This is a genomic window from Trinickia acidisoli (assembly GCF_017315725.1).
Classification (GTDB): domain Bacteria; phylum Pseudomonadota; class Gammaproteobacteria; order Burkholderiales; family Burkholderiaceae; genus Trinickia; species Trinickia acidisoli.
Map to the genome: position 1 here is coordinate 519,044 of NZ_JAFLRG010000002.1, position 230,686 is coordinate 749,729.

Below are 230,686 nucleotides of genomic sequence, written 5' to 3' on the forward strand. Positions count from 1 at the left end.
CGAAACGCACGACAAGATTGCGCTCGTCGATGCCCTGTCGAAGTCCGGCGTCGCAAAGATCGAGGTGACGGCGTTCGTGTCGCCGCAAGCGATTCCCGCATTGCGCGATGCCGAGATCGTGCTGCGCGAGATCGAGCGCGAGCCAGGCGTCGTCTACACCGCGCTGGTGCCTAACGTGCGTGGCGCGGAACGGGCGATCGATGCGCGCGCCGATGAGTTGAATCTCGTGATGTCGGCGAGCGAGAGCCATAACCTGTCGAATCTGCGGATGACACGCGACCAATCGTTCGGCTCGCTCAAAACGGTTGCCGGCATTGCGCGCGATGCGGGGCTGCCGGTCAACATCTCGCTGTCGTGCGCGTTCGGTTGCCCGATGGAAGGCGACGTGGCCGAAGACGCGGTGCTCGAGTGGGCTCGGCGTTTCATCGAGGAAGCCGGCGCGCGCGGGGTCACGCTATGCGATACCACGGGGATGGCGTATCCGCCGCAAGTCGCGAGGCTCACGGCGGCGTTCATCGAGCGCTGGCCGCACACCGAGCTGACGTTGCATTTCCACAATACGCGCGGCATGGGCCTCGCCAATGTGCTCGCCGCGATCGATGCCGGCGCGAATCGTTTCGACGCATCGCTCGGCGGGATCGGCGGCTGCCCCTACGCCCCGGGAGCTAGCGGCAACGTGTGCAGCGAGGAGATCGTGCATGCGCTCGAATGGATGGGATACGACACCGGCGTCGATCTCTACACGCTCATCGAGGCGGCGAAGCGCTTGCCTGCGTTGATCGGCCACGACACGCCGAGCCAGATCGTGAAAGCGGGCAGGCGGCTCGACTTGCATCCGTTGCCGGCCGACTTCGACGCGATCCGCGAACGTGCCTTGCAACGCGATGTCGCATCGCGCCCACCCAATTGATTGAGTGAGCGGGACGCGATCGATGGGTCGCTTACCTTACTTCGACGGCGCGGGATCGCTCCATAGGCGCCCGCCGGTTGCCCAGTTCTCGCGCTTCACGTCGACGAGGATGATCTCGACGGAATTGGGCTCGACATTGAGCGATTCGCAGGTGGTTTTCGTGATCGCCTCGACGAACTGACGTTTCTGCTCGACGGTGCGGCCTTCGAAGAGTTCGATATGGAAGGTCGGCATCAGGTATCTCCGTGTTTGAAATCAATGGCAAGGTAATGCAACGCAGGCACGTCGCACTAGGCTTTCAGTCGCGGTACGAACGGTCGAGACGATCGAGTTTGCGCAGCAGCGCGGGCCATTCGATCTCGCCTTCGATCGCGCCGCCGTCGCGCAGTTGCTCGGCCGCGCGCGCGGCAACGTCTAGGGCGGGCAGCACGAGCGGCGCCTGGCCGGCCTGCGCCTGGATCTGAATTTCGCAAGCTTTGATCAGCGTTGCCATCAACACGTAAGCCTCGGCCACCGTCCGTCCGATTGTCAGCGTGCCGTGATTTCGCAACAGCATGGCGGGCTTGTCCGCTAATGTGTTCACGAGGCGCGCGCCTTCCTGCGGCGAAAACGCCAGCCCCTCATAATCGTGATACGAAATCTGGCCGTGGAAGCGCAATGCATGTTGCGATGCAGGCAGCAGTCCCTGCGGTTGCGCCGACACGGCAATACCCGGCGTGTTGTGCAGATGCATGACGCAGAATGCGTCGGCGCGGGCCGCATGAACGGCCGCATGCAAGGCGAATCCCGTTGCGTTGATCGGATGATCGCTGGCGCCGACGATATTGCCCTCGATGTCGATCTTGACGAGGTTCGATGCGCTCACTTCGTCGAATGCGAGACCGAACGGATTGATCAGGAAGTGGCCGGGCTCGTTCGGCACGCTCGCCGAAATATGGGTGTAGATGAGATCGTCCCAGCCGTTCATCGCGACGAGGCGGTATGCGGCGGCCAGGTCCGTGCGCACGCGGCGCTCGGCGTCGGATTGCGGGGCCGATTGGGCTACGCGGCCGGCGGGTGTATGGGCGAATGACATGTCGTTTCCCTTCAATGCGCGAACGGCCGTTGACGGTCGAATGCACGCATGCATGCATGAACGCACCATGCGGCCACGACGAACGGTGCGCTCATCGCGGGCCATCCCATGTGCGCAACGGCCTGATACAGCAAGGCCGACAGCATAGCAGCAGCCAACGTCGCGACGGGGCCTCGATCGCACAGCGCGAGCGCGGCCAGCGCGCCGTTGAAGCCGGCCATCCCCGTATGAAGTGCGCCGAGCGGGGCGCCGCACGTCCATGCGACAGCGCTCGATACGGCGGCGCCCGCGAGGGTATGTAGCGCTGCACGACGCGATGCCAGCGCGATCCCGACGACGATCAACAACCCCGGCCAGGCGCCCGACGCAAAGACGGTTTGCGCAGCGGAAGCTAGGACGTTGCCGATCGGGCTCGGTGGGCGAACTAGATGGCCCACGCCGAATGCGGCATCGAGCGGAAAGCGGATGCGTAAGGCTTGCGTGTAGAGCGGCCCGAGGCTGGCTGAGGCATTGCTGGCTGACGCGTGGTCTGCCGGCATGCGCGCGCCGGCGCGCAGAAGCAGCCAACACCAAGTCACGACGAGGCAAGGGCTCGAATAGACGGCGAGCCCGCGAGTGCTAAGCAGGCGCGACCAGGGCGCGGCTAGACACGTGGCGGCGATGGCCGATAGCAGGGCGACGGCGAGTGCGATCCGGGTGTCATTGACGAACGTGACGGCGGCAAGCGCGCAAAGGACACCGTTGAAGCCGTGCAGGCCATCGCGCATCGCGATCGGATCGTAATGGCCGATGACGGCGCATACGTGAGCGGCTAAGGCGCCGATGATCGCGGCGCAGGCAAGCCGCAGGTCGCATAGCGCGAGTGCCGCCAGCACGCACGCGCCGGTGAGCGCGTTACATTGCAGGACCGTTTGGCCCATGCAGCGAAGCAGGGTTCGCAGCACGGCGGGTCCGTTGTCGTGGGCAGCTTGCATAGCGGGAGGCGGGCCGTCCACCTACGCTGCGTAACGAGCGGGCACGGCGGTTCTGAATTGAACCGCGAGGATAGGCTAGGCGCGGCGCTCCCGCCATGTGTGGGTTTTGATAGTCGCTATTTGCGCCAGGGTGGTCCCTGCCGCGGTGAATCCGGCGCGGAAAATCCGTTATTCGGCGATTGAAGCGTTTGCCGAATGGCGCTGACGCTGACGGTCGCGCAATACGACCGCGCGTTGGAGGCGCGGGCTGGCACCGCGGATGAAAAGAACCGCACAGATGGCGACCGTGGCCCAGATGGAAAGAATTACCGCCAGCGTGTTCATGCCAGTCTCCCGAATGTCGAAGAACTCGACGCGGCTAACCGGTTTGCCGGCTGGTCAGCGTCGATGATTGGCAGTATGCAGTGGCGAAGTCGATTCCGATTGGGTGAAAAGAGACGGAATTCGAGGCCAATCCAGGTAATGGGAGCCGCGCCCCCGATGCGGTGGACGTGGCCGTCGGACAGGCGGGCGCGTGAGCGAGACCCGAGCCGAACTCAATAGCTGACGGGCGGCATGATACCGAACTGCAGCAGTGCGTTATCGAATTGCTGCGCGGCGGTCGACATCGGCTCCTTTTGCCAGAGGCCATCCTCGGCCTTCAGCGCCGTCGCGATCGTGTCGGCTTGATGCGGCGTCAACGCGTTGAGCCAATCGACCATCTGCTGTTGCGTCGCATGCCCGTACTCGAAGTACTGCGTGATGAACGGGCCGGCGCTCGGCGGCGAGCCGCCGAACGAAGTCGCGTGCTTGGCCAACTGCGCGGCGACGTCGGGGCGCACCCCCATCGAAATGAGGGCCTGCTTGTCGTCGCCATCGTGCGTGTGCGAGCTTTCGTAGGCGTCGGCGGACGTGACAAGCAGCGCCGCCACCGCCACGGTCGGCCCGCCGATGAGGTCCCATGCGTCGCCGCTCAAGCCGAGCACGGTGGTGCCTTCGGGTAGTTCGGCCGCGTCGATGCCCGAGCCCGTCAACAGCGTGCCGTAGCCCGCCGCATTCAACAATTGACCGACGCCTTGGATCGTCTTGCCGTTGCTGAAGTCGTCGACGGCTTCGCTGATCCCGAGAATCGCCGAAGCGAGGTCCGACGTGTCTTGCATCGCGAGCTTCATCGAAACCTTGAGGGTCGAGCGCGCGCCCGCGGAGATGTCGAGGCCGTCGATGCTGTCGGCCAGGCTCGCATAGCTTTTCGCGAGCGGTGTTTCACCCGAGCCGGGACGAAGCGAGGACAGCTTGCCCGAGGGGATGGCGGCTGAAAGCGCATAGGACACGCCGCCGAGTTCTTGACGGATGCCTGAAGCGCCGTTTTGCAAGGCCGAGAAAAGTCCGCCCGATGACGCTTCGCCGAGCGTGTAGGCGGCGTTGCGGAAATACAAGTCGGCGCCGAACGTCTTGTTCGCGTCCTTCCAAACGGTCAACGCCATCTTGACGCGCGCAGGCGTGAACACGCTGTCGGTGCCGTCGGCGGCGAGCGAACCGATCAGTTGCTTGCCGATCTGATCGTAGACTTTGCGCATGGAGCGTTGCAGCCACAACGTATTGGTCGGATCTTGTTTGGCATCGGCGCTGATGATGCCGAGATTGTCGGCGCAATGGAGCGCCGCGACGACGCTCGGCGAATTCGATACCGACCACCTGTATTGGCCGCTTTGCATTGACGTCGGCACTGCCGTATCGAAGCCTTGCACCCCTTTGAGCTCGCTGCTGTATGCCGTGACGGCTGCTTGCACGCTATCCGCGGTTTCCTGCAAGGTTGGAATGCCGGCCGAATCGGCTTCGAACTGCTCAGCCTTCTTCGGGTTCGCGTTGAACAGTTGGGTGACGAGCGCGGCCTGCTGGCTCGGCGTGCCCACGCCGCCCCAATTCGCGAGCGGCTCGGCGGCGAACGAGCCATCCTGCGCGAGCTTGTTCTTCAGGGATGCGACCGTCGAGACGAAGCCGTCGAGCCCTTGCCGTGCGCCGTCGATCGCGGCGCTCGCATAGAAGTCGTTGCGATAGAGCCGGGCTTGCGCGCCGACCGCCAAGGCGAGCGCGACGTTGCCTTGCTGGCCCGCATCGGCGAATACCTGCTGTGTGAGTTGAACGTTTTGGAAGACGTCCATGCCGGTCGGCGGCGGTACGCCGTCCGCCTGCGCCACGATGTAGGTGGCGATGCGGTCGACCGCCGCCTTGCCCGTGCCGTTCGTTCCTTGATCGCTTTCGATCGCGCTCTGGCAAGCGCTAGACAACGACATCAGGACGGAGGTCGGTCGATTCGAGCCTTGGCCTTGCCACGAGGCCGTGTCGCGCAGCGATTGCTGGATGACGCTTTGCACGCGGGAGTCGGACATGATCGAACCGACCTGGCCGATCGTCGCCGTTTGCGGGTTCGTGACGCTCGCGAGCGTTTGCATCGCGGCCGCCGCGCCGTGCTGCTTGTAGGCGTTGACGACTGCTTGCGCGGGGCGATCGACGAGCAGCGTGTGCTGCGCGTCATTGATGCCGTTTTGTACCGCCGCAGCAAAATGCGGATCGCCTCCCGCGTATGTCAGATAAACGCTGCCGCGTGCCGTAATGTCGCCCAGCGCTTGCGCGCCTTGATCGTTTCCCGCCACCGCGACGATTTGGCTGCTGACGAGTTGGCGCACGCCGTTCCAGTTGCCCGCTGCGGCGTCGGCGTCGATCTTGCCGAGCTGGTCGGCCGTACGGCCCTGGGATTTCAGGGTCTTGTCCAGCATGCACGAAGCGTCGTCGATCGCGCCTTGATAGGTCTGGTCCCCCGGAGCGCGGCTGCGCAGCGTCGACGCGAGCTGCTTGATGTTGGGCACCGCCTGCTGCGTGGCCGCGTAAAGGAGTTCTTGATAAGCGCTCGCCGTCAGCTTGCTCAAAGCGGCTGCCTGATCCTTCTTGGGTCCCTGCTCGGCGGCTTTCAATTGCGTGCGCTGTTGCTCGAGATCAGCGAGACGGGTCGAGTCGAGCACGACGACGGTCTTACCGACAGGCAGGTCGTAGACGTCGGTCGGCGGGTTCGCGGCGCGTTCTCCGAAGGGCTGCCGATCGAGCGACGGCGTCGCGGCGAGATTGGCATCGAGCAGCGGCGTGTCGTCGGTCAGGCCCGGTTGATCGAAGACATGCTGATCGCGCAGCACGTCGTAGGCATTGCCGCCCGCACTGAGATTGAAACGGCTGATGCCGAGTTCGCCGGCGCCCGGCTTGAACAGGCCGACCGCGGCGCTGGAGAGTTGGTCGTCCGTCACCGGCGGCGTCGGCGTGGCGAGCGGCGGCAGCGATCCGGGCACTTCGTAGAGCGGCTCGCCCGACTGCCAGAATGCCCCGTTCGCAGTGCCGGATGCGTTGCCCACCGTGAGATCGCCGTTCGTTTGCAGCGTCAACGCGGCACCGGCATGACCGTTCGTCTGCGTGCTCCAGACGTCGTTCTTGCCGGCGACGCAGAGCGTGTCGGGGGCGACCTTGTCGAGCACGAGGTTGCCGTCTTGCTGCATGTACGCGACGGTTGCGCCCGACTTCGCCGTGTTGCTCGACCAAACCGCAACTTTCGTCGCGAGATCGTATTCGACGAGATTGCCGTCGTGCTGCATCGTCAATTCGAAGCGACCGTCGGCCGATCGAATCGATTGGCCTGCCGTCAGTTTTTCACCGGGCTTCAATTGAAAGCCCGGGTGCGGAACAGAAGCCGGAGCGGAAGTGGGAGTGGGCTGCGTTGGCTTTGGCGGCTGCGTCGATGGGGTGTTCGTCGTATTGCCTACCGGGCCGCCCGCGCCGTCGATTCTGAAGCTCATGGTCGCTCAATCGAAAAGATCATGAGCGCCTAGCGTCCCATTCGCAAATGACGCGAACGTGTCAGCGTTAAATAATTGTTTAGGACAACTTACGAAGTATCGTAGATCTTTATCGATTCATTATTGAATCTACGAAGCCTCGTATGGTTTATCGCGCACGACGCCGCTTGCGAATGCGGGCGTCAAGCGTCGTTTCGATTTCGCATGACCGTTTGTCCTTCACGTTGCATACGCTCGAATGCTTCGGCGATATGCTCGATGTACGGATTCTTGTGCGCGAGCGGCCCATCTCGCTTCTCGCGATGCACGAGCATGGTCGCATTGGCTTCGAACACGAGTACTTGCCCGTCAGGCGTGAGCGTGAAGTCGATGCCACCGTAATCGAGGTCGAGCCGATAGCCGATCTCGATGATGGCGTCCATCGCGCGCGCGCCGAGTGCCGCGCGAGGATCGGCGAGGAAGCGTCGTTCTTCGTCGAGTTTCCACGGCGTATCGAGCATGCCTGCCGAAAAATAATGAACCATCCAGTTAGGCGAAATCGCGAGGTGATAGGGGTAAGGCTCGCGATCGACATAGATGATGCGGTATTTGCGGAAGTGGCCATCGAGGCTGCGGAAATCGTGATAGGCCGTCAGGTAGCATGGCACGCCGAGTTCGCCGAGCGCGGGCCACAGCGTTTCCATCGATGTGTGCAGCGCGAGATTGTCGCCGCCGTGCGAGGCGATCGGGCGCAGCAGCAGTGCGCCATCGAGTTTCGCTTCGGCAAGTTGCGCTGTCAGGTCATCCGGACTCGCCGGCATCGTCTCGAGACGAATACAGCGCGGCACCAGCGTATGGTCGATGCGCGCCAATCGCGCGGGCATGCGGTGTCGATGCGTGCGCGCGACGGCCTCGGGCGAATTGAGCACGGGACGGCCGCAACGATGGGTGAACTGTGCGATGCGCTCGGCGAGCGGCTGTGCGATGTCGGGGTCGCCGATTGCATTGAGCACGAGATCGTACGGCGGCAGTTGCTCGTCCTCCGCTTGGCTCGCGTAGTCGATCGCGTATTTGATGCGGGTGGTCGTGGCGTACGTGAGCAGTGCGTCGAGCGGAACGTTGCCCGTGCTCTTGCCCGTGCTCAAAATCAGCAGACGGCGCTGTTCGGTGCCGATTGCGGGTTCGACAAACACGCGTTGCAGCGTGTATGCGCGCTCGCGGTGCCGCTCAGCAAGCTCCGGATCGCCGTGGTCAGCGAGCAGCACGGCGAGATTCTGATGCGCGATGGCGAGTTGCGGGAACTCGGTCAGCGTATGCCGGTACCAGCGTATGGCTTCCTGTGGCCGGCCCTTCAGTGAATAGACCGTCGCGAGGTTATACAGCGCCAGCGCCCGCTCGCGCGGCGTCGCGGTGCCGAACGCCGCGAATGCCGCAAGCGCGATTTGATGCGCGGCGAAGCCCGCCTCGTCGCCGGCCGTTCGCATCGCCTCGAGCATCTTTCCGTGCAGCCCGATGTCGAGCGGCGCCGCATCGAGCGCTTGCGATAGATGTTCGATCGAGTCATGCGGTACGTCGAGCGCGGGGCGTGCCTGAGATTCAGCGGATTGCGACATATCGTGACGGAAGCGTTTTTGGAGTGCGGCGGGCGTCAAACACGTTGCAAGGCGAATTCGGTCAAGGCCTCACAGAGCGTTTCGACGGCGTCCGGCGTGACGGCGTTGTAGAGCGACGCGCGCAATCCGCGCAGCGAGCGATGCCCCTCGAGTCCCGTCATACCGCGCGCCTCGGCGGCGTCGAGGAAGGCACGATCGAGCCGCGCATCGCCGAACGTAAACGCGACGTTCATCATCGAACGCCACGGTCGTTTCGCGTGAACCGTTACGGCGTCGCGCATCTCGTCGAGGACGCCATAGAGCCGCGCGGCTTTGGCCTCGTTGATATGCTGCATGTCGGCCAGGCCGCCAATGTCGTCGCGCAGCCAGCGCGTAATCAACGTCAGCACGTAAATGGCGAATACCGGCGGGGTGTTGTAATTCGAGCCATGCGCGATCTGCGTGCGGAAGTCGAGAATGTGCGGCATACCGTCGGGAATGCGCGCGAGCAGATCGCGATCGATCAACGCGACCGTCACGCCGGCCGGACCGAGATTCTTCTGGGCGTGCGCGTAAATCATCCCGAAGCGCTCCGCCGCGAGCGGCTTCGAGAGGAAATCCGAGGACATATCCGCGATCAGCGGCACGGGAGCGCCGTGCGCCGGAACAGGGAATTGCAGCCCCTCGATCGTTTCGTTCGAGACGTAATGCAGATAAGCCGCGCGCGGATCGACGTCGAGTTGCTCGAATGCGGGCAGCTCGTGAAAGCCGGTGCGCTGCCCGTCCCAGGCGATACGGTGCGCCCCTACGCGGCCCGCTTCGGCGGAAGCGCGAGCGCTCCAATAACCGGAAATGACATATTCGGGCGGCGCAAAAGCGGCCGTCGCGAAGTTCATCGGCACCGTTGCGAACAGCAGGCTGCTGCCGCCTTGCAAAAAGGTTACGGCGTAACGGTCGGACAGGCCGAGCAGATCGCGAAGGTTGCGCTCGGCTTCATCGAGAATCGCGAGGAACCAGTCGGACCGATGGCTCATGCCGAGTACCGAAATGCCCGTCTCCGGCAGGGCCACGATCGCATCGCGTGTCTGCGTCAGCACGGTAGCGGGCAAGGCGCCGGGGCCCGCGGAGAAGTTCAGGGTGTTCGAGTGCATCGGAGTCGGTCGACGTTTGCCATGCCTGGGCGGGCGTTCGCTCGGACTGTAGCGAAGTGCCCAAAGCGTAGCAGAGCGGCGCGGTGGTCAACTTGACGATGTGAGGGGGAAAAGGGCATCAATTTCCACGAATGGCCCGAGGAAACGTCAACGACACCGCAAATCCGCCCGTTACGGGGAAAGCGAAACCGATCCCGCCGCCATGCGCCTTCATCACTTCCTGCACGATCGCAAGGCCGAGCCCCGAGCCCGTGCGGCGCGCCGCACCGTCCTGCTCCAAGCGCTCGAACGGACGCAGCGCAGCTTCCCAGTGCTCGCGGGGAATGCCGCGGCCGTTGTCGGTCACGGTCAGCGTGACGACGGTGTTCGATGCGGCGACCGCCACGACGATGTCGTCGGCCTTGCCGTGCAGCAGCGCGTTGTGCAGCACGTTCGACAGCGCTTCTTGCAAGCTGATCGGATCGCCGTCGATGTAGGCATGCGGCGCATCGCTGTCGAACGCAACCTTGATGTCGCGCTCGCCCGCGAGCGGGATCGTGCGTCCAAGCACTTCCTTGGCGAGGCCGACCAGTTCCACCCGTTGCAGCGGCACGGCTTCGGTGCGATGAATCACCATCGCATGGTTGAGCAATTGCCCCGCGAGTCGGCCGACGTCGGCGCAGGTCGCGCGCAACGCATCGAGACGCGTTGCATAGCGTGCGGGGTCGCGCTCGTGGCTGAGCAACTCGATCTGCGCATCGAGCCGCGCGAGCGGGGTGCGCATCTGGTGCGCGGCGTCGGCGATGAAGCGCTGCATGGCCGTCATCCGTTCCGCGAGACGCCCGATCAATCCGTTGATGGCGCCGACGATCGCGTTGATCTCGCTCGGTGTATCGGCGGCAACGGGCCGCAGATCGGCAGGATCGCGCGCGGCGATGATCGTTTCGATGCGCGCCAGCGGGCGCAGGCCGCGCCGGATCGCGAGACCGCTCGCGCCGATCGCGAGTACGCTCATCAACAGGATCAGCGTCCATACCTTGAAGCTCATGTCGTTCGTCAACTGTTGCCGGGCGTGCGTCGTTTGCGCGACGGTCACGACGGCCCATCCGGGCGTGCGCTCCTCGGGCAAGTAACGTGCGAGCGTTGCCGTGCGAATGCGTTGCCCTTGGTAAGTGCCGTTTGCGAATTGCGGGCCGCTGCGCGCGGCGACGGTACTCGCCGGACTCGGAAGATCGGCGTAACCCGCCACCACGACGCCGCGCGAATCGACAACCTTGTAGTAGACGAGGTCGTAGCGCGAGAGCGTCGACAGCGCGGCCACAGGCGGATTGATCGCGAGCACGCCGCCCTGCACGTAAAGGTCCTCCGCCGCTTGAATCGTTGCGCCGGCCAGAAGCTGATCGTAGGCGCGCTCCGACGCCACGCCCGCGTAATATCGCGCGACCACGGCAAGGGTGGCGGCCCCCGACGCCACGATCAGCGCGATGAACAGCAGCGTGCGCCCGAACAGCGTCTTCGGGAACCAGTCAAAGCGTGGCAATCTGATACCCCATGCCGCGCGCCGTGCGAATTTCGACCGAACTGCCCTGCAGCTTCTTGCGCACACGCGTGACGTATTGTTCGACGGCGTTGATGGTCGGTTCGTTGCCCAAGCTGAAGAGTTGATTGAGCAGATCTTCCTTCGAAAAAATGCGCTGCGGGCGGCTCGCTAGGATTTCGAGCAACGCAAATTCCTGGCGCGACAGCGAGAGCGGCTTGCCGTCGAGTTCGGCGAGCCGGCTGCTGCGGTCGATCGCGAGGCCGCCGATTCGAACGAGATGATTGGCATGGCCGCTATTGCGGCGCAGCAGCGTTTGCACGCGCGCTTCGAGTTCGCGATAGTCGAACGGCTTGACGAGGTAGTCGTCGGCGCCGAGGCCGAGGCCGCTTACGCGGTCGTCGATCGCCGAGCGTGCCGTCAACAGCAGCACCGGCGTGGCACAGCCCGCCGCGCGCAGATTGCGCAGGATCGCGAAGCCGTCCATGCCGGGCAGCATGACGTCGAGCACGACCAAATCGAAACGCTCGACGCGCAGCAGGCTATTGGCCGTCGCGCCGTCCGTTTCAAGATCCACCGCATGCCCGAGCCGCGTCAGGCGGCTGCGTATTGCCGCGCCGATTTCCGCGTCGTCCTCTACCACCAAAATGCGCATGATGCCGTTCCTGCCGATCTGTTGCTCGATATGAATGCGGGTTTTCCCGAGGCGCCGCTCTCAGCATTTTCTCAGACTCGCTCGATAACCTTGCAAGGCATGAAGATGCGGTGGCTGCGCGAATATTAGAGGAGACGACACGATGCGGCAGAAAGCGGGCGAAAGGCGCGATGGCGTCATGCCGTCATGGCGGCGCCGCGCGTTCATGGCGGCTGGCCTCGGCGCGGCGCTCGCACCGGCCTTCGTGCTGTCCAAGCCGCGCACCGTGCGGATCTCGAAGGGCTATGGCTTGTTGTATTTGCCGCTGCTCGTGATGGAGAAAGAGCGCTTGTTCGAGAAGCATGCCGCTCGGTTGGGGGCGCGCGACGCGAGCGTCGAATGGGTGCTGCTCGACGGCGGCAACTCGGTCGACGACGCGATGATGGCCGGCACGCTCGACTTCGCCGCCGCCGGCGCGCCGGGGTTCATCGAATTGTGGGCGCGCTCGCGTGGGATTCCCAACGTCGAAGTGATCGGCATCGGGGGCCTGTCGACGACGTCGCTCTCGCTCAATGCGAACCAGCCGCGGATCGCATCCCTCGGCGATTTCACGCCGTCGGATCGGATCGCGGTGCCGGGCATTCGCACGTCGCTGTCCGCCGTGGTCTTGCAGATGCTTGCGAGCAAACTGCTCGGGCCGCAGCACTTTGCGCGACTGGACTCGATCACCGTCAGTCTGCCGCACCCGCAGGCGATGCAAGCGTTGATTCGTCGCGAGAACGGTATCACCGCGCATTTCGGATCGCCGCCGTTTTCGACGCTCGAATTAAGCCAACCGGGCATTCATCGCGTCGTCGATTCGATCGACGTGCTCGGGCCGTTGACGCTCGACGTCGTGTTCGCACCGAAACGGCTCGTCGATGCCGAGCCGGCGCTGGTACGTGCTTTTCTCGGCGCGCTCGACGAGGCGAACCGCTTGATCGCGCAGGACCGGCAAGCCGCGGCGGCGATTTACGTCGACGCGTCGAATTTTGCGGTGTCGCGCGACGCGGTGACGCAGATGCTTGCTTCGCCGCAGACGCGCTTCTCGGTATGGCCCGGTCAATTGATGGACTTCGTCGACTTTCTGTACAGAGTCGGCACGATCAAAGCGAAGCCGCGCACGTGGGACGAGATGTTCGTGCCGATGCTCGGTGACTTCCACGCGTCGTGATGTGCACGGCACCCCTTCAACGCCACACAATCCTTAGGAGTACTGAGTGAACGCAGCCCCTGCCCCAGACCATCAATCCGCACAGGAGCGCCGTGTCATGTCGAAGATGGCGCGCCGTTTGCTGCCGATCCTCGTCGTGATGTTCCTGATCTCCTTCATCGACCGGCAGAACGTCGGCTTCGCGAAGCTGCAGATGGTGCACAGCCTTCATATGACCGAGGGTCAGTTCGGCCTCGCGTCTTCGCTGTTCTTCATCGGCTATCTGCTGTTCGAAGTGCCGAGCACGCTCGCGCTGCATCGCTTCGGCGCACGCTTGTGGCTCGCGCGCATCATGCTCACCTGGGGCGTCATTACGGTGCTGATGGGCTTCACGACTTCGATGCAAACGTTTTGCGGCTTGCGCTTTGCGCTCGGCGTCGCGGAGGCCGGCTTCTATCCCGGCGTGATCTACTACCTGACGCTGTGGTTTCCGCAAAGCTATCGCGCTCGCGTGCTGGGCATCTTTACGCTTGGCAGCGCGCTTGCGAACATGCTCGGGTCGCTCGTGGGCGGATGGCTGCTCAGCTTGAACGGCGCGTGGGGGCTTGCGGGCTGGCAGTGGGTATTCATTGCGACCGGCGTGCCCGCCGTATTGGTGGCCGTGACGGTATTCAAGCTGCTGCCCGCGTCATACCGCGAAGCGCGCTTTCTGAGCGAGCAGGAAAAGCAGGTGGTTGCGGCCGCACTCGAGCGCGAAAAGCCCGAGCATGCGGAGCACGCTCAGCCGTGGAAGGCGCTGCTCGATCCTCGCGTGATGTTGTTTGCCGCGACGTATATGCTGATGTCGACGTCGCTCTACGGCGTGACCTATTGGCTGCCGACGCTCGTCAAGTCCTTCGGCGTGTCGAGCAGAATGAACGGCGTATTGAGCATGCTGCCGTGGGCGCTGTCGGTGTTGCTCCTCATGTATCTGCCCGCGAAACTACGTCGTGCGAACAGCATTTTGCGAGCGATCGCGATCGTAGCTGCAATCGGGGCGCTCGGCTTCCTGTTGAGCCTCGTGCTGCCGTCGACGCCGTTGCGCTTCGTCGCGCTCGTGATCGGCGGCGCGTGCATTCCGCTGCTGTATCCGTGCTTCTGGTCGATGCCGCCGCGCTACTTCACCGGCGCGCGAGCGGCGGCGAGCGTGGCGGCCATCAATTCGATCGGCAACCTGGGCGGTTTCTTCGGACAGAACCTGATGCCGTTCGCGGGCAAGGTGACCGGCACGGCATTCGGGCCGATGATCGTCCCGATCGTATGCCTTGCGGTGCTGGGATTGGGCGCAAGCGTCGCCTGGGTTCGTTCGGATCGTATGGCCGCGGCTGTGCCGGCTTGACGATCCTCGTCGGATAGATATTTTTTTCGACCTAATGTCGTAGGAAAAATATATTGGACGTCTTACTGATATTCTCGCAGTATTCGCACATCTACAACTGCAATACCTGAGGATGCAGATGCCCAACTATCGATCACGCACTTCCACTCATGGCCGCAACATGGCCGGCGCCCGTGCCTTGTGGCGCGCAACCGGCATGAAGGACGACGATTTCGGCAAGCCGATCATCGCCGTGGTGAACTCGTTCACTCAGTTCGTACCGGGCCATGTGCATCTACGTGATTTGGGCGCGCTGGTTGCGAAGGAGATCGAAGCGGCCGGCGGCGTGGCCAAGGAATTCAACACGATCGCCGTGGACGACGGCATCGCCATGGGTCACGGCGGCATGCTGTATTCGCTGCCGTCGCGCGAATTGATCGCGGATTCGGTCGAATACATGGTCAACGCGCATTGTGCCGATGCGATGGTCTGCATCTCCAATTGCGACAAGATCACCCCGGGCATGCTGATGGCCGCCATGCGCCTGAACATTCCCGTCGTGTTCGTCTCCGGCGGCCCGATGGAAGCGGGCAAGGTCAAGTCGCCGACGGACGGCCAAGTGATCGCCAAGATCGACCTCATCGACGCGATGATCAAAGCCGCCGATCCCAAGGTCAGCGATGCCGAAGTGGCCGAGATCGAGCGCAGTGCCTGCCCGACGTGCGGTTCGTGTTCGGGCATGTTCACCGCGAATTCGATGAATTGCTTGACCGAAGCAATCGGCCTCGCGCTTCCGGGCAACGGCACGATCGTCGCCACCCATGCATGGCGCAAGGGCTTGTTCGAGCAGGCCGGCCGGCTGATCGTCGATCTATGCCGCCGCTACTATCAGGAGGAAGACACGTCGGTGCTGCCGCGCAACATCGCCACCAAGCGCGCATTCGAAAACGCGGTTGCGCTCGACGTTGCTATGGGCGGCTCGACCAACACCGTGCTGCACTTGCTCGCTGCCGCGCAGGAAGCCGGCGCCGACTTCACGATGTCCGACATCGATCGTATTTCTCGCAAGGTGCCGTGCTTGTGCAAAGTTGCGCCCGCAACCGATAAATTCCATATCGAAGACGTCCATCGCGCCGGCGGCATCCTCGGTATTCTCGGCGAGTTGGCTCGCGCCGACTTGATCGACTTGTCGTGTGGCAACGTGCATAGCGGCACGCTCGGCAATGCCCTGGCCAAGTGGGACGTCATGGGCGGTGATGAACAAGCGCAGAAATTCTTCCGCGCGGCGCCGGGCGGTATTCCCACCACGGTCGCATTTAGCCAGGAAGTCACGTTCACGTCGCTCGACACCGATCGCAAGGCCGGTTGTATTCGCAGCAAAGAGCACGCTTATTCGAAGGATGGCGGTCTCGCGGTGCTGTACGGCAATCTGGCCGAGAAGGGCTGTATCGTGAAGACGGCCGGTGTCGACGAATCGCAGTGGGTCTTCTCGGGGCGCGCACGCGTGTTCGAGAGCCAGGACGACGCCGTCGAAGCAATCTTGGGCGATAAGGTCGTGCCGGGCGATGTGGTCGTGATTCGTTACGAAGGGCCCAAGGGCGGCCCCGGCATGCAGGAAATGCTTTACCCCACGTCGTATCTGAAATCGAAAGGGTTGGGCAAGACGTGCGCGTTGTTTACCGACGGCCGGTTCTCGGGCGGATCATCGGGGCTCGTGATCGGGCATGCATCGCCCGAGGCGGCGGAAGGCGGCACGATCGGCCTCGTGGAAGACGGCGATGTCATCGAGATCGACATTCCTCAGCGCAAGATGCACTTGGTGGTGACGGACGAGGAGTTGGCTCGCCGTCGCACGGCGATGGATGCGCGCGGCGATAAGGCGTGGCAGCCGGCGAATCGCGAACGCGTCGTGTCGCAAGCGTTGCAGGCGTATGCCGCGCTGGCCACTTCGGCCGACCGCGGCGCCGTGCGTGATATCTCGCAGCTCAAACGCAAGTGATTGCCGCGCATTGAGTTTGTTCTTGTCCTTGCCTTAGCTTGAAAACAAGAAACCGCCGGTACGTGTCGGCGGTTTTGCTAGCAAGGCGAAGAGGTTGGCCCGCATCTGCTGCATCGCGAACGCGGGCGGTATCGACGTCGAGCGCGTCGAGGAAGTGCTCGTGCGCGGCGTCGAAGCAGGCGTTGTTTTCGTTCCAGGCAGTGCGTTCTTCACAGATGAACCGCAGCGCAATACGTTGCGTCTTTCCTATTCGACGGTTACGCCCGAGACGGCCGATGAAGCGGCGCGGCGGTTGGCCGTCGCGCTGAACGCCCGCTAACCCAAATTCCCCTGGCACAAATACTTGATCGACAGATAATCGTCGAGGCCATACTTCGACCCCTCTCTGCCGTACCCCGATTCCTTGACTCCGCCGAACGGCGCGGCTTCGCTGGAAATCGCCCCTTCATTGATCCCCACGAGCCCAGCCTCGAGCGCACGTGAAACGCGCTCGATCCGCTTCATATCGTTGCTGTAGAAGTACGAAGCCAGCCCATACGGCGTGGCGTTCGCCGCTTCGATCGCCTCGCGTTCGTCTTCGAAACGAAACAGCGGCACGACGGGGCCGAACGTTTCTTCATCGCATAGCAGCATGCTCGCGTTCGCATCGGCGAGGACCGTAGGTGCATAGAAGTTGGGACCGAGTTCGGCAAGGCGCCGGCCGCCCGTCACGACACGGGCGCCGTGCGTCAGCGCATCGTCGACATGTCGAGCGATCTTATCGACGGCGCGTGCATTGATCATCGGCCCGATCTGCGTCGAGGTATCGCTGGCGGGGCCGACCTTCATCGATTCCACACGCTGCGCCAACAACGCGCAAAAGCGTTCATACACCCCAGCTTGCACATAAACGCGATTCGGACAAACGCACGTCTGGCCGCCGTTGCGAAACTTCGAAACGATCAAGCCCCCCACCGCGGCATCCAGATCGGCATCGTCGAATACGATGAACGGTGCATTGCCGCCCAATTCGAGCGAAAGTTTCTTGAGCGTGCCGGCCGATTCGCGCGCCAAGTGTTTGCCTACGGCCGTCGATCCCGTGAACGTGATCTTGCGCACGCGCGCGTCTTGCAGCCAATCGGCGACGGCATCCACGCCACGCGCGCGCGATGCGGTAATGAGGTTCAGCACGCCTGCCGGTACGCCCGCTTCCTGCGCGAGCAGCACGAGCGCCGACGCGGTCAGTGGCGTATCCTCGGCAGGTTTACCGATGACGGTACAGCCCGCTGCCAATGCAGGCGCGATCTTGCGCGCGATCATCGCGAGCGGAAAATTCCACGGCGTAATGGCAGCGACGATGCCGATCGGTTCTTTGATCGCACTCATTCGTTTGCCGCGTTGCTGCTGAGGAATCAGATCGCCATAGATACGCGTCGCTTCCTCCGCGAACCATGCGACGTACGAGGCACCATAGGCGACCTCGCCACGCCCCTCGGCCAGCGGCTTACCTTGCTCGTGCGAGATCAACGCACCGAGCGCATCTTGATTCGCGACGATGAGCGCATGCCAGCGTCGCAAAATTTCGGCGCGTTCTTTCGGCAGTGTTTCGCGCCAGGCGGGCAGGGCGGCTGCCGCGGCATCGGTTGCCGCGCGCGCGTCGGCAACGGAGCTATCCGCCACCTCGGCAATGAGCGTGCCGTCCGCGGGATCGGTAACGGCGAATCGCGCGCCGTCGGCGGCCGGCACCCATCGTCCGCCGATGAAGTTCTCCGTGCGGATCAACGCTTCGGGCGTAAACGTACGCGTCATGTTCGATGCTCCTCTTGTTCGTGTCAGTACGTCGGTACTCGCGCTGCCGGCAACCCAGGCCGACGGCGCTGGCTAAGCGTTGGCTAAGCGTTGGCGGAGCCGGTCACACGGGCCGCGATGGCCGCGCCCACTTCGTCGGTCTTGGCGGTGCCGCCGAGATCGCCCGTGCGCGGGCCTTCCTTCAGCGTCGCTTCGATCGCGGCGAGAATCGCGTCGTGCGCTTCGCGCTCCTTGCCTTGGTGGTGCCCAAGGAAGTCGAGCATCATCGCGGCCGACCAAATCATGGCGATCGGATTGGCGATGCGCTTGCCGGCGATGTCGGGCGCGGAGCCGTGCACGGGTTCGAACAGCGACGGAAACGCGCGATCGGGGTTGAGGTTGGACGACGGTGCGAGGCCGATCGTGCCGGTGCAAGCGGGGCCGAGATCGGACAGGATGTCGCCGAACAGGTTCGTCGCAACCACGACGTCGAAGCGATCGGGATTGAGCACGAAGCGCGCGCAGAGAATGTCGATGTGCTGCTTGTCCCACGTTACCTCGGGATAGTCGGCCGCGACTTCGGCCGCACGTTCGTCCCACCAGGGCATGCTGATCGCGATGCCGTTGCTCTTCGTGGCCACGGTCAACTTTTTCTTGGCGCGCCGCTGCGCGAGATCGAACGCGAACTTCAATACGCGTTCGCTGCCTTTCCGCGTGAAGATCGATTCCTGCACGACGAACTCGCGATCGGTGCCGGCGAACATCACGCCGCCCACCGACGAGTATTCGCCTTCGGTGTTCTCGCGCACGATCCAAAAATCGATGTCGCCGGCCTCGCGCCCCGCGAGCGGCGAGGGCACGCCCTCGAACAATCGCGCGGGTCGCAAATTGATGTATTGATCGAATTCGCGCCGAAACTTGAGTAGCGAACCCCACAGCGAAATATGGTCGGGCACCTTCGCGGGCCATCCCACCGCGCCGAACAAGATGGCATCGCAGCGTGTGAGTTGCGCTTTCCAGTCGTCGGGCATCATCTGGCCGTGCTGCTCGTAGTAATCGCAACTCGCCCAGTCGATATGCTCGTATTCGAGCGAAATGCCGAAGCGCTTGCTTGCCGCATCGAGCACGCGCAAACCTTCGGGCATGACCTCGGTGCCGATGCCGTCGCCGGGAATCACGGCGATTCGATATGTGCCAGCCATGACGGAATTGTCTCCATGAAGCGAAGTGAGCGGCGCGGGCAATCGACCGCCGGTGCCGCGGTGTTCTCGAAACGCGGCGCGCAACGCCGCGACAATTTGCGCGAATGCTTCAATGCTTTACGACTGAGGGAAGAGCACTTCGAGCGGGTAATGTGTCTTCACGAAAGGCGATTTGATGATGACGTAACTGAAATACTTCTCGATGCCGATGTCGCGTTCGAGCAAGCCTTCGATCACGCTTTGATAGTGGCTGACGCTGCGCGTGACGAACTTGAGTAGATAGTCGTAGCCGCCGCTCGCAAGATGGCATTCGATGATTTCGTCGACATCCTTGATGGCCGCCACGAAGCGAATGAAATCTTCGCGGCGATGATCGGCGAGCGTGACTTCGGTGAATACGATTTGCACGTCGCCGAGCTTTTCGAGCTGGATTTGCGCGCCGTAGCCGACGATGTAGCCGGCCTTCTCGAGGCGCTTGACGCGAATCAGGCACGGGCTCGGCGACAAGCCGACGGCATCGGCGAGTTCGACGTTCGTGATGCGTCCACGCTTCTGAAGTTGCGAAAGGATCCGTAAGTCGATCCGGTCAAGCTTGCAATCGCCACTCATCGTACTGTCGCCCGAGTATGACCCAACGGAGAGCGAATACTTTAGCACGCGACGGCACGCGCTTTACGATCGAGCGCGGCGCGTACGTCGGGCTCCGCGAGCACTTCGTCGAGCGTGCGGCGCAACCGCGCGAACAGCAGATCGAATTCGTCGGCCGTATACGAGAGCGCGGGCGCGAAGCCGAGGATGTTGTCGCCGAAGGCCCTGAAAATCAGCCGATTGCGATAAGCGGCGGCCGCAATGCGATCCGGCAGCTTCAGCGCGGCGTCGAAGCCCGCTTTGCTTTCTTTATCGGAGACGAGTTCGAGCGCGCCAAGCAGCCCGCGATGGCGCGAATCGCCCACGAGCGGATGATCGAGCAACGCGTCGAGTCCTTGCGCGAAACGCGGCGCCAGCGCTTGCGCGTTCGCGAGCAGGCCGCCTTCGCGATAAAGCCGCAAGACTTCGAGCCCGATCGCGGCGCTAACTGGGTGTGCCGAATAGGTGCACCCGTGGCCGATCGCGGCATCGGGGCTGGCGTCGGCGATGCCGCGATAGACCTCGTCGGACATCAGCACGGCGCCCATCGGCGCATAGCCGGCCGTCAACCCTTTGGCAACCGTCATCAAATCGGGTTCGACGCGCTCCGCTTCGCAAGCGAATAGCGGGCCCGTGCGCCCGAACCCCGTGATTACCTCGTCGGCGACGAATAAGATGCCGAGCTTTCGGCATGCGTCGCGCATCGCTTTGAGCCATCCGACTGGCGGCACGATGACACCGCCCGATCCTTGAATCGGTTCGCAGAAAAACGCCGCGACGTTGTCCGCGCCGAGTTCGGCTACTTTCGCTTCGAGCGCGGCAACCGATGCGGCGATGAGTGCGGCGTCGTCGGCATAGTTGCCACGGTAGGCATAAGGCGACGCGATGTAGTGCTGCTGCGGCAGCGGCAGATCGAAGTGACGATGAAAGGTCGGCAGCGCGGTCAAACCCGCGCCGACCGACGACGAGCCGTGATAGCCGCGCTCGAGCGCGATGAACTGCTTTTTTCTCGGACGGCCCGTCGCATTGAAGTAATGCGTAATGAAGCGCACCGCCGAATCGACGGCATCGGAGCCGCCGAGTGTGAAATAGACGTGCTGGAGCGAGGCCGGCGAGACTTCGACGAGCCGCGCGGCGAGTTCGATCGCGGGCGCGGAGCCGAAGTGGAAATAGCCGGTTGCATACGGGAGTTTCTTCATCTGCTCCGTGGCGGCGTCGATGATGCTTTGTTGGCCGTATCCGACATTGACGCACCACAGTCCCGCGAACGCGTCGAGCAATTCGTTGCCCTCGGCGTCGCGCACGAACGAGCCGTGCGCCGATTCGAGGATCGTGACGCCGCGCGCTTCATGCGCGTGGTAATTGACGACAGGATGAATGAGGTGCTTGCGGTCGGCTTCGATGAGGGAGGAAATCGACATGGTGGCGGGCCCGTGCAGGTTTGAACGATGACGATTCATAGTACCGGTGAGGGGCCTCGCTTCGCTCTCCGAAAAAAACGCTCGAAAAGCGTACGGCGCGCGTTTTGATGCTGATGGTCAGCATTTTCTGCTGACGGTGCGGTGTGGTTGGGGAAGCGGTCGGCGGGGGCATCGCTGCGGCGTTCGCCGTGGCGTCAATAGCCGCGGTGCCGGTCGATTTCCCCGATCATCGGTAGTCCTAAACGATGCCGGCGCAGGTTCTCCAAAACGGATTCGACCGCCGTCTCGGGGTGGGTGGCGCTCGCGATGTGCGGCGTGATGCGCACGCGCGGATGCCACCACAACGGATGATCGGCCGGCAGCGGCTCGGGCGTCGTCACGTCGAGTAGTGCGCAGCGCAAGTGCTCGTCGTCGAGCAATCGCAACAAGTCGTCTTGGACGAGATGCGCGCCGCGTCCCGTCTGGACCAACGATGCGCCGCGCGGCAGCTTGCCGAGCAGGCGGGCATCGAGCATATGGCGCGTGGCCGGTGTGAGCGGCAGCAGACAAACGAGCACGTCGGTGCGCGCAAGAAACGCATCGAGCGCTTGCTCGCCGGCGTAACACGCCACGCCCTCGATGCGATGCTCCGATCGGCTCCAGCCCGCGCAGTCGTAGCCGAACAAGCGCAGCCGCTCGAGCACGGCCGTGCCTAGCATGCCGAGCCCGAGCACGCCGACTCGGCACGAAGCGGCTGGACGCACGGGTAACTCGGTCCAACATGCCTGCCGCTGTTGACCGGCGTAGTCGAGGAAATCGCGATGTATCGTCAATACGGCATGCGTGACGTACTCCACCATCCGCTCGACGATGCCGGGCTCGATCATCCTGACCACGGGCACGTGTGCGGGAAAACCCGATAGGTCGAGTTGATCGACACCCGCACCCACGGAGAACAGCACCTCTAGGTTGGGCAACGTTCGCGCGGGATCTTCGGGAGGCTGCCAGGCTGCGAGATAGCGGACTTGCGCGGGGTCGCCAATGTCGGGCCAGATCTTGAAGGGCATATCGGGCAAGCGTTCGGCGAATAGCTTGGCCCATACCGCGCCGCGAGCCGGGTCGGCTTTATAGAGAAAGCTCATACGAAGGTCAGCCGATCGCTTGATTGATGATGCCGTATTGCGCGAACTCTTCGTCGGGCGCGGGCATCTGCTGCGCATTGCGCGTCATTTTGACGACGCTGTCCACGCGGATGAGGCCGAGCGTTTCGAGCCATTCGGCAAGGCCGCTTTCGCCGGGCGTATCGATACGGATGAACATGCCGGGGTTCGACGCGAGCCAGTGCCCGATCAATGCCTTTGCGCGCACCGGATCGTCATGCGGCGCGACCACGGGGCCGATCGCGCGGCCGCGTCCGAAACGGCGAAACAACGCGAAGCCGATCAGTTCGCCGTCGCGGTCGAGCCCGATGCCTTCGGCGCAATCGAGCAGCGGCGGCAGCACCGATGTGCGATCGAGTCCGCTCGCGCGGGAGGCCAGTTCGACGAGGCGCGGTGCATCGTTGACGCCGAGCGGACGCAGCCGCTCGCGCGAGGGCAGCGGGAGCAGCGGTGGCTGCAGCGCCGCGCCTTGATGCTGATGGAGCGTACCGACGGGCATGAAGCCGAGCTTCTCGTAGAGCGGGCGTCCGGCCTGCGTCGCATGCAGGACGGTTGCTCTCGTGCCGAGTTCTTCGAGCGCCATCTCCGTCAGGCGCCGGCCGATACCGAATCCCTGATGCGCAGGAGAGACGATGACCATGCCGAGCGACGACGTTTGCGTGCCGTATTTCCAGCAAAGGACGGTACCGATGATGCGCGCATCGCGTTCGGCGACGAAGCCCGCGCCGATATTCGCGATGAATTGCCAATCTTCCGCGCGATGCGGCCATTTCAGTTCGACCGTCAGCGCGTGCGCGGCATCGACGTCCGCCGGAGTGAATCGCCTGTAATGGATGGAGTCGGACACGCGTACCCCCTCATGGTCTTGATTGATACGAACTGTGTCATGCAGCGTGCGCACTGACTAGGACGATCTTCTCATCGGAAGCGCTCGTGCACCGAGAACGAACCTGCATCGGCGATGCAATGCAATCTCGCTCGTTCCCGAGATAACGACGCGCGCGCTGTGCTGTCAGGCGAATTTTGTCGGCGAAATATGCTGTGATGCCGGCCGTACGATGTTCGTCATGGAGCAAACGTGTCGCGGATGTTTCGCGGCACCAACGCTTGACCGATCGATTCGTGGCGGCGGCTGTGGCCTTTTTGGCCGGGCGTGTTGCGAATCGCCGAGACGATGGAGGGTGTTGTCCCATGAACAGCTTCGATCCCAGCGCGATTGCCGTGCGCAGCGCGCATTTCATCGGCGGCGAATATGTCGAGACGCAAGGGCCGACGCTCGAGGTCGCACGGCCGTCGGACGGCGAAGTCTATGCCTCGCTGCCGATCGGCGATGAGCGCCTCGTCGCGCACGCTGTCGAAAACGCCTGGTACGCATGGCGCAAAAGCGGCTGGGCGACGATGGCGCCGCGCGAACGAGCGCGCATCCTGCGCCGATTTGCCGACCTCGTCGCGGCCGACGCCGCAACGCTCGCGCCGCTCGAAGCGCTCGGCTCGACGCGCCCGGTACGTGATGTATTCGCCTGGGACGTTCCTTATACAGCGGAAGGCATCCGCTTCTACGCTGAATTCGCCGACAAGATCGGCGGCCAAGTGGCCGCGACCGATCACGCGCATCTCGGCATGATGATCGCTGAACCCTATGGCGTCATCGGCGCTATTGCACCGTGGAATTTTCCGCTTGTCATGGCTTCGTGGAAAGCCGCGCCGGCGCTGGCCGCCGGTAATGCAGTCGTGCTGAAGCCATCTGAAATGACACCGTTCTCGGCGCTGCGATTGGCTGAACTTGCGATCGAAGCGGGCGTGCCGGCGGGCGTCTTCAACGTGATTCAAGGCGATGGCCGCACGACCGGCGATGCGCTCGTGCGGCATCCGCTCGTCGGTAAGGTCACGTTCACGGGCTCCACCCGCACAGGCGCAGCCATCATGGCTGCTTGCGCACACTCAGGCACGAAACCCGTCACGCTCGAACTTGGGGGCAAGAGCCCGCAGATCGTGTTTGCCGATGCTCCGCGGATCGACGACGTGGCGCAACGCATTGCAACGGCGGTGACGATCAATGCGGGGCAAGTCTGCGTAGCCGGCACGCGTCTGATCGTCGAGCGTGCCATTGCGGAGCCGCTTGCCGAGCGCATCGAAAAAATCCTCAGAGGATTGAGCGCAGGTGCGACATGGAGCCCGCGCGCGACGTTGCCTCCGATCATTTCGAACCCGCAAGCGCAACGTATCGATGCGATCGTTCGCTCGACGCTGGAGGCGGGTGCGCAGGCGCGATGCGGCGCCGCGCGTGCTGAAACGGATGCCGCGGGTGCCGGGGGGGCCTATTACGCGCCGACGATCCTCGAAAACGTGACCTCTGAATCCGCCGCGGTGAGCGAGGAGATCTTCGGCCCCGTGTTGACGCTGCAAGCGTTCGATTCGGAAGAGGAGGCGCTCGCGCTGGCCGGCCATGCGGACTATGGCCTCGCGGCCGGCGTGCATACCGCGGACCTCGGCCGCGCCCTGCGTTTCGTGAGGACGCTGGAGACCGGCACGGTATGGGTCAACCGCTATGGACGAACCTCCGACTTCATCATCCCGACGGGCGGCTACAAGCGCTCGGGTATCGGCAAAGACCTCGGCAAAGAGGCGTACGAGGCCAATTTGCGGTTCAAGAGCGTGCTGATCGACGTGAACGGTTGATGCGCTTGGGCCGCCGCAGACTGTGCTGTCGGCCCAGTGCAAAACGCGCGATTTATGTCATCGGCGCGGCGCAAATCAGAGACATTTTTGTTTTTGCATTGATTAAATCTTTTTACGACGCGAGCTTTCGCGATGATGGCGCGACGGCTTGCGATGAGCTGAAGAACCTACTTGAGGATGCACTGACATGATCGAGTTCGAGCCGAAATACATTACTTTCGACTGCTACGGCACGCTGATCCGATTCCGCATGGCCGATATGACACGTGAGCTCTACGGCAAGGAACTCGATACCGAGAAGCTCGAAAGTCTCGTCAGATTTTTTGCCGGCTACCGTCGCGACGAAGTGCTGGGTGCGTGGAAACCCTACCGCGACGTCGTGGTCAACGCATTCCGCCGCGCCTGCAAGCGAGTCGGTGTTCCGTTCGACGAAAAGCGTGCCGAAAGCATTTATCTGGCCGTGCCGACGTGGGGCCCGCACCCGGACGTCCCCGAGGGCCTGTCGCGCTTGGCAAAAAAATACAAGCTCGTGATTCTGTCGAACGCTTCCGACGATCAGATCCAAAGCAACGTCGACAAACTCGGCGCGCCGTTTCATGCCGTCTTCACGGCGCAGCAGGCGCAATCGTACAAGCCGCGCATGCAAGGCTTCGAATACATGTTCGACCAGCTCGACTGCAATCCCGAAGATGTCCTGCACGTGTCGTCGAGCCTGCGCTACGACCTCATGACGGCGCATGATCTAGGCATCAAGCACAAGGCGTTCATCAAGCGTGGGCACGAGCCGTCGACGCCGTATTACGAGTACTACGAAGCCGACGACATCCCGCATTTGGCGTCGATGCTCGGCCTCTGAGGCCCAGGCCTGCCGGCTGAACGTATCCGATCTCGATCGAGGAAAGCCACGATGAAGCTCGAGTCCTACTGGCTCGATACCGCACCCGCCGCGCCGCTTGGCGATGACTCGGCCGTGCAGGGACGTGTGGACGTCGCCGTTGTCGGCGGCGGCTTCACGGGGCTGTCGGCTGCGCTCGCACTGGCGCGGCGCGGGGCCAGCGTGGCGCTGCTCGATGCGGGACGAATCGGCGGCGGCGCCTCGGGAAGGAACGGTGGGCAGGTCAATACGGGCGTCGCTCAGGACTTCGGAGCGCTCGTCGCGCAACTAGGGCTCGAGCGCGCTCGCCGCTGTTACCTCGCTTATGCCGCCGCGGTCGATACAGTCGAGCGGCTCATTCGAGAAGAATCGATCGATTGCGATTACCTCGCGTCGGGCAAGCTTAAGCTGGCTTCGAAGCCGCACCATTACGCGCATTTGGCGAAGACGGCCGAGTTGATTCACCGCGAAGTCGATCAGAACATCGAGCTGATCGATGGGGTGCGCATCGGCGACGAAGTGCAGTCGGATCGATTCTACGGCGGTTTGCTGCAACGGCACGGCGGGCAGATGCATATGGGCAAGTTCGCGGCGGGACTGGCTCAGGCGGCTCGCCGCCATGGCGCCACGCTATACGAACACGCACCGGTCTCGTCGATCGTGAAGCAAAGCGCCGGCGATTACCGCGTCGTGTCCTCGCGCGGCGAATTGACGGCGACGAACGTGCTGATCGCCACGGGCCCGTCGAAACACGGCCCGTTCGCCTGGTACCGGAGACGAATCGCACCGATCGGGTCGTTCATCATTGTGACGGAGCCGCTGGGGGCGGATGTCGTTGCGCGGATTTTTCCGAAGCGGCGTGCGTATACGACCACTCGGCTCATGCACAACTACTTTCGCCTGACGGCCGACGCGCGCCTCGTATTCGGCGGGCGCGCGCGCTTCACGGCATCGGAGCAGCCTTCCGACGAGAAAAGCGGACGCATCCTGCAGCGCAACCTCGTCGAGCTATTTCCGCAACTCGCGCAGGCGCGTATCGACTATTGTTGGGGCGGCTTGGTCGACATGACGGCCGACCGATTGCCGCGCGCCGGGCAGCACGACGGCCTTTATTTCTCGATGGGCTACAGCGGCCACGGCACGCAGATGTCGACCCACATGGGGCAGGTGATGGCGGACGTCATCGACGGCCGCGAGGACGCCAACCCTTGGCGCGAATTTCCGTGGCCCGCGATTCCGGGCCATACGGGCAAGCCCTGGTTCTTGCCGATCGTCGGAACCTACTATCGCATCAAGGACATCTTTTATTGATGCCGGCGAGCAAGTGCACCGCCGTTGCGATGCGGAAAGACGCAGCAGCAGTGCCGGATGTTGATTCAACCGTCGAGCTGGTTTTCAGCCGATGATTTTTTGCCACCCTTGGCTTACTTCGCGGAGAAGTGCAATGAAAAAGGACACCACACAGCACGGTGCGCTCGGGCACGAGACCACACTCGAGCAGTTGACCGCGAAGGGCGCTTCGCGACGCGATGCATTGCGAGCGCTCGTTGCCGCGGGCCTCGTGAGCGTGACGGGCGGTGGGCTGCTCGTCGCGAGCACGGCCGCGCATGCGCAGGCCAAGCCGAAGCAGGGCGGCAAGATTCGCGTGGCGACGCAATCGTCGTCGACGGCCGATACGCTCGATCCCGCGAAAGGCGCGCTCGGAACGGATTATGTTCGCTGCAACATGATCTACAACGGCTTGACCGAGCTCGATTCGCATCTCGGCGCAACGATGGCCTTGGCGATGTCGTTCGATACGACAGACGCGAAAGTATGGGTCGTCAAGCTGCGCTCGGGCGTGCAGTTTCATGACGGCAAGGCGCTTACGCCGACCGACGTCGTTTATTCGTTGCTGCGGCATAAAGATCCGGCCACCGCGTCGAAGGCGAAGACCTTGGCCGATCAGATCAGCGACGTGAAGGCGACGGGCCCGAACGAAGTGACGATCACGCTCGTGGGACCGAATGCGGACTTGCCCGTGATTCTGGCCGATGCGCATTTCCTCATCGTCAAAGACGGCACCAAGGATTTCACGACGACGGCGGTCGGCACGGGCCCATTCAAGCTCAAGGAATTCCAGCCGGGCGTGCATACGGTGGTCGTCAAGAACGAACGCTATTGGAAGCCGGGCCTGCCGCACCTCGACGAGATCGAACTCATCGGCATCGGCGACGAATCGGCGCGCGTCAATGCGTTGCTGTCGGGTGACGTGCAGTTGATCAACCAAGTGAGCCCGCAATCGGCGCCGCGCATCAAGAGTACGCCCGGCTATACCGTCCTCGAAACGAAGACGGGGCAGTACACGGACCTCATCATGCGCGACGAGGGCGGCATTACCGGCAACGAGAATTTCCGTCTCGGGCTCATGCATTTGCAGAATCGCGAGCAAATGCGCCAGGCGGTATTCCAAGGCTACGGCGCGATCGGCAATGATCAGCCGATCGATCCGACCAACAAGTATTACTTCGCGGGATTGCCGCAACGCAAGTTCGATCCCGACAAGGCGAAGTTCTATTTCAAGAAGGCGGGCCTCGGCAGCACGTCGCTGCAGGTCTTCGCCTCGCCGGCGGCCGACGGCTCGGTCGACATGGCGATGCTGCTGCAACAGGCCGCACCGCTGGCCGGCTTGAATCTGCAGGTGATGCGCGTACCGGCGGACGGCTACTGGTCGAATCATTGGATGAAGCACCCGCTCGGCTACGGTTCGATCAATGCGCGGCCGACCGCCGACATGCTGTTCACGCAGTTCTTCAAATCCGATGCACCGTGGAACGAAGCGAACTGGAAAGACCCGCAGTTCGACCAGATGCTCGTTGCCGCGCGCGGCGAGCCCGACGATGCGAAGCGCAAGAAGATCTACGGCGACATGCAAGTGCTCGTGCACGAAAAAGGCGGTATCGGCATTCCCATGTTCCTGAGTTCGCTGGACGGGCATACGTCGAAGCTTCAGGGCCTCGGGTCGATTCCGCTCGCGGGTCTCATGGGCTTTGCGTTCGCGGAACACGTTTGGCTCGAAGCGTGATCGAGGCAGGATCGCAGATGTAATCCGTGTGGCCTAGAGGAGGCAGGTGTCGATGAAACGTCAAGCATATAGGCTCATCGCGAGCCGCCTCGGTCTAGCGTTGCTGACCTTGCTGATCGTGTCCGCGCTCGTGTTCGCCATGACGGGCCTGCTGCCGGGCGATGCCGCGCAGCAGGCGCTCGGACAAGCGGCAACACCGGCGGCCGTGGCGGCATTGCGGCATCAGTTCGGTCTCGATCAACCGGCGTTGCAGCGGTATTTGGAGTGGCTCGCGCATATCGTTCGCGGCAATTTCGGCATGTCGATGTCGAACAGCTTGCCCGTGAGCGAACTGATCAAGACACGCCTGCCCAATTCACTGATGCTCGCGGGATTGACGACGATCGTCGCCGTGCCGGTCGCGCTCGCCATCGGCATCTTGTCGGCGATGTATCGCGGCTCGTGGCTCGATCGCGTGCTCAACGTCCTGACGCTGTCCACGGTTGCGGTGCCCGAGTTTCTCGTCGCGACGATCGCCGTGTTGATCTTCGCCGTGAAGCTGCATTGGCTGCCGGCGCTGTCGTATTTGTCGTCGGTCTCTTCGTTCGGCGATCTCGTGCGCATTTACGCCATGCCCGTCATGACGCTCTGCTGCGTGCTGGTGGCGCAGATGGCGCGCATGACGCGTGCGGCCGTGCTCGATCAATTGAGTTCGGGCTACGTCGAAATGGCGTGCCTGAAGGGTGCATCGCCCGTGCGCGTCGTGCTCAAGCACGTGCTGCCCAATGCGATCGGCCCGATCGCCAACGCGGTGGCGTTGAGCTTGTCCTACCTGTTCGGCGGCGTGGTTATCGTCGAATCGATCTTCAACTATCCGGGACTCGCGAGCCTCATGGTGGACGCGGTGACCAACCGCGACATGCCGCTCGTGCAGGGCTGCGTCATGGTGTTTTGCGCAGCTTATCTCGCGCTCGTATTGATGGCCGACTTATGTCAGATCGTTTCCAATCCGAGGCTTCGTCAACGATGAACCATTCCGCTCAACCCTCCATTGCGCATCCGGGTACGCAGATCTACGACGATGCCTCGCACGATGTGCCGGCCCGTCCGCGTCGCGTTCGCCGGCTTCGTCTATCGGGGCTCGGCAAGATCGGTTTCGCCGTGGTGTGCTTCTGGCTCGCGATGGCCGTGTTCGGGCCGTTGCTCGCGCCGTACAGGGAAGGCGCATTGTCGTCGACGCTGAGCTTGGCGAGCTACAGCATGGCGCATCCGCTCGGTACCGACTACCTAGGCCGCGACATGCTGAGCCGCATCCTGTTCGGCACACGTTACACGGTTGGCTTGGCGTTGGCGGCTGCCGTGCTTGCGAGCGGCACCGGTACGTGCTTCGGGCTGCTGGCCGCCATTGCGCCGCGGTGGGTCGACGAAGTCTTGAGCCGTTTCTTCGACGCGTTGATTTCGATTCCGAGCAAAGTGCTCGCCTTGGTGGCCATCGCGGCGTTCGGGTCGTCGATTCCGGTGCTGACGCTGGTGGCGGCCGTGGCGTACATCCCCGGTTCGTTCCGCATCTCCCGTTCGCTCGCGGTCAATTTGATGACGCTCGAATACGTGCAGGTCGCACGTGCACGCGGCGAGCGCATGTTGTATATCGCCCGCGTCGAATTGCTGCCCAACATGATTCATCCGGTGCTCGCCGATTTCGGGCTGCGTTTCGTCTTTATCGTGCTGTTGCTGAGTGGCCTCAGCTTCCTCGGTCTCGGGGTGCAGCCGCCCAATGCCGATTGGGGCTCGCTCGTTCGCGAAAACCTAGGCGGCTTGGCGCAAGCGGCACCTGCCGTGTTGATGCCGTCGATCGCGATCGCCACGCTGACGGTCGGCATGAATCTGATGATCGACAGCTTGCGCCGTCATGGCGGGTTTGCGCAAGGAGACCGGTAATGAGCGAGGTCATGATCGAAGTGAAGGGCTTGCGCATCGTCGCGGGGGGCACGGGCGCCGACGCCGATGCCGTCGAGATCGTGAAGGGCGTCGACTTCACCGTGAGGAAAGGCGAGGTGCTGGCCTTGATCGGCGAGTCGGGCTCGGGCAAGACGACGATCGCATTGTCGTTGCTCGGCTATACGCGGCAAGGTTGCGCGTTTGCCGGCGGCAGCGTGCGCGTGGCCGGTACCGACGTGCTCACGCTCGATGAAGCGGGCCGGCGTGGGCTGCGCTCGCGGACCGTGGCTTATGTCGCGCAAAGTGCGGCGGCGGGGTTCAATCCGGCGCGCACGTTGATGGACCAAGTCATCGAGCCCGCGCTGCTGCACCGCTTGATGAAGCGCGAGGCCGCCCGCGCGAAGGCGATCGATTTGTTTCGTGCATTGGCGTTGCCTTCGCCTGAGCGCATCGGCGAGCGCTATCCGCATCAGGTGTCGGGCGGACAACTACAGCGCTTGATGGCCGCGATGGCGTTGATCACCGATCCGGCCGTCGTCGTTTTCGACGAACCGACGACCGCGCTCGACGTCACGACGCAAATCGAGGTGCTGGCCGCATTCAAGCGCGTGATCAAAGAAGTCGGAACGACGGCAGTGTACGTGTCGCACGATCTGGCGGTCGTGGCGCAGATGGCGGATCGGATCGTCGTGCTCAACGGCGGGGAAGTGCAGGAGTGCGGCGACGTCGACCAAGTGCTCGATGCGCCCGCGCATGCCTATACGCGCGCATTGTTGGCCGCGTCCGCGCGACGCGACGCGCAGGTCGGCGATACGTGGGCCGATGCCGCTGCCGCTGCGCCGCTGCTGCAGATACGCGGCCTATCGGCCGGCTATGGTCGCATCGACCGAGACGGTAACCCGGCGGTGCGCGTGCTCGACGACGTCAATCTATCGATCGCGCGCGGCAGTGCGCTCGGCGTCATCGGCGAATCCGGCTCCGGCAAAACGACGCTCGCGCGCGTCGTGGCCGGGCTCGTCGAGCGCGCGAGCGGCGATGTGCTGTTCGAAGGACAGCCATTGTCTGCGCAATTGGCCGGACGCACTCCCGATCAATACCGCAGGATTCAACTCGTTTTTCAGAACGCGGATACGGCGCTCAACCCGAGCCATACCGTGGAAGAGATACTGGGTCGCCCGCTCGCGTTCTACAAGGGCACGCGCGGCGCCGCGGCGAAGCGCCGTATCGCGGAGTTGCTCGATCTCGTCAAGTTGCCTGCGTCGACCGCCACGCGCCGTCCGGGCGGTTTATCCGGCGGTCAAAAGCAGCGTGTCAATTTTGCGCGAGCATTGGCCGCGGAGCCGTCGCTGATTCTTTGCGACGAAGTGACGTCGGCGCTCGATACCGTCGTCGGCGCGGCGATTCTAGAGTTGCTGCGCGAGTTGCGGCGCGAACTGCGCGTGTCGTACATGTTCATCAGCCACGACATCTCCACCGTCCGCGCCGTTTGCGACGACGTCATCGTGTTGTACGCGGGCAGGCGAGTGGAGGCGGGGCAGCCGCGGCTGCTCGATCAACCGCCGCACCACCCCTATACGGGCTTGCTCGTCGATTCCGTGCCGGCACTCAAGCGCGGTTGGCTCGATGCCCGCCGCAATGTCGGGACCTGCGCGTTGCCTCCGCTTTCCGATGGCGCGAGCGGTTCGAACGGCGACGAACTGTGCAGCTTCCGCACGCGCTGCCCGGCCCGGGTGGAAGGTAAATGCAATGCGATACGGCCGCCGCTGCGCACGCTGCCGTCGGGCGTGCAAATTCTTTGTCATCGATCGGCCGACGAGTTGAAGCAGTTTCAACCGTTGCGAGGCGCCGCATGAATGGCCGATTCGTGCGCGTGGCCGAGCGCGGGCGCAAGACGTTCAAGATCATGATCGACGGCGTCGCATGCGATGCGGCACAAGGCGATACGGTGCTGGTCGCGCTGTTGAGTTCGGTGCGTGCCGTGCGCGATTCCGAGTTCGGCGATGGCCGACGTGCGGGGTTTTGTCTGATGGGGGCATGCCAGGATTGTTGGGTTTGGGCGGAGGACGGCACGCGGCTGCGCGCCTGCACGACACCGGCCGCGCCCGGCATGTCGCTCGTGACGCGGCTGAGCGAAGCGAAGGAGTGCGTATGGCCGCGCGCGTGATCGTGATCGGTGCGGGGCCGGCCGGGGTTCGGGCGGCGCAGGCATTCGTCGAGGCGGGGCACCGTCCCATCGTGATCGATGAGGGTCGGCGCGACGGTGGCCAAATCTATCGACGGCAACCCGAGGAATTCACCCGTTCGTACGGCACGCTATACGGTACCGAAGCCAAGCGGGCCGCGGCGCTGCATCAGACCTTCGATGTGTTGAAGCCGCGGATCGACTACCTTCCCGATACACTCGTGTGGAACATCTCGTCGGGCGAACTGCATTTAGTGACCGCAGAGCGATACCGTTCGCTTGCATTCGATGCGCTCGTCGTCTGCAGCGGCGCGACCGATCGCCTGATGCCCGTCAAAGGATGGCATTACGCGGGCACCTACAGTCTCGGCGGTGCGCAGATCGCCTTGAAGTCGCAGGGATGTGCGATCGGGAGCCGCCCCGTGCTGCTCGGCACGGGGCCGTTGCTCTATCTGCTTGCGGCGCAATACGTGAAGGCAGGGGTGAGTCTTGCCGCGGTACTCGATACGTCGACGCAGCAGCAGCGCTTGCGCGCACTGCCGGCGATGGCCGCTATCCCGGCCGCGCTATTGAAGGGCGTCAAGCTCTTGTACACGTTGCGCGAAGCGCGGATTGCCGTTCATCGCGGCGTGCGTCCGCTCGAAATAATTGGCACGCCTACCGATGGCGTGCACGGCATTGCCGTCGAATTGGCAAACGGCATGCGGCTCGAGTTGGCGTGCGACGCCGTTGCGCTCGGCTACCATCTTCGCCCCGAAACGCAGTTGGCCGATTTGGCGGGATGCGCGTTCGAATTCGACGCAGCGGGCCGGCAGTGGCTGCCGCGCGTGGATGGAGATGGACGCAGCAGCGTCAAAGGCGTTTATCTCGCCGGCGACGGCGCACGCGTTCGCGGTGCCGATGCCGCCGAACGCGCGGGGCGCTTGGCCGCGCTTGCCGCGCTGCACGATTTGAACGTGAACGTTCAAGGCATCGCCGAATTGCGCCGGTCGCTGGCTCGATATACGCGTTTCGCCGATGGCCTGAGGCGCGCGTTCGCTTGGCCCGCGCAACAGGCAGCGCAATTGCCCGACGACGCGATCGTATGTCGCTGCGAATCGATCACGGCCGGCGCGTTGCGCGAGGTCGTACGTGCCACGGGCGCGTGCGAGGCAAATCGCGCGAAGGCGTTTTCGCGTGTGGGGATGGGTCGATGCCAAGGGCGCTATTGCGGCCATGCGGGTGCCGAAGTCATAGCGGCCGCTGCCGGCGTGCCGCTCGAGAACGTGGGGCGGCTGCGTTCGCAAGCCCCGGTGAAACCATTGCCGATGGCGATTATTGAGGACTCCGAAGTATGAAGCCGATGGAATCGGACGTCATCGTTATCGGCGGCGGCATCGTCGGCACCACGACGGCCTTTTTCTTGCGTCGACGCGGTCATTCCGTGCGCCTGCTCGAGCGCGGCCTGACGGGACAACAAGCCAGCGGCGTCAACTTCGGCGGTATCCGTCGGCAGGGCCGCGCACTCGAACAATTGCCGATCGCCAACCGCGCGCTCGCCACATGGCGGCACGCGGCCGAATGGCTCGGCGAAGACGTCGAGTTCCTTGCGAGCGGCCATACGCGTGTCTGCTATCACGAGCAGGACGTCGACCATTTCGTCCGCTACGCGAGCGATGCGCGCGCATGCGGGCTCGATCTCGAGGTGCTGCAAGGCCGGGCCATGTTCGAACGATTTCCGTTTCTCGGCCGTGAGGTGCTAGCCGCATCGGTGTCGCCGCTGGACGGCCATGCAAATCCACGGCTCGCGGCGCCTGCGTTCGGACGCGCTGCCGCGCGGCTCGGCGCCGACGTTCGAGAAAGCGTCGAAGTCGTTCGCGTCGAACACGACGGAGCCGGCTTTCGTGTCGAAGACAAAGCGGGCCTCGTCTATCGCAGCGCTCAGCTCGTGATTTGCACGGGCGCTTGGGCCAACCGCTTGAGTGCGCAATTCGGCGAGTCGGTACCGCTCGAAACGCGCGGCCCGCAAATGGCCGTGACCGAGCCGGTGCCATACGTATTTCATTCGTCGATGGGCGTGTTTACATCGGTCAAGCAAGAAAGCGTCTATTTCCGTCAGATCCCGCGCGGCAATCTGATTCTCGGCGGTGGCCCCCCTGGGCCATCGAGCATCGAGACCTGCCGGGCAGGCGTGCTGCCGATCAACACCGTGCGGCAAATGACGCAGTTTCGCCGGCTCGTGCCGAGCCTTGCGCCGCTGCACGTGATTCGCACCTGGAGCGGCGTGGAGGGCTACCTGCCCGACGCCGAGCCGGTGATCGGATCAAGCGGCAAAGTCGCCGGCCTGTTCTACGGTTTCGGATTCAACGGGGCGGGTTTTCAGATCGGGCCGGGGGTGGGTGAGACGCTGGCCGAATTGGTATCGACGGGCGCGACGTCCATTGCGCTCGAGAAATTTTCGATCGGCCGCTTCGGCGAGCGGGCCGCGGCGACAAAGGAACGAGCAGGTGTCCTATGAGGCGAACCGAAGGGCTTGATCAAGCACGGGCGTTTATCGAGGCGCATTTCGACGAACCGCTGACGCTGCAACAAATGGCCGCGCCGGCCGCACTGAGCATCTCACGATTCGCCACCGCGTTTCGCGAGCGTTTCGGTTCATCGCCCTATCGCTATCTATGCGGCTTGCGAATCAAGCGTGCGCAATCGCTGCTGCTGGCCGGCGTGCCGAGCATCGCAGTGGCGACGGAAGTCGGATTTTTCGATCAGAGCCACTTCGGCCGGCATTTCAAGCGCTTTTGCGGCATGACGCCGACCGGCTTCGTAGCAAGCGCGCTGGCCAAGCATGGAATGGCCACGAACTTAGGACAACGAAACATCGGCGACGACATGCCGAGCATTCGTTCGTCGAGCGTCGAGCGCGTTCAGCGAAAGCATGGTTCAATCCGGTAGCTTATCCGTGTCAGGAGTCACGACGTGAGTCTCGAAGCCTATCCGATCGAAATCGAATTTCCGACTATCGACCGCCATGCGAGCGGCAACACCGGGATCGACTACGTGCATACGTTCGATTCGGGCGTGCCCGGCCCGCATGTGATGATCAACGCGCTGACGCATGGAAACGAGGTCTGCGGTGCGATCGTCGTCGACGCCCTGTTGCAGTTTGCGTTGAGGCCGCGTCGCGGCCGGCTGACGCTTTCGTTCGCGAACGTGCAGGCGTATGCGCGCTTCGACCCGCAGCATCCCGACAAGTCGCGCTACGTCGATCAGGATTTCAATCGCGTCTGGACGGCCGCGGCGCTCGACGATCTATCGCGCCGCTCGGCGGAACTCGACCGGGCGCGCGCGATGCGTCCCGTCGTCGATACAGTCGATTTTCTGCTCGATCTTCATTCGATGCATGAACGAAGCGCGCCGCTGATCGTATCGGGCCCGCTCGACAAGGGCATCGAACTCGCCGTGAAGCTAGGCGCGCCGGCCACGGTGATCAGCGATGAAGGCCATCCCGAAGGCCGCCGGATGCGCGATTACGCGAGCTTTAGCGACGCAAGCAGCGCAAAGAATGCGCTCTTGGTCGAATGCGGACAGCACTGGGAGCGGCGAGCGGTGAACGTTGCGAAGGATTGCACGGCGCGGTTTTTGTTGTTGTCGGGTGTGATCGACGAAGCAGACTTGCCGCCGGGATGGATCGAGCCGTTGCCGCAGCGGATGACGGTCGTGCGGGTGACGCAGCCCGTGGTGGCGAAGAGCATGGATTTCCGCTTTGCCGGCGATTACAGGGGCCTCGAGACGTTCGAGAAGGCGGGCACGGTGATCGGCTGGTCAGATGGCGAGCCGGTCGTGACGCCTTACGACGACTGCATGCTCGTGATGCCCTCGCTGCGGCAGTTGCGGCCCGGAGTGACAGTCGTTCGCCTTGGGCGGATCGTCAACTATCCGACCGCTTGAGCCGCATCGAAACGGAAAACCGATCCGCGGGATGGACGCTGACCGACACCTCGAACGCGGTACCCGCCGCATCGAGGTATCGGCGCACGATTTCGAGCGCGGCACTTTCAGGCTTCGCTTGCAGCCGCTCCGCCATGTCGCGCGAAAGATTCGTCGCCTGAACGTTCTGCTGTATCTCCGAAATGCAGCGCCCATAGCGCACTTCGATCAGCGCGCTGATCAACGTCCCTGGCGCTCGACGCGCCTCCTCCGCCACTTCGCTATAAGCCGGGTCGATATAGACGTCCGTCCAACCGACGGGCACCCGCGCGCCCTCGCGATCCACACGTAGGCTCGACACACGCAGCCAGCGTGTGCCTTCCTCGCAGTGCAACAGCTTCGCCAGCTTGCCTGTCGCTTCGATCTCGTCGATCGACTGCACCACACGCAGATGCTCGGAGCCGAACTGCACGATATCGTCGACCGAAGCCAAGGACGGCCGAAAGTCGTTCGTCGGCTGAGCCGACTCGACACGCGTGCCGGCGTTCTTTTTCCGCGACACGAATCCCAACTGCTGAAGCTCATGCAGCGCGGCGCGGATCGTATGCCGGCTCGTGTTGTACCGATCGCGCAATTCAAGTTCGGTCGGTAGATACGAGCCGACGGGAAAACGGCCGGACGCGATGCCCTCCGTCAGGTCGCGTGCGATATCGGCGAAGTGCGGTCTATTCATTTGTCTGCAAAAACGCTCGTGGTCGTGGCGGGCGATCTAGGGGTTAATCATAGCTTGTTCAATATGTTCGAACATATTAACGTAAATATGTCCGGACATATAGCGCTGATCTTGACACGTAGATGTCCCCATTTCGCCCCACATTTCCGCCCGTTCGAGAGGTTGCATGACGAATCGCACTATCCCCACTTCCAGCACCGTCGTCGATTCCATCCTGTTTCGTGATGCCTTCGGCACGGGCAAGATGCGCGCGCTGTTTTCCGACTATGCGCTCGTGCAGCGATATATCGACGTCGAAGTCGCGCTCGCGAAAGCGCAGGCGCGCGTCGGCGTCATTCCACGCGAAGCGGCCGACGTGATCGAACGCGAAGCGCGCATCGAGCGCATCGATTTCGACCACATGCGCGAGGAAACCGACATCGTCGGCTATCCGATCCTGCCGCTCGTGCATCAACTCGTCGACATGTGCGGCGAAGCCGGCCGCTACGTGCATTGGGGCGCGACGACGCAGGACATCATGGATACGGCCGTCTCGCTGCAAGTTCGCGACGCGCTCGATTCGATCGGCGGCGACATTCGCGAATTGCGCGCGATTCTCGCCGCGCTGGCGAAGAAACACCGCGATACGCCGATGGCGGGCCGCACCCATTTGCAACAAGCGCTGCCTATCACGTTCGGGTACAAAGCGGCGATTTGGTTGGCGATGTTCGATCGGCATCAACAGCGGCTCGGCGAACTGCGCTCGCGTGTGGCCGTCGTGGGATTCGCGGGTGCGGCCGGAACGCTGGCATCGTTGGGCGACAAAGGCTTCGACGTGCAGCGGGCACTGGCCGACGAGCTGCGCCTCGGTGTGCCGGCCACCACGTGGCACGTCGCGCGCGACGGCTTCGCCGAAGCGGTGAACTTCCTGGCGCTGGCGACGGGATCGCTGGGCAAGATCGCGCTCGACATCATGATCATGGCGTCGACCGAATTCGCCGAGGTGTATGAGCCTTTCGTGAAAGGCCGAGGCGCAAGCAGCACGATGCCGCAGAAGCGCAACCCGATTTCGAGCGAGCTCATGCTGGCAGCGGCGAAAGCGGTGCGTCAGCATGCGGGCTTGATGGTCGACGCGATGATCCAGGATTTCGAACGCGCGACGGGCCCGTGGCACGCCGAATGGATTGCGATTCCGGAGAGCTTCGTCTTGACCTCGGGCGCGCTCAATCAAGCGAAGTTCATGTTGAACGGATTGATCGTCGACGCTGAACGAATGAAGCACAACCTCGGCATCAGCAAGGGGCTCATCGTCGCCGAGGCCGCGATGATGCAGCTCGCTCCGCATACCGGCCGCCAGCAGGCGCACGACATCGTGTACGACGCATGCCGCACTGTCAACGAAGCGGGCGGCACGCTCGCCGACGCATTGGCGGCGCTTCCCGCCGTGACGCGACACTTCGATCGCGACGCGATCGAGCGCATGACTGACCCGACGAATTACCTGGGCCTTGCGCCGCAAATGGTCGACCGGGCGCTCGCATTGTCCAGCGAGATAGCACCGAATGCCGTGGAGGAACATCAATCATGAACGGTCAACCGACGTCGAGCAACGTGCCGGCCGCACCGTCTCCGATGAAGCGGCCTTGGTATCGAAGGCTCGGCATGCAGGTGTTGGTGTCGCTCGTGCTGGGGATTGCAGCCGGGCTGATTGCGCCGAAATTCGGTGCGCAACTCAAGATTCTCGGCGACATCTTTCTTGCATTGATCGAGGCCGGCGTCGCGCCGCTCGTCTTTCTGACGATCGTGCTCGGCATTGCCTCGGCGGGCGATGTCAGGAGCGCGGGTCGGGTCGGGTGGCGTTCGATCGCCTACTTCGAGATCGTATCGACGATCGCGCTTGCTCTGGGTCTACTGGCCGGCAATCTGCTGCCGAACGGGGAGGGCATGACGGCGGCATCGAGCGGAGCGATGCCTGCCGCGGCCGCCAAAGCGTCGCCGCAAACCTTGCACGATTTCGTCATGCACCTCATCCCGAACAACTTTATCGGTGCGTTTGCAAAGGGCGAATTGCTGCAGGTCGTCGTGCTCGCATGCATGGTCGGGATCGGCATTCTGGCGATACCCGAGCCTCGCCGCGTGCGCATCAACGAGGGGCTCGACCAGATCTCCGAAGTACTGTTTTCCTTCATCAACCTCGTCATGAAGCTTGCGCCGCTCGGCACGTTCGGCGCGATTGCGTTTGCGGTCGGAAGCAACGGCACGGCGGTATTGATCGCGCTGGCGCAACTCGTCTTGAGCTTTTATGCCGTCATCGTTCTGTTCATCGTCGTCGTGATGGGCGCCATCGCCAGGATGGCGGGCTTCAGCATGTGGCGCTTCCTGCGCTATATCAAGGACGAAGTGCTGATCGTGCTCGGCACCGCGTCGTCCGAGAGTGCGTTGCCGCGGCTGCTCATCAAGCTCGAGCGCTTAGGTTGTGCGAAGCAGACGGTGGGACTCACGCTGCCGACGGGGTATGCGTTCAATCTCGACGGCACGTCGATCTTCATGTCGATGGGGGTGATGTTCATCGCGCATGCGTACAACGTGCCTATCACCGTGCATCAACAGATTGCGATCTTGCTGCTGATGCTGTTGACGTCGAAGGGGGCCGCGACGGTTTCCGGCGGGTCGTTCGTCGTGTTCGCGGCCACCGTGACGTCGACAGGTGTGCTTCCCATCGAAGGGTTGCCGATCATCTTCGGCGTCTATCGCTTCATGTCGATGGCGATTGCCACGTGCAATACGATCGGCAACGCGCTGGCAACCGTGGTCGTCGCGAAGTGGTCGGGTACGCTCGATACGACGATGGTGCGACGCCACCTCTACAGCGAACGGTATCCGGAAACGGCGGCTGACGATGCGCAACTCGACGACGGCGTCTTGCTTCCCGAACATCGGTGACGCTGTTACGATCTTGCGTCGTAGCGGCTGACGTCGACAGCCGTCCCTATGGAGCCGTTCGCCGTGAACCTCAAAGCACCGGAAGCACATCGCATCGATCTCGCTCAATTGATCGAGCATCTGCGTGATAGGCAGGGCGATATACGCAAACGCAAGCTCGTGGCGATCGCGGGTGCGCCCGGTGCGGGAAAGAGTACGTTCGTCGAGTCGCTTTGCGACAGCCTCAATCGCGATCGGCCGGGCATCGCTCGCATCCTCGCGATGGACGGCTATCACTACGACGATCGCGTGTTGGAAGCGCGCGGCCATCGAGCGCGAAAGGGCGCGCCGCATACGTTCGACGTCGGTGGTCTCGAATCGATGCTCGAGCGGCTCCAGGCCGATGACGGCAAAGAGATCGCCGTCCCCATCTTCGACCGGTCGCTTGAAATCGCTCGCGCGGGGGCGGATATCATTCCCGCATCGACACGGCTCGTGTTGGTCGAAGGCAACTATCTCTTGCTCGATGACCCCGCATGGGCGCCTCTGCGGCGCTACTTCGACGTCACCGTCATGCTCGATGTGCCGCGAGACGTGTTGATCGAGCGGCTCGCTGCCAGATGGCGCGGATATGGCATGGATGAAGCGGCGGTGCGCGCGAAACTCGAAGGGAACGATTTGATCAATGCCGATCTCGTGCTCTCTCATAGCGTGGTGCCGCAGTTCGTCGTCGCGAACGTTTGAAGCGTGCAATTCGTGGGCAGGCGGGTGAGCTAGTCCGTCACCACGGCACGACTCTCCCGAGATAGTCCACGTAATGCAATCCCGCGCGGCCCGCGTGCGCTTCGATCGTATTGACCAGATTCGGAATACTTTCTTCGATGCTCAATCGCGCTTCAGGGCCGCCCATGTCCGTTCGTACCCAGCCGGGCGCCATCAGAAGGAACGTTCGTGAGTCATCGGCATGGCGGGCGGCAAAGCTGCGCATGAACATGTTGAGCGCGGCTTTGCTGCCTCGGTACACCTCGTAGTTACCGTTGACGTTGTTCGCGACACTGCCTTGCCCGGAAGACATCACGCCGATCGTCCCATTGGGGCGAACAAGATCCTGAAATGTCTCCACCACTCTCATCGGACTCAACGCATTCGTGACCATGACACGGATGAATTCCTCGGTCGAGACATCGGCGATCGTTTCGCGGTCATCATTCTTCACGCCTGCATTCACGAACAGCACGTCGAGCTGGCGATGTTCAAGACGGCGATGTAGCGCGGCGACCTGTTCGGGATTCGTCATGTCGGCCGTTTCGACTTCCAGTGCGCCTTCGGCGCTGTTAGCACGCTGGCGCAGCCTTGCCGTCGAGTTCTCTCTGCCGGTGGCAATCACTCGCCAGCCGCGCTTGAGATATTCCTCGACCATGGCAAATCCCAGGCCGCGCGATGCGCCGATAAGAAGGACGGCTTTCTGAGCAGATGAATCTTGCATGGATCGTTCCCAGTAAGTGAGACCGCTTACGCGTGGCGTTGAATTTTCTAGTACGCGGTCATGAGTCGGTGCGTGGAATATAGCGACCGGCGAGGCATGCCGGAATACGCAACGCTTGCACTTAACACCTGCACGAGACGCCGTGTCTCGATGGCGCATGCTACGATCGCGCATGCTTGACGCCGATTTGAACCTGCTCATTGCACTCGATGCGTTGCTTGCCGACGGTAGTGTCGTGGGTGCCGCGCGGCGGATCGGATTGAGCGCCTCGGCGATGAGCCGAACGCTGACGCGACTGCGCGAGGCGACCGGAGATCCGCTATTGGTTCGCGCGGGGCGCCAGATGGTTTTGACGCCCTATGCCGAAGCCATTCGCGAACGCACCCGGAACGTGGTGGATGAGGCGCGCGCGGTGCTTCAGCCCGTCAGAACGGAACTCGATCTCTCGACGCTGCGGCGAACGTTTACGATCCGCGCCAACGACGGCTTCGTGGAAGCCTTCGGCTCGCGGCTGATCGCAGCGGCAACGGCGGCGGCGCCGCATGTGTGTCTTCGCTTTACACCCAAACTCGATAAAACTTCGACGCATTTGCGCGACGGTTCAGCCGACCTCGAAATTGGCGTATTGGGCGAGATGGGCCCCGAGGTGCGCTTGCAGGCCTTGTTCAAGGATCGCTTCGTGGGTGTGGTCAGGGCGGGGCATCCACTCGAAGTCGAAGGCCGAGTGACGGCGCAGCGGTATGTCGCTTTCGGCCACGTCGTCGCTTCGCGACGCGGCAATTCGCGCGGCCCGGTTGACGAAGCATTGGCTGCCTTGGGTCTCGAACGAACGATCGTGGCGGTTGTTCCGAGCTTTCCCGCGGCGCTGGCCGTGGCTCGAACTTCGGATCTGATCGCGCTCGTGCCTGCTTCTTTTCTGGGTATTGCGGCAGGGCATCACGAAGGTGTCGGACGCGATGGGGCTTATGCGTTCGAGCTTCCTGTCGCCACGGAAAAGATCACCGTGTCGCAGATGTGGCACCCGCGTTTGGAAGTCGAACCCGCTCATCGTTGGCTCAGACAACTCGTGCTTTCGGTATGTCGCCGGCAGTGGCCGCTTTGAGCGAAAAATTGCGGTAGTGAAACTGTAATTGTCGAGACTCACTGAACTCACACCGTAACCGACGCCGACGCACTCACTCGCCGGGCCCGTTGCCGCAGATAGACGTTGTTGAGCAGTAGCGCCGATCCGGTCAACGTTGCCCCAACGATTTGAACTGGAGCAGGAATGATTCCGGTTAACGCGGAGACAACGAAGGCGGTAATCGGAACGACATCCATGAACAGCACGCCGTTCATCGGCCCCAAAATGCGATTGCCGGAGATCCAGCAAAGGATCGCCGCGAACCCCGCGATCGGACCCATATAGATCAGATGCGGCGCGATGACTCTCAACGTCGAAACGGTCGGTGCCGAAACGGCATGTACCGCGATGAGCATTAGATTTACGCCGACGATCGTGGTCAGCCCGAGCCACGTTGTCATGGTCGTGTACTTCAACGGCGACCAGCGCGTGAAGCGCGCGGAACCAAAGGTGTAGACGACCCAGCACAATGCGCCGAGCACGATAAGCGCACTTGCCGCATAGTGCTGCGGCTCATGCAATGCCGTCAGCAAGTCCCCACGCGTGATGACGAGCGACACCCCAATGAAGGAAATCGCGACGAATGCGAGCGAAGGCAAGGGAGGCGCAGTCCTGCGCACGAGTGCGTTGACGAGCAGTCCCATCATCGGCTGCGTCGCCATCATGATCGATGCATCGAGTGCACCTTGCGGGCCGGCCAACTGCTGCCCGAGAAATACGAACGAGCCGAAGCCGCAGAAGCCGATCGATCCGAGCAGCCATGCGATCGGCAGCGACTCGCCGTCCGCTCGCAGCGCACGGGGTCCTTCCCGATGCCTCAGCAGTATGAGAAAGCCGGTACCTGCGATGAGGTAACGCAGCGAGGTAAAGGTAAACGGATCGACGTGCGTCAAAGCGTCGGTCATGATCGGAAACATTGCGCCCATCAAGATGGTGGCGATCAGGCAGGACGCGACGCCCTTCCAATAACGAGCAGACGACTGGGATGCGGTGCTGTCTTTATTCATGACTGTTTGTTCCCAAAATAGGGAAAAAATATGAGCAGATGCCGGCGCCAGTGATGCTGACTCAACCGGCAACCTGCGATCAAATCACATCGCGGCTTCAATTCAATGCACGCATCGCTATTTCCACGATCGATGTCAGTGCCGCTTCATTCATGTCGACCTTGCCTAGCACCCGTATCCCTTGAACCATGCAGAGCAGGAAACGGCCAGCTTCCTCCGCATCCAAACTGCGATCGAAATGACCGGCCTGCTGGCCGCGCGCTATCGCCAAGCTGAACTGCGTAGCGATGCGCCGCAGCGTTGATTCAATGTGCGGACGCAACACCTCATCGTTCGGCAGGAGCTCCAACGCTGCATTCGTAATGAAACAACCATACCTGTCAGTGAGATTCGCACTCACCTTCGTATAGTGCAGGAGCGCTTCGCAAAGGGCATCTCGTGGAGGCAAATCGGCTGCGAGTCGTTCCTTTAGCCGAGCGATCGCTCCTTCCGCGTAATGGTCGAACGCAGCAACGAGCAGGCCATGTTTGTCCCCGAATATTCGGTACAGGCTTCCTCGAAACACCCCCGTCGCCTCGCATAGCGCATCGACGGGCGTAGCGTGATAGCCCTGTTCCCAGAAGACGCGTGCCGCTGCCGAGATCGCTTGATCGACGTCGAATTCCCTTGGCCGTCCGCGGTCGGAGACCCTAGTCGCCCTGTCGCGGTTTTATACAGCGAGGCTATCGAGTGGATGCAAATAAGATGTGACCGCCGCCGGAACGCGGCTGATCGGTATCTGTCGTGGAGTGCGTGCCGGCCGCTTCCTGCTCGAAATAACTGGAAATCACACTTCGCCCGAGCACGTCATCGATCTCGCAAAACCCTAGCGTCCGCAGTTTTTCGTGCAACTGTGCCGGCTCGAAATAGCTGAGAAAGGGTTCACCGATCGCGGCCACACGCGCAGCTCTTGCCTCGTGCAATTTCAGCAGTTCCGGGGGAAGCGAGGCTCGTGGGATGCCGTAGTCGAAGACCAACTCGGCACCGCCGGAGAGATCGGCAATCGTGCGCAGCGTCAGATCGATCGCGTTTCCCGTTAAATACGGCACGACGCCAAGCCACATAAAAAACGTGCGTCGGCTCGGATCGAAGCCGGCTGCGGTCAATCCGTCCAGCAGCGAGTCGTTCTCGAAATCGATCGGCGCGTAGATCAGTGAATTCGGCACCTGTATTCCGGCCTCCGCAAGCCGCTTCCGCTTCCACGCCTGGGTGGCGGGATGATCGACTTCGAACACGCGAATACGGCCGGCGAAACGGTTGCGGTAGGCAAACGTGTCCAAGCCGGCGCCGAGTACGACAACCTGTTCTACGCCACGCTGTTCAACGCCGTCATTGATGGCGTTTTCCGCATACCGCGACCGAGCCGCGATGAACAATCTGATGCCGCGCCTCGACACCTGCGATTCGACGTCATGCTCGATGTCGTCGGCTGTCATACCCAAGATCGCGAGCGCGAGCGGATCGCTGAAAATTTTGCCGTGCTCGACAACTTGATGAATCGCGCGATGAGTGGCTGCGGCAAAAGCGGTATGGCTGGGCTCTCGTTCTTTCATTGCACGTTCTCCGGCTATGTGATTGAACCGCTTTGGGCGGCGACAGCGAGGGCGACGAGCCGCCGATACCGACTATTTCACGCACACCGCACCGAGCATCGGCGTTGCCTCGACTTCCACGCGTTGACCATTGACCTGAATGTCTTTCATCCGCGGCTCGACGAGTTGGAAAGTCCCCTTCGCCAGCGCATCGCGCACCGCGGCACAGTCCGGTGCAATCGAGAGTTTGCCCACGAGCTGCCACGCTCCATTGCCGGCTTGGTCGAATACGAAGCCGAGATTTCCGTGGTTCGGAAAGAGGAGTACGTTCGGTTTGTGAGTGCCGGACAGGTCGGCGATATATGCGTCGCACACTACCGAGCCGAAGTTCAAGCAGCCCGGAAGCATCCATCGTTGCGTGCTTTGCTTCCAATCTTGCGTGAGAAACGATGCCGGAATCGCTTGTCCGGGCGTGTGCGGCACGATGTTGTGCGTGAGCGTTGCGGTATCGGGCGCGGCGATGTTCGGTGCGCTAGGACCAGGCCAATGCGTGGCCTGCGTGCTCAGTTCGCGAATGGCTGCGGCGTTTGACGCGTGAGTCTCATTCTCGAGGTGCGCTAGTGCTTGCAACCCATATCTCGCGGAGCCGAAGCGCAAGAAGTCGAAGTCGAATTTATCAGGCGCCACTTTGCCAGCAAGCAGACGGTCCACCTGGCTACTTACCGATAGACGAGCGGGGTCGGCCAGCGGCGTGAATACGGCCACGAGGACGCCGAGCGATACCCAAGACGTGACCACGTTCACGGGCGCGATCCTCGCAAGGGCATCGGTGCGGGAGAGTGCCGCCCACGCATAGCCGATGGCGTAGAAGTAAGCGATGAACGCGCCTGCGCAGGCCAAGACGCGATGCGGCGTGAGTCCATATTGGCCGATGCGCAGCGCGAGCGCGTAGGTGGCCAGCACTACGAGCACGGGCAGCAGCAGGCAGGAAATTCTCATGCAGATTCGTAGTAGCCGCGGGGCATGATCGGATTGCGGGCCGCTCTTGAAGGCGGCGTTCACGAAGATCACGGTCAGCGCCGCGACGCTCAGCAAGATCCATGTAGCCGAGCGCGTGGCCCATAGCAAGTCGAGCCCGGTGAAGGGCAGGGCGGCGAGGAATCCGCCCACGATCACGACGAGAACCAAAAGCAGCCATGACAGCAGCGACAGGACGAGCGTGCGCGATCCGCGGATGATGTCCGGTCGCACGTCGGTAATGTGCAGGGCGGATGCAAACGCCATCGCGCTCACGGGAACGTTGAACCACAATTCACGCAAAAGCTGCTCGAGGAAATGCAGCTTCAGCAGCATGAAGAGCGCGGCGCCTAGCCACAGCACGAGAAAGAGCGCGCCGACGAATAAGAAGGACAGACAGACCTGGAGCCCGAGTTTCCAACTGATTTCGAAGTACGATTCGTAGGGTGCGAACCACGACGTCGTGGCTTCGCCCGCGAGAATGAGGCAATAAGCGATGAATACGATCGCGCCGCTGTGGAAGGTCACCGCGAATGACGGAAGTGGGAGCGCATTGCGACTGACGGCGGGCATGCCGGCCATCGCATCGCCCGCCGATCGCCAGGCGTCGTGATAGCCGAGCATGGCCACGACCGCGGCGAGCATGGCGATCCATAACGCGAGTCGCGCCGCGCGCATTCGGGGCAGGCCGACTATAAGCGGTGGAGCGACGAATAGCGTCACGAGAAGCACGGGAAAGAACAGAAAGGAGTGAGTTGCAATGCCGCTGTGATGGCGCGCGGCGTTCAAGAGCAGATAGAGCGCCAATCCCTGAAAAATGCCAATGATCAGCCGCAGTGCGAAAAGTTGCCGGCCTTGAGCGGCGTGCCGTGGTTCCTGCGGGTTGTTTTGCATCTGTGATCGTGCCTTCCCGGATTGGGTTTATTTCCGACTCAACGGTCGATTGTCGATAATTTACACGCGTTGGCAAATGCCTGAGGCGAGGTCAAGTTTGCGCTTCCCTGCGCCGCTGCTGTCTGTCGCTGCCCGATGCGTCGATCACTAGCGCTATCGCCGTCCTTCATCTAAAGTTTCAAGGAAAGCAGCCGTAATATGCTTGTTGGACCCAAAGTTGGGCCGGCGCGAACCTGATTGTCCGTTCCGCAGGATCGGCGCGTATATGCGCCATGTGGCCTTCAAGGAGACAGCAGCATGAACATTGATAAGTTCAAACATCAGCACGTCGAGATCATGCAAGCGGTGACCGAGTTGCGCAGCTTGGCCGCTGCGGGCGTAGCCGAAAACGCAACGCAAATCTCAGCAAAAATCGTCTCGATGAGCGCCACCATCAAGCTGCACTTGTCGGTCGAAGATACCGTGCTGTATCCGGCGCTGCAAAAATCTCCGAATGCCGCCCACGCGGCGTTGGGAAGCCGGTACCAATCCGAAATGAATGGACTGGCCGGCGCCTACACGCAATTCGTCGGGAAATGGTTGTCGGCCAAGCGAATCGCCGACGACGTGGACGGCTTCAGAGCGGACGCGAATGCCGTGTTCAAGGCGCTGCATGAGCGCATCCAACGGGAAAACAACGAGCTGTATCCCGTGTTGGAGCAAATCTAACCGGCGAGCCGATCAGGGGCGACTCGGCGTCGCCCGTCGCCCATATGTCGCGCGCTACAGCAGCCGATGCGTCACGAGGTCGACCTTGCAGGAGTCGGCCGGCGTATCGTCTGCGCGCTTCACGCTGAAGTACTCGAACGATAACGTGGGATGCCCACCGTTGCTTGGCTTGTCGACGGTCACACGCGTATAGCCTTCCTCGAGGATGACGGTGCCGAGCTTGTCCCCGTCCTTCATGATTTGCTGCATATAGTCCTTCGCCAATTCCTGACCCGGCGAGATGCCGTAGCCGCTCGACCCACAGATGATGTAAGGCGTATCCCGGTCAGCCGTTTGCCGCACGATGCGCTGCATCAAATGCGCATGCCCGCACACGACGGCATCGGGCCAGAATTGCGCCTGCTCGCAAGCCCGATCGATTGCCGCGCTCGTGGGGTCGGCGTTTTCTTTTTCGCCGGGAAACCATCGCGGGCAATGATGAATCGCGAGGATCACGGCCCGCCCGTTGGCGGCACGCTCCGCCTTGAGCCGGACGAGCTCGTGATACAGGAAGAGCAATTGCGGTTCGTCCAGCCATCCGAGCGATTCGCTGCAGTTGCTGTATAGGCCGATGATCGAAACGAGCGGAGCGTCGAGCGTGAAATAGACGCCTGGCTGCGTCATCGTCGAACGCAGGATGCCCCCGAACCCTTCCCAGCGCGCAGGCTGCGTTGCGCAAAATGCCTTTTGAAACGCATCCAACGACGTCATCGTGTCGTTGTAGATGATGCCGTCATGATTTCCAGGAATGGCAAAGATCGGTGCCGGATAAGCACGGAACGGCTCGCTGAACTGGCTGTAGTAATAGTTCTGCTCGCCGTAGAAATAGACGACGTCTCCGACATGAAAGAGAAACGCCGGCTGCAAGCGCTGCGCGTTCCGACTCATCATGTCGGTCACTGAGTCCTCGCCCGGCAGCTTTTTCTGCGAGGGCGCGCCCGAATCTCCAGCTAGGTCGAACACGATACGTTCGCTGTCCGCTTGATTGACGTAGCCGGGCGGATTGTTGCCGACGATATCGGAAAGCGCCATGGTCGGATACGCGCGCGGCGTCGGCACCGGCCCCCTCGTGTGTCCGAGAGAGAATGCCATGACGAACGGAGTCTTGAAGGTGCCGTTGTCGTCGTCGGGGATGTACTGGCTCGTTTCGTCGTTGGGGTTGGTGTCGGCAAAGATATAGCGCGGTATGTCCGCTGCTTGCCGAGGCAGCGCCGCAAAATGCGCGGCGGCGGCCGGCCTCGTGAGAATGGCGCTGCGCACGGCGGCGGGCGTGCTATCGATCTTGTCGATTCGCGTGACAGCCGGGTTGCCGGACTCGTCTGTCTGCAACGTCTGCGTAGAAAACTTGACGAAGAAGCCCTTGGCACCCGACGGCAGTAGAAAAATCAGTGCGCCGTCTTGATTGGGTCCGTTCTCGAGATAGTGTTGAGTGCCGTTGACATAGTGCATCGCCCCTTGATTCATATGGATGTTGTCGATGCCTTCGAAGCCCGTGCCCGGGACGATCTTCGCGCGGTGATCGCACGGATAGCCCGTGCCGAAAACGGCAACCAGTGCGCCGGCATCTTGGTCCGCTTTGAGCGCTTCGTTCAAGGCTTTCTCGAACTCACTGCGAAACGGATCTTCGCCGCTCGGAACGTCGGTGAATTGTTGGAGATCGAGCAGGCCGCCGCGCACGAAATCGAGGCACGGCAATTCGGGGTGCCCATCGGTTAGGAGAAAATTATCCGTGGCACCGATGTTCCGCAATCGTTCGGCGAGTTGCCGAGCCTCGGGTGTTCCGTGAGCATCGATATCGACGATCTGATATTCGATTTCTGACTGAGTGCCCGGCTGGGCCGAGCCGAGATTGACCGCAACGCGATACGGCGGATGTCCTTCGACGTTCGGCTGAACCATGATGAGCGCATGCGGACTGCCGTGACGCTGCGGGCGATAAGCCTTCACTTTGCCGACAAGCAAACCATATCCGTAGAGTGCCATGTTGTTCTCCGACTGGGAGTCGAGGTTCGAACGTTGGATTTACGCTCCAAAACACCAAATGTAGGCGCATTTTGAAGGCAACTCTGTGAAGTTTGTCGATATGCCGCAATCGATCCTATGATACGTGGGCGCTTGTATTTCCTGAATGACTGGAGACTTAAGAAGCCATGAACAACGATCCTCGGCCACAGGGACATTCCCACCACCATCGTGGGCGATCGTTCGATCGCCTTGCTCTTCCACTATGCGCATTGATCGTCGTCGTGTTCGCCCTGAGCGGCTGCGCTTCGATGGCCCCGCAGTCGCAACCGCAGCCTCAGCCGCCGATTGCCGGTGCGCCCGGCGCACCACTTGCCCAATGCGTCGGCGCAATCGAACCCCCGTACGGCCTTACCCCGATCAGCGCACCTGCGTTGCTCGCAAAAACGGTGCTGCCGCCGGAAAAGGGTGGTTTGTGTATGGGGCTGGCGTACGAAGTGACACAGCCGCTCACCGTCTATCGGGTATGGGATTCGAGTAAACCCTGGAGCCAATACGGCTCCTGGTGGAGTTTCAATCCACCGGCGGGCCCGCGCGACGCCTACCGCCGAAAGAATGAAATCTGCCCGAGTTGGAGCGCCCTCGATCGCGTGACGCAATGTCGCTTGAAGCCCGGCGCGGAAGTCGTTATCGGGCCAGGGCAAAGCGCGCAGTGCGACGCGAAGGACGGCAACATCAGTTATCCGCCGTCGGCCGAGATGCAGGTGTACGTCCCGAACGACAACTCCGATCCGAGCAAACTGCTCGTATCCAACTGCGTTCAGGAAACCACGTGGCCCTAGCCTTGGCTTTACTCGGAAATCGAGCGAATGACTTTCGCCGGATTTCCACCATCGACTAGGAGAAGCAGCATGTCCCGGAACGACGACGCAACGTTTTGGCAGAACGCCAGACAACATCTCATCCGTTATGGCGGCACGTTCGAACCGTTGATCATCGAGCGGGCCCAAGGCAGCTTCGTCTATGACGCGGATGGCCGCGCCATTCTGGATTTCACGTCGGGGCAGATGAGTGCGGTGCTCGGGCACAGTCACCCGGAAATCGTGTCGGTCATCAATGAGTACGCGGGTAAGCTCGATCATCTTTTTAGCGGCATGCTTTCGCGGCCCGTGGTCGATTTGGCGACACGCCTGGCCGAGATCACACCCGACGGCTTGGATCGCGCGTTGTTGCTCAGCACGGGAGCGGAATCGAACGAGGCCGCCATTCGCATGGCGAAGCTCGTCACGGGCAAATACGAAATCGTGGGGTTCGCGCAGTCTTGGCACGGCATGACGGGCGCCGCGGCTTCGGCAACTTACAGCGCGGGGCGCAAGGGCGTCGGGCCCGCCGCAGTCGGTTCGTTCGCGATACCGGCGCCTTTTTCGTATCGGCCGCGCTTCGAGCGAGACGGCCAATACGATTGGCTGGCGGAATTGGACTACGCGTTCGATCTCATCGACCGTCAATCCAGCGGCAATCTCGCCGCATTCATCGCAGAGCCGATCCTCAGCTCCGGCGGCATCATCGAACTACCGCTGGGCTATCTGGCCGCACTCAAGCGCAAATGCGAGGAACGCGGCATGTTGCTGATTCTCGATGAAGCGCAAACCGGCGTGGGGCGCACGGGTACGATGTTCGCCTTTCAGCGCGACGGCGTGACGCCTGACATTCTCACGTTGTCGAAGACATTGGGCGCTGGACTCCCGCTGGCCGCCGTCGTGACGTCCGCGCAGATCGAGGAACGGGCGCATGAGTTGCACTACCTGTTCTACACCACGCACGTCTCCGATCCGCTGCCCGCCGCCGTGGGCCTGCGCGTGCTGGACGTGGTGCGGCGCGAAGGACTCGTTGCACGCGCGAACGTCATGGGTGCGCGGCTCAAACAGGGCCTGCTCGATCTCATGGAGCGCTTCGAGTGCATTGGCGACGTGCGCGGCCGCGGCTTGCTTCTGGGCATGGAGATCGTCAAGGACCGGCGCACGAAGGAACCCGCGGACGGGCTGGGCGCAAAGATCACGCGCGAATGCATGAACCTCGGCCTCAGCATGAACATCGTGCAATTGCCGGGGATGGGCGGCGTTTTTCGGATCGCGCCTCCTTTGACGGTTAGCGAGGAAGAAATCGATTTGGGCCTGGCATTGCTGGGGCAGGCGATCGCGCGTGCGCTTTGATGAGTTCGAACGGCAGCAACCTCGCTGCCGTTCGCACACCGCATCACCCCATGCGAGCGATCAATGTCCGCAATTTCTCCGCCGCGGGCCGCGCGCGCTCGCGCCAATCGCTCAGCAAGGCAAGAGCATCGGGATCCGACTTGCGCGCACCCGCCAGCCCGGTGGCAAACAGATTGAGACGGCAGGTGGCGGCCCATTCGTCGAGCCTCGGGTCCGATTTCCAACTGGCGGCATTGCCGTACGTAGCGAGTTGTATGCGCAACCAATCGTGCGGTACTTTCGGGATCGGTATCGGTTTGGCCACCGCATTGCGCGCGGCGTCGTCCGCATAGAGCGTTTCGATGCGGCCAATAACGGCCGAACTGAATGCCGGTTGGCAAAAACGCAATACGTTGAGGTGGATGCGGCCGGGCTCGAACGTAGGGCACTCGCTCGTCGAGGCGGGGTCGGCGTTGAACGCGTGCGCGGCGCAATGAACGTAGAGCGTGTCGGGGTCCGCCGGTATCGTGTCGTCGCGCAGCACGAGACGCTCGCGCTCGACGGCTTCCACTCGGCCTAGGCGAATCACGTTGCCGATGCGACGCAACTGGGTCAATTCGCGGGTCGAGACGTTCGCACAACGAAACATCGTGGGCCACACGTCGCGGTCGAGGCGATAGAGCAGTTTGCGCGCCTCGAAACGGCGCAACAGGTCGTCCGCGCTGTCGGCCGCCATGATTTCTTCCGTCATCATGATTTGGGCCGCAATGGTGTGGGTGAGGAATTGAATCCCCGGCTGCATGTTTTCTCGCGGCACGAACCAACTGTCGCGCGGCATCACCCAGCGGATACGTTCCGGTTCGACACCATGCCCAAGAAGCCAGAGGCATGCATCGATCCCGGTTTTGCCGGCACCGATCACGGTATACGTGCCGTACGGGCGCTCCAGATCGACGAGACCGTTGACGGGAATGCATCGAACGCCCTCGGCAATGTGAAACCGCGGCGGATGCGTAGCGGGAACCTCCGTCGTGAAAATCGACGTGACGAGGCGCTTGCGAATCTCTACGCGGGTGACAGCGCCCGTCGCGAGATGGCGGATCGTTGCGCTTCGCCCATCCGGCTCGGCTTGCACTTCGCTCTTTGCAAAGTAACGGACGCGCCCGGAAGGAAGAAAGCGATTGCGCAGCACACTGCCGTAGTGAGCGAGGATCTCCGATTTCGTAGCCAGATCGAAAAAGCCGCTGTTCATGCCGTCGGTTTCGACGCGATCGTGGCCGAGCGGGGACGAGGCGAGCCCGTAGGTGGCAGCGGGCTGATGCAATCGAACGAATGGGTAGGCGTCGTTCCAGTGGCCGCCGGGATGGTCGTGGCGGTCGACGACGACGATCTCGTCGTCGCTCGGATGATCGAGAAGTGAATCGACAAAGGCGAGGCCAGTGGCGCCCGCGCCCTGCACGAGATAGTCGGTAGACATGTCTGCCATGTTCATATCCTGTTGTTGGTCAGCCAATCGGCTCTGTCACGACAAGGACGATGAAGCAGTCAAGGGATATATCGCTACGATGGTTCCGGATTACTTGGATTTATCCGAGATCCTTGCATTGAAGGCCGAGAAGTCGACATTGACGAGCTGTTCGGCGTTTTGCACGTGTTGATGGGGTGTACGTGTCGCATCGGTGCCGGCCGGGCACCAATGCGACGCGGAGTGTATTCTAAGTGAGTTGCAGCGCGAATATGCACTGAATTCACATTGAGAAAGGTAATGCCGTGTCAGAACTTATTGATTTAAAATAATAAGTTTGCTGATAAATTTTTCTGATGCGCCGTCGTGATTATATTTATGCGAAGGCATCGTGTAATCTCGGCCTTCGAATTCACCCCTTGGTCGCCCCAAACGTCAGCCCGGCAACGAAATGCTTTTGCATGGCGAAGAACATCACGACCGAAGGGATGGCGGCAAGAACGGACCCTGCCGACACGAGATTCCAAGCGGTCGTCCATTGTCCTTTGAGCGCAGCCACGCCCACGGTGATCGGCGCCGCATCGTCGCCTTGCGTGAGGCACAGTGCCCAGAAGTAGTCGTTCCAGACGAACGTGAACACGAGAATCGCCAGGGCGGCGAGCGCGGGCCGTATCAGCGGCAGCACGATCTTGACGAACACGGTCCACTCGTTGGCCCCTTCGATTCGAGCGGCCTCGATCAGCTCGAACGGCAGTTGCTTGATGAAATTCCTCAGAAACAGCGCGCAAAATCCCGTCTGGAATGAGAGATGAAAGAGGATCAGGCCGCCGACGGAGTTGTACAACCCAAGCTTCAACGACAAGTCTCTGACGGGAATCATCAACACTTGAATCGGCACGAAGTTGCCGGCGACGAACGTCGCAAACAACGCCGAATTTCCCGGAAACCGATAGATCGCCAGCGCGAAGCCGGCCATCGCCGCTAGCGCAATGGCCCCAGCCACCGCCGGCAGCGTGATCTGCACGCTGTTCCAGAAGTAGTGCAGCATGGGTGACGTCGTCAGCGCGTCGCGATAGTTGTCGATGAGCGCGAAGTGCTTCGGCCAACCCCAATAATTACCTTCACTGAGTTCCTCCGTCGACCTCACGGACGTGACCAGGACAGCGATCAACGGCAGGAGCCAAACCAGAAGCGCCAAAGGCAGCGAAAGCTTATAGACGCGCCGTGCGGTAGGCGTCCATTTCTGTACCGGCATGGGAAACATAATCAGTACTCCTTAGCGTTCGTTCCTGAGCAACCGGCGCAATTGATAGACGATGTAGATCAGCATGATCGCGAACAGCACGACGGCGATGGCGGCCGAGTATCCGAGCCGGTAGTACTTGATCGCTTGGTCGTACATGTAATACGCGAGCACGGTCGAGCTATCGAACGGGCCGCCGCCCGTCATCACCGAAATCAAATCGAAGCTGCGCAGTGCGCCGATCACGGTGACGACGACCGCCATGAACGTGGTCGGCCGCAACTGCGGAAGGATCACGTGCCACAGCAAGGCCCAGCCCTTCGCGCCTTCCATCCGTGCGGCTTCGACTTGCTCGCTGCTGAGCGTCGTCAGCCCAGTCAAATAGAGAATCATGCAGTAGGCCGTTTGCGGCCATAACGCGGCGAAAATGATGCCGAACGTCGCATAGCGGGGATCGCCGAGCACGGGAACGCCATGTCCCACGATCAGCGCGAGCAGGCCGAACGTCGGGTCGTAGAACCAGGAAAAGATCAGCCCCACCACCACGCCCGACAGCACGAACGGCGCGAAGAACAGCGACTTGACGATGCGAATGCCGGCTACCGCTTGATTGAGGTACAGCGCGATCGCAAGCCCCATCGGCGGCGCGAGCAAGAACAGCACGAGCCAGATGACGTTGTTCTTCAGCGCGGTGTAGAACGTCTCTGAGTGAAAGAGTTCGACGTAGTTCGCCAGGCCGACGAACGTCGGATCGGTCATCCCGTCCCAGTGGTAAAAGCTGAGGTGAATCGTCGATAGCACCGGCCACACCACATAAAGCGCAACCATCGCGCATGCGGGGGCGAGGAATAAAAAGGCGGCGCGCCGCTGGCGACGCGCGGTCGGCGAGATGCGGCGACGCGGCGGCCCGCTCGGGCGAGTCGCGCGCGCAGCGGGCGACGTGCCGTCGCTTGCGCTTGCGGCGCCGCGGCTATCGGCGCGGTGAGTGACGAGGTGAATCACGACAATCTCCTGAACGAACCTCACAACCGCGCGCGGCGTCGATCGGTCATCGACGTCGCGCGCCGTGCTTCGCTTACTTCTTGTAGATCCGCTGCCGCGCCTCTTCGAGGTGCGCGAGGATCGCGTCGATCTTGGTCGGATCGGACACGAACTCCTGCATACCCTTCATCCCCTCGTCGGCCATTTCCTTCGTCATGTCGCGATCATAGAACTGCGCGATGCCGCCCTTCGTATTCGACAGAATCTGAAAGCCGATCTTCGAAATCGGATCGTCGGGTTCGGCCGATTGACTGTTCGCCGACAGCGAGCCGAGACCTTGTCCGAGTTGCGCGCCCACCTGCGGCGTTTCCGCGAAGGCGAGGAATGCGCGTGCGTCGGCTTTATCCTTTGCCTTCGCCGGAATATTGAGCGTTTCGACAGGACCGTCTTCGGCCGTCGGCACGTTCGGGTCGATGATCGGGAATTGGAAGTAACCCATTTCGGCCTTCACGGCCGGCGAGAATCCACCCGTGATGAACGTCCCCATCAGCATCATCGCTGCCTTGCCTTGGAACAGGAACGGCTGGGCGGCGTCGAGATCGTACGACAGCGAGTTGTCGATGAAGTAGCCTGCGTCGAGCAGTTGCTTCCAGGTCGTGTAGACCTTCTTGACGCGCGCATCGGTGTAGGGCACTTCGCCGGCCATCAGCTTTTGATGGAATGCGTTGCCGTTCAGGCGCAGGTCGAGGTAGTCGAACCAGCCGGCCAGCGTCCATGCATCGCGTCCGCCCACGGCGATCGGCGTGATGCCCGCGGCTTTCAGTTTCTTGCAATCGTCGAGGAAGTCGTTCCACGTTTTCGGCTCGCTCGCAATGCCGACCTTTTGGAAGATGTCTTTGCGATAGAACATCCCCCACGAGTAGTAGACGGTCGGCGCGGCGTATTGCTTGCCGTCATACGACGAGGCTTCCTTCGTCGACGCATACGTTTTGTCCCAGCCGTTCTTCGCCCAATCGCCGGACAAGTCTTCGAACAAACCGCGCTTGGCGTAATAGGCCATGCGTTCGCCGTCGTGCCAGTTCACGATGTCGGGCGGTGCCGTCGTGAGCCACGCGGGCAATTGCACCTTGTACGCTTCTTCATCGACGAACGCGACCTTGACGTCGGTGCCGGGGTGCGCCTTTTTGAATTCGTCGATCACTTGCGTCCATACTGCGCGCTGGCTTGCGCCTTTGAATGCAATGTTGATTTCGAGCGTGCCGGCCTGAGCGGTCGTGGCGAAGGCGCCTGTCGCGAGGGCCGAGGCGAGTGCGACGGCGGCGAGCATGGTGCGGGGTTTGTAGGTCATACCTGTCTCCTATGTATTACGTCGTTGTCGGTGCTGCATCGGATTCGATCTGTCGCATTCAACGTGCGGTCGTATGCGGCGTGCTCGTCGTGCCTGTCGCTCCTGTCGTGCGATAGGCGGCGACGCCCTGAGGCTCGATGTCGCGCGAGCCGACGACGAACGCGTCGTTCGGTATGTCGGCCGATAGCTGGTGCGTTTGCGGGCCGTAGTTGAAGACCCAGGTCAAGGCGCCGCGCCGGCTCACGCGAATGGAGTCGTCGAGGTACGCCGGCGCGAGGCCCGCCTCGTGCGCGATTCGCGCGAACAAGGCCTGCGTCGACGCATCGTCGAATAAGCTCGCGAGGTAATGCATCGCGCCGTGCTTTACATAGGCAGGATGCCCGTCGCTGAAGACCGCGCGGATCTGCATCGATTCACGGCTTTCGCTGCTCGAGTCGACGTCGAGCAGGTCGCGCCAGTGTCGTGCTTGGCCTTGAGGCGCGCTGCCGCTGAACGTAACGCGCGAGTTCACGTTGGGCCGCATCGATTCGACGCGCCACACGCGCACGGGTATGAGCGAAGCGAGTGCGCCGGGCGGTAGATTGCCGGGGATTTGCAAGTCGGCTGTCTTCGATCCCGTGCGCGGCCCGATGACGACATGCGCGCGCGTGTTCTCGAGCTGCCGCACGAGCGCGTCGGGGACGACGGGCAGCGGCGGCACCACGATGAGCTTGTAGCGATCGAGAGGGGCGTGCGCCGGCACGATGTCGACGTCGAATCCCAGTGCGCGCAGCGCCGAGTAGTACTCGACGGCAAAACGCGGGTAATGGAAGTCGGCGCCTTGCGGCTGCACTTCGAACAGCCATTTGGCTTCATAGTCGAACACGAGCGCGACGGGCGTATCGATGTTCCCGTCGGCGTCTACACCGGCATCCGCGATGGCGCGGATTTCTTGCGCCACGCGTTCGGCCTCGCTGCCGCCGACGTCGAGTTGGTTGTCGGGCGTATTCAAGCCCGCATGCATTTGCTCCTGCGCGAACGGCGCCTGACGCCAACGGAAATACGACACGCAGCCGGCGCCGTGCGCGAATGCTTCCCAGCTCCAGAGCCGTACCATGCCGGGCAGCGGTGCGGGATTCCATTTCGCCCAATTGACGGGGCCCGGCTGCTGCTCCATGACCCAGAACGGCAGCTTCGACATGCCGCGATAAAGATCGTGATTGAACGAGGCAAAATCCGGGTGGCCGGTGCGCAGGTATTTCGCTTTGACCTCCGGGTCGTACCACTGCTCTTCGAGCGCGCCGAGCGGATAGCTGTCCCAAGCGGCCACGTCGAGATCGTCGGCCACCTTGTAGTGATCGAACTCGGTGAAGAGCTGCATGAAGTTGTGCGCGATCGGGCGGCCCGGCGAATGCTGGCGGATGACGTCGACTTGCATGCGGTTGTAGCGCTTGACCTCGCTTGATGCAAAGCGCCGGTAATCGAGCCGATGCGAAGGATGCGCTTCGGTCACGGTGCCCACCGGTGCATCGATCTCATCGAAGCAGCGATATTCCATGCTCCAAAACACCGTGCCCCAGGCGCGATTGAGCGCGTCGATGCTGCCGTAGCGTGCCGCGAGCCATTCGCGGAATCGCGCGAGCGCCGCCGGCGAATAGCTGACGACGGTCTGATGGCAGCCGTACTCGTTATCGGTTTGCCAATAGGCGACGGCAGGGTGCCGGCCATAGCGCGACGCGATGGCCTCGCAAATCGCCTTCGATGCTTCGAAATAAGCGGGCGACGAAAAGTCGTAGTGCCGACGCGAGCCGAATGCGCGCGTTCTGCCATCGGCGCCGACGGGCAGGATGTCGGGGTGACGATCGATGAGCCATTTCGGCGGCGTGGCCGTCGGTGTGCACATGACGACCTCGAGCCCTGCGGCTCCGAGCGTATCGATCGCGCGATCGAGCCAACCCCAGTCGAATTCGCCGGGCGACGGTTCGATGCGGCTCCATGCAAATTCGGCGATACGCACCTGGCCGATGCCGAGCGCCTTCATGCGGGCAGCGTCCTCTTTCCACAGAGGCTCGGGCCAGTGCTCGGGGTAGTAGCAGACTCCTAGACGCATTCCTTGATCCTCTTGTCGTTGTCGTTGTCGTTCACGCGGGTTGTTCGACGGTATCGAGCGGTGCGACGACGAAGCCGTCTTCGGCGAACAGATGGCAGGCGCTGACGGATGCGCGAAAGCGCGCCGTGTCGCCTTGCTCGATGCGCGCATCGCCGGGCGCTTTAGCGATGAGCACGGTGCCGCCCGGTTGATCGAGATGCACATAGCTGTGCTCGCCGAGCGCTTCGACGAGCGTGATCGTGCGAGTGAGCGCGATGGCGTTGCGCTCGCTCGTCGCCGATGCCGCTTCGCCTTGCATCGGTTCGAGATGTTCCGGGCGCACGCCGAACGTCACGGGCGCGCCGACGCTCAGGTGTTTGCCTTGCAAGGGCAGTTGCACGGATTCGCCGCTGCCCTCGAGCGTGACGGTGACGCCGGTCGATTCGATCGAAGCGACTTTTGCCGGAAGGAAATTCATGCGCGGCGAGCCGATGAACCCCGCCACGAACTTGCTTTGGGGCCGGTGATAGAGATCGAGCGGGGCGCCCACTTGCGCAATGCTGCCGAATCGTTCGGTGTCCTTACCCGCGTGCAGCAGCACGATCTTGTCGGCGAGCGTCATCGCTTCGATCTGATCGTGCGTCACGTAGACGACGCTGGCATTGGCGAACTGTCGATGCAGTCGCGCGATTTCGACGCGCGTTTGTCCGCGCAGCGTCGCATCGAGATTCGAAAGCGGTTCGTCGAATAGAAAGACGCCGGGCTCGCGCACGATCGCGCGGCCGATCGCCACACGCTGCCGTTGGCCGCCCGAGAGCGCCTTCGGATGTCGTTCGAGCAGCGTATCGAGTTGAAGGATGCGCGCCGCGTCGCGCACTTTGCGATCGATCTCGGCTTTGGGTGTCTTGGCGAGTTTGAGGCCGAAGGCCATGTTCTCGTAGACAGTCATGTGCGGAAACAGCGCGTAACTCTGGAACACCATCGCGACGCCGCGCTGCGCAGCGGGCACGTCGTTGACGAGCTTGCCGCCGATCGACACGTCGCCGTCGGTCACGTCTTCGAGGCCGGCGATCATCCGCAGCAGCGTCGATTTTCCGCAGCCCGATGGGCCGAGGAACACGCAAAACTCGTTCTTGCCGATCTCGAGATCGACGTCGCGGATCACCGGCGCACCTTCGCCGTAAGCCTTCTGCACACCGCGTAACGAAATGCTCGCCATCGTGGCCGTCTCCATGTTCTAATCAGCGCCAAGTGAAGATTAAGCGCTTAATCAAGTCGTCGTAAGAAATCGATCGTGATGCGATCTGAGCTGCGTTTCGAGCGATCGTTCTGACTGTACGGCCAATGTTGCCAGTGCTCGACGCGACTACGCAAATGTTGAATAACCATCCCATTTATTGAGAAGCCATGCCGACGCTGAACGAAGTTGCGCTCCGAGCAGGAGTGACGCCCGCCACCGTCTCGAACGTGCTGCGCAACAAAGGGCGCGTGGGCGACGCGACGCGGCAGCGCGTGCTCGATGCGATCGCCGAACTCGGCTATCGGCCGCATCTGCCGGCGCGCGCGCTGGCCGAGGGGCGTGCGCCGACGATCGCGCTGATGGTGTCGAGTATCGCGAACCCGTTCTATCCCGAGTTCGCGCTTGCCGTGGAAAATGCGCTGCGACGCAAAGGGCGATTCCTCATCATCTGCAATACGGATGGCGATCCGCGTACCGGGCGCGCCTACCTCGATCAAATCGCGGGGACGCTGTCCGAAGGCGTATTGGTGATGAATGCGAACCTCGATTTCGAGGATTTGCGGATGACGCAATTACGTGGCGCACCGGTTGTGCTGTGTATGTGGGAGCGCCCGGCCGATCCGCCTGGGCTGCCGTGCGTCGCGGTGGATTTTCGGTTGGCGGGGAAGTTGGCGGCGCAACATGTGTTGTCGCTCGGGCATCGGCGAATTGGAGCGATCGTCGGCAGCAAGGTGTATGGCATCCATGCGGCGCGTTACGACGGGTTCGTCGATGCGATGCGGGCGGCGGGGCTCGACGGCGCGGCGGCGCCCGTGCGATATGCACCGGATACGACACAGGGCGGGTATGCCGCGGCGCTCGAGTTGCTGAAGGCGCATCCGGATCTCACGGCGCTGTTCGCGACGAACGATTTGCCGGCGCTCGGGGCGATGCAGGCGGCCGCCGATCTTGGCCTCGACGTGCCGCATCGCTTATCGGTGATAGGGATTACGGACATCCAGCTTGCACGCGAGTCGCGGCCCGCGTTGACGACGGTTGCCGTCCCGACGGTCGAGGCGGCTGAACTCGCGGTCGAGCTACTACTCGAGTTGATCGAAGCGCCTGGCGAGCAGGCGATAGGCACGATTGCACATGAAGCGCGCGAGGCGCGTCTGTGCGTAACGTCGCCGCCGCATCTCATCGTGCGAGCGTCGACCGGGCCGGCTTGCGATGGATAGGGTAATGCTTAGGTGTCCTAAAGGATTCGGCGCGCACGCCCAAGCCGGGCGGGCGCGCTCGTTCGCTCAAAGATAGAACATCCGATCCTCGTCCGATTTGGCGGCGTGCGGCTCGGCTTCCCCGCGGTCCTCATAGAACGCGAGCACCGCTTCCAGCACTTGGTCGGGATCGTCGATCACCTGCATGAGGTTCATGTCTTCGGGATTGATGAGCTTCATCGGCAACAAGGCCGTCTCGAACCAATGCAGCAATCCCTTCCAGAACTCGGCGCCGACGAGGATGATCGGTACGTGCCGCGACTTCTTGGTTTGGATCAGCGTCAGCACTTCGGCCAATTCGTCGAGCGTGCCGAAGCCGCCCGGCATGACGATCACGGCATCGGAGTTCTTGACGAACGTGACTTTGCGCGTGAAGAAGTGGCGAAAACGCAGTGAAATGTCTTGCCACTGGTTGCCCGATTGCTCGTGCGGCAATTCGATGTTCAGCCCGACCGACGGCGCTTTGCCGGCATGGGCGCCTTTGTTCGCGGCTTCCATGATGCCGGGGCCGCCGCCCGATATGACGGCGAAGCCGGCGTCCGACAATTTGCGTGCGATTTGCGTCGCGAGCTTGTAGTAAGGCGAGCTCGGTTTGAGGCGTGCCGAACCGTAAATGCTCACGGCCGGGCGAATCTCCGAGAGGTACTCGGTCGCCTCGATGAACTCTGCCATAATCGTGAACATCTGCCACGACGCGCGGGCCTTTTTGGCCGTTGCGCGTTCTTGATCTGCGAGCGATCGCAGACTCGGAATCACTTTTCTTTTGTTCATAATGCCTGCAGAACGGAACCTGGAAGGTAAGACCCTCGTTTTGGTCGACGGATCAAGCTATCTGTATCGGGCCTACCATGCGATGCCTGACTTGCGCGGCCCGGACGGTCAGCCGACGGGTGCGCTTTACGGCCTAATCAACATGTTGCGGCGCATGCGCAAGGACGTCACCGCAGAGTATAGCGCGTGCGTCTTCGACGCAAAGGGCAAGACGTTCCGTGACGATTGGTACCCCGAGTACAAGGCCCATCGTCCGTCGATGCCGGAGGACCTCTCCAAGCAGATCGAACCGATCCATGTGGCCGTGCGCGCGCTCGGATGGCCGTTGTTGATGGTCGAGGGTGTCGAGGCCGACGACGTGATCGGCACGCTTGCCGCCGTGGCCGAACGCGAGGGCATGAACGTCGTCGTTTCCACCGGCGACAAAGACTTGGCCCAGCTCGTCAGCGATCGCGTCAAGCTCGTCAATACGATGACGAACGAAACGCTCGACCGCGAGGGTGTCATCGCCAAGTTCGGCGTGCCGCCCGAGCGCATCGTCGATTACCTTTCGTTGATCGGCGATACGGTCGATAACGTGCCCGGCGTCGAAAAATGCGGGCCGAAGACGGCGGTCAAGTGGCTCGCGCAATACGAAACGCTCGATGGTGTCGTCGCGCATGCGAGCGAGATCAAGGGCGTCGTCGGCGACAACCTGCGCCGCGCGCTCGATTTTCTGCCGCTCGCCAAGAAACTCGTGACGGTCGAGCGCGCATGCGATCTCGCCGAGCACGTCGCTTCGATCGAAGAAACCTTGCCGGCACGGCCCGAATCGCCGCTCGAATTGCGCGACGTGTTCATGCGGCACGGCTTCAAGACCTGGCTGCGCGAAGTGGAAACGCTGATCGAAGGTGCCGAGGATACGCAGGTCGATGCAAGCGAAGGTGAGCGGCCGGACGTGCTCGCCGCCGAGCCCGCGCCGACGATCGCCCCCGAGCGCCGCTACGAGACCGTGCAGACGTGGGCGCATTTCGACACTTGGCTCGCGAAGATCGATGCAGCGCCATTGACGTCGTTCGATACGGAAACGACTTCGCTCGATCCGATGGTGGCCGAGCTCGTCGGCATTTCGCTGTCGGTGAACGCCGGCTGTGCGGCCTATATTCCGCTCGCGCATCGCGGGCCGGACGCGCCTGTGCAATTGCCGCGCGACGAGGTGTTGGGCAAGCTCAAGCCGTGGCTCGAAAGCGGCGAGAAGAAAAAGCTGGGCCAACATTTGAAGTACGACGAGCAGGTGCTTGCCAATTACGGCATCGAGCTGAACGGCGTCGAGCACGATACGCTGCTCGAATCGTACGTGCTCGAGTCGCATCGCCCGCACGACATGGACAGCCTCGCGTCGCGCCATTTGGGCATCAAGACGATCAAGTACGAAGACGTGGCGGGCAAGGGTGCGCAGCAAATCGGCTTCGACGAAGTGGCGCTCGCGCAAGCGGCCGAGTATGCGGCCGAGGATGCCGACATCACGTTCCAGTTGCACGAGGCGTTGTTTCCGCAGGTCGAACGCGAGGCGGGCTTGTTGCATGTCTATCGCGACATCGAATTGCCGACGGCGCGCGTGCTGCGAAAGATGGAGCGCAACGGCGTGCTGATCGACAGCGAGCGGTTGCGCCGGCAAAGCAACGAGATCGCGGCGCGGCTCATCGAACTGGAAGCCGAAGCCTATGCGCTTGCGGGTGGCCCGTTCAATCTCGGTTCGCCCAAGCAGATCGGGCAGATCTTCTTCGAGCAGTTGCAACTGCCCGTCGTCAAGAAAACGCCGAGCGGCGCGCCTTCGACGGACGAAGAGGTACTGCAAAAACTCGCCGAGGACTATCCGTTGCCGAAGCTGCTGCTCGAGCATCGCGGCTTGTCGAAACTGAAATCGACCTACACCGATAAGCTGCCGCGCATGGTCAATCCGAAGACCGGCCGGGTGCATACGAACTATGCGCAGGCCGTCGCGGTAACGGGGCGGCTCGCGTCGAACGATCCGAATCTTCAGAACATTCCTGTGCGCACGGCCGAAGGCCGTCGTATCCGCGAGGCGTTCATCGCGCCCGAGGGCAGCAAGATCGTCTCGGCCGACTACTCGCAGATCGAGCTGCGCATCATGGCGCATATCTCGGGTGACGAATCGCTCTTGCGCGCGTTTGCGCACGGCGAAGACATCCACCGCGCGACCGCGGCCGAAGTATTCGGCGTCACGCCGCTCGAAGTCACGAGCGATCAGCGACGCATCGCGAAGGTCATCAACTTCGGTTTGATCTACGGCATGAGCTCGTTCGGGCTGGCCTCCAATCTCGGCATCACGCGCGACGCGGCCAAGCTCTACATCGACCGCTACTTCGCGCGCTATCCCGGCGTCGCCCGCTACATGGACGACACGCGCTCGAACGCGAAGATCAAAGGCTGCGTCGAAACGGTGTTCGGGCGCCAGCTTTGGCTGCCCGAGATCAACGGCGGCAACGGCCCGCGCCGGCAAGCGGCCGAACGCGCGGCGATCAACGCGCCGATGCAGGGCACGGCGGCCGATCTCATCAAGATGTCCATGATCGCCGTTCAGGCATGGCTCGAACAAGTGCATGCGAAGAGCCGCATGATCATGCAGGTCCATGACGAACTCGTGCTCGAAGTCCCCGACGACGAACTCGCAGTCGTGCGCGAAAAGCTGCCGCAATTGATGTGCGGCGTCGCGGCGCTGAAGGTGCCGCTCGTGGCGGAAGTCGGCGTCGGTGCGAATTGGGAAGAAGCGCATTGATGCGCTGATCCCGCGCTCATGCTCGCGGCCGTATGGCTTCAATAAGCCGTGGCGGCCTCGCGCGCGCATGCTCCTTCGCGGACAATGATCGAGTGCAATGTGCGGCACTAGCTTGCGCTCGCGCCGCCCTCACGAGCGCGCGACCGAACCGAATTATCAACGGCATAGGGAGTATCGGCATGCATCGTTTTATCGTCGTGGGAGGAGGGGCAGGCGGGCTCGAGTTGGCAACCCGCCTCGGCGATCGTTACGGCGCGCGCAAGAACAGCGAAGGGCCGCGCGCGCTCGTCACGCTCGTCGATCGTTATCCGACGCACATCTGGAAGCCTTTGCTGCACGAGGTGGCGGCCGGCAGTCTCGATCCGTTCACGCAGGAACTCGAATATGCGGCGCAGGCGCGCTGGCATGGCTTCGAATTTCAGCAGGGCGAGCTCGCGGGCCTCGATCGCGCGGCCAAGCGCATCACGATCGCTCCGGTCATCGATGCCGATGGCGCTGAGTTGCTGCCGCGGCGCGAGCTCGAATACGACACGCTCGTCGTCGCCATCGGCAGCACGACGCACTTCTTCGGGGTGAACGGTGCGGCCGAGCATTCGATCGCGCTCGATACCGTCGCGGAGGCGGAGCGGTTTCGCAAGCGGCTCATCGCTGCTTGCATGCGGTCCGAGCATCAGCCGCATGCGGCGGTCGAATCGGGCCTGGGCGCTTCGGCGGAGGCCGAGCCGCGCATCCAGGTGGCGATCGTCGGCGGCGGCGCGACGGGCGTCGAACTCTCGGCCGAACTACGCAATACGGCGCAGGTGCTGTCCGCTTACGGGCTGCATAAGCTCGACCCGCGTCACGACATCGGTATCGTTTTGATCGAAGCCGGGCCGCGCATTTTGCCGGCGCTGAAAGAGCGCGTCTCGAGCGCGACGGCCGAGCTGCTGCGCAAGCTCGGCGTGAAGCTGATGATCGGCGAGACGGTGGCCGAGGTCGCACCGGGTATCGTGCGGACGGCGAGCGGCAAGATCGTTCGCGCCGATCTGACCGTGTGGGCGGCCGGCATCAAGGCGCCGCCCGTGCTGGGGCAGCTCGATGGGCTCACCGTCAATCGTCTGGGGCAGCTATGCGTGCGCCGAACGCTGCAAACGGAGGTCGACGACAATATCTTCGCGCTTGGCGATTGCGCGGGTTGTCCCTGGCCCGGCGAGGAGCGCAACGTCCCGCCGCGCGCCCAAGCCGCGCACCAGCAAGCGAGCTTTCTGCTGAAGGCGATGTCGAATCGGCTCGCGGGCAAGCCGTTGCCGGAGTTCACTTATCGCGATTTCGGTTCGCTGGTATCGCTTGGCCACTTCAGCGCGGTGGGCAATCTGATGGGCGGCCTCATCGGCGGAAGCATGTTGGTCGAGGGCTTGTTCGCTCGGTTCATGTACATGTCGCTCTATCGGTTACACGTCGCCGCATTGCATGGCTATCCGCGGATGATGCTCGACACCGTCGCGCATTGGCTGCGGCGGACGACGCTGCCGCGCGTGAAGCTGCATTAGTCGTGCGGGATACGGCTCGCGCGGGGCGGGCCGTCGGGTGTCGTCTTCCTTTGGTCTGAATTCGAGCGCTGTCGCTTATTCGTCCAGTCTGGACCGAATAGGCTTCACGTTTTCAGTCAAGCATCAGGCGCTTGCCGCGCGACGGCGGCCGCCTGATTCATCGATACCATGAGCCATCCTCCCCTCGCGACCCATATGGTCTCGCTCCCCGACGGCAAATTAGGCAATAACGCACTCGGCTATTGCTCGAGCATCTCTCTCACGCCCGATCGCTCCACCACGCTAAGCCCGATCGGTCCGGCTTGGTCGAGATGGGTGCTGAAGGGAACGAAGGTCGTCGTCAAGTGGTTGAAGCTTCCCGGCGCACCGGAATTTCTGCATGTTCTCGACGGCGAAACCTCGACCACGAGTAAGTTGCCGCGGCGTTTGCTTCAGCGGTCAACGCCGGATCTCGTCACGGTCCGGACATTGCGCGTGCTGTATTACCCAGCGGATGCGGCGCTTTACTACGGTACCGCGTCGCCGTTCATCGGCAATATGATCACCGTCACGCCGCTAGGCCGATGGCGATGCGATCTGGCGGCGGGCAGCGGGGTCGAGGTTCTCAATCTGAGCGCCCCAGGCAATCCGGTAAAAAACGGGGAGTTTGGGGCGCAGTCGTCAATTGCCAGAAACTCCCTCGCCAGCGTGAGGTTTCTGAAAGATTCGCCGGGCGGATAGGGCGTTGCGCAAAGGATTGCCCAAAAGGGTGCGCAGGCAGCCGAGCGGCGCCCGCGTTCCGATAGCGTAAAGGCAGGCGTGAGGTTGGTCGAACGTCAGGCCGTCACGGATTCGGCCCTGTGGCCACCGGCCTCGAAGGGTCGGCGCACCACTCGCTCCAGGAACCGGCATATAGCGCGGCGCCGTGCAGTCCAGCCACTTCCATCGCGAGCGCATTGTGGCAGGCGGTAACGCCGGAGCCGCATTGCAGGACGACGTGCTCGGGCTGCTTTTGTCCGATGACCGCGCTGAACTCTTCGCGCAGCGTATGGGCCGACTTGAAGCGCCCGTCGGCTGTCAGGTTGTTCTTGAAGAAGCGGTTCAGTGCACCGGGGATGTGGCCGGCCACGGGGTCGATCGTTTCGTTTTCGCCGCGATAGCGATCGGGCGCGCGCGCATCGACCACAACCTGCTCGCCGGTCTTCATATTGGCGAGCAAATGTTGGGCGTCGACGGTCACGGCCAGCGGGGCGGCTGCTTTGAAATCGCCGCGCGATGCAACGGGCGGCGCAGCGGTATCTAGCTTCTGCCCAGCCGCCTGCCAAGCTTGTACTCCTCCGTCGAGCACGGCCACCGAATCGTGCCCGAGCCAACGCAATAGCCACCAAAGCCGTGCGGCATAACAACCGCCTTGCGCGTCGTAGGCGACGACCTGCTGATGCTGCTTCAGGCCATGCTTGACGAGTGTTTCGACGAGCGCGTCGCGCGCGGGCAGCGGGTGACGTCCGTTTTTGCCTGTCTTCGGACCCGACAGATCGCGGTCGAGGTGCAGGTAATGAGCACCGGGAATATGGCTTGCCGCGAAGGCCTGTTCTCCCGCATCGGGATTGGCGAGGTCGAAGCTGCAGTCGAAGACGAGCACGCTGCCCGGTGCGCTGGACAAACGCTCCGCGAGATTGTCGGGCGAGATCAGCGTGGTGTAATGCGTGTGCGGCATGATGGACTCCTCGTTGGCGAGCGAACTCGTGCGTGGACGGCGGATGATTGATTCCAGTCTAAACAAAAAGACGGGCAAGAGGCACGTTTGCCGTCTTGCCCGTCTTTCGATCGGTGGCGTCAAGGCCGATCGTCAGATTTCGCCGAGTTCGCGTCGCAGAAATTCGTGGAAATGTTGCATCCCGTCTTCCATTGGACTTTGATACGGGCCGACCTGCGATTCACCGCGTTCGAGCAGGGCAAGGCGGCCTGCGTCCATGCGTTCGGCGATTTCGTCGTCCTCACGCGCGGTTTCCATATACGCGGCGCGCTCGGCCTCGACGAATTCGCGTTCGAACAGCGCAATTTCCTCAGGATAATAGAACTCGACGATGTTCGTCGTTTTCCGTGGGCCGCGCGGAATCAGCCATGAGACGACGAGCACGTGCGGATACCACTCGATCATGAGCCCCGGGTAGTAGACCATCCAGATGGCGCCGTATTCGGGCGGCTTGCCGCCGCGCATGCGTAGCACCTCGTCGTGCCATTTGCGGTAAATCGGGCTGCCTGCCTTGGCAAGGCCGTTGTGCACACCGACAGTCTGTACGCTGTACCAATCGCCGAATTCCCAGGTTAGATCGTCGCAATTGACGAAACTGCCGAGGCCCGGATGGAACGGCACGACGTGATAGTCCTCGAGGTAGACCTCGATGAACGTTTTCCAGTTGTAATTGCACTCGTGCACCTCGACGTGATCGAACATGTAGTTCGAGAAATCGAAGTGGTGCTGCGTGCCGAGCTTCGCGAGATCTTGCGCGACGTCGCGACCTTGCGCCTCGAACAGCAGGCCGTGCCAGTTCCGCAGTGGCGTGGTGCCGAGATTTAGGCACGGGTTATCGGCGAAGTGCGGCGCGCCTAGCAACTCGCCGTCGAGATTGTAGGTCCAACGATGCAGCGGGCAAACGATGTTTTCAGCCTGGCCGCGCCCATTGAGCATGATTGCCTGGCGATGGCGGCAGACGTTCGACAGCAACTCCACCTGCGAACGGGGGGTGCGTACGAGTACGCGCCCTTCTTGCTCGCTTGGCAGTGCGAAATAATTTCCCGCCTCGGGCACCATCAATTCATGCCCGACGTAGCGAGGACCCTTCTTGAAAAGTGTTTCGACTTCTCGCGCGAGGAGCGCTTCGTCGAAGTAAGCCGTGACCGGCAGCTGGCTCGAAATGGCCTTGAGCTGCAAAGCAGTGCTCAGATTGGACATTCCCACTCCCGATGAAAACGTGAAAGCAGCGAACAACCCAACCATCGAAGATTCGATTTAGGGAACCGGCGATTATACCCTTTCCCCTTCGCTTGGGGCGCTTAAGTACATGATTTGGGTCAAAAAAACCGAGCAAGAAGCCATCGTTTGCTCCGGGGCCGCTGTACGAGTGTTGTTTTTTTGTCCTCGGTGCGACAGTCCAGGAAGGGGGGCGGATGGGTCGGGTAGTGCGCTTTTGCCGTAGAATGTCCGACTTGTTTTTAAATTCACCCCGATCCAATGGCGAAGACAGCACCCGAAGGCGCGGCCGCGCCCTTGTCCGGCGGCGAACCAGGGGACGCGGCGCTGCCCCAGAACTATGAAGCAGCGGTGGCCGAGTTGGAAGAGCTGGTTTCCCGAATGGAGAGCGGCGCCCTGAGCCTCGAGGAATCGCTGGCTGCGTACCGACGCGGCGCGGCCCTCGTGACGTATTGTCAGCAGCAGCTGGAGAAGGTGGAGCAGCAGGTGCGTGTGCTCGACGGCGAGACGCTCAAGCCGCTGCCGCCTGGTACGGCCCCCGCGGACAGCGGAGACGATCTATGACTTTTGAAGAATGGATGCGCGCGGTGCTCGCGCGCGTCGAAGCGGCACTCGAACGTTATTTGCCTGCAACGGCTACGGAGCCGGCGCGCTTGCACGATGCGATGCGCTACGCGGTGCTCGGTGGCGGCAAGCGCGTTCGCCCATTGCTCGTGCACGCGGCGGGCGAATTGACGGGGGCCCGGGCCGAGGCGCTCGAGGCGGCATCGGCCGCGCTCGAAATGATCCACGTATACTCGCTCGTGCACGACGACATGCCGTGCATGGACGACGACGCCCTGCGCCGCGGCAAGCCGACGGTGCACGTTCAGTATGACGAAGCAACGGCGCTGCTCGTCGGCGACGCTTTGCAGTCGCAGGCATTCGTCGTACTGACCGACGGGGCGGCCCTCGATGCGCGCGTGCAAGCGTCGCTCGTGTGCGAGCTGGCTGTCGCCAGCGGTTCGCTCGGCATGGCCGGCGGGCAGGCGATCGATTTGGCGAGCGTCGGATTGACGTTGACGCGGCCGCAACTCGAAACGATGCACCGGATGAAGACGGGTGCGCTGCTGCGAGCGTCGGTCCGGATGGGTGCGCTGGCGGGCACGGTGCCCGATGCCGACGCCCTGGCCGCATTGGACGCCTATGCGGCGGCCGTGGGGCTGGCGTTCCAGGTCGTCGACGACATCCTCGACGTCACGACCGATTCGGCTACGCTCGGCAAGACCGCCGGGAAAGACGCGAAAGACGGCAAACCGACCTACGTCTCGATTATCGGGCTCGATGCCTCGCGTGCTTTGGCGGTGCAATTGCGCCGTGACGCGCACGATGCAATCGCGCCCTTCGGTGAGCGCGCACGGCGTTTGGCCGAGCTTGCCGACCTGGTGGTGAACCGGGTGAGTTGAACGCGAAGCCCGCTAGCGCGCACCATTGGCCTCGAGACGCGCGAGAAAAAAGCGGGCGCGTAACTTTTCCTACAATGGAACGACGATGTACGACTTGTTGAAAACCATCGACGACCCGGCGGATTTGCGTCGCCTCGACCGCCGTCAACTGAAGCCGCTTGCCGACGAGCTGCGCGCGTTCGTGCTCGACAGCGTGTCGCAAACGGGCGGGCACTTGTCGTCGAATCTCGGTACTGTCGAGCTGACGATCGCTTTGCACTACGTATTCGACACGCCGCACGATCGTATCGTGTGGGACGTCGGCCACCAAACCTATCCTCATAAGATTCTGACGGGTCGTCGCGACCGGATGCCGACGCTGCGCCAACAAGGCGGCATCTCGGGCTTTCCGCGCCGCTCCGAATCGCAGTACGACACGTTCGGCACGGCGCACTCGAGCACGTCGATCTCGGCCGCGCTCGGCATGGCGATCGCGAGCAAGCTGGAAGGCATCGACCGCTTCTCTATTGCCGTCATCGGCGACGGCGCCATGACGGCGGGCATGGCGTTCGAGGCGATGAACAATGCGGGCGTGTGCGACGATGTGCCGCTGCTCGTGATCCTCAACGACAACGACATGTCGATCTCGCCGCCCGTCGGCGCGCTCAATCGGCATCTGGCGCGGTTGATGTCCGGGCGGTTCTATGCGGCGGCGCGCGCGGGTGTCGAACGCGTGCTGCGCGTTGCGCCGCCGATGCTCGAGCTTGCCCGCAAGCTCGAAGAGCATGCCAAGGGCATGGTCGTGCCGGCTACGCTGTTCGAGGAGTTCGGCTTCAATTACATCGGCCCCATCGACGGGCACGATCTCGATTCGCTGATCCCGACGCTGCAGAACATCCGCGAGTTGCGCGGCCCGCAGTTCTTGCACGTCGTCACGAAAAAGGGGCAAGGCTACAAGCTCGCCGAAGCCGATCCAGTGCTCTATCACGGCCCGGGCAAGTTCAATCCGGCGGAGGGGATCAAGCCGAGCGCATCGCCTTCGAAGAAGACGTACACGCAGGTGTTCGGCGAATGGCTGTGCGACGCGGCGGAACTCGATTCGCGCGTCGTCGGCATCACGCCGGCCATGCGCGAGGGCTCGGGCATGGTCGAGTTCGAGAAGCGTTTTCCCGATCGCTACTTCGATGTCGGCATCGCCGAGCAGCACGCGGTGACGTTCGCAGGTGGGGTGGCGGCAGAGGGGCTGAAGCCCGTCGTCGCGATCTATTCGACGTTTCTGCAGCGCGCGTACGATCAGTTGATTCACGACGTCGCGTTGCAGAATTTGCCCGTGGTGTTCGCGATCGACCGCGCGGGTCTCGTGGGCGCGGACGGCGCGACGCACGCGGGTGCGTACGACCTCGCGTTCCTGCGCTGCATTCCGAACATGACGGTGATGGCGCCCGCGGACGAAAACGAGTGCCGACAAATGTTGTACACGGCGCTGCAGCAGCCGAACCCGACGGCCGTGCGATATCCGCGCGGTGCGGGTGCGGGTGTGGCGACGGTCAAGCAGATGGCGGCACTTCCGGTCGGCCGAGGCGAGATCCGTCGTCAATCGACGGCCCCCAAGGGCAGCCGCATTGCGATCCTGGCGTTCGGCACGATGGTCGCGCCGGCGTTGGCTGCCGGCGAAGCGCTCGATGCAACGGTGGCCAATATGCGATTCGTGAAGCCGATCGATGCCGATCTCGTGCGCGAACTCGCGCAAACGCACGACGCCATCGTCACGGTTGAAGAAGGTTGCATCATGGGCGGCGCGGGCTCGGCTTGCGTCGAATCCCTGCTTGCCAATGGGGTTGTTCGTCCCGTACTACAATTGGGCCTCCCCGACAGCTTCATCGATCACGGCGATCCGGCCAAGCTGTTGGCGCAATGCGGCCTCGACGGCGCGGGCATCGAAAAATCGATTCGCGCGCGCTTTCTCGAGCCGACGGCCAAGCTGGCGGCGCAGCGCGTCGCTTGATCCCGAGCCGGTCGCATAGGCGGCCGGCGCCTTTTCAGGATGCATGCATGGGCCTTCGGGCCCATGTTCGTTTATTGGCGTGACTCGCGCCGGCCTCTGCGCGCCGGCCCCTTAGCCGCGCTCTCAAGGACAAAACAACGATGAACCAAATGAACCCCGCCTTCGTGATGCCCGACGTGCAAAGCACGGTCGACACACGGCAGATTCCGATTCAACGCGTCGGGGTGAAGGGGGTGCGCCATCCCTTGATGGTGTGCATGTCGAACGGCGAGGCGCAGCCGACGGTAGGAACGTGGAACCTCGATGTGCACCTGCCGGCGCATCAGAAGGGGACGCACATGTCGCGCTTCGTGGCGCTGCTCGAGGGCAACAAGGCGCCGCTCGAGCCTTCGACATTTCGCCGGCTGTTGGCCGAGATGCTCGACAAGCTCGAAGCGACGGGCGGCCGCATCGAAGTGACCTTCCCGTACTTCGTGCCGAAGACGGCGCCCGTTTCGGGCGTATCGAGCCTGCTCGACTACGAGGTGACGATGACGGGGCAAGTGCGCGACGGCGATGTTCGCACTTTCCTGCGCGTGCTCGTGCCTGTGACGAGCCTGTGCCCGTGCTCGAAGGAGATCTCGCAATACGGCGCGCACAATCAGCGTTCCCACGTGACGATCGAGGTCGAGCTTCTTGCCGATCTGCCCGTCGAAGAACTGATCCGCATGGCCGAGGAAGAGGCATCGTGCGAATTGTGGGGTTTGCTCAAGCGTCCCGACGAGAAGTTCGTGACGGAGCGCGCATACGAGAATCCGAAGTTCGTCGAGGATCTCGTGCGCGACGTGGCGCAGCGCCTCAACCGCGACGAGCGCATCGTGTCCTACGTGCTCGAGGCCGAAAACTTCGAATCGATTCACAATCACAGCGCTTATGCCGTCATCGAGCATGACAAGCGCGATGCGGCATCTACGTGACGCTTGCGCCGCGCGATGGCTTCACGCTCGCGCGAGCGACGACAAATCCCAGCGTGGCTTGACCGTGAATGCGTAATCCTTGTTCGCCTGCTCGGGCCAGCGCTGCAGCCGCAGCGCGCCTGCCAGTGCGATCATCGCGCCGTTGTCGGTGCACAGCGAAAGATCGGGGTAATGGACGTCGAAGCCGCGCTTTTGGGCAGCGGCCGACAACGCCTCGCGCAGTTGTCGATTCGCGCCCACCCCGCCCGCCACGACGAGGCGCTTGAGCCGTGTCTTTTTGAGCGCGGCCAGCGATTTCGCGACGAGCACTTCCACGGCGGCATCGACGAAGCCGCGCGCTAGATCGGCTTTCGCTTGCTCGCACACGTTGGCGCCGAGTTGTTTCGTGTGCGTGAGTACGGCGGTTTTCAAGCCGCTGAAGCTGAAATCGAGATCGCCCGAATGGAGCATCGGCCGCGGCAGCGTGACGGCGCGCGGTGTACCGAATTCGGCCAGACGTGAAACCTCGGGGCCGCCGGGATAGCCGAGGCCAAGCAGTTTGGCGGTTTTGTCGAACGCTTCGCCGGCGGCATCGTCTAGCGTCTCCCCGAGCGTTTCATAAACCCCGACCTCCGTGACCCGCATCAGTTGCGTGTGTCCGCCCGATACGAGCAGCGCGACGAACGGAAACGGCGGCGGCGCATCGACGAGCAGCGGCGACAGCAGATGGCCTTCGAGATGGTGAATGCCGACGGCCGGCTTGTCCCAGGCCATCGCCAGCGCATTCGCTATGCTCGCGCCGACGAGCAGCGCCCCTGCAAGCCCTGGGCCTTGCGTGAACGCAATTGCATCGATATCGGCGCGCGACGCGCCCGAGCGTGCGAGAACGTCCTCGAGCAGCGGCAGGGCGCGGCGGATGTGGTCGCGCGAGGCGAGCTCGGGCACGACGCCGCCGTACTCGCGGTGCATGGCGATTTGCGAATGGAGGGCGTGTGCGAGCAGGCCGCGCTCGGTATCGTAGAGCGCGAGCCCGGTTTCGTCGCACGAGCTTTCGATGCCGAGAACGAGCATGGTGGGGTGGGTGCGCACGACCGGCACGCGGCCGGCGCCGCATCGGGCACATGGGAAACGTAAAAGTATAGCAGTGCGCCGTCCGAGGCCGTTCGCGCAGGTAAAATGCGCGCCATGGAATCTTTTGATATCGCTGTGATCGGCGCGGGCGCTGCCGGCATGATGTGCGCGGCCGTCGCCGGGCAGGGCGGTGCGCGCGTGGTGCTCGTCGACCATGCGCCGCGGCTGGCGGAGAAGATCCGCATCTCCGGGGGAGGCCGTTGCAACTTCACGAATCTGCAAGCAGGCCCCGCCAACTATCTATCGGCCAATCCGCATTTTTGCCGCTCGGCGCTCGCACGCTATACGCCGCGCGATTTTCTCGCGTTATTGAAGGCCCACCGCATTGCCTGGCACGAGAAGCATCGCGGCCAGTTGTTTTGCGACCATTCGAGCGAATCGATCATCGACCTGCTCAAGGCCGAATGCGATACGGGCCGTGTCGCGTGGCGTCGTCCCGTGGCCGTGCAAGGCGTGCGTCGCGACGAGGGCGCAAGCTTCGTGCTCGATACGAACGCTGGGGAGATCGCCGTGCGCTCGCTCGTCATCGCGACCGGAGGCCTCTCGATCCCGAAGATCGGCGCGACCGATTTCGCCTATCGAATTGCGAAGCAGTTCGGCCACAAGCTCGTCGATATGCGGCCGGCGCTCGTGCCGCTGACATTTACGTCCGACGCGTGGGCGCCGTTCTCTGCGCTGGCCGGCGTCTCGCTCGAAGTCGAAGTGGCGGCAGGGCGCAAGGGCGGCCAAGGATCGTTCGTCGAAGATTTGCTGTTCACGCATCGCGGGCTGTCGGGCCCCGGCATTCTGCAGATCTCGAGTTACTGGCAAAGCGCCGAGCCGATCGTGATCGATTTGCTTCCCGGCCGAGATGCGGCCGCCGAGTTGCTGGAGGCCAAATCGAGCGGCACGAAGCGGCAGATCGGCAATTTGCTCGCGCAATGGCTGCCCGCTCGCCTGGCCCATGCTTGGCTCGAAGCGCGTGGCGTTTCCATCGAGGCGCGCTTGGCCGATTTGCCCGATAAAGCGTTGCGCGGCCTCGGGGAGGCCTTTTCGCGATGGACGTTGACGCCGTCCGGGACCGAGGGATATCGCAAGGCGGAGGTCACGAAGGGCGGTGTCGACACGCGCGAGCTGTCGTCTACGACCATGATGAGTGCGCGTATGCCGGGGCTTTACTTCATTGGCGAGGCTGTCGACGTGACAGGCTGGCTCGGTGGCTACAACTTCCAGTGGGCCTGGGCGTCCGGCGTGGCGGCCGGCCAGGCTGCCGTGGAGTTCGCTCGGAGTGCACGCAGCGCTTGACAACTTTCGTGTAAATGTGCAGAAGGTCTGCTATACTCCCGAACCTTTGGTGAATCGCCGTTTGGAAACATGACGATCATTCGCGTAAAAGAAAACGAGCCCTTTGAAGTCGCGATGCGCCGCTTCAAGCGCACGATCGAGAAGAACGGTTTGCTGACCGAACTTCGCGCGCGTGAGTTCTTCGAGAAGCCGACGGCCGAGCGCAAGCGCAAGAAGGCTGCTGCGGTGAAGCGCCACTTCAAGCGCCTGCGCAGCCAGATGCTGCCGAAGAAATTCTATTGATTGCACTTGCGCTGGTTTGCGGTCGATCAGCCCGGCCCTACCCCGCACGAGTGCGCAGCTTGTACCAAACCCGCTTGAGGAAGCGTCCCAAGCGGGTTTTTTCGCTGGGCTTGCGCGGCCTGATTTTATTCAATCCCTTTCATGCACTTGGGTGAACGATGAGTCTTAAGGATCGCATCAACGACGATATGAAAGCCGCGATGCGCGCGCGCGAATCGGGCCGTCTCGGCGCGATTCGCTTGCTGCTGTCGGCCATCAAGCAGCGCGAAGTCGACGAGCGCGTAACGCTCGAGGACACCGGAATCACGGCGATCATCGACAAGATGATCAAACAACGCAAGGATTCGATCAGCCAATTCGAAGCGGCTGGCCGCACTGATCTCGTCGAGCAGGAAAGCGCCGAGATCGCCGTGTTGGCAGCCTATATGCCGGCGCAACTATCGTCGGCCGAGATCGCCGAGCAAGTGCAAGCCGTCGTGGCCGAGACGGGCGCCGCGGGGCCGCAGGACATGGGCAAGGTCATGGGCGTGCTCAAGAGCAAGCTCGCGGGCCGCGCCGACATGACGGCGGTGTCCGCACTCGTGAAGGCGGCGCTCGCCAAGTAGCCGGTGTTCGAAGCCGCAATGCACCCGATGCCCACGTTTAGTCGCCGCCTGAGCGGCGACGGTGCGCTTGTCCGCGCGGTTTTTGCCGCGCCTCATCGCTCGTGATTCCGCACGCCTTTTTACAGGACCTGCTGAACCGCGTCGACATCGTCGACGTGGTGGGCAAGTTCGTCCAGCTCAAAAAAGGCGGGGCGAATTTCATGGGCTTGTGCCCGTTTCACAACGAGAAAAGCCCCTCGTTTACCGTTAGTCCTACTAAACAGTTCTACCACTGCTTCGGTTGCGGAGCGCACGGCACGGCCATCGGTTTTTTGATGGAGCATGCGGGTCTTTCGTTTCCTGAAGCCGTGGGCGACCTTGCGCAATCGGTCGGCTTGACGGTGCCGCAGGAGCCGTCGCTTGTGCGCGGCGGCTATGGCGGGGAAAAGGGCGGGTCGGGTTTCGAGCGGTTCGCGCCGGCCGACGGTAAAACCGTCGCTGCGCTGTCGGATCTCATGCAAACGGCGTGCGACTATTACCGCAAAGCCTTGCGGGGTGCCCCCCAGGCGATTCAGTACCTGAAGAAGCGCGGGTTGACCGGCGAAGTCGCCGCCCGCTTCGGGCTCGGTTTCGCACCCGACGGTTGGCAGAATCTCGAAGCCGCATTCCCCGACTATCAAAACGATGCGCTCGTCGAGGCAGGCCTTGTCATCGTCAGCGAGAAACTCGATGCTCAGGGCCAGCCGCGCCGCTATGACCGGTTTCGGGAACGGGTCATGTTCCCGATCCGCAACGTCAAAGGACGGGTGATCGGTTTCGGCGGGCGCGTATTCGACGGCGGCGAGCCCAAATATTTGAATTCGCCCGAAACGCCACTATTTAGCAAGGGGAGCGAGCTCTACGGGCTCTTCGAGGCGCGCTTGGCGATTCGCGAGGCGCGCTCGGTGCTCGTCGTCGAAGGCTACATGGATGTCGTCGCGCTGGCGCAGCTCGGGTTTCCGAATGCCGTTGCGACCCTCGGTACGGCATGCACGCCGATTCACGTGCAAAAGCTTTTGCGACAGACCGACACCGTGATCTTCAGCTTCGACGGCGACGCGGCGGGCCGGCGCGCGGCGAGGCGCGCGCTCGATGCCTGTTTGCCGCACGCTGCCGACAACCGCACGATCCGTTTCCTTTTCCTGCCGACTGAGCACGACCCGGACAGCTTCATCCGGGAATTCGGCAAGGACGCTTTCTCTGAGCAGATCGAGCATGCGCTGCCGCTTTCGCAGTTCATGTTGAACGAGGTGCTGGCCGGCAAGGAGCTCGACACGCCCGAGGGGCGCGCGCGTGCGCTTTTCGATGCGAAGCCGCTGCTACAGGCGTTGCCGGCCAATGCGCTGCGTGCGCAGATCATGCACATGTTCGCCGACCGGCTCGACGTTCCGTTCGATGAGGTCGCGGCATTGTGCGAGGTCGACACACGTATCGTCGCGGTGGCCCGCGCGGCACCGCCGCGCAAGGATCGGCGGCGTGTCACGGGCATCGAGGAGCACGCGTTGCGCAATTTGGTGATGCATCCGCGCATCGTGTCGTTGCTCGATGAGGAGAGCGAGGAGAGCCTGTTCAATCAGAGCCACCACGGCGAGCTTTTCGCGGAGGCGGTGACGCATGCGCGTGCGCTCGGCGAAGCGGCCGAGTTTCGGCATTTGTCTGACTTGCTCAGAAATGGGGCCAACGCGGCGACTTTCGAAGAAATCTTCCGCGAAATTCTGGACTATGATGAAAACGTGCGCGATTTGCTGCTGTACGACGCGGAAGACGCCGCGGCGGTGGAGCAGCAGCAGGAGCGCGAGCGCATCGCCGCCGAGGAATTCCAGGCGGCCATCCTGAAAATTCGCTACGACGCCTGCTGCGAGCGGCTTGAGCGCCTGTCGCGACAGTCCAAGCTTACGTCGGAAGAGATCGAACAATTCACGGAGCTGAATCGACAGCGAGCCGACATGAAGCGGCGGCTCGGGCTTTGACTTCGGAAGAGGGATTGTGCCGAGTGTGCTATCATAAAAGGTTTTCAGCGGTCTAGTTTGTCTTTTCAAAGCAGTGGCGCTTAAGCAGGGGCGAGATAGCGATGACGAAGACTACGGGCGAGAGAGTGGCTGCCAAGGGCGCGACAGGGACGAGCAAGGGCAATGCCCGTGGCTCGAACAAGCGCGCGGCGGGGCCGTCGCGCAAAGTCGTCGCTGGCAAATCGGCTGTTGCCGCCGTTGCCGCCGTTGCTTCTGTCGGTAAAACATCGGCTGCGGGCGCAGCGGCGCGGGCCGAGAAGAAATCGGGAAGCTCGGGGGCTGCGCGAACTTCGGCGGCAGCCGCCGATATGACCAAGGCGGCGAGAACGTCCGCCAAGCCGGAGACGAGGGCCGCCGCCGCGAGGCGGGCCGGTTCGAAAAGTGCAGGGGGTGCGACTGCCACGCCGGACGATACGGCAGTGCGCGATACCCAAGTATCCACGGTGCAACCGGCTGAAGTCCAGCAGCCGCGAGTCGAGACTATAGCCGGTACGGCGAACTCCATGACGAAAAAGCTGAACGAAGTATCCGTCGATGACGACGCAACCCAAGCCGAAGAGCAGCAAGCTACTCCGGGCAAGGGCGAAAAAGCCAAGGCGCGCGATCGCCGCGCGAAGGAAAAGGCGCTGCTGAAAGACGCGTTCGCGTCGACTCAGCCGGGCACGGCCGAGGAGCTCGAAGAGCGCCGGGCGAAGCTGCGCGCGCTGATCAAGCTCGGCAAAGAGCGTGGCTTTTTGACCTATGCGGAAATCAACGACCATTTGCCCGACAACTTCGCCGAAACCGAAGCGATCGAAGGCATCATCAGCACGTTCAACGACATGGGCGTGGCCGTCTACGAGCAGGCACCCGATGCCGAGACGCTGCTGCTGAACGACAACGCCCCTGCCGTTTCGTCGGACGACGAAGTCGAAGAGGAAGCGGAAGTTGCACTGTCGACGGTCGATTCCGAGTTCGGCCGCACGACCGATCCGGTCCGCATGTACATGCGCGAGATGGGCACGGTCGAGTTGCTCACGCGCGAAGGCGAAATCGAGATCGCGAAGCGTATCGAAGACGGCCTGAAGCACATGGTGATGGCGATCTCGGCATGCCCGACGACGATCGCGGATATCCTCGCGATGGCCGAGCGCGTCGCGAACGACGAAATACGCATCGACGAACTGGTCGACGGCCTCATCGATCCGAACGCGGAGGACGCGGACGGTTTTTCGGCGAAGGATGCCGAAGCGATCGAAAACGAGAGCGAAGAGGAAGAGGAAGAAGAGGGCGACGAGGAAGAAGAGGACGACGGCACCGCGCAGGCTACGGCGAACGCCGCTCAGCTCGAAGCGCTCAAGCGTACTTCGCTCGAGAAGTTTGCATTGATCAGCGAGTGGTTCGATAAGATGCGCCGGGCGTTCGAGAAGGAGGGCTACAAGTCGAAGTCCTACCTGAAGGCGCAAGAGACGATCCAAAACGAGTTGATGTCGATCCGCTTCACGGCTCGCACGGTCGAGCGCCTGTGCGACACGCTGCGTGCGCAGGTGGACGAAGTGCGTCAGGTCGAGCGTCAGATTCTGCATACCGTCGTCGACAAGTGCGGCATGCCGCGCGCCGAATTCATCGCCCGCTTCCCGGGCAGCGAGACCGAGCTCGAGTGGGCCGAGAAGATCGTGGCGGAGGGCCACCCGTATAGCGCGATTCTGTCGCGCAACATTCCGGCCATCCGCGAGCAGCAGCAGCGTCTGCTCGATTTGCAGGCGCGTGTGGTGTTGCCGTTGAAGGATCTGAAGGAAACGAACCGTCAAATGGCAGCCGGCGAATTGAAGGCGCGCCAGGCCAAGCGCGAGATGACCGAGGCGAACTTGCGTCTCGTGATTTCGATCGCGAAGAAGTACACGAACCGCGGCTTGCAATTCCTCGATTTGATCCAGGAAGGCAACATCGGTTTGATGAAGGCCGTGGACAAGTTCGAATATCGCCGCGGCTACAAGTTCTCGACGTACGCGACATGGTGGATACGTCAGGCCATTACGCGTTCGATCGCCGACCAGGCGCGCACGATCCGTATTCCGGTTCACATGATCGAAACGATCAACAAGATGAACCGTATTTCGCGGCAGATTCTGCAGGAGACGGGCCTCGAGCCCGATCCGGCGACGCTCGCGGAAAAGATGGAGATGCCCGAGGACAAGATTCGCAAGATCATGAAGATCGCGAAGGAGCCGATCTCCATGGAAACGCCGATCGGCGACGACGACGATTCGCATCTCGGGGATTTCATCGAAGATACGAACACGGTCGCGCCGGCCGATGCGGCATTGCATGCGAGCATGCGCGACGTCGTGAAGGACGTGCTCGATTCGTTGACGCCGCGCGAGGCGAAGGTGCTGCGCATGCGCTTCGGTATCGAGATGAGCACGGACCACACGCTCGAGGAAGTCGGCAAGCAATTCGACGTCACGCGTGAGCGGATTCGCCAGATCGAAGCGAAGGCGCTGCGCAAGCTGCGTCACCCGAGCCGATCGGACAAGCTGAAATCGTTCCTCGAAGGCAACTGATTCGCGAGGGATGGGTTAGCTCGATGCAGTAACGAGGCCCGGCTTGAAGCGCCGGGCCTTTTTACAAGTGGCTTGTGTCGCGGGAGTGCTGGTTTTTAGGTGGTCGAGATGGAGGCCTCGCTGTGGATGCTTCGCCGCCTCGCCTCCGAATTCGCTTCTATTTGCTTTTGCGATTTGCAGGCAATCGAATTAGCCGATAGACTCGCAATCTTTCCGCGAAGCCGTCGATCGCTGAGACAAACCATCCGCCACGAACGAATCATTCCAAAACGTGGCGAGAGAAGGGCCGGACGCCGTGCTGGTTGCAGGCAGCGGACTCATAATCCGCCTCCGAAAGGACATCGTGGGTTCGACTCCCACCCGGCCCACCATCCAAAGAGTTCCAGTAAAGTCCAGAGTGTTCCGTTTGGGGCATCCTTGTGCCTGTACGGCGTGTATTGACGGGCTTCTCGGGGATTCCGAGGAGGGCTGTCTCATTCCGTTGACTTCCACCGATTCGTGGGGGTAGTTTCTGGGGTACGTCGCATGCGGCGATGGGAAATACCCCCATGACACTCTCCGATACTTCGATCCGCAAAGCTAAGCCAGGCGCAAAGCCGGTCAAGCTGTTCGATGGCGGCGGTCTCTATGTCCTTTTGACTCCGACCGGCTCACGCTTGTGGCGGATGAAGTATCGCTTTGGTGGCAAGGAAAAGCTGCTCGCGTTCGGTGCGTATCCGGCGGTGTCGCTGAAGGGCGCGCGCGAGCTACGCGATGACGCCCGGCGTGAACTTGTTAAGGGCAACGACCCAGGGGAAATTCGGCGCGCTCGGAAGGCAGCCGCGAGAATGCAGGATGGGAGCACCTTCGAGGTTGTGGCTCGCGAGTGGTTCGAACTGATGAGGGGCAAGTGGGAAGCAGAATACGCCGACCTCATCTTGCATCGGCTTGAACGCGATATGTTTTCGTCTCTAGGCAGGCGTCCGATTGCGGAAATCACGCCGCTGGAGTTACTGACTGCCTTGCGGAGGATCGAGCGACGAGGAGCGATCGACACAGCCCATCGCTCCCTGCAGAAATGCGGGCAGATATTCAGATACGCAGTGGTGACTGGGCGGGTAAGCCACGATCCCACGACTGATCTTCGCGAGGCGCTCAAGCCCGCACCAAAGCAACATTACCCGTCGATCACGGATCCGAAGGAAGTTGGCGCGCTGATGCGTGCGATCCGGGGCTACGCCGGTGGCTTTGAAACGAAATGTGCCCTCCTTATCGGTATCCTGACCTTTGTTCGCCCCGGGGAGCTTCGTAAGGCTGAATGGTCCGAGTTCGACTTCGATCATGCAGAGTGGCGCATCTCCGCCAGCAGGATGAAGATAAAAGAGCTGCATATCGTGCCTCTGTCGAAGCAGTCGCTTGCCGTTTTGAAGGAGCTCTATTCGGTAACGGGGCATGGACGGTACGTCTTTCCCAGTGTCAGGACCAGTGCTCGACCGATGAGCGAAAACACCGTCAACGCGGCACTGCGGAGACTCGGCTATACGAGTGAGCAAATGACGGGGCATGGATTCCGCAGTACTGCGTCGACATTGTTCAATGAACAGGGGTGGCCGGCCGATGCAATCGAGCGGCAGCTATCTCACGGCGAGCGGGATGAGGTGAGGGGTGCTTACAACTTTGCGGAATATCTGCCGCTGCGCAGGAAGATGATGCAGGCGTGGGCTGATTATATTGAGGCACTTGAATGTAATGCGACGACAATTCGCTCGCGGTTCCGGTAGGGCATGCACAATGCATTGACGTATTGCGATTCCGGCGGCTTTGCGCCGGATCAGCCAGCGCCGCCCGCCTCGGAAGACCGCTGCTTCGTGTCCGCAACCAGTTCCTTGAGCGCCTCAATGCCAGCGTCCGTGAACGCGGTTACCGAGATCAGCTGTTCCGCGGGGCCGTCCAGATCGTCAATGATCCCAAGACATCCGTCCTCGGGCCCCAAGTTCATGCTCGCCAGTTCGTCCAGCCACTCCTCCGGCTCTCCGAGCATCTTGGCGACGCAGGCGACGGTATAGACAAAGCTCGGTGCGGCCATGGTATGAGGTTCTCTTTGTTATCACGGGCTCCAGCCCTATTCTGCCGTTTTTCAATGACGAGCCCTGATGTGGGTCCCGCCTCCGACTTCTACGTGAGCCGGCCACGATCGACGATGCGCAATTACCATTCTCGCTCTTTCGCCGTCAATCAAGCGTGGCGAGTTCTGGGCGCGCAGATCTCCGATTCGGCCACCTCCGGAACCCGTCATCACGGCGCACACCGTTTCCAGATGCATCGCCAGCCATTGCGCGCGTGAACGGCCTCCGCCAGGATCGCCAGGTACTGCCCATGATCGACCCGCTCATCCGGCGGCAACTCCGACTCCATATGCCGTTCGAGCGCCGCCTGTCGAGCTTCACGACCTTGCGTCATCGCGAGAATCCGGCTGTAGACCTCGCACGCGTATGCAAAGGTTTCGCGCTGATGGAAAGCGATGTCGAGCAGTGTTGGGCATTGCCGACGCTCCGGCAGACCGATTGATGTCCGACGACAATTGTGCAGTACATGTGCCGCCTCGTGCACGACGAAATCCGCAAATGGATCGGTCTCGTCGAAGTATGCGAGCGACACATAGCAGGTGGTGTCCTGGCTCAGCCCGACGAGATCGTCGGCGTTTGAGCCTAGCCGGGACGCGCCCAGACTATTTAGATACAGGTTGGCGAGACGCCACGCGGTCGACAGCCATGGTTCCGTGGTGAGCACATCGACAATGTTGTGGGGCGTGAGGAAAACGACTCCTCGCACGAGCGCGTCGAGCACACAATCCCGTTCCTGGACGGTGAAAAATCCGTCCACCATGGGGCCAAGCTTGTCTCGCAGCCACGGATCAATCGGTCCCGGCAAGGAGGGCGTTGGTCGCTCGAAACCACGCGCCTCGCGCAGTGTTGTGTCTACAAGCGCGGCCCGGAGCCGTTGAGTAGCGTGGGCCGCGGCGTCAACCATGGAGCTTCCCGGCCAGTTGACGAAGAAGCCATCATAGTCGCCGGTTGCCAGATATTGTCGGACCTGGGCTTCGATCCATAAATGCGAACCGACCTCGGGCATGCTCACGTTTCTCCTTTCATTGCCACCTCGTTCTGCGGAGTCACCAGGCACTCCGTGCCGAAGCACGTTGCACCGGCACCATTCAAAGAATTCCAGGGAAGGGCAGGGTGTTTCGTTTGGGCCGTTCGTGTGCCTGTAAGGCGTGCTCGGAAGGCAGCCGCGAGCCATTCTTCAAGCTACGCGTGGGCTGTTTCCGGCATAGCGGTCAACTTGACGCCGAGCGCACGCATCAACTTGAACACGGTTTCGAGCTTTGGCTTGGAAGCCGGGGCTAGTGTCTTATGCAGGCTTTCCCGTCCAACACCTGCGTCGGCTGCAACCTTGGCGATGCCGCGCGCCTTGGCGACATCTGCGATCGCTGCCATGAGCAAATCTGAGTCACCTTCCTCAAGGGCCGCATTGAGGTAAGCGGCGATGACTTCCTCGCTGTCCAAGTGCTCTGATACGTCGAAGCGGGAGATCTTGACTTTGCTCATGCTTGCTCCTTGATTGTCTGCCACATGGCCCTGGCGTTCTTGATGTCGGACTTCTGGGACGACTCGTCGCCGCCACACAGAAGTAGGCGGAGAACACGATTCAGCCTTCGCTCTTTCGCCAGTTCAAGACCGGACTAAAGCGTGCCGAGCAACTTATTGGCAACGTCTTTGAACACGCCCAATGCCTCATTGAAGGGCGGCTTGTGCCGGCCATAAATCAACGGGATGAGTTTGTCGGCATACTCGCCGATCGTTTGGGCGTCGGACTCGATCTCGCCGAGCGCGGTCTTCATGCATGTTGCTGGATCGTCGACGAATGCCTTGTGCTTCGGAAACTCGATTCGATCAAAATCGACGAGATCTTTGAAGTGAGCGACTGCCCGATCCACGGCGCCTGGGTCGACAGCCACGATGCGCCAAGTGTCGTAGATATGGCGCACTAGCGCTTTGTCCCAGTCCTCGCGCACCTTTGCTCGGTGTTCGGCAAAGCGGCGCAGAAACGAGAGGACTTTTTCTGCCAGTGTCTCCTCCACTGAAACACATTGCATGGCGAAGGGTTCGCCAGCCTGTTCAGCCAGTCGATCGATCAGATAGCCGAGCTGGTGCTCGGACGTCTCGAAGGCGGGTGTGCGTACCGTGAACTCGACACTCAGGTGAGTGCGCAGGCTCTGATGCGGCCCGTAAACCGACGAATACATCCAGCTGCTCGCGAAATATCGGTTGGCATTTCTGGCACGAGCCTCTTCCGGGATTTCCTGGAAATCCAGCCGCATCAGCGTTTCGGCCACCTTTCCTTTCAACGCGGAAAGGTGCTTCTTTAATGCGCTGTCGCTGAGACCGTGTGCAGGAGATAGCGCAACCTTGAGGTCGACATCCTCCGACATCCGCTCAATGATGCTGTGCGCCTTCGAGAGACTCGTCCCGCCACAGAAGACCAATCTGACGTGCTCGTGGGCGATGGCCGACAACGCACGCAAAGCGTCAGTTACATGAATGTCCTTCTCGAGAATGGCGGCGGAAATCCCGCCGACGTCTTGTTCAGCGAGTAGGGCGTCGATCAACTCCCGTTGGTCGGTTGTAATTGTTTTCATATTCGATGGTCTTTGGTCCGAAGCCCAGCTTGCGGGAGATGCGCCGATTCCCGGTATTGATGACCACGCCGGCGGCGATTTGCGTCGTCGTGCCCGCGTTATATTCAGCAGTCTGACGGCGTGGATACACTTTCACGCCAAGCTTTTTCAGTGCCTCTGGTGCTAGGAATTCGACCGGCTCGACCGGAATCGGCTTCCCGCTCAACACGCTGCGCTTCGCTTTGGCGTAGACGCCTACCCCAATTTTAACCACTGCGCCTTCATCGACCAGATTGCGCAGCGCACGGCTCAGTTGGGCCTCGCTGCCCAAGTCCAAGAAATCGGCCCGCAGGAAGACATTTGTCCTCTTCCGGCCGAGCGCCTTTCTCAATTTGTCTCGTAGGGTCATGATGACCTCCATCAAACATCAATAATGATTGTAATTGATTGATTCTACGATGAAAATACGTCGCGTGACGCTCACCGGTCAAACTGGTTCAGTATAACCCTCGTGGACGTCTTCATCCGCTCCGCGGCCATCAAAAGACGAGGGCGAGACGCTGCAGGCGGCGCAAGGCGCACGAGCACGCACCCCCACCGGGTTGACTGGCAGACGGACGCTGTCCTGAAAATGGGGCCGTGAGTTCGCGATCTGGACAGCAAAGTGTCGACGAGCCACGTGCGCCGCGACTAGGCCAACTTGTTCCATTTTGTTCCGGTTGCCCTTGGGGGTAGATCCGGGGGTAACCGCGTATCGTCAAATCGAAAGTCGCTTGCGGAGTGGACCTGAGCGACCTGAATATGACTCCCACCCGGCCCACCATTCGTTGTTCCAGCGTGTTCCCAGACGTTCTGTACATAAAGCCAAAACCCTTGTTGGGCGGTTGCCTCCGGATGCTCCCAATTCCCCGGTTTGCCGTTTCTGTCGGCCAACCTTCCTAGGCTCGCTGCGACCTCGCTACCTGCTGAACGGCCGGTCCCAATACGGAACGCCGCCGTCGTCTACGGCGAACTGTTCGCGAAGATCGTTGATGAACAGCGTTGCTTTTCGCACACCGCGTCCCGGCATCCGCATGGCGTGAATGCCAGAGGCCGATACGGGCGGTTCGCGAAGCTCGTTGTCGAACAGCATGACGAGACGTCCGGCTGCGATCTCGTCGCCGACCAGCCATGTCGCGAGATGTGCAATGCCCACGCCGGCTAACACAGCCTTCAGCAGCGACTCGCTATCGTCGGTGCGCAGATTGCCGTTCACGTCGAGCGCTTTTCCGTCGTTGACGCCGGCAAACTGCCACCATCCGGCGCGCGTGCCGCGTGCACCATGCGTACCGTGCGACAGGCAGTTGTGTGTCAGCAGATCGATGGGCGAGGTAGGCCGTCCTGCTCGCGCGAGATATGCGGGACTCGCGACGGCAACCCGGCGCTGCGGGGCGAGCTTGGTGGCCAGCAGATCGCTGTCGTCCAGTACGCCGATGCGAATCGCCACATCGACCCGCTGATTGACGAGATCCACCATGTCGTCGCTGACATGCAGATCGACCTGCATCTGCGGATAGCGCAGCAGGAACTTCGCAACGGCGGGCGCGACATGACGGCGTCCAAACGTAGCGGGCGCCGTCACGGTGAGCACGCCTTGCGGCTCGGTTTGCATCGATACAATCGCGTCTCGCACGTCATCGATTTCCGCCAGGATCTTTTTCGCGGCACTCACGAACTGCAGGCCGGCATCGGTGAGGTGTACCTGACGCGGACTGCGGTAGAACAGCGCGGTGCCGATATCCTGTTCCAGCAGATCGATCTTCCGCGTCACCGACGAGACCGCTACGTTGCGCGATTTGGCCGCGCGAGAAAAGTTACCGAGCGTCGCCACGGACAGGAAGATCTCGAGCGCGTCGATTTCCATGTGAGGTGTTCCCGGATTCTAGATACAGGGCATGCGATGGCTAAGTCTACGAAGCATGCGATCCGAGGTAAAGGGATCGCTTGATCGAACTGCGAAACCGCGTCACATACACGCCTCCTTACCACCTCACATGACGCCGCTTCAACGTTCATCGGGCGCTCGCCGCCTCGACGATACAGTTCACTACCTCATGCGGATGCGATACCGGCACGGCGTGCGACGCCTTGACTTCGCGCACCGTCGATTGCGCACGTGCGGCCATGAAGCGCTGTGCGGCAGGCGGGATCGACAGATCGTCGGTGGTGACGACAGCCCACGACGGAATGTTGCGCCACGCGGGTTGGCCTTGTAACGTCTCCTCCATCGCCGTGCTGTCGACGGGCCGTTGGGTCGCCGCCATGATCGCGACGGTGGCAGCGGAGAGATCGCCCGCGTATACCTCGTGGAAGCATTCGGTTTTCAGATAGAGGTCGGTGCCAGTCGGCGTCGGCAAGAATGCGAGCGTGTCCGGTCCCAGCTTGCTGCCGGGAAAGCGTTCGTTCAGTTCGCCGGCGCTTTCGTTCGTATCGGGCTGGAAAGCGCTCACGTACACCAGCGCTCGAATCTGACCTGCACGACGCGGCTGAGACGAAATCACCGAGCCCGCGTAGGAGTGTCCGACGAGCACGACACTGCCTTTGATACTGGCGAGAAAGCTGTCGAGATAGTCGGTGTCCGAGTGCAGTCCGCGCATCGGCAGCGCCGGCGCCAGCACGCGATAATTCTGGAGCTGAAGTTGCGCGATCACCGCGGCCCATACCGAGGCATCGGTCAGTGCGCCGTGCACGAGCACGATGGTGGGTTTGCTGTCTTCCATGACGATTCCTTTTCTGAATGAACGATTGACCTGCTTTGCTTCGTCGGTCGAAGCAGGAGCCTTACTGGCTTCGCAATCATGTTCAAGGCGTCGGGGAGGAACAATGAGGTGTTGCGCAAAGTCGCTTTGCGCCGGCTGCAAAGCGGAGCGACGGGGATGAGCATTCGCACGCGTCGTGGAGCAAGCATCGCAATGCGTTCTATGACCATTCCTCCCATCGAGTGGCCTATCAGGCTGAATGTCTCGAAGCCAAGCGCGTCTGCCAAAGCCAACGCATCGTTGGCAATTTCATCGATCGTGTATTCTCCGGCGACAGCTTGCATGTCCCCATAGCCGCGGTAGTCCATGCATATATACGTGAATTGATCGCGATCCAGTGCGCGCTCGAGCGGAGAGAAACCGCGTGCGTCGCTGAACCATCTCACCTCTGCCGCGCGCTCCTGGAACGCCCATCTTTGCGGGTCGACGTCGATGTCATGGCGAACACCATGAATATGAGCCGACGCACATTCACTCGATTCTTTGGGGCTCAGACCGGTGTCGGATTTGCTCAGTGGCGTCAGCAGGCTTGCCTGTTGAGCGCTGTTTTGCGGTTGAGCGATGGCGAAAACGTGACGACGGTCGCTCTGGACTTGGGGTATGGCAGCCCCAGTTCTTTCACGGCGCTGTTCCAGCGCGTACTGGGCGTGCCGCCAAGTCGTTACTTCGAAGGCCATCAAGCGTGAGTCAGCGAAAGGCGCTTGCCGCTGAACCTAGACCTTATTTCTCACCGCCCCTGCGTCTCCAAACAGGCGCGGCGCTCCAACCGCGCCGCCGCCTTGCGATCGGCGTTGCGCTGTGCGAAGCCCGCCATCGCCCAAACGCCGAGGCCGGCGATCGCGAGCAACGCTCCCACCCATCCCGGTGAAGTCCAGCCGAATCCGCCTGCGATCGCTAGCCCGCCGAGAAACGGCCCCAGCGCATTGGCCGTGTTGAATGCCGAATGATTGAGCGCGGCCGCAAGGCTTTGCGCATCTTCGGCGACGTCCATCAAGCGCGTCTGCAACACGGTGCCGAGCGCGCCGCCTATGCCGATCAGGAAGACGTCCAGCGTGAGCGTCCAGACGTTGGAGGCCGCCAGCGGGAAGGCGAGCAGCGTCAGGGCGCTCCAGACGAGCAAGACTCCGGCCGTGCGCATCAACGCGCGATCCGCGAACATCGGCACGACGATGTTGCCGATCGTCATTCCGATCCCGAAAACGCCCAGCACGAGCGACGCAACGCCTACCGATGCGTGCGTGACCGAGGCGAGCACGTTCGCCAGATACGTATAGACCGCGAACAAGCCGCCGAAACCGATCGCGCCGATGCCGAGCGTGTACCAGACCTGCGTGCGCTTGAGCGCGCTCAGTTCGCGCAGCGGGCTTGCGTTGGCCGCCGCAGGCGTTGACGGTGCCCACAGGCGCACACACGTCATCGTGACGGCGCCCATCAACGCTGCGAAGCCGAAGCTCCAGCGCCAGCCGATCACATGGCCGAGCCAGTTCGCGAACGGCACGCCGACGATCGTGGCGACGGTGAGCCCGAGAAACATGCGGCCCACGGCGACGGTGCGGCGGTTCTCGGGCACGAGCGAGGTCGCGACGAGCGCCGCGACGCCAAAATAGGCACCGTGCGGCAATCCGCTGATGAAACGGAACAAAAGCATCCAGTGGTAGCTCGGCGCGAGCGCACTCAGCGTATTGCCCACGGCGAACAGCGCCATCAGCGCAATCAGCAGATCGCGACGATCGAGCCGTGCGCCGAGCACGGCGAGCGCCGGTGCACCGACCACCACACCCAAGGCGTACGCGCTGATCACATGACCTGCCACGGGCGCGCTGATGCCAAGCCCGCGCGCGAACAGCGGCAAGACGCTCATCGTCGCGAATTCAGTCGTGCCGATCGCGAAGCCGCCCACCGCCAAGGCGAAGAGGACCCAGGCCGTCTTGTTCTTTGTTGCTTCAATCTGGTGCATTGCCAATTGCCGTGATCAAGCGGTGTTTACCCGCAAAGCAGCAATTCTAGTGGCGTGGCGAAAAATTAGCTTGGACTGGGCTGACTTATTTTGCGGAGCAAGATAGTGCCGGATCACCGACGGATGCGTAGCCGGTGTGTCGACTGAAGTCCGACGGCCGAACGACATTGCTGACGCGAGCCGTCGGCCGTGCTACCTCACCGCCTCATCCTCCGGCATTGGTTCCTGATGGTGTCGTTTCCGGTACGTCCGGCGTTGGGGTTGGCGAGGATCCCGCGCCTGACGGCGGGAACACGTCGCTCTTACGTGGCGGCATACCGGTAGCTTGCGCACCGGAAGCCGGCGGCAAGACGGTTGGGGCAAGCAGTGGCGCCACGCTACTCGTTGCACCGGACGCGGCCGTACCCGATGCCGCCGCCGGCGCGCCGTTAGCCGGCACTCCAATCAACGGCGGCTCGGACGCCGGCAATGGCGCCGACGCCTGCGACGGCAAGCCCGACGAACCCGACGAAGCCGGCGCGGCTGCCGACGCTGGCGTGGGCGGCGCGGCAGGCGTCACCGCCGGCGGCGCATGGTGCATCGGCGCGGGCGCCGCTGGCGTCTGCGGTTTGGAGCCGAACAGCCACGCCGTCCACACGCGCAGCTTGTCGCGGAACACAACGAATGCGCTCGGCTGTACCTCGGTGTCGAAGCGTGCGCGTGAATCGATCAGCCGCGCGTGCAGCGCCCGCCGATAGAAGTCGCCGACGATCGGCAGCGCACTGTGCGCTCCCTCCCAATAATTGCCGCCCAGCGTCACGCGGCCGTCGTCGAAGCCGACCCACGCGCCGGCAACGAGTTGCGGTTGCATCAGGATGAACCAGCCGTCGGTATTGTCCTGGGTCGTGCCGGTCTTGCCCGCGACGTCCGCGTGAATCCCGAAGCGCGAGCGGATGCTCACGCCGGTGCCGCGATTGACGACGTCGCGCATCACGTCGATCAGCGTGCGGTCCGCCGCGACCGGCAGCGCCTGCTCGGGCTCTGCCGGTTCGAACTGCGCAAGCACGTGGCCGTCGTGATCGTCGATGCTCGTGACCATACGCGGCTCGAGATACGCGCCGTCGTTCGCGATCGTCGCATACGCGGACACCATCTCCTTGACCGTCACCGGGCTCGTGCCGAGCGCGAGCGACGGCACCGGATCGAGCGTGCTGTCGCGCACGCCCATCGCCCGCGCCAGACGGGCGACGCGTTCAGGGCCGACTTGCTCGATCAACTGCGCAGTGACGCGGTTGTTCGAATACGCCAGGGCATTGCGTAGCGTCATCGGCTTATCGCTCGGCGGGGCATCGTCGCTCGGGCGCCAGATTTCGCCGCCCTTCAGAGCAATCTCGACCGGCTGGTCGATGAACGTATCCGTCGGCTTCGCACCGGCCGCGAACGCCGCGCCGTACACGAACGGCTTGAACGTCGAGCCCGGTTGACGGCGCGATTGTTGGACGTGATCGAATGGTTCGTCGGCGAAATCGCGGCTGCCGACCCAGGCCTTGATCTGGCCGTTGCGCGGATCGATTGCGAGAAAGCCCGCCTGTACCTCGGTCTTGTCGTGGCACAGGGTGCGCACGAAGCCGCGGTCGGCGCCGAGCTGCTTCAGGGCATCGTCGTCGCTTTGGCCGGAGGCGCGCGCGCTGCGATACTCGGGCGACTCGCGCATGAATGTCCTAAACAGATCGTTCGCCGGCGAGCAGCCCGTGCGGCCGCTCCATTGCCCGTTTGCGATCGACTGCAACTGGTTGCCCTGCAGCGTAACCGCCGCGGTCGCCATCGCCTGCAGGCGCGAATCGATCGTGGTATGGACGATCAGGCCGTCGGCGTAGATGTTGTAGTCGTTTGCATCGGCCCACCCGATCAGCCATTTGCGCAACTGCTGCGTGAAATGCGGCGCGGGCCCGGGCGGCTCCTCCTGACGCTCGAAATCGACCGTCAGCGGTTTGACCTTCAGCTTCTCGTACACGGCAGGGGAAAGACGGCCGTACTTGACCATCTGCGCGAGCACCGTGTTGCGCCGCTGTAGTGCGCGCTCGGGGTTGATCACCGGGTTGTAGTAGCTGTTGCCCTTCAGCATGCCGGTGAGCGTCGCGGCCTGGAGGATGTCTAGGTCATCGGCCGACTTGTCGAAGTAGGTACGCGCCGCCATCTCGACGCCGTACGCGTTGTACAGGAACGGCACGGTGTTCAGGTAGGTCTCGAGGATCTGGTCCTTGCTGTAGGCCATCTCGATCTTTTCCGCAGTGATCGCCTCCTTGATCTTGCGCGTGAGCGTCGGCGCGCGGCCCACTTCGTCGGGATACAAGTTGCGCGCGAGCTGCTGCGTGATCGTCGAGCCGCCCTCGCGGTGGCCGCCCAACATGTTGTGCAGCGCCGCGGACGCGGTGCGCTTCCAGTCGATGCCGTGATGCTCGTAGAAGCGGTGGTCTTCGGTCGAGATCAGCGCATCGACCATATGCGGCGAGATCTCTTTCAGCGTCACCCACTCGCGGTTCGATGGTTTGAACTCGGCGAGCAGCTTGCCGTCCGCCGAGAGGATCTGCGCAGGCCGATCGACTCGCGCCTTGCGGATGTCGCTGATGCTCGGCGTGAACGGAATCAGCACGAGCACGTACAGGACGACAAGCGCGGGCGGCGTGGCAAGCGTAAGCAGCACGCCGCGCCGGGTCGGATGCCGCGTGTGGTACCAGGCTGCGGCGAGGGCGGGTTTCGTCAGGTGTGCGACGACGCTGATTAGCGCCACTGCGAGATGGAAGCACGCCCCCGCCAACCGGGGCACGCGGCCAGCCCACCTGATGCAGAAATACCGTACGGTCGTCAAGAGTCGGTGCTTCACGCTGCTGTCAGCCTGTTCTGAAAAGGCTGCATGGTATCAAACGGCCTGTCGCGCTCTGGCAACGGTTCGCCGTCGCGGACGGTAGCACTAGCGTGCTTTACCTCGCGCCCGCTTCTTCGTGCCGCTCGCGCGCGGCGCCTCTGCGATGGGTGCGGCTGCTGCGCTTGCTCCCACGACCGGCCCGGCCAGTTGCTCCATCCACGATAGCGCCTCGACGTACGACAAAAAATGTTGCAGATAACCGGGCGACAGCGCCTGCATCAGTGAAAGCGACCGATGCACGAGACTATTCGAATTGAGCGGGCCCGCATTGTCCGGCACCTGTTCGAGCGACTGCCGCAATTGCTTCTCGGTGCTGAATCGCGACCACGTCTCGCGGAAGTAGGCGAGCACAGGGAGGTCCTGCGAACCGTCGCGTCGATGCGGATGCAGCACGTCGCGCGCCACGGATGCCTCGCGCTCTGTCGAGGCCGTCGCGCGACTCGCCAGCAGATCGACCAGTTCAGCCAGCGCACCGCGGCGCGGCGCGTTTTGCGTCGGCATGCTGCCCGCAGCGGCAGGCGTGCCGCGCGCGGGATCGTCGTTCGTTGCCGCAACATCAACAGCAGCATCGGCCTCGACGCGCTGGATCTCACTCGAATAATCGGCGATCAACCCAGCTAGCCGCTCGTCGAGCAGGCGGCGCACGTCGCCCTCGCGATCAGCCGCGCGCCTCGCCAAAGCATCGATGAAGCGAAAGCGCGCGGGGTTGACGCGGTCGGCGCCGCGCGCGCGCCAGGCATCGAGCGTTGCGCGGATTTCGGTCATGCCGCCGGCATTGGCCATGTCGCTACTCATGCTGCTCCGGCGTCGCGCCCGAGCGTTTCGGCACCGGTGCGATTTCGACGCGGCGGTTTTTCGCCCGCCCCGCGTCGTCCGCGTTCGAACTCACGGGCTGCTGCGAGCCGAATGCCGCCGCGAATACCGACGACGCGGGCACGCCCGCATCGATCAGCGCGCGCGTTACCGTCAGCGCGCGCTGCGCGGACAGCTCCCAGTTGTCGGCAAAGTGGCGGTTGCCCGCGCGCACCTGCTGGTCGTCGGCGAAGCCGCTCACCATCAGGATCTCGTCGCGCGAACGCAGATAGACGGCGAGCGTGCCCGCAAGCGATTTCAGCAGATCGCGGCCCTGTGGCTGCAATTGATCGGAGTTCAGCGCGAACAGCAAGCTGCCGCTGATGCCGATACGGCCGTTCACGAGCGTCACGCGCCCAGCCGCGAGCGGGCCGGCGAGCGCCTGCTCGAGCGTCTTGCGCCGCTGCGCCTCGAGTTGCCGCTGCTTCACCTGGTCTTCGAGCCGCGTGGACAGTTCGAGTTGCAAGCCGATCACGCCCACCAGAATGAGCACGAACGCGCCGACCAGCACCGACATCAGATCGGCGAAAGCGGCCCAGACCGGCGCGGTGGGCTCGGTGCCGCCGTCGATCTCGTCGTTCATGCCGTTTCGGCTCCGCTCGACGTGCGCTGTGCGGCAAGCTGCTGCAGGTCTTCGACGATCTGCTTTTGCGACAGCATGCTCAGGTCGATCACCTCGCGCGCCTGCGCCACGTAGTACGCCAGTTGCTCGTCGCTGCGCGTGAGCGAGCGATCGAGCGCGGATTCGATCCGCTGCAGATGCGCGACGAGCCGCTCGTTCGATGCGCCGAATTCTTGCACGGCCGCGCCGAACGCATCGCCGAGGCTCGCGACTTCCACCGCGCTGCCCGTGATTTGCGTGGCAACTCCGCCGAGCTTGCGCGCTTCGGTTTCGACCGTGTCGGAGAACTGCCTGCCGACCCGAGCGAGCAGATCCGCCGACGTCGACACCAGTGCCTCAACGGCGCCGTGCTGCTCCGTGGATGCATGGTTGACGGCATCGAGCAGCGTGCCGAGCGTGTCGAGTAGACGGGTGCGCTCCTCGAGCATCGCCGTGTCGCGCACCATGCTGTCGGAGAGCTTCTGGCGCAGTTCCGCGACGACTTCGGCCGCCGCCCGCGGCGCTTCCGATGCCGCCTGCACGAGCCGCGCGATCTCCGCGATCGTCCCGGCGGCGTGTGCTTCCGTTTGCGCGGAGATGTCGCGCGCAGTCTGCGCGAGCGTGTCGCAGATCGCCTGCTGGCGGCTCGCGGTGTGTTCGCCGGCCTGCTGCCATTGCTCGGCCAGCGACTTCGCCATCGCATCGAGCGCTCCCGTCCATGCGTGGAGTCGCGTCTCGTCGCGTGCTGTCAGTTGCTGTTGCAGATTCGTGTGCGATTGATCGAGCGTGCGCAGCAGCGACGCGGCGTGCTGCCCGAACGTCGCGACCGACGCGGCAAGCGCTTGCTCGTGATGGGCCGCTTGCGTTTCGCTTGCGCGTTCCTGCCGCGTCAGTGCAGCATTCCATGCAGCCGATACACTGTCGACACGGGCATCGACACGCGCCGACACGCCGTCGACCCATGCCGACGAACGTTGCTCGAACGTACCGGTGAAGCGCTCCAGCGCGACGCGTAACTGTTCGACTAGCGCACTGCCGGAGCGCTGCTGCTCCTCGAGCGCTCGAGTCCACAGGTTCGCCACGGTTGTCGTGGTCGCTTCGAAACCGCCCGAGAGGCCATCGAGTTGCCGTTGCACGGCGTTCGTGACGGTCGCGCCGAGCGCCGTCATGTCGCGCGACAGCCCCGCCATCGTTGCCTGCACGACGGGCTGGATCGCGGCACTCGCGCCACGCGCAGTGTCGGCGGCGCTGTCCCGCAACGAGCGCCCCACCGACGACGCAAGCGCCGTATACGCGCGCTCGATGCTGGCGTGTAGCGCCTGCTCTCTCGTGATCTGTTGTTCGTGCAGCGCGAGGCTATGCCGCTCGATGGTGCTCATCATCGTCTGCAGACGGTCCACGAGCGCCGGCATTGCATCCGCCTGTCGCTGCGCCAGCCTGAAGCTTTCCTCGCGCCGCCATGCCAGCGAGTACGTTCGTAGCGTTGTGGCAATGCGCTCGTCGAGCTCGCGTGCGGCCTCGAGTCGTTCGTGCCGGCACAACGCCGACAGCAGCCCGAGCATCGCGGAGGTCGCAACGCCCGCGATCGACGTGCCGAACGCGAAGCTCAAACCTTTGATCGGCGCGGCGAGCGACGCACGGATCGCGGCGAGATCCGTCGCGCTGTCGAGCGCGGCGCCGGTGCCGCGCAACGTCACCACCATGCCGAGCAGCGTGCCCAGCATGCCGAGCAGTACCAGCAGCCCGACCAAATACGGCGTCAGCGACGGTCCGGGCAACGCGGCGCGCGCGCTTTCGACGCGCAGCCGCACCGTGCCGCGCAGCGCGGGATGCACACGCTCGAGCCACGCGTCGAGGCTCGCGGGCGGCGTGGAGAGGCCGGCGACGGCCTGCGCGAGGCTCGCGGTGCGCTGATGGTAGCGATGTAGTTCGAGTGCCCCTGCGACATAGCACACGGCGATCAGCAGCGTGACGGCGAGCGCGAGCGGATTTGAGCTGGCGTAGCCCGCGCCGATCCAACAGACGACGGCGAGCCCAGTGAGGAAGACGACAAGATCGAGGCGATATCTGGACATGGGGTCCCGGTTAGCAGGCACGAAGGGCAGCGCGCAGCCCTTCGACCGGTTGAAAACGAATCTCGAGTTCGGCGAACAGCACGCTTTGCATGTCCTTGCGGAACACGTCGAGCCAGGGGCCGTCCTTGACCGTTGGCGAATCCGCTGTGTGCGCTGGCGGAGCGATTGCGTCCTGTGCGGCGTCCCGCGTCGCGGGTTCCATACTCCCGCGCGTGGCCAGTTCCGCGTCGCGCAGGCGCTCGAAATGCACCGAGAGCAATCCCGGCACGGCAGCAAGCGCGTTGTGCTCGCGTATGCCGAGCACGCGCTCCATTACGGCATCCACCGATGCGAGCCGCGACATCGCGCTCTCGCGGGCGGCGAGCATCGCTCGCAGTTGCGTGCGCAGATGGCCGATCGCGGTTTCCATCCCCTCCTGCAGGGACAGATAGCACTGGCGAAACGCCGCGTAGTCCGGCGCCGTATCGGCCGCCGCATAGTCCTGACGATTGCGCGCGTGCCCGCGCTGCCGTTGGGACATGAGCGTGGCGTCGCGGGCAATGGCGTTCGTCAGCGAGGTGCGCACGCGCATGCACAACACGTCGCTCGCTGGATCGGGCGGGAGGTCGCACGGGGACACGCCGGCGGACGGGTTGCTGCCGAGCGCCGCGGATAACGCGATCGCGTCGGTCCAGACGAGCCATTGGCCCAGCCGATCGGCGAGCGGTTGCCCGGACTCCGGGAAACCGGCGTCCGTCAAGCGGGCGAGTAAGCGGATGAGCGCCGGGCCGCTGAAGGCTTGGCGCGCGGGAACGTGCACCATTCCGGCAAGGCAAAAAGGCAGCAGTTTACACGCCCCTGGGGACGAGGCGGTCAGTGCCCATTAAAACTGGATTGTCAGCCGCCGCCGTACCAATTCGACCCATATCGCAACGCGGGCGTTTCCAGTTCGAGCGACTCGACTAACGGCCAGCCGCCGCCAACTGTGCGCGTCGGCGCTGCAAATACCGCCGCACAGCGGGATCGCGCTCGAGACCGATTGCCAGATCGTACGCACCGAGCGCCTCGGCCGTTGCGCCTGCCCGCGCGAGCAGATCGGCGCGTGTGGCCCAATAGGGTTGATACTCGGCGAGACGTGAGTCGTCGGCATACGGCGCAAGTGCATCGAGCGCCGCTTGCGGGCCGTCGCGTTCCGCCAATGCGAGCGCGCGGTTCACGGCAATCACCGGCGATGCCGCGACCGTGAGCAGCGCATCATAAAGCTGCACGACCTCACCCCAGTTCGGTCGGCCTGTCCGGCAACGGTGCACGTGCGCCGATTGCAGCGCGGCCTCGAGCTGAAAGCGTCCTATGACCCCGAACGTGCTCGCGCGCCGTAGCAGCGCATCAGCCGCGGCGATCATCGGCGCATTCCAGGCTGCCGGATTCTGCGCCGACAGCGGCACATAGTCGCCCGCCGCATCGCGCCGAGCGTTGCGGCGGGCGTGCGTATGCAGCATCAGCGAAAGCAGGCCGAGCGCTTCGGGCTCCTCCGGCAGCAGCTCGGCGAGCAGTTGCGCGAGGAACAGCGCTTCCCCTGCGAGATCTTGTCGCACGGTATCGCTGCCGGCCGGGTCGCTCCATCCTTCCGCATACACCGCATAAACGGCTTCGAGCACCGCCGCAAGCCGCCCGGGCAGTTCGTCGCGCTCGGGCACGCTGAACGGAACGCCCGCATCGCGAATCTTGTTCTTCGCCCGCGCGAGGCGCTTGCCCATCGCGGCAGGCGAGGTCAAGAATGCGGACGCGATCGTCTTCGCATCGAGCCCCAGCACGACCTGCAGCATCAGCGGCGTGCGGATTGCAGCCTCGAGCGCCGGGTGTGTGCACGCGAACAGCAGCGCGAGACGCCGGTCGGGCAGGGCGCTAGCGTCGCTGTCGTCGATTTCGTCGGCAAGTAGGGCGAACTGATTCATCAATTCGTTGCCGACATTGCGATGGCGCGCGCGATCGATCGCCCGACGCCGCGCGACCGTCATCAGCCACGCCTCGGGATTCGCGGGACAGCCGTGCTTGGGCCAGTCGGCGAGCGCCGCGGCGAACGCGTCGGCCAATACGTCTTCGGCCGCGGCCACGTCACGCGTACGCATCGCCAGCAGCGCGACGAGCTTGCCGTAGCTACGGCGCGCGACGGCTTCCGCGATCGAACGGGCAGCGCTGTCCGCATCGCAGTCGGCGCCGCCGGACGGACTCATGCGGTAGGCGCCGCTTCGTAGGGGATCGTCCAGATCGGGCGTACTTCCATGGCCCCGTGGCTCGCGCCCGGACAACGCGCCGCCCACGCGATCGCCGCGTCCAGGTTCGGTACGTCGATCAGATAGTAGCCGGCCAGTTGCTCCTTCGAATCGCAATACGGCCCGTCGAGCACCTGCGGCTTGCTGTCGATGAGCCGTACGGTAGTGGCCGTATTCGTGTGCTGCAGCCGGTTCATGCCGACGACGACATCCGCTTTCCGTAACGATTCCGTGTACGCCTGATACGCCGCGACCTTTTCTTGCCGCTCGCTTTCCGTCAGCCGGTCCCAGTCGCTTTCCGCCGAATAGATCATCAATAGGTATTGCATATGAGCCTCCATGATTGGGTTGCGGCGGCTGCGACGACATCGGGCCGCCATGACAATGACGCGTAAGCGGCAGTCCGACGGACAGGCGGCGTCGAAAATATTGCGCGCGTCGGCGGTCGTTTGTCACGGCTCATTTTGCGGTGACGGCCGCGCCGGCGGCAGGTGCGCCCGTGCACCGGCTACAATAGCGTTTTGCGCGTCGCCTGCATCCGTCCGGGCGCGGGCGCGGCGTGCGGGCTTCGAATGGCCGGCTAACGCGATTTACCCTCTATTTTCGATTGAACGGTTTCCCTCATGAGCACAATTCTTGAAAGCCTCCCGACGGGTCAAAAGGTCGGTATCGCCTTTTCCGGCGGCCTCGACACGAGCGCCGCGCTGCACTGGATGAAGCTCAAGGGCGCCGTCCCGTACGCCTACACCGCCAATCTCGGCCAGCCCGACGAGGACGACTACGACTCGATTCCCCGCCGTGCGATCGAGTATGGCGCCGAGGGGGCGCGACTGATCGACTGCCGCGCGCAACTCGTCGCCGAGGGCATCGCGGCCCTGCAATGCGGCGCGTTCCACGTCTCGACGGCCGGCGTCACCTACTTCAACACGACGCCGATCGGGCGCGCCGTGACCGGCACGATGCTCGTCGCGGCGATGAAGGAAGACGGCGTCAATATTTGGGGCGACGGCAGCACGTACAAGGGCAACGACATCGAGCGCTTCTATCGCTACGGCCTGCTCGTCAATCCGAGCCTGAAGATCTACAAGCCGTGGCTCGATCAGCAGTTCATCGACGAACTCGGCGGCCGCTCCGAGATGTCGGAATTCATGCGTCAATCGGGCTTCGAATACAAGATGTCGGCTGAAAAGGCCTACTCGACCGATTCGAACTTGCTCGGTGCAACGCACGAAGCGAAAGACCTCGAAAGCCTCGAGTCCGGCATCAAGATCGTCAACCCGATCATGGGTGTGGCGTTCTGGCGCGACGACGTGCAGATCGCCAAGGAAGAAGTGACGATTCGTTTCGAGGAAGGACGTCCGACGGCATTGAACGGTATCGAATACGCCGACGCCGTCGAGTTGCTGCTCGAAGCCAATCGGATCGGCGGCCGTCACGGCCTCGGCATGAGCGATCAGATCGAAAACCGCATCATCGAAGCGAAGAGCCGCGGCATCTACGAAGCCCCCGGGCTCGCATTGCTGTTCATCGCCTACGAGCGTCTCGTCACCGGCATCCACAACGAAGACACGATCGAGCAGTACCGCGACAACGGTCGCCGTCTCGGCCGCCTGCTCTACCAAGGCCGCTGGTTCGACCCGCAAGCGATCATGCTGCGCGAGACGGCACAGCGTTGGGTCGCGCGCGCGATCACGGGCGAAGTGACGATCGAGCTGCGGCGCGGCAACGACTATTCGATTCTCGGCACGAAGTCGCCGAATCTCACGTATCAGCCCGAGCGGTTGTCGATGGAGAAGGTGCAATCGACGTTCTCGCCGCGCGATCGTATCGGCCAGTTGACGATGCGCAATCTCGACATTACCGACACGCGCGAGAAGCTGCGCATCTACTCGCAAGTCGGTTTGCTGACGCCGGGTGAATCGTCGGCGTTGCCGCAGATCAAGGGCGACGACAAGTAAGACGGCTATGAGAAGCATCGACAACCCTTCCCACGATCGAGAGGTCGGCGACGCCGACGCGACGCAAGACACCACGCGCATCGACGACGTTCGCATCGGGGCCGTGCGTCCGTTGATCTCGCCCGCGTTGTTGCAAGACGAATTGCCTGTGCCGCCGGCGGTCCAGACGCTCGTGGAAAGCACGCGCACCGGCATCGGCGAGATCTTGCATGGACGCGACGATCGGCTCGTGGCTATCGTCGGCCCGTGCTCGATCCACGATCATGACCAAGCGCTCGACTACGCGCACCGGCTCAAGGCTGCTGCCGACGAATTGAGCGAGGAGTTGCTCGTCGTCATGCGCGTCTACTTCGAAAAGCCGCGCACGACGGTGGGCTGGAAGGGCTACATCAACGATCCGCGGCTCGATGGCAGCTTCAGAATCAACGAAGGCTTGCGTGCGGCGCGGCGGTTGCTGCTCGACGTCAATGGGTTGGGCCTACCCGCGGCCACTGAGTTTCTCGACCTACTGGGCCCGCAGTACATTGCCGACTTGATCGCATGGGGTGCGATCGGCGCACGCACGACGGAGAGCCAAAGCCATCGTCAGCTTGCCTCGGGATTGAGTTGTCCGATCGGTTTCAAGAACGGCACCGACGGCAGCGTGCAAATTGCAGCCGACGCGATCGTGGCCGCACGCGCAAGCCATGCGTTCATGGGCATGACGAAGATGGGCATGGCCGCGATTTTCGAAACGCGTGGCAACCAAGACGCGCATGTGATCTTACGTGGCGGCAAGACCGGACCCAACTACGATCGCGCGAGCGTCGAGGAATGTTGCGGCGCCCTCGGCAAGGCAGGGCTGCGCGAACAGGTCATGATCGATTGCTCGCATGCCAACTCGGGCAAGGCGCACGAGCGGCAAATCGACGTGGCGAACGACATTGCCGAGCAGCTCACGGGCGGCGAACGGCGCATCGTGGGCGTCATGGTCGAGAGCAATCTCGAAGCCGGCAGGCAGGATCTGAAACCTGGTGTGCCGTTGCGCCACGGCGTGTCGATTACCGATGCATGCTTGAGCTGGGCGCAAACCGAGCCCGTGCTCGATGCGTTGGCGCAAGCGGTGCGTCGGCGGCGCTCGCGCTGACCGGCAGCGCGTGTTCGAGCGCGCCGCTCAAATAATCAGCCTGGAAATCTTCGTTCCTTCGAGCGAAACGCCCGCCATGAGGCCGGCGTTCGTCAAGACGAACGCCTCGACCGGGCTCGTCGCCGTCGACGTATCGACATTGCCGTTCGCGCCGATGCGCAGCACGGCGACCGTGGCGTCGACGCCGGCCGCCCAGCCTTGGCTGCGCGTGAAGCTATCGAGTGCCTCTTGCGTCATGAACAGCATGACGATCGCTTTGGACTGCGCGCCGATCTGCAATCCGAACGAGGCCGCGGCGACGCTGTAATAGCCGCTCGTTTGCCCCGCGACGCGCAGCGCACCTTGACCGTACTGCCCACCGAACCAGAAACCGGCCGAGATGACCGACGGGAAGACCAGCGCGCCGTGCGCGTTGCCGACGAGTTCGCGCGAGCCGTGCACCGTCGCGTAGAGCCGCGTCAGCGTCGCTTCGACATCGGCATCGATCGTTGCTCGCCGCCCGGCATCCGCTTGCGGTGTGCCCGACGACGAGGGCGGCGTGGTCGTGCATGCGGCCAGCGAAAGCCCACCCGATGCGAGTGCGGCTCCGGTCATTGCGATGAATCGACGACGTTGCATGAATTCTCCTGACGAGCAAAGGGTCCGATAGCGGCTAGCGCCGCAGGTCACGTACTTCGATGCGACCCTATGCGAAGACAGGATAGACCGGACCGTAGTTCCGGAGCTTGAGCATGAATGAGCACATCGCGGGCGGTCGACCACGCGATTGCCCCCTAGCGCGGCAGGACGCGTTTGCGCGGGTCGACGCAGCGTCTCGGATCGACCGGCTCTGCGTGATGGTGCTTTTCGGCAGGAGCACCGGAAGCCAGCACTTGGTCGACGAGTTTCGCGATTTCGACGAGCAACTCGATGCCGCTCATCGACGTGGCATGCGGCGAGTCAGATGCCGCTTCGAGCGCATCGCCAGCAAGCTCGGTCGTCGTTTCCAGTACATCTGTTCGTGCCGCGCTGCCTGGGCGATTCGGCATTTTCGGGCGTTGCGCGTTACCGTGATTGGCCATGTTTGCTTGATCTCCTAAGCGAATCGGCGGCTTCAGCCAGGTTTCCTGGTTTGACAAAAATTCCGTATAAGATGTAGCATACGTAAAAATGAATGACGGATCGTAACACAAATGGCCCGTGGACTTGGTACGCCGAGGACTGATTTGATCGACTTGCTGACATCACCGCTTGGCGGCATCGTCGCGCGTCGAATCGACGAAGCGCACGCCGACGGGTCAGTGCCGGGGTGGGATCGTCCGGACCTCGAGCGCGCGGCCGCGCGCGTGGCGGCGCTCGTGCGCGCGATGAACCGCGATCAGCTTGAAAACTGCGATGACGATTTGAACGTGTTTTTCGGCGCCGTGCCGTTCAGCGTTGCGATTCCTGTTGCCGTCGCAATCGAGTTGAAGTGGCCGCATCACATCGACACGCTGCCGGAAGCGAGCCAACGCCTGGAACTGATACGCAAGGCGGGCCAATATGCCGTGTTGTTCAGCGCGGAACGCGTGGCCGACGTGCTGTCCGCCGTCAACAAGCGCGAAGCGAGGGGATAGCGTGCCTTATTTGCCGTTTCCTCCGATGCCCGCGCAGACTTTCAACTATTGCGTCGCCCAAGCCGAGCAAAAGTATCAGGTCCCATCCTGCATCCTTCAGGCAGTCCATCAAATCGAGTCGGGCGGCGACCTGCGGCCGGGGCTCGTGCATGGCAACAGCAACGGGACGAAGGATTACGGTGTCACGCAGATCAATACCGTCTGGGCCAACTACTTTCAGCGCAAGTTCGGCATCACGGCCCCCGAGCTTGCCGATAACGCTTGCCTAGCGGTGAACGGGTCCGCCTACATCATCCGCTACGAAATCAATTCGACGGGCAACTTTTGGGCCGGGGTCGGCAACTACCATAGCCGCACGCCGGGCGAGCACGACCGATACGTCATGCGAGTGGCGCGGGCCGCACAGGAGTTCGGATGTCGGATCAGGTAAGCCCGCGTAGTTCGACACCGGCCGCGTTCATCGCCGCCGTCGGATTCGGATGCGCGCTGTTCGCGCTTTGGCATCTGAAGCACGGTGCGATCGTCCGGGCGCTCATGATCTTCTGCGATGCCGAGGCGCGGCCCCTGTCGGCCTGGTCGGCTGCGGCGAGCGAGCTTCGGGGGCAATTGGCTGTCTATTTCCGCTACGCGAATGTCGTCTCGTTTCCGGAGATGTTCATGCTGGCCTGGCGGATCGGTGCCTTCTATCTCGCCATTCCCGTTGCGTTCGCTAGTTGGACCGCCTATCGCGCACTGCGTCATCCGGTGGTGCGCGCGCGGCGCGTGCATAGCGTTCAGTCGCTGCTCGAGGCGCAGAGCAAAAGCTTTTCGGCGGTCGCGCCCGTGTTGCGGCGCGACTTGTCGAACGATCGCTCGCGCGAATGGGCATCTTCGATCCACCCAGAGGAATGGGTCACGCAGCATCGGCTGATCGTCGACGGGCGATTCGAGATCGATCGTGCGCGTACGCTGCTGGTGGCGCAACTCGGCAAGCCAATCGATTCATTAGGACAACTTAGCAATGTCGAGCGCGCGCTCTTCGCCGTATTCGGTTTGCGAGTGTTCTTCAAGGATGTCGAATCGTCGAAGGCGCTCGTCGATGCGTTGAACTACAGCGCCGAGAATGCGCAATCGAAACCGAATCTGAAGCTGGCCGATGACGCCTTCAGGCGTTGCGAGAACACGGATCAGGCAAAGCGCTGGCTGCGCAAGCATCGGTATCCGCGAACGCTGCTGATGGCGCTGCTCGTCGAGGCGCGCCAACTTGGGGTGCTGCCGTCGTCGACGTTCATTTGGCTCAAGCCGCTCGATCGCGCGCTCTGGTATCCGCTCAACACGGCAGGCCGCAAGGTGCCGTTCATGGAATCGGCCGGCGTATTCAACCAATGGCAGGCCGAGCAAGTCGCGTGGGAAAACGGCTGCGTGTTGAGCGGTCCTCACGTCGAAGACGCGCTCGACGGCTTGCATCGATACCTCGAGGAAACCGGCTTGCTGACGGTGTCGCAACCCGACAAACCATAAGGAAAACCTATGCGACTGAAATTCGAACGGGGCGACGCACGCGCGCGCGACGTCGTGCTGATCGAGGCGGACGGGACGGTGTATACATCGTTTGCCAAGACAGGCTATCTGCGTGCCGCGGCGCGGACGCGATTTGCCTGCGGTACGGCAGCGGCGACAGGCGCGTTCTCGATCTCGCGTGGCCAAATGCAACCCGCCGAAGCGGCCGAAGCCCCCGAGCAAGGGCAGGCGAATCATGGCCTCGTGTTCATCAGCGAGATCGAAGGCGAGGAGAAGATTGCGTTGATCGAACGCTTCGCGAGGGAAGAAGACGCCGAGCGGGCGCTCGCGATGATCGAAACGGCACTACGGCGCTCGGCGGTTGCACAGCGACGATTTCGGATTTGGCGAAGCCTGATGCTCTGGGTAGGCGCGCCGTTTCTCATGTTCATGGCGACGATGTCGGTGGTGCAGTTCCTCAATTCGCACAATGCGGCACTGGATGACTTGAACAAGCTCGCGCGCTTGGCGCAGGACAATCCGAGCGCGTTCGGCTTTCCCGCGGTGTCGCCGCAGGCTGCTGCTGCGGCAAACTCGGCTGCCATCCAAGCGGCGCGCGCGGCATCGGCACCGACTTCCGAACCCTCGTTTTCCCCAGTGCCGACTGTCGCGAGCGCGACGGCCAATACGGCCAATACGGCCGCATCGGCACCGATAGCGACGATGCAAGCCAAGGCTCGGGCGATGGCGTCGATCCATTTCGGGCTCGATGATCAGACGCCGAAAAAGACGCTCTACGTCTATTCGGATCCCAACTGCCCTGCCTGCCGCCGGTTTGAAGCGCACATCAACGATTTGGCTCGAGATTTCTCCATCTATGTGCTGCCCGTCGCGTATCAGGAAGGATCGGCGAAGATTGCATCGCAGATCTTGTGCGCTTCCGATCGCAAGCAGAAATGGATGATGACGATGAGCCGCGCGAAGACGAGCGACCCGGTAGCGGGCGACGATTGCGAAAACGGATACGGCGGCCTGAAAGCGAACATGGACACGTTCGAATCGCTCGGCTTCGATTCGACACCGCGCGTCGTCGGCGGCGACGGCACCGTGTTCGCAGCCGGCGCGACGGCCAACGCGATCCGCATCCAAGCGGCTGCACGGTAAGCCCCGCATATGGCGCAGCGATACGGGCCATCGCGCTGGCAAGAAATCGATCAGCAACGGATCACGCTCGATCCGCGCACGCTGTCGGAACGTTTTTCCGGGTGGCTGCTCGATCCGCGCAACTATGCCAAGTTCCAGCTCGGCATGGCGGCGGCGGCATGCGTGCTTGCGCTCGCTTGGCTGCCGATCACGGTGGCGATGCTGCTGACCCACGCGTGGTTCGTCATGCAGCGACAGACGTTGCCGATGCGTTACCCGAAAGATCTAGGTGGAATCGACCCGACGCTCGACGTCGAAAAGCCGAACCCCAACGGCAAAGGCGAACTCGTGGAGCGGCGGCCTGCCGACGGCATTCTCTATCTCGGCAACCAACGCTCGAGTGATCGCGGCGAGCACTTGAAGGAACTATGGGCGACGAACGACGACGCGCGCACGCACATGTTGCTGATGGGCACCACAGGCTCCGGCAAGACGGTGACGCTATTGTCGCTGTGCTTCAACGCGCTGGCCTGGGGCTCGGGGTTCTTCTATTCGGACGGTAAAGCGGATTCGAGTCTTCACGCATCGGTATGGGGACTGTGCAGACGCGTGGGGCGCGAAGACGATTATCTCGTGCTCAATTTCATGACCGGCGGCGCGGATCCGTACGGCAAAAGGCGCTCGACGGAAAAGACGTCGAACGGCACGAATCCCTGGTACGAAGGCAGTCCCGACTTTCTGTCTCAACTGTCTTCGTCGCTGTTGCCGAAGGCGACGGGGGACGGCGCGCAATGGCAGCAGAAGGCCGTCAACATGATGGACGCGCTGATTCGCACGCTATGCTACGAGCGCGCCGTCGGCAATCTGACGCTGTCGATCGGCGTCATTCGCGAATACCTTGCGCTGCCCAACCTCGTCAAGCTGTACCTCAAGGGCAAGCGCGGCGAGATTCCCGAATTCGCATTCTTGCCGATCAAGGCTTACCTAGAGACGGGCTTGCCCGGCTTTCGTTCCGAATACGCGGAAAAACCTGACAAATGGGACCAAACGGTCTGGGATCAGCACGGCTATCTGACGGGGCAATACGCGCGCACGCTGTCGATGTTGATGGACACGTATGGGGCCATCTTCAAAGATAAGTACTCCGAAGTAGACATGATGGACGTCCTCCTCAATCGCCGCGTGCTGGTCGTCATGATCCCGACGCTCGAGAAATCGGCGCAGGAGGCGGCGAATCTCGGCAAGCTCATCGTGTCGAGTATCCGGTTGATGATGGCGATGAACCTCGGGCACAAGCTCGAGGGTACGTATGCGGACATCATCGATACGAAGGCGACGCGTTCCCCCGCGCCGTACATCATTACGATGGACGAACTCGGGTATTACTTCGCCGAGGGCATCGCGTTGATGTTCGCGCAAGCGCGCAGCCTCGGCTTCATGATGATCGCCGCGGGACAAGACATCGCCGCCATGGCGAAAGGCGACAACAAAGACGAAGTCGATTCGATGATCGCCAATACGAAGATCAAATATTCGCTGGCGCTCGAGGATCCCGACAAGACGCTCGATGTATTCAAGAAGGTGGCGGGCGAATCGATATCGGTCGAGGTAGGCTCGTTCGAAGGCTCGGTCAATCATTTCACGTCCGCGCACTATCGGCGCAATTTGACGGGCTCGATTCAGCGGCGCGACCGCATCGATTTGCAGGAGCTCAAAGCGCTGAAAGAAATGGAAGGCGTGCTCATCTTCAAGGATCAGGTCACGCGGGCGCGCAGCTTTACATGGTTTCATTCGATCGAAAAAACCAAGCTGCCGTTTCGCTTGAATCGGTTCTTGCAGGTCGATCGCCCGCCGCTTGCCGACCTGCCGGTGCGCACGCGACGCGGCGCTCCAGCGCCCGGTAAATCGAGCGGGGCGCAGCGCATCGAAGCAGTATTGCGTACGGGCCGAGCACCGGCTTACCCGCGAACGGTCGACCCTGTCATCGAGGCCATCCGCAAGACATATCGCGATATCGAATCGGGTAAGGCAGACGTGCCGTCGACCGAACGTGGCATTGCCTACTATGTGGCGGCCATCGACGCGATGAAGGCGAACGATGCCGATCGAGGCGGGCGATACTGGCGCATCGTCGATGAGTCGAACGACGCGTCGACGCCGCAGCCCGCCGTGCGTACTCAGGCACCGCCGGATCCCGCTGCTCCGGCCGATGCGGGCATACGATCGCATGAGCCATCGCACACTCATGCTCACGCGAGTACCGATCACGCGGCATCTGATGTGCAAGCGAGCGCACCCGATCCGGTTCCGTCGCGCAGCGCGCTCTATCAGCGCCCGCCGTTGTGCGAGAAGCCCGCGGATGATGCATCGGGCACGACGATTGTTGGGTTTACCGACGAGACGATCGATAGGCTGACGCAGGTCGAGGCCGCGCTCGGCCGCCACGACCCGCTTGCCTCGACCCGGACGATCGAAGCACAGGTGTCGGCTCAATTGACGTGGTCGAAGCCGCCGATCACGTTGGCCGAGCGTGAATTGCAGGCCCTGCTCGCGCGCATCGAGGCGATGGCGGCCGCTGTAGAGGGAGGCAAGTCGTGATACTGACCAGACGCGCGTTTTGTAAATCGTTTGCGGCGGCGGTAACGTTGGCCCCATTCATGACGCCGGCGCGCGCCGCCGTGCAGGCGGGCAGTGCCGTGCCCACGTTGCTGTGGGTGCGTCGCGGCGGCGACGAAGCCACGATCGACTATTCCACCGACGAAGGTTTTCGCGCAATCGCATGGATGTTGCGCGACGTGCGCGCGGGCATCGTTGGGGTGCCGGCTTGGCGTCTGTTGCAGCAGTGGTCGTGGATGCAAGCATGGCTGGCCGCATACGGCCGACACGTCCGGTTCGACATCCACTCGGGCTTACGCACGAAAGAGACCAACACTTATTTCGAAGGCGCACTTTCGTCCTACCATTTGCCGGATGCGCACCGCGTTTTTCGTGCCGGCGATTTCAGCACGCCGTCGATTCCGAGCGAATACATGGGACGTCTGGCCTACCTATCGCGGCAAGGCGGCGTGGGCTTCTACCAGCGAGACTTCATTCATACGGACGTACGGGGCCGTCTGGTCGCGTGGCGGTCACGCTGAGCGCAGCTACCCTTAATAAACTGACTTAAGTCCTAGGATCGCGGGCGAGATGAGGCTACCGTCGGTGTTCAACTCGACGGCGCGGATGCGTATAATGTGGCGGATACATAATCGAACAGGGAGCGCCGCATGGTTTGCAGTAATGCAGGATCAGCGTTCGAGTACGTGATCACGGTATGTACGAGCGTCGCGCACAGACGCGAGTTGATGATGCAAGCACGGGGTAAACGCGAGTCGATCGACGGGACGGCGCCTGCATCATGACGCAGAAAAGTATGGGTAAGGGGCCGATCCTCGCGCTCGACCTCGAGAAATTTCGTGTGAAGTATGGCCTCTCGATCAGCTCGGCGTGCGAAATCTTTGGACTGCAGCGGGCCAAGTGGACGGCGCTGCAAAAAAATCCGTCCGCGGTTTTGACCGATAACACGGTTTGCATTCTGCTCGATTTCTATGAGCGCAACCCGTCGACGATACCGATCCGGCGCGTCATCAATATCCGACAACACATGGTCGATCTCGGCTACGACCCCGACAATCCGACGGACAAAGCGCTCTTCGCCACGACGCATGGGCGCGAGAAGGCAGCGTCGTATCGGTGGGACGGCGGTCAGGGTGGCATCAGCAAACCGGTCGAGCGGCTTATCGAAGCGACCGACCGATTGCCTACGGAGTCCGGCAAGAAGAAGCGCCAGGTGCTCGAATCGATTGCGCGCGAGGTAGCGGTGAGGCAGGGGATACGCGACCCGCTGGCGCGCGGCTCTTGGCGCAAGGATGACTAGACGAGGAGCGCATGATAAAAGCTAAGCGTCCCGGCATCGACGTCAGCATCGTGATGTTCTATAAACCGGGCAATCTGCCGGCTCAACTGAATATCTCTGAGATCACAGTGCCGCTTGCGCGGCGCATACCGGGCTATATCACCGGGCTTTCCGGGCATCAGCGAATGGAAAGCATGATGTACGCGCGGCAATACGCCGATGCGAAACGCCTCGAGATGATCGTCGTCGATCTTTTGGCTGGCTTCGAGTTGCCGCTCTATCCGAAGGTGCTGCCTCCCGAACTCGTCAAGGACCATGACGTACTCAATCTTTTCCGCGCTTCGAAAGAGTTGATCGCGTGGATTGCCGAATACTGGCAGCAATGGGTCGTCGAAGACGAAGGGCAGCGCGGCAAAACGCGCTACGAATGGGCGCGGCCGGCGGATTTCGTCGCACGCCGGCCCGATTTGCTACCGCGCCTGCTTGAACTCGAACCGTTCCGGCACATCCACATCGTCACTCATCCCGTCATCACCGGTTATCACGACAAGCCATTGACGGCCACGTCGTTCCGAGTGGGATATCCGCTGATCGAGCGCGCGTCCGCGCGTTTTCATCCCGACATCGAAATCGTCGTCTAACGGCTCGCGCGCTTGCGAGGTGCCCGGCATCGTCACGGTGCATGGGACCACCTCGCACGTCGCGCGGCGAAGAGCATGGCGTGCGTATCGCTCGAGTGCAAAACGTATACTTGCCTTCATGTTTTTCAGTGCGTATGATGCAATCGATACGAAATTAAGCGAGTCGTGCGATTTGCGCCTTTTCGGCGCGCCAAGCTAGATCGAGGCACGGATGGAAAACACACTGCAAGCCGCGGGAGCGGGAGATGGCGGGCGGCGCGCTGCAAGCGGCGTCGAGTTGACGGCGGCCGGACGATTGCTCATTGCGGCGGCGATTGCGGCGGCAGGATTCGGTGCCTGGCATGGCTATCAGCATTACAGCGCGGCCAACGCGCCCGTTGCGGCGGCACGCCCGAATATCGCGCATCTCGCACTTGCCGCGCCCACGAGTGTTGCGAGCGCCGAAAGCGCCTCGGCCGCATCGAAGCTCACGCAGTTGACTCAGGTACTGCAGCAAGAACGTGCGGAGCGAGACACGCAAGCGGCCGCATGGCGATCGGTTGCCGATACGAATCGGCAGCAAATCGCCGCGCTTTCAGCTCAATTACAGACGGTCGAGTCGAAGCTCGGGGCATTGGAAAAAGCGCCACCGGCATCGCGTGTGCCGCATGAGCAAATTGCGGACGTGGCCTCGAGCGCGAGGGCCGTTCATCCCGCGCTCGATGCAGCGAAGAATACCGCGCAGGTAGACGTCGCCTCGCTGCCGGTCGAAACGGTATCGGCACAATCGTTGAATCTGACGGGCCTTGGAAACGGAGTCATTCAGCTCGGCAACCAGAAACTCGCCGTCGGGCAGTCGCTTCAGCCCGGCGAAACGATCGTCGCCGTCGATCCGGTCAGCCGCTCGATCGTCACGAATCGACGCATTCTCAACGTCACGAACTGAGGTCCCGATGAACGAACCCGGCATTCTTGTGCGCGTAGCGCTTGGTATCGGCTTGGCAAAGCGGACCGTGCCAGCGGTGCGGATGCAGTCGGTGAACGACGCAACGGCGGAAACGCCGGCGCCGGTACAGGCCAAACGTCCTCAGCCGGTACAAGCACCTCAGGCATCTCAGTCGCCGCCACCCTCGCACCCGGCACAACCGGCTATGCGTTCTCAGTCGATGGGAATGCAGCCTCGAAGCGAGCACGGTGTTGCATCGCGGCCGGCGCAAGCTGCGCCCAACTCCACGCCGAAGCCACAATCGCAGCAGTCGTTGCCCGACGGATTGCCTACCCGATCCAAGGTGACCGATATCGGTACCGTCATGCCCGCGGCTGCACAGTTGAACGGCGATCTCGAGATCGAAGAGAGCATCGTCCTGCAGTGCGTCGTGCGCGGCAACGTGACGCAAACCGGCGATCACCAAGTGGTGCTCAGTGCAACGGGCGGCATTCACGGTGTGCTGCGTGCCCATACCGCGGTCGTTGGGGGCACAGTGGAAGGGGACATCTACGCCGATCGTGTCGTCCTGCTCGAAACGGCGGTCGTCAACGGCAACATCGAATACGCGACGATCGCCATCAAAGAAGGGGCGACCGTCAACGGTGTGTTGGTTCGCGTCGTGCCGAATGTGATTGCGGTGGACGGCAATGCGCAGGCCGAGCAACAGCGCACGGAAATGCCGGGCCTGCGCGCGGTGGGATCGGCCGCTGATTCTCACGAACGCGCGGCATGACGATGCGAGGCCGTTTCACCGTGAGGTATTGGAGCGCGCTCGCGGTTTGGAGCGTGCTTTGCGCGCTTATATCGCAATGGCATTTTCCGCACGTGCTGTTCATCTGCGAGCACGTCGAGGCGCTCTATCACGGCATGGCTGACGATGCGACGGTGTCGCGCGCCATGCAGATGCTCGTGGCCGTCGTTTGGACAGTCGGCGCCGCGGGGCTGACGGTTTGTTGGCAGGTATTCGGTTTGGCGCGTTGAGGTCCAGAAAGATGAAACGTTTGCGGCTTGGATGCTGGGAAATTTTCTTCGTAGTCCTAATCGTTTTGACCGTCGCGGCGTGTCTGCTGGATGCATGCCCGGCCTCCTTACGCGAGATCGAAGCGGTGAACGCGCTAGCTGCATCGAATCCCGCGGCGCGTTCGTTCTTGGCGGCAAGCATGTCGGCGGACGGCAGCCCGAATAGAAGAGCGCTGCGGCAATGGCGGGCCCGGGTGATGGCAATTGAAGCCGCGACGCGGCGCTCGGGCTGGAAGGCATACGAGCACGCGGTGGGTGGCGCGCGATGAAGGGCGCAGAGATCGACGCGGAACACAGATAGAGGCTTACACATGGCATTGGACGACAACATCGACGCAGTGCGGGATCTGCAGAATTCCGGCAACCATGCGGCTCGCTTGTTGGGATACCTGAACATCGGCGTGCTGCCGAGCCGGGAAAACATTGCGCACGCGCAACAGTGGCTCGCTTCGGCAACGGACAAGTTGGAGCCCGTGCTGAAGGAAGCGGAGGCCGATCGCGTATCCCCGCGCTTTCAGCCCGGGATGAAGCGCTAGTGGGTATTTCGCGCGAGACTCAATTCAGGGAGGAATGCTTCATGAGCATGCGCAAAATCGGCTGCCTATTGTCGATCGCGGCGATCGTCTCGACGGCGGCCGAGCCGGTGATGGCTCAATGCGCGATGGCAACCCAGATGCAGGCCGCGCAACAAGCGGAACAGGCGCGGCGCCTGGCAAACATCAACACGAACATGCAGACGCTGACGCTGCTCAACCAGCTCGAAACGGCTTGTTTGCAGGGTTTTCAGGCGATACCCACGCAGTACATCGGTAACAGTACGGTTGCAATGGCGGCGCTCAGCAAGATCGAGCAGGCCGCTTGTCAATCGCTCGCGAACCAAGCGCGCTCGACGGCGCAATCGGCCATGGCATCGGCGCAGGCTCAGGTTCAGGCGCAGATCAACAGCATTGCCGCGAATGTCAGCAAGGGGAGCGGATCCACGGGCATGCTCTCGGGCGTGACGTCGTCGTCGGCTTCATCGAGCAGCGGGTGGGGATCGACGGTCATGAACGCCATGTCGAGGATGTTTCAATGAGAAAGACGATCGCCGCGCGCGCTGCGCTGTTCGCCGTGTTCGGGCTTTCCGTGAGCTCGAGTGCCTATGCGGGGTGTGACGGCTGTGTCGTTGCCGCGGTAACGGCGACCGGACAGGAAATTACCGGGGCTATTAGCGCGCTGGGCGCGACGTTGCAAGAGGCATTGCTCGAGATCGACAGTGACATCGGGGCTATCGGGGCCAAGGATTCGGGCAGTAGCGTGATGTCGGCCAATACCCAGCGTGAAATGACGGCGCAAACGGAGCAGCAGCACGAGATCGACATGACGCTTCAAGAAACGGAGCTGCCGCTCGATCCTTGCGCGACGTCGGGCAGCAACTATGCGATGCAGGCCGTGCACAGCGTCAACACGACGGCGTCGAGCTATCGGCCGGGGGGCGGTGCGACGGTATCGAGTGCCCCGCTTTCCAAAGCGCTGAACAGCTCGGCGCCTTCGGCCGAGGCGTCGCGCCGCGCATCCACGACGATTCACGAGGCGTCGTACTGCAATGCGAACGAAGTGGCGCTGGGGTATCCCGGATGCTCGACCTCGACGATGCCGGACGGCGACGCGAACGCCGATTCGCTTTATAGCGGCGCGGGTATGCCGGGCAAGGACGTCGACTTGACGTTCACTTCGCGAGAGATCGAGGCGGCGCGCGCGTACGAACGCATGTCGATCGACCCCGAGCCGCCGCAATACATTACGAAGGCCGAGGCGGGCACCGAGGTGGGCAAGCTATACATCGCCATGCAGAAGGCGTACATGGCGAACGAGACGTCGGCCGAAAACACGATCAACAACATGATCGCGTCGCGTGCGCCGTTTCCTGGCAGTGCGCAGTTGATCAGCGACATCAATTCCTCTTCCGATTCGGCGCAGCGGTATTTCAATGCGAATGCATCGCCGGTTGCCAAGAGCACGGGGACGATGAGCCTCGCGGAGCTCGAGGACTTCGAGGCCGGGCGACGTTGGCGCAATCCGTATTGGCAGATCGAAATGGGGGCGGTGGCCGATCCGACCAAACTTGCGCGCGAGCAGCTTTATACGACTGCGTTCATGGCGGATATGGCTTATCAGAGTTATCAGAGATCGCAGCATATCGAGGTGCTGTTGAGTCAGATCCTTGCGGTGATGGAGCGCACGGGTGAGCGGCCGTTGCTCGAGGCGCAGTTGCAGCGCGTGCAGGCGACGAATGCGCGGTGAGGGGGAAAGGGGTAGCTGATGGATGCCGTTGTGGGGTACGTGGTAGCGCTAGTGCTATCGATGATGGGCGTTGCGGGCTTTGCCACATGGGCGAAGATCGGTGTGACGAACGTGAAGGCGGCTGCCACCGCGAGCCAGATGGCTATCTTCGATCAAGCCGCGCAGCAGTACGTCCAAGACAACGCTACGGCGCTCGCAGTGCAGGCCACGACAACAGTGCCGGTCGTGCTTAACGCAGCGAACTTGAGTAGCTACCTTCCCGCTGGGTTCTCCGGCACCAATCCGTTTGGCCAAACATGGCAACTGCAGGTGCTGAAAACGGTGGGCGGACAGTTGCAATCGCTGGTTACGTCGCAAAACGGCGCGCCTATTTCCGACACGAAGCAACTGGTGCAAATCGCCGCGCAAGCTGGGGCGCAAGGTGGCTTCGTGCCGTATGCGAACCAGGCTGGCGATGCGACGATGAACCCGGCTTCCGCGATGGGTGCGTACGGGGGATGGAAGCTGTTGCTTGCCAACTATGCGAATCCTGGGAGCGGGCACCTTGCTTCGCTGCTGACCCTTACCAACGTGCAGTCGAACAACGATTACCTCTATCGCGTTGCGGTGCCCGGTCAGTCTCAGCTCAATCAGATGGAAACGGCGCTCGATATGAACGTGAACGATATCGATCATGCGGGCAACGTCAACGCTCAGGGCGTGAACGTGCAAAACGCCAGCAGCGCTCCGACGGTCGATATCGGCGCTGGATCGGTTTCCTATGCGAGCACGAACCAGCAATTGACGCTTGCCGCGGATGGGGGCACGCAGATCATGAATGCTGCGGGAACGTCGGCAGCACCACTGACGGCGGGAAACATCACGGGCGGGATCTTGCAGCCGACGACGTCTGCAACTTTGGATGGCGCGTGCCAACAAGCGGGTGCTATCGCCAACTCCGGAACTGGTCCATTGTTTTGCCAATCCAATGTGTGGCGACTGCTGCGGAGTTCCTCGCAATACGCGGTTGATAGCAACACGCCTGGGGTGCCTTCGTCATCGTGCAATCAAGCGCTTTCCGTTCCTATCCCGGGCGGCACGACAGGCGTTTTCCTTACGGCGGACGGAAGCTGCTCGCAATTCACTGGCGGGACGTGCATTCTTGAAATCAACGGTAATAAGGAGGCGTTTTCTAGCACGTCGTCGGGCTACGGGTCGGTCGCGTCTTCCTGGACGCCGAATCAAGCGCAGATCAACGTCGGCTCGATCGCAGTCCTCGTACAGACTTACGACGGGGCCGGTGACGCGGTCTGCAGCCCAACCTATGGCCGTGTAGACGTCATCTTTTTTTACTAGCTGCCGGGTCTTCGAGTTGCTGACCAATCCGGTGAATGGGTAAGTGCAGTCGCGATAACCAGCACGAGAGCCGTCGTCAGTGATCTTGGAAGCGTCCCAAATGAGCAGAGCAACTTTCAAGGCCGTCTGGTGCTGTCATCGTGACATGCACGAAGTAACCGTGAAATGGCGATTGACCGACACCCTGGCGCAGCGGCGGCGCAGCTAGAGTCTCCATACTTCGATCTCAATTGACCATGCGTCCTAAATGACGTATCGTATATATCATACGGAATACGAAAACTCTCTAACCCGTGCTCCGTATCAGGATGACGGCCGCGATCGTTGACCCCACCAATGCCGGCCATCGCCTGTATTCACCCTCGTTGCGCCGAATGGCAAGCTACGTTGCCGTTTGCCATTCGGCTCCTTTTTCGACAGGGGCGTAGGCCAGATGCGAAAGGATACGGTGGTTCAGGAGAACAACATGAATGGTAGTCATTCACGCGGATGCCTGGACCAGCATTCGACGGTAGAGCTGATCGACAAACTGACTCTGGAGGACCAGGGGCAGCTGCTCAAGACGCTTTACGTCGTCGAAGGCGTGATCGTTTACAGCGGGATTGTTCAACGTTTGTTTTGGGAGCGGCGCTCGCTCGCTGCCGAATCGTTTGCCAAAGGCGCCATCTTAAAGCTGAATGAGAGGGATGCCGCGTGCTTCCAATATCGGATTGCGGGCGTGACGCGCATCATGCGCGTGCCGCGTTACGCCGCCTGGCTTGAACAAGTCGACCAGTTCGCCCTCATTCAATGGAACGAGTACGCTTACACGAAAAGGTCGGGCGCCCACATGCCCGGCGATTCGTGGATCGAACCGTACCTCGAAGGATTGTCGCCCGCTGAAGCTTTGGCAATGGAAATGCAAGCAGCGTCGATGTGGTGCGATGGACCAGCTTCTGTCAGTGGCGCCGCAAATGCAGCTTGCTACGACCACATTTCGCCAAGTAGGTTTGTGCGATAAAATCGCGCGATTTCTCAGCCATTTAAGATCAAGAACCGAGGGCCGATATGAAGTTGCGCGAAATGGGGGTATTGCTCGCGATGACAGGCGTGCTGGGCGTGACGAATGCGATAGCGGCCGATACTGGAAAGCCACCGATGCCGAAGCTGGAGCGAACGATTTCGCTGGGGCATGTGCCGTTGCTCGGGGCCGTGACGGGAAAGATTGCGCCTATCGTCAAGAAGATGAGCTTCAGTCCGGACGGGCGTTATCTCGGGCTCGTCGAGGCAACGGGTGCGAGTTCGACCGATATCGTGATTTGGGACGTGGAAGGCAATAAGGAACAAGCGCGAATCCATTGCAAGTACAACTACGCCGCGCTTCCGTGGGAGAGATTGCTATGGCTGCACGGCGGGAAGGTCGTGACGTTTGGCGCAGGGTCGCAGTGGGATGCGATGTCGGGGCAAGCGCTTCCCGACAATCCCGCAAGGGGAGGGATGGCACGGCTGAATAAGGATGGGACGAAGATGTTGACTGTTTTCGGTCCTATCGGGGACCCGTCCACGATCTACGTCTATGACACGAAGACATGGGCGGAGCAGAAGATCGGTGTGGATGGGCTGGAGGTTGGTGCCGCCGTGTGGACTGCCGATGACAAGATTATGGTCACGGTCGGCGAGACTGCCGATTCACGTGGAAAAACGGTGAACGGACATGAAGTCAGACCATATGACACGGCGATTCGACTGATCGATCCAGCGGGAAAGACGCCAACGCATGACGTTTGGTTTGCGGGGGAACGGACGGGTAACCCTCAATTCCCGTTAGACATAGCATTTCCCGTTGACTCCGAAATGGAGCCGAACTTCGTAACGAATCAAATCTTTCTAGATTCTGGTCGCGTGATCGACGGGGCAACGCTTGCTATTCGTCACTACGAGTCGTTCGCCAACGATGACGCTCCGGGCGCGATGGGTATGGCGGTGAGCTCTGACGGCAAATGGCTATACCTAAGAGGCGTGACGATGCCGAATCGCGAGCCTACGCCTAATGAAGTCGTGGATGCTGCTTCGGGAAAACCTATGTTGCGGTTTACGGGCGGAAATGTCGATTTGGGTGCCATCGCCGCCAGTTCCGACGGTAAGTGGTTGGCGATCGGCGACGAGCATTCGATGTTTTTGTTTAGCGTTAATTGAGCGGCTAATACCAAAAACAAAATGCCACGGAATTCCGTATGAGTCAGCCAAGAACCTCTGCCACGGTCAACGATCTTATCGCTGCTTCGGTCGCGACCTACGGCGGCAGCGATGCGCCGACGATGGGCAAGCAGTGGTTGGAGGTATCGCTTTCGAAAATTGTAAAGCGTGACCCCAGCCTGTCTAGCGCGATGACTAAGTGTGGTTTCTACGGTCAAGTCTACGTTAATCAACAGACCGGCGAGGTCATCATCGCGAATCGCGGCACGCAAAATATGACTAACTTGGCGACGGATGCAGGCGTCGCCGTAGGCATGGTTGGAGACGCACAGGCTATTGCAAACGAGTTTGCGAGGCGAGGGCTACAAGTGGCACAGACAATCTTGAGCGATGCGGGCGTCAAGATGAGTGCGCTATATACGACCGGCCACTCTCTCGGCGGCGCGGAAGCCGAAGGTCAGGCTGCGATGCTGAGCACAGCGAACGACCCTAGCACTGGCCCGCTGGTGCCGGCCGACGTACATATCACCACCTTGTCGATCGATGCCCCGGGCATCGGCGACCTCGCGCACAAGGGTGATCAAAGCCGATACACGAGCTATAACTTTTCGAGCCAAGGCGATGTCGTTCACAAGGCGGGCGGTGAGCAGTTGGCGGGCACTGTTCAAGTATCACTGCCGATCGGTCCTCCGATTGTGGAAACAGAGGGACTGATGGTTGCGGGAGTGGCCACTGCAGTCGAGTTGCCCTTCGTCGGCTTACCGATGCTTGCGTACGGTACGGATAAAGCATTGGAGGCGCACCGGAGCACCTTGGTGCTTCGGAACGTGACTGGCACGGCACTTGGGGGCATGAAGGTCACTGAGCTCGGTACGTCGGGGAGTGACCTTCTGAAAGCGTTCGAAATCCGGTCCACGAAGGCGGAGCCCGTTGCTGCGCGGGTGCAGCCCAATACCGATGCGGCGAACGATCGGCACGCTGCGGTTGCCGGCGGAAGTCTTCCTCACATCTGGGGGCTCGACGCGAATGGGAATGTCGATCCGGTTGCGTTGAAGGGGGACACGAACGTCGCCTACGCCGAGCAGTGGCTCGATGCGAATGGGTATCAGCCGAAAGTTCCCATGCAGTACAAAAACGCTTAGGACTGCGAACATATCTCGCTTTCGAATGTGTAGTGCCACGTGTGGCGTTCGTGGTGACGGTGGACGAGCAACTATTTACCTCCGAGGTCCTTCCTTGAAGCAACTTAAAATTTTTGTCGGACTGAAATGTCTTGTTGTCGCGACCACGTTGATGCTGGGCGCATGTGCGGTCGGGTCTGACATGCCAGATCATGCATTCGAATTTGACACGTGGATCGATAGTCCCGGCGCAGAGGTGCTTGATTACCAGTACGGAAACTCGCGTCAACCGGGGGTGAAACCGTCAGAAGAGGCTTTGCGGCTCCACCAAGTCGGGCAGCAGGCGATCGTCAACGGGCCTATGCTCCGCGGCGACTTTCTTTACGTGAAGTGGCGTATCCGGAAGACGGGGCAGGTATTTGAAGATCGTGTCGATTTGCGGCATCGATTGCCTAAGGATTTAACGGGTTGTCGGGTTCATTTTGTTATCGACGGCTCGCATCTCTTGGTCTATGTGATCACCCCCGAGAAAGTGACTGGCCTTTGCCCGTCGGATAGCCAACAAGCCTATAGGATCACGCCACCTCAGAAGCAGATATTCATTGAGTATTGCAGTCGGAAGATCATACAGATCTATCCGGATAGATCGAATGTCAGCGATACGGCGGGGTGACAGATGAGCGTGGTCAAGGTTCTTTCTGCACAGGAGATTTCCCGCGTCTGTCAGCAGGCATCGGTGATTGCTGCGAGTGGCAATCCTGCTACAGGCGCCGACCAGTTCGTTTTCTTTGCTGCGTTCGATGGCACCAACAATGACAAGAATAATGTAGCCCTGTCGGGAAATCCCCAGGATACGAACGTTGCGCAGTTGTTTGCTCAGGCGGAGCGCTCTGCGCGCGGCGATTCGAACATGGGGGTGGGCTATTACCCTGGTCCGGGGACAAGGGGGAGTCGAACTGGATCGTCTTGGCTACCCGCCCAGGTGACAGGGCAGGCGATCGCCGCAGCAAACAAGGCATACGGCGACTTCTGCGCTCAAGCCGCTGCATGGCTCGGACACCACCCCCATGGCACCGTCACCGCGATGATGACGAGCTTCAGCCGAGGCGGTGCATCGGCGGCGATCTTCTCTCAGTTGCTATGGGAGCGCGGTCTCGTCGATCCGAACAATGGCAAAGTGTTAATCCCTCCGGGCAAGGTCGGTGTGTCCGCCGGCCTCATTTACGACCCGGTGGACACCGGCGTGAATGGCAACCTGGCCTTTGCCCCCAACGTGAGGAACATCACCGTTGTGCATGCGCTCGACGAGCGCCGTACGGAATTCAGAGGCGCGGATTATTTCGGCCAACCCGGTGTGACGGTTCTCCCATACACAGGCAATCACTGCGACATAGGCGGTGGCTACGACAACGGTTTGGGTGCATTGTCATTGGAAGCCGGGACGGAGTTCTTGCGCAATTCGGGAATGAGCATCGCGGACGTAGCCGAATCGCGCCGCTTCGATCCTACGAAACCCGTCGTCATTCATACGGAAGGAGTGGACGACCATGGTCACCGGGTCTGGACTGAGGACGCTAAGTTTGGCTACGGCGTTCCGCGCTTAAATGAAAAGGTGGTGACGGCGTCAATGATGCAAGAAGAAGGTCCAAGCGGCGAGACAACGCGCTTTACGGACTTCAGCGGAGCGAGCGTCGAGCTGACTACTCGCGCAGACGGCGGCTACACCGAACGCACGGTGACGCATGACGGACACATGACCGAGACGTCGAACCAAACCGCAACGACTGTGCAACCGAACAATGCGCGCAACGCAGTACGCTCGACGGAATCGAGTGATTTCAATATCTACGGTCTCGATGGCAGTGGCGCCATTCATCCGTCGCTGCTGAACAGCGTTGAGGGCGCGAACGATCAGTATGTCGATCAATGGCTCGCGGAGCGAGGCTATGGGCTACCGGTCTTGAGTCAGATGAAGAACGCCGGTTGAGCGCACGCTGGGCACGTGGCAGCTATATCTGCGGTGAAAGCGATACCCACTGAAGCATCAACTGCGAAAGCGCGGTAGTGGTGCAATGAAATGAGAATGTAATATGCTGTAACAGGCCGCAATTCTATTGGGTTTCAGAATTGCGCCCGATCGAGTATGCTATGCGTCGACCCCCGAGGGTCATTTTCTTGCCGGGGCAAGAAAATTATTTAATGACTTTATAACGAAATCAGAAAACAAGATGAAAATGAAAACTAGGAACCTACTCCTTATCGCAGCATTGCTGTCCTCTGTAACGGCGGGTGAGGTTTATGCCGCGGATGCGCAGCAGACGGCCGATACACCGGACGTCAAGGTCGGGGACCATTGGGAGTACAAGAGAGCGGGGCTTTTGGGTGATGGTGGCGCGAGTGACTTTGCAATGACGGTTACCGCAGTCGATTCCGATCATATCGCCGTGGAGCAAAGTTGGGGCAAATCCGGTGACAAGAAAACTGCGCAGTATGGACGTGATTGGTCGGCTGTGTCGGCCGACGGCGGTGCCTCCGCAGTATTCCTGAATTTTCCGCTGACGCCGGGGAAGAGTTGGGATACGGTCGAATCGGTCATCAACTCCGCTGGCAATCGGATCGAGCGACATATCCACTTGGCGGTGCAAGGCGTCGATCATGTCACAGTGCCGGCAGGTACTTTCGATGCCGTCAAAATCGTTGGTGAGGGAATCTGGCAAAACATGAATCCGGCGTATTCGGGGGTGCATGCGGGATTTAAGGTTACGCTGTGGTACGTTCCGTCGGTGAAGCAAGTCGTTCGGCGCGAGACCGTTGCTTATCCGGTGCGCCACGGATCGATCAGCAGTTCCGAAGAGGAATTAGCAGCTTATTCGCTGAAATAGCCGCCGGGCCAGAAGGCTTGTCCATCCGTGTCAGTACAGCTTGGGAGACAAAAAATGCTTAAGAACTCAAAGGGATTGGTTGTAGTAGCTGTCAGCTTCCTGGTCACGACGGCGATGCTTCCTGCACGAGCTGCGGACTATCCGCAATCAGGTAATGTGCCGGACGTTAAAGTCGGGGATCATTGGGAATACCAATCGAAGGGGCTGTTCGACAATGAGCGTCGAACCGAGTATTCCCTGACAGTCACCGCAGTTGACGCCGACCATATCACTTTGAAACGCCGCGACGTCGAATCCGGTCGAACCAAAACCTTGGAGCGTGAACGGGACTGGTCGGACGTGTCAACGCCGGGCCACATGGCGGGGCGATACTTGAGCTTTCCCCTGACGCCAGGCAAGAGTTGGGATACTGATCAAGATGTGACGAACTCGGTGGGAAATAGAGTCAAGTGGAGCACACGCATGACGGTGGAAGGTGTCGAACGTATCACCGTTCCGGCGGGCACGTTTGACGCTATCAAGGTTCGAGGCTTCGGCAATTGGCATATCCTCTCGACAGCACGCTCCGACGCGCATAGTTCGCTGGAAATGACTCTATGGTATGTCCCCGCGATCAAACAGATCGTTCGGCACGAACTCATCGTTTATCCATCGACTCGTTCAACGGTCTATAACGGATGGACGGAGGAGTTGACTGCTTACTCGCTAAAGCCGTAGCGGCTTGAGCGACCACTCTTGAGGGGCTTGGACGTATCGTGCCCGCTTATCGAATAGGCGGGCACGTGAAAACTATAGAAGAACAAACGCCCACGAGCGCCGTCGACGTGCCGAACAGAGCGACTCCCTCGAGAACTCGGCCTTCGCGCGTACGGTGCTCAAACATAGGCGAGCTGTCCCGCCGATGTCTTGCTTCTGCGGTCTTATGCAGGGCCGGCTCAATAGCCGCCGTCACCGCCATCTCCAGGACCGGGGCCATCTCCATCACGCGGAGTGAACCCGCCGGTACCACCGCTCGAATCGCCGCCCTGCGACGGCGGCCCCGAACAAGCGTAGTGCCCTGCCGTATACGTCCACGTTTGCCCAGCGGGACAAGTGGGGGACGTGGGATTGGGCGTCGAGACATAGCCGCACCCGTTCGCGTTGCAAGCGTAGACTTGCGCCTCTACCAACGGTGCATAGACGGAGGGAATGAGGGCTGCCGACGCAAGCAATGCGAGCCGCGAGCGAGATCGATGAATCATGGGTGCTCCTTGTGAGTAAACAGAGAGTCGGCGCGGTTCGCCGGGATGGATTGCATTTTGTCGCCGAAGGCACCGCGACATGGGTTCAGGACGATTTCCTATGCATCATGCTGGTGCTGTGGCACGTCGTGGCAATGAGTGGCTCTGAGTCGCTCACCGAGTCAAACACCGCCATCCCCTCCGTCTCCACCATCTCCCCCGTCTCCACCATCTCCCCCGTCTCCACCATCGCCCGCGTCTCCCGCGTCTCCCGCGCCGGCGGGACCATCCGCATCGCGCATTCCGCTGTCGCCGCTATCAGACACCGCACTACCGCCCGAATCGCCTTGCCCAGATCCGCCCTGCGACGACGTCCCCGAACAAGCGTAATGCCCCGCCGTATATGTCCACGTCTGCCCTGCGGGGCAAGTGGGTGACGTGGGATTGGGCGTCGAGACATAACCGCAGCCGTTTGCGCTGCAAGCGTAGACTTGTGCCTCGGCCAAGGAAGCGTGAATGGACGGAACAAGCGCCGCTGACGCAAGCAACGCGAGCCGTGAACGAGATCGACGAATCATTCGCACTCCTAAATGATAGTTGACGCATGAATTGGCATTTCGATTCGAACCGCATCGCCCGAGAGTCGTTCCGTCTTCATCGCAGCCTCAGACCCGACATCCCTTGCCCCAAGCAATTCGTCGATCGGCCGCAATCGAAAGGGCCTGCACCCATAAGGACCGATCATCCCCAGCGCTCGAGCGTGTGCCGCCAACTCCCAGCTATTGCCGAGCGAGTTCTGCTCCAGTAGGTTCGCGATTTCGATCGATGCGAGTGCGTTGATATCCGATGGTCCGATCTCGAGCGATTCATTGGTTACCCGATCGACGACAGGAACGGCCTCGTTCCTCAATCGAGCGGAAATCGTACGTACGCGGTTGTTCGTCCGGCAAAAGAGCCAAACCCATCGTTCGGCATCGATGCCAATCAACTCGACCAGCGCAGGACGCTCGCTCCACTGGCATATGGCATCGCGAAACGAAGCCGTCCCATACGCGGAATGAAACAATCCCGCCAGCACTACCGCCTCGCTAGCGCCGCACTGCATCAGAATGTCGGCGGTCCCGAACAAATGCGTAAGCAATGTCGCTCCGCTATGAGACCGCTTAGCGGCGGAACGCTCGATCAGAAACTCACGAGCCGCCTGAAGCGTTGTTCTCAGATCGCCGATCATTTCGGAGCCTTCGTTTTGAGCACGACACAGGTCCGCAACCGATAGCATGTGCGGTCGACGGCACGGGCCGCGTGCATCATGTTCGCCGGGAAAACGATCGCGCGATTGGGGCGCGGAAGGCTCGCATAGACGATATCGCCGGTATGGTCGAACAGGACGGTCTCGCCGCACCAGGACGGCTGCCATTCCTCCAGCGGGTAGTACACCATCGTCCAATAGCCGTCTTCCTTGCGATCCAAGTGCGGATTGCCGCCTACTCCGTAGGTGTGCGCGTTTGCATAAGCGCGTACGAGCGTATGCCCGCACATCGGCCCGCCCGAGGCGCGGGCCCAGAGCCGGTGCGCGATCGGGTGATCGACACGCGCTTCGATCGATTCCTCTTGCTTGCCGGTATTGCCGCCGTCGAAATCGACATGCCAGTGGCTGCCTGGCATTTGCTTGCTCGATTTCCAACCGAACGTCCACGGCAGAGCATCCACTTCGTGAATGGTCCGCGCGGCTTCATCGGGTGCCAAAAAATCGTCGAAGCGCAGTATTTGATAGCTCTGTGGGCATTGCGTCGCGGTCATTGTCATCGCTCACCCCCATGCTCGGCCGCGATTTCGGCCGCTTCAACTTCGGCATACGCGGCATCGAGTATCTCCAATGCGGCATCGCCGATCGCAATGCCGCGCGCTTCGCTGCGAGCCGTGACGATCGGATAGACGTCGGGCATCTCGCCGCGCAAAGCCGCTTGCGCCTGCAAGATGCGTAACTGCATCGCAGCGGTCATCGTGTCGTCGACGGAGCGGGGAGCCACATGGCGTGGGATGCGCTGCTCGGCATCGGGGCTGACCGACTTCAACGCCAGTCGCTCGTCGATGAGCTGCTCTTCACTCACGACGATCCCGTTGCGGTGAAAGAAGCGGCTGCAGTTCATCGCGTGAAAGCCGGCGGGGAGGGCCGAATCGTCAACGTGCGCGCAGGCCATATCGCGCGGCAAAGCGAGGCGCTTGCCGTCGCTGGAAATGAGGAGGACTTCTGTTGGCACCGGTGCATTTTCCTCTTCCAAAGTCGCATACAGCACACGGTGCGATAGCGGATCAAGGTACAAGATTGGCATCGTGTTTTCTTTAGTCAGAACTTGAATCTCGAAAGAGTGAATCATTTCGATATAGCAAGAGAATGGTTGAAGCCAAAACGACAGTCATTACATGCATGCGCACTGATGGATCGAGCGTTTCATTCGTTGCCGTACTGGCATTGCGCGTCGACTTCCGCGGTAAGCCCGAGATTGTTTCCCGAGTACCAGTTGCCATTGGCGTCTTCCAACGAGATCTGCACATACCACCATGTTCCTTCGTCGTTCAATCGATAGAGCGATGTTTCCCATGGAGGGTCGGCGGCGACATTGACCCCGGCAGTCTGCGGAACGATCGTTGCGGTAGCCGTGCCGCCGGGCCCGCAATTCGGCTTGCCCACGCCCCAACCATCCTCGTAACCCAGGTATTTCTGAGTCGTATAGACGTTGCCGATCAGTTGACTGACCGACACCCAATTACCATTCACATTGCAGATCCACATTTGGTTGTTGCCACGCATCGTCGCTTGGCCCCACGAGCAATTGTTAGCCGTCGTGTTGAAGTTCATGGTCGGCGCGCTAACGGTGCCGATAGCAGTGATGTTGTTCACTTCGTCGATGCTCGCCGCCCCCGAGCCGTCCTGCGTCTGAACGTAGAACCCTCCCGATTGGCGTACCGCCGTATTCGCACTATCGCCATAAAATTGCGTCGAGCCGACGTTGAGGCTGCCATTCGGCCCGCCGGCAAGATTGGCTTGTGTCGCGTTGATCGTCGCCACGCCGTTGATGTTGTGCGGCGTGTCAGTCGTATCAGTAAGACTCAGGTCCGTTTGCATGGCATTCAGTTGCGGCTGCCCCGCAACGGCGACTCGGTACAAATAGCCGTTATTCGAAGGCGTGCCGATGAAATCGAGCAACGAGGCCAAATGTCCTGCGCCGGGATTCGCGTAGTTCGTCATCGCCACTTTCCATCCCCCATAGGCGCCATTGGCATTGCTCGGGCTCATCGTGGCGTCGCCTGCTTGGTTCGCATAGGGAATGAAACCTCCCTGGGCACCGACCTGCGCGGCGATTTGCACGAGCTCCCGCACGTTCGATATGGCATTGCCGCCTTGCGATGTCACGAGCGATTGCAAGTGGCCGCCGGCTGCCAGCAAGACCTGCAGTTCCCACGTTTGCCCGAACGGATTCGTCGCGGCAAAGCCCGGAGGCAGATAATTTGACGCAATCAACATCGCAGTCGTGATTGTCACCGGCGTGGTGGTCGTCGCCGATGCGGCGATGGTCGTACCGTTGTCCTGCACGTACTGCACCGCGGCTTTATCGAACGTGAGCATCTCGCTCGCCGTGGCGGCGGCCTGCACGTTCGTGACACCGACCTTGCCCCAGGTCACGAAGCCCACCACACCCATCATCGATAGGACCAGGGCGACTGTATACGCGACGATCGAATCCATGAGCAGTCCTTATGGATTTACCTGGAACCATGCGAGCAATGAACCGGCCGGGATCGTGGCTGGTATCGCGGAAGGCTGACCGCTGACGATGCCCACAGCCCGGCCAGACCTCGGCACCAAAAACCATGCGGCGCTCGAATCGCTGTCGGTCATGACCTGTCCGGCCTCACCGCTCACTGCGGGAGCATAGGCATAGACGTTGCGGGTCCCACCGCCAGCCGATGTCGTCATGCAGACGGCGTTGGCCGGCGTCGTGACGCCGGTCGGCAAGGTGACGGTTATCGACGAACTGATCATGCCCGCCGTAGCGGTCGCGGTATCCAGACACGCCGCGCCGAATACCTCCGCTTGCTGAGCGGAGACGGTCGCGACGTTGACCATCTGCCCGGGCTTGCCTGCTCCCGGCACCGCTTGAGCCCATTGATTGAACTCCATCGCCATGCCGAGGTAAAAGAGCACCACCATCACGGGGAGGACAAGAAAGGCCATCTACAGTCTCCCCGACTCAGTCAATGCGGCGGCGATGCGGCGCTGACGGTCGATCTCCGACGATAGTTGCGAGAAGTCGCCTTTGCGCAACGTGGCACGTATAGCCGTCTCGTTCGTTGCGCTGGCAACGACGAGCGGCGTCACCGTTAGAATCCGGCGCTCCACGCCACCATAGTTCGTGATCCTCATGCTTTGATGAATGACCGCACTCAACGCATCGGCCATAAAGCCCTGTTCGAGGCCCGATTCGCGAACCATGTTCTTCATGCGCTCGAGCGCGGTTTGCACATCGTTGGCATGCAGCGTCGACGAAACGAGGTGGCCGCTCGTTCCCGCGAGCACTGCCTGCGCAGCCGCCTCTCGCGTTCGGATCTCGCCGAGCATGATCAAGTTGGGGGCGGCTCTCAGCAGTCGATGGATGGTCGGGCCGAAGTCGGAATCGTTCTGAACTTCGGTCTGATAACAGGTGCCGACGACGGTACCTGAGCCGTGCCGGCCCTGGAGTACGATCTCGACGGGGTTCTCGATGGTGCATGCCGTGCCGCCGTATCGCCGTAGCCGCTCGATCATCCACGATGCCTGGCTCATCGATTTGCCGTCGCCGGTAGCACCGGTCCACAGCACGAGGCCGCCGCGCGAAAACGCCTCTGAAAGTAAAGCTTCCAGTAGTCTCGGCGGATATCCGAGCTTGCCGTATTCGATCGGTCTGTCGAGCAGCCGGCGACAGATGTAGACGTCGCCTTCGAGCGTTTCGATGCGTTGAACGCGCAGGCCGATACCTTCCCACTCGGCCCGGAAGTCGAGCCCGGTGCGATGCTCCTGCAGGCGTCGGCGCAACGAGAGCGATTCATCGAGCGAGCGTTGGTCCAGCACACGCCGCTCTCTGTCGCTCGGGCTGTTCTTGAACCACGCTCCATCCGGCTCGAGGTACAAGTCCGAGAACGGGAGCGCCTTCAATGGCAGACCGTCCACCGATTGGTCGTGATTCATCCATGGCTCCCCCGGACGTTGTCCGGGCCAATCGAACGCATTGGAGGTGACGTCGAAGGCATCGATCATTGAAAGGTCAGTACGATCCCGAGCCCGGCGTTGCAGGCGGTGGCCGCGGATACTGCGTCCGGCTGGGTGGCCTGCGTAAACGTGGTGCCGCCCACTACCAGTGTCACGTAGTCTTTCAGGCTCGTGACGACAGTTGAACATTGTTCAATCGTTTCCGAGCCGGCGCCGCCGAAAGCGATCGTGCCTTCGGTAGCGCTGCCGGCGTTGCCGAGCGTCACGGCATTGCCCCAGGCATCGGTAACGCCGGCGACACGCACCATGTCGCTCGGGATGATGCCCGCGTTTTCCAATGCGGTGGCATTGCCCGTCAGGAAATTCGTGTAGCCGTTGTTGTTTTGCGAGAACTGCGATCGCGCGTTGGTGACGAGTTGCGTGATGTCGGTGGTGACGGTACTGCTCTTGCTGGCTGCGAACGCCTTGTAGCCGGCAAGGCCCACGCCGGCCAGCGCCAGCAGTCCGAGCACGATCGCGACGACCCGGCCTAGAATCCCATCCATGAATAATCTCCCATAGCGTTAAAGGTCAAACACAACTCACATCGTTCCCATCGAGGAAGATAGGATCGAAGAAATCTCATTGGTGCCGAGCTGCAGCACGAAGAAGGCAAAGAACATCAAGCCGGAAAAGAACGCTGAAATCAGCACGCCTTTGAACATCAACTTTCTTTCCAGCGTTTCGGCGTATTGCCGCGCGACGACTTCCATCTTCTCCGGGAAATCCGGATAACCGACATAGGCGCCGATCTCGTCGATGAGATCGAGCGAAGGAAACTCATAGCCCGAGCGCCGCATCGCCGCATCCATCTTCAAGCCGTTCTTCAAGCCGCCGAATATCGGCCGCAGCCGGGATGCTTGCCAGGGCGTCGACGTCAGGATCTGACTGGTCAGCGCTTCGGTATCGGATACGCCCGCGCGCAACAGTGCGGCAAACGAAAGCAGCCATGCAAAGCCTACGATCTCGCGATAAACGGAAAACGCCATCACGTATTTATCGAATAAGGCTCGCCCCGGCATCGCTTGATGGCCCGTCCATCGGGGTAACGACCACCAGGTCAGCGCCGCACAGATGATTAGGAGTGCAAACAATATTGGTCCCGTCCAGCCGACAGCGAACTGGCCCATGACATACAAGGCATAGGCCCAACCGGTCCACTTGCTCAATGGCACCGCGGCCGTGAACTGCGGGACGATGTAATCGCCGATCACGAAGAGCACCGCATACAAGGAAAATAGATACATCATGGGGGCGAAGAAGCTGGCCTGAAGCTTTCGCCGCATGCGCGCGGTTCGCTCGCGAACGTCGAGGATGAGGCGCATCGCATTGGAGAGTTGGCCGGTTTTCTCTCCGGAAGCGAGCACGCCGCGTTCGAGGTCGGTCAGGCTGCCGATCATCGCTTGAATGAGCGTTTCACCGTCGATAACCTTGCGCCATACGCGGTGTGCGGCCTCCGCCGCGTGCGTTCGTCCGCGGCGATTGAGCCGGTCACGATAATCGGCGAGGATCTCTGTGAGCGTACGGCCGTTGTCGAGCTGGTTGGACGCCTGCTCATACAGCCTTTTGCGCGATGACCAGGACAAGCGCGAACTCATAGTTCCTCCGTCTTTGCGTCGAGTTTGTGTACATTTCGATGAACGTCGAGCGGATCGACATAGCCGGCGAGGACCAGATCGATCGCGTTGGCGAGCATCGATTTGTCGGAGCCTTCCTTGCGGCGATGATTGCGCCGGGCGACGAGCAGGCCGTGCGTGAGGAAGTCGCTCATGAATGCTTCATCGGTGATGACGATTTCGGCGACGGCTTGCCGCCCGCTGATCTTGTCGCCGTGGCAAGTTGCGCAGCCGAGGCCTCGCACGCGCACTCTCGACATGTCGCCCCACGTACGCAGCGCATCGACCATGTAGGCAGGCAGCGCGTCGCGGGCTTGATGCAGCGGAACGCTGCAATGAGGGCAAAGCACCGGCACCACACGCTGCGCGACCATGCCGACGATCAACTCGTGATCGCAGATTTGCGAGCGGGCCAGGCGTTCGCGGTCGAGCATTTCCAGGCGAGGGATCGATTTGTAGGCGTCGGTGACGTGCAACGTCGTCCAGACGAAGTGCCCGGTCATGGCGGCTTGAAGGGCTGCGACGGCTTCGTCGGCCGCGCGGATTTCGCCGAGCAGGACGATGTCGGGGTCCATCCGCAGCGTCATGCGTACCATGTCGCGAAAGTCTTCGCCGTTGGCGGCCAATGCGATGGCCCAGGGCTGCGGATATTCGGGCGGATCCTCGATCGTGATCTGCCGTGCCTCCGGAAAGATCTGCGCCTGGTACTTCATGAGCTTGAATAGTGTCGTCGTTTTACCGCTGCCGGTCGGGCCCGTCACGATGACGACGCCCATCGGTAAACGGACGAGTCGTTCGCATAGATCGAGTTGCCGCGCCGTCAGGCAAGAGCGCAACGGGGGCGACGGGTAGCGGGAGCCCGCCCGCCACTTCGCTCGTCGCACCGTTCGTCATCGCAATGGCGGTCACCTTGCTGTTTTTCGGCGTGACGCTGTCCGTCTATTTGCCGATGTTGCCGTTCATCGTTTGGTTCGGCGGCGTTGTGTCGTGGTTCATGGTGGTGGCGGAGGCGATGGTGGCATCGCCACTATGGGCGATGACGCACCTCGATGGCGACGGCGAAGGTCTCGGGCAGCGCACGCAGCACGGTTATGTGTTCTTGTTGAACGTGATGCTGCGTCCGGTGGTCATGGTGTTCGGCTTTTTGCTGGCAGGCGCAAGCGTGATCGTGCTCGGCGGCTTGCTCAATACGATGTTCGGCGTGGCGATGGCGAACGCTCAGTTCGGCTCGACGGCTGGAATTGCCACCCTCATGGGCTTCGTCGTTCTTTACGTGGGCATGTGCCAGACGCTGTGCAATTCGGCATTCAGCCTCGTGCACGTGCTGCCCGATAATCTGTTCTCGTGGATCGGCGCGCAGATGGCGTCGGCGCGTACCGGGTTCGGCGAAGGGGTCAAGCAAGGTTTCGACACGCAGATGAACCAAGGCAGCGGCGACGGTCATTCGCTGGCGGGCACGGCGCGAAGCGGTAGGGGGGCGGGTTCTTCGACTTCGCCGGGAACTGGGCCGGCGCGAGTCGGTGCGCCCGGCGAATGATGGATGCGGCAGATGCAATAGGCGAAAAGCGCGCCTGCTTGCTCCTCTGCAGCGCCCCGCCTACGTTTGCCGCCCCCGCCTCGTCAAATGATCGACGAGCCGCTGCGCGGCCGGCTGCAATGCTTCGTAGTCCTTAAAACAAATCGCGAATCGTCGCGCGGCCCAATCATCGGTCAGCGGCACGACTTTCATGTCGAAGATTTGCGCATAGGTGCGACCGACTTCGGCCGGCACGACGCTGATGCCGAGATTGGCCGCCACCAATCGGAACGTCGCATCGAACGTCGAGACGATCATGCGATATGACACGCTGCGCCCGATCGCCGTCGCGGCGCGCCGCAGCATCGTATGCACGGCCGTGGAAGGCGGCATACCCACGTGCTCGAAATCGAGCGTTTGTTCGAGCGAGAGCGAGGCATGACGCGCCAGCGGATGGTCGGGATGCACGGCCAGCGCGAGGTGGTCTTGCCCATAGGGGCAATGCGTTAGCCCTTGTAGGTCGAGGTTGTCCCAGCACACACCGATCGACGTTTCGCCGTCGCGCACGCGACGAACGATTTCGAGCGAAATGTGTTCCTCGACGCTGACCTTGACGTTCTCGTGCTCGGGCTGCCGCATGAACGCGGCGATATCGTCGAGCAGTGTCTCGGCGATAGCCGATGCGGAAGCGCACACTGTCACGCTGCCGACTAGCCCACGTTTGAACCCGGCGACGTCGGTGACGATCCGCTCCATCGTAAACAGCGCGCTACGCGCATGCTCGAGCAGAACGATGCCCGCCGGTGTCGGCTGCGCGCCTCGGCGCGCTCGCACGAGCAAGGGCACACCCAGATCGCTTTCGAGCTGCGCAATGCGCTTGCTGATTGCCGACGGCTCGATATGCATTTCTTCGGCGGCGCGCGCCATATTGCGGTGATCGCACACGGCTACGAACAGGCGCAGTGTTTTAAGGTCGATGTCGCGCATCGGATGCTCGGCTCGGTGTGGTAGGTTTTATGGGTTTCCGATCAGGAATGCTTCCGCTTCCAAAATAACGCTTGATGGTTTGGCGGGAATGTCTAAAGTTAGCAAGCGGAGAGCCGGCGCGCAAGCCGTCGGCCGCCAAACAGGAGACAGGGTTCATGACGCCGTTCCCATCGCGTGCCGTCATCCGAGAAGTCGGATTGCGTGACGGCCTGCAAAGTATCGAAACGATTCTGCCCATCGAGCTCAAATGCGAGTGGATTCGGCGCGCCTACGACGCCGGTCAGCGCGAAATGGAAGTGGGTTCGTTCGTTCCCGCTCGATTGCTGCCGCAATTGGCCGATACGGCCGCGGTCGTCGAATTTGCCCGGACGCTGCCGGGCCTCGTCGTGTCCGTGCTCGTGCCGAACTTGAAGGGCGCCGAACGCGCGCTCGAAGCGCACGCGGATGCCATGCTCGTTCCGCTTTCGGCGAGCCACGCGCACAGTCTCGCGAATTTACGTAGGACTCCTGACGAAGTCGTAGCCGAGGTCGCACGCATGCGCGCGGCACGCGACGCAGCGGGATCGAAGACGCGGATCGAGGTCGGCATCAGCACGGCGTTCGGTTGCACGATCCAGGGCGAGGTGCCGCACGATGAAGTGCTGCGCTGCCTGCAAGCGGTGCTCGATGCCGGCGCCGATCACGTCGGTTTGGCCGATACGGTCGGCTATGCCGGGCCAGGTGCCGTGCGCGCCTTGTTCGAGAAGGCGCGGCGCGTTGCGGGCGAGCGGCTTGCATGCGCGCATTTCCACGATACGCGCGGGCTTGCGCTGGCCAACGTTTATGCGGCGATGGAAACCGGCATCGCCCGCTTCGACGCATCGCTGGGCGGAATCGGCGGTTGCCCGCATGCGCCGGGGGCGAGCGGCAATGCATCGACCGAGGATCTTGCATTCATGCTCAGCGAGATGGGTATCGAAACCGGAATCGACATCAAAGATTTACTCGCGCTGCACGCCGATCTCGCGCGATGGTTGCCGAACGAAACGCTGCATGGCAGCTTGTCGCGTGCCGGCTTGCCGAAGACCTTTACCGTTCGTTCGTCCGACGATTTTGCGGCCGCCCTCCGATGAGCACGGTTTCCTCGCTTCCGCTCGACGGTATCCGCGTCGTCGAATTCACGCACATGGTCATGGGGCCGACGTGCGGCATGATCCTCGCCGACCTCGGGGCCGAGGTCATCAAGATCGAACCGCCAGGCGGTGACAAGACGCGCCGTTTGCCTGGCCTCGGGATCGGATTCTTTCGCACGTTCAATCGCAACAAGAAAAGCGTCGTCATCGACATTGCCACGCCGGCGGGCCAGGCCGCGGCCGTCGATTTGATCGGCGAGTGCGACGTGGTGATCGAGAACTTCCGGCCAGGCCTCATGCGTGAGTTCGGGCTCGATTACGAGACATTGTCCAAGCGCTATCCGCGGCTCGTCTATGCCGCGCACAAGGGCTTCTTGCCGGGACCCTACGATAAACGGCTCGCACTCGACGAAGTCGTGCAGATGATGGGCGGCTTGGCTTATATGACGGGGCCGGTCGGGCGTCCGTTGCGCGCGGGTGCGTCGGTGAACGACATCATGGGCGGCATGTTCGGCGCGATCGGCATCTTGGCCGCGCTGCGCGAACGCGATCGCACGGGGCGCGGGCAAGAAGTGCAGAGCGCGTTGTTCGAGAACTGCGTGTTCCTGTGTTCTCAGCACATGCAGCAATATGCAATGACGCATCAACCGCTGCCGCCGATGCCGGCGCGTGTCTCGGCGTGGAGCGTCTACGACGTGTTCGCGCTTGCACAGGATGAGCAACTGTTCATCGGCGCGGTCAGCGACAAGCAATTCGTCGCGCTGTGCGGCGTGCTCGAACGCGACGATCTTGCCGCCGATCCTCGCTTTGCGAGCAACGCTCAGCGCGTGGCCACGCGCGCCGAATTGATTCCGCAATTGGCCGGCAGCCTGAAGCTTCAGCGCGTCGATGCGCTGGTGCCGAAGCTTGAAGCCGCGGGGATTCCGTATGCGCCGATCGTGCGGCCCGAGCAATTGTTGGACGATCCGCATTTGAAAGCGAGCGGCGGGCTCGTGCCGATGACGACCGACGACGGCGGTACGACCGATGTCGTTCTGCTTCCGTTGGCGATGGGCGGGCGGCGCCCCGGCGTGCGGCATGCGCTCGCCAAGATCGGCGAGCATACGCAGGACATTCTGGGGCGATTGACGGGGCAGGCGAGCGCGAAAGGCGAAGCGTGACCTTCTATCCCGTCAGCGTGCGCCGCTCTCTACGTCCACGGGCGCCTCGACATGCGTATGCGGCGTCAAATAGCGCGGCAGCAACGCGATCTCACGTCGCGGCAGCGGCTTGCTATAGAGAAAGCCCTGCGCGACCTCGCAACCGTAAACGTTGAGAAAGGCCGCTTGCTCCATCGTTTCGACGCCTTCGGCCACGACGCGATGTCCGAGGCAGCGAGAGATGGAGAGAATCGCCTTGACGAGCTCGGCATGGCGACGATCGGTGGTGACCTTTTGCACGAAGGTCCGATCGATCTTGAGCGTATCGATCGGAAAGCGAGTCAGATAGCTGAGTGCCGAGTAGCCGGTGCCGAAATCGTCGATTGCGATCGATAGTCCCATGCGCTTGAATGCGGATAGCGCGTGGCCCACCGAATCGTCTTCGTCCAACAGTAAGCTCTCGGTGATTTCGAGCTCCAACCATTCTGGCCGGCAACCCGTTTCGGCGAGGATCTTCTCGACGGTCGCCACCAAGCCGCGCGCCTGAAACTGTCTCGGCGACAGATTGACGGCGACAGTGTGGGGCGGGCCGCCGGCGGTATTCCATTCCGCCGCGGCACGACAGGCCTCGCGCAGCACCCATCGGCCGATGTCGACGATGAGGCCCGTTTCTTCCGCGACCGGCACGAATTGATCGGGCGGAATAAAGCCGAAGCCCGGCCGATTCCATCGCAACAGCGCCTCGGAACCGAGTACTTCGGCATCGCGGAATGCTACTTGAGGTTGGTAGTGCAACTCGAGCTCGCCGCGATCGATGGCGCGGCGAAGATCCGCTTCGAGCAGTAGGTTCGCCGCGGCTTCCACGGTCAAATCGTTCGTATAGAAGCGGAAACCTTGGCGGCCCGAGCGCTTGGCCAAGTACATCGCCGAATCCGCGTACTTGAGCAGATCGTCGGCATCGGTGCTGTCGATCGGATAGAGCGCCATCCCGAGGCTGCACGAGATGAATACTTCCTTGCCGTTCAGTACGAAGCGCTCGCCGAACCGTTTGATGATCGTTGCCGAGATCTGTTCGAGCGTGCGGCGGTTGCGAACATCGGGCAGCAGCACGGCAAACTCGTCGCCGCCGAAGCGCGCGACCGTGTCGCCGGGACGCACGCTCTCGATCAGGCGTGCCGCCGCCTCGCGCAGCAGTTCGTCGCCGACCGCGTGGCCCATCGTGTCGTTGACGCTCTTGAAGCGATCCATATCGATCATCATCACGGCCGTCAAGCGATCTTGCGCGAAGGCAGGCGTGAGCCGGCGCAGCGCTTCGTTGAACGAGGTGCGATTCGGCAGCCCTGTCAGCGCATCGAAATACGCCATGCGATGAATCTTTTCTCGCGACGCATGCAGCTCGGTGATGTCGCGCCCCACGGCAAGCACGGTTTCCACTTTGCCGTCGGGGCCGAGTTCCGGAGTCAGCCGGATCAATTGGCATAGCTCCTCGCCCTCGGCGGGTTGCCATCTCAACTCGAACTGTCGATCGCTTCCGGTGACGAACACCTCGGCCAGTTCGCGCTCGTAGAGCACGGTATTCGGTCCGCCCGGATACTCCGACGGCGTCTTGCCGAGCAATGCTTCGACCCCGCCAGCCGCAAGCGACGCGAAGGTGGGATTGACGTAGAGGCGTCGCAGATTTCTGTCGTAGCGGGCGACCGTATCGGGCGAATGCTCGACGAGGGTTCGGAACTCGCGCTCGCGCCGAGCCAGCGTTTCGTCGAAACGCCGGCGCTCGGTGATGTCGCGCGCGACGGCCAGTACGCCCGTCACCTCGCCCTGCGCATCGAATACGGGAAGCCTGCGCATTTCCAGCAAGATGCGCTCGCCCGTCGCGGGGCTGACCACCCATTCGTCGTTGACGCAAATACGCATCGCATCGATCGCCGCGCGTTCGCGCTCGCGGAAGAAGTCGGCCAATCCTGGGTCGAAAAAATCGTAATCGGTCTTGCCGAGGATTTCTGTTTTCGACTTGCCGACGAACCGCTCGACCCCGTGATTGCAGAGCGTAAAGACACCGCTCGTGCTCTTTAGCCAAACCATATCGGGAATGGTATGGAGCACGTTCATCAGGCGCGCGCGCGCTTCGGACAGTTCGCGCGCTTTGTCCTCGAGGCTCCTGTTCAGTTGCAGAATCTTGTCGTATTGCGTCCGCAACTCGACTTCCGCGCGTTTGCGCTCGGTAATGTCCAAAATCGCGCCGATGATGCCGGCCTGGCGGCCTTCGGCATCGTGAAAAACGGCTTTGCTGTACTCGACGTCCCGGTCTTCTTTCGATGCGTTCCTGGCCTTGTATTCGTAGCGCTGGATCCCTTCGTTTGCGAACAGCTCCTCGTCCATGGCGAGATAGATGGTCGCCAGTTCGGGCGGATTTACCTCGAATACGGTCTTGCCGACGAATTGTTCTTTCGGGATGCCCAGAAAGTCTTGAAAGGCTCGGTTGAGTTGAAGATAACGTCCCTGCCTGTCCTTGGAGAAGACGGGGATGGGAATCGTATCGAGCAGCGATTCGAGGAACGCTTCCCGGTCGCGCAGTTTCGCTTCGGCGCGCTTGCGCGCGGTGATGTTGAAGCAGAGCGCCAGCACGCCCGGATCGTGGTCTCGAACCGGATCGGTCACGAGCTGCACCAGGTAGTGTTCGCGCTGCGCGGTGGGCAGCCCGTCGAACGTCAATTCCAGTTCGCGCGTGATGCCCGTGGCCGCCACTTCGCGAATGGCGTCGAGATACCGCTGGAGCGTGGCCTGCGACAGCAGTTCCGATTCGGCGAGCACGACCCGCGAGCCGCCGAATAGGGCGCTCATCATGGTCGTGGCCGCGCGGTTCATGTAGCGCCGCTGGCCGCATGCGTCGTACCGGATCACGGCGACATGCAAATCGCCGACAGGCACGCGGTATTCGTCTTCGTGGTCGATCTCAGGGTTTTCCATGCCATCAGACAGACTGTTTGTGCACGCATCGCCGCCCAAGGCTCTGAATCCTGGAGTCGGCCGTATCGTCTGCGCGCGCGGAGGCGTGCCAACAGCTTGTATAACGGCTGGGGGTAGGGAAATCTGAAGCGCGGGATTGCCCTGAGCATGTCGAGCATCGGTCGGGCGGCGACACCGCCCGAATGGCCCGAATGGCCCGAGCAACCTGAGTGCCGCAAAGCGGCGCGGCCGCGATGTCAGTTGTCGAACGTTCCTTGATACTCGGGCGCGGCGTCCGTGCGGGTATTGATTTCGAACATCAGTCCGCCGGGTTCTCGACAAAAGAAACGCGAACCGCAGCCGTTGTTGAATATGTCCGTTTCCATCTCGACGCCTTCCGTCTTGAAGCGCTCATACAACACGCGGACTGCGGAAAGATCCGGCAATTCGAATCCAAGATGAAAGTTTTGCGGCCATTGGGGGATGGGGGTGCTGACGTGTTCGATCACGACGTCGAAACCAGCGCGTTTGAGGATATACGATTGCTCCCAGGTTCCGGCTATGGTGAAGCTCAATTGCTCTTCGAAGAATTTCGCGGTTACGGCCGTATTGGCGGAGGGAAAGCTCAAATGATTGAGCTTCATGGTGTGGGTAAAAGCAGTCGTCGTCCGTCTCTCGTTGAGTGGCGGCAGCGCCATGCCGTCCGGCCTTCTTCGATGTCGCGCGATCTGGCCAGCATGGGACGCTGCAACTGCTGGCGCACCGCGGCGCCGATCAGATATTCCAGTGCCGCCTTGCCGCTTCGCTGGGTCAGCGCGACCGCCATGTCGTCATAGAACCGCTTCGTTTCGCGTTGGATGAGCGCGACCGTCAGGGCGTCCTTGCCGGGGAAATATTGATAGAGCGAACCGATGCTGACGCCGGCGCGGCGCGCGACGGCGTTCGTGTTGAATCCCTCGAATCCTTCGCTTTCGAGTATCTGCGCCGCGGCCTCGACGATCGATGCGACGCTCTCTTCCGAGCGCATTTGCGTTGGCGCTTTGCGGGGCCGGAATTGCTTTTGAGGTGACCGTTCGCTCATTGTCGTTCATTCGACGATAAGACAATAAAGCGGTACGCGTTGCGCCGCCGAGGTTTCTGTTTTGCAAGCGTGCATGCCGTTCATTGCTTGGCCCGCTTCGGCTTTGCTTTTGCCTTGGCACTCGCTGCATTGAGGGCGACGGCCTCGCGCACGAGCGCCTTGAATGCATTCGCGTCGATCTCTTCTCCCTCGTGGATGTCGATGGCGCGTCTGACATTGCCATCGAGGCTCGAGTTGAAGAGCTTCGTCGGATCTTTCAGCGAGGCGCCCTTGAAGAACGTCAATTTGATGATCGACTTGTACGACTCGCCCGTGCAGATGATTCCGTCGCGCGACCATATGGGCGTACCCATCCACTTCCATTCTTCGATGACCTCGGGTTCGGCCTCCTTGATGAGCGCTCGCATTTTGCTCAAGGCTTCGCCTCGCCAGTCGCCGAGGTGGGCGATGCGTTCATCGATCAGTTCGGACGCCGGTTTGCCTTCGGGCTTGCTTTCCTGCTTGCTGTCCGGCTTGCTTTCGGTCGCGCTCGATTTCTTCATGTTTTTATCAACTTAAATCAATCTACGGGGGCGTTTCGCACAACCGGACGCACACTGCTCGCGCCCGGCGCTTTCGATGTTGCTGTATCGGTCTCGGTTTTCGCCGATGCTCAGAGGCCGAATTGCTTCGCGTACTCGGTGTTCAGGCGTTGCCATTCGAACTTCATCGCTTCACCGCCAACAATACGCCCGATGGGCTCCTCGCCGACGAACCGGTCGAGCACGTCGAAGCAAATGTGCCAGCCGGCCGCACCCATCGCAATGAAGCCGCGATCGATGTTGTGCCAGAGCGTGAGACGTGTGCCGTCACCGCGCGGCTCGAGCGTCCAACGCAGATCATTGCTGCCCCAGCGGTATTCAAGCAAGTGGGGCGCGTCGGCGCGGGTTACTTCGGTTTCGCTGACATTCGGCGTCGGCGTGCCGACTGTCGAGAGTTTGATGGGGCCGACGGCGGCGAGGCTTCGATCGGCATCGAACGGCGCCCATTCGCGCAGGCTGACCGGATCGGTCAACGCCTTCCACACTTTCTCGGGAGCGTGGCGCAACTCGCGAACGACGACGAGCGTCCATTTTTCGCCATCTTTGCGTACTTCTGCGCCGGCGGCCGAGCCGGGCTTGTATTCGTCACGTTTGCTCATCGTCTCTTACCTTTTACTTTTTTACGGGGTGGAGGATTCGTTTCATCGAGATGGCGTTCGAGTGCATCGAGATGGACGGACCAGAATTGCCGGAACTGCGCGAGCCAGGCATCGACCTCCATCAGCGGTTCGGGTCGGATTCGATACAAACGACGCTGCGCATCGATGCGCGACTCGACGAAGCCCGCTTCGCGCAGCACGCGCAAATGTTTCGACACCGAGGGCTGCGAGAGGCTCAATTCCTGCTCGATGTCGCCCACGGAGCACTCGGATATTGCGAGCAGGCTCAGGATGGCGCGGCGGCTCGGTTCGGCAATGACGGCGAAGGTTGATTCCATGCAGTTAATATACTTGCAAAGGTATATGAACGTCAAGGCATTCTAAGGCCGAGGCTCGACTGTGTTTGGCGTCGGTCCCCTGGGTCTACGGTGCGTGCCTCATGGAAGGCCTAACCCACAGCACGTTGAGAACGCGTCTTCCCCTGCGCGGACGCCGACGCGCTTTGCGCCGCCGCCTGCATGAGTCGGCAGACGAAATCGAGCACTTCCGGCCGCGCTTCGCGTTTCGCCGTCAATACGTAATAGGCGAGCGGAGACCCAACTTCGAATCGGCCGATGCGTACCAGTCCGCTTCGCGCGAGCCATCGATTCGAGAACGGTTCGCGCGCGAGTGCGATACCAAGGCCTGCCTGCGCGGCAGACAGCACCACGTTGTAATCCTCGAATCGCCGATCCTGCGGCCGCGGTTTCAACGCGATGCCTTGCGCCGCGAACCACGTGCGCCACCCGGTGAGGTCGGAATCGTGCAGCAGCGGCCAATCGAGCAACTGAGCGCTTTTGCGCGCGCTGAGTTGAGCGGCGATCGCGGGCGCTGCCACGGGATACAGCGTCTCGGGAAACAGCCGTTGCGAATCGAGACCGGGCGAGTAGCCTCGGCTGCAACGCACGGCGACGTCGGCTTCGCCCGCGGCCACGTCGGCATTGCGGTACGTGACGTCGAGGGCGACCGCTAGCGGTTGCGGCCCCGCTTCGAGCGCAGCCAAGCGATCGAACAGCCAAAGCTGCGCAAAGGCGGGCGTGACGCTGACTTTGACGATGCGCGGCGGCCGTGCGGGGCGCCATTGATCCGACGCGCCGTCGATGATCGAGAACGCTTGATCGATGCGACTGACGAGCCGCTGCCCGTCCGGCGTCAAACGTACGCCGCGCCCGTGGCGCTCGAAGAGCGGGTATCCGAGCCAGTTTTCGACGGCGCCGATGCGACGGCTGATCGCGCCGTGCGTGACGCCCGTTGCCAGCGCCGCCGCACTGAACGAGCCTTCGCGTGCCACGACGCAAACCGCTTCGAGGCTGGCAAGCGGCGGACGTGACGACGGACGCAAGGATGATGTGCTGTGTTTCATATTCACATCTTGCTGTTGATTTGTGCGCTAGCTTAACAGCTCGAATCGACCGATGATCTCTCCATGAATACATCAGCCCCTTCCACACGCTTCTTCTCGTCCGCCACGGCAGGATTGGCCATGGCGGCGGTCGCCTTTACCATCGTCGCTTGGGCCAGTGCCTTTCCGTTCATTCGGATCGGGCTGCACGGCTTGACGCCGCTGCATCTCGCGGCTGCGCGTTTCGCCACGGCCGCGCTGCTCATCGCGGCATGGCTGGCGTACCGTCGGCCCAAATTACCGAAGCCGCGCGATGGGCTGCGCTTCGCGTCGTGCGGCTTGTTCGGCATTGCCATCTACAACGCGTTGCTCAATACGGGGGAGACAACCGTCGCGCCCGGCGCAGCGAGCTTCATCGTCAACGCGATGCCGATTTTCACGGCGCTGTTCGCGACGATGTTTCTCGGTGAGCGGTTCAATCGCTGGGCGTGGCTCGGCTCGGTATTCAGCTTCGCCGGCATCGGGGTCATCGCCAGCGGCCAGGCGGGCGGGCTCGTGCCGGGTGCGGGCGCCAGCCTCATCTTGATCGCCGCGATCTGTTCGGCCGCGTTCATCGTCATGCAGCGGCCCTTGATTCCGGTTTATGGCCCGCTCGCTTGCACGGCCTATACGTTGCTGGCCGGCGCACTATGGCTGGCGCCATGGCTACCCGGCGCGCTGGCCGAACTGTCGCGCGCATCCGGACAGACGATGCAGGCCGTGGTCGTGCTCGGCGTATTTCCCGCCGCATTGGGCTATGCCACGTGGGCTTACGCGCTCGGCTATTTCGGCGCGGCCCGTGCCGCAAACTTCTTGTACTTGGTGCCGGCCGTCGCAACGGCATTGTCGATCGTGTTGACGGGCGAGCACCTTCACTTGACGACGGTGACGGGCGGGCTCATGGTCATTGCGGGTGTCGCCTACGTGGCTTGGCGCGGGCGGCGGTGATGGAGCGGAAGCCGGAGCTATTGGCCAATGGACCTGACGTCTGATATTTTTTTAAATGCATATTGAAAAATGATTGGCACTCCGAACTAACCCCACCTGTGGAATTGCGTTTTCGCGCCGTTAATCAGCGAGGAACCATTTGTTGACGACGTGCCGAGCGCAACGCCTAACCGGCGAGCATCGGCTTTGCCTGTGGGGGAAGAGTGGATCGTCTATCGCTAAGTAAGAAACTGGGATTGGCCTTGCTCGTGATGTGGCTCGGCCTGTTGTTCTTCGGCGGGTTCGCCGCGCTGCAAACGCGCGAGACGATGTTAGCGGGACGTAAGGCCGCGATCCGCAACATCGTGGAAGCCGGCGTGAGCGTGGTCGCGCAGTTTCAGCAAATGGCCGAGCGCCACGAAATCTCGGAGGACGAAGCCAAACACCGCGCGATGGCGCGGCTGGCCGCGATGCGCTATCCCGGCAACGGCTATCTGTTCATTACGAACGGAAACACCGTCGTGATCATGCATCCGGTGCTGCCCGCTCTGGTCAACAAAGACCAAAGCAACTACAAGGACGTCAACGGCAAGTACTTGTTCGTCGAAATGCTGAAGGTGGCAAGGGAAAATGGCTCAGGCTACGTCGACTACATGGCACGGCTGCCCGGCAAAACGACCGAAGTGCCGAAGATCTCCTATGTCAGACGCTTCGAGCCTTGGGATTGGTACGTCGCATCGGGCGTCTACATCGACGACATCAATGCGGCCTTTCGCGTGCGCCTGCTCGATTATCTGCTGACCATTCTCGTCATCGGCAGCATCAGCTCCATCGCGCTCGTCATGATCATCCGCAACGTCCAGCGCAGTCTGGGCGGCGAGCCCGCTTACGCGGCTTCCGTTGCCGAAACGATCGCCGACGGCGATCTGACGCAGGACGTCATCGTGCGCGAGGGCGATCGCGGCAGCATGGTGCTCGCGATGCAGCGCATGCAGCATCGGCTGGCGGAGACGATGCATCGCATTCGCGGCGGCACGGATACGATCAAGGACGCCGCGCAGCAGATCGCGGCCGGCAATCTCGATTTGTCTTCCCGCACCGAAGAGCAAGCCGCATCGCTCGGCGAAACGGCGGCGAGCATGGAGCAGTTGACGGCGACGGTCAAGCAGAATGCCGACAACGCGCGTCAAGCCAATCAGATGGCGGCCGATACGTCTCGCATCGCGGGCGAAGGCGGGGAGGCGGTGCAGCAGGTCGTAGCGACGATGCAGAACATCGCGGCGAGCTCGACGCGCGTCGTCGACATCATCTCGGTCATCGAAGGCATTGCGTTCCAGACGAACATCCTCGCGCTGAACGCGGCGGTCGAGGCCGCGCGCGCGGGCGAGCAAGGCCGCGGTTTCGCGGTCGTCGCAGGCGAAGTGCGCAACCTCGCGCGCCGCAGCTCCGAAGCGGCCAAGGAGATCAAGGGGCTCATCGAGGAATCGGTCGGCAGCGTCGCGAGCGGCAAGACGCTCGTGGAGAGCGCGGGCAGCAAGATGCAGTCGCTCGTGCATTCGGTCAAGCGGGTGACCGACATCATCAGCGAAATCTCGGCGGCATCTGAAGAACAGAGCCGCGGCATCGAGCAAGTGAACATCGCCATCGCACAGATGGACCAGACGACGCAGCAGAACGCGGCGATGGTCGAAGAAGCGGCCGGAGCCGCTCAGTCGATGCAGGAGCAGGCGCGTTTGCTCGCGGACGTGGTCAGCACGTTCCGCGTGCAAGGCGTCACGCGCTGACCTAAGGCGCGCTGACCGAAGTCAACCCAAGTCGAGCGCGCCCGTCAAGTCGCCGGGCGGCGCCTCGCCGCGCTCGGCGAACGCGCGATTGCGCGCCGCCACGCCATCGAGCGGATCGAGGCCGTGGACGCGATCGATGAAGCGCAGGATCGAATTCGTGTCGTAGAACGTGTGATCGACGAAGCCCTTCTTCGCGAACGGTGCGATCACGAGTGCGGGAATGCGCGAGCCAGGGCCCCAGCGATCGCCTTTCGGCGGCGCGACGGGGTCCCACCATCCGCCGTTTTCATCGTGGGTCATGATGATTACGGTGTCGGCCCATTGCGGCCCGTTGCGAATGCGATCGATGACGTGCGCGATATGCCGGTCGCCCGATTCGATGTCGGCGTAACCGGCATGCATGTTCAAGTTGCCCTGAGGCTTGTAGAACGCGACGGCGGGCAAGCGGCCCGCGTCGATATCGGCAACGAAGCGGTTCGTCGAGGCATCGTTGCCGAGTCCCGCATCGCGCAGATGCCGCTCGCGCGCAGGCGTACCGGGCGCGAATTGAGCGAAGTAATTGAACGGCTGGTGGTGATATTGAAAATCGGGCGTCATGCCGGTGTCGCGGTGCTCGAGCGCGTATTGCCAGGCGCCGCTGTACCACGCCCAATCGACGCCTTTCGCCGATAGGCGGTCGCCGATGGTGGCGTAGCTTTGCGGCGGCATGACGCGTGGATTCGCTGGGTCGGCGAAAGCGCGATTACCACCCGGCGCCGGTGCGACGTAGCTCGGCTGATAGGGCGGCGCCATCGTGTTGACGGCGTATCCGTCCGGCGTGAATAAGCCGTCTCGCACGAATTTGGGCGGCCCGTCGAGGGCGGATCGCTTGCTCTCGGGCGCGAGCTCGAGCCGCGTGCCGAGCGGGTCGTCGCCTTCGAGCACGGAAACCAAATGCTTGGCGGGGCTCGTTTCGATGTTCGGATAGAACGGCGCCTGCGCGGCAATCAAGAAGATGTGATTGAGCCAGGAGCCGCCGAATGCGGCCATGAAGAAGTTGTCGCACAGTGTGTATTGCTGCGCGAGATTCCAAAGCTTCAGCGTGTGTGCCGAATTGCGGTAATGGCCCATTACGAGGCCGCCCGAATCGGCCCAGGCGGCGAACTGATCGTTGCGCCCGCCGTTGATCTGCATTTGATTCTGATAGAAGCGGTGCCACAAGTCGCGCGTGATGACGGCGTTGGGCAGCGGCTTGCCTCGCGCATCGGCCACGACGAACGGCCGATTCGGCAAGTGCGTAATGTCTTCTTGGCCGATCATGTAGCGCGTCATGCCGATTTGCTGCGCTTGCGGCACGAGGCCGCCCCAGATCTTCGGCAGATGCGGCAGCGGCGTCGTGCCGTCGCGATCGAGCTGCAAAGACGCGGCGGCGACAGCGCTGTCGATCGGCGCACGCACGCCGGGAAAATGGCCGTAGAGGTTTGCGAAGCTGCGATTCTCCGCATAGATGACGACGATATGGCGCACGCGCGCGTGCAAGGCAGCGTCGATTTTCTCGTCGGCCGCCGTTCGCGCGATCGTGCCGCCGCGTTGCGCCGAGTTTCCCGCCGTGGTGCATGCGGGAAGGGCAAGCCCGATCCCTACCGCGGCGAGGCCACCGAGCAGGCGGCGGCGTTCAGGACTTTGCGGCCGATCGGCATCGTTCGATTCCGGCTCCACGTGTTGCGGCACATTCGGCGTTTCGTCTTGCATCGGCTTTTCTCCGTCTCTGGTTGCGCGTGCGCGCGTCGGCCCATCGGGATAGATGCGCGTTGGTTGCCGCCGCGGTGCGCGGCCCTCATCGATACGGGTGATAGGGCGACATGTTAGCGCGACGCCGCGACGATTCGGCTTTTACGGGCTGCTATCGGATTGCATGGATTGCATGGCTTGCCGACCGCCGCATCCGCGTTATCCTTCCTGACTTCCCACTATCGCCAGGACCTTTATCGTGCCTCGATACGTTGCCTTTCTCCGCGGTGTCAGTCCGATGAATGCAAAGATGCCCGAATTGAAGCTCGCATTCGAAGAGGCGGGATTCGACGAGGTCAAAACGGTGTTGTCGAGCGGGAATGTCGTGTTCCGATCGCGAACGACATCAGGCGCTGCGATCGAACGCAAGGCGGAAGCCGCGATGCAGGCTCGGCTCGGGCGTACGTTTCTGACGATCGTGCGCGATACCGATCATCTGCAAGCCATGCTCGATGCCGATCCTTACGCGCCATTTGACCTGCCCGCCGGCGCAAAACGCATCGTCACGTTTTTCCGCGAGGCAGCCGAGCACGCGGTATTGCTGCCGCTCGCGTTGGACGACGTCACCGTCTTTTCGATCGACGAGCGCCATGCATTCGCAGCGTATGTGCCGAGCCCCGCGACGCCTGCGTCGCTGACCTTGATCGAAAAGACGTTCAGCAAGAGCGTCACGACGCGAACCTGGGACACCGTGCGCAAGTGCGTGGCCGCTTCGATGGGGACGAAACTCACCGGCAAGCGGTAGGTGATGGGCGGTGGGCGGTCGGCATGTGCGTGCAATGCCGATAAGGATGCCTTAAGCAAAGCTGCCGATAATGCGGCGCATTCGCAGAACTCTACTTAGGAGAACGCAGAATGACCGTACGCAGTTCCCTGGCCGTGCATCGAGAACGAGAGACATGGCTCAGTAAAGTGCCGGAAGCGGCCGCTGTTTTTTGGCTCATCAAGATTTTGGCGACGACCGTCGGCGAAACAGGCGGCGATGCGCTTTCAATGACCTTGCAGCTCGGCTATGCCGTCGCGACGCTGATCTTTTTAGCCTTCTTCATCGTGACGCTCGCGATTCAAGTTCGCTCGCGCAGCTATCATCCGGCGGCCTATTGGGCTGTCGTCGTTGCAACGACGACCGTCGGCACGACGACGTCGGACTTTCTCGACCGCACGGTCGGCCTCGGTTACGTCCTATCGTCGGCACTGCTGTTGCTTGCCGTGTTGATCGTGCTCGCGCTGTGGCGTGCCGTTGCGGGCCGTATCGAATACGACCGCATCGTCAAGCCGCGCGACGAGGTGTTCTATTGGGTCACGATCCTCGTGTCGAACACGCTCGGCACCGCGCTCGGCGATTTCGCGGCCGATAGCGCGGGGCTCGGCTTCGAGCGCGGCGCGCTCGTGTTTGCGGGCCTGCTCCTCATCGTTGCGCTCGTGTGGCGTCTCTCGCGCCGCGTTCCGGTGGGTGTGCTGTTTTGGGCAGCGTATGTACTGACGCGTCCGCTCGGCGCGACGCTCGGCGATACGCTGACCAAGCCGATCGCGCAAGGCGGGCTGAATTTGAACCGCATCGCCGCCTCGCTCGCGATCCTCGCCGTCATGGCTGCGGTGATCGTGCTTCAGCATGTTCGGCGCGACGACGTGCGGCGCGCGGCGGTGTCGGCGCCCGAGTGATTCTGGCGCGGCGATCAAGCGGCGTGCCTGCCGGCATTACCGCTTGCCGCTCTTCGGGCGAGCGGTTTTCGTAGACACCGCCACGTTCGGCTTTGTTGTCGTTTTCGCTTTTGCCGGTGCTTGCTTGCGTGTCGCGCGCGGTTTCGCCGGCGACGGCGCGGCCGCTTTCGTCTTCTTGGCCGCTGCCGCCGTACTACGGGCCTTCGGTGCGCGCGCGAGGGGCACGAATTGCGCGTGGTCGTCGTCGAACAGTTGCAACGTGCCGACGACGATGAGCTCGGCCGGCCCCGGTCCGAGATTGACGACGCGGTGCCGATGCTCTGCATTGAAATGCAGCGAATCGCCCGCCGTCAGTTCGTAGTCTTTTTTGCGCAGCGTATAGCGCACCTTGCCGGACAGCACATAGACGAATTCGTCGCCTCCATGCGCGACCCATTCGGAGCTGTAGCCTTCCAGCATTTGCACTTTGACGGCGTTGAGCAGACTGCCGTCGAACGTCGTCGAAAGCCGCTCGTAGCGCTGCCGCATCGGGCCGACCCGGTACGATTCGCGTCGCCCTTCGCGCGAATCGGGCTGTGCTTGACGAGGATGTTCGAGCAGCGTGCCGAGCGGCACGTTCAGCGCTTTCGCGACGTTGACGAGCGACGAGATGGAAATGCCGGTCAGGTTGCGCTCGACCTGCGATAAGAATCCCACCGACAAGCTCGATGCCGTTGCCACTTCGAGCAGCGTCATCTTCGATTCCCGGCGCAGCCCTCTTATGCGTTGGCCGATGTGGGTGATATCCGAATCCATGAATCCTCTAGACGGAGCGTGCCGAAAACGCCGGCGGTTCGGCGTGCTTGGACATGCTGCGGCCGGCACACCGCTTGCCGGTTACATCCGCGTCCATACAGGTTGTCCGGCAACCGAAAGCGCGCATTGTACCGCGCCATGCCGGCGCGAACGCCGCTGTTGCCGCCGCGCGTTTTTTTAGTCCCATCAAAATTTTAGCTTGACGTAAATTGACCTCGACGGTAGCTTTCGCTAGGGGGCAGGCACGAACGCTGCAGGCATTGACCGAACGAGCAGATCCGATGATCGATCGACTTCAATACAACTTTTCCGATCTTCCGTCCTACGAACCTTCGGTAGCCGCTACGCACGCGCGTCTCGACGCGTTTCTCGAGCGCATCGAGATCGACGCGCTCATCGTGACGTCGCAAGACGAATTCATTAGCGAATACGTGCCGCGCCGAAATAGCCAGCGTTTCGCCTTGTCGGGCTTCGACGGCTCAGCGGGATCGGGGATCTTTCTGGGCAAAGCTGCGGCGGCGCGCATCGGTGTGCCGTGTTTCGTGCTGTTCGTGGACGGCCGTTATCACCTGCAAGCCGAGGCGCAGTGCGACACGGCGCACGTGCAACTCGAAAAGCTCGAACTCGGCGTGCCGATTTGGTCGGCGCTCGTGGCATGGTTGTCGACGCATGCGAGCGCGCTGCGCTCGGTCGGCTACGACGCGCTTCGTATGAGCGTTGCGCAGCGCGATCGTCTGTTCGAGGATACGCAACATAACGCGCTGCGTTGGACCGGGTTTGCCGCGCGTGAAGTCGATCGTGCGATCGCGCTGCCGGGCTGGCAAGTGAAGCGGCCGATCTTCGAATTGCCCGAATCGACGACGGGTCTCGCTGTGGCGAGCAACATCGCCGAGCTCAACGATCGTTTGCGTCGGCATCTGGGCGAGGCCGATGCATGCATGTGCTGGCTCACGTGCGCGGCCGACGACATCGGCTACTTGCTGAACAGTCGTGGCTATCACATGCCGAACGCGTCGTCGCATCTCGGCTACTTGTTCGTGGTCGGCGATCAAGCCGCGCTGTATTTGCCCGAGGGCTGCGAGGGCTGCCCGGTCGAGCTCGATGCTTATCCGAAATTGCAGGTTTTTCGAAACGATCTCGGCGCGCTCGGCCGCTTTCTCGCGCTGTTCGATGTCGATTACATCTGCTACGGCGCCGATTTCATCAATTGCGCGATGCCCGACGCCTTACGGCGCGTATGGGCGAATGCGCATCACGTGAACTTCAGCCCGGTCGAATCGATGCGGGCGTCGAAGACACCGCAGGTGCTCGGCCAGTTCCGCGATGCGTTCGCGCGCAGCAGTGCCGCGATCGCGCAGACGATGCGCTGGGCGAAGTATGGCGAGCCGGGGCAGCGACATTCCGAGTACGATCTCGCGCGCAAGATCAACGATGCTTATGCCGCGCGCGGTGCGGTGGGGCTCTCGTTCACGACGATCGCCGCGCATGGCGCCAACAGCGCGTTGGCGCACTACGCGGCGGCGAGCCGCGACATCGCGTTGGAGGACGGCGAACTCGTGCTGCTCGACAGCGGCGCCTATTACGAGGGCGGCTTCGCGACCGACTGCACGCGCGTCGTATTGCGCAAGACCGACGCCGCGACGCACGCGCAATCGTGGCAGCGCGAGATCTATACGACCGCGCTCAAGGCATGCATCAAGGGGCTCGTTACGCGTTTTCCGGCGGATTTCACGGGGCAAGAAGTCGACGAGGTGGTGCGCGAGGTCTGCCGCGCGCGCGGCTACGACTTCAATCACGGCACCGGGCACGGCGTCGGCATCCACGTGCATGAAGGCGGCGTGCGGTTCGCGCCGGGCTCGCACTACGCGCTCGTGCCCAATGCCGTGATCTCGGTCGAACCGGGCATCTACGTGGCCGACAAGGGCGGCGTGCGGATCGAGAACATCGTCGTGATCCATCCGGACGAGAACGAGCGCGGAACGGTTGAATTCGAGAATCTCGTGACGGTCGGATACGACTGGGATTTGATCGACCTCGAGATGCTCGATGAAGCAGAGCGGTCCTACTTGCGCGATTACGAGCGGCTTTGCGCCGAACTCGGCAACAGCGTGACCGCCTGCCCGCTTCTGTAGTGTTTGCGATGGCCGCTAGGGCGACGTGAGCTGTCGCGGTAGCGGCGCTACCGGCCGTGATTATGCGGCGTCGTCGAGCGACGACAAGAAGCGGCGCGTGTGCATCGCAATTTCATCGCAGGCCTCGTCGAGTGCGAAGTGGCCCGCCTCGAGTAAATGCACCTGTGCATCGCGTACGTCGCGCCGATACGCATGCGCGCCCTCGACCATGAACGACGGGTCGTGCTTTCCCCATACCACGAGCATCGGCGGCTGATAGTCGCGCATGTATTGCTGCCATTGCGGATAGCGTTCGACGTTCGTTCGATAGTCGTAAAAGAGCTCCGTTTGAATGTCGATCTGCCCGGGGCTCGAGAGGAACGCGAACTCATCGTGCCACGCGTCCGGATCGTATCGCTCGGGATTCGGCGTATGGCCGATATGCCGCAGTCGAGTCGCATCGAACGAGAGCAGGTTCGCGCGCAATGCGGCTTCGTGCCGCGATCGATCTGCCCAAAATGCCTTGCGCGTTTCCCACAGCGGCCCGAGCCCCGCGTCATGCGCCACTGCGTTTTGCACGACGATCCCGCGAATGCGCTCCGGTTGGCTTTGCGCCATGCGAAAGCCGACGGGGCCGCCGTAATCCTGCACGAACAGCGCGAAGCGATTGATCTTCAGCGTATCGACGAAGCGCGTCATGATTTGCGCGAGATGATCGAATGTGTAGACGAATTCGCTGGGCGGCAACGCCGAGCTGTGACCGAAGCCCGGGTAATCGGGCGCGATGAGGCGGAAGCGATCGGCAAGCGGCGGCAGCAGCGTTTCATACATCCGGGACGACGAAGGAAAACCGTGCAGGAGCAGCAGAACGGGGGCGTCTTGCGGGCCGGCTTCCCGGTAGAAGATGTTCAGTCCGTCGACGTTGACAGTTTGATATCGGATGTTCGAGCGAGTCCAATTCGAGGTATTCATTTCGTTCTCCTAAGTGTGTAGGTATGGATCAGGACGGCGCTCGATCGCGATGCATCTGATGAATCACCGCGGCGGCAACGAACGCGATCAGCGTGACGGTAGTTACGCCTAGCCATCCGATCGAAGCAAGCACCGGACCGGCCAGCGCGGCACCGACCGCACTACCGACAAAGAATAGGCCAGTAAACAAGCCGTTCACTCGACCGCGCGTTTCGGGCGCAAGCAGATTGATCGCGCGACGGCCCAACGCTTGATCGGCGATGACGCCGGCATCGAGCAGGAAGGCCGATGCCGCGGCGAGCGCAAGCGCGAGCGTGTGCGGCAGCGGCGCCGTCAATGCCCATGCGGCCGCGATCACGGCGACGATCGCCACGACGTGTGCCGTTTGCTTCGCTTGCCGTGCATAGCCGCGATCGGCTGCGCGTCCGGCGATCGGTGCGGCTACGGCGCCGCCGGCGCCGGCGAGCGCAAACGTCGCGATTTGCGCCGCGCTGCAATGAAACGGTGCACGCGACAACACGACCGCAACGCTCGTCCAGAACGTGTTGAAGCCGATCATTAGGAGTCCTTGATAAAGCGCATGTCGACGCAACACGTCGATCGAGGCGACGAGGCGCGCGAGCGAGGCGATCAACGAGCGATAGGAGGGCTTGGCATCAGGCACGAGCGCGGGCAGCCGCGGCACGGCGAACGCGGCGACGATCGCCAGCAGCGCAGCGTCCGCGATGAAGAAGCCGCGCCATCCGAATGCATGTGTTGCAATGCTCGCGAGCGGGCGCGAGAGCAGGATGCCCAGCATGAGCCCGCTCATGACGTTGCCGACGACGGCGCCGCGCGCCTGCGGCGGCGCCAGCGCGGCGGCAGCGGGGACGAGCATTTGGATCGCGCTGGCCGTGACGCCGATCGAGAATGACGCCGCGAGGAAGGCACTCGGCGTTGGTGAGCCGGCCGCAACGATCAAGAAAACGGCTTCCGCGGCGAGCGTGATGCCGATCAGCGGACGATTCGGCAATCGATCGACGAGCGGAACGAGCGCGACGAGGCCGACCGCATAACCGAGCATCGTGAGCGCGGTGATAAGCGTGGTCCACGCGCGCAGATGCAGCGACGCATCGAGCGCGCCGAGCATGACTTGCGAGGCGTAGAGCGGCAGCACGGCCACGCCGACGAGCGTGGCGAACAGCAGCGTGGGAACGCCGTCGCGGTTCGCGGTCGGCCGCGAGGCGAGTAACGTGCGTTGCGGGCAGGCATTCATGCAAGCACCTCTTTTCGATGAATTTGGAAATAAGAACGGCTCGATGCTACTCTCCCGTATGAAGTAAGTAATTGGCGGTCTGATGGATACATAATCCGTAAAATCGGGAGAATAAAGATGCAATCGTTGCGCGAGCTCGAAACCTTCGTGGCCATCGCCGAGGAGGGGAGCCTGACGGGCGCGGCGCGGCGGCTCGGCAGATCGCTGCAAGCGGTGAGCCGCGGCTTGCAGACGCTCGAAGGCGCGATGGGGGCGACGCTCGTCTTGCGCACGACGCGCACCTCGCAATTGAGCGCCGCCGGGGAGCGGTTCTATAGCCGCGTAAAGGCGATCCTTGCCGATCTCGAGATCGCGCAAACGGAATTGGCCGAAGATGCACAGCGATTGACGGGACGGTTGCGCGTGAACGCGCCGACGTTGTTCGGGCCGCGCTACGTCGTGCCGCTCATCGCCGAATTCTTGCAGCGTCACCCGGAGCTCACTGTCGCCGTTGCGCTCGCAGACGAGTTCAACGACCCGGCGACGAGCGGTGCCGACGTGACCGTGCGCATCGGCGAGACGCCCGATTCGCGTTTGGTGGCGCGCAAGCTGGCCGACGTCCGCCGGGTGACATTCGCGTCCGTCTCCTACCTCGCGGCGCACGGGCAGCCGCGCACGCCAGAGGATCTCGCATCGCATGCATGCGTCGTACGAACCGGCGTGGCAAACCCTTATCGCTGGAACTTCACGGCGCGTGCCGGCACGCCCGCCTCGGTCACGGTGGCCGGGCGCTTCGAAAGCGATCAGGTCGCGGCGGTCAACGCGGCCGTCATCGGCGGCCTCGGGGTCGGGCTCGCCGCGTTCTGGCAAATCCGCGACGCGCTCGAAGCCGATCGCGTGCGGATTGTGCTGCCCGAGTACGAACCGGCTCCGCTGCCGTTGTTTGCGCTATGGCTGCGCACGCACAAGATGCCGGCGCGTACGCGCTTGCTGATCGATTTCCTCGCGGCTCGGCTTGCCGGCGAGAAACTATGAGACGTCTTCGCGCGTTCTGAAGGACGAGCCAAGCATCGCTCGTCCACGAGCAAGCCGCCGACGCGCCGACCTCGAACGGCGTAGAATGCGCGTCGTCGCCGTTCGCGCGTTGTTAGAGGAGTGGCCGCCCATCATGACCGAATCGGAATCGCCCGCTTCGATTCGACTGCCCGAGCTTTCGTCTCATGCGCAGGCGGGCGGCGCCGCGGCGCTCGATGCCCTCTGCGAGTTCGTTGCGACGCACGCGCGGCTGTTCGTCTTGACGGGTGCGGGCGTGAGCGTGGCGTCCGGCATTCCCGGCTATCGCGATCTGAAGGGCGATTGGATGCGCGCGCAACCGATTCAATGGCAGGCGTTTCGCGATTCCGAGCACGCGCGGCGCCGATATTGGGCGCGCAGCATGGTCGGCTGGCCGATGCTCGCTCAGGCGCAACCGAATGCGGCTCATCGCGCGCTGGCGCAGCTCGGCGCCGCGGGCCGCATTGGACGTCTCGTGACGCAGAACGTCGATGGCCTTCATCAACGAGCGGGGAGCGCCGATGTCGTCGAACTGCACGGCAGTATCGATGAAGTGCTGTGCCTCGCCTGCGGCATTCGCCATCCGCGCGCCGCGATCCAAATGCTGCTGTTGCGTGACAATCCGGCGCTTGCCGACGCAAGCGCGGTGGCAAGCGCCGATGGCGATGCCCATTTGGAGTGGGCGGCGCTCGACGTGTTTCGTGTGCCGACGTGCCCGCACTGCAACGGCATGCTCAAGCCCGACGTGGTCTTCTTCGGCGAGAACGTGCCGCACGAACGCGTCGCCGCGGCCATGCAAGCGCTTCAGGCCGCTGATGCAATGCTCGTCGTCGGCTCGTCGCTGATGGTGTTTTCCGGCTATCGTTTTTGCACGTGGGCGGCACGCGCGGGCACGCCGATTGCCGCAGTCAATATTGGACTCACGCGTGCCGATGCACTTTTTTCGTTGAAGGTGGAGGTGCCGTGCGACGAGGCGCTGTCCGCGTTGGCTGCGTGCATTGCCCCCTCGGTCTCGAATCGTTGAAGGTCATTTCGTCATGACGTGCGGCGAACGATGCCGGCACGTCGGTATCTTGGAGAATTCGACACATGAGCAAACCAGCCATTGGCGTCGTCGGCCTCGCGGTGATGGGCCGCAATCTAGCGCTGAACATCGAAAGCCGCGGCTATACCGTCGCGGTCTACAACCGCAGTAGCGCGAAGACGGACGAGCTCGTCGCGCAATTTCCCGATCGCAAGCTCGTGCCGGCGCAATCGCTCGAACAGTTCGTCGGCTCGCTCGAAAAACCGCGACGTATTCTACTGATGGTCAAAGCCGGCGAACCCACCGATGCGACGATCGCTGCCCTCAAGCCGTTGCTCGACAAAGGCGACGTGCTGATCGACGGTGGCAATACCCACTTCACCGATACGATTCGCCGTAATCAGGAGCTTGCGCAGGCGGGGCTGCATTTCATCGGCACGGGCGTGTCGGGCGGCGAGGAAGGCGCGCTCAAGGGGCCCGCGATCATGCCGGGCGGACCGCGCGATGCCTACGATCTCGTCGCGCCGATCTTGACGCAGATTGCAGCGAAAGCGCCCGACGGCGAGCCTTGCGTGGCCTATATCGGCCCCGACGGCGCAGGCCACTTCGTGAAGATGGTGCACAACGGTATCGAGTACGGCGATATGCAATTGATCGCCGAAAGCTATGCCGTGCTCAAGCAGGTGGCGGGGCTCTCGAACGCCGAGCTGGGAAAAGTCTATGCGCAATGGAACGAGGGTGAACTCGACAGCTATCTCATCGACATCACGGCCAAGATTTTCGGCAAGCGGGATGAGGAAACGGGCCGCGATCTTGTCGACGTGATCCTCGATCGCGCAGCGCAAAAGGGCACGGGCAAGTGGACGAGCCAGAATGCGCTCGATCTCGGCGTGCCGCTGCCGCTGATCACCGAGTCGGTCTTCGCGCGTGTGCTGTCGTCGCTGAAAACGCAGCGCGTCGCCGCGAGCAAGGTGTTGTCGGGGCCACAGACGAAGCCGTTCGCCGGCGATCGCACCGCCTTCATCGAAGCCGTGCGCCGCGCGCTTTATCTGAGCAAAGTGATCTCCTATGCACAGGGCTTTGCGCAGTTGCGCGCGGCCTCGGAAGAGTATCGATGGAGCCTCGATTTCGGCGGCATCGCCAAGATATTCCGAGCAGGTTGCATCATCCGGGCGCGATTCCTGCAGAAGATCACCGATGCTTATACGCATGATCCGGCGCTCGCGAATCTGCTGCTCGACCCTTATTTCCGGGAGATTTCGGAACACTATCAGGCCGCGCTGCGCGAGATCGTCGTGGCGGCCGTCACAGCCGGGGTTGCGGTACCGGCATTTGCTTCGGCGATCGCCTACTTCGACGCGTATCGGTCAGAGCGGCTGCCCGCGAACCTCGTGCAGGCGCAGCGCGATTTCTTCGGCGCCCATACGTTCGAGCGTATCGATCGCGAAGGCAGCTTTCATGCGACATGGGCTTAGGCGATGAGTGCTGTGCCGCAGAGTGTGCAAAAAATGAGCAATTGAGGTGGTGTTTTATCGAGAAGCTTCCGGGCGATGCGTGGATTGTTGCTTCTTAAGAAATTCTATTTCGTCGAATTAGTGGTTTTCCCTAGGTGTTCGGCTGACTAGACTGTGGTCAATCGCTGCGGCACATCGCATGTGGCGAACCACAGTTTCGGAGGTTGATCATGAAATCACTCGTGTATGCAATGGTGGCAGCTTCTGCTCTGTCGATTCCGCTCGTTTCGTTCGCTCAATCGTCTGACAACGGTCCGGTGACTCGCGCGCAAGTGCGTCAGGACTTGATCAACGTGGAACAGGCCGGCTACAACCCGAGCGCTAGGAGCCCGAACTACCCCAACGACATTCAAGCGGCCGAGCAGCGCGTGAACGAAGGCCAAGGCGCGACCGGCTACGGCGGTGTGGCGGCGGGTTCGTCGCAGTCCGGCGCACCTGTGCAGTTGCATCCGACGAACGTCGACGGCGTGCACTCGCTGTATTACGGCCGTTAAACCGCATTGACGGAACGCGATCGCGCCCCATTGGTCTGAGCGTAGCGATCGGTTGAGTAGGACCGGCTGGCTCGCGGCTCCCGCAAGGGGGCCCGAGCCAGTTTTGTTTTGCGTTTTTGGTTTTGCTCGCCTTTGGTTTTGCTTTTACGCGCCGGGATGTGCGATGCTCGGCGGGTACGATCGTGAAGGACGACAAATGTCCGAGTCGTCGGCGCAAGCGGTTTGTCAGGCTGCCGGCGGATCGGGTTCCCAAGACAAATGCATCGATCGAGGGCCGAGAGTGAAGACGGTGAGCATTCGTGCACGACAGCGCCTTGCGTGGGCGCCGGTTGCGCTGGCGTTGGCCGGCGTAACGTTTCTCGGAGGCTGTGCAACGGGCGATGAGTGGTTCGGCGGATCGCCGTTCGCTTCGCAGCCGCCTGCGCAGCAGCGGCCCGGCGTAGCGGCCGGCTACTATCGCGTCAATCCCGGCGACACGCTTCCCGGTATCGCGGCTGCATTTGGTCAGCGTGCGGACGACCTGGCGGCATGGAACAATCTGCCGCGCACAGCTATGCTGACGCCTGGGCAGGTGCTGCGCGTTGCGCCACCGCCGGGTGCCGGCGCATCTTCCGGCGAGGGCCTCGTCGTGCGCCCCGCGTGGCCGGCCTATGGGAAAGTCGTGCGGCTGACCGATGCGGGCAACGTCAAGGGCATCGTCATCACGGGGCAGCCCGGCGAGGTCGTGAAGGCATCGGCCGACGGGACCGTGATTTACGTGGGCACGGGGGTCGATCAATACAAGTCGCTCATCGTCGTCAAGCATGGTGGCGATGTCGTTTCAGGCTATGCGGTGAACGGCGACGTCATGGTGAAGGAAGGCGACCCTGTCATAAAGGGGCAGCCCATTGCACAAATGGGCGCCGACGCGTCGGGACGCGGCACCCTCGAATTCGAAATCCGCAAGGCCGGCAAGCCTATCGATCCGCTCGCCTATCTGCCTCGCTGATCCGCTCACCTGGCGGGCACTGGCCGTGCTGGGTGCCTACGACATCGACGCCAGCAAGATCGCAAGCCGTTTCACGTGCGTGCGGAACGCCTCTAGCGAGTCGCGCTCGCCGGATGCACTCGGTTGCGGCTGCGTCGACAGTTCCGCGTGCGCTTTCAATTCGTCGGCGATTCTGCATCGCACGTCGGGCGGCAGCGCGCGGATGACCGATAGCGTCAGCAGTTCTTGCGCGTGAAGCATGCCGATGACCGAATGGATATTCGTTTGCGTTGTCATACCGATCTCCGTTGAGCGCCGACGGTCCTTTCATACTAGGCCGGTGCGCGCCGGGAGGCCAACGTTGCGCTCGAGCGCGAGGTCGCGAAGCGTTGCCTTCACGTCTGCGCAAAATGACGTAACCTGAATATTTCAGCGGTGAGCGTTCGGGGCCGCGTGTCAGCAAGGCGCATGCCGCTGTTTGCCCGAGGAGGTTTTCGATGACAGCCGTCGATCTGGAATTCGACCAGCTCAACAGTACCGTCGATGCGCTGCGGCGCTCCATCTCTAATCGTTTGATGTACGGCGTCGGCAAAGACGCCGTTGCGGCTCGGCCGCAGGATTGGCTCAACGCCGCGGCGCTCGCCGTGCGCGACCGGCTCGTCGCGCGCTGGATGAAAACCACGCGGCAGCAATACGAGCAAGACGTCAAGCGTGTCTATTACCTGTCGATGGAGTTTCTCATCGGCCGCACGTTCACGAACGCGTTGCTCGCTCTCGGAATCTACGATTCGATGAAGGAGGCCTTGGCGAGCCTAGGTGTCGATATGGAGGCCATGACCGATCTCGAGCCCGATGCCGCGCTCGGCAACGGCGGCCTCGGCCGCCTGGCTGCTTGTTTTCTCGATTCGATGGCAACGCTTGCCATTCCGGGGTTCGGCTACGGGATTCGATACGAGTACGGCATGTTCCGGCAGCAGATCGTCCGCGGCGAACAAGTCGAGACGCCCGACTATTGGCTGCGCGCGGGCAATCCTTGGGAGTTTCCGCGGCCCGAAGTGCAATACATCGTTCACTTCGGCGGGCGCACGATCGTGCACGACGGGCGCGTCGAATGGGTCGATACCGATCACGTCAGTGCGATGGCGTACGACACCGTGATCCCAGGCTTTGGCACGAGCGCGACGAATACGCTGCGGCTTTGGTCCGGCCGTGCGACCGAGGAACTCGATCTGTCCGCGTTCAATCAGGGCGATTATCGCCGTGCCGTCGAAACGAAGGAGCATTCCGAGAACGTGTCGCGATTGCTGTACCCGGACGATTCCACGCCTGCCGGCCGCGAGTTGCGGCTACGCCAAGAGTACTTCTTCGTATCCGCGACGATGCAGGACCTGATTCGCCGCTATCAGCGCACGCACAGCACGTTCGGCCGTTTCGCGGAGAAAGTCGCGATTCACCTCAACGATACGCACCCGGTGCTGGCGATTCCCGAGTTGATGCGGTTGCTCGTCGACATTCATCACGTGCCATGGGATCGCGCGTGGAAAATAGTCCATCAAGTGTTTTCGTATACCAATCACACGTTGATGCCCGAAGCGCTCGAAACATGGGATGTCGACCTGCTTGCACGGTTGTTGCCGCGGCACCTCGAAATCATCTTCGAGATCAATGCCGATTTCCTGAAGGAAGCGAGCGAGCATTTCGGGCACGACCTCGAGGTGATTCGCCGTGTTTCGCTCGTCGACGAATATGGGCAACGCCGCGTGCGCATGGCGCATCTGGCGATCGTCGCCAGCCAGAAGGTCAACGGCGTGTCGCAGCTCCATTCGCAATTAATGGAGCGCGAGTTCTTCAGCGAATTCGCGCGCGTTTTCCCCGAGCGATTCACGAACGTGACGAACGGCATTACGCCGAGGCGCTGGCTTTCGCAAGCGAACCGCCCGCTGTCGCAATTGATCGACGCGCATATCGGCAAGCGCTGGCGCACCGATTTGTTCGAGCTCGGCAAGCTGCGCGCGCTCAAGGACGACAACGCGTTTACCTCGGAGTTTCGCGCGGCGAAGCGGCGCAACAAGATACGTCTCGCGCAGCGGCTGCTTCATGAGACGGGCTGCACGATTCACCCCGACGCGCTGTTCGATTTGCAAGTCAAACGGATTCACGAGTACAAGCGGCAACTGCTCAACGTGCTGCACGTCATCGCTCGCTATAACCGCATTCGCGCGCGTCCGAACGACGATTGGGTGCCGCGCGTGGTCATCTTCGCCGGTAAGGCGGCATCGGCGTACAAAATGGCGAAGACCATCATCAAGCTGATTGGCGACGTCAGCGAGAAGATCAATCACGATCCGCTCGTAGGCGATCGATTGAAGGTCGTGTTCGTGCCGAATTATGGCGTCAGCGTGGCGGAACTCATGATTCCCGCTGCCGATTTGTCGGAGCAAATCTCGATGGCCGGCACCGAGGCGTCGGGTACCGGCAACATGAAGCTCGCGTTGAATGGTGCCTTGACGATCGGCACGATGGACGGTGCCAACATCGAAATCTGCGAGGCGGTGGGGCGAGAGAATATGTTCATCTTCGGACACACGGCGGATGGCGTCGGGCAATTGCGCGCCTCCGGCTATCGGCCGCGCGAAATCTACGAGCACGACCCGCACTTGCGGCTCGCGCTCGATCAGATCCGCTCCGGCTATTTCGCCGATGGCGACCCGCATCGCTTTTCCGACATCTTCCACACGCTCGTGGATTGGGGCGACCACTACATGGTGCTGGCCGATTTTGCCGCGTTCGCCACTGCCCAAGATGCCGTGGATGCGCGCTTTCGCGATCCGCGCGCATGGACGGCCAGTGCGATCGAGAATGTGGCCGGCATGGGGCGATTTTCGTCCGACCGTACGATTGGCGAGTACGCACGCGACATTTGGCGCGTCAAGCCGCTGATGCTGGAGTAGCAGGGGCGAGGGCCCGCGCCCCTGCTGCTGCGACTACGACTACGACTACGACTACTGGACAATCGTATTTCGGATCGATGCAAGCGCGCTTTGCAGCGCTTGCTCGACGCGTTTCACGAAATCCGAATCGGGGCTCGACAATGCTTCCCGATCCCCGCCTTGCGTCGAGACCACGAGCCGGTGCTTGATGTCCTGCGTGTACCACGCGAGTATGCCGACGACGATCAGCATCGCACCGAGCGTGAGCGCCGCGCCGGATCTCGACACGCCACCTGCGATCGCGACGGCTAGGCCGGCCAGCGAAAGCGACAGCGGGAGGATTTTGTTTTTTTGAATCGTCTCGATGCGGGCGCCTTGAATCTCGCGCAACGAAAAAATCTGGCCGCCCGCGCTAAGCCCGTTGCGCGTGATCATGACGCCACGCTCGTTGAAAGTGTTATCCATCGAGAGACAGGGGAATGGAGGTGATTGGCCTGCCAGCCTAGCAGAGAACGCGACAACGCGTCATTGGACAATGACGTCGCGGCTTGATTTTTGCAGTTCAGCCGACCTCGTCGACATAGACGCGCCCGGGAATATGCGACGCGACGAGCCGCGCAATATCCGTATCGGTATATTCCGCGGGTACGACGCAGCGATGCGAAGGCGCATCCTTGTGCATCGTCCATTCGACTAGCCGGTAGGTGCGCCCCCAGGGACGCTGCACGGGCGTCGATACGCGGCAGCTTTGGACCGGTAAGGCATGCTCGCGCTTGAGCATCGTGCGCATATGCTTGAACACCGTATCTTCGATCATGGCCGTTTCCAGTTACGGCACCGCACGGGCCGTGCGGCCGCCACGCGTAGGGGAACAAAAAAACGCCGCCGATGCTCCGGCGGCTCAACAGGGGTGGTATGGGCGCATAGTCGCAGTGCAGAATTAAGCCAAACTTAAGGCGCGGGGCTCGGCGCATCGAGCCGTGTGCCACAAAGAGCGATAACCGCATGAAATAAAAGGATTTGTATGCGCCGTGGCATGCGCTCGTGTATCACGGCGTTACACCTATTCACCCATACGCTCCGTAACCTTTGATCGAGAGGTGTTCCCATGGCGTTCTATCAGTGCCCGCGGTGCATGAAGAAATTTGCCGACAACAGGGATATGACACTCCTCTGTCCGTTTTGCCATTGCCGCGTGTTGCCGCATCGCGGCCCAGCGCCGCTCAATCTTTGCAGAACCGCATTGTTGGCAACGCGTTCGCCTTCCCTGCCTGTGCCGTTGACAGAACGGCTTTCGTTCCATTTGATCCCGCTCACCGCCGATAACGTTGTGTTCTGGAAAACCTACGTCTGCGCGATGCGAATGATCGTGCTGAACGTGAATTTCAGTCGAGAGATGAAGGACGGTTGGGTCCAGGCCGTGAAAGGGTTTTTAGATGCGCTCACCGCTTTCGATAGGACGCCCGAAAGCCAAGTCTGGGTTGCCGCTGCAACCTACGGCCCGATCGCACAGCATACTTTTGCCCGGTCGGCCGTGAACATCGAGATGTGCATGACGGTGACAACCCATCGGGACGTTCCGTTCACAACGCACATGGGCATCTTCCGATCGCCGCTCCGGCACTTGACGATAGCGTCCCTCGAGCCGCTGCAGCGTCAGAACATGTTTCGCGTCAACGAGATCGTTGCCCTGTTGCTGCGTGACCTGTCCTTTTTGCGATCCACGAGCAATCTTTCGGGCCAGTTGCACGCTTTCGCGGCCAAACGCTGCTTGCAGGACTGTCATCGGGGTGTCGAGAAGCGCTACATGATCACGGCGCCTTTGAAAAAGATGTTGGAAATCATGATCAGGAAATACGGCGCCGACGCGACCCGAGATATCCGATATGCATGCGTGGGTCAGGACGCACGCGTGACCGTCGGTGACAGTGTGTTCAATTTCAGAGAACGTGCGTTGCGTACCTATGTATGGCTCTTCTCGCTGGCCGACCTGGACGGGGATAGACCCAAGATCGCGATCGACATTCGAGCGTTGGCCGCATCGACGGACGAGCACAGGCGCGTCGAAGCGGTGCTCGACTGGCTCGATAAATGGTCGTGAAGGCAGTGCGCTTAGTAGGCGTACTGACGCTGCGAAAGAGGTACGTTGGGCTCAGGCCGACAGCAAACTGCCGCTGCGCAAGGGTGTCGTACCCGCGATCCGGGCGACTTCCATGCCGGCAGTGGCAAAGCGGGTTCGATGTCGAGCATAAAGGACGCCTGACGTGCCGGCCCTGACCGTTTCGACACGATCGGTCAGCGGATCGACGATGTCGGCGACGTCTTGGCCTTTTTCGATCCGGATGCCGGCCGGTACGCGGAATACGAGTACGCCGGAGATCGGCGAGATCAGCGGCTCGGTGCCCGCGAGCGGCGTAGCGGGGAAGGCGAGCGGCGGCAGGTGCGCCGGCGTGCCCTCGATGAGCGCGCGATGCGTCAGATACTCGACGATCGCTTGCGAGTCGTGCTCGGCGTGCGCGTAGGAAACGTCGGCTTGGCCGCGCAGCTCGACGGTGACCGAAATCGAGCCGTTGGGAATCGGGAAGCGGTTGCCGAAGCGTGCGCGCAACTCCGACCAGCAGAAGCTGTGGATTTCGTCGAACGGATTGCCGACCGAATTGAGCGCGAGCAACGACGCCTTCGCATCGAGGTAGCGCGAGAGCGGTTCGACGTCGGACCACAGATCGGGGTTCGTGTAGAGATGCATCGCACCTTCGAAGTCGCAATGCAGATCGAGCACGATGTCGGCATCGTGCGACAGGCATTGCAGCGCAAGCCGTTGCGATTCGAGTTCGGTGCGTGGCGTTTGCGCCGCGAGCGCTTCGCGCATCGTCGTGCGTACCGCCTGAAGATTGGCGGCGGCATCGCCGGTCAAGCGGCCTTCGATGCGGGGGATCACGAGCGCGGCGAGATCGTAGAAGTTGCGGTTGAAATTCGTCGCCGTGTTCGTTTCGAAGCGGCCGATCATTTGTCCGAGCACGTGTTGATTGAGCCCGATCGGATTCGGCACCGGCACGACGACGATCTCGGCGCGCAGCTTGCCCGCGGCTTCCAAGGCGGCCAGCTTGCGCCGCAGCTCCCAGGCGACGAGCATGCCCGGCAACTCGTCGGCATGCAGCGACGATTGCACGTAGACCTTTTGGCCGCCCTCAGGGCCGTAATGAAAGCTCGTCAACGTGCGCTCGGTGCCGAGCGAGGGGGCAATCAACGGATGGATCTTCTTTTGCATAACGATTCTCGGCGCCGTTCATGCACGCCATGCCGCGAGGGATGGGTGTTCGATTGTACGTCGGCGCGGGGCGGTGTTCTAAGTGCGAAGCGACACGCAATATAAAAAAGGCTCCGGTTTGACGCGGAGCCTTTGGTGTGGCGGTGCTCGGGCGCAGCCGCGCCCGGTTGGCGATCAGCCCTTCGGAGCGACGTCGAAGTCGAAATACTTCGCTTCCAGCTTCTTGTAGGTGCCGTCGTGCATCATGCCGTCGATGGCTTGGTCGATGTCGGCCTTCAGATCGGTATCGTCCTTACGCAGGCCAATCGCGGCCGCGCCCGAGGGGATCGGTTGGCCGGCCTGCGCGAAGTCCTTGCCGCGCGGCGTCTTCAAGAAGCCGAGCTCCGCTTGCACTTGGTCTTGCAAGGCGGCGTCGAGGCGGCCCGATTGCAGATCTTGGTAGACCTGGTCTTGGTTCTGGTAGGGAACGACCTTCACGCCCTTCGGTTCCCAGTTCTGCTTGGCGTACGTTTCCTGAATCGTACCCTGCTCGACGCCAACCGATTTGCCCTTGAGCGAATCGGCCGTCGGCAGCAGGCCCGAGCCCTTTTTCGCGACGAGCGCCGTCGGCGTATCGAACAGCGGCTTCGAGAAAGCGATTTGTTCTTCGCGTTGCGGCGTGATCGTCATCGACGACAGCACGCCGTCGAACTTCTTGGCCTTCAGCGCGGGGATCATGCCGTCGAAGTCGTTCTCGACCCAAACGCATTTCGCATGCAGACGGCGGCAGATCTCGTTGCCGAGATCGATATCGAAGCCGACGACCTTGCCGTTCGGCGCTTTCGATTCAAAGGGGGCGTAGCTCGCGTCGACACCGAAACGGATGGTCTTCCAGTCTTTCGCTTGCGCCACGCCGGCCGAGACGGCGAGCGTGGCGATGGTCACGGCGGCTAACAATTTTTTCACGTTGACTCCTCGAGTAGTTCGATCGACCCCAATGCGGCGGCTGTCGCATCGAGGCGCCGTTCCGCATGGCAGGGCGGCCGATGGTTGTCCCATGCTGCCGTGCTCCGGCAGCGCGGCGCAAAGCATACCGCACCAAAATAAGGCGCTGCTAGTAAACCACCGGATGCCGAGCGAATGCAACATCTCGAAAAGCGGGCGATTGGATTTAAAGCCCCATGCACAAATACTTGACGACGACGTATTCGTCGATGCCGTAATGCGATCCTTCGCGTCCGAGGCCTGATTGCTTGACGCCGCCGAACGGCGCGACCTCGTTCGAGACGATGCCTGTGTTGATGCCGACCATGCCGTACTCGAGCGCTTCGGCCACCCGCCAAACCCGGCCTATGTCACGGCTGTAGAAGTAGGCGGCGAGGCCGAACTCGGTATCGTTGGCGAAGCGCACCACTTCGTCGTCGCTCGAGAATTTGAACAACGGCGCCACGGGGCCGAACGTTTCTTCCTTCGCGAGTTTCATGGCCGACGTGGCGCCGGCCAGCACGGTCGGCTCGAAGAAGTTGTGGCCGAGCGCATGCCGCTTGCCGCCCGTCACGACTTTTGCGCCCTTCGACAGCGCATCGGCGATGTGCGCCTCGACTTTCAACAAGGCCGCCTCGTTGATGAGCGGGCCTTGGGTCACGCCGGGCTCGGTGCCGCGGCCGACCTTCAATTGTTCGACGGCCGCGCGCAGCTTGGCGGCGAACGCGTCGAACACCTTTTCGTGCACGTAGAAGCGGTTCGCACAGACGCAGGTCTGCCCGCTGTTGCGATACTTCGACGCGATGGCGCCGACCACGGCCGCATCGAGATCCGCGTCGTCGAACACGATGAACGGCGCGTTGCCGCCGAGTTCGAGCGAGACCTTCTTGACCGTCGGCGCGCATTGGGACATCAACAGCCGGCCGACGGCCGTCGAGCCCGTAAACGAGAGTTTGCGTACGAGCGCGTTGCTTGTCATCTCGGCGCCGATCGCCTTCGGTTCGCCCGTTATGACACTCAGGACGCCGGCCGGCACGCCGGCGCGCTCGGCCAGCACGGCGAGCGCCAGCGCCGACAACGGCGTGGCCTCGGCCGGCTTGACGACGAACGGGCATCCGGCCGCCAACGCAGGGCCGACCTTGCGGGTGATCATCGCGGCCGGGAAGTTCCACGGCGTGATGGCGGCGCAGACACCGATCGGCTCCTTCACGACGACAAGGCGCTTGTCGTTCGTCGGGCTCGGAATCGTGTCGCCGTAGACGCGCTTCGCTTCCTCGCCGAACCATTCGAGAAACGATGCGGCGTACTGGATCTCGCCCTTCGCTTCGGCAAGCGGTTTGCCTTGTTCGGCCGTCATGATGGCGGCGAGGTCGTCGGCATTGGCGAGCAAGAGCTCATACCACTTGCGCAACACGGCCGCGCGCGCTTTGGCCGGTTGCGCACGCCACGCGGCCCAAGCCGCGTTTGCCGCTTCGATTGCACGCCGCGTTTCGGCCGCACCCATTTCAGGTACCGTCGCCAGCACGCGGCCCGTGGCCGGGTTGCGCACTTCGAACGTGGCGCCGCTGTCGGCGTCTTGCCAGCTTCCGGCGATGAATGCCTTCGTTTTCAGCAACGAAGGGTCTTTCAGATCGATCGGTTCGATGTTCTGCATGTCAGTTCAACTCCAACGGTGAATCGGCAGGGCGGAAGCAAACAGCTTACGCCATCGCACCGACGCTTTCCTTCAAGGCTTCCTCGAGCAGGCCGAGTGCGTCGTCGAACACGGATGTCTCGATGGTGAGCGGAAACAGGAAGCGGATGACGTTGCCGTAAGTGCCGCAGACGAGCAGCAGTAGGCCACGCTCGAGCGCGTGCGCCTGCACGCGCTTGACGAATGCGGCGTCGGGCGTGCGCGTGCCGGGTTGCAGAAACTCGGCGGCGACCATCGCGCCTGGGCCGCGGATATCCGCAAGCTGCGGAATGTCGGTGCGCAACGCTTCAAGACGCGCTTTGAGTGTGTCGCCGAGCCGCGTGGCACGTTCGCAGAGCCGTTCTTCGTCGATGATGTCGAGCACGGCATGCGCCGAGGCCAGTGCAAGGGGATTGCCGGCGTAGGTGCCGCCAAGGCCGCCGGGCGCCGCGGCATCCATCAAATCGGCGCGGCCGACGACCCCCGACAGCGGCATGCCGCCCGCCAAGCTTTTCGCCATCGTGATCAGATCGGCGGCGACGTCGTAGTGTTGCATCGCAAAAAGCTGGCCTGTGCGGGCGAAACCCGTTTGCACCTCGTCGGCGATGAGGACGATTCCGTGCTCGTCGCAGAGGCGGCGCAGGCCCCGCACGAATTCGGGCGGCGCGACGTTGAAACCGCCTTCGCCTTGCACGGGCTCGAAGACGATGGCCGCAACGCGAATCGGCTCGATGTCCGCTTTCAGCAGCGTTTCGACGGCATGCAGCGCATCGGCCGTCGTGACGCCGTGGACGCGATTCGGAAACGGCGCGTGGTAGACGTCGGACGGGAACGGGCCGAATCCGACTTTGTACGGGGCGACCTTCCCCGTGAGCGCCATGCCCATCAGCGTGCGCCCGTGAAACCCGCCGGCAAACGCGATCACGCCAGGGCGGCCCGTCGCGGCGCGGGCGATCTTCACGGCATTCTCGACGGCTTCGGCGCCGGTGGTGAAGAATGCTGTTTTCTTTGGAGACGTGCCGGGCGCGCGGGCGTTGATCTTTTCCGCAAGCTCCACGTAGGATGCGTACGGCACGACCTGGTAAGCCGTGTGCGTGAAGCGCGCCAATTGCGCTTCAATGGCGGCGACGATGCGAGGATGGCGGTGTCCCGTGTTCAATACGGCGATGCCCGCGGCGAAGTCGATGAAGCGGCGGCCCTCGACATCCCAGAGCTCGGCGTTTTCGGCGCGTGCCGCGTAGAAGTCGCACATCACGCCGACGCCGCGCGGCGTGGCGGCATCCTTGCGAGCCTGCAGGTCGGAATTCTTCACGGTGTTCTCCTCGTCTTGCCGGATCGATGGTGGCTGGGTCGGCGGGTGCTCCGGCCGGCTCGGTACGGCGACTATAGCCAGCTTTGGCTCTTAGATTTAGAGCCATTTCCGCGAAAAAGAGAGGACCACTTTGTCTGCTGCCTTGGGTTGTGCGCAGCCGGATTGAGCGTCGATCTCTTCGATGCCTTCGGTGCGATATCGAGAAAAACGTGCGCGCGAGGCGCTAAAAATCGTAGAAAACGACCTATATTGAGTGAGTCTTCCGCGGCGCCGGCCGCCCCCTTCGATCGACGCTCGGGTTGCAAGCAATGACAGCCGTCCTTCCCTCGTTGCCCAAGACCACGTTCGCCGAATACGAGGAATTGAAGGCGATTCTGGACGCGGGCAGTCGACGCATGGCCGTGCGCGCCGTGTCCGAAGTGAGCGCCGGCGGTCACGCATTTCCGATCTACGTCGCCACGCTCGGCTCGCTCGACCCTCAGGTGCCGGCCATCGGTTTTTTCGCGGGCATCCACGGGCTCGAACGCATCGGCACGCAGTTGCTGCTCGACTACATGCGTTCGCTCGTGGCCCGGCTCGAATGGGACGCGTTGCTGCAAGAACAATTGCGCGGGATCCGGCTCGTCTTCATGCCGATCGTCAATCCCGGTGGCATGTGGGCCATGACGCGCTCGAATCCCAACGGTGTCGACCTCATGCGCAACGCGCCGCAAAATGCGGAAGGACGCGTGCCGTTTCTGGCCGGCGGCCAGCGCATCGGGCCTTGGCTGCCTTGGTATCGCGGCGCGAGCGGTGCGCCGATGGAGCTCGAAGCCGCTACACTGCTGCGTGTCGTGGAGGAAGAACTGCTGTCGCGGCCGCTCAGTTTCGCGCTCGATTGCCATTCGGGCTACGGCTTTCGCGACAGCATCTGGTTTCCTTACGCGAAGTCGACGAAACACATCGCGCATTTGCCGGAGATGTTCGTGCTCAAGGCCATGTTCGAGCAAGCGCATCCGCATCACGGCTATTTGTTTGGGCCGCAGAGCATGCAGTACCTCGCTCACGGCGATCTGTGGGATTGCGCGTACGACAAGCGCCGCGCGCCGTCGATCTTCCTGCCGCTCACGCTCGAGCTCGGCTCGTGGCTTTGGATCAAGAAGAATCCGCTGCAGATCTTGCGGCGCGAGGGCATGTTCAATCCCATCAAAGCGCATCGCACGGAGCGCGTGCTGCGGCGTCATACGAACCTGCTGGACTTCCTTGCACGCGCCGCGTATGCAGCGCGGCGTTGGCTGCCGTGCGGCGCAAGCCGCGATCGGTTGATGACGTGCGCGGTCGAGTATTGGTACCGCAGGCGGCGAGCATGAGTGCATGGATCCTACTGCGCGGGCTGACGCGCGAGGCGAGGCACTGGGCGCAATTTCCCGCTCGGCTGCGAGCGAGCGGCTTGGACGCGGAGATCGTCTGTCTCGATCTGCCCGGTAGCGGGCAGCATGTGGATCTGCGTGCGCCGACGAGCATCGCTGCGACGACGGACTTCGTGCGCGCCCGCCTCGCGGTGGACGGACATGCGCCGCCGTACCGCGTCGTCGCGCTCTCGCTCGGCGCGATGGTTGCCGTCGATTGGGCGCAACGTTTTCCGGCCGAGATCGAGCGGCTCGTGCTCATCAACACGAGCATGCACCGATACAGCGGGCCGCACGAGCGGCTGCGGCCCAGCGCATGGCCGCGGGCGTTGCGAGCGGCGTGGCGCTGGCGCGGCAGGCAAGACAGGCGTGTGGCCGAAGCGGCGATTCATGCTTTGACGTGCCGTCGCGAGGACGAGCGCGAGGCGGATCTCGCCGCCTGGATCGAGATCTACGAAAGCGCACCGCCTACGCGGACGAACGCATTGCGGCAACTCTTGGCGGCCGCGCGCTTTCGCGGTACGCCGCTTGCGCCGCGCTGTCCGACGCTCGTGCTGGCTTCGCGCGACGACGCGCTGGTCCATCCCGTGTGCTCGACGAAGCTGGCCGCCGCATGGGGCGCAACGCTGATCGAGCATCCCTGGGCCGGACACGACCTTCCCCACGACGATCCCGCATGGCTCGCCGATGCGATCGCGGCGTGGGTGGGCGATGGGGTGGGGAATGCCTCGGCTGTCGTCGTGCCTTCGACTGGCGCATAATCGCGCTCACCTGGCCGAGCAGGCCGAGCCGCTGATTGAACGTCGAGCATCGTCACCCGCCGCGGAGGCACCATGCTAGCGAACAACGAAGAAGCCGTCGCCCATTTGCTCGCGGACGTCCTCGAGTATGCGCGAGGGCGATGGTCCGAAGCCGCATTCGTCCCGCTCGAATCGTTTCTGCGCTTTTACTACGAACTCGTCGACGCGCAAGACTTGCAAAGCCGCGCCATCGCCGACCTCTACGGCGCGGCGATGGCCCATTGGCAGACCGCGCAGCGATTCGTGTCGGGCACGGCTGCGCTGCGCGTCTACAACCCGGTGCTCGACGAACACGGCTGGCATTCGGATCACACCGTCATCGAGATCGTCAACGACGATATGCCGTTTCTCGTCGATTCGGTAACGATGGAAGTCAATCGCTGCGGGCTGACGCTGCACTCGGCGATCCATCCGGTGTACCGCGTCTGGCGCGACGCGCAAGGCGCGATCGCTCGCATCGAGCCGGGCGGCGCGACGAGCGGCGAGGAGACGTCGGCTCATCGCTCGCGTCTCGAGTCATTCATCCACTTCGAGATCGATCGCTGCAGCGAAGCGGCAAAATTGGCCGAGTTGCGCTCGAACATCGGGCGTGTGCTCGCCGACGTGCGCGCGGCGGTCGAAGATTGGTCGAAGATGCAGGCTGTCGCGAAGGAGACGATCAAGGCGCTGGCCGCGCGTGAATCGAGCGACGAAGCATTCGAGGCCCGCGCGTTTCTCGAGTGGATGGCGGCCGATCATTTCACGTTCCTGGGCCTGCGCGACTACGTGCTCGTGCCGCACGAGGGCGGCTTCGCGCTGCGCGGCGTGGACGGAACCGGCGCGGGCATCTTGCGCGAAAGTTTGCGTTTTGCCGATGCGCCCGACCTCACGCCGCTGCCGCGCGCCGCGGTGGAGATCATCGAAGGAGACTCGCCGATTTTCCTGACGAAGGCCAATTCCCGAGCAACCGTGCATCGGCCGGGCTACCTCGATTACGTCGGTGTGAAGCTGTTCGGGCCGGACGGAAAGCTCGTCGGCGAGCGCCGCATGCTGGGCTTGTATACGTCGACGGCCTATACGGGTTCGATCAACGACATTCCGATCGTGCGGCGCAAATGCGCGAACGTCGTGCGGCGCGCGGGGTTTCTCGCGAAAGGGCATCTGCACAAGTCGCTCGTCACCGTCCTCGAGCAGTATCCGCGCGACGAACTGTTTCAAGCGAACGAGGACGATCTCTACGACATCGGGCTCGGCATATTGCGCCTGCAGGAGCACCAGCGCACGCGGATGTTCGTGCGGCGCGACCGCTTCGAGCGTTTCGTTTCGTGCCTCGTATTCGTCGCGCGCGAGAAGTACAACACGGACTTGCGACGGCGCATCGCGAAGCTGCTTGCCGGCGCGTTCAACGGAACGAGCGTCGAATTCACGCCACTGTTGTCGGAATCGCCGCTCGCGCGCATTCACATCGTCGTGCGCACGAATACGGGCGTGCTGCCCGAGGTGGACACGCAAGAGTTGGAGGCGCGGCTCGTCCAAGCCACGCGCCGCTGGCAGGACGATCTCGCCGACGCGCTGCTCGAGCGTTTCGGCGAAGAGGAGGGCAATCGGTTGCTGCAACGCTACGGCGATTCGTTCCCGGCCGGATATCGTGAAGATTATGCCGCGCGCACCGCGGTGCGCGACATCGAACTCATCGAAGCGGCGCAGCGCAACGAGACGCTCTCGATGAATCTGTACCGGCCGATCGAAGCGTCGCCCCGCGCGTTTCGATTCAAGGTGTATCGCGCCGGACAGTCGATCGCACTTTCGCGCAGCCTGCCGATGCTCGAGCACCTGGGCGTGCGCGTCGACGAAGAGCGTCCCTATCTCATCGAGCCTGCAGGCGCGACACCGGCCTGGGTGCACGACTTCGGCCTGGAATTGACGGACGACGTCGAGTTCGACATCGAGCACGTGAAAGCGCTATTCGAGGAAGCGTTTGCGCGCGTGTGGGCAGGCGAAGTCGAGAACGACGACTTCAACCGGCTCGTTCTGCGGGCGCAGCTCGCCGCTCGCGAAGTGTCGATTCTGCGCGCCTATGCGAAGTATTTGCGGCAAGTGGGCTCGACGTTCAGCGACGCTTACGTCGAACGCGCGGTGACCGGCAATCCGGCACTGGCGCGCGGGCTCGTCGAGCTGTTCCTCTCGCGTTTCGACCCGACGCTCGGGCCCGCGCGCGCCACGCGCGCCGACGCGCTGCTGCACGGTATCGAAACCGCGCTCGACCAGGTGCCGAATCTCGACGAAGACCGGATCTTGCGGCAGTTTCTCGGCGTCATCAACGCGACGGTCCGCACGAACTACTTCCGTCGCGACAGCCACGGCGAGCCGCTGTCTTACCTCTCGTTCAAGCTCGATCCGTCGCGCGTGCCCGGGCTGCCCGAGCCGAAGCCGATGTTCGAGATCTGGGTCTACGCGCCGCGCGTGGAGGGTGTGCATCTGCGCGGCGGGCGCGTCGCGCGCGGCGGCTTGCGCTGGTCGGATCGGCGCGAGGACTTCCGCACCGAAGTGCTGGGGCTCATGAAAGCGCAGATGGTGAAGAATACGGTCATCGTGCCGGTCGGATCCAAGGGCGGCTTCGTCGTCAAGAATCCGCCGGCGGCGGGCGATCGCGAGGCGATGATGCGCGAAGGCATCGCCTGCTATCAAACGTTTCTGCGCGGCTTGCTCGACGTGACCGACAACCGCCAAAACGGCGCGATCGTCGGTCCGCCCGCCGTCGTGCGTCACGACGGCGACGATCCGTATCTCGTCGTCGCCGCCGACAAGGGCACCGCCACGTTCTCCGACTACGCGAACGCGATCGCGCGCGAGTACGGCTTTTGGCTCGACGATGCATTCGCCTCGGGCGGCTCGGTCGGCTATGACCACAAGAAGATGGGCATTACGGCGCGCGGCGCCTGGGAATCGGTGAAGCGCCATTTCCGCGAGATGGGCACCGATACGCAGACGACCGACTTCACGGTCGTCGGCATTGGCGATATGTCGGGCGACGTATTCGGCAACGGCATGCTGCTCTCGCGCCATATCCGGCTCGTGGCTGCCTTCGATCATCGACACGTCTTCCTCGATCCCAATCCGGACCCGGAAACGAGCTTTGCCGAACGCGAGCGGCTCTTCGTGCTCGAACGCTCGAGTTGGGCCGATTACGATCACACGAAGATCTCGGCTGGCGGCGGCGTCTTCCCGCGTACCGCGAAAGCGATCCCGATCTCGCCGGCCGTGCAGACCGTGCTCGGCATCACGGCGACAGCGCTCGCGCCGAACGAACTGATCCGTGCGATTTTGCTTGCTCCAGTCGATCTGCTCTACAACGGCGGTATCGGCACCTATGTGAAAGCGACGCGCGAAACGCACGCGCAGGTCGGCGACCGCGCCAGCGACGGCGTACGCGTCAACGGCGCTCAATTGCGCGTGAAAGTGGTCGCGGAGGGCGGCAATCTGGGCCTCACGCAATTGGGCCGCATCGAATACGCGCAAAAGGGCGGACGCCTCAACACCGACGCCATCGACAACTCGGCCGGCGTCGATTGCTCCGACCACGAAGTCAACATCAAGATCTTGCTCGGGCTCGTCGTTGCCGATGGCGAGATGACCGAAAAGCAGCGCAACGCGTTATTGGCGGAAATGACCGATGAAGTCGGACTGCTCGTGCTGCTCGACAATTATCAGCAGACGCAGGCGCTCTCGATTGCCGGGCGCTACACGGGCGAGCTCTTGGAAGCCGAGGCGCGTCTCATGCGCGCACTCGAACGCGCCGGCCGCTTGAATCGGGCGATCGAGTTCCTGCCGAACGACGAGGAAATCGCCGAACGGCAAGCGGCCAAAGCCGGGTTGACGTCGCCCGAACGCGCGGTGCTGCTGGCCTACAGCAAGATGTGGCTCTACGACGAGCTGCTCGAATCGGACTTGCCGGAAGACCCGCTCGTTGCCGACATGCTGCGCGAGTACTTCCCCAAGCCCCTGCAAACGCGCTTCGCCGAAGCCGCCGCACGGCATGCGCTCAAGCGTGAGATTCTCGCCACGCACCTGGCCAATGCGTTGGTGAACCGCGTGGGCTGCGCATTCGTGCACCGGCTGCAAGAGGAGACGGACGCGAAGACGAGCGATATCGTGCGCGCGTGCATGATGGCGCGCGACGTTTTCGGTATCGACGACCTCTGGCTGCGCATCGATGCCCTCGACAATCGGGTCGCCGACGACGTGCAAGCCCGCATGTTCGTCGACGTTGCGCGGCTCGTGGAACGCGTGGCGCTGTGGTTCCTGCGGCAATTGCAGACAGAACAGGGCGCACGCGACAGCGCGGGCGTTCGCGCGTTGATCGAGCGTTGCCGTGAGGCGGCGGCGCGGCTGGTTGCGCGCTTGCCGACCCTGTTGCCGAGCGCCGAACTCGCAGCGCTCGACGAGCGCCGGCGTGCGCTCGAGCAGGAAGGCGTCGATGCCGATCTGGCCGGACGCATCGCGAGCGGCGACATGTCGGCGGCGGTGCTGGACATTGCCGAGGTGGCATCGAACGTCGATCAGCCGCTGGAACTCGTGGCGGGCGTCTACTTTGCGCTCGGCACATTGCTCGATTACGGATTCATTGGCGAGCGCGCGAGCGCATTGCCGACGCACACGCATTGGGACATGCTCGCGCGTGCCGCGGCGCTTGCCGAGCTTGCGAGGCTCAAGCGCGTGCTGACGGTCAGCGCGCTGACGCACGCGCCCGAACGTGCGTCGGCCGATGCGATTGCCGCGGCTTGGCGCGAGCAGCGCGCACCGCAACTTGCGCGCTTCGCGCAGTTGGTTGCCGAGCAACGCGCGTCGGGCGGCGCGAGCTTGTCGATGCTGCTGGTGCTCGTGCGCGAAATGACGGTATTGGAGCGGGGATAGGAAAAGCAGCGAACGCGGCGCCGTTGAACCGCTCCGATATGGCCGATATGGCCGATATGGCCGATATGGCCGATATGGCCGATATGGCCGATATGGCCGATATGGCACGCGCATTGCTCACCGATCCCAGGCCGTGGCTTGACGGGCGACGGCGAACGGCTGCACGCTCTCGGGATCGTTCCGGCGAGAACGGTGTCACATGAGGTCGAGCGCGCGCGGCGGCTTGTCCGCGGCGCGTTCTCTCCGTCATTGGCATTTCTTCCTCACGTCTTTATGCGCAAATTACTGTCCACCGGTGTGCTGTTTTTATTGTTTTGCTTTTCGTTCGCGCATGCCGCGCCCGCTTCGGCACCGGCGTCGCCAAAGCCAGTCTCCAACCCTTCCACTGTCGTCTTGACGCCCGAGCAGGCCAAGCGCGCGCTGCAAGTGCTCGGCAATCCGACCTCGCGCGGGCAAATGGAAGACACGTTGCGCGCCATCGCCGCGGCCGGTGCGCTGGCGACGCCGCCCGTCGCTAGCGCACCGGCGGCGGCATCGTCGTCCGCGGCTTCAGGGGTGTTGTCGGCGATTGCGTCTAATGGGCTCGTGTCCCAGGTGTCGCATCAGACCGTCCACGACATTCGTAGGATCGGCGCGTCGCTGCGCCACTCGGTGGCGGCATTGCTCGACGTGCGTTCCGTGCGCGCATGGTGGAGCTACGAGATGACGAGCACGGAAGGGCGCGCGCAGCTCGAGCAATTGGGCTGGACGCTCGCCGCCACATTCGTTCCCGCGTGGCTCGCGAGTTGGCTCTTGACGCGGCTGCTCCGCAAGCGAGTAGCCGTCTTGGCCGTCGGCAAGGCCGAGGCGGATGGCGGGGCGGATGCGAATGCTCGAGCGGCCAATGCCAATGCCAACGCCAATGCCGAGGCGGATGCGGCGGTGAGCACGCTCAACGCGAACGTGCCCGCGACGAGTATCGACGAGCAAGCATTGCGCGCGGCGCGCAATCAGCGCGATGCCGCTCATGCGGGCCGACACTGGTCGCTGCTGCAACGGCTGCCTTACGCGCTCCTGCATACGTTGCTCGAAGCGATTCCGCTCGCGGCGTTCGTCGGCGTGGCGTTGGTCGCGATGTCCTTGCTGACCGACGACGGAACGCAGCAGGCCGATGTCGTCGTAACCGTCATCGAGATCTATACCGTTGCGCGCGCGATCGTGCTCGCGAGCGGGTTTTTGTTCGCTAGCGGTGCGCCGAGGCTGCGCATGCTGCCGCTCGGCGACGCGTGGGCTGCCTTCGGTGAAGCATGGGTATTGCGCCTCGTGATCGTGCTCGGCGTCGGTGTCGCATTGGCCGAGACTCCGGTGTCGCTCGGCCTCACGGCGGCCGCGCACGATGGCATCGAGAAGGCCGTGGCGCTCGTCGGTCACGTGATGATCGTGGTGCTGATCCTGCAGATTCGCCGGCCCGTGGCTGATTGGATGCGATCGAAGTACGCGCGCTCGGGGCTGTTCCGATTCCTGGCGAATTGGTTGGCCGATACGTGGGCGGCCGTCGCTGCGTTTTTCGTCATGGCGCTTTGGTTCATTTGGGCGCTCGACGTGCGCAACGGCTATGAAACGCTGCTCGAGCACGGTGGGCTGTCGCTGTTGATTCTCGTCGGCGCGCGTGTCGTCGCGATCGTCACGTTCGGTATTCTCGGGCGCATTTTCAAGGCACCGAACGAGGCCAAGCCGTCGATTGCGCTGCAGCGCGCACAGCGTTACTACCCGCTGCTGCGCCGGTTGACCTGGCTCGTGATTCTCGTCGCGGCAACGGCGCTCGTCTTGTGGGTGTGGGACATTCACGTGTGGCGCGCGTTTACCGGTAACTTCGTCGGGCGCAAACTCGCTTCGGCGTGCGTGACCGTTGCCGTTGCCGCATTCGTCGCACTGCTCGTATGGGAGACCATCAACGTTTCGATCGAACGCCGGCTCCACCGGTGGACCGATACGGGCGATCTCATGCGCGCCGCGCGCTTGCGCACGTTGCTGCCGATGCTGCGCACGGCGTTGCTCGTCGGCATTGCGCTCGTCGTCGGGCTGACCGGCTTGAGCGAGCTCGGCGTAAACATCGGGCCGCTGCTCGCGGGCGCGAGCATTTTCGGGGTGGCGCTCGGCTTCGGTTCGCAAAAGCTCGTGCAGGACTTCATCACGGGGATGTTCCTGCTGATGGAGAACGCGATGCAGGTCGGCGATTGGGTCACGCTCGCGGGCGTATCGGGAACGGTCGAGTACTTGTCGATTCGCACCGTGCGTCTGCGCGGCGGCGACGGTGCGCTGCATACCGTCCCGTTCAGTTCGGTGTCGACGGTGACCAATTCGAACCGAGGGTTGGGTAACGCCGCGGTCAAGGTCAGCATTGCGTATGGACAGGACATCGATCTCGCCACGAAAACCTTGAACGAAATCGGCGCTCAATTGCGCGAAGATCCGAAATTCAAGGATGGCATCATCAGCGACTTCAGTTTCTGGGGCGTCGACCAAGTGGACGGCTCGATGATCACGCTCGTGGGCCAGGTTCAATGTCGCGATACCGCGCGCTGGCCGATCCAGCGCGAGTTCAATCGGCTCATCGCCGGGCGGTTCCGCGAACGCGGCATCGCTATCGCCAATCCGCTGCGCAACGTGCTCGTGCCGAGCGACGGAGCGAAGGGGATCGACGATAAGAAACGAGAAGAGCCTGTCAACGAGGAGGGGACAGGCAAGAAACCGTCGACCGAGCAATGACGAGAGGATGGGCGTCCCACTATACTGACGCGCGCAGTACTAGCGAGCGGTTCTCTCTAACAAGTGACGAATCCAAAGGACGCCCATGCTTACTCGCACCCTCTCGTCGATCGGCGCCATCGCGCTGACGGCCTGCGCGGCCACGGCCTCGAGTGCGCAGGACAACGACACCCGCTTCGCCGACCAAGCTTCGCACGGCCGGCACGTCAAAGTCATGATTATTTCGATGTTCGCGCCGGAAGGGCAGGTCTGGCTCGACCATCTCGGTCCGTGGGAGTCGATCCCTGTTGCGGGGTTGTCGCCCGACTATCCCAACGTTCAGTGCAACAAGCAGGATATCTGCGTGATGACGACCGGTATGGGACACGCGAACGCGGCGGCGTCGACGATGGCGTTGGCGTTCTCGTCGCAGTTCGATCTGCGTCACACGTACTTCCTGATTGCCGGTATTGCCGGCATCGATCCGGCTCGAGGTACGCTCGGTTCCGCGGCATGGGCGAAATACCTCGTCGATTTCGGCATCCAATGGGAGCTCGACGGACGCGAGATTCCGCCGGGTTGGAACACCGGTTATCTCGGCATCAACACGACGAATCCAAACCAAAAGCCCCCGCTCGATTACAAGACGGAGGTATTCCAACTCAATGCGAATCTTGCCGATGCCGCCTATGCGTTGTCGCGCAACGTCGTGCTGACCGACAGCCCGCAAGCGCAAGCCGCGCGCGCCAAATACGGCTATGCGCCCGCCGACCAGCCGCCCACGGTCATTCAATGCGACACGCTCGCAGGCGATACCTGGTTTTCGGGCACGGATATTGGGCAGCGCGCACGCGACTGGATGAAGATCATGACCGACGGCAATGGAACCTATTGCACCACGCAGCAAGAGGACAACGCGACGTTCGAGGCTTTGACGCGCGCTGCGAATGCGCATCGCGTCGACCTCTCACGCGTGGCGGACCTGCGCGCCGGTTCTGACTTCGATCGCCCCTATGCGGGCCAGACGAGCGCCGACAATCTGCTGAATTACGCGGCGCAGGGCGGCTTCACGCCGGCGATCTCGAACCTGTTCTTGGCGGGTAACCCGCTCGTGCAGGCGATTGCGACGCATTGGAGCGAGTGGCGCAACGGCGTGCCGCAACCGTAAGCGTATCGGCCGCGGCGGCGGTGTTTTGCTGCCGCCGCGGCGCGAACGGCGTCCAGACCGGCGCGTCGCTGTCCCAATGATCGAGCACGGAATGCGAGAGGTCGAACATTTAGGATTCCTTATATTTAGGACTGCTAAGGTTATTGGTTTCCTGCGCGCGCGAGTTCGACATGCGTGTTATCGCCATCGCGCAACGCGATACGAGCCGCTTGCGTTCGGCCCGCGAGACTCAGGTTCGGATAGCTTTGCTTGTTCATAGCAGGTAACGTGCCATCGCGCTCAGCAGCGACGAGTTCGGCACGAACTTGTTCGCGCGTCTTGGTGCTCGTGCCGATCCACGATTGGTCGTTGTACGAACCGTTATGGCCGATGCTGCCTTCAGCGAAGGCAGCCGTGCTGGCGAAAAGCGAAACGAAAAGGGCGGCTGCGAGAGTGCGCTTCATGATGTTGCTCCTGTCTTATCGGGTGCGTTGCCGGTGATCGGCGTTGCGACAGGAGCAAATGTAGGCGTCTACAGAATCGGGATAAACCCGAATTTTGCGAAATAATTTGTCGGCCCGGCGGAACAATCCGGCCGGGCCCCGAGTTGGCCGCTATCTAGGCAACCCACTCCGTCAGTACGGGCGTATCGAGCGCGGGTGCGCTCTCGCGTTCCTCGGGCGTACGCTTGCTGCAGATCGCATCGAGGCTTTGCCGCCCGCTCAGCAACGGGCAGCGGTCGAACACTTCAGCCACCCAGTCGACGAATACGCGCACCTTCGGCGAAAGATGGCGGCTGTGCGGATAGACGGTCGAAATCGGCATCGGCAACGGCTTCCACTCAGGCAGCACTTCTTTGAGCGCGCCCGATCGCAGATGCGGCAACACCATGTACAACGGCCCTTGAATGAGACCGAAGCCCTCGATTGCGCAGGTCAGATAGGCATCCGCGTCGTTGACGGACACCGAGCCGGGCATTTTCACCTCGACTTCCTTGCCGTCGACGAGAAACGACCAATCGATGATGCGACCCGTTCGGCTCGAGAAGTAATTGACGGCCTGATATTGGCTCAGTTCGTCGAGCGTGCGCGGCTCGCCCGCGCGCGCGAGGTAGTCGGGCGAGGCGCACGTGACGCCTTCGAACAATCCGATCCGGCGTGCGACGAGCGACGAATCCTGCAGCGCGCCGACGCGAATCACGCAATCGACGCCCTCTTGCAGTAGATCGACGGGCCGATCGGAGAACCCGAGCTGCAGGTCGATATCCGGATAGCGCGTGTGGAATTCGCAAAGCGCGGGAATGACGATCGTGCGGCCGATCGAGCCCGGCATGTCGACGCGCAATTTGCCGCTCGGCTTCTTGCTGCCGTTTTGCAGGCTGCTCTCCGTTTCGTCGACGTCTGCCAGAATGCGCACGCAGCGTTCATAATAGGCGGCGCCGTCCGGCGTCAGGCTCAAGCGCCGCGTCGTGCGGTGCATGAGCCGCACGCTGAGGTACGCCTCCAGATTTTGGATGATCGTCGTAACCGACGCACGCGGCAGATCGAGCGTTTCCGCAGCTTTCGTGAAGCTGTTCGTGTCGACCACACGTGTGAAGACTTGCATGGCCTGAAGGCGATCCATCTTCATTCTCCGATAATTGATTCACCGCCCTTGCGCGCCGGGGCTCCCGAGAGCGCTCCCAACTAATGGGATCAATTGTTCGGACGCAGTGAATTGTGTTGCCGGATTATAGGCATTTATCCGGATCTCTGCCGAACACACAATGCGTGGCATCGTGAAACTGCTGCGCTTTGCGCGTTCGAACATGCGAGTTACGCATTCCCGTAGTCTCATGGCGGGATCGCCTTGGAGCGCTGAGCCGCTCGAAGTCAACGAGGCACAGATTGCAGGGTATGAAAGCAATATTCGGGTACGGCTTTATCGCCGGGCCAGTGTACGTTCATTGCCGGTCATGCTTTATTTTCATGGCGGGGCATTCGTCGGTGGATCGCTCGACGATGCCGACTTCGCCGCTCGGCATTTTGCCGCGCATCTCCCGGTATTGGTCATATCCGTAGGTTATTCGCTCGCGCCCAAGCATCCGTTTCCGGCGGCCCTCGAAGACGCCTATCGCGCCGCACGCTGGGCCGAAGGCGCCGGCAAGGCGATCGGCGGCGACGGCAAGCGGCTGCTGGCGGCGGGGCATTGCGCGGGCGGACACGTCGCGAACGGGCTCGCGTTCATGGCGCGCGATCGTGGCGACGTCCGTATCGGCGCGGTCGCGCTGTTCAGCCCGATGCTCGATCCGAGCATGACGTGCCTGGCCGACGAGCGCGTCGTGGATTCGGACATCTCGCCGGGCCAGTGCCTCGCGAGTTATCGCGCGTACCTGCCGAAGGCTTCGCAGCGCATGCATCCGTACGCGGCACCGCTCGAATCGGCGCGGCTTGCGGGGTTGCCGCCCGCGTTCATCGCGACGGCGCGCAACGACGTCCTGCACGTCGAAGCGGAAACCTATGCCTCGCGGCTGATCTGCGCGGGCGTGCCGACGCAGGTCATGCGCTATTCCAATGCGACGCACGAGCGAATCGCGTACGATCCGCTCGCTTTGCAGGACGCCGTGCGGTTTTTCGAGTGTCACCTCGACCCGCGCGCTGTCACAGTCGGTTGATCTCGAACGTCATACAACAAGTCATATAAGTCACACACCGGAGCCTCGACAATGTCCAAGAAACCTCTTTCCCGTACTCGCATCGCCTATGCGGTCCTTGCCGTAGTGGTGGTTGCCGGCATCGGCGCGTTCAGCGCGATTCGCGTGGATGCGAGCGCGCCTGCGCAAGCGGCACCGATGGCACCCGAGGTCGACGTGGCTACGGTGCTGAACAAAACCGTCACCGATTGGCAAACCTACTCGGGCCGGCTCGAGGCCGTCGACAAAGTGGAGATTCGTCCGCAAGTGTCGGGCACGATCGTGGCGGTCGACTTCAAGGACGGCTCGCTCGTCAAGAAGGGGCAGACGCTGTTCGTCATCGATCAGCGTCCGTATGCGGCCGAAGTCGATCGCGCCAAAGCGCAGCTTGCCTCGGCTCAGGCGCGCGACAGCTACGCGCAAACCGACTGGCAGCGCGCGCAGCGCCTGATGGCCGACAACGCGATCGCCAAGCGCGATTACGACGAGAAGCAAAACACCGCGCTGCAATCGGCCGCGGACGTGAAAGCGGCACAGGCCGCGCTCGAGACGGCGCAGATCAATCTCGGCTACACGACGATCGTCGCACCCGTCGCCGGCCGTGTTTCCCGCGCTGAGATCACAGTGGGCAACGTCGTCTCGTCGGGCGCGAATGCAGCGCCGTTGACGACGCTCGTCTCGGTGTCGCCGATCTACGCGTCGTTCGACGTCGACGAGCAAACGTACCTGCAGTACATCGGGCGCGCTCGCAACGGCACGAACGTGCCGGTGGACCTCGGGCTTGCAAACGAGACGGGCTACTCGCGCAAAGGCTCGATCGCGTCGATCGACAATCGGCTCGATACGTCGTCGGGCACGATTCGCGTGCGTGCGCGCTTCGACAATGCGGACGGCACGCTCGTGCCGGGTCTGTACGCGCGCGTCAAGGTGGGCGGCGGCGAACCGCACGCGGCGCTCTTGATCGACGAAGCCGCGATCGGCACCGATCAAGACAAGAAGTTCGTGCTCGCCGTCGACGCGCAAGGCCGCGTGGCATACCGCGAAGTGAAGCTCGGCAGCGAGCACGGCAATTTGCGCGTCATCACGGCGGGCCTGAGCGCCACCGACCGCATCGTCGTCAACGGCGTTCAGCGTGTGCGTCCGGGCCAGACGATACGGCCGCACATGGTGCCGATGACCGACGATCCGATGGGCGGTAGCGACGGCAGCGCGAGCGCCGATGCGGGCCAAGCTGGCGCTGGCCAATCGAAGAATTCCTGAGACACTCAGAACGCGACATGAACATTTCAAAGTTTTTTATCGACCGACCTATCTTTGCGGGGGTACTGTCGGTCTTGATCCTGCTGGCCGGCGTGATCTCGCTGTTCCAGTTGCCGATCTCCGAGTACCCCGAGGTCGTCCCGCCGTCGGTCATCGTTCATGCCCAGTATCCGGGCGCGAACCCGAAGGTGATTGCGGAGACCGTGGCCTCGCCGCTCGAAGAGCAGATCAACGGCGTCGAGAACATGCTCTACATGCAGGCGCAAGCGAACAGCGACGGCAACTTGACGCTGACCGTCACGTTCAAGCTCGGCACCGATCCGGACAAGGCGCAGCAGCTCGTGCAGAACCGCGTCTCGCAAGCATTGCCACGTTTGCCCGACGACGTGCAGCGGCTCGGCGTGACGACGATCAAGAGCTCGCCCACGCTGACGATGGTCGTGCACTTGATCTCGCCCGATAACCGCTACGACATGACGTATCTGCGCAACTACGCGCTGCTCAACGTCAAGGATCGGCTCGAGCGGATCTCGGGTGTCGGCGAAGTCCAGCTCTGGGGCGCCGGCGATTACGCGATGCGAATCTGGCTCGATCCGAACAAGCTGGCCGAGCGCAATCTGACCGCGAGCGACGTCGTCAATGCGATTCGCGAGCAGAACGTGCAAGTGGCGGCGGGCGTGATCGGCGGGTCGCCGTCGGTGCCGGGCGTGCCGCTGCAGTTGTCGGTCAATGCGCGCGGCCGCTTGCAAACCTCGGAGCAGTTCGGTGCGATCGTGGTCAAGACCACGCCCGACGGCGGTGTGACGTATCTGCGCGACGTCGCGCGCGTCGAACTGGCCGCCTCCGAGTACGGCTTGCGCTCGCTGCTCGACAACAAATCGGCCGTCGCGCTCGGTATCAACCAACAACCCGGCGCGAACTCGCTCGCGATTTCCGATCAGGTTCGCCAGGACATGGCCGAGCTGAAGAAGGACTTCCCGGCCGGTGTCGATTACAGCATCGTCTATGACCCGACGCAGTTCGTGCGTTCGAGTATCGAGGCCGTGATCCATACGTTGCTCGAAGCGATCTCGCTCGTCGTCATCGTCGTGATCGTGTTCTTGCAAACGTGGCGCGCGTCGATCATTCCGCTCGTGGCGGTGCCCGTGTCGATCGTGGGGACGTTTTCGCTGCTGCTCGCGTTCGGCTTTTCGATCAATGCGTTGTCGCTGTTCGGGATGGTGCTCGCGATCGGGATCGTCGTCGACGATGCGATCGTCGTCGTCGAAAACGTGGAGCGCAACATCTCGTCGGGCTTGAGTGCGAGAGCGGCCACTTATCGAGCGATGCGCGAGGTGAGCGGGCCAATTATCGCGATTGCGCTGACGCTCGTCGCCGTGTTCGTGCCGCTCGCCTTCATGAGCGGGTTGACGGGCCAGTTCTATAAACAGTTCGCGATGACGATCGCGATCTCGACGGTGATCTCGGCGTTCAACTCGCTGACGTTGTCGCCGGCGCTTTGCTCGATCTTGTTGCGCGGACACGATGCGCCGAAAGATTGGCTCACGCGTGCGATGGACCGTGTTTTCGGCGGCTTCTTCCGGCAATTCAACAAGGTATTCAAGCGCGGCTCGCAATCGTACAGCCGTGGCGTGACGAGCGTGCTCGGTCGCAAGTCGCTCATGCTCGGCGTCTATGCGGTGTTGCTCGGTGCGACGGTGTTGATCACGCACGTCGTGCCGGGTGGCTTCGTGCCCGCGCAGGACAAGGAGTATCTGATCGCATTCGCGCAATTGCCGAACGGCGCAACGCTCGATCGCACCGAGGGCGTCATCCGCGAAATGGGCGATACCGCGTTGAAGCAGCCGGGCGTCGAGCACGCCGTCGCGTTCCCCGGTTTGTCGGTGAACGGCTTCACGAATAGTTCGAGCGCCGGCATTGTGTTCGTCACGCTCAAGCCGTTCAAGGACCGCGGCTCGAAAGCATTGTCGGCCGGTGCGATCGCGGGGGCGCTGAATCAGCAATATGCGGGGATCAAGGGGGCGTTCGTCGCCGTGTTCCCGCCGCCGCCGGTGCTCGGCCTGGGTACGTTGGGCGGCTTCAAGCTGCAACTCGAGGATCGCGGCGCGCTCGGCTACGCGCAACTCGACGAAGCGACGCAGGCGTTCATCAAGCGCGCACAGCAAGCACCCGAACTGGGTCCGCTCTTCACGAGCTATCAGATCAACGTGCCGCAATTGAACGTCGATCTCGACCGCGTGAAGGCGAAGCAGCTCGGCGTATCGGTGACCGACGTCTTCGATACGATGCAGATCTATCTCGGCTCGCTGTACGTGAACGACTTCAACCGTTTCGGTCGCGTATATCAAGTGCGCGTGCAGGCCGATGCACCGTTCCGCGCGCATCCGGACGACATCTTGCAGTTGAAGACGCGTAACGCCTCCGGCGAGATGGTGCCGCTTTCGTCGCTCGTGAAGGTGACGCCGACGTTCGGTCCTGAAATGGTCGTACGCTACAACGGCTATACGGCGGCCGACATCAACGGCGGTCCCGCGCCGGGCTACTCGTCGGGCCAAGCGCAGTCGGCAATCGAGCGCATCGCGAAGGAAGTCCTGCCGCGCGGCGTGAAGTTCGAATGGACGGATTTGACCTATCAGCAGGTGTTGGCCGGCAATTCCGCGATCTGGGTGTTCCCGATCAGCGTGCTGCTCGTGTTCCTCGTGCTGGCCGCGCTCTATGAGAGCTTGACGTTGCCGCTCGCTGTCATCTTGATCGTGCCGATGAGCATGTTGTCCGCGTTGACGGGCGTGTGGTTGCTGCGAGGCGACAACAACATCTTCACGCAGATCGGCTTGATGGTGCTCGTGGGGCTGGCGTCGAAGAACGCGATTCTGATCGTCGAATTCGCACGCGAACTCGAACACGACGGCCGCACGCCGATTGCCGCGGCGATCGAGGCGAGCCGGCTGCGGCTGCGCCCGATCTTGATGACGTCGATCGCGTTCATCATGGGTGTCGTACCGCTCGTGCTGTCGACGGGTGCCGGCTCCGAGATGCGCCATGCGATGGGTATCGCGGTGTTCTTCGGGATGCTGGGCGTGACGCTGTTCGGCCTCATGCTGACGCCGGTCTTCTATGTGGTGCTGCGCACGCTGGCGGGCGGCAAGATCCACGTGGCGGGCAAGGACTCGAACAAGGAATCGGACCTCGAACCCGAGTTGACGGACGCTTGAGGCCCAGGAGAAACATAACGATGAAACGGTTTGATTCGGTTACCGGCGCTCCGCGCCTGGTACAGCGCGCGTTGGCGGGCGTGTTCTTGATGACGCTCGTCGCCGCTTGCTCGGTCGGGCCCACCTATAAGCGGCCCGACGTCGATACGCCTGCTGCGTTCAAGGAAGCGCTGCTGCCGGCTCAAGAGGCGGGTACGTGGAAGAACGCTCAGCCCTCGGAAGCGCTCGAGCGTGGTCAATGGTGGACGATCTTCGATGACGCGACGCTGAACAAGCTCGAAGACGAAGCGCTTTCGGCGAACCAAGACTTGAAGGCGGCTGCCGCACGCGTGCGCGAAGCGCGCGCCGGGCTCAATGCCGCGCGCTCGGCTTGGCTCCCTGAACTCGATGCCGGTTTCGGCCCGACGCGCGAACGCGTTTCGCCCGCGTCGCAGATGCTGCCGGAAAACGCGTACTTGCCGCCGATGACGCTCTGGCGCGCGCAGGCGACTGCGTCGTACGAAGCCCCGTTGTTCGGCCGCGTGAGCGACAACGTCGCCGCCGTGCGTGCCGACTCGCAGCAGAGCGAGGCGCTGTTCCGCTCGGTGCAGCTTGCATTGCAGGCCGATGTCGCATCGAATTACTTCTCGCTGCGCGAACTCGATACGGAGCAGGATTTGTATCGACGCACCGTGACGTCGCGTGAAGAAGGGCTCAAGCTCGTCAAGCATCGCTACGACGCGGGCGAAGTCAGCGAACTCGATCTTCAGCAAGCGACCAATTCGCTCGCGACCGCACGAGCGGAAGCCGCAGGCGTCGAGCGTCAGCGTGCGTCGGCCGAACATGCGCTTGCCGTGCTGCTCGGCAAGCCGCCGGCCGAGTTCTCGTTCCCGCAACAGCCGCTCGTGCCGGTGTTGGCACGCGTGCCGGTGGGATTGCCTTCCGCGCTGCTCGAACGGCGTCCCGACATCTCGGCTGCCGAGCGCGCGATGGCCGCGGCGAACGCACGCGTCGGCCTCGCGAAATCGGCGTTTTTCCCGCAGCTCGATATCACGGGCGCATTCGGGTATGAGTCGGCGGGCTTGAGTCAGCTATTCGAATGGTCGAGCCGCACGTTCCTGCTCGGGCCGTTCGCGGGCACGGCGCTGACGCTGCCGATCTTCGACGCCGGCCGCCGCAAGGCGGAATTGGCGCAGGCGAGGGCGCAATACGACGAGCAGGTGGCGAACTATCGCTCGAAAGTGCTGACCGCATTCCGCGAGGTGGAGGATAGTCTCTCCGATCTGCGGTTGCTCGACGACCAGATCCGTGCGCAAAACGATGCGGTCAATGCGGCCGCGCGAGCCGAGCATCTGTCGGAAGCGCAGTATCGCGAAGGCGAGATCAATTATCTCGACGTGCTCGATAGTGAGCGCACGGTGCTGCAGGCGCAACGTCAGGCGAGCCAGTTGGCCGGATCGCAGGCCGTGGCGACCGTGAGCCTCATTCGCGCGTTGGGCGGCGGCTGGGGCGGCATGAAATCGAGCGATGCGAGTAAGACGAGCGATAAGAGCGATAAGAGCAATACGCAGCAAGTCGCCAAGCAGTGACGCAGCGCGCCGCTCCCGCTCGCGCGGGGGCGGCGCGTCTTGGATCGACAAGGCATGCGACGCGTATGCGCGCGTGCGATCAATGCTCTGCCTGTGCGCGGTGCGCGCACGAAGGATGAGAGGTAGAAGAGATGAATTCGACGGTCGCCGTGGATGACATCCTGCAACGCGCAAGCTTCGAGCAACGCGCAAGCTTCGAGCAATTCATGAGTTCGCTGCATGATCCTGCTTTCGCCGCACCGATCGTTTCGGCACGGCGTTTCTCGGAAGCGCTGCACATCGACATGCAAACGCTGGCCAGGCAGGCCGGCGTGCATCGCAATACGCTGAGCCGCACGCCTGCATCCGAGAGCGTGCAGCGCTTTCTGCGCGAGGCGTTGCGCGTGATTCGCGCGGCCACCGATGTGCACGGCTGTGTGAAGCAAGCATTGTTTTGGTATCGCAACGAACCGCTCTCGGAATTCGCGTACAAGACGGCGGAACAGCTCGTGTCGGGCGGGCGGACTGAGGAGGTGCTGCGTTATATCGTGGCATCTGATGAGTGATTTGCACCATCAAGTGCATGAATTCCCGCGCGCAGCAGGACGCGGGCGAGGCGAATAGCTCGCGATAGCCGATGGAACGGGGCTCTTGTGGAGCGTTGAGTGTCGAGCAAGCGCAGCCAAGAAGATGAGCAAGACGGGGCGCGCTATGTGTTCGAGTTGAGTTCATCTTCTCTATCGACCGCCATTCGCCCGGCTGGCTTGACGCCCTTGTTCAAGATTCCCATGCCATTCACATCTTTCATCTTGCCGTAAGCTTCGGGGATCACATCGTCGACTATCGTTCTGCTTGCGCTGCCGAGGCGTGCTCCCCTGAAGCTCGCTTTGACGAGCAATTTCGCTCCTTCGGCTCCATAAGGAATGAGTTCGAAGCCTAAGAAAAGATATGCGCTCTTAAAGTCTCCTTGCAGAGTAGCTCTCCCGAAGTCGTAGTATGGGATGTAAAGACCCACGATCGTATGCATGGCTTCCTCGAATGGCGTTTCATTGGTTACGAGGTTGGACATGTGCTGTACTGTATTTTCGACAATTGGTTTGAGTATGTCTTCGACAGCATAAAAGGCGCTGGGGTTTCGACGATCGTGCTTGTCTCTTTCCACTTTATCGATGAAGAAGTGTACGTGAGCCGGCAGGGTGCCAGGATTTTTGAAAAATAATGTTTTTCCTGTTTCCTTCATCCATCGTTGCCACTGTTCATGGTTGGCGGAGATACGAACTATCAAATCTGGGTTATGGGGTACGACGGCAAAACGCTGAATTTCTCCGTTCTTTTCTACTTCTATTATGCTCCCGAGATCTCCGGTAACACGATCCTGTAATGCTCCAATATTGGCATTAACACGCCCCCGGGCGTAGACGCGTTTCAGGGTTGCTGTGTCGTCGTCATTGATTCCGAATGCAGCAAGTCTTTCGAGAATGGTTTTTCTACCTATTTTGTTGAATTTATGCTTGAGCGGATTGAGCGCTTCTCTTTCGAAGAAATTTTTGGGTTTATGCTTTTTCTTTCCTTTGAGTTGTTTTATCAATTTATTGGCCCTTTCCGATTGCCCTAAAATATCAAGCCCGTGTCTTTCCGTTGTCGTAAAGTGTTCGGCGATCTCAACCGCCGTCATCATCCTGTTCTGCATACCGCCCGCAACATCTAATTGACCGAGATGAACGGTGCCAACCGGCAGCAGCTCGTCAGGCTCGAATCCCAATTTCCGCAATGCCGGTGTGATTGCCGATTCGAAAGACTCCACTGCGTTGATTAAGTCCTGCATGTATTCGCTCAACCGCTCGGCTGGGTAGTTGGTGGCATTTTGCAAACCATGACGAATCGGATAGCCCGCGGCGTCATAGGTCGGGGGATGATGATGGTGGTGCGCGTTGCCGCGACGGCGGGGATGCGGTTCCTCCGGATCCCGGTGGTCGTCGCCGCGACGGCGGTTGTGGTGATGAGCGTGGCCATCGTGAAGATCAGCGCTACGCGGAACTCGTATTGGATCGGGACTGCTTTTTAGTTCCGCCGTCGATTGAGACTCCACGCCGGATTCCGACGCGAGAGGAGCGGACGGGGCGCCTCCCATATTCAAGACCGATGACAGCGGCCCGCGAGGGGCCGCGACCGAGGCGTCCGCTGCGTGTCCTTCGCCCGTCGGCGTAGCGTCGTCCGTTTGCCTGGCTCTCGATCGGGGCGCCTCGTCCGATTCCGAGACCAGAGGAAACAGCGGGGTGTTCACCGCGGCGCTGACACCGACGAAATAGTTGAGCGCCATCCCATATAAAAGCGCCTTCGCCATCCGCGTATTACGCTGCCCCGCGGGAGGCAGCGGCCCCCGAACCTTCGACGGCTTCGGTTTGGCGTAGCTCAAATTCGTGACGTTGGCGCGGTGTTGCAATTCATGTGCCGCTTCGCCCGGCTTTGCCTTGTTGGCTGTCATGGGCCGCTGCGTCATGCGCCGCTGATACTTGGGCACCTGATTGGAGTAGCTGGCGTTGGGCATATCGGAACGGTCCGCGGGTCGATGAGCGTGCGCGCCCCTTCGGCCGCGCGCATCTCGCGAGATTCCTCGCGCGTGAAACGTGCAGTACGTTGTCGTCCCGATACCCTAGTCCCGACGGCTTGGGCATGCAACGCAGGACCGAGAGGAGGTGTCCGATAGCGTGACGGTGGCTCACATAGTGCGATGCGAGCCCAAGAACGTCGGACGCCTAATCCTTCAGAAACAACTCATGCATCGGCGCGAAATGCGCGTAAAGCGGCAAAATCGCGCCGCCCATCGCTCGCGCATCGGCACCGATCGTCCCTTCGATCAACTGCGGCCTGACCATCCCTTCCCACTCGATGCGATCGAGCGCGCCCTGCGTGCGACGAATGATTTCGCGCACGAGTTGCCGATCGATCTCGCCGTCGATGACGACGGCCTCCAAATCGAGCAATGCCGTGGAAGTGGCGATCGTCATCGCGATCGCCGGGCAGGCTTCGTCGAGCCACCGTTCCGTGATGGCCCACAGGTCTGCGCCGAGCGCGCGATGATCGTGTGCGGCGGCCGTCGGCGCGCCTGCCGCGACGAACCGCTGCTCGAGCACGAACCCCGACGCTGTATGCAGCAGTTGCCGCGGCGCATGTCCGTTGCCGAGCGAGAGGGGCATGGAGCCGACCGCGCCGGCATTCCCATGTGGCCCGCCGTGCAAGCGTCCGTCGATGACCAAGCCGCCGCCGATGAACGTGCCGACGAACAAATACAGGAACGAACGAATGCCGCGCCCTTGGCCCATGACGAGTTCGGCGGCGCAAGCGGCCGTCGTGTCTTTCGCGAACTCGACGGGCAAGCCCGTCATCGCGGCGATCCGCGTTCGAATATCGATCGCATTCCACGCTTCGAGCGCAGCCGGCGGCGCACCCAGAAAGTCGCGCCAGCCGCCGAGCCAAAGCGGCGCGGCCACACCGACTCCAACGACCTTGCCGGCGTTGGCGCCGAGCGAATCGGTCACACGCGCGATCTTGCTCTCCAACGCGGGAAACAGCAGATCGGGATCGGGGTACGCGTAGTCGAGCACGTCGCGCGTGCAGACATGCCCCGTGAAATCCATCGCCAGCACGTCGAGACTGCGGCGCCCGACCTTGATGCCGATCGTGTACGCGCCTTCGGGCCGCAGCGCGATCGGCACCGACGGTTGCCCGATGCGCCCGCGCACCCGCGCTTGCTTGGCGAGCAAGCCGTCGTCGATGAGCCGATCGACGATCATCGACACGCTTTGCATGCTGAGCCGCGTCAGCCGCGCGACGTCGGCTTTCGGCAATGGCCCATGCAAGCGAACCGCTTGCAGCACGATGCGCTCGTTGAACTGCCGCATGCCGACTTGGTTCGAGCCGACCGTTCTCGCGGCGTGCGGTTGCGTTCGCTCGTTCATTTCAAAAGATCCTCATGCGTCGGCATCCGCCTGATGAAGCATTGCGCGAAGCGTCACGCAACGCCGCGCGCAAGCCGTCATGCGATGGCCCGGACGTCGGCCTGCTTCGCACCCGTCATGATCGCGACGGCGTCGGACATATGAATGTCCTTCGTATCGACGAGCGCCGCGCGTCGCCCGAGCCGCTGAATATGAATGCGATCGGCGATTTCGAACACATGCGGCATGTTGTGGCTGATGAGGATGACGGGTAGGCCACGATCGCGCACGCGTCGAATCAGTTCGAGCACCATGTTGCCTTCCTTGACGCCGAGCGCGGCCGTGGGCTCGTCGAGGATGACTACGTGCCGAGCGAATGCCGCGCTACGCGCCACGGCAACGCCTTGGCGCTGCCCACCCGACAGCGTCTCGACCGGTTGCCGCATCGAGCGAATGCCGATCTGCAGATCCTTCATGTGCGAGGTCGCTTCTTCGAGCATGCGCCGCTTGTCGATCATCTTCAGCAACGCGCCGCGCCAGCCCGGCAAACGTCGTTCGCGTCCGAGAAACAGGTTCTCTGCGATCGTCATCGCGGGTGCGACGGCCAATTCTTGATAAACGGTTTCGATGCCTTTCTCGCGCGCATCGAGCGGGCTGCGAAACTTCACGGGCACGCCATCGAGCAGCAACTCGCCCTCGTCGGGGACGGTGGCGCCCGAAAGCGCTTTGATCAGTGAGGACTTGCCGGCGCCGTTGTCGCCGATCACGGCGAGAATCTCGCCGGGCATGACTTCGAAATCACAGCCGTCGAGCGCGGTCACTTGTCCGTAGCGCTTCACGAGGCCGCGCGCTTGGAGCACGGGCGTCGTCGAGCGAGAGCTTGATGAGGTCGACATGACGTTTCCTTGGCGAATGCGTATGCGTATGCGTATGCGTATGCGAATGCGTATGAGCAGGGGGCAATGAACCGCGCGTTAGCTGCGGCGGTGCGATAGTTTGTCGGCGGCCACCGCGAGAATCACGAGAATGCCGGTGATCAGCACTTGATAGACGGACGACACGCCGATCAGCGTCAGCCCGTTGCGGAATACCCCGACGATCAGCGCGCCGAGCAGCGTGCCGACGACCGATCCGCGTCCGCCGAACAGGCTCGTGCCGCCAAGCACGACCGCCGTGATGCTGTCGAGGTTGTCGGTTTGACCTGCCTGCGGATCGCCGACGCCCGTGCGCGAGACGAGCAGCAGCGCCGCGATGCCGTAGATCGCGCCGGACAGCGAGTAGACGGTGAGCAGGATCTTGTCAGACGAGAGCCCCATGAGGCGCGCCGCCTCGGGGTTGTTGCCGAGTGCGTACAAATGCCGGCCGGGGACGGTGTTGCGGAGTACGAACCAAGTAACGAAATACAAAAGCAGCGCGAGGACGGTGCCATAGGTCACTTCAGCCGGCCCGAGCCGGAACGTGTTGCCGAAGAACATGATCGCGTCGGGCAGGTTCGATACCGTTTCTGCGTTCGAATAGAGCTGCGTCAACGCGAAGGCGATGTTCAGCGTACCGAGCGTGACGATGAACGAAGGCAGCTTCACGCGCGTGACGAGCACACCATTTAGGAGTCCGAACAATGCGCTCGCACCGATACCGCAAAAGATGGCAAGAATCGGCGGCACGCCCAGCACGACGGCGAACTTCGTCATGATGATCGAGCCGAATGCCATCACCATCCCGCACGACAGATCGATGCCGGCGGTCAGGACGATGAGCGTTTGTCCGATCGCGATGACGGCGACCACGATCGTTTGCTGCAGGATCAGCGAGAGATTCTGAAACGACAGGAAGCGATGGCTTTGCGACATGAAGAAGGCGCACGCGGCGACGAGGGCGATCAACGGACCGGCCTCGGCAATGCTCGGCATGCGCAGAGCGCGCGAGTGAGGGACGGGGGCCGGCGCTAGCGGCCCGGCGGATTGAGTCGTCATGATGCGTCTTCTCCTACGGTCGGAATGACTAACAGAGCCGGCGCGGCGACAGCGCCGCGCCGATCGCCGTTACTGGCCCCAGCAGTTTTGCAGGCCGAAGGCCGTATCTTTGCTATCGACACCGGGCATCGGCTTGTCGGTGATCAGCGTGACGCCCGTATCTTTGTAGCCGCTCACCTTTTTGCCCGTCTTCGCGTATTCGACGCCGGCATCGACGCCGAGTGCGGCCATCTTGAGCGGATACTGTTGCGCGGTGGCCGCGATCTCGCCGGCTTTGACGTCGCGCACGCCTTCGCAGCCGCCGTCGATCGACACGATCAACACGTTCTTGGCTTTGCCCGCTGTCTGCAGCGCGCGATAGGCGCCGGCCGCCGCGGGCTCGTTGATCGTATAGACGACGTTGATGTCGGGCGCCTTTTGCAGGCAGTTCTCCATCGCTGCCTGCCCCTTCGATTGGTCGCCGCGCGTGTCTTGGCTGCAGACGATGCTCGGGTCGCCCTGCTTGATGCCGAACCCTTCGAGGAAGCCGTTATGCCGCAGGATGCCGACCGAGATGCCGGGCGCGAGATCGAGCGTCGCGATCTTCGCGGGTTTGTTGCCGAGCGCCTTCTTGGCGTATGCGCCGATCAGTTTGCCGGCTTCGAAGTTGTTGGTCGCGAAGAGGGCGTCGGTGGCGCTTTGCGGATCGGTCGGCGTATCGAGCGCGATCACCATGACGCCGGCCGCGCGTGCTTTCTTGATCGACGGCACGATCGCTTTCGTATCGCTCGGCGTGATCAAGATCGCTTTGGCGCCCGCTGTCGTCATGTTCTCGAGTGCCGTCACCTGCGATGAATTGTCTCCGTCGAACCTGCCGGCAGCCGTCAGCAGCTTGGCGCCGTCTTTTGTCGCCGCGGCTTGCGCGCCTTCCTTCATCTTCACGAAGAACGGGTTGGTGTCCGTCTTCGTGATGAGGCCCACGATCGGTTGGTCGGCGAACGCCGCGCCGGCACACAAAGCCGAAGCCGCGGTCGCGACGATCAGCGTATGCCGGACGGCAGTCATATAGGGACGGGTCTTCATCGAACGCTCTCCTCCGGGTGGATTGACAACGAATTGGCAGCACGTGGCATCGGCTGCTCGATTAAATCAACTGCCTGGATTTAGTACAGCAGCGACGTGACGAAGAGTCAAGCACACCGATCGAGTGCAATGCGGTAAAGACGAGCTTGTCTATTCAGCGCAAGCGGCCGTCGATAATAGGACACGGGGAATAGTGCGGCGCAGCAATCGAAGCCGCGATCTTAGGGAATATCCTGAGTCGGCGGCTTACGTAACGAAACGCTTAATCCGATGCTTTAGGGCGTCGGCGCTGCGATTGCCTGCGATGATCCCATGGCGGATCGTCGCCGAAAGCGTCGGCCAGGCAATCGACGAAGCGACGCACGCGCAACGGAATGTGGCGGGCGCTGGGATAGACGGCTTGGATATCGAGTTCGGCCGTGCGGTAACGAGGCAGCAGCGCCACGAGCTCGCCGCGCGCGACATAATCGCCGAATGCGAACGACGGCCCATAGGCGATGCCGCTGCCGGCCAACGCCGCGCGGGTGAGCATCTGCATGTTGTTTGAAACGAGCCGGCACGGGCCGTCGATCGTATGGGGGCGCCCCTTCGTGTCGAACAGTGTCCAATCGCCGCAGGAGACGGCGTCGCTGAAGGCTAGGCGATCGACTTGCTCGAGCGCGGCGGGGCTGCGTGGCACGCCGTGGCGTTGCAGGAAGGCGGGTGCGGCGCACAGCATCATCCGGCATGGAGCGAGCCGGCGCGTGACGAGCGCGGGGTCGGTCAGTTTGCCGATGCGCAATGCGACGTCCACGCCGGCATCGAGCAAGTCGACGTAGCGATCGCCGAGCACGACCTCGACGTTGACCTCGGGATGATCGCTCATGAAGCGGGCCACGACGCCGCCGAGATGCATGGCGCCGAATGTAACGGGCGCGGCCACGCGCAGCACGCCGCGGACGGCGCTGTGCGCGGCGCCGGCTTCACGGTTCGCGTCGTCGAATGCCTCCAGGATGGACTTGCATCGAAGGTAGTAGCCGTGCCCGATGTCGGTGAGGGCGAGGCGGCGAGTAGTGCGCTGTAACAAGCGCGCGCCGACCTGTGCCTCGAGTGCCGCAACGTATTTGCCCGTCATCGCGGCCGAGAAGCCGAAGCGGCGTGCCGCGGCCGCAAGACTGCCTTCGTCGACGGCCGCCACGAACAGCCCCATGCCGGTCAAACGGTCCATTCGCTCCTCCCATGATTCAATCGTCGCGCTATCGATCGACGGCGCAAAGGCGGCCATTATCAACCGGCGATCGAGCGGGAGTGCGCAGCCGCGTGGCGAAATCGGAACACGTCACGCGGCAAGCGCAGACCATGAAGGGAAGGACGATACGGTCAGGCCGCGCGTGCGGCTTCGAGCGATGCGGCCGCGAGGGCATGCTTGGCGGCGCTGGCGCGTTTGGTCTTGCCCGCGCGCGACGGCGGCTGGCAGGCGCCGCAGACGACGTTGCTCTGAAGATCGTGCTTGTGCGCGACGAACTTGCCGCTGCAGCGGCAGCACGGCGTCAGTTGCAGGATGTTGGCATCGAAGAAACGCACGAGGGTCCAGGCGCGCGTCAAGTCGAGCACCGGCTCCGCGTCGCTATGCTTGCAATGCTCGAGGTAGAGGCGGTAGCCCTTCGTCAAAGCGTCGAGGTGCGAGCACCCGGCTTCATGCTTGAGAAAGACGTAGGTGTTGTAGAACAGCGACGCGTGAATGTTCGCGAGCCACGTCATGTACCAGTCGGCCGAGAACGGCAGCATGCCTTTCGGCGGCGATACACCCTTGATCTCGCGGTAGAGACGAATCATGCGATCGCGCGAGAGCCCCAACTCGCTCTCGAGCACCTGCATGCGCGCCCCGAGTTCGATCAGCGCGATCGCGCGAAACACTTCTTGCGCATCTTCCGTGAGGCTCTTCTTCTGAACCATGGCGCCGCTCCCTCGATTTACGCGAACTGCTCGGCGGGTTGGCTCGCGAGCAGGATCGCGGTGTGCGTGGCGGAGACGTCGGCGTTCTTCGCCGTTTGCGTCAAAGCCGAGAGCATCGCGTGATCGTTGAAGCGGAAGAAGCACAAGAGCTGGTCGGACGAGGCGAGCTTGACGCTTTGCGCGAGCGAAAGCCCCGCCAGCAAGTCGGCTAGCTCCGACGACAGGCCGAGCCGGAACATGCCGATGGCCTTGTCCTCGCGCAGCATGCGCTGCGCCAGCATGATGTACGACAAATTAATTTCGCGGATAGAGTCCAGCGTTTCGCTGCTGCGGTCCATTTTTCACGTTTCCGAAGCCCCGTTGACCCAGCCCGGTATTTTATACCGTGTAATTTTTTCGCTCGCGGGGACGACATCGTTTGCGCGTCCTCGGTGCGGAATCTGATACAGCTAGTTACAACTTGTAACATCACTGAGGGCATTCTAAGAACCGCTTTTACCGAAATCAATCCCTTCCTAATAAAATGTAGGAAAAAAGCACACTTAGGGTTTTCGGCAATTTTTTCATGTTCTTGTAACAGGAAAAACTGACCTGATTTAATCAGGGGTTTGCCCGTAGAAATGGCTGAAAAACAACGATTCCGTATTGCGGAAAGAATTTAGAAAGACTATTGTCGGGGTCGCGTAAAAATTGCCAACCCTACCGGTCGGGCAATCCCCGATGTCGTGGGCTAATGGTGCGGGCGCAACCATTGCTGCGCGAGCGGCCAGAGCAGTGTTGCCCACGTCATCGCGCAGATGACGAGTGCGATCAACACGGCCGCGCTGCCGCAATCCTTGGCGCGGCGCGAGAGTTCATGGCGATCGAGCGAGATGCGATCGACGACTGCCTCGATCGCCGAGTTCAATAGTTCGACGAGTAGAACCAGCAGCACGGAGCCGATCAGCATGATGCGTTCGACGGGGGTGACCGGCAGCAGCAGCGCGCTGGGAACGAGCAATACCGCCAGCGCGGTTTCCTGGCGAAAGGCGCTTTCCGAGCGGAAGGTGGTGCGCAGCCCGTCGTACGAGTGCTTGAGCGCGAACAACGCGCGCAGGGCACCCGTCCTTTTGCGCGGCGACGTAGCGGTATGCGAAGCGGATGCGGAATTGGTGGGGCGGCCCATCGAGTCGTACCTCGAGTCTTACCTATTGGCCGGTCCTGCGAAGAGGATGCCGGGTTGCGAAAAAGTATGGGAAGTTTGTCATACTTTTCTGATATGCTTGCCTGTTTTCGCGCAGCGACGGCGCGGCGAGCCGGGGCAAGCTCGTGCGCCAATGGTGGCGGCGTTGGTGGTGGCATTGGCGGCGTTTCCCCGCGGTACTACCGGCCGCGGGTGGGCGTCGGCATACTGTCTCCAAACAGGGAGGCGGGATCGACTCGATCGAGGTCGAAGCAGTACGCGATCAAATCATTTGTCGTACGTCAAAGTTCCAGCTATATAAACGATGTATAAGAACGGGCCGAAATCGCTGTGGATCTTGCTACCGCGGGCGGGTGAGCAGCGGCGCAGGAAGCTGTACTCCCTATAGCAACACTGCTATTCGGCGCACCATCGTTCGGCATCAACCGGACCCTCAATGAAACTAGCTCTATCGACTTGCGTTTGCTCGGCAGCGTTAGCCGGCTGGCTGTTTACCCCTTCATCTTTGGCAGCGCAGCAGAGCGCCGAGGTAACGCCGACGACGACAATACCCGCGGCAATACCGGCAGCACGCGCGCCGACAGGCGCGTCATCGGCCGTGTTTACGTTCGCAACGCTCGGCGCTTACGAGCCGCTTCATCTGCGCGGTCCGGACGACACGCGCACCGTCAATGTCGGAGTGAGGCTCGATCACGTCGTGACCGCGGCAACGTTGCGGCTGCGTTACACCTATTCGCCGGCGCTCGTCTTTCCGCTCTCTCACCTGAAGGTGTCGATCAATGGCGAAGCGGTGGCAACGGTGCCGTTCGACAGCGAGCACGCGGGCCAGTTGCTCACGCGTGACATCCCGCTCGATCCGCGCTTTTTGACCGACTTCAACCAGGTCAACGTCGAATTGATCGCGCACTACACGCTCGATCATTGCGAGGACCCGGAGAACTCCGCCCTCTGGGCCGACATCAGTCCGACGAGCGAAGTGCTGCTCGATACGGTGCCGCTCAAACTCCCCGACGACTTGAGCTTGCTGCCCGCACCGTTCTTCGACCGGCGTGATCCGCAGCAACTGCGACTGCCGTTCGTGCTGCCTGCCTCGCCGGATAACGAGACGCTTGAAAGCGCCGGCATTCTGGCCTCTTGGTTCGGCGAACTCGCGGATTACCGCCAAGCTCGCTTCTCCGTGACGACAGCACTGCCGACGGACGCGCATGCCGTGGTCGTCGGCACGCGCGCGCAACTGCCCGCCGGCCTGACGTTGCCGGTCATCGACGGGCCCATGCTGATCATGGCGGACAACCCAGCCGCGCCCGATAAGAAACTGTTGATCGTCACGGGTCGCACCGACGACGAAGTCAAGCAAGCCGCGGATGCGCTCGTGCTCGGCAAGGCGGCGCTGTCGGGGGCTCAAGCCAGGGTCGAGCATGTCGACATCGGGCCGCAGCGCAAGCCCTACGATGCGCCGCGCTGGCTGCCGATCGGGCGGGCGATCCCGTTCAAACAACTCGTGGACGATCCCAAGCAACTGCAAGTCTCCGGCAGCCGGCCCGACGCGATCCGACTCAATCTGCGCGTGCCCGCCGATCTTTATTCATGGAGCGGGCAAGGCGTGCCGCTCGACTTGAAATATCGCTACACCGCGCCGACCATCCAAAACAACTCTGCGCTGTCGATCTCGATCAACGATTTGCTCGTGAAGTCGCTGCGGCTGCCGCCGGCAAAAGACGAGGACGGGAAGGGGCGGATGCAGTTGCCGTTGCTCGGCGGTGCCGACGCTCGCACGGCCGATCTGCTCGACATCCCGGCTTTTCGCGTCGGCAGTGCGAACCAGCTTCAACTGAAATTCGATCTGGACTCGCAAAAGACGGGGCTATGCCAAGGCGTTGCGCAAAACCCGGTCCATGCGGACGTCGATCCCGATTCGACGATCGACTTCTCGCATTTCGTGCACTACGCGCGGATGCCGAATCTCGCATACTTCGCCAATAGCGGTTTTCCGTTCACGCGCTATGCCGACTTGTCGGAGACGGCGGTGGTCGTGCCCGACCAGCCCGCACCGCAAGACCTCGATGCGCTGTTGACGGTACTCGGCCACATGGGGCAATGGACGGGCTTCCCTTCGCTGCGCGTTCAAGTGCTGCGCGCCGGGCAAGCGCAGCACGAGCACAACAAAGATTTGCTCTTGATCGGCGACAGCGCGTCGTCGGTACTGCCGCCCGCATGGCGCCCCGTGCTGCCGCTCTCGATCGGAGCGGACGCGAGCGGCCATGTCACGCGTACCGTTTTTTCGGTCAAAGAGTATTGGCGCGACGGCGTGCAAGTGCCTGAAGGCAGTGCTCGGCTCGATGAGAGCGGTCCGATCGCCGCGTTGCTCGGGTTCGAGGTGCCGGGCAGCAAGGGGCGCAGCGTCGTCGCCATGACCGGCACGTCGCCGGCGCGGCTGACCGATTTGCTCGACGTGCTCGAAAAGCCCGACCGCGTCGCGCAACTGCAAGGCGACGTCGCGCTCGTGCGTGGCGCTCGCATCGAAAGCATGCGCGTCGGCGAAACCTATGTCGTCGGCTACGTGCCGTGGTATGCGCAGATATGGGGACGTGCCATCCGCCATCCCGTGTTGCTCGGCCTGCTCGGCGCGCTTGGCGGGTTGCTGCTCGCCATCGGAGCGTTCACCGCGTTGCAAGAGCTGTCGGCGCGGCGCCGGGGGATCTGACGGATGGCGTGCACCGCTCATCGGGAAGCGCTCGGGACGGCAATGCGTTGGGTGCTTAGCGGTATGGCCGCGGGTTTCGTCGCGGGTTCGGCTTGGGCCGTCGGGCCGACGGCCGCCAGCGCCGCCGGTGCGTCGGCGGCTGGCGCATGCGCGCCCGCATGGTCAGGCTGGCAGCAATTCAAACAAGGCTTTCTGTCCGCGGACGGACGCGTGATCGACGTCGGCTCGGCCGACGAGCGTACCGTTTCGGAAGGGCAGGCGTACGCGCTGTTCTTCGCCCTCGTGGCGAACGATCGTGCAACGTTCGACGAGGTCCTGCGCTGGACCGAAAACAATCTCGCGGCCGGCGACCTCACGAGCCACTTGCCCGCTTGGCTTTGGGGGCGTGCCAAGGACGGTAGTTGGCATGTGCTCGATGCCAATGCGGCATCGGACGCGGATCTTTGGATCGCTTACACGCTGCTTCAGGCTGGCGAGCTTTGGCACGAGCGCAGCTATACGGCGCGCGGCGCGGTGTTGGCCCGACATATCGTCGAGCAGGAAACCGCCACGCTGCCCGAGATTGGATTGACGTTGCTGCCGGGTCCGGTGGGGTTTCATCCGAATCCGGACGAATGGCGAGTCAATCCGAGCTATATGCCGCTGCAAGTGCTGCGCGGGCTTGCCGAGCAATTGCCCGACGATGCGCGCTGGAAACGGTTGACGGCGTCGGCGTCGGCTGTCGTGCTCGGTACCGCTCCGCAAGGCTTCGCCCCCGATTGGGCGCGCTATCAGACCGATAAGGGATTTTTGCCCGATAGCGACACCAAGGGGCGGGGCAGTTACGATGCGATCCGCGTCTATCTGTGGGCGGGTATGCTGGATCCGGCTTCGGCCGATACGAAGAAGCTGCTCGCGCGCCTCAAGCCGTTTGCCGATTACATTGCGCAGCATGGCGCACCCTACGAGTCGATCGATACGACGACCGGGGAGACCAAGCAGGCCGGTAACGCGGGCTTTTCCGCCGCCGCGGTGCCGTTTCTCGCGGCGCTGGGACAATCCGCTGCTGCGGATGCGCAGGTCGCTCGCGTGCAGGCGCTCGATGCGCATGAGCCGCCAGGGTATTACTCGAGCGTGCTGACGTTGTTCGGTCTCGGGTGGCGCGAGGGGCTATACCGCTTCGATGCCGACGGTAACCTCGAGGTTCGATGGAGGTCGGCGTGCTCGGGCGTGGCGCGATGAGGCGCCACGCGCGTCGCGGCGCCGCGGCCCTCGTTCGATGTGCGATCCTCACGGCGCTTGCCTGGACCGCCGCGGCCGAGGCGGCGAACGCGTTGGGCGCCGGCCATGCGCCGGCCACCGTGCAGCCGATGACCCCGGAGGCGCGCTTGCTTGCGACCGCGCGTCTGTGGGCAGCCAAGCATCGCGACGACTTGGCGTTGGAAGCCGTGCAAAAAGCGCTGCTGATCGCGCCCGGCGATCCCGTGCTGCTCAGTGAAGCGGTGCGCATCGACTTGCGCCTCGGCCGGGCGCGAGCCGCGGCTGCGGTGCTTGCTCAATTGAAGGCGAAGCAGCCCAACGCCGCGACGACGCTGCAACTCGAAGACGAATACCGGTCGGCCACGAGCGGGCGCGGGGAGCTTGCGGCGATTCGCTTGCTCGCGCGCAGCGGACAAAGCGAGGAGGCGGTGCAGCGGATGCGCGTCTTGTTCCCGCACGGCGCTCCACCCGGCGCGCTTGGCGCCGAGTACTACCGGATTCTGGCGGACACGCCGACAGGGTATGCGCAAGCCGTAGCCGCGCTGCGCGAGCGTGTGGCGAGCGCTCCGAGCGACACGGCAGCCGCGTTGGCGCTCGTCGCGTTGCTCAACGAACATAGCGCGACGAGGGCCGAAGCGAATCGGCTCGCGTGGTCGTTGGCCGATCGCGAGGATGTCGATCACACCGATGCCATGAACGCATGGCGCGCCGTGCTGCAATCGGCCGGGGTCGATCTCGCTTATCTCGATGCCGTACACGCATACTTGGCGCTCGAGCCCAACGATACCGAATTCAAGGATCGCGCGGCAACGCTCGATGCGCAGCGGCAAGCGCAACTGAAACTCGAGCGCGATCCCAATTACATTGCCCAGCACCAGGGGCTGCGCGCGCTTGCGCGGGGCGACCTCCCCGCGGCGGACGCGCTGCTCACGCGCGCGGCCAAGGCGCGTGCGAGCGATGCCGAGGCCGTCGGCGGCCTAGGGCTCGTGCGTTTGCGCGAAGGCCGGCAAGACGAGGCGCGCACGCTGTTCCAACGGGCCGCCGCGCTTGCACCGGATGACCGCTCGAAGTGGGATGGCCTTGCCCGCACATCGCTGATCTGGGGCACGATTGCCAAGGGCCGCGAGGCCGCCGCGGCGGGGCGTGCGCAAGACGCGCAGCGTGACGCGCAAGCTGCGCTTGCATTGGACCCGGGTAATGCGCAAGCGAAGCAACTGCTTGCCGACGCATGGCTCGCGCAGCGCAATTGGGCGGCGGCCGAGCCGCTGTTGCGCGAACAGCTTGCGAGTCGCCAGTTGAATTTGGGTGCAGTCGAAAGCATGCAGACGCTGCTGCGCGAGACGGGCCGCGAAAATCAGATTCCGGGCCTGCTCGAAGCACTGAGCCAGCGATTCCGCGACCCGGGCGATCGCCGCGGGCTGGCGGGCTTGCGCGCCGACGTTCTGACGCTCCAGGCGCAGCATCTCGCATCGATCGGCAAGCAGGGGCCGGCGGCCGAACACTACGAAAGAGCGCTCCGCTTGGCGCCCGATGCGCCGTGGACGCGTTTCGCGCTCGCGCGCATCTATCGCGACCTCGGCCTGCCGCAATTGGGCCGCGCGGTCATGGACGATGGGCTGACGGCCGATGCGTCGCCGGAAATGCGGTACGCAGCGGCGCTTTACCGCAATTCGATCGACGATCTGGCCGGAGCCCAGGCCGTGCTCGCGGGCATCGCGCCCGACGCGCGCACCGATGGCATGCGCGCGTTGGCTCGCCACATCGAGGCTCAGGTATCGCTCCAGCAGGCTCGCACGGCGTTCGCGCGCGGCGACCACGAGGCGGCGACACGCGCCTTGGACGTTGCGCAAGCGAAGGGAAGTGACGACCCCTACGTCACCGCTTCGGTCGGCGCCTTGCTCATCGACGAGGGGCAGCCCGATCAAGGACTTGCGCTCATGCGCGATTGGATGGCGAACCATCCGAACGAAACCGACATCGACGTCGAACTGCGTTACGGCGATCTGCTCGGCAGCGCCGAGCGCAACGAGGCGTTGGCAGCTTGGCTTGCGCAGATACGGAGCGAGTCGCATTTGAGCGCGCCGCAAACGGCGCGTCTGGAAGACCAATCGTTGCGGCTCGTGCTGCGCGAGACCGACGCCGCGCTCGATCAAAAGGACTATGCGCAAGCGCGACGCTTGTTGGCGCAGGCAAGCCCTACGGCCAAGCGCGACAAGCGCTATGCGCTGGAATTGGCCGATCTCGAGCGCGCCCAGGGGCACTTCGTCGCGGCGCGGGCGGCGCTTGCGCCGGTGCTCGCCCGCTCGCCCGAAGACCCCGACGCGCGCCTGGCGCTCGCGCGCGTGCTCGAAGACAGCGGCAACCGTGCGCAAGCGCTGAGCATCGTGCGCCAGGTGCTCGATGCCGCGCCGCCCGACGATGTCGATACGCGTTTGTCCGCCGCGCGCCGGCTGACCGCGCTGCGTCAACCGCAAGAAGCGGCTCAAATCACCGGAGCATTGCAGAGCGCCTATCCGACGCGCTCGGATGTGACCATCGCGGCGGGAAGCGTCGAGGAACAACTCGGCGATTACGAGCAAGCCGCGTCACTGTACCGTCGCTCGATGGAACAAGAGCGCGCGGTCGGTGTCGTGGCGCAGGGCCCGGACGGCACGCCGGGAGAGGCGGCGCTCGCCGATCTCGAACAGCGGCGCGATCCCGAGATCGACGCTGGCTGGATGCCCGAATTCAAGTCGGGAGACGCCGGTATCTCCGACTATCACGCGCAGCAGGTGCCGATTTACGTCCAGGTGCCGTATCGCTACGACGGGCATTTCTTCTTCCACCTCGATACGGTCAGCCTCGATGCGGGGACGCTGTCGCTTTCGAATCCGCCTTCGTATGCGTTGCAAACGTTCGGCACGTATTCCGCGTTTCCGTCGATCACGGGCGTGCCCGTCTACGTCCTGCACCAACAGGCGAACGGCGTCGCGCTCGGCACCGGGTTCACGTCCGACGCATGGCGTTTCGACGTCGGCACGACGCCGCTGGGATTTCCGATTCATTACCTCGTCGGCGGCGTACGCTATCGCTTCGACGCCGGGCCCGCGAGTTTTTCGGTCAGCGCGTCGAGGCGGCCCGAGACGAGCAGCGAGCTCTCGTACGCGGGGCTGCGCGATCCGTGGACGAATGCCGTTTGGGGCGGCGTTCGCCGCGATGGCGTCGATTGGCATACGGGCATCGACATCGGCCGCGTGAGTGTCTTCTCCGATCTCGGTGCCGGCGTGCTGACCGGCAAGAATGTCGCGTCGAACCAAGAAGTGACGTTGCGAACGGGCTTTACCACGCCGGTCTACCAGGGCCGGGAGATGGTCGTCAGCACCGGCCTCGTCGGCAACGCGTGGCATTACACAGACAACCTGCGCTTTTACAGCTATGGGCAGGGCGGCTACTACAGTCCGCAACGGTATCTGTCGCTGGGTGTGCCGATCGAATGGAACGGCCGGCGCGGCGGCTTCAAATGGGATGTGACGACCACCGTGGGCGTATCGAATTCGTACGAAAAGGATTCGCCGTATTACCCCGACGGTTTGCCCAGCGTGGCACAACTCTCTTCGGCGCAAAATCTCGGCAGCCTCGTCTATACGGGCGGATCGAGCGGCCTTGGCTTTTCTTACGGCGTGAGCGGCGTGTTGGAGTACCGGTTCAATCCTCGCCTCGTGGCGGGGCTGCGCGTCGACATCGACCATGCCCACGATTACGCGCCTAGCTCCGGGATGATCTACGTGCGATATTCGTTCGACGCCCGCAAGCCCGACACGAGCTTGTCGCCGAACCCGGTCAGTCTTTATTCGAGTTACTAGCACATGGACGAACGCAAGCAACGCCCATCCGAGCGCGACGATGCTGGCCGAGCCGACATAGCGGCCGGCGTCGCCGCGGCCGCCGCGGGCAAGCGCTCCGGCCGCTTCGGCGCGCTATTGCGCGACGTGACAAGTGCGAGTGCGCCGACGGGAAGCCGGCTCGCCATCGAGGCGCTGCCCGACGAAGTCTCCCAACTGATGCCGGGCAATTTCTATGCGATCTACGCCACGCCGCGCACGGCCGCGTGCGATGCGCTGATCTGGGGCACCGCGAAGGCGGCGCACACGCGCCACGTCACGATCGTGCTGTCGCGCACGCGTGCGCATGCAGCCTCGCGGATGCGCGAGCTCGGCTTCGGCCCGAGCAGCCCGGCGCGCGGCTGGCCGCGCAATTTGAACGTGCTCGCGATGCCGGAACCCGAGCCGGAGAACAGACTCGACGACCACGCGCAGGCGGACGCGCAGCGCGGCGCGCGGGTCGCATTCGCGCACCTGTTCGGCGGGCTGCGGGCGCTCAAAAGGTTCGGATTCCGCTCGAACGCGTTGTATTTCGTCGAAGGTGCCGAGCGCTGGCTCACATGGGGCGATTCCGACGCCCTTGCTCGCGAGGGCAGCTTGCTCGCGAACTGGTGCGCCGCGCGGCGGATCGCGCTTGTGCTGGTGCTCGACCCAGCCAAGATCGGCTTGGGCGAGGCGCACGACCCAAGCGACGAAGGTTTCATGACCGACGAGCTGGTGCAGCAGGGGAGCTATCTCGAGTTTCATGGCGCGTGCGCGGGTGTGGCGCGAATGGGCCACACGCATGGCGAATTGGTCTGGCACGTCGATTTCTGGCGTTCCGGCCGGGCATTGGCGACCGGCGAAACGCATGCGCTGCGCTTTTCCCAAGACGGGCGCTTGACGGTCGCGCCCGAAGTGGCCGACGGCCAGGCGCAAGCGACGCTGCGCCTCGCGCGAGACGAGTCGCGTGTCGTCGCGACGCGTGCCGTCGTTGGCAACCAAAGCTGGGTGCCGCCCGAGTGGGACATCGTCGACGATCAACAATCCGCGGTGGTCGCTTGCGTCGGCGCACAGGCCGCCACGGTTTTGCTCGACTACCGCGACCGGTCGACACTGGAGCCTTTGTGCTCGGCGGTGCATACGCTGCGGCGCGAGTGTGGGCGAGCGTTGAAGATCGTCGTCGTCGAGCGCCGCGAGGCCCTGCGCCATCAGTATGAACTGCTGTTGCTGAGCCTCGGGGCGAACCTCATCATCGGCCGCGAGTTGCCGTTCTCCCGCGTGCAGTCGCTGCTGCGCTCGCTGCAGGGGCAACTCGATACGCGGCCCGTGGCGACGGACTACCAGTCGGCGCTGGCGGCCGCGCTGACCGACGAGGTGCGCGGCTACCTGCCTGTTCCTGCGTTTTGCGAGCGCATCGAAGCTGCGCTCGCGCGCGGCGCGGTGCTCGATCTCCCCCATGTGCTCGCGAAGATCGCGCTGCTGCCCGACGTCGCGCATACCGATGCGCTGAAGTCCTGCGTGCCGCGTCGTGCGGGCGACGTCGCGACGGCCGACGGTGCGCATCTCTACGTCTTTTTGTTCGCGTGCCGGCTGCCCGATGCCGACATCGCGCTCGGACATATCTTCACCGTGCCGGTCGATCATCTTTCGGACCGGGTGGTCTACCTTGCCGAAGCGAGTATCGAGCGCGAGGTGCAGGCGCTCACGGATGCCAATCGACGCGCGCCGATCGCCGATTACAGCGATCTGTTTCGCGCCGCGCCGGTGCGCGAGCAACCGCCGACGCAAGGCGCGATGGGGGGCGTCGCGCCGGCGTCCGCCGATGCGGCGTCTCAGCTCCGGGCGGTCGAAAGCATGCTCGACAAGGTCAATCGCGAGGGGGTGCCGCGCCATGTTGCGGCCGATGCGACGCAAGAGCCGGCCGCATCTGCCGTTGCCGGCCCAGCGGCAGCCCGCTCAGCGGCGCGCACGTCGGCTTATCGGCGCAGCGCCGAACCGTGGCCGATCCCTGTTCGGGGTGAAGGGGAGGCGACATGATCTCGTTCTTGTCGATGTGCTTTGCTGTCGGAATCGTGCTGGCGATTCCGGTATGGATCGTCTCGCAGCGGTTCGGCGCGCGCCGGGGAATGCAGGCTGCGCGCCGTTTCAATCCCGATGACGCCGTGCCATGCGTCATTGAGCCCGTCGCGCTGAAAGGACGTCTGATGCCCGATCTCGAAAGCCTCGAGCACGAAGCCGCCCACGGTGAAAGCGGAGGCGCGCGATGAAAACCGTAGCGCTCGTGTCGACAGTGGGCGGCGCCGGCCGCACCACATTGACGGCTGCATTGGCCGTCTTGTTGGCGCGCCGCGACCGTCCGGTCGTGGCGGCGGACATCGACCCGCAAAACATGCTCGGCGCGTATCTGGGCCTGGATACGTTTGCGCAGGTCGGATTCGGCCATGCGATCGCGGGACGCGTCGAACCCTGGCGCGGCAACACCTGGCGCAATGCGGAAGGCGTGCTGTTCGCGCCGCACGGAGAGACGACGCTGGCCGAGCGGATGGCGTACGAAGCGCGGCTGGCGGCCGAGCCGCGTTGGCTTGCCGATGCGCTGGCTCGAATCGATTTTCCGCCGCGCGGTGTGGCGCTGATCGATACGGCGCGCTTTCCGTCGCAACAGGCCGCCCAAGCCGTGCGTGCGGCCGATCTCGTGTTGTGCGTGACGCCCCCCGAACCGGCTGCGTGCGCGACGCTCGCGCGCTGCTTCCGGAACTTGCGCGATTCGAGCGCGAACGTGAAAGTCGTCGTGAACCGGCTGAACCCCGCCCGTGAAATGCAACGCGACGTGCTCGGGCTGCTGCGGGCGGCGGTCGGCGATGCGCTCGAGCTTGCCCATCGCGTTCATTTCGATGCCGCGATGCCCGAATCGCTGGCTCGCGGCGGGTGGCTCTTCGACGACGTGCCGCATTCGCAGGCGTCGCACGATCTGCATGGCCTTGCGAACTGGCTCGATGCTTGGCTGGAAAGCGACGTCGACCCCGACCCCGGCTCGGAGCGCGCTCGATGAAAGGCCGGAGCGCATCGACGAGGCGCGGCGCGCGTGCGCGTCTGATCGATTGGATCGCCGCGGGTCTCGGCTTGCCGGGGCAACGCACGGCGCTCGATTGGCTCGTCCGGTTCTTTTTCATGCCGCCGCGTGCCGGCAAACCCGATCTTCCGCGACGTTGGGCGCAGTCCGCTTCGCTACGGCTCGCCGCGCGATGGGGCGTGCTCGATCCGCGCAGCGTGTCCTCATGGATTTGGCGTGCTTTCGTGCGGCCACCGCGACCGAGGCTACGCTCCGACGTATCGCGCGCGCGCGAAACGCTCGATCGCGTCGAGCGCTGGCTGTTGCCGACTGCGCTGTTCGTACGCGGCGCATGGCGGCGCCTCGAAGCCCTCGTCGCGCTGCTGCCTTGGCAGCGTTGGGGCGACGCCTTGGAGCACGGCACCGAGCGTATCGGCCGCGTGCGCTGGCTATTGCTGGTGCTGACGGTGTTCGGCATCGTGCTGTGGGTAGGCGTCGGCGCCTCGCCGCTGCAAGCGGGTGGGCAAACGGAGTTCTTTGCGTTGACGATCGCGTTCGCACTCGTCGTGCGCCGTTTTCCGGGGCGATTGCCGGTGTTGATCCTCGCCGCGCTGTCGCTGCTCGCGATGAGCCGATACATCCTCTGGCGCGTGACCGAAACGCTGAGTTTCCGCACGCCGATGGAGGCGATCGTCGGTTACGCGCTGTTTTCCGCCGAGCTCTATACCTGGATCATCATGACGTTCGGGCTGATCCAGACGGCATGGCCGCTCAATCGCACGATCGCCCGGCTGCCAAGCGATCCGTCGACATGGCCGACGGTGGACATCTACATCCCGACGTACAACGAGCCGCTTTCCGTCGTGCGGCCCGCCGTCTTCGCGGCGCAAGGGGTCGATTGGCCGTCGTCGAAACTGCGCGTCTATCTGCTCGACGACGGACGCCGCCCGGAATTCGAGGCGTTTGCGCGCGAGTCGGGCATCGAGTATCTAGCGCGCACCGACAATCGCAACGCCAAGGCCGGCAACATCAACGCGGCGCTGTCGCACACGCGCGGCGAATACATCGCGATTTTCGATTGCGACCACGTACCGACGCGCTCGTTTTTGCAGATGACGATGGGCACGTTTCTGCGCGATCCGAAGTGCGCGATGGTGCAAACGCCGCATCACTTCTTCTCGCCCGATCCGTTCGAGCGCAATCTAGGCACGTTCAACCGAGTACCGAACGAAGGCAAGTTGTTCTACGGTCTCGTGCAAGCCGGCAACGACCTTTGGAATGCGTCGTTTTTCTGCGGCTCATGCGCCATCATCAAGCGCGAGCCGCTGGAAGCGGTGGGCGGGGTGGCCGTCGAAACGGTGACCGAGGATGCGCATACCGCGCTGCGGCTGCATCGGATGGGTTACACGACGGCGTACCTCCCCACGGTTCAGGCGGCGGGCCTCGCGACCGAAAGCTTGGCGGGGCATATCAAGCAGCGCACGCGCTGGGCGCGCGGCATGGCGCAGATCTTCCGCATCGACAATCCGTTCCTCGGGCGCGGCCTCGGATTATTCCAGCGGCTGTGCTATGGCAACGCGATGATGCACTTCTTCTACGGCGTGCCGCGCTTGATCTTTCTCGTCATGCCGATGGCGTACCTGTTCTTCCAGCTCTACTTCATCAATGCCGCGGCGACGACGATCGCAAGCTATGTGCTGCCGTACATCTTCATCTCGAACATCGCCAACTCGCGCATGCAAGGCAAGTTCCGGCATTCGTTCTGGGCTGAAGTCTACGAATCCGTGCTCGCTTGGTATATCGCGCTACCTACGACGTTCGCGTTTTTCAGCCCGAAGCACGGCAAGTTCAACGTGACGGAGAAAGGCGGGCGCGTCGACGAAGGCTACTTCGACTGGAGCGTGTCGAAGCCGTATCTCGTGTTGCTCGCGCTGAACGTCGTGGCGTTTTCGGCCGGTGTGTATCGGCTCTCGTTCAACGCGAACGGCGAGGGCCCGACGATCATCATGAATATGGTCTGGACCCTCTACAACCTCGCGCTGCTCGGCGCCGCGGTGAGCGTGGCCAGCGAGGTGAAACAAGTGCGCGTCACGCATCGGATCGCCATGCGCGTGCCGGCCACCCTGCTGCTTGCCGATGGTACGACGGTGGCCTGCGTGACGAGCGACTATTCGACGGGCGGGCTCGGATTGGAGCTGCCCGCCGAGGGTATCGCGTTCGATCGCGGGCAGGCGCTGCACGTCACGTTGAGCCGCGGCGATCGCATCTTTCACTTTCCGGCGCGCGTCACGCGCCTTGCCGGCCGCCATCTCGGGTTGCAATTCGAGACGCTGACGCTCGAGCAGGAGCGTCAGTTCGTGCAATGCACGTTCGGACGCGCCGACGCATGGCTGAGCGGCGAGGAGCGGCCCGTGGACGACATGCCGCTTGCCGGGTTCAAGGAAGTGATGTTGATGGGTGTCGAAGGGTATGCCCGATTGGCGCAAGGGGCGCTGCGGTCGATACGGGCGCTACTGGCGCTCGATCGGGCCCGGTATTGAGCGCGGCGGATGCGCGAGGGAATCATTTCATGACGTTTTGGAATCTTTATTTCATCCTGAAGCTCTACTTGTTCGCGACGGGACACCTCAATCCCGTATGGCTCGCGAACATCGCGTTCGTGACCGTGCTTGCGCTGACGAGCCCGGTTCGTCACCGCGGGCTGCGTTTCGTTCGGTTCGTCGTGGGGCTCGGCATTGGCCTGCCGCTGCTCTACTACGAGGCCATCGTGCCGCCGTTCTCGCGCATCGTCGAAGAAGCCTCGGCCCTCGAATCGTTCACGATGGGGTATTGGTTCGAGCTCGCGCAACGTTTCTTGCCGCCGATGCTCATCATTGGCGTGATCGTGGTGATCATCGGGCACTGGTTCGTCAACCGCTGGGTACGCGTGACGACGCTCGTCATTATCGCGCTCGTCGTATTGCCGGTGTGGCACACCGTGAGCCTTGCGATCACGTCGGCGCAAAACGGCGCGGGGAGCCCACACATGGCAGCCGTTGTCGAGCAGCCGCTCGATCACAACGCCGCGCTGGCCGCATTTCGTACCGCGGAGTCTCAACGTCAAGTCACGTTCGGCAAGCTCAGCAGCAATCCGAACGAACAATTCGACATCATCATCGTGCACATCTGTTCGCTGTCTTGGGACGATCTCGACGTCTCCAAGGCCCGCAACAACCCGATGTTGAGCCACTTCGATTATCTGCTGACGAACTTCAGCACGGCCGCGAGCTATAGCGGGCCGGCTGCCGTTCGTGTGCTGCGTGCGAGTTGCGGGCAAGAAGCCCATGCCGATCTTTACAAGCAGGCGCCGCAGCAGTGCTACTTGCTCAACGATTTGGCGCGCGCAGGTTTTACGCCGCAGATCTTGCTGAATCACGACGGGCACTTCGACAACTTCTTGGATCTGGTGAAGACCAACGCGGACGTACCCAACGTGCCGATCGAGTCCAATGCCGATGCGACCGTTTCGATGCATGCGTTCGACGGCTCGATCGTGCACGACGATTATTCGACCTGGGCGCATTGGTATGCTCAGCGCGCGCAAACGCCGGGCCCCGTCGCGCTCTACTACAACACGATCAGCTTGCACGACGGTAATCGCGTCATCGGCAAAGAGCAATTGTCGAGCATCGATTCCTACCCCTATCGCGTGAATACGCTGATGAACGAGGTCGATCAGCTTGCCGATCTCATTCAGAAATCGGGCCGGCGTGCCGTGATCGTGTTCGTGCCGGAGCACGGCGCCGCATTGCGCGGCGACGCGAATCAAATTGCGGGGCTGCGCGAGATCCCGACGCCGCGCATCGTTCACGGCCCGGTCGGCGTGCGGGTCGTGGGGTTCCTGGGCGCCCATGGTCCGACGACCGTGATCGATACGCCGACGAGCTTCCTCGCACTCGCGCAACTGTTGTCGAATTTGGTGTCGAACAGCCCCTTCAAACCTGGCGCGGTCCTTTCGCAGTACGCGGCCGGGTTGCCGCAGACGCAGATGGTCGGCGAAAACGAGGGTACGGTGACGATGAAGACGGCGACGGGCTATGCCGTGAAGACGCCGGACGGCGTATGGGTGGACCAGAAATGACGATCGACGAGACGAACGGCTGCGGCTGGCCCGTCAACGATATCGGCGGCCTCGCTCGCCACGTGCCTGAGGTCGATCCGCGCAAGTACTTCGACGAGCAGTCACGGCTTGCCTATGAGGAAGCGCTCGTCAAATGGCCGGTGCTTGCGCGATTGATGGGCCTCGTCGACGAGGGGGGCGATGCTCAGGCGCGCAGTGCGTCGTCCGGTTCGACAGCCGCGCCTGTCTCGTCCGAATCCACGCGCTAAGCGACGATCATCGCACCATCATTTCGCTACGGCGAACAGCGTAACGTTCATCAGAAGCTTGAACGCCTCGCCGAGCAGCATGGCGCTGCCCACCCCCGTGCACCAGAGCACGACGAACCACACCCAGCGGGGCAGCGACATGCGCTGCTCAATGGTATTGATGTTCGCCATGTCGCACCTTGCCGCGGAAAACCCAGTAGCCGAGCAGCGTATAAGCCAAGATGATCGGCAAGATCACGACCGCGCCCGTCAGCGTGAACGTGAGGCTACGCTCGGGCGCCGCCGCTTGCCAAAGCGTAACCGACGAAGGAATCGCATACGGCCATAGCGTTGCGAGCAGCCCCGCATAGCCGAGCACGACGAAAGCCATCGCCAGCATGAACGGGCGCGTGTGATGACGATCGTGCGCGGCGCGGCGCATCAGGTAGGCGCAGATCGCGACGAGGAACGGGGCGGGCAGCATGCGATGGAACCACGCGGCGCTGAACCAACGCGCGGCCACTTCGGGTTCTTGTATAGGCGTCCAAATGCTGACGGCGACGATGAATGCGATCAGCACGAGCGTGAGCGGCCATACGAGCCGATGAAGGCGGCGTTGCAGATCGCCCTCGGTTTTTGCGATGAGCCAACAGCAGCCGAGCAGCGCATAGGTCGCGACGAGTCCGAGCCCGGTCAGTAGTGTGAACGGTGTGAGCCACCCGAATGCGTCGCCGGAAAATTCGCCGTTCGCGACTGGAATGCCTTGGATAAAGGTGCCGAGCGATATGCCCTGGAAGAACGCCGCACCCGTTGAGCCGCCGATGAACGCGAGGTCCCACAAGTGCTTCGTACGCGAGGCTTTACCTCGGATCTCGAACGACATCCCGCGCAGAATCAAGCATACGAGCATGGCGACGAGCGGCAGATAGAGGGCGGAGAGCACTGTTGCATAGACGATCGGGAACGCGCCGAACAGCGCTGCGCCACCGAGCACGAGCCAGGTTTCGTTGCCGTCCCATACGGGGGCGACGGTGTTCATCATGAGATCGCGCTCGCGCTCGTTGGGGAAGAGCGGGAAGACGATTCCGATGCCGAGATCGAAGCCGTCGAGCACGACATACATCAAAAGACCGAGCGCGATGATCGCAGCCCAGACGATGGTGGCATCCATGGTAAGCCTCGAATAGCGAAGGGGGCGGGTGAGCGGGCGCGATGAGCGGATCAGGCTGGTATGGCCAGTGGCCGGCGGCCGCCGCGCGGCGCCTCGCGCGTGTCGTCGTTGTCCGTCGTGATGTTCGGGCCCGCGTGCATGAGCTTGAGCATGTAGTAGATGCCCGTGCCGAAGACGAGGAAGTACACGACGACGAACGCCATCAACGAAATGCCCACCTGTTGCGCGGTGAGCGGCGACATCGCTTGCGAAGTGCGCATGACGCCGTAGACGACCCAAGGCTGACGGCCGACTTCGGTCGTGATCCAGCCCGCAAGCAGCGTGACGAAGCCGCTCGGACCCATTAGGAGTGCGAAACGATGAAGCCAGGCGGTATCGTAGAGCCGGCCTCGCCGGTCGACGAGCCGCGCGGCAACGGCCAGCGCGATCATCAGCAAGCCGAGCCCGACCATCACGCGAAAGCTCCAAAAGACGACGGTCGAATTCGGACGTTCGTCACGCGGAAACGACTTCAATCCGCGAATCTGGCCGTCCCATGTATGCGTCAGCAGCAGGCTGCCCAGATGCGGCACAGAGAGGGCGTAGCGCGTCGTTTCGGTTTGCATGTCGGGCACGCCGAACAGGTTGAGTGCGGTGCCGTTCGTTTCGGTGTCCCACAGGCCTTCGATCGCTGCGATCTTGGCGGGCTGATAGCGCACCGTGTTGAGACCATGCTGATCGCCGACGAACGCTTGTAGCGGCGCGAGCGCGAGCAGCATCCAAAGGGCCATCGCGAACATCTTCCTGACAGCCGGATCGCGTCGCCCCTTCAGCAAATGCCACGCGCCCGTTGCGGCCACGACGAGCGCGCCCACGAGGAACGCCGCCAGCGTCATATGCACGAGGCGATACGGGAACGAGGGATTGAAGACGATTTGGAACCAATCGACGGGGACGACGTGACCGTCGGCGATCGTGAACCCTCGAGGCGTTTGCATCCAGCTATTCGAAGCGAGAATCCAAAACGCCGACATCAGCGTGCCGACGGCAACCGTGAGCGTGGCAGCGAAGTGCGCGCGCGGGCCTACCCGTTTCCAGCCGAAGAGCATGATGCCGAGAAAGCCGGCCTCGAGAAAGAAGGCCGTCATGACCTCGTAGGTCAGCAGCGCGCCGGTGATCGGCCCCGCGAACTTCGAAAAGCTCGCCCAATTCGTGCCGAACTCATACGCCATCACGACGCCCGACACGACGCCCATGCCGAATGCGACGGCGAAGATCTTCGACCAGAACAGGCATAGGTCCTTGTAATAGGCCTTGCCGGTTTTGAGCCACCGCCATTCGAGCACGGCGATGAAACTCGACAGCCCGATGCTGAGTGCGGGAAAAACGATATGAAACGAAACGGTAAAGGCGAACTGAATGCGTGCGAGATCGAAGGCACTGAACGAAGACGATTCCATAGCGTGATACCGATGACGAGCGACGCGCGCCGGCCCATTGTCGACGCGCACTGCATGAGCAGCCGGTCGCAAGCGTAGATCAGCGGGGAAAAAAATGCTGCACCGCGGGCGATGGGTCGCGACGACGAAAGGTGCGGCAATTTACCGTATCGACATGCAATAACGCGCTGACGCGTAAGCGAAAAATCGATGCGCCGCAGCACACGGGCGATATCGCGCGCGCGACGATCTGCGTCAATACACCGCGGTGGTGCGCATGGCTGGCTTGATGAATGTCGGCTGCGGTGAGGCGCCTCGCATGTTAGACGCCCGCCCGGCTGTTCAATGACGGCCGCGTACCGCTGCGGTACGCAGTCGCACGCCTAGATCAGAGGAATCAGTGCCGCCTTTATCGACGTTGGCTGCGCAGTTCTTCGCGCACGCGTTTCGTGACGAGCACGGCAAGGTAGTCGGTGATGCGAGCGCCGTCGCTGAACGCTTCCCAGGTCTGCGAAACCATCTTGGACACGGTTTCGGGCGATGCGCCGGTGTCGCTTGCGATGGATTGCACTAGATCGTCCACGTTCGATGGGGGCATGTCTGTCTCCGCGGGTGGCGCGAGGCGATGAGGCGCCTCGCGCGCGTCTCGCTATTTAAGCCGATCTTGGCCAGTATGCCAATTGAATTGCCCTATCGGCGCTGCGACGGTTCGTACCGGGTCGGCATCGGTTGCGGATGGAAGCACTGGCTCGGTGCACAATCGTTGATCGATCGGCCGTGCCTAGCGATTATCTTGGGAATATCTGCGTCGAGGCAGATTAAAGGATCGACGTTGCCTGCTTTGTCTGCTTTGTCTGTTTGGCATGCCTATAACAACGCCCTCAAACGTTGAGCAACAAATGCTTGCGTTCCCATGAACTGATGACGCGAAAGAACGCTTCATATTCGGTTTCCTTCAATACCAAATAAGCCTTCACGAATGGATGGCCGAACATATCGCCGAGCGGCTCGCAGGCACCCATCAGCGTGAGCGCTTCTTCGAGATTTCGAGGCAATTGATAAGGCAATACGTAGCCGTCGGAGGCCAGCGGTTCGGTAGGCGAAAGATTTTGCGTCATGCCCAGATAGCCGGCGGCAAGCGTGGCCGCGATCGCGAGGTAAGGGTTGCAGTCGACGCCGGGAATGCGATTCTCGATGCGTCTCATCGCGGCCGCCGAATGCGGAATCCGAAAGCCTACCGTGCGATTGTCGTAGCCCCACTGCACGTTGATCGGCGCGGCCATGAAGCGCGACAGGCGACGATACGAATTGATGTACGGCGCGAAAATCGGCATGAGCGCGGGCGTGTATTTTTGCAGGCCCGCGACGTACGAATGAAACAGCCGCGACGGCGATCCGTCAGCCTCGGTGAATAGATTGCGATTCGTCTCGGCGTCGGTCAGGCTCTGATGAATGTGCATGGCCGAACCGGGTTCGTGTTCCATCGGTTTGGCCATGAACGTCGCGTACATCTGATGACGAAGGGCCGTTTCGCGCACCGTGCGCTTGAATAGAAAGACGCGGACGGCGTCAATCTCCGCGCTTTTGCTGCGCTTTTGCTGCGCTTTTGCCGCCGGCATTGCAACGGTCATCGTCGTAACTTAACGGCGTGTTATTGTCCGCTCCGTTTCAGGCCTCGGTCTCTCGAACGATGCGCGCCGGTTCAGGCGAAATCTCGCTTGCAACTTCCGCGGCTGGGCGATGGTCAGAGGATCGGGCGTATGTATTGACGGCTACAACAAATCGTATGAACGGACTGATGAGACTCGAGCGGGTGACGGTCGTCGTAGTCGAAGACGATCCGTCCAGCAGGGAGTCGCTTGCCATGGTGCTCGAATCCGAAGGCGCGCGGGTCGTGGCTGCCGCCGATGCCGAGGAAGGGGTCGAGGCGGCGCTGAGAGTGGCGCCCGACGTCGTGCTCTGCGATCTCGACTTGCCGGCCATGGACGGCTTTTACTTGATTCAACGGCTGCGCGACGACGAAATCCGCAACGACCGCCAGCCCTCGGTGGCGGTTGCGATCACCGGGCACACCGATGAAGCCTACCGGCTGCGGAGCATCGGAGAAGGCTTTCATCATTTCATGAGAAAGCCTGCCGAGCCCGATCGGCTCGTCACGTTGCTGGCGGATGCCGTTGCGGCGCGCGCCGTCGGCTAGCGTAGGGGGCGGCCGCCGCGCGCGGCAGTTTTTGCAAAAGCCAATGTCAAAGTTGCTCTCGCAACGATAAACATGCGTGCCCCGAGCGGTTTGCATTCGCGTATGCGGCCGTGCGCCCTTTGCGCGGCGCATGTGCATCGGTGTGTCGTGCGCGGCGGCCGCGAGCATTGGCATGCCTCGCTAGGCATGCGTTGTGCTTATATGCATTCCTAGCGGCACAACCCTCTGTCGCATTTTTCCAAAAATCGAAACGCCGCCGTCATGCGTCCGGATAGCTTCGCCAGCGACAGCCCGCCCTTTTCGCCGCCGCCCGACCCAGTGGTGACGTCTGAAGAACGTCTTCGAATTCTTCTCGAATCCGTTCAGGATTACGCCATCTACTTGCTCGACGCCGACGGCTGCATCATCAGTTGGAACAGCGGTGCCGAGAAGATCAAGGGCTATACCGCGCAAGAGGTGCTCGGGCAGCACTTCTCGATGTTCTATCCGCCCGACGACATCGCGAAGGGGACCCCGGCCGAGGAGCTTGCCGCCGCCGCGCGAACGGGCCGCGTGGAGGACGAAGGTTGGCGCGTGCGCAAGGACGGCACGATGTTCTGGGCCAACGTCGTGATCACGGCCGTCTACACGCCGGGCGGCGATGGCCCCCGCTTGCGCGGCTTTGCGAAGGTCACCCGCGACATGACCGAGCGCAAGCGGTTGCGCGAGCTCGAAGCGGCGAGCCAGCACATGAACGAATTCCTGGCGACGCTCGCGCACGAATTGCGCAATCCGCTCGCGCCCGTCAGTAACGCGCTCAGCGTCATGATGCTCGAGCCGCTCGTCAGTCCAGCGCTGCGGCAATGCCGCGACATGATCGATCGCCAGATCTCCCATTTGACTCGCCTCGTCGACGATTTGCTCGACGCGGGCCGCATCACGACCGGGAAAGTGGCGCTGCGCCTCGAGCCCGTGGAATTGTCGGACATCGTCGTGCGTGCGATCGAGATGATCCGTCCGCACGTCGCATCGCGTCAGCAAACGGTGGAGATTGGTGCGCCGCCGGCAGGCATCGTCGTCAACGGCGACGCGACGCGCCTCGTGCAGGTCGTGCAAAGCCTGCTGAACAACGCATCGAAGTTTTCCGAGCATGGCGGGCGCATCGGCATCGAGATCGACCAAGTGGGCGCGTTTGCGCGTTTGCGCGTGTCCGACGAAGGCTGCGGCATCGATGCAACTGCGATCGAATCGATCTTCGATCTGTTCGTGCAGGCCGACAATCGGTTCGAGCGCAAGGAAAGCGGTCTAGGGATCGGGCTTACGCTGTGTCGCTGGCTCGTGGAAATGCACGGCGGATCGATCGAAGCTGAGAGCGCCGGCCTTGGGAGCGGCGCCACGTTTACCGTGAGGTTGCCGCTGTTTGCCGTTCAGGACGCCGCCAACGACGAAGGCATGCACGGCAAATCGGCGGGCACCGGGGATCTCGGCGCGCTGGCCGTGCTCGTGGTCGACGACAATCGCGACTCCGCGGACAGCATGGCGATGCTGCTGCGCATGAAGGGGCATCGTGTGCAGGTGGCCTACAGCGGCGCGCAGGCGCTCGATGTCGCCGGGCGTGCGGAACATATCGACGTCGCGCTCATCGATATCGCCATGCCGGGAGCCGATGGGTTTGCCGTCTTGCGCCAGTTGAAAGAGGTGAAAGCGTTCTGCGACGCCTGCTTTGCCGCGATGACGGGTTTTGGGCAGGAGAGCGACGTTGCCCGCTCGCTCGATCAGGGCTTCGATTTGCATCTGACCAAGCCCGTCCAATTGCCGCTGCTCGATACTTTGCTCGCCCGCGCAGGCGAGCGGCGCGCTCGCTCGTGACGTTGCCTTGCGCGCCGCGCTTCTATCAGGCTTCTATCAGGTCAGAGGCAAATCGATGTACTTCTTGAAGGCGACGCGTTGTGTCAGCCTTTGGTACCAGCGCTCCAGACTGGGCATGGGCGGGCGCTCGATGCCTTCGACGCCGAACCAGCGTTTCGCAAACGCGCCGAGCACGACGTCGGCGATCGTGAACCGGTCGCCTTCCACGTGAAAGCGGCCGCGCAAGTGGCCGTCGAGAATCTTCCAGCGAGCAATCAGCGTTTTCAGGTTCGCTGCGAGCGCTTCCATGTCGCGCTGCTCGGGCGGCGTACGCACGAGGGTCAGGAATACCGGACGCTCGGCCGGCGTCAGCGTCGACAGCGACCAGTCGAGCCACCGATCGATGCTGGCGCGCAACTGCGGGGCGCTGGGGTACAGCGAGCTCGACGCCCCGTATTGCATGACGAGGTAACGCAGGATCGAGTTCGACTCCCACAGCACGAACGTGCCGTCCACGAGCGTCGGCACTTGACCATTCGGATTGAGCTCCCGATAGTCGGGATCGTTGACCCGGCCGAACTGCAGGCCGGCATCGACGCGCTCGAACGGGACGCCCAACTCGTCGCAACACCAGAGAATCTTTTGCACGTTGACCGAGTTGGCCCGTCCCCAAATTTTCAGCATTTGAACTTTCCTCCGGAAGAATGCGACGCGGTCTCGATACGACCGGACGCCGCGCGGTTTGTACAATACGCCGAATTCAAAACGTCAAAACGAGGATCAACCCGGCCATGGCACGTCTTATTCCCGACGATTGGAAGAACTTGGCCGCGACCGGCGCCGCCGAGCGCGAGCGCGAAACGCTCACGCTGCTCGAGGCGGCGCTGCCCGACGACTACACCGTTTATCACGGCGTGCACTGGACGCGCCTGAATCGGGCTTTCTCCGTATTCGGCGAAGCGGACTTCATCGTCGTGAGTCCGGCCGGACGCGTCATGCTCGTCGAGCAAAAGGCCGGCTTCCTGCGTGAGACGCCGAAAGGCCTCGTCAAGGTTTACCTGCAGACCGAGCGCAACGTCTCGATTCAACTGGCGCAAACGGTCGAGCGCATGCATCGACGGTTCACCGCGGCGTTCGGCGCGGGCACGTACTGTATCGAAGCGCTGCTGTTTTGTCCCGATTACATCGTCAAAAATACCGTGATCGCCGGCGTGCCGCCGGAAGGCATCGTCGATGCGACGCGCAAAGATCGCCTTGCTTCGATCATTTTGGCGGCGCTGCCGGCCGACGAGCCGGCCTTGCCTTGCGCGGCGAAGATTCACCACTTCTTGTCCGACGAACTCGCTCTGACGCCCGATACGAGCGCGCTCGTCGGGCAAGCGGGCACGCTCGTCACGCGCCTGTCGGGCGGCTTGGCCACTTGGGCACGCCGGCTCGAGTTCACGCCGTTTCGGCTGCGGGTGGTCGGTACGGCTGGGTCGGGCAAGACCCAACTCGCCGTGCAAGTCATGAAGGATGCCGCAGCAAGCGGCAAGCGCGCGCTGTACGTTTGCTTCAATCGCCCGCTCGCCGACCACATCGCCCGCGTTGCACCGGAAGGGGCGAAGGTGGCCAACTATCACCAGCTCTGCGATTGGGTGGCGCGCGACGTCGGGGCGGTGCAGGATTTTCGTGCACCCGATGTTTTCGGTCGGCTCGAAGCGGCGTTCGCCGAAGCGCCGATCGGGGGGCGATGGACGTTTGACGTGCTGATCGTCGATGAGGGGCAGGATTTTCAGGAGACGTGGGTTGCGGCGCTGTCGCGTCTGGTCCGGCCCGAAGGCGCTTGGTGGTGGCTCGAGGACCCGCTGCAAAATCTCTATATGCGCGAGCCCGTCGCCTTGCCGGGATGGACCGTGCTGAACGAGACGACGAATTACCGCAGCCCGCGCGACATCCTCGAGTTCGTCCGCGAGCGGGTTGGTGCGGCGGTGCCTCGCGCGGCGGGACTCGTTGCGGGCAGTCCGTTCGACGGCTCGCAGATATCGATCGCCTCGTACGACGAAACGCGGGGCGAGGCGGTCGTGGATGCCACCAAGCGCGCCATCACGCAGGCGCTTTCGCTGGGTTTTCGCAAACAAGACATCGCCGTGCTGTCATTCCGAGGGCGCGAAGGATCGGCGTTGACGGGGCTCGAACACTTGGGGCCGCATCGGTTGCGCAGCTTCACGGGCAAGTACGATTTGTTCGGCAGCCCTGAATATCGCGACGGAGACGTCCTGCTCGAGTCGATTTATCGCTTCAAGGGGCAGTCTGCCCCTTGTGTGGTCCTGACCGAGGTCGATTTCGACGTGTTCGACGAACGCGCGGCGCGCAAGCTGTTCGTCGGCGCGACGCGGGCCACGATGAAGCTGATCGTCGTGGCAGCTCGCCGGGCTTGCGCGGCTCTGGAAGCACGCACCTGAATCCGGCCGAGTTCGATCTCACGGCCGTCGCGATCATCTTTTCTGGATGTTCGCGACAGTTTGGCGATAAATTGCAATAGACAGAAAACGTTTTCATGTTGCTGCATTAATGCAGCGATCGCTGTTTATATGAATGGGTTAATGCTGCAACGCGGAATTGATCTCGATCAATAAGACGATCGCCCTCTCTATATCTTTACTCGATTGCAGTGATGAAGTGACGCTACAATCTACCCAATGCCGGGGAGCCCCGCGCAGGCGGGGGTGGAGGGGTATTGGCAAGCTCTAAAAAGTACGATTGTTACAGTTAAAAGTTAATCTGGCACCAAAAGATTAAAGACGACTTTTACGTACTGGACCGGATGTACTTGGGGCTTTCATAGGGTGAATTCGAAATTCACGATTAACGTTTTCCCTAAAATCACTTGTAGAATAAAAATTCTATTGTTAGTCTTCATCTAACCTCACTGCTATATCGAGGGCAATGAGTGAGCGGTTTCCATAATTGGAGTTCCGTTCGCTGCCGCACAATTGGATTGCCGTTTCGTTTTGGACGGTTCGATGCTTTGCGACGGAGTACATATGTCGACGGCTACCCGTGACCTGGTTGAACAGTTTTGCGTAGGTGATGTCGTGACGCTGAAGGCGGGCGGCTCGCGAATGACGGTGACGGCCCTGTGTGGTGACACCGTGCTATGTCAATGGTTCGACGAGCATGGCGAACTGCGGCAGGAGATGTTCGCGCGCGAAGCGCTGGGGCGCGAACCGCGTTCGATCTCTCCGGGCCTCGCGCACGTCCGCCGTTACGCGGGTTACGCCGCGGCCGTGGCGGGTTCGGTTGCCGCCAGCGTGCCTTTCACCCAGGGCGTGCTCAAGCCGATCGCCTGATGCGATACGAGCGCTGCCATAGCCGACCGGCGCTCGCAACCGACGCTATCGCCGCACACCTTCCCGCTTGGCCGCGCGCCGGTCGACGCGCGCCATCAACGCCGATGAAAACGCGGCCATGCGCAGCAGCCGGCGCTTGGCCGTCACATCGCGCGCGATGCTCGCCGGAGGATTCGGTTGATAAGCCCAAAACAGCGCGAGCAGCCAGCCGACGACGGTCCAGCCGACGCACGCATTGAATAGCGCGAGCGTGAAGATGTCGTGGCGTTTGCGATGATCTGCGACGATGGCCGGCAAAAAGTAAATCGCCAGCGCAAACACCACCTCGACGATTTGTAGGGAGATTCGGCCCAACATGATGCGTGCCTCGAGGGTGGGGTGTGACTAATTGTCGCGCTTTCTACGATTTTTTGCTGAGCGCGGCTTGCCGTGTGTTGCCGCAATCGGACTATCATGTGCGCTTTGACTGCCACAGCCGATCGCCATGACCGCACTTGATGCGAAGCAGCAAAAGACCGCCGTCGATCAAACCGCATTGATTGAGTACGTCGAGCGTAAGTGGAATGAAGAGATCGTTCCCGCGCTGACCGATTACATCGCGATTCCCGCCAAGAGTCCCGCCTTCGATGCCGACTGGGAAAAGCATGGATACCTCGAACGCGTCGTTGCCGATGCGGCGAGTTGGGCACAGGCGCAGCGGGTGCACGGGCTCAAGCTCGAGATCGTGCGTTTGCCGGGGCGCACGCCCGTCATCTTCTTCGAGACGCCGGCTACGCGCTCGGGCAGCACCGATACCGTGGTGCTCTACGGTCACCTCGACAAGCAACCCGAGTTCGACGGATGGCGTAAGGACCTCGGCCCTTGGACGCCCAAATACGACGACGGCAAGCTGTATGGCCGCGGCGGCGCGGACGACGGCTACGCGATCTATGCGAGCCTGTGCGCGCTCGGTGCGCTCGACGCGCAGGGCGTCGAGCGGCCCCGCTGCGTCGGGATCATCGAGACCTGCGAGGAATCGGGCAGCTACGATTTGCTTCCCTATGTCGATGCGCTGCGCGAGCGGTTGGGTACCGTCGGGCTCGTCGTTTGCCTCGATTCGGGCGCCGGCAATTACGATCAGCTTTGGTTGACCACGTCGCTGCGCGGTCTCGTAGGCGGCTCGCTCGAAGTGCAGGTGCTCGACGAGGGCATTCATTCGGGCACCTATGGCGGCATCGTCCCGTCGAGCTTTCGCGTCATGCGCCAATTGTTCGAACGGCTCGAGGATGCCGCGACGGGCAATTTGCTGCCCGCCGAGTTTCACTGCGAGATTCCGCACAGCCGTCAGATCGAAGCGCGCGCGGCCGCGGCCATTCTCGGCGATGAGGTATGGAAGACTTCGCCGTGGGCGTGCGGGCAGGACGGCAAGCCCGTGTTGCCCGTGACGACCGATCCCTACGAAGCGTTGCTCAATGCGACCTGGCGGCCTTCGCTTTCGGTGACGGGCGCGCAAGGGCTGCCTGCGCTCGAGAGTGCGGGCAACGTGCTGCGTCCGCGCACGGCGTTCAAGTTGTCGCTGCGCTTGCCGGCGCTCGTCGACGCGGCGCGTGCGGTGGCGGATCTCAAGGCGTTGCTCGAAGTCGATCCGCCCTATAACGCCAAGGTGACGTTCAAGCCGGAAGCCGCCGCCTACGGCTGGAATGCGCCCGAGCTCGCGCCTTGGCTCGCTCGGGCGGTCAACGATGCATCGCGCGCCCAGTTCGGAGCCGATTGCGCATCTATTGGGCAAGGCGGCACGATTCCGTTGATGAACGTGTTGCAGGAAGGGTTTCCGAAATCGCAGTTCGTTGTCTGCGGCGTGCTCGGGCCGAAATCGAACGCCCATGGTCCCAACGAATTCCTGCACGTCCCATTTGCCAAGAAGTTGACGGCGGCGATGGCACAGGTGATCGCGACTGCACCTTGACTCTCAGCGGTATCTCGAAGGCGGGCGCGATGCGGCGCCCGTGAATCCGCTTGCGGCACGGAACGACAGCAGACAATAACAAAGGAGTTCGACGTGACGATATTGATTCTAGGGTTGCTGATTTTCGTGGGTGTGCATTCGACCCGGCTCGTGGCGCCGTCATGGCGCGACGCACAGGTCGCGCGGCTCGGCGAGCACGGCTGGAAGGGTCTCTATTCGGTCGCATCGCTCGTCGGCTTCGTCTTGATCGTGTGGGGTTACGGCATGGCGCGACGCACACCGGCCGTCCTGTGGGCGCCGCCCTTGGGCATTCGACATCTGACCGCGCTGCTCGTCGCCGTCGCCTTCATCTTGATCACCGCCGCTTATGTTCCCGGCAATCGGATCAAGCGCACGATCGGCCATCCCATGATGGCGGGTGTGGCCATTTGGGCGCTCGGCCATCTATTGGCGAACGGGACGCTCAATGCAATCGTGCTGTTTGGGGTGTTCCTCGTATGGGGTGCCGTTGGTGCGCTCGTGTCGCGCGGTCGCGATCGAGCCGCCGGCGTAAGGTACCCCGACGGCACCCTTGCGGGCGATGCGAAGGTTGTCGTCATCGGCCTCGTTGCTTGGGCGATTTTCGCCTTCGTGCTGCATCGCTGGTTGATCGGGGTGAGTCCGTTCGCCTGAATGGGCGACGATGCGCGCTCGATTTCGAGCCGTGTGCGGTTACGGTGTCGCGAGGAGCGCTTGTGCAATGTCGCGCGGCGCCGATCCGATCGCCAGTTGCGGTGTGCCGTGCCACTGCGCACAGCGCGTGAGCGCGCGGCGCAGATCGTCGAGCAGCGATGCACTCACACGAACGCTCGGCTCGAGATGGATCGATTTCAACTCGAACACGCCTTGCGCGCGATGCGCTTTCGCGTCGACGCGCCCAATCAACCGCCCACGGTGAAGGATCGGCAGACAAAAGTAGCCGTACTTGCGCTTGGCGGCAGGCGTATAGCACTCGATCGTGTAATCGAAGTCGAACAGTACGGCCGCGCGCTTGCGATCCCATACCACCGGATCGAATGGGGAGAGCAGCGTCGTGACTGTCGAGCGCACGCGGCCTTGCGCGATTTCTTCGAGTAACGGCGCCCACTTAACCGGGACGAACGCGTCTTCCTTCCATCCCTCGACGCGAACCGCAACGGCTTCGCCGCGATCGGCCAGCGCGTGAAGCTCAGCCGTATATTTGCGGCGCTCGATTCGATAGTAGTCGGCGATCCAATCGGCACGTGCCACTCCGAGGGCGAGGCAGGTGCGCGCGACGAGCGTAGAGCGCACGGTGTCCGCCGGCGGCAGGTCGCGCCCGTCGTTCCAGTTCGGCAGCACACGTTCGGCCACGTCATAAACACGATGAAAATTGCGTCTTTCCGCCACCATCAAATGTCCGAGCGTGAACAGCACCTCGAGGTGGCGCTTTTCGGGTTTCCAGTCCCACCAGCCATTGCCACGCCCCGCTTCGCGCTCGAAATCCGCTGCGCGCACCGGGCCGTTCTTGCGGACATGGGCAAGCAGGAGATCGATGTCCTGCTTATGACGTTCGTGCCACTGCGCCGCGTATTTCCAACCCATCTTGCTCGGATCGAGCATGCGATGGCGCATCAGGCCGTAGTCTTCGATCGGGACGAAACATGCTTCATGCGACCAATATTCGAATAGACGTCCCTCCGCCAAGTATTCGTCGAGCCATTGCGGCGCATAGGGGCCGATTCGGCTGAATACGACCAGGTAAGGGCTGCGGGCGACTACATGGATCGTATCGATTTGCAATTGCGCCATGCGGCGGATCGCGGCGAGCACGTCTTCTTTGACCGCTTTGCGGCGTGGCGGAGACAGCAGACCTTGAGCGGCAAGATGAAGCGTGCGGGCGGCGGCAAGCGGGAGCGTCGTCATCGGTGGCGTTCGGTTATGCGTCGTTCTCGTGACTGGATGCGGCAGCCTACACCGACTCCGTCTAGCGCGGTTGTCGGCGTTGAAAACGACGACGGCCGCCTCATGCAAGCGGCGGCCGTGCGGCAAACCTGAGCGCTCAGCGTTGCGCGGGCCGTGGGAACAGCGGGTACACGAGCAGCGCGACGAATCCCGCGACGAACCAAACGACGGTCCACGAGCTTGCTGCGAGCAGGTGCGGCAGCAGGAGCGGCACGAGGAACAGACCGATGTAGACGGCCGTGTTGGCCATGCCGAGCGCCGTACCGGCACGAGCGGGGCCCGCGAGCGTCGCGAGTTCGGCGTACGCCACGCCGTGCCAAGCGGAGACGCATACGCCGGCGAGCACGATCAATCCGACGATCGGCGCGATGGGCACGGCGTGTCCGAGTCCGACGGCACTGGCCAGCACGGCGAACGAGGCCGCGGCGACGAGCGTGGAGCCGCGCATATAGCCGCGCCGGTTGCCGCGCCGGTCGGTAAGGCGTCCGCTCCAGACGCGCATGACCATCGCACCGATTTGCACGGCAGCCATCGCCACGCTGATGCCGGCTGTGCCCCGGCGTCCGTAGTCATGCAAAAAGATGGTCGCGAAAGTCAGGACGGCGAACTGCGGCATGCAAAGTACGCCGATGCCGAGCGCGACACGCCAAATCTGGCCGTCGGCAAGCGGGCTGCGTTGCGCGGTGGCGCCGGCCTTTGCCGTCGTCACGGGATGCGGCGGTTCGTGCAGCCAGCGGATCGCGAAGGCGGCCGGCACGGCGCACAGCAGCGCGAGCGCGCTATAGACGGCGGCGAAGCCGTGCGTCGACGCGAGCCACGGCAGCAGCGACGCGCCGATCCCGCCGCCGAGCGGCACGGCGGTTTGCCGAATACTCATGGCGATGCCGCGCTCGCCCTCCTTGAACCAACTCATGATGGCGCGGCCGCTGGAACCGTTGACGCTGCCGCCGAGCAAGCCGACCAAGGCCATGGCGGCGGCAAGCAGCGGCAGGGGCGGGATCGATGCGGTGGACGGCACGACGAACAGCGCCATCGTCAACAGCGCGAGCGCCGTCCCGAGCAAACCGGCGATGAGGACCGGGCGATCGCCGAGCCGGTCGGTTGCGAGGCCCCACGGCAATTCCGACAGTGCAATGCCGAGACCGGTCGCGCCGAGGGCAAGGCCGAGCTCCGCATTGCCCAGATGGTAGCCTGTGCGCATCCAGACAGCCGTGGTCGGGATTCCGGCCGCGGCGGCCGAAAAGCCGGCATTGGCGGCGACACCGACGCCGAGCACCTTCCAACGGTGCGATGCGCCGAACACCTTGCCCGGCGCCTTGACGAGATATTGAGTGTCCATGTGTTGCTCCGTTCCAGGTTGCGAGGTTTCGAGATTTGACGAACGCAGTCTCGCACTCTATTATCGTCCTGAAAATCGGATAATTTAGAACTGATAGTTCTGAAAAACAGGATGATTGAGGTGAGCGATGAATCAAACGAATTTCGATGTGGCGGCGCTGCGCAGTTTCGTCACCGGGATGGATCTCGGTAGCTTCGCCAAGGCCGCCGATCGGGTCGGCCGTTCGACGTCTGCCGTCAGTGCGCAAATTAGAAAGCTGGAAGAGCAGGTGGGCGCGCCGCTGTTTCGCAAGGCGGGCCGCGGTCTCGGGCTGACCGATGCGGGCGAGATCATGCTTCGTTACGCACGCCGTCTCGTCGAGATCAACGACGAGGCGGTCGTCGCGGCGCGCGGCACGAACCTCGAAGGCTGGGTGCGCCTCGGATTGCAGG

General features: G+C 62.5%; 200 protein-coding genes, 1 tRNA gene and 3 pseudogenes (2 of these 204 cut by a window edge). 105 read left to right on the forward strand and 99 right to left on the reverse strand.

The window, feature by feature from the left end:
* A protein-coding gene (locus J3485_RS20885; protein ID WP_206956232.1) for a hydroxymethylglutaryl-CoA lyase crosses the window boundary here: on the forward strand, positions 1 to 910 show its 3' portion. The gene continues 86 nt to the left of window position 1, outside the view; the window shows 910 of its 996 coding nt (coding positions 87-996); its start codon lies off the left edge, out of view; it ends in the stop codon at positions 908 to 910.
* Positions 911 to 946: 36 nt separating this feature from the next.
* Here J3485_RS20885 and J3485_RS20890 read toward each other — a convergent pair whose 3' ends face one another.
* From J3485_RS20890 to J3485_RS20930, 9 genes are all read right to left on the reverse strand, one after another.
* Positions 947 to 1,144 carry a 4-oxalocrotonate tautomerase gene (locus J3485_RS20890; RefSeq protein WP_206956233.1) on the reverse strand — a complete coding sequence of 66 codons (198 nt, stop codon included), beginning with the start codon at positions 1,142 to 1,144 and terminating at the stop codon, positions 947 to 949.
* A gap of 64 nt (positions 1,145 to 1,208) precedes the next feature.
* Positions 1,209 to 1,985, reverse strand: coding sequence for a class II aldolase/adducin family protein (locus J3485_RS20895; RefSeq protein WP_206956234.1), 777 nt, complete (start codon positions 1,983 to 1,985; stop codon positions 1,209 to 1,211).
* Between the two features lie 11 nt (positions 1,986 to 1,996).
* A complete protein-coding gene (locus tag J3485_RS20900; RefSeq protein ID WP_309477065.1) occupies positions 1,997 to 2,929 on the reverse strand; it encodes an urea transporter in 933 nt (310 codons plus the stop codon).
* A gap of 198 nt (positions 2,930 to 3,127) precedes the next feature.
* Positions 3,128 to 3,283, reverse strand: a complete 156-nt coding sequence (locus J3485_RS20905) for a hypothetical protein (RefSeq protein ID WP_206956236.1) — start codon at positions 3,281 to 3,283, stop codon at positions 3,128 to 3,130.
* A gap of 212 nt (positions 3,284 to 3,495) precedes the next feature.
* Positions 3,496 to 6,777, reverse strand: coding sequence for a hypothetical protein (locus J3485_RS20910; RefSeq protein ID WP_206956237.1), 3,282 nt, complete (start codon positions 6,775 to 6,777; stop codon positions 3,496 to 3,498).
* Positions 6,778 to 6,959: 182 nt separating this feature from the next.
* Complete coding sequence (locus J3485_RS20915; RefSeq protein WP_206956238.1) at positions 6,960 to 8,369, reverse strand: ATP-grasp domain-containing protein; 1,410 nt, start codon at positions 8,367 to 8,369, stop codon at positions 6,960 to 6,962.
* Positions 8,370 to 8,404: 35 nt separating this feature from the next.
* A complete protein-coding gene (gene serC / locus J3485_RS20920; protein WP_206956239.1) occupies positions 8,405 to 9,499 on the reverse strand; it encodes a 3-phosphoserine/phosphohydroxythreonine transaminase in 1,095 nt (364 codons plus the stop codon).
* A gap of 118 nt (positions 9,500 to 9,617) precedes the next feature.
* Complete coding sequence (locus tag J3485_RS20925) at positions 9,618 to 11,018, reverse strand: sensor histidine kinase (protein WP_206956240.1); 1,401 nt, start codon at positions 11,016 to 11,018, stop codon at positions 9,618 to 9,620.
* Entirely contained in the window at positions 11,005 to 11,670 is a 666-nt protein-coding gene (locus J3485_RS20930; RefSeq protein WP_206956241.1) for a response regulator transcription factor, read from the reverse strand. Before J3485_RS20930 ends, J3485_RS20925 begins: the two co-directional genes overlap by 14 nt.
* A gap of 142 nt (positions 11,671 to 11,812) precedes the next feature.
* Here J3485_RS20930 and J3485_RS20935 point away from each other — a divergent pair, with 142 nt between their 5' ends.
* From J3485_RS20935 to J3485_RS20950, 4 genes are all read left to right on the forward strand, one after another.
* Positions 11,813 to 12,862: an ABC transporter substrate-binding protein gene (locus J3485_RS20935; protein WP_206956242.1), complete on the forward strand. Its 1,050-nt coding sequence runs from the start codon at positions 11,813 to 11,815 to the stop codon at positions 12,860 to 12,862.
* A 97-nt stretch (positions 12,863 to 12,959) separates the two neighbouring features.
* A complete protein-coding gene (locus J3485_RS20940) occupies positions 12,960 to 14,219 on the forward strand; it encodes an MFS transporter (protein WP_206958240.1) in 1,260 nt (419 codons plus the stop codon).
* Positions 14,220 to 14,337: 118 nt separating this feature from the next.
* Positions 14,338 to 16,197 (forward strand): dihydroxy-acid dehydratase, encoded by a 1,860-nt coding sequence (gene ilvD / locus J3485_RS20945; protein ID WP_206956243.1) that lies wholly within the window; start codon positions 14,338 to 14,340, stop codon positions 16,195 to 16,197.
* A gap of 94 nt (positions 16,198 to 16,291) precedes the next feature.
* Entirely contained in the window at positions 16,292 to 16,516 is a 225-nt protein-coding gene (locus J3485_RS20950; RefSeq protein WP_206956244.1) for a hypothetical protein, read from the forward strand.
* Here the strand turns inward: J3485_RS20950 and J3485_RS20955 are convergent.
* From J3485_RS20955 to J3485_RS20980, 6 genes are all read right to left on the reverse strand, one after another.
* Positions 16,513 to 17,985 carry an NAD-dependent succinate-semialdehyde dehydrogenase gene (locus tag J3485_RS20955; protein ID WP_206956245.1) on the reverse strand — a complete coding sequence of 491 codons (1,473 nt, stop codon included), beginning with the start codon at positions 17,983 to 17,985 and terminating at the stop codon, positions 16,513 to 16,515. The genes J3485_RS20950 and J3485_RS20955 overlap by 4 nt on opposite strands.
* An 83-nt stretch (positions 17,986 to 18,068) precedes the next feature.
* On the reverse strand, positions 18,069 to 19,166 hold the full coding sequence (locus J3485_RS20960; RefSeq protein WP_206956246.1) for a tartrate dehydrogenase: 1,098 nt from the start codon (positions 19,164 to 19,166) through the stop codon (positions 18,069 to 18,071).
* A gap of 117 nt (positions 19,167 to 19,283) precedes the next feature.
* The gene (locus J3485_RS20965) at positions 19,284 to 19,775 is read right to left on the reverse strand and encodes an Lrp/AsnC family transcriptional regulator (RefSeq protein ID WP_206956247.1); all 492 of its coding nucleotides are present in this window, start codon (positions 19,773 to 19,775) and stop codon (positions 19,284 to 19,286) included.
* Between the two features lie 41 nt (positions 19,776 to 19,816).
* The gene (locus J3485_RS20970) at positions 19,817 to 21,214 is read right to left on the reverse strand and encodes an aspartate aminotransferase family protein (protein WP_206956248.1); all 1,398 of its coding nucleotides are present in this window, start codon (positions 21,212 to 21,214) and stop codon (positions 19,817 to 19,819) included.
* Positions 21,215 to 21,408: 194 nt separating this feature from the next.
* A complete protein-coding gene (locus J3485_RS20975; protein WP_206956249.1) occupies positions 21,409 to 22,335 on the reverse strand; it encodes a 2-hydroxyacid dehydrogenase in 927 nt (308 codons plus the stop codon).
* Between the two features lie 7 nt (positions 22,336 to 22,342).
* Positions 22,343 to 23,200 carry a GNAT family N-acetyltransferase gene (locus J3485_RS20980; RefSeq protein WP_206956250.1) on the reverse strand — a complete coding sequence of 286 codons (858 nt, stop codon included), beginning with the start codon at positions 23,198 to 23,200 and terminating at the stop codon, positions 22,343 to 22,345.
* Between the two features lie 344 nt (positions 23,201 to 23,544).
* Between J3485_RS20980 and J3485_RS20985 the strand changes: the two genes are divergently transcribed.
* From J3485_RS20985 to J3485_RS21040, 12 genes are all read left to right on the forward strand, one after another.
* Complete coding sequence (locus J3485_RS20985; protein ID WP_206956251.1) at positions 23,545 to 25,032, forward strand: aldehyde dehydrogenase family protein; 1,488 nt, start codon at positions 23,545 to 23,547, stop codon at positions 25,030 to 25,032.
* A gap of 187 nt (positions 25,033 to 25,219) precedes the next feature.
* The gene (locus J3485_RS20990) at positions 25,220 to 25,888 is read left to right on the forward strand and encodes a haloacid dehalogenase type II (RefSeq protein ID WP_206956252.1); all 669 of its coding nucleotides are present in this window, start codon (positions 25,220 to 25,222) and stop codon (positions 25,886 to 25,888) included.
* 51 nt (positions 25,889 to 25,939) lie between these two features.
* A complete protein-coding gene (locus J3485_RS20995; protein WP_206956253.1) occupies positions 25,940 to 27,217 on the forward strand; it encodes an NAD(P)/FAD-dependent oxidoreductase in 1,278 nt (425 codons plus the stop codon).
* Between the two features lie 133 nt (positions 27,218 to 27,350).
* Positions 27,351 to 28,970, forward strand: a complete 1,620-nt coding sequence (locus J3485_RS21000) for an ABC transporter substrate-binding protein (RefSeq protein WP_206956254.1) — start codon at positions 27,351 to 27,353, stop codon at positions 28,968 to 28,970.
* Positions 28,971 to 29,022: 52 nt separating this feature from the next.
* Positions 29,023 to 29,979, forward strand: a complete 957-nt coding sequence (locus tag J3485_RS21005) for an ABC transporter permease (RefSeq protein ID WP_206956255.1) — start codon at positions 29,023 to 29,025, stop codon at positions 29,977 to 29,979.
* Complete coding sequence (locus J3485_RS21010; protein WP_206956256.1) at positions 29,976 to 30,887, forward strand: ABC transporter permease; 912 nt, start codon at positions 29,976 to 29,978, stop codon at positions 30,885 to 30,887. Before J3485_RS21005 ends, J3485_RS21010 begins: the two co-directional genes overlap by 4 nt.
* On the forward strand, positions 30,887 to 32,740 hold the full coding sequence (locus J3485_RS21015) for an ABC transporter ATP-binding protein (RefSeq protein WP_206956257.1): 1,854 nt from the start codon (positions 30,887 to 30,889) through the stop codon (positions 32,738 to 32,740). Before J3485_RS21010 ends, J3485_RS21015 begins: the two co-directional genes overlap by 1 nt.
* Complete coding sequence (locus tag J3485_RS21020; protein ID WP_206956258.1) at positions 32,737 to 33,051, forward strand: (2Fe-2S)-binding protein; 315 nt, start codon at positions 32,737 to 32,739, stop codon at positions 33,049 to 33,051. Before J3485_RS21015 ends, J3485_RS21020 begins: the two co-directional genes overlap by 4 nt.
* Complete coding sequence (locus J3485_RS21025; protein ID WP_206956259.1) at positions 33,036 to 34,406, forward strand: FAD/NAD(P)-dependent oxidoreductase; 1,371 nt, start codon at positions 33,036 to 33,038, stop codon at positions 34,404 to 34,406. The genes J3485_RS21020 and J3485_RS21025 overlap by 16 nt, the downstream gene beginning before the upstream one ends.
* Complete coding sequence (locus J3485_RS21030; RefSeq protein WP_206956260.1) at positions 34,403 to 35,566, forward strand: NAD(P)/FAD-dependent oxidoreductase; 1,164 nt, start codon at positions 34,403 to 34,405, stop codon at positions 35,564 to 35,566. The genes J3485_RS21025 and J3485_RS21030 overlap by 4 nt, the downstream gene beginning before the upstream one ends.
* Complete coding sequence (locus J3485_RS21035; protein WP_206956261.1) at positions 35,563 to 35,997, forward strand: helix-turn-helix domain-containing protein; 435 nt, start codon at positions 35,563 to 35,565, stop codon at positions 35,995 to 35,997. Before J3485_RS21030 ends, J3485_RS21035 begins: the two co-directional genes overlap by 4 nt.
* A gap of 24 nt (positions 35,998 to 36,021) precedes the next feature.
* Positions 36,022 to 36,993, forward strand: a complete 972-nt coding sequence (locus J3485_RS21040) for a M14 family metallopeptidase (RefSeq protein ID WP_206956262.1) — start codon at positions 36,022 to 36,024, stop codon at positions 36,991 to 36,993.
* Here J3485_RS21040 and J3485_RS21045 read toward each other — a convergent pair.
* Positions 36,974 to 37,705, reverse strand: a complete 732-nt coding sequence (locus J3485_RS21045) for a GntR family transcriptional regulator (protein WP_206956263.1) — start codon at positions 37,703 to 37,705, stop codon at positions 36,974 to 36,976. The two genes, J3485_RS21040 and J3485_RS21045, sit on opposite strands and share 20 nt — an antisense overlap.
* Positions 37,706 to 37,871: 166 nt before the next feature.
* Here J3485_RS21045 and J3485_RS21050 point away from each other — a divergent pair, with 166 nt between their 5' ends.
* The 3 genes from J3485_RS21050 to J3485_RS21060 all read left to right on the forward strand — a co-directional run bounded on the left by J3485_RS21050 (position 37,872) and on the right by J3485_RS21060 (position 41,350).
* The gene (locus tag J3485_RS21050) at positions 37,872 to 39,272 is read left to right on the forward strand and encodes a class-II fumarase/aspartase family protein (protein ID WP_206956264.1); all 1,401 of its coding nucleotides are present in this window, start codon (positions 37,872 to 37,874) and stop codon (positions 39,270 to 39,272) included.
* Positions 39,269 to 40,627 carry a cation:dicarboxylate symporter family transporter gene (locus tag J3485_RS21055; RefSeq protein WP_206956265.1) on the forward strand — a complete coding sequence of 453 codons (1,359 nt, stop codon included), beginning with the start codon at positions 39,269 to 39,271 and terminating at the stop codon, positions 40,625 to 40,627. Before J3485_RS21050 ends, J3485_RS21055 begins: the two co-directional genes overlap by 4 nt.
* Positions 40,628 to 40,690: 63 nt before the next feature.
* Positions 40,691 to 41,350 (forward strand): nucleoside/nucleotide kinase family protein, encoded by a 660-nt coding sequence (locus tag J3485_RS21060; RefSeq protein ID WP_309477066.1) that lies wholly within the window; start codon positions 40,691 to 40,693, stop codon positions 41,348 to 41,350.
* A 37-nt stretch (positions 41,351 to 41,387) separates the two neighbouring features.
* Here J3485_RS21060 and J3485_RS21065 read toward each other — a convergent pair whose 3' ends face one another.
* Positions 41,388 to 42,092, reverse strand: a complete 705-nt coding sequence (locus J3485_RS21065) for an SDR family NAD(P)-dependent oxidoreductase (protein ID WP_206958242.1) — start codon at positions 42,090 to 42,092, stop codon at positions 41,388 to 41,390.
* A 172-nt stretch (positions 42,093 to 42,264) separates the two neighbouring features.
* Here J3485_RS21065 and J3485_RS21070 point away from each other — a divergent pair, with 172 nt between their 5' ends.
* Positions 42,265 to 43,194, forward strand: coding sequence for a LysR family transcriptional regulator (locus tag J3485_RS21070; RefSeq protein WP_206956267.1), 930 nt, complete (start codon positions 42,265 to 42,267; stop codon positions 43,192 to 43,194).
* 47 nt (positions 43,195 to 43,241) lie between these two features.
* Here the strand turns inward: J3485_RS21070 and J3485_RS21075 are convergent, their stop codons facing one another.
* The 4 genes from J3485_RS21075 to J3485_RS21090 all read right to left on the reverse strand — a co-directional run bounded on the left by J3485_RS21075 (position 43,242) and on the right by J3485_RS21090 (position 47,704).
* Positions 43,242 to 44,222: a DMT family transporter gene (locus J3485_RS21075; protein WP_206956268.1), complete on the reverse strand. Its 981-nt coding sequence runs from the start codon at positions 44,220 to 44,222 to the stop codon at positions 43,242 to 43,244.
* A 97-nt stretch (positions 44,223 to 44,319) separates the two neighbouring features.
* The gene (locus tag J3485_RS29600; protein WP_206958245.1) at positions 44,320 to 44,865 is read right to left on the reverse strand and encodes a TetR/AcrR family transcriptional regulator; all 546 of its coding nucleotides are present in this window, start codon (positions 44,863 to 44,865) and stop codon (positions 44,320 to 44,322) included.
* Positions 44,866 to 44,944: 79 nt separating this feature from the next.
* On the reverse strand, positions 44,945 to 45,814 hold the full coding sequence (locus tag J3485_RS21085; RefSeq protein WP_206956269.1) for a class I SAM-dependent methyltransferase: 870 nt from the start codon (positions 45,812 to 45,814) through the stop codon (positions 44,945 to 44,947).
* A gap of 72 nt (positions 45,815 to 45,886) precedes the next feature.
* Positions 45,887 to 47,704, reverse strand: coding sequence for a DUF4153 domain-containing protein (locus J3485_RS21090; protein WP_206956270.1), 1,818 nt, complete (start codon positions 47,702 to 47,704; stop codon positions 45,887 to 45,889).
* Positions 47,705 to 48,001: 297 nt separating this feature from the next.
* Between J3485_RS21090 and J3485_RS21095 the strand changes: the two genes are divergently transcribed.
* Complete coding sequence (locus J3485_RS21095; RefSeq protein WP_206956271.1) at positions 48,002 to 48,412, forward strand: hemerythrin domain-containing protein; 411 nt, start codon at positions 48,002 to 48,004, stop codon at positions 48,410 to 48,412.
* Between the two features lie 54 nt (positions 48,413 to 48,466).
* On the opposite strand, the gene J3485_RS21100 is transcribed toward J3485_RS21095, so the two are convergent.
* Positions 48,467 to 50,434, reverse strand: coding sequence for a DUF2278 family protein (locus J3485_RS21100; protein ID WP_206956272.1), 1,968 nt, complete (start codon positions 50,432 to 50,434; stop codon positions 48,467 to 48,469).
* 167 nt (positions 50,435 to 50,601) lie between these two features.
* Between J3485_RS21100 and J3485_RS21105 the strand changes: the two genes are divergently transcribed.
* A complete protein-coding gene (locus tag J3485_RS21105; RefSeq protein WP_206956273.1) occupies positions 50,602 to 51,255 on the forward strand; it encodes a hypothetical protein in 654 nt (217 codons plus the stop codon).
* Positions 51,256 to 51,324: 69 nt separating this feature from the next.
* Positions 51,325 to 52,626 (forward strand): aspartate aminotransferase family protein, encoded by a 1,302-nt coding sequence (locus J3485_RS21110; protein WP_206956274.1) that lies wholly within the window; start codon positions 51,325 to 51,327, stop codon positions 52,624 to 52,626.
* A gap of 43 nt (positions 52,627 to 52,669) precedes the next feature.
* Here the strand turns inward: J3485_RS21110 and J3485_RS21115 are convergent, their stop codons facing one another.
* The 6 genes from J3485_RS21115 to J3485_RS21140 form a co-directional block, all read right to left on the reverse strand.
* The gene (locus J3485_RS21115) at positions 52,670 to 54,091 is read right to left on the reverse strand and encodes a hypothetical protein (RefSeq protein WP_206956275.1); all 1,422 of its coding nucleotides are present in this window, start codon (positions 54,089 to 54,091) and stop codon (positions 52,670 to 52,672) included.
* Positions 54,092 to 54,482: 391 nt separating this feature from the next.
* Positions 54,483 to 55,334 (reverse strand): carbohydrate ABC transporter permease, encoded by an 852-nt coding sequence (locus J3485_RS21120; RefSeq protein ID WP_206956276.1) that lies wholly within the window; start codon positions 55,332 to 55,334, stop codon positions 54,483 to 54,485.
* A gap of 12 nt (positions 55,335 to 55,346) precedes the next feature.
* The gene (locus J3485_RS21125) at positions 55,347 to 56,315 is read right to left on the reverse strand and encodes a carbohydrate ABC transporter permease (protein ID WP_206956277.1); all 969 of its coding nucleotides are present in this window, start codon (positions 56,313 to 56,315) and stop codon (positions 55,347 to 55,349) included.
* Positions 56,316 to 56,388: 73 nt separating this feature from the next.
* The gene (locus J3485_RS21130) at positions 56,389 to 57,642 is read right to left on the reverse strand and encodes an ABC transporter substrate-binding protein (RefSeq protein ID WP_206956278.1); all 1,254 of its coding nucleotides are present in this window, start codon (positions 57,640 to 57,642) and stop codon (positions 56,389 to 56,391) included.
* 58 nt (positions 57,643 to 57,700) lie between these two features.
* A complete protein-coding gene (locus J3485_RS21135; protein ID WP_206956279.1) occupies positions 57,701 to 59,731 on the reverse strand; it encodes a beta-galactosidase in 2,031 nt (676 codons plus the stop codon).
* Positions 59,732 to 59,762: 31 nt separating this feature from the next.
* A complete protein-coding gene (locus tag J3485_RS21140) occupies positions 59,763 to 60,929 on the reverse strand; it encodes an ABC transporter ATP-binding protein (protein WP_206956280.1) in 1,167 nt (388 codons plus the stop codon).
* Positions 60,930 to 61,117: 188 nt separating this feature from the next.
* Here J3485_RS21140 and J3485_RS21145 point away from each other — a divergent pair, with 188 nt between their 5' ends.
* Entirely contained in the window at positions 61,118 to 62,167 is a 1,050-nt protein-coding gene (locus J3485_RS21145; protein WP_206956281.1) for a LacI family DNA-binding transcriptional regulator, read from the forward strand.
* 66 nt (positions 62,168 to 62,233) lie between these two features.
* On the opposite strand, the gene J3485_RS21150 is transcribed toward J3485_RS21145, so the two are convergent.
* Complete coding sequence (locus J3485_RS21150) at positions 62,234 to 62,977, reverse strand: LOG family protein (protein ID WP_206956282.1); 744 nt, start codon at positions 62,975 to 62,977, stop codon at positions 62,234 to 62,236.
* A gap of 1 nt (position 62,978) precedes the next feature.
* On the opposite strand from J3485_RS21150, the gene polA reads away from it, so the two are divergent.
* From polA to J3485_RS21165, 3 genes are all read left to right on the forward strand, one after another.
* A complete protein-coding gene (polA, locus tag J3485_RS21155; RefSeq protein ID WP_206956283.1) occupies positions 62,979 to 65,756 on the forward strand; it encodes a DNA polymerase I in 2,778 nt (925 codons plus the stop codon).
* Positions 65,757 to 65,935: 179 nt separating this feature from the next.
* Complete coding sequence (locus J3485_RS21160) at positions 65,936 to 67,285, forward strand: NAD(P)/FAD-dependent oxidoreductase (protein WP_206956284.1); 1,350 nt, start codon at positions 65,936 to 65,938, stop codon at positions 67,283 to 67,285.
* 195 nt (positions 67,286 to 67,480) lie between these two features.
* Entirely contained in the window at positions 67,481 to 68,005 is a 525-nt protein-coding gene (locus J3485_RS21165) for a hypothetical protein (RefSeq protein WP_206956285.1), read from the forward strand.
* A gap of 103 nt (positions 68,006 to 68,108) precedes the next feature.
* Here J3485_RS21165 and J3485_RS21170 read toward each other — a convergent pair whose 3' ends face one another.
* Together J3485_RS21170 and J3485_RS21175 are read right to left on the reverse strand one after the other, a co-directional pair.
* Entirely contained in the window at positions 68,109 to 68,981 is an 873-nt protein-coding gene (locus tag J3485_RS21170) for a sulfurtransferase (RefSeq protein WP_206956286.1), read from the reverse strand.
* A gap of 132 nt (positions 68,982 to 69,113) precedes the next feature.
* Positions 69,114 to 70,220 (reverse strand): aromatic ring-hydroxylating oxygenase subunit alpha, encoded by a 1,107-nt coding sequence (locus J3485_RS21175; protein ID WP_206956287.1) that lies wholly within the window; start codon positions 70,218 to 70,220, stop codon positions 69,114 to 69,116.
* 279 nt (positions 70,221 to 70,499) lie between these two features.
* Between J3485_RS21175 and J3485_RS21180 the strand changes: the two genes are divergently transcribed.
* The 4 genes from J3485_RS21180 (at position 70,500) to folE2 (ending at position 74,623) form a co-directional block, all read left to right on the forward strand.
* Positions 70,500 to 70,802 carry an exodeoxyribonuclease VII small subunit gene (locus tag J3485_RS21180; protein ID WP_206956288.1) on the forward strand — a complete coding sequence of 101 codons (303 nt, stop codon included), beginning with the start codon at positions 70,500 to 70,502 and terminating at the stop codon, positions 70,800 to 70,802.
* Positions 70,799 to 71,683, forward strand: coding sequence for a polyprenyl synthetase family protein (locus J3485_RS21185; protein WP_206956289.1), 885 nt, complete (start codon positions 70,799 to 70,801; stop codon positions 71,681 to 71,683). Before J3485_RS21180 ends, J3485_RS21185 begins: the two co-directional genes overlap by 4 nt.
* An 85-nt stretch (positions 71,684 to 71,768) precedes the next feature.
* Positions 71,769 to 73,667 carry a 1-deoxy-D-xylulose-5-phosphate synthase gene (dxs, locus tag J3485_RS21190; protein WP_206956290.1) on the forward strand — a complete coding sequence of 633 codons (1,899 nt, stop codon included), beginning with the start codon at positions 71,769 to 71,771 and terminating at the stop codon, positions 73,665 to 73,667.
* 140 nt (positions 73,668 to 73,807) lie between these two features.
* Positions 73,808 to 74,623, forward strand: coding sequence for a GTP cyclohydrolase FolE2 (gene folE2 / locus J3485_RS21195; protein WP_206956291.1), 816 nt, complete (start codon positions 73,808 to 73,810; stop codon positions 74,621 to 74,623).
* 21 nt (positions 74,624 to 74,644) lie between these two features.
* On the opposite strand, the gene tsaD is transcribed toward folE2, so the two are convergent.
* Positions 74,645 to 75,673 carry a tRNA (adenosine(37)-N6)-threonylcarbamoyltransferase complex transferase subunit TsaD gene (gene tsaD / locus J3485_RS21200; RefSeq protein WP_206958247.1) on the reverse strand — a complete coding sequence of 343 codons (1,029 nt, stop codon included), beginning with the start codon at positions 75,671 to 75,673 and terminating at the stop codon, positions 74,645 to 74,647.
* A 90-nt stretch (positions 75,674 to 75,763) separates the two neighbouring features.
* On the opposite strand from tsaD, the pseudogene J3485_RS21205 reads away from it, so the two are divergent.
* The 7 genes and pseudogenes from J3485_RS21205 to J3485_RS21235 form a co-directional block, all read left to right on the forward strand.
* Positions 75,764 to 77,017 (forward strand): annotated as a pseudogene (locus J3485_RS21205) (BaiN/RdsA family NAD(P)/FAD-dependent oxidoreductase); the annotation flags it as partial.
* A 69-nt stretch (positions 77,018 to 77,086) separates the two neighbouring features.
* The gene (gene rpsU / locus J3485_RS21210; RefSeq protein ID WP_115533772.1) at positions 77,087 to 77,299 is read left to right on the forward strand and encodes a 30S ribosomal protein S21; all 213 of its coding nucleotides are present in this window, start codon (positions 77,087 to 77,089) and stop codon (positions 77,297 to 77,299) included.
* A 158-nt stretch (positions 77,300 to 77,457) separates the two neighbouring features.
* Positions 77,458 to 77,904, forward strand: coding sequence for a GatB/YqeY domain-containing protein (locus tag J3485_RS21215; protein ID WP_206956293.1), 447 nt, complete (start codon positions 77,458 to 77,460; stop codon positions 77,902 to 77,904).
* Between the two features lie 101 nt (positions 77,905 to 78,005).
* Entirely contained in the window at positions 78,006 to 79,892 is a 1,887-nt protein-coding gene (gene dnaG / locus J3485_RS21220) for a DNA primase (RefSeq protein ID WP_206956294.1), read from the forward strand.
* 347 nt (positions 79,893 to 80,239) lie between these two features.
* On the forward strand, positions 80,240 to 82,474 hold the full coding sequence (gene rpoD / locus J3485_RS21225; RefSeq protein ID WP_374192480.1) for an RNA polymerase sigma factor RpoD: 2,235 nt from the start codon (positions 80,240 to 80,242) through the stop codon (positions 82,472 to 82,474).
* Between the two features lie 283 nt (positions 82,475 to 82,757).
* Positions 82,758 to 82,845 (forward strand) — tRNA-Ile (locus tag J3485_RS21230).
* Positions 82,846 to 83,022: 177 nt separating this feature from the next.
* Positions 83,023 to 84,234, forward strand: a complete 1,212-nt coding sequence (locus J3485_RS21235; protein WP_206956296.1) for a tyrosine-type recombinase/integrase — start codon at positions 83,023 to 83,025, stop codon at positions 84,232 to 84,234.
* A 50-nt stretch (positions 84,235 to 84,284) separates the two neighbouring features.
* Here the strand turns inward: J3485_RS21235 and J3485_RS21240 are convergent, their stop codons facing one another.
* The 8 genes from J3485_RS21240 to J3485_RS29065 form a co-directional block, all read right to left on the reverse strand.
* The gene (locus J3485_RS21240; protein WP_206956297.1) at positions 84,285 to 84,539 is read right to left on the reverse strand and encodes a hypothetical protein; all 255 of its coding nucleotides are present in this window, start codon (positions 84,537 to 84,539) and stop codon (positions 84,285 to 84,287) included.
* 209 nt (positions 84,540 to 84,748) lie between these two features.
* The gene (locus J3485_RS21245) at positions 84,749 to 85,585 is read right to left on the reverse strand and encodes a hypothetical protein (protein ID WP_206956298.1); all 837 of its coding nucleotides are present in this window, start codon (positions 85,583 to 85,585) and stop codon (positions 84,749 to 84,751) included.
* Between the two features lie 176 nt (positions 85,586 to 85,761).
* Positions 85,762 to 86,061, reverse strand: coding sequence for an addiction module antidote protein (locus tag J3485_RS21250; protein ID WP_206956299.1), 300 nt, complete (start codon positions 86,059 to 86,061; stop codon positions 85,762 to 85,764).
* 134 nt (positions 86,062 to 86,195) lie between these two features.
* Positions 86,196 to 87,152: a nucleotidyl transferase AbiEii/AbiGii toxin family protein gene (locus J3485_RS21255; protein WP_206956300.1), complete on the reverse strand. Its 957-nt coding sequence runs from the start codon at positions 87,150 to 87,152 to the stop codon at positions 86,196 to 86,198.
* Complete coding sequence (locus tag J3485_RS21260; RefSeq protein WP_206956301.1) at positions 87,100 to 87,540, reverse strand: DUF6088 family protein; 441 nt, start codon at positions 87,538 to 87,540, stop codon at positions 87,100 to 87,102. The genes J3485_RS21255 and J3485_RS21260 overlap by 53 nt, the downstream gene beginning before the upstream one ends.
* 549 nt (positions 87,541 to 88,089) lie before the next feature.
* Complete coding sequence (locus J3485_RS21265; protein ID WP_206956302.1) at positions 88,090 to 89,034, reverse strand: LysR family transcriptional regulator; 945 nt, start codon at positions 89,032 to 89,034, stop codon at positions 88,090 to 88,092.
* A 148-nt stretch (positions 89,035 to 89,182) separates the two neighbouring features.
* Positions 89,183 to 89,890, reverse strand: coding sequence for an alpha/beta fold hydrolase (locus tag J3485_RS21270; protein ID WP_206956303.1), 708 nt, complete (start codon positions 89,888 to 89,890; stop codon positions 89,183 to 89,185).
* Positions 89,845 to 90,315: an alpha/beta fold hydrolase gene (locus J3485_RS29065; protein ID WP_374192453.1), complete on the reverse strand. Its 471-nt coding sequence runs from the start codon at positions 90,313 to 90,315 to the stop codon at positions 89,845 to 89,847. Before J3485_RS29065 ends, J3485_RS21270 begins: the two co-directional genes overlap by 46 nt.
* A 69-nt stretch (positions 90,316 to 90,384) precedes the next feature.
* Between J3485_RS29065 and J3485_RS29070 the strand changes: the two genes are divergently transcribed.
* Positions 90,385 to 90,615, forward strand: a complete 231-nt coding sequence (locus J3485_RS29070) for a helix-turn-helix domain-containing protein (RefSeq protein ID WP_242539014.1) — start codon at positions 90,385 to 90,387, stop codon at positions 90,613 to 90,615.
* Positions 90,616 to 90,656: 41 nt separating this feature from the next.
* On the opposite strand, the gene J3485_RS21280 is transcribed toward J3485_RS29070, so the two are convergent.
* The 8 genes from J3485_RS21280 to J3485_RS21315 all read right to left on the reverse strand — a co-directional run bounded on the left by J3485_RS21280 (position 90,657) and on the right by J3485_RS21315 (position 100,900).
* On the reverse strand, positions 90,657 to 91,886 hold the full coding sequence (locus tag J3485_RS21280) for an MFS transporter (protein WP_206956305.1): 1,230 nt from the start codon (positions 91,884 to 91,886) through the stop codon (positions 90,657 to 90,659).
* Positions 91,887 to 92,091: 205 nt separating this feature from the next.
* Positions 92,092 to 94,683, reverse strand: a complete 2,592-nt coding sequence (locus tag J3485_RS21285) for a penicillin-binding protein 1A (protein WP_206958257.1) — start codon at positions 94,681 to 94,683, stop codon at positions 92,092 to 92,094.
* 153 nt (positions 94,684 to 94,836) lie between these two features.
* Positions 94,837 to 95,586, reverse strand: a complete 750-nt coding sequence (locus tag J3485_RS21290) for a DUF2894 domain-containing protein (RefSeq protein ID WP_242538875.1) — start codon at positions 95,584 to 95,586, stop codon at positions 94,837 to 94,839.
* Positions 95,579 to 96,226, reverse strand: a complete 648-nt coding sequence (locus tag J3485_RS21295) for an OmpA family protein (protein WP_206956306.1) — start codon at positions 96,224 to 96,226, stop codon at positions 95,579 to 95,581. Before J3485_RS21295 ends, J3485_RS21290 begins: the two co-directional genes overlap by 8 nt.
* Positions 96,223 to 98,319 (reverse strand): DUF802 domain-containing protein, encoded by a 2,097-nt coding sequence (locus tag J3485_RS21300; RefSeq protein WP_206956307.1) that lies wholly within the window; start codon positions 98,317 to 98,319, stop codon positions 96,223 to 96,225. Before J3485_RS21300 ends, J3485_RS21295 begins: the two co-directional genes overlap by 4 nt.
* A gap of 10 nt (positions 98,320 to 98,329) precedes the next feature.
* Positions 98,330 to 99,121 (reverse strand): DUF3348 domain-containing protein, encoded by a 792-nt coding sequence (locus J3485_RS21305; RefSeq protein ID WP_206956308.1) that lies wholly within the window; start codon positions 99,119 to 99,121, stop codon positions 98,330 to 98,332.
* Positions 99,122 to 99,260: 139 nt separating this feature from the next.
* Positions 99,261 to 100,532, reverse strand: a complete 1,272-nt coding sequence (locus J3485_RS21310; protein ID WP_206956309.1) for an RNA polymerase sigma factor — start codon at positions 100,530 to 100,532, stop codon at positions 99,261 to 99,263.
* Positions 100,529 to 100,900 carry a YciI family protein gene (locus J3485_RS21315; RefSeq protein WP_206956310.1) on the reverse strand — a complete coding sequence of 124 codons (372 nt, stop codon included), beginning with the start codon at positions 100,898 to 100,900 and terminating at the stop codon, positions 100,529 to 100,531. Before J3485_RS21315 ends, J3485_RS21310 begins: the two co-directional genes overlap by 4 nt.
* Positions 100,901 to 101,194: 294 nt before the next feature.
* Here J3485_RS21315 and argG point away from each other — a divergent pair, with 294 nt between their 5' ends.
* Together argG and J3485_RS21325 are read left to right on the forward strand one after the other, a co-directional pair.
* Positions 101,195 to 102,529 carry an argininosuccinate synthase gene (argG, locus tag J3485_RS21320; RefSeq protein WP_206956311.1) on the forward strand — a complete coding sequence of 445 codons (1,335 nt, stop codon included), beginning with the start codon at positions 101,195 to 101,197 and terminating at the stop codon, positions 102,527 to 102,529.
* A 7-nt stretch (positions 102,530 to 102,536) separates the two neighbouring features.
* On the forward strand, positions 102,537 to 103,655 hold the full coding sequence (locus J3485_RS21325) for a 3-deoxy-7-phosphoheptulonate synthase (RefSeq protein ID WP_206956312.1): 1,119 nt from the start codon (positions 102,537 to 102,539) through the stop codon (positions 103,653 to 103,655).
* A gap of 27 nt (positions 103,656 to 103,682) precedes the next feature.
* Here the strand turns inward: J3485_RS21325 and J3485_RS21330 are convergent, their stop codons facing one another.
* Together J3485_RS21330 and J3485_RS21335 are read right to left on the reverse strand one after the other, a co-directional pair.
* Complete coding sequence (locus J3485_RS21330; protein ID WP_206956313.1) at positions 103,683 to 104,273, reverse strand: BPSL1445 family SYLF domain-containing lipoprotein; 591 nt, start codon at positions 104,271 to 104,273, stop codon at positions 103,683 to 103,685.
* 155 nt (positions 104,274 to 104,428) lie between these two features.
* Positions 104,429 to 104,716, reverse strand: coding sequence for a hypothetical protein (locus tag J3485_RS21335; RefSeq protein WP_206956314.1), 288 nt, complete (start codon positions 104,714 to 104,716; stop codon positions 104,429 to 104,431).
* A 111-nt stretch (positions 104,717 to 104,827) separates the two neighbouring features.
* On the opposite strand from J3485_RS21335, the gene J3485_RS21340 reads away from it, so the two are divergent.
* The 22 genes from J3485_RS21340 (at position 104,828) to J3485_RS21445 (ending at position 124,908) form a co-directional block, all read left to right on the forward strand.
* Positions 104,828 to 105,250 (forward strand): hypothetical protein, encoded by a 423-nt coding sequence (locus tag J3485_RS21340; RefSeq protein ID WP_206956315.1) that lies wholly within the window; start codon positions 104,828 to 104,830, stop codon positions 105,248 to 105,250.
* Position 105,251: 1 nt separating this feature from the next.
* A complete protein-coding gene (locus J3485_RS21345; protein WP_206956316.1) occupies positions 105,252 to 105,680 on the forward strand; it encodes a lytic transglycosylase domain-containing protein in 429 nt (142 codons plus the stop codon).
* Positions 105,665 to 106,750, forward strand: coding sequence for a secretion/conjugation apparatus DotM-related subunit (locus J3485_RS21350; RefSeq protein WP_206956317.1), 1,086 nt, complete (start codon positions 105,665 to 105,667; stop codon positions 106,748 to 106,750). The genes J3485_RS21345 and J3485_RS21350 overlap by 16 nt, the downstream gene beginning before the upstream one ends.
* A 9-nt stretch (positions 106,751 to 106,759) precedes the next feature.
* Positions 106,760 to 107,893: a thioredoxin fold domain-containing protein gene (locus J3485_RS21355; protein ID WP_206956318.1), complete on the forward strand. Its 1,134-nt coding sequence runs from the start codon at positions 106,760 to 106,762 to the stop codon at positions 107,891 to 107,893.
* Between the two features lie 9 nt (positions 107,894 to 107,902).
* On the forward strand, positions 107,903 to 110,470 hold the full coding sequence (locus J3485_RS21360) for a type IV secretory system conjugative DNA transfer family protein (protein WP_206956319.1): 2,568 nt from the start codon (positions 107,903 to 107,905) through the stop codon (positions 110,468 to 110,470).
* A complete protein-coding gene (locus J3485_RS21365; RefSeq protein WP_206956320.1) occupies positions 110,467 to 111,009 on the forward strand; it encodes a D-Ala-D-Ala carboxypeptidase family metallohydrolase in 543 nt (180 codons plus the stop codon). The genes J3485_RS21360 and J3485_RS21365 overlap by 4 nt, the downstream gene beginning before the upstream one ends.
* Positions 111,010 to 111,269: 260 nt before the next feature.
* Positions 111,270 to 111,788, forward strand: coding sequence for a hypothetical protein (locus J3485_RS21370; protein WP_242538876.1), 519 nt, complete (start codon positions 111,270 to 111,272; stop codon positions 111,786 to 111,788).
* 11 nt (positions 111,789 to 111,799) lie between these two features.
* Entirely contained in the window at positions 111,800 to 112,408 is a 609-nt protein-coding gene (locus tag J3485_RS21375) for a hypothetical protein (RefSeq protein WP_206956321.1), read from the forward strand.
* A gap of 211 nt (positions 112,409 to 112,619) precedes the next feature.
* Positions 112,620 to 113,333: a hypothetical protein gene (locus J3485_RS21380; protein WP_206956322.1), complete on the forward strand. Its 714-nt coding sequence runs from the start codon at positions 112,620 to 112,622 to the stop codon at positions 113,331 to 113,333.
* A 343-nt stretch (positions 113,334 to 113,676) separates the two neighbouring features.
* Entirely contained in the window at positions 113,677 to 114,108 is a 432-nt protein-coding gene (locus J3485_RS21385; RefSeq protein WP_206956323.1) for a bactofilin family protein, read from the forward strand.
* Complete coding sequence (locus J3485_RS21390; RefSeq protein ID WP_206956324.1) at positions 114,105 to 114,356, forward strand: hypothetical protein; 252 nt, start codon at positions 114,105 to 114,107, stop codon at positions 114,354 to 114,356. Before J3485_RS21385 ends, J3485_RS21390 begins: the two co-directional genes overlap by 4 nt.
* Positions 114,357 to 114,706: 350 nt before the next feature.
* Entirely contained in the window at positions 114,707 to 114,931 is a 225-nt protein-coding gene (locus tag J3485_RS21395) for a hypothetical protein (RefSeq protein ID WP_206956325.1), read from the forward strand.
* A 41-nt stretch (positions 114,932 to 114,972) separates the two neighbouring features.
* Positions 114,973 to 115,470 carry a hypothetical protein gene (locus J3485_RS21400; protein ID WP_206956326.1) on the forward strand — a complete coding sequence of 166 codons (498 nt, stop codon included), beginning with the start codon at positions 114,973 to 114,975 and terminating at the stop codon, positions 115,468 to 115,470.
* A complete protein-coding gene (traW, locus tag J3485_RS21405; protein ID WP_206956327.1) occupies positions 115,467 to 116,678 on the forward strand; it encodes a conjugal transfer protein TraW in 1,212 nt (403 codons plus the stop codon). Before J3485_RS21400 ends, traW begins: the two co-directional genes overlap by 4 nt.
* An 18-nt stretch (positions 116,679 to 116,696) precedes the next feature.
* Positions 116,697 to 118,013 (forward strand): shufflon system plasmid conjugative transfer pilus tip adhesin PilV, encoded by a 1,317-nt coding sequence (gene pilV, locus J3485_RS21410; RefSeq protein WP_206956328.1) that lies wholly within the window; start codon positions 116,697 to 116,699, stop codon positions 118,011 to 118,013.
* 466 nt (positions 118,014 to 118,479) lie between these two features.
* Positions 118,480 to 119,013, forward strand: a complete 534-nt coding sequence (locus J3485_RS21415; RefSeq protein ID WP_206956329.1) for a hypothetical protein — start codon at positions 118,480 to 118,482, stop codon at positions 119,011 to 119,013.
* Positions 119,014 to 119,060: 47 nt separating this feature from the next.
* A complete protein-coding gene (locus tag J3485_RS21420; protein ID WP_206956330.1) occupies positions 119,061 to 120,188 on the forward strand; it encodes a WD40 repeat domain-containing protein in 1,128 nt (375 codons plus the stop codon).
* A gap of 38 nt (positions 120,189 to 120,226) precedes the next feature.
* The gene (locus J3485_RS21425; protein WP_206956331.1) at positions 120,227 to 121,330 is read left to right on the forward strand and encodes a lipase family protein; all 1,104 of its coding nucleotides are present in this window, start codon (positions 120,227 to 120,229) and stop codon (positions 121,328 to 121,330) included.
* 94 nt (positions 121,331 to 121,424) lie between these two features.
* On the forward strand, positions 121,425 to 121,982 hold the full coding sequence (locus tag J3485_RS21430) for a hypothetical protein (protein ID WP_206956332.1): 558 nt from the start codon (positions 121,425 to 121,427) through the stop codon (positions 121,980 to 121,982).
* Between the two features lie 3 nt (positions 121,983 to 121,985).
* Positions 121,986 to 123,296, forward strand: a complete 1,311-nt coding sequence (locus tag J3485_RS21435) for a T6SS phospholipase effector Tle1-like catalytic domain-containing protein (RefSeq protein ID WP_206956333.1) — start codon at positions 121,986 to 121,988, stop codon at positions 123,294 to 123,296.
* Between the two features lie 241 nt (positions 123,297 to 123,537).
* On the forward strand, positions 123,538 to 124,191 hold the full coding sequence (locus J3485_RS21440; RefSeq protein WP_206956334.1) for a hypothetical protein: 654 nt from the start codon (positions 123,538 to 123,540) through the stop codon (positions 124,189 to 124,191).
* Positions 124,192 to 124,245: 54 nt separating this feature from the next.
* Positions 124,246 to 124,908: a hypothetical protein gene (locus J3485_RS21445; protein WP_206956335.1), complete on the forward strand. Its 663-nt coding sequence runs from the start codon at positions 124,246 to 124,248 to the stop codon at positions 124,906 to 124,908.
* 218 nt (positions 124,909 to 125,126) lie between these two features.
* Here J3485_RS21445 and J3485_RS21450 read toward each other — a convergent pair whose 3' ends face one another.
* The 10 genes from J3485_RS21450 to J3485_RS21495 form a co-directional block, all read right to left on the reverse strand.
* Positions 125,127 to 125,432, reverse strand: a complete 306-nt coding sequence (locus J3485_RS21450) for a hypothetical protein (protein ID WP_206956336.1) — start codon at positions 125,430 to 125,432, stop codon at positions 125,127 to 125,129.
* A 565-nt stretch (positions 125,433 to 125,997) separates the two neighbouring features.
* On the reverse strand, positions 125,998 to 126,642 hold the full coding sequence (locus J3485_RS21455) for a DUF6817 domain-containing protein (RefSeq protein ID WP_206956337.1): 645 nt from the start codon (positions 126,640 to 126,642) through the stop codon (positions 125,998 to 126,000).
* A complete protein-coding gene (locus tag J3485_RS21460; RefSeq protein ID WP_206956338.1) occupies positions 126,639 to 127,217 on the reverse strand; it encodes a 2OG-Fe(II) oxygenase in 579 nt (192 codons plus the stop codon). Before J3485_RS21460 ends, J3485_RS21455 begins: the two co-directional genes overlap by 4 nt.
* Positions 127,214 to 127,672, reverse strand: a complete 459-nt coding sequence (locus J3485_RS21465; RefSeq protein ID WP_206956339.1) for a hypothetical protein — start codon at positions 127,670 to 127,672, stop codon at positions 127,214 to 127,216. Before J3485_RS21465 ends, J3485_RS21460 begins: the two co-directional genes overlap by 4 nt.
* Before the next feature lie 191 nt (positions 127,673 to 127,863).
* The gene (gene pilV, locus J3485_RS21470; RefSeq protein ID WP_206956340.1) at positions 127,864 to 129,159 is read right to left on the reverse strand and encodes a shufflon system plasmid conjugative transfer pilus tip adhesin PilV; all 1,296 of its coding nucleotides are present in this window, start codon (positions 129,157 to 129,159) and stop codon (positions 127,864 to 127,866) included.
* Positions 129,160 to 129,168: 9 nt separating this feature from the next.
* Entirely contained in the window at positions 129,169 to 129,648 is a 480-nt protein-coding gene (locus J3485_RS21475; protein ID WP_206956341.1) for a hypothetical protein, read from the reverse strand.
* A complete protein-coding gene (locus tag J3485_RS21480) occupies positions 129,649 to 130,638 on the reverse strand; it encodes an ATPase, T2SS/T4P/T4SS family (RefSeq protein WP_206956342.1) in 990 nt (329 codons plus the stop codon). It abuts the gene before it with no gap.
* Positions 130,639 to 130,703: 65 nt separating this feature from the next.
* Positions 130,704 to 131,204, reverse strand: coding sequence for a prepilin type IV pili (locus J3485_RS21485; RefSeq protein WP_206956343.1), 501 nt, complete (start codon positions 131,202 to 131,204; stop codon positions 130,704 to 130,706).
* Between the two features lie 36 nt (positions 131,205 to 131,240).
* Positions 131,241 to 132,296 (reverse strand): type II secretion system F family protein, encoded by a 1,056-nt coding sequence (locus J3485_RS21490; RefSeq protein WP_206956344.1) that lies wholly within the window; start codon positions 132,294 to 132,296, stop codon positions 131,241 to 131,243.
* Complete coding sequence (locus J3485_RS21495) at positions 132,293 to 133,198, reverse strand: ATPase, T2SS/T4P/T4SS family (protein WP_309477068.1); 906 nt, start codon at positions 133,196 to 133,198, stop codon at positions 132,293 to 132,295. The genes J3485_RS21490 and J3485_RS21495 overlap by 4 nt, the downstream gene beginning before the upstream one ends.
* Positions 133,199 to 133,212: 14 nt before the next feature.
* Between J3485_RS21495 and J3485_RS21500 the strand changes: the two genes are divergently transcribed.
* Positions 133,213 to 133,851 (forward strand): DotA/TraY family protein, encoded by a 639-nt coding sequence (locus J3485_RS21500; protein WP_206956346.1) that lies wholly within the window; start codon positions 133,213 to 133,215, stop codon positions 133,849 to 133,851.
* 60 nt (positions 133,852 to 133,911) lie between these two features.
* On the opposite strand, the gene J3485_RS21505 is transcribed toward J3485_RS21500, so the two are convergent.
* Positions 133,912 to 134,817, reverse strand: a complete 906-nt coding sequence (locus J3485_RS21505; protein ID WP_206956347.1) for a LysR family transcriptional regulator — start codon at positions 134,815 to 134,817, stop codon at positions 133,912 to 133,914.
* A 155-nt stretch (positions 134,818 to 134,972) separates the two neighbouring features.
* Between J3485_RS21505 and J3485_RS21510 the strand changes: the two genes are divergently transcribed.
* Positions 134,973 to 135,929: a hydroxymethylglutaryl-CoA lyase gene (locus tag J3485_RS21510; protein ID WP_206956348.1), complete on the forward strand. Its 957-nt coding sequence runs from the start codon at positions 134,973 to 134,975 to the stop codon at positions 135,927 to 135,929.
* Positions 135,926 to 137,089 carry a CaiB/BaiF CoA transferase family protein gene (locus J3485_RS21515; RefSeq protein WP_206956349.1) on the forward strand — a complete coding sequence of 388 codons (1,164 nt, stop codon included), beginning with the start codon at positions 135,926 to 135,928 and terminating at the stop codon, positions 137,087 to 137,089. Before J3485_RS21510 ends, J3485_RS21515 begins: the two co-directional genes overlap by 4 nt.
* 12 nt (positions 137,090 to 137,101) lie before the next feature.
* On the opposite strand, the gene J3485_RS21520 is transcribed toward J3485_RS21515, so the two are convergent.
* The 7 genes and pseudogenes from J3485_RS21520 to J3485_RS21550 form a co-directional block, all read right to left on the reverse strand.
* On the reverse strand, positions 137,102 to 140,035 hold the full coding sequence (locus J3485_RS21520) for a bifunctional diguanylate cyclase/phosphodiesterase (RefSeq protein WP_206956350.1): 2,934 nt from the start codon (positions 140,033 to 140,035) through the stop codon (positions 137,102 to 137,104).
* Positions 140,036 to 140,271: 236 nt separating this feature from the next.
* Positions 140,272 to 140,658, reverse strand: a complete 387-nt coding sequence (locus tag J3485_RS21525; protein ID WP_206958263.1) for a VOC family protein — start codon at positions 140,656 to 140,658, stop codon at positions 140,272 to 140,274.
* 47 nt (positions 140,659 to 140,705) lie between these two features.
* Positions 140,706 to 141,095, reverse strand: a pseudogene (locus tag J3485_RS21530) (TetR/AcrR family transcriptional regulator); the annotation flags it as partial.
* 80 nt (positions 141,096 to 141,175) lie between these two features.
* Positions 141,176 to 141,637 carry a DUF1801 domain-containing protein gene (locus J3485_RS21535; protein WP_206956352.1) on the reverse strand — a complete coding sequence of 154 codons (462 nt, stop codon included), beginning with the start codon at positions 141,635 to 141,637 and terminating at the stop codon, positions 141,176 to 141,178.
* A gap of 110 nt (positions 141,638 to 141,747) precedes the next feature.
* Positions 141,748 to 142,275, reverse strand: coding sequence for an SRPBCC family protein (locus J3485_RS21540; RefSeq protein WP_206956353.1), 528 nt, complete (start codon positions 142,273 to 142,275; stop codon positions 141,748 to 141,750).
* The gene (locus J3485_RS21545; RefSeq protein WP_206956354.1) at positions 142,272 to 142,613 is read right to left on the reverse strand and encodes an ArsR/SmtB family transcription factor; all 342 of its coding nucleotides are present in this window, start codon (positions 142,611 to 142,613) and stop codon (positions 142,272 to 142,274) included. Before J3485_RS21545 ends, J3485_RS21540 begins: the two co-directional genes overlap by 4 nt.
* A 110-nt stretch (positions 142,614 to 142,723) precedes the next feature.
* Positions 142,724 to 143,677: a LysR substrate-binding domain-containing protein gene (locus J3485_RS21550; protein ID WP_206956355.1), complete on the reverse strand. Its 954-nt coding sequence runs from the start codon at positions 143,675 to 143,677 to the stop codon at positions 142,724 to 142,726.
* A 63-nt stretch (positions 143,678 to 143,740) separates the two neighbouring features.
* Between J3485_RS21550 and J3485_RS21555 the strand changes: the two genes are divergently transcribed.
* Together J3485_RS21555 and J3485_RS21560 are read left to right on the forward strand one after the other, a co-directional pair.
* Positions 143,741 to 144,643, forward strand: a complete 903-nt coding sequence (locus J3485_RS21555) for a DMT family transporter (protein ID WP_206956356.1) — start codon at positions 143,741 to 143,743, stop codon at positions 144,641 to 144,643.
* Between the two features lie 203 nt (positions 144,644 to 144,846).
* Positions 144,847 to 146,406 carry a methyl-accepting chemotaxis protein gene (locus tag J3485_RS21560; RefSeq protein ID WP_309477069.1) on the forward strand — a complete coding sequence of 520 codons (1,560 nt, stop codon included), beginning with the start codon at positions 144,847 to 144,849 and terminating at the stop codon, positions 146,404 to 146,406.
* Between the two features lie 21 nt (positions 146,407 to 146,427).
* On the opposite strand, the gene J3485_RS21565 is transcribed toward J3485_RS21560, so the two are convergent.
* Entirely contained in the window at positions 146,428 to 148,137 is a 1,710-nt protein-coding gene (locus J3485_RS21565; protein WP_206956357.1) for an acid phosphatase, read from the reverse strand.
* Positions 148,138 to 148,375: 238 nt separating this feature from the next.
* Here J3485_RS21565 and J3485_RS21570 point away from each other — a divergent pair, with 238 nt between their 5' ends.
* On the forward strand, positions 148,376 to 148,921 hold the full coding sequence (locus J3485_RS21570) for a DUF1697 domain-containing protein (protein WP_206956358.1): 546 nt from the start codon (positions 148,376 to 148,378) through the stop codon (positions 148,919 to 148,921).
* 110 nt (positions 148,922 to 149,031) lie between these two features.
* On the forward strand, positions 149,032 to 149,838 hold the full coding sequence (locus J3485_RS21575) for a COG4705 family protein (RefSeq protein ID WP_206956359.1): 807 nt from the start codon (positions 149,032 to 149,034) through the stop codon (positions 149,836 to 149,838).
* Between the two features lie 36 nt (positions 149,839 to 149,874).
* Here the strand turns inward: J3485_RS21575 and J3485_RS21580 are convergent, their stop codons facing one another.
* Positions 149,875 to 150,633 carry a helix-turn-helix domain-containing protein gene (locus J3485_RS21580; protein WP_206956360.1) on the reverse strand — a complete coding sequence of 253 codons (759 nt, stop codon included), beginning with the start codon at positions 150,631 to 150,633 and terminating at the stop codon, positions 149,875 to 149,877.
* Between the two features lie 281 nt (positions 150,634 to 150,914).
* On the opposite strand from J3485_RS21580, the gene J3485_RS21585 reads away from it, so the two are divergent.
* Entirely contained in the window at positions 150,915 to 152,765 is a 1,851-nt protein-coding gene (locus J3485_RS21585; RefSeq protein WP_206956361.1) for a M24 family metallopeptidase, read from the forward strand.
* Between the two features lie 60 nt (positions 152,766 to 152,825).
* On the opposite strand, the gene J3485_RS21590 is transcribed toward J3485_RS21585, so the two are convergent.
* On the reverse strand, positions 152,826 to 153,716 hold the full coding sequence (locus J3485_RS21590; RefSeq protein WP_206956362.1) for an alpha/beta fold hydrolase: 891 nt from the start codon (positions 153,714 to 153,716) through the stop codon (positions 152,826 to 152,828).
* 28 nt (positions 153,717 to 153,744) lie between these two features.
* Complete coding sequence (locus J3485_RS21595; RefSeq protein ID WP_206956363.1) at positions 153,745 to 154,971, reverse strand: MFS transporter; 1,227 nt, start codon at positions 154,969 to 154,971, stop codon at positions 153,745 to 153,747.
* Positions 154,972 to 155,088: 117 nt separating this feature from the next.
* Here J3485_RS21595 and J3485_RS21600 point away from each other — a divergent pair, with 117 nt between their 5' ends.
* From J3485_RS21600 to J3485_RS21620, 5 genes are all read left to right on the forward strand, one after another.
* Positions 155,089 to 155,985, forward strand: a complete 897-nt coding sequence (locus J3485_RS21600) for a LysR family transcriptional regulator (RefSeq protein ID WP_242538878.1) — start codon at positions 155,089 to 155,091, stop codon at positions 155,983 to 155,985.
* Positions 155,986 to 156,118: 133 nt separating this feature from the next.
* Positions 156,119 to 157,027 (forward strand): NAD-dependent protein deacetylase, encoded by a 909-nt coding sequence (locus tag J3485_RS21605; RefSeq protein ID WP_206956364.1) that lies wholly within the window; start codon positions 156,119 to 156,121, stop codon positions 157,025 to 157,027.
* A 65-nt stretch (positions 157,028 to 157,092) separates the two neighbouring features.
* Positions 157,093 to 158,502: an NADP-dependent phosphogluconate dehydrogenase gene (gnd, locus tag J3485_RS21610; protein WP_206956365.1), complete on the forward strand. Its 1,410-nt coding sequence runs from the start codon at positions 157,093 to 157,095 to the stop codon at positions 158,500 to 158,502.
* Between the two features lie 209 nt (positions 158,503 to 158,711).
* Positions 158,712 to 159,035: a DUF4148 domain-containing protein gene (locus J3485_RS21615; RefSeq protein ID WP_206956366.1), complete on the forward strand. Its 324-nt coding sequence runs from the start codon at positions 158,712 to 158,714 to the stop codon at positions 159,033 to 159,035.
* Positions 159,036 to 159,315: 280 nt separating this feature from the next.
* Positions 159,316 to 160,023: a peptidoglycan DD-metalloendopeptidase family protein gene (locus J3485_RS21620; protein ID WP_309477070.1), complete on the forward strand. Its 708-nt coding sequence runs from the start codon at positions 159,316 to 159,318 to the stop codon at positions 160,021 to 160,023.
* Between the two features lie 36 nt (positions 160,024 to 160,059).
* On the opposite strand, the gene J3485_RS21625 is transcribed toward J3485_RS21620, so the two are convergent.
* Entirely contained in the window at positions 160,060 to 160,299 is a 240-nt protein-coding gene (locus J3485_RS21625; protein ID WP_242538879.1) for a hypothetical protein, read from the reverse strand.
* 200 nt (positions 160,300 to 160,499) lie between these two features.
* Between J3485_RS21625 and J3485_RS21630 the strand changes: the two genes are divergently transcribed.
* Complete coding sequence (locus J3485_RS21630) at positions 160,500 to 162,953, forward strand: glycogen/starch/alpha-glucan phosphorylase (RefSeq protein WP_206956368.1); 2,454 nt, start codon at positions 160,500 to 160,502, stop codon at positions 162,951 to 162,953.
* 51 nt (positions 162,954 to 163,004) lie between these two features.
* Here J3485_RS21630 and J3485_RS21635 read toward each other — a convergent pair whose 3' ends face one another.
* Both J3485_RS21635 and J3485_RS21640 read right to left on the reverse strand, forming a co-directional pair.
* The gene (locus J3485_RS21635; RefSeq protein ID WP_206956369.1) at positions 163,005 to 163,397 is read right to left on the reverse strand and encodes a DUF6232 family protein; all 393 of its coding nucleotides are present in this window, start codon (positions 163,395 to 163,397) and stop codon (positions 163,005 to 163,007) included.
* A 97-nt stretch (positions 163,398 to 163,494) separates the two neighbouring features.
* Positions 163,495 to 163,749: a DUF2866 domain-containing protein gene (locus tag J3485_RS21640; protein WP_206956370.1), complete on the reverse strand. Its 255-nt coding sequence runs from the start codon at positions 163,747 to 163,749 to the stop codon at positions 163,495 to 163,497.
* A 318-nt stretch (positions 163,750 to 164,067) separates the two neighbouring features.
* Between J3485_RS21640 and J3485_RS21645 the strand changes: the two genes are divergently transcribed.
* Entirely contained in the window at positions 164,068 to 165,033 is a 966-nt protein-coding gene (locus tag J3485_RS21645) for a hypothetical protein (RefSeq protein ID WP_206956371.1), read from the forward strand.
* A 51-nt stretch (positions 165,034 to 165,084) separates the two neighbouring features.
* On the opposite strand, the gene J3485_RS21650 is transcribed toward J3485_RS21645, so the two are convergent.
* The 4 genes from J3485_RS21650 to gabT all read right to left on the reverse strand — a co-directional run bounded on the left by J3485_RS21650 (position 165,085) and on the right by gabT (position 170,147).
* Positions 165,085 to 166,200: a succinylglutamate desuccinylase/aspartoacylase family protein gene (locus J3485_RS21650; RefSeq protein ID WP_206956372.1), complete on the reverse strand. Its 1,116-nt coding sequence runs from the start codon at positions 166,198 to 166,200 to the stop codon at positions 165,085 to 165,087.
* 174 nt (positions 166,201 to 166,374) lie between these two features.
* On the reverse strand, positions 166,375 to 167,145 hold the full coding sequence (locus J3485_RS21655; RefSeq protein ID WP_206956373.1) for an ABC transporter substrate-binding protein: 771 nt from the start codon (positions 167,143 to 167,145) through the stop codon (positions 166,375 to 166,377).
* 205 nt (positions 167,146 to 167,350) lie between these two features.
* Positions 167,351 to 168,817 (reverse strand): NAD-dependent succinate-semialdehyde dehydrogenase, encoded by a 1,467-nt coding sequence (locus J3485_RS21660; RefSeq protein ID WP_206956374.1) that lies wholly within the window; start codon positions 168,815 to 168,817, stop codon positions 167,351 to 167,353.
* Positions 168,818 to 168,863: 46 nt separating this feature from the next.
* Positions 168,864 to 170,147: a 4-aminobutyrate--2-oxoglutarate transaminase gene (gene gabT / locus J3485_RS21665; protein WP_206956375.1), complete on the reverse strand. Its 1,284-nt coding sequence runs from the start codon at positions 170,145 to 170,147 to the stop codon at positions 168,864 to 168,866.
* A 308-nt stretch (positions 170,148 to 170,455) separates the two neighbouring features.
* Between gabT and J3485_RS21670 the strand changes: the two genes are divergently transcribed.
* The 5 genes from J3485_RS21670 (at position 170,456) to J3485_RS21690 (ending at position 181,123) form a co-directional block, all read left to right on the forward strand.
* Entirely contained in the window at positions 170,456 to 171,496 is a 1,041-nt protein-coding gene (locus J3485_RS21670) for a M14 family zinc carboxypeptidase (RefSeq protein WP_206956376.1), read from the forward strand.
* Positions 171,493 to 172,296, forward strand: coding sequence for an alpha/beta fold hydrolase (locus J3485_RS21675; protein ID WP_206956377.1), 804 nt, complete (start codon positions 171,493 to 171,495; stop codon positions 172,294 to 172,296). The genes J3485_RS21670 and J3485_RS21675 overlap by 4 nt, the downstream gene beginning before the upstream one ends.
* 72 nt (positions 172,297 to 172,368) lie before the next feature.
* A complete protein-coding gene (locus J3485_RS21680) occupies positions 172,369 to 177,228 on the forward strand; it encodes an NAD-glutamate dehydrogenase (protein ID WP_206956378.1) in 4,860 nt (1,619 codons plus the stop codon).
* Positions 177,229 to 177,501: 273 nt separating this feature from the next.
* The gene (locus J3485_RS21685; protein ID WP_206956379.1) at positions 177,502 to 179,976 is read left to right on the forward strand and encodes a mechanosensitive ion channel domain-containing protein; all 2,475 of its coding nucleotides are present in this window, start codon (positions 177,502 to 177,504) and stop codon (positions 179,974 to 179,976) included.
* 85 nt (positions 179,977 to 180,061) lie between these two features.
* Positions 180,062 to 181,123 carry a purine-nucleoside phosphorylase gene (locus J3485_RS21690; protein ID WP_206956380.1) on the forward strand — a complete coding sequence of 354 codons (1,062 nt, stop codon included), beginning with the start codon at positions 180,062 to 180,064 and terminating at the stop codon, positions 181,121 to 181,123.
* 140 nt (positions 181,124 to 181,263) lie between these two features.
* On the opposite strand, the gene J3485_RS21695 is transcribed toward J3485_RS21690, so the two are convergent.
* Complete coding sequence (locus J3485_RS21695) at positions 181,264 to 181,566, reverse strand: DUF4148 domain-containing protein (RefSeq protein WP_206956381.1); 303 nt, start codon at positions 181,564 to 181,566, stop codon at positions 181,264 to 181,266.
* Positions 181,567 to 181,720: 154 nt separating this feature from the next.
* Positions 181,721 to 182,725, reverse strand: a complete 1,005-nt coding sequence (locus J3485_RS21700; RefSeq protein ID WP_206956382.1) for a LysR family transcriptional regulator — start codon at positions 182,723 to 182,725, stop codon at positions 181,721 to 181,723.
* A gap of 184 nt (positions 182,726 to 182,909) precedes the next feature.
* On the opposite strand from J3485_RS21700, the gene J3485_RS21705 reads away from it, so the two are divergent.
* From J3485_RS21705 to J3485_RS21725, 5 genes are all read left to right on the forward strand, one after another.
* Entirely contained in the window at positions 182,910 to 183,755 is an 846-nt protein-coding gene (locus tag J3485_RS21705; RefSeq protein WP_206958271.1) for an alpha/beta hydrolase, read from the forward strand.
* Between the two features lie 51 nt (positions 183,756 to 183,806).
* Positions 183,807 to 185,033 carry an efflux RND transporter periplasmic adaptor subunit gene (locus J3485_RS21710; RefSeq protein WP_206956383.1) on the forward strand — a complete coding sequence of 409 codons (1,227 nt, stop codon included), beginning with the start codon at positions 183,807 to 183,809 and terminating at the stop codon, positions 185,031 to 185,033.
* A gap of 17 nt (positions 185,034 to 185,050) precedes the next feature.
* Positions 185,051 to 188,245 carry an efflux RND transporter permease subunit gene (locus tag J3485_RS21715; protein ID WP_206956384.1) on the forward strand — a complete coding sequence of 1,065 codons (3,195 nt, stop codon included), beginning with the start codon at positions 185,051 to 185,053 and terminating at the stop codon, positions 188,243 to 188,245.
* A 20-nt stretch (positions 188,246 to 188,265) separates the two neighbouring features.
* The gene (locus tag J3485_RS21720) at positions 188,266 to 189,813 is read left to right on the forward strand and encodes an efflux transporter outer membrane subunit (RefSeq protein ID WP_206956385.1); all 1,548 of its coding nucleotides are present in this window, start codon (positions 188,266 to 188,268) and stop codon (positions 189,811 to 189,813) included.
* A gap of 131 nt (positions 189,814 to 189,944) precedes the next feature.
* Positions 189,945 to 190,358: a DUF2384 domain-containing protein gene (locus tag J3485_RS21725; RefSeq protein WP_242538881.1), complete on the forward strand. Its 414-nt coding sequence runs from the start codon at positions 189,945 to 189,947 to the stop codon at positions 190,356 to 190,358.
* Positions 190,359 to 190,501: 143 nt separating this feature from the next.
* On the opposite strand, the gene J3485_RS21730 is transcribed toward J3485_RS21725, so the two are convergent.
* From J3485_RS21730 to J3485_RS21770, 9 genes are all read right to left on the reverse strand, one after another.
* Positions 190,502 to 192,277 (reverse strand): hypothetical protein, encoded by a 1,776-nt coding sequence (locus J3485_RS21730; RefSeq protein ID WP_206956386.1) that lies wholly within the window; start codon positions 192,275 to 192,277, stop codon positions 190,502 to 190,504.
* A 271-nt stretch (positions 192,278 to 192,548) separates the two neighbouring features.
* Entirely contained in the window at positions 192,549 to 193,751 is a 1,203-nt protein-coding gene (locus J3485_RS21735) for an ROK family transcriptional regulator (protein WP_206956387.1), read from the reverse strand.
* A 77-nt stretch (positions 193,752 to 193,828) separates the two neighbouring features.
* Positions 193,829 to 194,626, reverse strand: coding sequence for an ATP-binding cassette domain-containing protein (locus J3485_RS21740; protein ID WP_206956388.1), 798 nt, complete (start codon positions 194,624 to 194,626; stop codon positions 193,829 to 193,831).
* 78 nt (positions 194,627 to 194,704) lie between these two features.
* Positions 194,705 to 195,640 carry an ABC transporter permease gene (locus J3485_RS21745; protein WP_374192481.1) on the reverse strand — a complete coding sequence of 312 codons (936 nt, stop codon included), beginning with the start codon at positions 195,638 to 195,640 and terminating at the stop codon, positions 194,705 to 194,707.
* A 132-nt stretch (positions 195,641 to 195,772) separates the two neighbouring features.
* Positions 195,773 to 196,765: a sugar ABC transporter substrate-binding protein gene (locus J3485_RS21750; protein WP_206956390.1), complete on the reverse strand. Its 993-nt coding sequence runs from the start codon at positions 196,763 to 196,765 to the stop codon at positions 195,773 to 195,775.
* A gap of 262 nt (positions 196,766 to 197,027) precedes the next feature.
* Entirely contained in the window at positions 197,028 to 197,972 is a 945-nt protein-coding gene (locus tag J3485_RS21755; protein ID WP_206956391.1) for a LysR family transcriptional regulator, read from the reverse strand.
* 152 nt (positions 197,973 to 198,124) lie between these two features.
* Entirely contained in the window at positions 198,125 to 198,700 is a 576-nt protein-coding gene (gene flhC / locus J3485_RS21760; protein ID WP_206956392.1) for a flagellar transcriptional regulator FlhC, read from the reverse strand.
* A gap of 17 nt (positions 198,701 to 198,717) precedes the next feature.
* Complete coding sequence (flhD, locus tag J3485_RS21765; protein WP_206956393.1) at positions 198,718 to 199,038, reverse strand: flagellar transcriptional regulator FlhD; 321 nt, start codon at positions 199,036 to 199,038, stop codon at positions 198,718 to 198,720.
* A 392-nt stretch (positions 199,039 to 199,430) separates the two neighbouring features.
* The gene (locus J3485_RS21770; protein ID WP_206956394.1) at positions 199,431 to 199,865 is read right to left on the reverse strand and encodes a diacylglycerol kinase; all 435 of its coding nucleotides are present in this window, start codon (positions 199,863 to 199,865) and stop codon (positions 199,431 to 199,433) included.
* A 454-nt stretch (positions 199,866 to 200,319) separates the two neighbouring features.
* Here J3485_RS21770 and bcsB point away from each other — a divergent pair, with 454 nt between their 5' ends.
* Genes bcsB through J3485_RS21815 form a run of 9 tightly spaced genes read left to right on the forward strand, consistent with a single transcriptional unit; the run spans position 200,320 to position 215,085 of the window.
* On the forward strand, positions 200,320 to 202,587 hold the full coding sequence (gene bcsB, locus J3485_RS21775; RefSeq protein ID WP_206956395.1) for a cellulose biosynthesis cyclic di-GMP-binding regulatory protein BcsB: 2,268 nt from the start codon (positions 200,320 to 200,322) through the stop codon (positions 202,585 to 202,587).
* Between the two features lie 3 nt (positions 202,588 to 202,590).
* The gene (bcsZ, locus tag J3485_RS21780; RefSeq protein ID WP_206956396.1) at positions 202,591 to 203,808 is read left to right on the forward strand and encodes a cellulose synthase complex periplasmic endoglucanase BcsZ; all 1,218 of its coding nucleotides are present in this window, start codon (positions 202,591 to 202,593) and stop codon (positions 203,806 to 203,808) included.
* Positions 203,775 to 207,668 (forward strand): cellulose synthase subunit BcsC-related outer membrane protein, encoded by a 3,894-nt coding sequence (locus tag J3485_RS21785; RefSeq protein WP_374192454.1) that lies wholly within the window; start codon positions 203,775 to 203,777, stop codon positions 207,666 to 207,668. The genes bcsZ and J3485_RS21785 overlap by 34 nt, the downstream gene beginning before the upstream one ends.
* 3 nt (positions 207,669 to 207,671) lie before the next feature.
* On the forward strand, positions 207,672 to 209,705 hold the full coding sequence (bcsE, locus tag J3485_RS21790; RefSeq protein WP_206956397.1) for a cellulose biosynthesis protein BcsE: 2,034 nt from the start codon (positions 207,672 to 207,674) through the stop codon (positions 209,703 to 209,705).
* The gene (locus J3485_RS21795) at positions 209,702 to 209,935 is read left to right on the forward strand and encodes a hypothetical protein (RefSeq protein WP_206956398.1); all 234 of its coding nucleotides are present in this window, start codon (positions 209,702 to 209,704) and stop codon (positions 209,933 to 209,935) included. Before bcsE ends, J3485_RS21795 begins: the two co-directional genes overlap by 4 nt.
* Positions 209,932 to 210,717 (forward strand): cellulose biosynthesis protein BcsQ, encoded by a 786-nt coding sequence (gene bcsQ / locus J3485_RS21800; protein ID WP_206956399.1) that lies wholly within the window; start codon positions 209,932 to 209,934, stop codon positions 210,715 to 210,717. Before J3485_RS21795 ends, bcsQ begins: the two co-directional genes overlap by 4 nt.
* Positions 210,714 to 213,257 (forward strand): UDP-forming cellulose synthase catalytic subunit, encoded by a 2,544-nt coding sequence (gene bcsA, locus J3485_RS21805; protein ID WP_206956400.1) that lies wholly within the window; start codon positions 210,714 to 210,716, stop codon positions 213,255 to 213,257. The genes bcsQ and bcsA overlap by 4 nt, the downstream gene beginning before the upstream one ends.
* A gap of 29 nt (positions 213,258 to 213,286) precedes the next feature.
* Positions 213,287 to 214,837 (forward strand): cellulose biosynthesis protein BcsG, encoded by a 1,551-nt coding sequence (gene bcsG, locus J3485_RS21810; protein ID WP_206956401.1) that lies wholly within the window; start codon positions 213,287 to 213,289, stop codon positions 214,835 to 214,837.
* Positions 214,819 to 215,085: a hypothetical protein gene (locus J3485_RS21815; RefSeq protein WP_206956402.1), complete on the forward strand. Its 267-nt coding sequence runs from the start codon at positions 214,819 to 214,821 to the stop codon at positions 215,083 to 215,085. The genes bcsG and J3485_RS21815 overlap by 19 nt, the downstream gene beginning before the upstream one ends.
* A gap of 18 nt (positions 215,086 to 215,103) precedes the next feature.
* On the opposite strand, the gene J3485_RS29320 is transcribed toward J3485_RS21815, so the two are convergent.
* The 5 genes and pseudogenes from J3485_RS29320 to J3485_RS21835 all read right to left on the reverse strand — a co-directional run.
* On the reverse strand, positions 215,104 to 215,226 hold the full coding sequence (locus J3485_RS29320) for a hypothetical protein (RefSeq protein WP_277991671.1): 123 nt from the start codon (positions 215,224 to 215,226) through the stop codon (positions 215,104 to 215,106).
* Positions 215,227 to 215,233: 7 nt separating this feature from the next.
* On the reverse strand, positions 215,234 to 216,235 hold the full coding sequence (gene cydB / locus J3485_RS21820) for a cytochrome d ubiquinol oxidase subunit II (RefSeq protein ID WP_206956403.1): 1,002 nt from the start codon (positions 216,233 to 216,235) through the stop codon (positions 215,234 to 215,236).
* A 50-nt stretch (positions 216,236 to 216,285) separates the two neighbouring features.
* On the reverse strand, positions 216,286 to 217,674 hold the full coding sequence (locus J3485_RS21825; protein WP_206956404.1) for a cytochrome ubiquinol oxidase subunit I: 1,389 nt from the start codon (positions 217,672 to 217,674) through the stop codon (positions 216,286 to 216,288).
* 388 nt (positions 217,675 to 218,062) lie between these two features.
* A complete protein-coding gene (locus J3485_RS21830) occupies positions 218,063 to 218,251 on the reverse strand; it encodes a DUF3562 domain-containing protein (RefSeq protein ID WP_206956405.1) in 189 nt (62 codons plus the stop codon).
* Between the two features lie 283 nt (positions 218,252 to 218,534).
* Positions 218,535 to 219,221: pseudogene (locus J3485_RS21835) on the reverse strand (glutamine synthetase family protein); the annotation flags it as partial.
* A 218-nt stretch (positions 219,222 to 219,439) separates the two neighbouring features.
* Here J3485_RS21835 and J3485_RS21840 point away from each other — a divergent pair.
* On the forward strand, positions 219,440 to 219,850 hold the full coding sequence (locus J3485_RS21840; protein WP_242538882.1) for a response regulator: 411 nt from the start codon (positions 219,440 to 219,442) through the stop codon (positions 219,848 to 219,850).
* Positions 219,851 to 220,171: 321 nt separating this feature from the next.
* Positions 220,172 to 221,698 carry a PAS domain-containing hybrid sensor histidine kinase/response regulator gene (locus J3485_RS21845; RefSeq protein ID WP_206956407.1) on the forward strand — a complete coding sequence of 509 codons (1,527 nt, stop codon included), beginning with the start codon at positions 220,172 to 220,174 and terminating at the stop codon, positions 221,696 to 221,698.
* A gap of 36 nt (positions 221,699 to 221,734) precedes the next feature.
* Here J3485_RS21845 and J3485_RS21850 read toward each other — a convergent pair whose 3' ends face one another.
* The gene (locus J3485_RS21850) at positions 221,735 to 222,361 is read right to left on the reverse strand and encodes a glutathione S-transferase family protein (protein ID WP_206956408.1); all 627 of its coding nucleotides are present in this window, start codon (positions 222,359 to 222,361) and stop codon (positions 221,735 to 221,737) included.
* A 107-nt stretch (positions 222,362 to 222,468) separates the two neighbouring features.
* Here J3485_RS21850 and J3485_RS21855 point away from each other — a divergent pair, with 107 nt between their 5' ends.
* Both J3485_RS21855 and J3485_RS21860 read left to right on the forward strand, forming a co-directional pair.
* Complete coding sequence (locus J3485_RS21855; RefSeq protein ID WP_206956409.1) at positions 222,469 to 224,121, forward strand: ATP-binding domain-containing protein; 1,653 nt, start codon at positions 222,469 to 222,471, stop codon at positions 224,119 to 224,121.
* A 582-nt stretch (positions 224,122 to 224,703) separates the two neighbouring features.
* The gene (locus J3485_RS21860) at positions 224,704 to 225,009 is read left to right on the forward strand and encodes a YodC family protein (RefSeq protein ID WP_206956410.1); all 306 of its coding nucleotides are present in this window, start codon (positions 224,704 to 224,706) and stop codon (positions 225,007 to 225,009) included.
* A 45-nt stretch (positions 225,010 to 225,054) separates the two neighbouring features.
* Here the strand turns inward: J3485_RS21860 and J3485_RS21865 are convergent, their stop codons facing one another.
* Positions 225,055 to 225,366: a superinfection immunity protein gene (locus J3485_RS21865; RefSeq protein WP_206956411.1), complete on the reverse strand. Its 312-nt coding sequence runs from the start codon at positions 225,364 to 225,366 to the stop codon at positions 225,055 to 225,057.
* A 127-nt stretch (positions 225,367 to 225,493) separates the two neighbouring features.
* Here J3485_RS21865 and J3485_RS21870 point away from each other — a divergent pair, with 127 nt between their 5' ends.
* Positions 225,494 to 226,954, forward strand: a complete 1,461-nt coding sequence (locus J3485_RS21870; protein WP_206956412.1) for a M20 family metallopeptidase — start codon at positions 225,494 to 225,496, stop codon at positions 226,952 to 226,954.
* Positions 226,955 to 227,047: 93 nt separating this feature from the next.
* Complete coding sequence (locus tag J3485_RS21875; RefSeq protein WP_206956413.1) at positions 227,048 to 227,626, forward strand: NnrU family protein; 579 nt, start codon at positions 227,048 to 227,050, stop codon at positions 227,624 to 227,626.
* Positions 227,627 to 227,665: 39 nt separating this feature from the next.
* On the opposite strand, the gene J3485_RS21880 is transcribed toward J3485_RS21875, so the two are convergent.
* Entirely contained in the window at positions 227,666 to 228,877 is a 1,212-nt protein-coding gene (locus J3485_RS21880) for a winged helix-turn-helix domain-containing protein (protein ID WP_206956414.1), read from the reverse strand.
* A gap of 136 nt (positions 228,878 to 229,013) precedes the next feature.
* Positions 229,014 to 230,255 (reverse strand): MFS transporter, encoded by a 1,242-nt coding sequence (locus J3485_RS21885; RefSeq protein WP_206956415.1) that lies wholly within the window; start codon positions 230,253 to 230,255, stop codon positions 229,014 to 229,016.
* Between the two features lie 127 nt (positions 230,256 to 230,382).
* Between J3485_RS21885 and J3485_RS21890 the strand changes: the two genes are divergently transcribed.
* A protein-coding gene (locus tag J3485_RS21890) for a LysR substrate-binding domain-containing protein (protein WP_206956416.1) crosses the window boundary here: on the forward strand, positions 230,383 to 230,686 show its start. 623 nt of this gene lie beyond the right edge of the window; the window shows 304 of its 927 coding nt (coding positions 1-304); the start codon lies at positions 230,383 to 230,385; its stop codon lies beyond the right edge, outside the window.

Excerpts from the sequence above, each read along its gene's own strand:
- J3485_RS21830 (WP_206956405.1), bottom strand. The coding sequence starts at position 218,251 with ATGCCCCCATCGAACGTGGACGATCTAGTGCAATCCATCGCAAGCGAC.
- J3485_RS21075 (WP_206956268.1), bottom strand. The coding sequence starts at position 44,222 with ATGAATAAAGACAGCACCGCATCCCAGTCGTCTGCTCGTTATTGGAAG.
- cydB (WP_206956403.1), bottom strand. The coding sequence starts at position 216,235 with ATGGATGCCACCATCGTCTGGGCTGCGATCATCGCGCTCGGTCTTTTG.
- J3485_RS21165 (WP_206956285.1), top strand. The coding sequence starts at position 67,481 with ATGGTCTCGCTCCCCGACGGCAAATTAGGCAATAACGCACTCGGCTAT.
- J3485_RS21595 (WP_206956363.1), bottom strand. The coding sequence starts at position 154,971 with ATGAATGCCTGCCCGCAACGCACGTTACTCGCCTCGCGGCCGACCGCG.
- J3485_RS21160 (WP_206956284.1), top strand. The coding sequence starts at position 65,936 with ATGCATCGTTTTATCGTCGTGGGAGGAGGGGCAGGCGGGCTCGAGTTG.
- bcsG (WP_206956401.1), top strand. The coding sequence starts at position 213,287 with ATGACGTTTTGGAATCTTTATTTCATCCTGAAGCTCTACTTGTTCGCG.
- J3485_RS21315 (WP_206956310.1), bottom strand. The coding sequence starts at position 100,900 with ATGCAATACCTATTGATGATCTATTCGGCGGAAAGCGACTGGGACCGG.
- J3485_RS21360 (WP_206956319.1), top strand. The coding sequence starts at position 107,903 with ATGGCGCAGCGATACGGGCCATCGCGCTGGCAAGAAATCGATCAGCAA.
- J3485_RS21240 (WP_206956297.1), bottom strand. The coding sequence starts at position 84,539 with ATGGCCGCACCGAGCTTTGTCTATACCGTCGCCTGCGTCGCCAAGATG.
- J3485_RS21785 (WP_374192454.1), top strand. The coding sequence starts at position 203,775 with ATGGAGGTCGGCGTGCTCGGGCGTGGCGCGATGAGGCGCCACGCGCGT.
- J3485_RS21865 (WP_206956411.1), bottom strand. The coding sequence starts at position 225,366 with ATGTTGGGCCGAATCTCCCTACAAATCGTCGAGGTGGTGTTTGCGCTG.
- J3485_RS21695 (WP_206956381.1), bottom strand. The coding sequence starts at position 181,566 with ATGAAGCGCACTCTCGCAGCCGCCCTTTTCGTTTCGCTTTTCGCCAGC.
- J3485_RS21025 (WP_206956259.1), top strand. The coding sequence starts at position 33,036 with ATGGCCGCGCGCGTGATCGTGATCGGTGCGGGGCCGGCCGGGGTTCGG.
- J3485_RS21090 (WP_206956270.1), bottom strand. The coding sequence starts at position 47,704 with ATGCAAAACAACCCGCAGGAACCACGGCACGCCGCTCAAGGCCGGCAA.
- J3485_RS21675 (WP_206956377.1), top strand. The coding sequence starts at position 171,493 with ATGAGTGCATGGATCCTACTGCGCGGGCTGACGCGCGAGGCGAGGCAC.
- J3485_RS20940 (WP_206958240.1), top strand. The coding sequence starts at position 12,960 with ATGTCGAAGATGGCGCGCCGTTTGCTGCCGATCCTCGTCGTGATGTTC.
- flhC (WP_206956392.1), bottom strand. The coding sequence starts at position 198,700 with ATGGTTCAGAAGAAGAGCCTCACGGAAGATGCGCAAGAAGTGTTTCGC.
- J3485_RS20890 (WP_206956233.1), bottom strand. The coding sequence starts at position 1,144 with ATGCCGACCTTCCATATCGAACTCTTCGAAGGCCGCACCGTCGAGCAG.
- J3485_RS21580 (WP_206956360.1), bottom strand. The coding sequence starts at position 150,633 with ATGGATTCGGATATCACCCACATCGGCCAACGCATAAGAGGGCTGCGC.
- J3485_RS21185 (WP_206956289.1), top strand. The coding sequence starts at position 70,799 with ATGACTTTTGAAGAATGGATGCGCGCGGTGCTCGCGCGCGTCGAAGCG.
- J3485_RS21130 (WP_206956278.1), bottom strand. The coding sequence starts at position 57,642 with ATGACCTACAAACCCCGCACCATGCTCGCCGCCGTCGCACTCGCCTCG.
- J3485_RS21575 (WP_206956359.1), top strand. The coding sequence starts at position 149,032 with ATGACCGTACGCAGTTCCCTGGCCGTGCATCGAGAACGAGAGACATGG.
- J3485_RS21065 (WP_206958242.1), bottom strand. The coding sequence starts at position 42,092 with ATGCAAGATTCATCTGCTCAGAAAGCCGTCCTTCTTATCGGCGCATCG.
- J3485_RS21475 (WP_206956341.1), bottom strand. The coding sequence starts at position 129,648 with ATGGCCTTTCTTGTCCTCCCCGTGATGGTGGTGCTCTTTTACCTCGGC.
- J3485_RS21590 (WP_206956362.1), bottom strand. The coding sequence starts at position 153,716 with ATGAATACCTCGAATTGGACTCGCTCGAACATCCGATATCAAACTGTC.
- J3485_RS21535 (WP_206956352.1), bottom strand. The coding sequence starts at position 141,637 with ATGAAGAAATCGAGCGCGACCGAAAGCAAGCCGGACAGCAAGCAGGAA.
- J3485_RS21260 (WP_206956301.1), bottom strand. The coding sequence starts at position 87,540 with ATGACCCTACGAGACAAATTGAGAAAGGCGCTCGGCCGGAAGAGGACA.
- J3485_RS21460 (WP_206956338.1), bottom strand. The coding sequence starts at position 127,217 with ATGACAATGACCGCGACGCAATGCCCACAGAGCTATCAAATACTGCGC.
- J3485_RS21555 (WP_206956356.1), top strand. The coding sequence starts at position 143,741 with ATGAATACATCAGCCCCTTCCACACGCTTCTTCTCGTCCGCCACGGCA.
- J3485_RS21370 (WP_242538876.1), top strand. The coding sequence starts at position 111,270 with ATGACGCAGAAAAGTATGGGTAAGGGGCCGATCCTCGCGCTCGACCTC.
- J3485_RS21310 (WP_206956309.1), bottom strand. The coding sequence starts at position 100,532 with ATGAGTCCGTCCGGCGGCGCCGACTGCGATGCGGACAGCGCTGCCCGT.
- J3485_RS21415 (WP_206956329.1), top strand. The coding sequence starts at position 118,480 with ATGAATGGTAGTCATTCACGCGGATGCCTGGACCAGCATTCGACGGTA.
- J3485_RS20975 (WP_206956249.1), bottom strand. The coding sequence starts at position 22,335 with ATGAGCTTTCTCTATAAAGCCGACCCGGCTCGCGGCGCGGTATGGGCC.
- J3485_RS20895 (WP_206956234.1), bottom strand. The coding sequence starts at position 1,985 with ATGTCATTCGCCCATACACCCGCCGGCCGCGTAGCCCAATCGGCCCCG.
- J3485_RS21420 (WP_206956330.1), top strand. The coding sequence starts at position 119,061 with ATGAAGTTGCGCGAAATGGGGGTATTGCTCGCGATGACAGGCGTGCTG.
- J3485_RS20915 (WP_206956238.1), bottom strand. The coding sequence starts at position 8,369 with ATGTCGCAATCCGCTGAATCTCAGGCACGCCCCGCGCTCGACGTACCG.
- pilV (WP_206956328.1), top strand. The coding sequence starts at position 116,697 with ATGGATGCCGTTGTGGGGTACGTGGTAGCGCTAGTGCTATCGATGATG.
- J3485_RS21340 (WP_206956315.1), top strand. The coding sequence starts at position 104,828 with ATGGCCCGTGGACTTGGTACGCCGAGGACTGATTTGATCGACTTGCTG.
- J3485_RS21635 (WP_206956369.1), bottom strand. The coding sequence starts at position 163,397 with ATGGATAACACTTTCAACGAGCGTGGCGTCATGATCACGCGCAACGGG.
- J3485_RS21135 (WP_206956279.1), bottom strand. The coding sequence starts at position 59,731 with ATGCGTCTAGGAGTCTGCTACTACCCCGAGCACTGGCCCGAGCCTCTG.
- J3485_RS21245 (WP_206956298.1), bottom strand. The coding sequence starts at position 85,585 with ATGCCCGAGGTCGGTTCGCATTTATGGATCGAAGCCCAGGTCCGACAA.
- J3485_RS20905 (WP_206956236.1), bottom strand. The coding sequence starts at position 3,283 with ATGAACACGCTGGCGGTAATTCTTTCCATCTGGGCCACGGTCGCCATC.
- dxs (WP_206956290.1), top strand. The coding sequence starts at position 71,769 with ATGTACGACTTGTTGAAAACCATCGACGACCCGGCGGATTTGCGTCGC.
- J3485_RS21795 (WP_206956398.1), top strand. The coding sequence starts at position 209,702 with ATGATCTCGTTCTTGTCGATGTGCTTTGCTGTCGGAATCGTGCTGGCG.
- J3485_RS21095 (WP_206956271.1), top strand. The coding sequence starts at position 48,002 with ATGAACATTGATAAGTTCAAACATCAGCACGTCGAGATCATGCAAGCG.
- J3485_RS21180 (WP_206956288.1), top strand. The coding sequence starts at position 70,500 with ATGGCGAAGACAGCACCCGAAGGCGCGGCCGCGCCCTTGTCCGGCGGC.
- J3485_RS21840 (WP_242538882.1), top strand. The coding sequence starts at position 219,440 with ATGAACGGACTGATGAGACTCGAGCGGGTGACGGTCGTCGTAGTCGAA.
- J3485_RS21020 (WP_206956258.1), top strand. The coding sequence starts at position 32,737 with ATGAATGGCCGATTCGTGCGCGTGGCCGAGCGCGGGCGCAAGACGTTC.
- J3485_RS20930 (WP_206956241.1), bottom strand. The coding sequence starts at position 11,670 with ATGCGCATTTTGGTGGTAGAGGACGACGCGGAAATCGGCGCGGCAATA.
- bcsB (WP_206956395.1), top strand. The coding sequence starts at position 200,320 with ATGAAACTAGCTCTATCGACTTGCGTTTGCTCGGCAGCGTTAGCCGGC.
- J3485_RS21515 (WP_206956349.1), top strand. The coding sequence starts at position 135,926 with ATGAGCACGGTTTCCTCGCTTCCGCTCGACGGTATCCGCGTCGTCGAA.
- J3485_RS21850 (WP_206956408.1), bottom strand. The coding sequence starts at position 222,361 with ATGCTGAAAATTTGGGGACGGGCCAACTCGGTCAACGTGCAAAAGATT.
- J3485_RS21885 (WP_206956415.1), bottom strand. The coding sequence starts at position 230,255 with ATGGACACTCAATATCTCGTCAAGGCGCCGGGCAAGGTGTTCGGCGCA.
- J3485_RS21050 (WP_206956264.1), top strand. The coding sequence starts at position 37,872 with ATGACGAATCGCACTATCCCCACTTCCAGCACCGTCGTCGATTCCATC.
- J3485_RS21750 (WP_206956390.1), bottom strand. The coding sequence starts at position 196,765 with ATGAAGACCCGTCCCTATATGACTGCCGTCCGGCATACGCTGATCGTC.
- J3485_RS21115 (WP_206956275.1), bottom strand. The coding sequence starts at position 54,091 with ATGGCAGACATGTCTACCGACTATCTCGTGCAGGGCGCGGGCGCCACT.
- J3485_RS21640 (WP_206956370.1), bottom strand. The coding sequence starts at position 163,749 with ATGATCGAAGATACGGTGTTCAAGCATATGCGCACGATGCTCAAGCGC.
- J3485_RS21715 (WP_206956384.1), top strand. The coding sequence starts at position 185,051 with ATGAACATTTCAAAGTTTTTTATCGACCGACCTATCTTTGCGGGGGTA.
- J3485_RS21005 (WP_206956255.1), top strand. The coding sequence starts at position 29,023 with ATGAAACGTCAAGCATATAGGCTCATCGCGAGCCGCCTCGGTCTAGCG.
- J3485_RS21505 (WP_206956347.1), bottom strand. The coding sequence starts at position 134,817 with ATGCGCGACATCGACCTTAAAACACTGCGCCTGTTCGTAGCCGTGTGC.
- J3485_RS21150 (WP_206956282.1), bottom strand. The coding sequence starts at position 62,977 with ATGAACAAAAGAAAAGTGATTCCGAGTCTGCGATCGCTCGCAGATCAA.
- folE2 (WP_206956291.1), top strand. The coding sequence starts at position 73,808 with ATGAACCAAATGAACCCCGCCTTCGTGATGCCCGACGTGCAAAGCACG.
- J3485_RS20970 (WP_206956248.1), bottom strand. The coding sequence starts at position 21,214 with ATGTCGATTTCCTCCCTCATCGAAGCCGACCGCAAGCACCTCATTCAT.
- J3485_RS21815 (WP_206956402.1), top strand. The coding sequence starts at position 214,819 with ATGGGTGGACCAGAAATGACGATCGACGAGACGAACGGCTGCGGCTGG.
- J3485_RS21270 (WP_206956303.1), bottom strand. The coding sequence starts at position 89,890 with ATGGAAGACAGCAAACCCACCATCGTGCTCGTGCACGGCGCACTGACC.
- tsaD (WP_206958247.1), bottom strand. The coding sequence starts at position 75,673 with ATGCTCGTTCTCGGCATCGAAAGCTCGTGCGACGAAACCGGGCTCGCG.
- J3485_RS21705 (WP_206958271.1), top strand. The coding sequence starts at position 182,910 with ATGCGAGTTACGCATTCCCGTAGTCTCATGGCGGGATCGCCTTGGAGC.
- J3485_RS21350 (WP_206956317.1), top strand. The coding sequence starts at position 105,665 with ATGTCGGATCAGGTAAGCCCGCGTAGTTCGACACCGGCCGCGTTCATC.
- J3485_RS21335 (WP_206956314.1), bottom strand. The coding sequence starts at position 104,716 with ATGGCCAATCACGGTAACGCGCAACGCCCGAAAATGCCGAATCGCCCA.
- J3485_RS21825 (WP_206956404.1), bottom strand. The coding sequence starts at position 217,674 with ATGGAATCGTCTTCGTTCAGTGCCTTCGATCTCGCACGCATTCAGTTC.
- J3485_RS21645 (WP_206956371.1), top strand. The coding sequence starts at position 164,068 with ATGAAGAAATTTGCCGACAACAGGGATATGACACTCCTCTGTCCGTTT.
- J3485_RS21355 (WP_206956318.1), top strand. The coding sequence starts at position 106,760 with ATGCGACTGAAATTCGAACGGGGCGACGCACGCGCGCGCGACGTCGTG.
- J3485_RS21390 (WP_206956324.1), top strand. The coding sequence starts at position 114,105 with ATGACGATGCGAGGCCGTTTCACCGTGAGGTATTGGAGCGCGCTCGCG.
- J3485_RS20965 (WP_206956247.1), bottom strand. The coding sequence starts at position 19,775 with ATGAGTGGCGATTGCAAGCTTGACCGGATCGACTTACGGATCCTTTCG.
- ilvD (WP_206956243.1), top strand. The coding sequence starts at position 14,338 with ATGCCCAACTATCGATCACGCACTTCCACTCATGGCCGCAACATGGCC.
- J3485_RS21170 (WP_206956286.1), bottom strand. The coding sequence starts at position 68,981 with ATGCCGCACACGCATTACACCACGCTGATCTCGCCCGACAATCTCGCG.
- J3485_RS20990 (WP_206956252.1), top strand. The coding sequence starts at position 25,220 with ATGATCGAGTTCGAGCCGAAATACATTACTTTCGACTGCTACGGCACG.
- J3485_RS21045 (WP_206956263.1), bottom strand. The coding sequence starts at position 37,705 with ATGAATAGACCGCACTTCGCCGATATCGCACGCGACCTGACGGAGGGC.
- J3485_RS20955 (WP_206956245.1), bottom strand. The coding sequence starts at position 17,985 with ATGACGCGTACGTTTACGCCCGAAGCGTTGATCCGCACGGAGAACTTC.
- J3485_RS29070 (WP_242539014.1), top strand. The coding sequence starts at position 90,385 with ATGAGCCGACGCACATTCACTCGATTCTTTGGGGCTCAGACCGGTGTC.
- J3485_RS21880 (WP_206956414.1), bottom strand. The coding sequence starts at position 228,877 with ATGACGACGCTCCCGCTTGCCGCCGCCCGCACGCTTCATCTTGCCGCT.
- J3485_RS21440 (WP_206956334.1), top strand. The coding sequence starts at position 123,538 with ATGAAAATGAAAACTAGGAACCTACTCCTTATCGCAGCATTGCTGTCC.
- J3485_RS21670 (WP_206956376.1), top strand. The coding sequence starts at position 170,456 with ATGACAGCCGTCCTTCCCTCGTTGCCCAAGACCACGTTCGCCGAATAC.
- J3485_RS21070 (WP_206956267.1), top strand. The coding sequence starts at position 42,265 with ATGCTTGACGCCGATTTGAACCTGCTCATTGCACTCGATGCGTTGCTT.
- J3485_RS21855 (WP_206956409.1), top strand. The coding sequence starts at position 222,469 with ATGGCACGTCTTATTCCCGACGATTGGAAGAACTTGGCCGCGACCGGC.
- J3485_RS21175 (WP_206956287.1), bottom strand. The coding sequence starts at position 70,220 with ATGTCCAATCTGAGCACTGCTTTGCAGCTCAAGGCCATTTCGAGCCAG.
- J3485_RS21600 (WP_242538878.1), top strand. The coding sequence starts at position 155,089 with ATGCAATCGTTGCGCGAGCTCGAAACCTTCGTGGCCATCGCCGAGGAG.
- J3485_RS21215 (WP_206956293.1), top strand. The coding sequence starts at position 77,458 with ATGAGTCTTAAGGATCGCATCAACGACGATATGAAAGCCGCGATGCGC.
- J3485_RS21280 (WP_206956305.1), bottom strand. The coding sequence starts at position 91,886 with ATGCACCAGATTGAAGCAACAAAGAACAAGACGGCCTGGGTCCTCTTC.
- J3485_RS21615 (WP_206956366.1), top strand. The coding sequence starts at position 158,712 with ATGAAATCACTCGTGTATGCAATGGTGGCAGCTTCTGCTCTGTCGATT.
- flhD (WP_206956393.1), bottom strand. The coding sequence starts at position 199,038 with ATGGACCGCAGCAGCGAAACGCTGGACTCTATCCGCGAAATTAATTTG.
- J3485_RS21710 (WP_206956383.1), top strand. The coding sequence starts at position 183,807 with ATGTCCAAGAAACCTCTTTCCCGTACTCGCATCGCCTATGCGGTCCTT.
- rpoD (WP_374192480.1), top strand. The coding sequence starts at position 80,240 with ATGACCAAGGCGGCGAGAACGTCCGCCAAGCCGGAGACGAGGGCCGCC.
- J3485_RS21450 (WP_206956336.1), bottom strand. The coding sequence starts at position 125,432 with ATGATTCATCGATCTCGCTCGCGGCTCGCATTGCTTGCGTCGGCAGCC.
- J3485_RS21100 (WP_206956272.1), bottom strand. The coding sequence starts at position 50,434 with ATGGCACTCTACGGATATGGTTTGCTTGTCGGCAAAGTGAAGGCTTAT.
- J3485_RS21305 (WP_206956308.1), bottom strand. The coding sequence starts at position 99,121 with ATGGTGCACGTTCCCGCGCGCCAAGCCTTCAGCGGCCCGGCGCTCATC.
- J3485_RS21055 (WP_206956265.1), top strand. The coding sequence starts at position 39,269 with ATGAACGGTCAACCGACGTCGAGCAACGTGCCGGCCGCACCGTCTCCG.
- J3485_RS21010 (WP_206956256.1), top strand. The coding sequence starts at position 29,976 with ATGAACCATTCCGCTCAACCCTCCATTGCGCATCCGGGTACGCAGATC.
- polA (WP_206956283.1), top strand. The coding sequence starts at position 62,979 with ATGCCTGCAGAACGGAACCTGGAAGGTAAGACCCTCGTTTTGGTCGAC.
- J3485_RS21140 (WP_206956280.1), bottom strand. The coding sequence starts at position 60,929 with ATGGCGAGCATTTCGTTACGCGGTGTGCAGAAGGCTTACGGCGAAGGT.
- J3485_RS21725 (WP_242538881.1), top strand. The coding sequence starts at position 189,945 with ATGAATTCGACGGTCGCCGTGGATGACATCCTGCAACGCGCAAGCTTC.
- J3485_RS21435 (WP_206956333.1), top strand. The coding sequence starts at position 121,986 with ATGAGCGTGGTCAAGGTTCTTTCTGCACAGGAGATTTCCCGCGTCTGT.
- J3485_RS21235 (WP_206956296.1), top strand. The coding sequence starts at position 83,023 with ATGACACTCTCCGATACTTCGATCCGCAAAGCTAAGCCAGGCGCAAAG.
- J3485_RS21520 (WP_206956350.1), bottom strand. The coding sequence starts at position 140,035 with ATGGAAAACCCTGAGATCGACCACGAAGACGAATACCGCGTGCCTGTC.
- J3485_RS21480 (WP_206956342.1), bottom strand. The coding sequence starts at position 130,638 with ATGAATCACGACCAATCGGTGGACGGTCTGCCATTGAAGGCGCTCCCG.
- J3485_RS21265 (WP_206956302.1), bottom strand. The coding sequence starts at position 89,034 with ATGGAAATCGACGCGCTCGAGATCTTCCTGTCCGTGGCGACGCTCGGT.
- J3485_RS21300 (WP_206956307.1), bottom strand. The coding sequence starts at position 98,319 with ATGTCCAGATATCGCCTCGATCTTGTCGTCTTCCTCACTGGGCTCGCC.
- serC (WP_206956239.1), bottom strand. The coding sequence starts at position 9,499 with ATGCACTCGAACACCCTGAACTTCTCCGCGGGCCCCGGCGCCTTGCCC.
- J3485_RS21400 (WP_206956326.1), top strand. The coding sequence starts at position 114,973 with ATGAGCATGCGCAAAATCGGCTGCCTATTGTCGATCGCGGCGATCGTC.
- J3485_RS21000 (WP_206956254.1), top strand. The coding sequence starts at position 27,351 with ATGAAAAAGGACACCACACAGCACGGTGCGCTCGGGCACGAGACCACA.
- J3485_RS21700 (WP_206956382.1), bottom strand. The coding sequence starts at position 182,725 with ATGGATCGCCTTCAGGCCATGCAAGTCTTCACACGTGTGGTCGACACG.
- J3485_RS21490 (WP_206956344.1), bottom strand. The coding sequence starts at position 132,296 with ATGAGTTCGCGCTTGTCCTGGTCATCGCGCAAAAGGCTGTATGAGCAG.
- J3485_RS21690 (WP_206956380.1), top strand. The coding sequence starts at position 180,062 with ATGCTTACTCGCACCCTCTCGTCGATCGGCGCCATCGCGCTGACGGCC.
- J3485_RS21745 (WP_374192481.1), bottom strand. The coding sequence starts at position 195,640 with ATGCCGAGCATTGCCGAGGCCGGTCCGTTGATCGCCCTCGTCGCCGCG.
- J3485_RS21540 (WP_206956353.1), bottom strand. The coding sequence starts at position 142,275 with ATGAGCAAACGTGACGAATACAAGCCCGGCTCGGCCGCCGGCGCAGAA.
- J3485_RS21685 (WP_206956379.1), top strand. The coding sequence starts at position 177,502 with ATGCGCAAATTACTGTCCACCGGTGTGCTGTTTTTATTGTTTTGCTTT.
- J3485_RS21295 (WP_206956306.1), bottom strand. The coding sequence starts at position 96,226 with ATGAACGACGAGATCGACGGCGGCACCGAGCCCACCGCGCCGGTCTGG.
- J3485_RS21860 (WP_206956410.1), top strand. The coding sequence starts at position 224,704 with ATGTCGACGGCTACCCGTGACCTGGTTGAACAGTTTTGCGTAGGTGAT.
- J3485_RS29320 (WP_277991671.1), bottom strand. The coding sequence starts at position 215,226 with ATGTCGCTGCCCCGCTGGGTGTGGTTCGTCGTGCTCTGGTGCACGGGG.
- J3485_RS20985 (WP_206956251.1), top strand. The coding sequence starts at position 23,545 with ATGAACAGCTTCGATCCCAGCGCGATTGCCGTGCGCAGCGCGCATTTC.
- J3485_RS21425 (WP_206956331.1), top strand. The coding sequence starts at position 120,227 with ATGAGTCAGCCAAGAACCTCTGCCACGGTCAACGATCTTATCGCTGCT.
- J3485_RS21500 (WP_206956346.1), top strand. The coding sequence starts at position 133,213 with ATGGCGGTCACCTTGCTGTTTTTCGGCGTGACGCTGTCCGTCTATTTG.
- J3485_RS21395 (WP_206956325.1), top strand. The coding sequence starts at position 114,707 with ATGGCATTGGACGACAACATCGACGCAGTGCGGGATCTGCAGAATTCC.
- bcsQ (WP_206956399.1), top strand. The coding sequence starts at position 209,932 with ATGAAAACCGTAGCGCTCGTGTCGACAGTGGGCGGCGCCGGCCGCACC.
- J3485_RS21755 (WP_206956391.1), bottom strand. The coding sequence starts at position 197,972 with ATGGACCGTTTGACCGGCATGGGGCTGTTCGTGGCGGCCGTCGACGAA.
- traW (WP_206956327.1), top strand. The coding sequence starts at position 115,467 with ATGAGAAAGACGATCGCCGCGCGCGCTGCGCTGTTCGCCGTGTTCGGG.
- J3485_RS21290 (WP_242538875.1), bottom strand. The coding sequence starts at position 95,586 with ATGAGTAGCGACATGGCCAATGCCGGCGGCATGACCGAAATCCGCGCA.
- J3485_RS21105 (WP_206956273.1), top strand. The coding sequence starts at position 50,602 with ATGAACAACGATCCTCGGCCACAGGGACATTCCCACCACCATCGTGGG.
- J3485_RS21605 (WP_206956364.1), top strand. The coding sequence starts at position 156,119 with ATGACCGAATCGGAATCGCCCGCTTCGATTCGACTGCCCGAGCTTTCG.
- J3485_RS21445 (WP_206956335.1), top strand. The coding sequence starts at position 124,246 with ATGCTTAAGAACTCAAAGGGATTGGTTGTAGTAGCTGTCAGCTTCCTG.
- rpsU (WP_115533772.1), top strand. The coding sequence starts at position 77,087 with ATGACGATCATTCGCGTAAAAGAAAACGAGCCCTTTGAAGTCGCGATG.
- J3485_RS20935 (WP_206956242.1), top strand. The coding sequence starts at position 11,813 with ATGCGGCAGAAAGCGGGCGAAAGGCGCGATGGCGTCATGCCGTCATGG.
- J3485_RS21145 (WP_206956281.1), top strand. The coding sequence starts at position 61,118 with ATGCCGACGCTGAACGAAGTTGCGCTCCGAGCAGGAGTGACGCCCGCC.
- J3485_RS21455 (WP_206956337.1), bottom strand. The coding sequence starts at position 126,642 with ATGATCGGCGATCTGAGAACAACGCTTCAGGCGGCTCGTGAGTTTCTG.
- J3485_RS21660 (WP_206956374.1), bottom strand. The coding sequence starts at position 168,817 with ATGCAGAACATCGAACCGATCGATCTGAAAGACCCTTCGTTGCTGAAA.
- bcsE (WP_206956397.1), top strand. The coding sequence starts at position 207,672 with ATGGACGAACGCAAGCAACGCCCATCCGAGCGCGACGATGCTGGCCGA.
- J3485_RS20960 (WP_206956246.1), bottom strand. The coding sequence starts at position 19,166 with ATGGCTGGCACATATCGAATCGCCGTGATTCCCGGCGACGGCATCGGC.
- J3485_RS21015 (WP_206956257.1), top strand. The coding sequence starts at position 30,887 with ATGAGCGAGGTCATGATCGAAGTGAAGGGCTTGCGCATCGTCGCGGGG.
- J3485_RS21650 (WP_206956372.1), bottom strand. The coding sequence starts at position 166,200 with ATGCAAAAGAAGATCCATCCGTTGATTGCCCCCTCGCTCGGCACCGAG.
- J3485_RS21730 (WP_206956386.1), bottom strand. The coding sequence starts at position 192,277 with ATGACAGCCAACAAGGCAAAGCCGGGCGAAGCGGCACATGAATTGCAA.
- J3485_RS21720 (WP_206956385.1), top strand. The coding sequence starts at position 188,266 with ATGAAACGGTTTGATTCGGTTACCGGCGCTCCGCGCCTGGTACAGCGC.
- J3485_RS21030 (WP_206956260.1), top strand. The coding sequence starts at position 34,403 with ATGAAGCCGATGGAATCGGACGTCATCGTTATCGGCGGCGGCATCGTC.
- bcsZ (WP_206956396.1), top strand. The coding sequence starts at position 202,591 with ATGGCGTGCACCGCTCATCGGGAAGCGCTCGGGACGGCAATGCGTTGG.
- J3485_RS21525 (WP_206958263.1), bottom strand. The coding sequence starts at position 140,658 with ATGAAGCTCAATCATTTGAGCTTTCCCTCCGCCAATACGGCCGTAACC.
- J3485_RS21120 (WP_206956276.1), bottom strand. The coding sequence starts at position 55,334 with ATGTTTCCCATGCCGGTACAGAAATGGACGCCTACCGCACGGCGCGTC.
- gnd (WP_206956365.1), top strand. The coding sequence starts at position 157,093 with ATGAGCAAACCAGCCATTGGCGTCGTCGGCCTCGCGGTGATGGGCCGC.
- bcsA (WP_206956400.1), top strand. The coding sequence starts at position 210,714 with ATGAAAGGCCGGAGCGCATCGACGAGGCGCGGCGCGCGTGCGCGTCTG.
- J3485_RS20910 (WP_206956237.1), bottom strand. The coding sequence starts at position 6,777 with ATGAGCTTCAGAATCGACGGCGCGGGCGGCCCGGTAGGCAATACGACG.
- J3485_RS21110 (WP_206956274.1), top strand. The coding sequence starts at position 51,325 with ATGTCCCGGAACGACGACGCAACGTTTTGGCAGAACGCCAGACAACAT.
- J3485_RS21375 (WP_206956321.1), top strand. The coding sequence starts at position 111,800 with ATGATAAAAGCTAAGCGTCCCGGCATCGACGTCAGCATCGTGATGTTC.
- J3485_RS21250 (WP_206956299.1), bottom strand. The coding sequence starts at position 86,061 with ATGAGCAAAGTCAAGATCTCCCGCTTCGACGTATCAGAGCACTTGGAC.
- J3485_RS21585 (WP_206956361.1), top strand. The coding sequence starts at position 150,915 with ATGATCGATCGACTTCAATACAACTTTTCCGATCTTCCGTCCTACGAA.
- J3485_RS21325 (WP_206956312.1), top strand. The coding sequence starts at position 102,537 with ATGAGAAGCATCGACAACCCTTCCCACGATCGAGAGGTCGGCGACGCC.
- J3485_RS21485 (WP_206956343.1), bottom strand. The coding sequence starts at position 131,204 with ATGGATGGGATTCTAGGCCGGGTCGTCGCGATCGTGCTCGGACTGCTG.
- J3485_RS21625 (WP_242538879.1), bottom strand. The coding sequence starts at position 160,299 with ATGACAACGCAAACGAATATCCATTCGGTCATCGGCATGCTTCACGCG.
- J3485_RS21740 (WP_206956388.1), bottom strand. The coding sequence starts at position 194,626 with ATGTCGACCTCATCAAGCTCTCGCTCGACGACGCCCGTGCTCCAAGCG.
- J3485_RS20995 (WP_206956253.1), top strand. The coding sequence starts at position 25,940 with ATGAAGCTCGAGTCCTACTGGCTCGATACCGCACCCGCCGCGCCGCTT.
- J3485_RS21550 (WP_206956355.1), bottom strand. The coding sequence starts at position 143,677 with ATGAAACACAGCACATCATCCTTGCGTCCGTCGTCACGTCCGCCGCTT.
- J3485_RS21380 (WP_206956322.1), top strand. The coding sequence starts at position 112,620 with ATGGAAAACACACTGCAAGCCGCGGGAGCGGGAGATGGCGGGCGGCGC.
- J3485_RS21510 (WP_206956348.1), top strand. The coding sequence starts at position 134,973 with ATGACGCCGTTCCCATCGCGTGCCGTCATCCGAGAAGTCGGATTGCGT.
- argG (WP_206956311.1), top strand. The coding sequence starts at position 101,195 with ATGAGCACAATTCTTGAAAGCCTCCCGACGGGTCAAAAGGTCGGTATC.
- J3485_RS21330 (WP_206956313.1), bottom strand. The coding sequence starts at position 104,273 with ATGCAACGTCGTCGATTCATCGCAATGACCGGAGCCGCACTCGCATCG.
- J3485_RS21735 (WP_206956387.1), bottom strand. The coding sequence starts at position 193,751 with ATGAACGAGCGAACGCAACCGCACGCCGCGAGAACGGTCGGCTCGAAC.
- J3485_RS21630 (WP_206956368.1), top strand. The coding sequence starts at position 160,500 with ATGACAGCCGTCGATCTGGAATTCGACCAGCTCAACAGTACCGTCGAT.
- J3485_RS21565 (WP_206956357.1), bottom strand. The coding sequence starts at position 148,137 with ATGCAAGACGAAACGCCGAATGTGCCGCAACACGTGGAGCCGGAATCG.
- J3485_RS21770 (WP_206956394.1), bottom strand. The coding sequence starts at position 199,865 with ATGGGCCGCCCCACCAATTCCGCATCCGCTTCGCATACCGCTACGTCG.
- J3485_RS21255 (WP_206956300.1), bottom strand. The coding sequence starts at position 87,152 with ATGAAAACAATTACAACCGACCAACGGGAGTTGATCGACGCCCTACTC.
- J3485_RS21870 (WP_206956412.1), top strand. The coding sequence starts at position 225,494 with ATGACCGCACTTGATGCGAAGCAGCAAAAGACCGCCGTCGATCAAACC.
- J3485_RS21035 (WP_206956261.1), top strand. The coding sequence starts at position 35,563 with ATGAGGCGAACCGAAGGGCTTGATCAAGCACGGGCGTTTATCGAGGCG.
- J3485_RS21545 (WP_206956354.1), bottom strand. The coding sequence starts at position 142,613 with ATGGAATCAACCTTCGCCGTCATTGCCGAACCGAGCCGCCGCGCCATC.
- J3485_RS21680 (WP_206956378.1), top strand. The coding sequence starts at position 172,369 with ATGCTAGCGAACAACGAAGAAGCCGTCGCCCATTTGCTCGCGGACGTC.
- J3485_RS21085 (WP_206956269.1), bottom strand. The coding sequence starts at position 45,814 with ATGAAAGAACGAGAGCCCAGCCATACCGCTTTTGCCGCAGCCACTCAT.
- pilV (WP_206956340.1), bottom strand. The coding sequence starts at position 129,159 with ATGGATTCGATCGTCGCGTATACAGTCGCCCTGGTCCTATCGATGATG.